The sequence below is a fragment of the Pseudoalteromonas lipolytica genome (assembly GCF_003515105.1).
GTDB lineage: Bacteria > Pseudomonadota > Gammaproteobacteria > Enterobacterales > Alteromonadaceae > Pseudoalteromonas > Pseudoalteromonas lipolytica.
Map to the genome: position 1 here is coordinate 2,515,586 of NZ_CP032090.1, position 230,686 is coordinate 2,746,271.

193 protein-coding genes and 1 pseudogene (2 of these 194 cut by a window edge) are annotated in these 230,686 nt (G+C 41.2%); 81 read left to right on the forward strand and 113 right to left on the reverse strand.

Annotated features, from left to right (window positions below):
* A protein-coding gene (locus D0907_RS11400) for an alpha/beta hydrolase family protein (protein WP_118844485.1) crosses the window boundary here: on the reverse strand, positions 1 to 798 show its 5' end (the start). Its footprint begins 1,128 nt before the window's first position; the window shows 798 of its 1,926 coding nt (coding positions 1–798); its start codon is at positions 796 to 798; the stop codon falls past the left edge of the window.
* 185 nt (positions 799 to 983) lie between these two features.
* On the opposite strand from D0907_RS11400, the gene D0907_RS11405 reads away from it, so the two are divergent.
* The 5 genes from D0907_RS11405 (at position 984) to D0907_RS11425 (ending at position 5,436) form a co-directional block, all read left to right on the forward strand.
* A complete protein-coding gene (locus tag D0907_RS11405) occupies positions 984 to 1,583 on the forward strand; it encodes an FMN-dependent NADH-azoreductase (RefSeq protein ID WP_036966872.1) in 600 nt (199 codons plus the stop codon).
* 155 nt (positions 1,584 to 1,738) lie between these two features.
* Complete coding sequence (locus D0907_RS11410; protein WP_118844486.1) at positions 1,739 to 3,235, forward strand: cryptochrome/deoxyribodipyrimidine photo-lyase family protein; 1,497 nt, start codon at positions 1,739 to 1,741, stop codon at positions 3,233 to 3,235.
* Entirely contained in the window at positions 3,225 to 3,371 is a 147-nt protein-coding gene (locus D0907_RS11415; RefSeq protein WP_074988977.1) for a DUF2256 domain-containing protein, read from the forward strand. The genes D0907_RS11410 and D0907_RS11415 overlap by 11 nt, the downstream gene beginning before the upstream one ends.
* Positions 3,372 to 3,624: 253 nt before the next feature.
* Complete coding sequence (locus tag D0907_RS11420) at positions 3,625 to 4,767, forward strand: N(5)-(carboxyethyl)ornithine synthase (RefSeq protein ID WP_118844487.1); 1,143 nt, start codon at positions 3,625 to 3,627, stop codon at positions 4,765 to 4,767.
* A gap of 240 nt (positions 4,768 to 5,007) precedes the next feature.
* The gene (locus tag D0907_RS11425; protein WP_036966864.1) at positions 5,008 to 5,436 is read left to right on the forward strand and encodes an OsmC family protein; all 429 of its coding nucleotides are present in this window, start codon (positions 5,008 to 5,010) and stop codon (positions 5,434 to 5,436) included.
* A gap of 51 nt (positions 5,437 to 5,487) precedes the next feature.
* On the opposite strand, the gene D0907_RS11430 is transcribed toward D0907_RS11425, so the two are convergent.
* Positions 5,488 to 6,921 (reverse strand): dipeptidase, encoded by a 1,434-nt coding sequence (locus tag D0907_RS11430; RefSeq protein WP_230235588.1) that lies wholly within the window; start codon positions 6,919 to 6,921, stop codon positions 5,488 to 5,490.
* Between the two features lie 214 nt (positions 6,922 to 7,135).
* Between D0907_RS11430 and D0907_RS11435 the strand changes: the two genes are divergently transcribed.
* A complete protein-coding gene (locus tag D0907_RS11435) occupies positions 7,136 to 7,276 on the forward strand; it encodes a DUF2986 domain-containing protein (protein WP_074988980.1) in 141 nt (46 codons plus the stop codon).
* 231 nt (positions 7,277 to 7,507) lie between these two features.
* A complete protein-coding gene (locus D0907_RS11440; protein ID WP_065978586.1) occupies positions 7,508 to 8,365 on the forward strand; it encodes an AraC family transcriptional regulator in 858 nt (285 codons plus the stop codon).
* A 66-nt stretch (positions 8,366 to 8,431) separates the two neighbouring features.
* On the opposite strand, the gene D0907_RS11445 is transcribed toward D0907_RS11440, so the two are convergent.
* Both D0907_RS11445 and D0907_RS11450 read right to left on the reverse strand, forming a co-directional pair.
* Entirely contained in the window at positions 8,432 to 10,564 is a 2,133-nt protein-coding gene (locus D0907_RS11445; protein ID WP_118844488.1) for a TonB-dependent receptor plug domain-containing protein, read from the reverse strand.
* A 118-nt stretch (positions 10,565 to 10,682) separates the two neighbouring features.
* Positions 10,683 to 11,534 (reverse strand): universal stress protein, encoded by an 852-nt coding sequence (locus tag D0907_RS11450; protein ID WP_065978588.1) that lies wholly within the window; start codon positions 11,532 to 11,534, stop codon positions 10,683 to 10,685.
* A gap of 250 nt (positions 11,535 to 11,784) precedes the next feature.
* Here D0907_RS11450 and D0907_RS11455 point away from each other — a divergent pair, with 250 nt between their 5' ends.
* The 6 genes from D0907_RS11455 to D0907_RS11480 all read left to right on the forward strand — a co-directional run bounded on the left by D0907_RS11455 (position 11,785) and on the right by D0907_RS11480 (position 21,420).
* On the forward strand, positions 11,785 to 12,975 hold the full coding sequence (locus D0907_RS11455; protein WP_065978589.1) for an MFS transporter: 1,191 nt from the start codon (positions 11,785 to 11,787) through the stop codon (positions 12,973 to 12,975).
* Between the two features lie 316 nt (positions 12,976 to 13,291).
* On the forward strand, positions 13,292 to 16,546 hold the full coding sequence (locus tag D0907_RS11460; protein WP_118844489.1) for an nSTAND1 domain-containing NTPase: 3,255 nt from the start codon (positions 13,292 to 13,294) through the stop codon (positions 16,544 to 16,546).
* Positions 16,547 to 16,563: 17 nt separating this feature from the next.
* A complete protein-coding gene (locus D0907_RS11465) occupies positions 16,564 to 16,941 on the forward strand; it encodes a DP-EP family protein (protein WP_065978591.1) in 378 nt (125 codons plus the stop codon).
* A 154-nt stretch (positions 16,942 to 17,095) separates the two neighbouring features.
* Positions 17,096 to 18,076: a GGDEF domain-containing protein gene (locus tag D0907_RS11470; RefSeq protein ID WP_244223126.1), complete on the forward strand. Its 981-nt coding sequence runs from the start codon at positions 17,096 to 17,098 to the stop codon at positions 18,074 to 18,076.
* Between the two features lie 136 nt (positions 18,077 to 18,212).
* Entirely contained in the window at positions 18,213 to 20,732 is a 2,520-nt protein-coding gene (locus D0907_RS11475) for a TonB-dependent receptor plug domain-containing protein (protein ID WP_118844490.1), read from the forward strand.
* Between the two features lie 139 nt (positions 20,733 to 20,871).
* Complete coding sequence (locus tag D0907_RS11480; protein ID WP_118844491.1) at positions 20,872 to 21,420, forward strand: hypothetical protein; 549 nt, start codon at positions 20,872 to 20,874, stop codon at positions 21,418 to 21,420.
* Between the two features lie 3 nt (positions 21,421 to 21,423).
* Here D0907_RS11480 and D0907_RS11485 read toward each other — a convergent pair whose 3' ends face one another.
* The 4 genes from D0907_RS11485 to D0907_RS11500 form a co-directional block, all read right to left on the reverse strand.
* The gene (locus D0907_RS11485) at positions 21,424 to 22,326 is read right to left on the reverse strand and encodes a tetratricopeptide repeat protein (RefSeq protein ID WP_074988987.1); all 903 of its coding nucleotides are present in this window, start codon (positions 22,324 to 22,326) and stop codon (positions 21,424 to 21,426) included.
* 286 nt (positions 22,327 to 22,612) lie between these two features.
* The gene (locus tag D0907_RS11490) at positions 22,613 to 23,965 is read right to left on the reverse strand and encodes a magnesium transporter (RefSeq protein WP_036966832.1); all 1,353 of its coding nucleotides are present in this window, start codon (positions 23,963 to 23,965) and stop codon (positions 22,613 to 22,615) included.
* 155 nt (positions 23,966 to 24,120) lie between these two features.
* A complete protein-coding gene (locus D0907_RS11495) occupies positions 24,121 to 25,119 on the reverse strand; it encodes a helix-turn-helix transcriptional regulator (RefSeq protein ID WP_118844492.1) in 999 nt (332 codons plus the stop codon).
* The gene (locus D0907_RS11500; protein ID WP_036966826.1) at positions 25,103 to 26,020 is read right to left on the reverse strand and encodes a GGDEF domain-containing protein; all 918 of its coding nucleotides are present in this window, start codon (positions 26,018 to 26,020) and stop codon (positions 25,103 to 25,105) included. Before D0907_RS11500 ends, D0907_RS11495 begins: the two co-directional genes overlap by 17 nt.
* 284 nt (positions 26,021 to 26,304) lie before the next feature.
* Here D0907_RS11500 and D0907_RS11505 point away from each other — a divergent pair, with 284 nt between their 5' ends.
* Complete coding sequence (locus D0907_RS11505; RefSeq protein WP_065978595.1) at positions 26,305 to 28,605, forward strand: TonB-dependent receptor plug domain-containing protein; 2,301 nt, start codon at positions 26,305 to 26,307, stop codon at positions 28,603 to 28,605.
* Between the two features lie 58 nt (positions 28,606 to 28,663).
* Positions 28,664 to 30,589 carry a phytase gene (locus D0907_RS11510; RefSeq protein ID WP_118844493.1) on the forward strand — a complete coding sequence of 642 codons (1,926 nt, stop codon included), beginning with the start codon at positions 28,664 to 28,666 and terminating at the stop codon, positions 30,587 to 30,589.
* A 78-nt stretch (positions 30,590 to 30,667) separates the two neighbouring features.
* On the opposite strand, the gene D0907_RS11515 is transcribed toward D0907_RS11510, so the two are convergent.
* The 3 genes from D0907_RS11515 to D0907_RS11525 form a co-directional block, all read right to left on the reverse strand.
* Positions 30,668 to 32,248 carry an L-lactate permease gene (locus D0907_RS11515; protein ID WP_244223127.1) on the reverse strand — a complete coding sequence of 527 codons (1,581 nt, stop codon included), beginning with the start codon at positions 32,246 to 32,248 and terminating at the stop codon, positions 30,668 to 30,670.
* 78 nt (positions 32,249 to 32,326) lie between these two features.
* A complete protein-coding gene (locus D0907_RS11520; protein ID WP_036966814.1) occupies positions 32,327 to 32,911 on the reverse strand; it encodes a YqaA family protein in 585 nt (194 codons plus the stop codon).
* A 59-nt stretch (positions 32,912 to 32,970) separates the two neighbouring features.
* Positions 32,971 to 33,879 carry a GGDEF domain-containing protein gene (locus D0907_RS11525; RefSeq protein ID WP_162898042.1) on the reverse strand — a complete coding sequence of 303 codons (909 nt, stop codon included), beginning with the start codon at positions 33,877 to 33,879 and terminating at the stop codon, positions 32,971 to 32,973.
* 236 nt (positions 33,880 to 34,115) lie between these two features.
* On the opposite strand from D0907_RS11525, the gene D0907_RS11530 reads away from it, so the two are divergent.
* Positions 34,116 to 35,348, forward strand: a complete 1,233-nt coding sequence (locus tag D0907_RS11530; RefSeq protein ID WP_036966811.1) for a TMEM143 family protein — start codon at positions 34,116 to 34,118, stop codon at positions 35,346 to 35,348.
* 80 nt (positions 35,349 to 35,428) lie between these two features.
* Positions 35,429 to 37,468 carry a S9 family peptidase gene (locus D0907_RS11535; RefSeq protein ID WP_065978598.1) on the forward strand — a complete coding sequence of 680 codons (2,040 nt, stop codon included), beginning with the start codon at positions 35,429 to 35,431 and terminating at the stop codon, positions 37,466 to 37,468.
* 35 nt (positions 37,469 to 37,503) lie between these two features.
* On the opposite strand, the gene D0907_RS11540 is transcribed toward D0907_RS11535, so the two are convergent.
* Positions 37,504 to 38,634: an ROK family transcriptional regulator gene (locus D0907_RS11540; RefSeq protein WP_065978599.1), complete on the reverse strand. Its 1,131-nt coding sequence runs from the start codon at positions 38,632 to 38,634 to the stop codon at positions 37,504 to 37,506.
* A 153-nt stretch (positions 38,635 to 38,787) separates the two neighbouring features.
* On the opposite strand from D0907_RS11540, the gene fucP reads away from it, so the two are divergent.
* The 5 genes from fucP (at position 38,788) to D0907_RS11565 (ending at position 43,912) form a co-directional block, all read left to right on the forward strand.
* Positions 38,788 to 40,068 carry an L-fucose:H+ symporter permease gene (fucP, locus tag D0907_RS11545; protein ID WP_036969114.1) on the forward strand — a complete coding sequence of 427 codons (1,281 nt, stop codon included), beginning with the start codon at positions 38,788 to 38,790 and terminating at the stop codon, positions 40,066 to 40,068.
* Between the two features lie 151 nt (positions 40,069 to 40,219).
* A complete protein-coding gene (locus D0907_RS11550; RefSeq protein WP_051501736.1) occupies positions 40,220 to 40,621 on the forward strand; it encodes a hypothetical protein in 402 nt (133 codons plus the stop codon).
* Positions 40,618 to 40,998, forward strand: coding sequence for a hypothetical protein (locus D0907_RS11555; protein WP_036966804.1), 381 nt, complete (start codon positions 40,618 to 40,620; stop codon positions 40,996 to 40,998). The genes D0907_RS11550 and D0907_RS11555 overlap by 4 nt, the downstream gene beginning before the upstream one ends.
* A gap of 278 nt (positions 40,999 to 41,276) precedes the next feature.
* Entirely contained in the window at positions 41,277 to 43,160 is a 1,884-nt protein-coding gene (locus D0907_RS11560; protein ID WP_065978601.1) for a propionyl-CoA synthetase, read from the forward strand.
* Positions 43,161 to 43,342: 182 nt separating this feature from the next.
* The gene (locus D0907_RS11565; protein ID WP_083202730.1) at positions 43,343 to 43,912 is read left to right on the forward strand and encodes a DUF2799 domain-containing protein; all 570 of its coding nucleotides are present in this window, start codon (positions 43,343 to 43,345) and stop codon (positions 43,910 to 43,912) included.
* On the opposite strand, the gene D0907_RS11570 is transcribed toward D0907_RS11565, so the two are convergent.
* Positions 43,898 to 45,580 (reverse strand): sensor domain-containing diguanylate cyclase, encoded by a 1,683-nt coding sequence (locus D0907_RS11570; RefSeq protein ID WP_065978602.1) that lies wholly within the window; start codon positions 45,578 to 45,580, stop codon positions 43,898 to 43,900. The genes D0907_RS11565 and D0907_RS11570 overlap by 15 nt on opposite strands.
* Positions 45,581 to 45,692: 112 nt before the next feature.
* Complete coding sequence (locus D0907_RS11575) at positions 45,693 to 47,009, reverse strand: DASH family cryptochrome (protein WP_065978603.1); 1,317 nt, start codon at positions 47,007 to 47,009, stop codon at positions 45,693 to 45,695.
* A gap of 244 nt (positions 47,010 to 47,253) precedes the next feature.
* Here D0907_RS11575 and D0907_RS11580 point away from each other — a divergent pair, with 244 nt between their 5' ends.
* Positions 47,254 to 48,891 (forward strand): BamA/TamA family outer membrane protein, encoded by a 1,638-nt coding sequence (locus tag D0907_RS11580; RefSeq protein WP_118844494.1) that lies wholly within the window; start codon positions 47,254 to 47,256, stop codon positions 48,889 to 48,891.
* Here D0907_RS11580 and D0907_RS11585 read toward each other — a convergent pair.
* Both D0907_RS11585 and D0907_RS11590 read right to left on the reverse strand, forming a co-directional pair.
* Entirely contained in the window at positions 48,888 to 49,361 is a 474-nt protein-coding gene (locus tag D0907_RS11585; protein WP_036966768.1) for a VOC family protein, read from the reverse strand. The genes D0907_RS11580 and D0907_RS11585 overlap by 4 nt on opposite strands.
* Before the next feature lie 124 nt (positions 49,362 to 49,485).
* On the reverse strand, positions 49,486 to 53,046 hold the full coding sequence (locus D0907_RS11590; protein WP_162898043.1) for an ImpA family metalloprotease: 3,561 nt from the start codon (positions 53,044 to 53,046) through the stop codon (positions 49,486 to 49,488).
* 223 nt (positions 53,047 to 53,269) lie between these two features.
* On the opposite strand from D0907_RS11590, the gene D0907_RS11595 reads away from it, so the two are divergent.
* The 3 genes from D0907_RS11595 to D0907_RS11605 all read left to right on the forward strand — a co-directional run bounded on the left by D0907_RS11595 (position 53,270) and on the right by D0907_RS11605 (position 57,977).
* The gene (locus D0907_RS11595; protein ID WP_118844496.1) at positions 53,270 to 54,094 is read left to right on the forward strand and encodes an alpha/beta hydrolase; all 825 of its coding nucleotides are present in this window, start codon (positions 53,270 to 53,272) and stop codon (positions 54,092 to 54,094) included.
* A 473-nt stretch (positions 54,095 to 54,567) separates the two neighbouring features.
* The gene (locus D0907_RS11600; RefSeq protein WP_118844497.1) at positions 54,568 to 56,937 is read left to right on the forward strand and encodes a TonB-dependent receptor domain-containing protein; all 2,370 of its coding nucleotides are present in this window, start codon (positions 54,568 to 54,570) and stop codon (positions 56,935 to 56,937) included.
* A 131-nt stretch (positions 56,938 to 57,068) separates the two neighbouring features.
* A complete protein-coding gene (locus tag D0907_RS11605; RefSeq protein WP_065978607.1) occupies positions 57,069 to 57,977 on the forward strand; it encodes an alpha/beta fold hydrolase in 909 nt (302 codons plus the stop codon).
* Positions 57,978 to 58,025: 48 nt separating this feature from the next.
* Here D0907_RS11605 and D0907_RS11610 read toward each other — a convergent pair whose 3' ends face one another.
* The 3 genes from D0907_RS11610 to D0907_RS11620 form a co-directional block, all read right to left on the reverse strand.
* Positions 58,026 to 59,393, reverse strand: coding sequence for an alkaline phosphatase PhoX (locus D0907_RS11610; RefSeq protein WP_118844498.1), 1,368 nt, complete (start codon positions 59,391 to 59,393; stop codon positions 58,026 to 58,028).
* A 325-nt stretch (positions 59,394 to 59,718) separates the two neighbouring features.
* Positions 59,719 to 60,825, reverse strand: coding sequence for a GGDEF domain-containing protein (locus D0907_RS11615; RefSeq protein WP_162898044.1), 1,107 nt, complete (start codon positions 60,823 to 60,825; stop codon positions 59,719 to 59,721).
* Between the two features lie 516 nt (positions 60,826 to 61,341).
* Positions 61,342 to 61,791: an Lrp/AsnC family transcriptional regulator gene (locus D0907_RS11620; protein ID WP_036969104.1), complete on the reverse strand. Its 450-nt coding sequence runs from the start codon at positions 61,789 to 61,791 to the stop codon at positions 61,342 to 61,344.
* A gap of 99 nt (positions 61,792 to 61,890) precedes the next feature.
* Here D0907_RS11620 and D0907_RS11625 point away from each other — a divergent pair, with 99 nt between their 5' ends.
* A complete protein-coding gene (locus D0907_RS11625) occupies positions 61,891 to 62,481 on the forward strand; it encodes a LysE family translocator (protein WP_074989061.1) in 591 nt (196 codons plus the stop codon).
* Between the two features lie 31 nt (positions 62,482 to 62,512).
* Here the strand turns inward: D0907_RS11625 and D0907_RS11630 are convergent, their stop codons facing one another.
* Both D0907_RS11630 and D0907_RS11635 read right to left on the reverse strand, forming a co-directional pair.
* Positions 62,513 to 63,694: a hypothetical protein gene (locus D0907_RS11630; RefSeq protein WP_118844500.1), complete on the reverse strand. Its 1,182-nt coding sequence runs from the start codon at positions 63,692 to 63,694 to the stop codon at positions 62,513 to 62,515.
* A gap of 33 nt (positions 63,695 to 63,727) precedes the next feature.
* Positions 63,728 to 64,918, reverse strand: a complete 1,191-nt coding sequence (locus tag D0907_RS11635; protein WP_074989007.1) for an ROK family transcriptional regulator — start codon at positions 64,916 to 64,918, stop codon at positions 63,728 to 63,730.
* A 269-nt stretch (positions 64,919 to 65,187) separates the two neighbouring features.
* Between D0907_RS11635 and D0907_RS11640 the strand changes: the two genes are divergently transcribed.
* The 8 genes from D0907_RS11640 (at position 65,188) to D0907_RS11675 (ending at position 76,738) form a co-directional block, all read left to right on the forward strand.
* Complete coding sequence (locus tag D0907_RS11640; protein WP_074989008.1) at positions 65,188 to 66,288, forward strand: substrate-binding domain-containing protein; 1,101 nt, start codon at positions 65,188 to 65,190, stop codon at positions 66,286 to 66,288.
* Positions 66,289 to 66,296: 8 nt separating this feature from the next.
* Entirely contained in the window at positions 66,297 to 67,265 is a 969-nt protein-coding gene (locus D0907_RS11645; RefSeq protein WP_118844501.1) for an ABC transporter permease, read from the forward strand.
* Positions 67,258 to 68,031 (forward strand): ATP-binding cassette domain-containing protein, encoded by a 774-nt coding sequence (locus D0907_RS11650; protein ID WP_118844502.1) that lies wholly within the window; start codon positions 67,258 to 67,260, stop codon positions 68,029 to 68,031. Before D0907_RS11645 ends, D0907_RS11650 begins: the two co-directional genes overlap by 8 nt.
* A gap of 12 nt (positions 68,032 to 68,043) precedes the next feature.
* A complete protein-coding gene (locus D0907_RS11655) occupies positions 68,044 to 69,642 on the forward strand; it encodes a glycoside hydrolase family 3 protein (protein ID WP_118844503.1) in 1,599 nt (532 codons plus the stop codon).
* A gap of 109 nt (positions 69,643 to 69,751) precedes the next feature.
* Positions 69,752 to 72,328, forward strand: a complete 2,577-nt coding sequence (locus D0907_RS11660; protein ID WP_118844504.1) for a TonB-dependent receptor — start codon at positions 69,752 to 69,754, stop codon at positions 72,326 to 72,328.
* 369 nt (positions 72,329 to 72,697) lie between these two features.
* On the forward strand, positions 72,698 to 74,875 hold the full coding sequence (locus tag D0907_RS11665) for a carbohydrate-binding protein (RefSeq protein ID WP_118844505.1): 2,178 nt from the start codon (positions 72,698 to 72,700) through the stop codon (positions 74,873 to 74,875).
* A gap of 137 nt (positions 74,876 to 75,012) precedes the next feature.
* Positions 75,013 to 75,774: a hypothetical protein gene (locus D0907_RS11670; protein ID WP_118844506.1), complete on the forward strand. Its 762-nt coding sequence runs from the start codon at positions 75,013 to 75,015 to the stop codon at positions 75,772 to 75,774.
* 49 nt (positions 75,775 to 75,823) lie between these two features.
* Complete coding sequence (locus tag D0907_RS11675; RefSeq protein WP_118844507.1) at positions 75,824 to 76,738, forward strand: hypothetical protein; 915 nt, start codon at positions 75,824 to 75,826, stop codon at positions 76,736 to 76,738.
* Between the two features lie 3 nt (positions 76,739 to 76,741).
* Here the strand turns inward: D0907_RS11675 and D0907_RS11680 are convergent, their stop codons facing one another.
* Positions 76,742 to 78,031 carry a S8 family serine peptidase gene (locus D0907_RS11680; RefSeq protein ID WP_118844508.1) on the reverse strand — a complete coding sequence of 430 codons (1,290 nt, stop codon included), beginning with the start codon at positions 78,029 to 78,031 and terminating at the stop codon, positions 76,742 to 76,744.
* A gap of 174 nt (positions 78,032 to 78,205) precedes the next feature.
* On the opposite strand from D0907_RS11680, the gene D0907_RS11685 reads away from it, so the two are divergent.
* The 4 genes from D0907_RS11685 to D0907_RS11700 all read left to right on the forward strand — a co-directional run bounded on the left by D0907_RS11685 (position 78,206) and on the right by D0907_RS11700 (position 81,096).
* Complete coding sequence (locus D0907_RS11685; RefSeq protein ID WP_065978614.1) at positions 78,206 to 78,697, forward strand: RNA polymerase sigma factor; 492 nt, start codon at positions 78,206 to 78,208, stop codon at positions 78,695 to 78,697.
* The gene (locus tag D0907_RS11690; RefSeq protein WP_074989015.1) at positions 78,697 to 79,392 is read left to right on the forward strand and encodes an anti-sigma factor; all 696 of its coding nucleotides are present in this window, start codon (positions 78,697 to 78,699) and stop codon (positions 79,390 to 79,392) included. The genes D0907_RS11685 and D0907_RS11690 overlap by 1 nt, the downstream gene beginning before the upstream one ends.
* Before the next feature lie 11 nt (positions 79,393 to 79,403).
* Entirely contained in the window at positions 79,404 to 79,880 is a 477-nt protein-coding gene (locus D0907_RS11695) for a CC0125/CC1285 family lipoprotein (RefSeq protein ID WP_074989016.1), read from the forward strand.
* 76 nt (positions 79,881 to 79,956) lie between these two features.
* Positions 79,957 to 81,096 (forward strand): GGDEF domain-containing protein, encoded by a 1,140-nt coding sequence (locus D0907_RS11700; protein WP_051501731.1) that lies wholly within the window; start codon positions 79,957 to 79,959, stop codon positions 81,094 to 81,096.
* On the opposite strand, the gene D0907_RS11705 is transcribed toward D0907_RS11700, so the two are convergent.
* On the reverse strand, positions 81,093 to 81,614 hold the full coding sequence (locus tag D0907_RS11705; protein WP_118844509.1) for a cytochrome b: 522 nt from the start codon (positions 81,612 to 81,614) through the stop codon (positions 81,093 to 81,095). The genes D0907_RS11700 and D0907_RS11705 overlap by 4 nt on opposite strands.
* A gap of 84 nt (positions 81,615 to 81,698) precedes the next feature.
* On the reverse strand, positions 81,699 to 82,514 hold the full coding sequence (locus tag D0907_RS11710; protein ID WP_118844510.1) for a LytR/AlgR family response regulator transcription factor: 816 nt from the start codon (positions 82,512 to 82,514) through the stop codon (positions 81,699 to 81,701).
* 218 nt (positions 82,515 to 82,732) lie between these two features.
* Here D0907_RS11710 and D0907_RS11715 point away from each other — a divergent pair, with 218 nt between their 5' ends.
* Positions 82,733 to 83,152 (forward strand): CBS domain-containing protein, encoded by a 420-nt coding sequence (locus D0907_RS11715; RefSeq protein WP_036966736.1) that lies wholly within the window; start codon positions 82,733 to 82,735, stop codon positions 83,150 to 83,152.
* 248 nt (positions 83,153 to 83,400) lie between these two features.
* Positions 83,401 to 83,919, forward strand: coding sequence for a DNA starvation/stationary phase protection protein Dps (dps, locus tag D0907_RS11720; RefSeq protein WP_036966733.1), 519 nt, complete (start codon positions 83,401 to 83,403; stop codon positions 83,917 to 83,919).
* 67 nt (positions 83,920 to 83,986) lie between these two features.
* Here dps and corA read toward each other — a convergent pair whose 3' ends face one another.
* A complete protein-coding gene (corA, locus tag D0907_RS11725) occupies positions 83,987 to 84,943 on the reverse strand; it encodes a magnesium/cobalt transporter CorA (RefSeq protein WP_065978620.1) in 957 nt (318 codons plus the stop codon).
* A gap of 293 nt (positions 84,944 to 85,236) precedes the next feature.
* Positions 85,237 to 85,623 carry a hypothetical protein gene (locus D0907_RS11730; protein ID WP_051501730.1) on the reverse strand — a complete coding sequence of 129 codons (387 nt, stop codon included), beginning with the start codon at positions 85,621 to 85,623 and terminating at the stop codon, positions 85,237 to 85,239.
* A 380-nt stretch (positions 85,624 to 86,003) separates the two neighbouring features.
* Here D0907_RS11730 and D0907_RS11735 point away from each other — a divergent pair, with 380 nt between their 5' ends.
* Complete coding sequence (locus D0907_RS11735) at positions 86,004 to 88,274, forward strand: TonB-dependent receptor (protein WP_118844511.1); 2,271 nt, start codon at positions 86,004 to 86,006, stop codon at positions 88,272 to 88,274.
* A 66-nt stretch (positions 88,275 to 88,340) separates the two neighbouring features.
* On the opposite strand, the gene D0907_RS11740 is transcribed toward D0907_RS11735, so the two are convergent.
* The gene (locus D0907_RS11740) at positions 88,341 to 88,571 is read right to left on the reverse strand and encodes a hypothetical protein (RefSeq protein ID WP_036966724.1); all 231 of its coding nucleotides are present in this window, start codon (positions 88,569 to 88,571) and stop codon (positions 88,341 to 88,343) included.
* A 95-nt stretch (positions 88,572 to 88,666) separates the two neighbouring features.
* Positions 88,667 to 88,915 (reverse strand): hypothetical protein, encoded by a 249-nt coding sequence (locus D0907_RS11745; protein ID WP_036966721.1) that lies wholly within the window; start codon positions 88,913 to 88,915, stop codon positions 88,667 to 88,669.
* Between the two features lie 159 nt (positions 88,916 to 89,074).
* Here D0907_RS11745 and D0907_RS11750 point away from each other — a divergent pair, with 159 nt between their 5' ends.
* The 3 genes from D0907_RS11750 (at position 89,075) to D0907_RS11760 (ending at position 91,559) form a co-directional block, all read left to right on the forward strand.
* A complete protein-coding gene (locus D0907_RS11750; protein WP_036966718.1) occupies positions 89,075 to 89,521 on the forward strand; it encodes a carboxymuconolactone decarboxylase family protein in 447 nt (148 codons plus the stop codon).
* Positions 89,514 to 90,284 (forward strand): AraC family transcriptional regulator, encoded by a 771-nt coding sequence (locus D0907_RS11755; RefSeq protein ID WP_162898045.1) that lies wholly within the window; start codon positions 89,514 to 89,516, stop codon positions 90,282 to 90,284. Before D0907_RS11750 ends, D0907_RS11755 begins: the two co-directional genes overlap by 8 nt.
* A gap of 126 nt (positions 90,285 to 90,410) precedes the next feature.
* Positions 90,411 to 91,559, forward strand: a complete 1,149-nt coding sequence (locus D0907_RS11760; RefSeq protein WP_075593779.1) for a hypothetical protein — start codon at positions 90,411 to 90,413, stop codon at positions 91,557 to 91,559.
* A 57-nt stretch (positions 91,560 to 91,616) separates the two neighbouring features.
* Here the strand turns inward: D0907_RS11760 and D0907_RS11765 are convergent, their stop codons facing one another.
* From D0907_RS11765 to D0907_RS11775, 3 genes are all read right to left on the reverse strand, one after another.
* Positions 91,617 to 91,982 (reverse strand): pectate lyase family protein, encoded by a 366-nt coding sequence (locus D0907_RS11765; RefSeq protein WP_075593780.1) that lies wholly within the window; start codon positions 91,980 to 91,982, stop codon positions 91,617 to 91,619.
* 92 nt (positions 91,983 to 92,074) lie between these two features.
* Complete coding sequence (locus D0907_RS11770; protein WP_118844513.1) at positions 92,075 to 93,682, reverse strand: sensor domain-containing diguanylate cyclase; 1,608 nt, start codon at positions 93,680 to 93,682, stop codon at positions 92,075 to 92,077.
* A gap of 410 nt (positions 93,683 to 94,092) precedes the next feature.
* On the reverse strand, positions 94,093 to 95,223 hold the full coding sequence (locus D0907_RS11775) for a helix-turn-helix domain-containing protein (RefSeq protein WP_244223128.1): 1,131 nt from the start codon (positions 95,221 to 95,223) through the stop codon (positions 94,093 to 94,095).
* Positions 95,224 to 95,453: 230 nt separating this feature from the next.
* Here D0907_RS11775 and D0907_RS11780 point away from each other — a divergent pair, with 230 nt between their 5' ends.
* The gene (locus D0907_RS11780) at positions 95,454 to 96,266 is read left to right on the forward strand and encodes a DUF2306 domain-containing protein (protein WP_118844514.1); all 813 of its coding nucleotides are present in this window, start codon (positions 95,454 to 95,456) and stop codon (positions 96,264 to 96,266) included.
* Positions 96,267 to 96,321: 55 nt separating this feature from the next.
* Here the strand turns inward: D0907_RS11780 and D0907_RS11785 are convergent, their stop codons facing one another.
* On the reverse strand, positions 96,322 to 97,323 hold the full coding sequence (locus D0907_RS11785; RefSeq protein ID WP_075593783.1) for a family 43 glycosylhydrolase: 1,002 nt from the start codon (positions 97,321 to 97,323) through the stop codon (positions 96,322 to 96,324).
* A gap of 313 nt (positions 97,324 to 97,636) precedes the next feature.
* Between D0907_RS11785 and D0907_RS11790 the strand changes: the two genes are divergently transcribed.
* Positions 97,637 to 97,945 (forward strand): hypothetical protein, encoded by a 309-nt coding sequence (locus tag D0907_RS11790; protein WP_118844515.1) that lies wholly within the window; start codon positions 97,637 to 97,639, stop codon positions 97,943 to 97,945.
* Between the two features lie 147 nt (positions 97,946 to 98,092).
* Here D0907_RS11790 and D0907_RS11795 read toward each other — a convergent pair whose 3' ends face one another.
* The 5 genes from D0907_RS11795 to D0907_RS11815 form a co-directional block, all read right to left on the reverse strand.
* A complete protein-coding gene (locus D0907_RS11795) occupies positions 98,093 to 100,201 on the reverse strand; it encodes a TonB-dependent siderophore receptor (protein ID WP_118844516.1) in 2,109 nt (702 codons plus the stop codon).
* Between the two features lie 370 nt (positions 100,202 to 100,571).
* Positions 100,572 to 101,159, reverse strand: coding sequence for an acyl carrier protein phosphodiesterase (locus D0907_RS11800; protein WP_074989023.1), 588 nt, complete (start codon positions 101,157 to 101,159; stop codon positions 100,572 to 100,574).
* A 231-nt stretch (positions 101,160 to 101,390) separates the two neighbouring features.
* On the reverse strand, positions 101,391 to 102,137 hold the full coding sequence (locus tag D0907_RS11805) for a CPBP family glutamic-type intramembrane protease (protein ID WP_065978630.1): 747 nt from the start codon (positions 102,135 to 102,137) through the stop codon (positions 101,391 to 101,393).
* Between the two features lie 272 nt (positions 102,138 to 102,409).
* On the reverse strand, positions 102,410 to 103,495 hold the full coding sequence (locus tag D0907_RS11810) for a DUF4785 domain-containing protein (RefSeq protein WP_118844517.1): 1,086 nt from the start codon (positions 103,493 to 103,495) through the stop codon (positions 102,410 to 102,412).
* A 10-nt stretch (positions 103,496 to 103,505) separates the two neighbouring features.
* Complete coding sequence (locus tag D0907_RS11815; protein ID WP_118844518.1) at positions 103,506 to 104,372, reverse strand: hypothetical protein; 867 nt, start codon at positions 104,370 to 104,372, stop codon at positions 103,506 to 103,508.
* A 299-nt stretch (positions 104,373 to 104,671) separates the two neighbouring features.
* Between D0907_RS11815 and D0907_RS11820 the strand changes: the two genes are divergently transcribed.
* Positions 104,672 to 105,361 carry an alpha/beta fold hydrolase gene (locus D0907_RS11820; RefSeq protein WP_036966687.1) on the forward strand — a complete coding sequence of 230 codons (690 nt, stop codon included), beginning with the start codon at positions 104,672 to 104,674 and terminating at the stop codon, positions 105,359 to 105,361.
* 148 nt (positions 105,362 to 105,509) lie between these two features.
* Here D0907_RS11820 and D0907_RS11825 read toward each other — a convergent pair whose 3' ends face one another.
* The 3 genes from D0907_RS11825 to arsB form a co-directional block, all read right to left on the reverse strand.
* Positions 105,510 to 107,099, reverse strand: a complete 1,590-nt coding sequence (locus D0907_RS11825) for a Na/Pi cotransporter family protein (protein ID WP_118844519.1) — start codon at positions 107,097 to 107,099, stop codon at positions 105,510 to 105,512.
* 423 nt (positions 107,100 to 107,522) lie between these two features.
* Positions 107,523 to 109,073 (reverse strand): alkaline phosphatase D family protein, encoded by a 1,551-nt coding sequence (locus D0907_RS11830; protein ID WP_065978634.1) that lies wholly within the window; start codon positions 109,071 to 109,073, stop codon positions 107,523 to 107,525.
* 275 nt (positions 109,074 to 109,348) lie between these two features.
* Positions 109,349 to 110,371 carry an ACR3 family arsenite efflux transporter gene (gene arsB, locus D0907_RS11835; protein WP_118844520.1) on the reverse strand — a complete coding sequence of 341 codons (1,023 nt, stop codon included), beginning with the start codon at positions 110,369 to 110,371 and terminating at the stop codon, positions 109,349 to 109,351.
* An 822-nt stretch (positions 110,372 to 111,193) separates the two neighbouring features.
* On the opposite strand from arsB, the gene D0907_RS11840 reads away from it, so the two are divergent.
* A complete protein-coding gene (locus D0907_RS11840; RefSeq protein WP_118844521.1) occupies positions 111,194 to 111,535 on the forward strand; it encodes a winged helix-turn-helix domain-containing protein in 342 nt (113 codons plus the stop codon).
* Positions 111,536 to 112,733: 1,198 nt separating this feature from the next.
* Here the strand turns inward: D0907_RS11840 and D0907_RS11850 are convergent.
* Complete coding sequence (locus tag D0907_RS11850; RefSeq protein ID WP_118844523.1) at positions 112,734 to 112,961, reverse strand: TetR-like C-terminal domain-containing protein; 228 nt, start codon at positions 112,959 to 112,961, stop codon at positions 112,734 to 112,736.
* Between the two features lie 562 nt (positions 112,962 to 113,523).
* Here D0907_RS11850 and D0907_RS11860 point away from each other — a divergent pair.
* Together D0907_RS11860 and D0907_RS11865 are read left to right on the forward strand one after the other, a co-directional pair.
* The gene (locus D0907_RS11860; protein WP_118844524.1) at positions 113,524 to 114,438 is read left to right on the forward strand and encodes a hypothetical protein; all 915 of its coding nucleotides are present in this window, start codon (positions 113,524 to 113,526) and stop codon (positions 114,436 to 114,438) included.
* Positions 114,431 to 115,912, forward strand: a complete 1,482-nt coding sequence (locus D0907_RS11865) for a hypothetical protein (protein WP_118844525.1) — start codon at positions 114,431 to 114,433, stop codon at positions 115,910 to 115,912. The genes D0907_RS11860 and D0907_RS11865 overlap by 8 nt, the downstream gene beginning before the upstream one ends.
* 362 nt (positions 115,913 to 116,274) lie before the next feature.
* On the opposite strand, the gene D0907_RS21050 is transcribed toward D0907_RS11865, so the two are convergent.
* From D0907_RS21050 to D0907_RS11915, 10 genes and pseudogenes are all read right to left on the reverse strand, one after another.
* Positions 116,275 to 116,478, reverse strand: coding sequence for an MbcA/ParS/Xre antitoxin family protein (locus D0907_RS21050; RefSeq protein ID WP_162898046.1), 204 nt, complete (start codon positions 116,476 to 116,478; stop codon positions 116,275 to 116,277).
* 733 nt (positions 116,479 to 117,211) lie between these two features.
* Complete coding sequence (locus D0907_RS11875) at positions 117,212 to 117,532, reverse strand: hypothetical protein (RefSeq protein WP_118844527.1); 321 nt, start codon at positions 117,530 to 117,532, stop codon at positions 117,212 to 117,214.
* 17 nt (positions 117,533 to 117,549) lie between these two features.
* A complete protein-coding gene (locus D0907_RS11880; RefSeq protein ID WP_118844528.1) occupies positions 117,550 to 117,744 on the reverse strand; it encodes a hypothetical protein in 195 nt (64 codons plus the stop codon).
* Between the two features lie 53 nt (positions 117,745 to 117,797).
* Positions 117,798 to 118,589 carry a hypothetical protein gene (locus D0907_RS11885; protein ID WP_118844529.1) on the reverse strand — a complete coding sequence of 264 codons (792 nt, stop codon included), beginning with the start codon at positions 118,587 to 118,589 and terminating at the stop codon, positions 117,798 to 117,800.
* Positions 118,582 to 118,986, reverse strand: coding sequence for a hypothetical protein (locus D0907_RS11890; protein WP_162898047.1), 405 nt, complete (start codon positions 118,984 to 118,986; stop codon positions 118,582 to 118,584). The genes D0907_RS11885 and D0907_RS11890 overlap by 8 nt, the downstream gene beginning before the upstream one ends.
* 67 nt (positions 118,987 to 119,053) lie before the next feature.
* Positions 119,054 to 119,740: a GTPase gene (locus D0907_RS11895; RefSeq protein WP_118844531.1), complete on the reverse strand. Its 687-nt coding sequence runs from the start codon at positions 119,738 to 119,740 to the stop codon at positions 119,054 to 119,056.
* A 125-nt stretch (positions 119,741 to 119,865) separates the two neighbouring features.
* Positions 119,866 to 120,192 (reverse strand): annotated as a pseudogene (locus D0907_RS11900) (IS3 family transposase); the annotation flags it as partial.
* A 589-nt stretch (positions 120,193 to 120,781) separates the two neighbouring features.
* Positions 120,782 to 121,090, reverse strand: coding sequence for a hypothetical protein (locus tag D0907_RS11905; RefSeq protein ID WP_118844533.1), 309 nt, complete (start codon positions 121,088 to 121,090; stop codon positions 120,782 to 120,784).
* 124 nt (positions 121,091 to 121,214) lie between these two features.
* A complete protein-coding gene (locus tag D0907_RS11910; protein ID WP_118844534.1) occupies positions 121,215 to 123,407 on the reverse strand; it encodes a hypothetical protein in 2,193 nt (730 codons plus the stop codon).
* Between the two features lie 606 nt (positions 123,408 to 124,013).
* The gene (locus D0907_RS11915) at positions 124,014 to 125,096 is read right to left on the reverse strand and encodes a protein kinase domain-containing protein (protein WP_162898049.1); all 1,083 of its coding nucleotides are present in this window, start codon (positions 125,094 to 125,096) and stop codon (positions 124,014 to 124,016) included.
* Positions 125,097 to 125,831: 735 nt separating this feature from the next.
* On the opposite strand from D0907_RS11915, the gene D0907_RS11920 reads away from it, so the two are divergent.
* The 6 genes from D0907_RS11920 (at position 125,832) to D0907_RS11945 (ending at position 131,273) form a co-directional block, all read left to right on the forward strand.
* Entirely contained in the window at positions 125,832 to 126,902 is a 1,071-nt protein-coding gene (locus tag D0907_RS11920) for a protein kinase domain-containing protein (protein WP_118844536.1), read from the forward strand.
* Between the two features lie 10 nt (positions 126,903 to 126,912).
* On the forward strand, positions 126,913 to 127,368 hold the full coding sequence (locus D0907_RS11925; protein ID WP_162898050.1) for a hypothetical protein: 456 nt from the start codon (positions 126,913 to 126,915) through the stop codon (positions 127,366 to 127,368).
* A gap of 909 nt (positions 127,369 to 128,277) precedes the next feature.
* Positions 128,278 to 128,721, forward strand: coding sequence for a hypothetical protein (locus D0907_RS11930; RefSeq protein WP_118844538.1), 444 nt, complete (start codon positions 128,278 to 128,280; stop codon positions 128,719 to 128,721).
* Between the two features lie 112 nt (positions 128,722 to 128,833).
* On the forward strand, positions 128,834 to 129,637 hold the full coding sequence (locus tag D0907_RS11935) for an FRG domain-containing protein (protein ID WP_118844539.1): 804 nt from the start codon (positions 128,834 to 128,836) through the stop codon (positions 129,635 to 129,637).
* Between the two features lie 166 nt (positions 129,638 to 129,803).
* On the forward strand, positions 129,804 to 130,490 hold the full coding sequence (locus D0907_RS11940; protein WP_118844540.1) for a hypothetical protein: 687 nt from the start codon (positions 129,804 to 129,806) through the stop codon (positions 130,488 to 130,490).
* Positions 130,491 to 130,610: 120 nt separating this feature from the next.
* Entirely contained in the window at positions 130,611 to 131,273 is a 663-nt protein-coding gene (locus D0907_RS11945) for a hypothetical protein (protein WP_118844541.1), read from the forward strand.
* 1,043 nt (positions 131,274 to 132,316) lie between these two features.
* Here D0907_RS11945 and D0907_RS11950 read toward each other — a convergent pair.
* The 8 genes from D0907_RS11950 to D0907_RS11985 form a co-directional block, all read right to left on the reverse strand.
* Positions 132,317 to 132,763 (reverse strand): MbcA/ParS/Xre antitoxin family protein, encoded by a 447-nt coding sequence (locus tag D0907_RS11950; protein ID WP_162898051.1) that lies wholly within the window; start codon positions 132,761 to 132,763, stop codon positions 132,317 to 132,319.
* A gap of 81 nt (positions 132,764 to 132,844) precedes the next feature.
* Positions 132,845 to 133,609: a hypothetical protein gene (locus D0907_RS11955; protein ID WP_118844543.1), complete on the reverse strand. Its 765-nt coding sequence runs from the start codon at positions 133,607 to 133,609 to the stop codon at positions 132,845 to 132,847.
* Positions 133,606 to 134,439: a hypothetical protein gene (locus tag D0907_RS11960; RefSeq protein WP_118844544.1), complete on the reverse strand. Its 834-nt coding sequence runs from the start codon at positions 134,437 to 134,439 to the stop codon at positions 133,606 to 133,608. Before D0907_RS11960 ends, D0907_RS11955 begins: the two co-directional genes overlap by 4 nt.
* Before the next feature lie 100 nt (positions 134,440 to 134,539).
* Entirely contained in the window at positions 134,540 to 135,958 is a 1,419-nt protein-coding gene (locus D0907_RS11965) for a TnsD family Tn7-like transposition protein (protein WP_118844545.1), read from the reverse strand.
* A 19-nt stretch (positions 135,959 to 135,977) separates the two neighbouring features.
* Positions 135,978 to 136,970: a TniQ family protein gene (locus D0907_RS11970; RefSeq protein WP_118844546.1), complete on the reverse strand. Its 993-nt coding sequence runs from the start codon at positions 136,968 to 136,970 to the stop codon at positions 135,978 to 135,980.
* On the reverse strand, positions 136,967 to 138,430 hold the full coding sequence (locus tag D0907_RS11975) for an ATP-binding protein (protein ID WP_118844547.1): 1,464 nt from the start codon (positions 138,428 to 138,430) through the stop codon (positions 136,967 to 136,969). The genes D0907_RS11970 and D0907_RS11975 overlap by 4 nt, the downstream gene beginning before the upstream one ends.
* Before the next feature lie 34 nt (positions 138,431 to 138,464).
* Complete coding sequence (locus D0907_RS11980) at positions 138,465 to 140,669, reverse strand: hypothetical protein (RefSeq protein WP_118844548.1); 2,205 nt, start codon at positions 140,667 to 140,669, stop codon at positions 138,465 to 138,467.
* A gap of 14 nt (positions 140,670 to 140,683) precedes the next feature.
* Positions 140,684 to 141,478, reverse strand: a complete 795-nt coding sequence (locus tag D0907_RS11985; protein ID WP_118844549.1) for a TnsA endonuclease N-terminal domain-containing protein — start codon at positions 141,476 to 141,478, stop codon at positions 140,684 to 140,686.
* 408 nt (positions 141,479 to 141,886) lie between these two features.
* On the opposite strand from D0907_RS11985, the gene D0907_RS11990 reads away from it, so the two are divergent.
* Positions 141,887 to 142,102, forward strand: a complete 216-nt coding sequence (locus tag D0907_RS11990) for a DUF3892 domain-containing protein (protein WP_118844550.1) — start codon at positions 141,887 to 141,889, stop codon at positions 142,100 to 142,102.
* A gap of 34 nt (positions 142,103 to 142,136) precedes the next feature.
* Here D0907_RS11990 and D0907_RS11995 read toward each other — a convergent pair whose 3' ends face one another.
* The 9 genes from D0907_RS11995 to D0907_RS12035 form a co-directional block, all read right to left on the reverse strand.
* Positions 142,137 to 143,570, reverse strand: coding sequence for an HNH endonuclease (locus D0907_RS11995; protein ID WP_118844551.1), 1,434 nt, complete (start codon positions 143,568 to 143,570; stop codon positions 142,137 to 142,139).
* Positions 143,571 to 143,590: 20 nt separating this feature from the next.
* A complete protein-coding gene (locus tag D0907_RS12000; protein WP_118844552.1) occupies positions 143,591 to 146,842 on the reverse strand; it encodes a type I restriction endonuclease subunit R in 3,252 nt (1,083 codons plus the stop codon).
* Complete coding sequence (locus tag D0907_RS12005) at positions 146,839 to 150,105, reverse strand: hypothetical protein (protein ID WP_118844553.1); 3,267 nt, start codon at positions 150,103 to 150,105, stop codon at positions 146,839 to 146,841. Before D0907_RS12005 ends, D0907_RS12000 begins: the two co-directional genes overlap by 4 nt.
* 14 nt (positions 150,106 to 150,119) lie before the next feature.
* Entirely contained in the window at positions 150,120 to 151,478 is a 1,359-nt protein-coding gene (locus D0907_RS12010; RefSeq protein ID WP_118844554.1) for a restriction endonuclease subunit S, read from the reverse strand.
* A complete protein-coding gene (locus tag D0907_RS12015; RefSeq protein ID WP_118844555.1) occupies positions 151,468 to 153,060 on the reverse strand; it encodes a class I SAM-dependent DNA methyltransferase in 1,593 nt (530 codons plus the stop codon). Before D0907_RS12015 ends, D0907_RS12010 begins: the two co-directional genes overlap by 11 nt.
* A gap of 271 nt (positions 153,061 to 153,331) precedes the next feature.
* The gene (gcvP, locus tag D0907_RS12020; protein WP_118844556.1) at positions 153,332 to 156,220 is read right to left on the reverse strand and encodes an aminomethyl-transferring glycine dehydrogenase; all 2,889 of its coding nucleotides are present in this window, start codon (positions 156,218 to 156,220) and stop codon (positions 153,332 to 153,334) included.
* Positions 156,221 to 156,419: 199 nt separating this feature from the next.
* Positions 156,420 to 156,809 carry a glycine cleavage system protein GcvH gene (gcvH, locus tag D0907_RS12025; protein ID WP_036966655.1) on the reverse strand — a complete coding sequence of 130 codons (390 nt, stop codon included), beginning with the start codon at positions 156,807 to 156,809 and terminating at the stop codon, positions 156,420 to 156,422.
* 53 nt (positions 156,810 to 156,862) lie between these two features.
* Complete coding sequence (gene gcvT, locus D0907_RS12030; protein WP_036966652.1) at positions 156,863 to 157,945, reverse strand: glycine cleavage system aminomethyltransferase GcvT; 1,083 nt, start codon at positions 157,943 to 157,945, stop codon at positions 156,863 to 156,865.
* 177 nt (positions 157,946 to 158,122) lie between these two features.
* Positions 158,123 to 158,722, reverse strand: coding sequence for a hypothetical protein (locus D0907_RS12035; protein WP_036966649.1), 600 nt, complete (start codon positions 158,720 to 158,722; stop codon positions 158,123 to 158,125).
* A gap of 124 nt (positions 158,723 to 158,846) precedes the next feature.
* Here D0907_RS12035 and D0907_RS12040 point away from each other — a divergent pair, with 124 nt between their 5' ends.
* Positions 158,847 to 159,692 carry a LysR family transcriptional regulator gene (locus D0907_RS12040; RefSeq protein ID WP_036966646.1) on the forward strand — a complete coding sequence of 282 codons (846 nt, stop codon included), beginning with the start codon at positions 158,847 to 158,849 and terminating at the stop codon, positions 159,690 to 159,692.
* Here the strand turns inward: D0907_RS12040 and D0907_RS21215 are convergent.
* Positions 159,684 to 159,812 (reverse strand): hypothetical protein, encoded by a 129-nt coding sequence (locus D0907_RS21215; RefSeq protein WP_279636377.1) that lies wholly within the window; start codon positions 159,810 to 159,812, stop codon positions 159,684 to 159,686. The genes D0907_RS12040 and D0907_RS21215 overlap by 9 nt on opposite strands.
* A gap of 382 nt (positions 159,813 to 160,194) precedes the next feature.
* Here D0907_RS21215 and D0907_RS12045 point away from each other — a divergent pair, with 382 nt between their 5' ends.
* The gene (locus D0907_RS12045; RefSeq protein ID WP_118844557.1) at positions 160,195 to 162,345 is read left to right on the forward strand and encodes a TonB-dependent receptor family protein; all 2,151 of its coding nucleotides are present in this window, start codon (positions 160,195 to 160,197) and stop codon (positions 162,343 to 162,345) included.
* A gap of 137 nt (positions 162,346 to 162,482) precedes the next feature.
* Here the strand turns inward: D0907_RS12045 and eno are convergent, their stop codons facing one another.
* From eno to rlmD, 5 genes are all read right to left on the reverse strand, one after another.
* Positions 162,483 to 163,781 carry a phosphopyruvate hydratase gene (eno, locus tag D0907_RS12050; protein WP_036966640.1) on the reverse strand — a complete coding sequence of 433 codons (1,299 nt, stop codon included), beginning with the start codon at positions 163,779 to 163,781 and terminating at the stop codon, positions 162,483 to 162,485.
* 102 nt (positions 163,782 to 163,883) lie between these two features.
* Positions 163,884 to 165,518, reverse strand: coding sequence for a CTP synthase (locus tag D0907_RS12055; protein ID WP_036966637.1), 1,635 nt, complete (start codon positions 165,516 to 165,518; stop codon positions 163,884 to 163,886).
* A 146-nt stretch (positions 165,519 to 165,664) separates the two neighbouring features.
* Positions 165,665 to 166,465, reverse strand: a complete 801-nt coding sequence (gene mazG / locus D0907_RS12060; RefSeq protein WP_036966634.1) for a nucleoside triphosphate pyrophosphohydrolase — start codon at positions 166,463 to 166,465, stop codon at positions 165,665 to 165,667.
* A complete protein-coding gene (gene relA / locus D0907_RS12065) occupies positions 166,465 to 168,624 on the reverse strand; it encodes a GTP diphosphokinase (RefSeq protein WP_036966631.1) in 2,160 nt (719 codons plus the stop codon). Before relA ends, mazG begins: the two co-directional genes overlap by 1 nt.
* Before the next feature lie 8 nt (positions 168,625 to 168,632).
* Positions 168,633 to 169,958 (reverse strand): 23S rRNA (uracil(1939)-C(5))-methyltransferase RlmD, encoded by a 1,326-nt coding sequence (gene rlmD, locus D0907_RS12070; protein WP_118844558.1) that lies wholly within the window; start codon positions 169,956 to 169,958, stop codon positions 168,633 to 168,635.
* 80 nt (positions 169,959 to 170,038) lie between these two features.
* Between rlmD and barA the strand changes: the two genes are divergently transcribed.
* The 3 genes from barA to D0907_RS12085 are packed head-to-tail and all read left to right on the forward strand — an operon-like array spanning position 170,039 to position 173,659.
* Entirely contained in the window at positions 170,039 to 172,807 is a 2,769-nt protein-coding gene (gene barA, locus D0907_RS12075; RefSeq protein ID WP_036969088.1) for a two-component sensor histidine kinase BarA, read from the forward strand.
* A 36-nt stretch (positions 172,808 to 172,843) separates the two neighbouring features.
* Positions 172,844 to 173,320 carry an energy transducer TonB gene (locus D0907_RS12080; RefSeq protein ID WP_075593794.1) on the forward strand — a complete coding sequence of 159 codons (477 nt, stop codon included), beginning with the start codon at positions 172,844 to 172,846 and terminating at the stop codon, positions 173,318 to 173,320.
* A gap of 12 nt (positions 173,321 to 173,332) precedes the next feature.
* The gene (locus D0907_RS12085; RefSeq protein WP_074989036.1) at positions 173,333 to 173,659 is read left to right on the forward strand and encodes a hypothetical protein; all 327 of its coding nucleotides are present in this window, start codon (positions 173,333 to 173,335) and stop codon (positions 173,657 to 173,659) included.
* Between the two features lie 71 nt (positions 173,660 to 173,730).
* Here the strand turns inward: D0907_RS12085 and pdxJ are convergent, their stop codons facing one another.
* The 10 genes from pdxJ to rpoE form a co-directional block, all read right to left on the reverse strand.
* Positions 173,731 to 174,462 carry a pyridoxine 5'-phosphate synthase gene (gene pdxJ, locus D0907_RS12090; protein ID WP_036966619.1) on the reverse strand — a complete coding sequence of 244 codons (732 nt, stop codon included), beginning with the start codon at positions 174,460 to 174,462 and terminating at the stop codon, positions 173,731 to 173,733.
* A 43-nt stretch (positions 174,463 to 174,505) separates the two neighbouring features.
* A complete protein-coding gene (recO, locus tag D0907_RS12095; RefSeq protein WP_036966616.1) occupies positions 174,506 to 175,192 on the reverse strand; it encodes a DNA repair protein RecO in 687 nt (228 codons plus the stop codon).
* A 17-nt stretch (positions 175,193 to 175,209) separates the two neighbouring features.
* Complete coding sequence (era, locus tag D0907_RS12100) at positions 175,210 to 176,142, reverse strand: GTPase Era (RefSeq protein ID WP_036966614.1); 933 nt, start codon at positions 176,140 to 176,142, stop codon at positions 175,210 to 175,212.
* Positions 176,132 to 176,809 carry a ribonuclease III gene (gene rnc / locus D0907_RS12105; protein WP_036966612.1) on the reverse strand — a complete coding sequence of 226 codons (678 nt, stop codon included), beginning with the start codon at positions 176,807 to 176,809 and terminating at the stop codon, positions 176,132 to 176,134. Before rnc ends, era begins: the two co-directional genes overlap by 11 nt.
* 2 nt (positions 176,810 to 176,811) lie before the next feature.
* Entirely contained in the window at positions 176,812 to 177,747 is a 936-nt protein-coding gene (gene lepB / locus D0907_RS12110; protein ID WP_036966610.1) for a signal peptidase I, read from the reverse strand.
* A 26-nt stretch (positions 177,748 to 177,773) separates the two neighbouring features.
* Positions 177,774 to 179,561 carry a translation elongation factor 4 gene (lepA, locus tag D0907_RS12115; RefSeq protein ID WP_036966608.1) on the reverse strand — a complete coding sequence of 596 codons (1,788 nt, stop codon included), beginning with the start codon at positions 179,559 to 179,561 and terminating at the stop codon, positions 177,774 to 177,776.
* Between the two features lie 70 nt (positions 179,562 to 179,631).
* The gene (locus tag D0907_RS12120; protein WP_036966606.1) at positions 179,632 to 180,081 is read right to left on the reverse strand and encodes a SoxR reducing system RseC family protein; all 450 of its coding nucleotides are present in this window, start codon (positions 180,079 to 180,081) and stop codon (positions 179,632 to 179,634) included.
* A 3-nt stretch (positions 180,082 to 180,084) separates the two neighbouring features.
* A complete protein-coding gene (locus D0907_RS12125; RefSeq protein WP_036966604.1) occupies positions 180,085 to 181,041 on the reverse strand; it encodes a MucB/RseB C-terminal domain-containing protein in 957 nt (318 codons plus the stop codon).
* 4 nt (positions 181,042 to 181,045) lie between these two features.
* A complete protein-coding gene (locus D0907_RS12130) occupies positions 181,046 to 181,672 on the reverse strand; it encodes a sigma-E factor negative regulatory protein (RefSeq protein ID WP_036966603.1) in 627 nt (208 codons plus the stop codon).
* A gap of 1 nt (position 181,673) precedes the next feature.
* Positions 181,674 to 182,255, reverse strand: coding sequence for an RNA polymerase sigma factor RpoE (gene rpoE, locus D0907_RS12135; protein ID WP_036969086.1), 582 nt, complete (start codon positions 182,253 to 182,255; stop codon positions 181,674 to 181,676).
* Between the two features lie 404 nt (positions 182,256 to 182,659).
* On the opposite strand from rpoE, the gene nadB reads away from it, so the two are divergent.
* A complete protein-coding gene (nadB, locus tag D0907_RS12140) occupies positions 182,660 to 184,282 on the forward strand; it encodes an L-aspartate oxidase (protein ID WP_036966601.1) in 1,623 nt (540 codons plus the stop codon).
* Here nadB and D0907_RS12145 read toward each other — a convergent pair.
* Positions 184,251 to 184,664 (reverse strand): hypothetical protein, encoded by a 414-nt coding sequence (locus D0907_RS12145; protein ID WP_118844559.1) that lies wholly within the window; start codon positions 184,662 to 184,664, stop codon positions 184,251 to 184,253. The two genes, nadB and D0907_RS12145, sit on opposite strands and share 32 nt — an antisense overlap.
* Positions 184,657 to 184,908, reverse strand: a complete 252-nt coding sequence (locus tag D0907_RS12150) for an FAD assembly factor SdhE (RefSeq protein WP_036966599.1) — start codon at positions 184,906 to 184,908, stop codon at positions 184,657 to 184,659. Before D0907_RS12150 ends, D0907_RS12145 begins: the two co-directional genes overlap by 8 nt.
* Before the next feature lie 120 nt (positions 184,909 to 185,028).
* Here D0907_RS12150 and ygfZ point away from each other — a divergent pair, with 120 nt between their 5' ends.
* The gene (gene ygfZ, locus D0907_RS12155) at positions 185,029 to 185,940 is read left to right on the forward strand and encodes a tRNA-modifying protein YgfZ (protein ID WP_036966598.1); all 912 of its coding nucleotides are present in this window, start codon (positions 185,029 to 185,031) and stop codon (positions 185,938 to 185,940) included.
* Between the two features lie 12 nt (positions 185,941 to 185,952).
* A complete protein-coding gene (locus D0907_RS12160; protein WP_036966596.1) occupies positions 185,953 to 186,438 on the forward strand; it encodes an FKBP-type peptidyl-prolyl cis-trans isomerase in 486 nt (161 codons plus the stop codon).
* A gap of 53 nt (positions 186,439 to 186,491) precedes the next feature.
* Here the strand turns inward: D0907_RS12160 and D0907_RS12165 are convergent, their stop codons facing one another.
* The 5 genes from D0907_RS12165 to D0907_RS12185 all read right to left on the reverse strand — a co-directional run bounded on the left by D0907_RS12165 (position 186,492) and on the right by D0907_RS12185 (position 192,605).
* The gene (locus tag D0907_RS12165; protein WP_074989039.1) at positions 186,492 to 186,974 is read right to left on the reverse strand and encodes a hypothetical protein; all 483 of its coding nucleotides are present in this window, start codon (positions 186,972 to 186,974) and stop codon (positions 186,492 to 186,494) included.
* Positions 186,975 to 186,988: 14 nt separating this feature from the next.
* Complete coding sequence (locus D0907_RS12170; RefSeq protein WP_118844560.1) at positions 186,989 to 187,831, reverse strand: DUF481 domain-containing protein; 843 nt, start codon at positions 187,829 to 187,831, stop codon at positions 186,989 to 186,991.
* A gap of 11 nt (positions 187,832 to 187,842) precedes the next feature.
* Entirely contained in the window at positions 187,843 to 188,163 is a 321-nt protein-coding gene (locus D0907_RS12175) for an HI1450 family dsDNA-mimic protein (protein ID WP_036966590.1), read from the reverse strand.
* Positions 188,164 to 188,282: 119 nt separating this feature from the next.
* Positions 188,283 to 191,396 (reverse strand): efflux RND transporter permease subunit, encoded by a 3,114-nt coding sequence (locus D0907_RS12180; RefSeq protein WP_118844561.1) that lies wholly within the window; start codon positions 191,394 to 191,396, stop codon positions 188,283 to 188,285.
* A gap of 9 nt (positions 191,397 to 191,405) precedes the next feature.
* On the reverse strand, positions 191,406 to 192,605 hold the full coding sequence (locus tag D0907_RS12185) for an efflux RND transporter periplasmic adaptor subunit (RefSeq protein ID WP_230235559.1): 1,200 nt from the start codon (positions 192,603 to 192,605) through the stop codon (positions 191,406 to 191,408).
* 268 nt (positions 192,606 to 192,873) lie between these two features.
* On the opposite strand from D0907_RS12185, the gene D0907_RS12190 reads away from it, so the two are divergent.
* From D0907_RS12190 to D0907_RS12220, 7 genes are all read left to right on the forward strand, one after another.
* Complete coding sequence (locus D0907_RS12190; RefSeq protein ID WP_036966584.1) at positions 192,874 to 193,665, forward strand: crotonase/enoyl-CoA hydratase family protein; 792 nt, start codon at positions 192,874 to 192,876, stop codon at positions 193,663 to 193,665.
* 71 nt (positions 193,666 to 193,736) lie between these two features.
* Positions 193,737 to 194,090 carry a CidA/LrgA family protein gene (locus D0907_RS12195; RefSeq protein ID WP_036966581.1) on the forward strand — a complete coding sequence of 118 codons (354 nt, stop codon included), beginning with the start codon at positions 193,737 to 193,739 and terminating at the stop codon, positions 194,088 to 194,090.
* On the forward strand, positions 194,080 to 194,790 hold the full coding sequence (locus D0907_RS12200) for an LrgB family protein (RefSeq protein WP_036966578.1): 711 nt from the start codon (positions 194,080 to 194,082) through the stop codon (positions 194,788 to 194,790). Before D0907_RS12195 ends, D0907_RS12200 begins: the two co-directional genes overlap by 11 nt.
* A gap of 33 nt (positions 194,791 to 194,823) precedes the next feature.
* Positions 194,824 to 195,666 (forward strand): mechanosensitive ion channel family protein, encoded by an 843-nt coding sequence (locus tag D0907_RS12205; RefSeq protein WP_075593798.1) that lies wholly within the window; start codon positions 194,824 to 194,826, stop codon positions 195,664 to 195,666.
* A gap of 106 nt (positions 195,667 to 195,772) precedes the next feature.
* Positions 195,773 to 196,915, forward strand: coding sequence for a PepSY-associated TM helix domain-containing protein (locus tag D0907_RS12210; RefSeq protein ID WP_118844562.1), 1,143 nt, complete (start codon positions 195,773 to 195,775; stop codon positions 196,913 to 196,915).
* On the forward strand, positions 196,915 to 197,385 hold the full coding sequence (locus D0907_RS12215) for a hypothetical protein (protein WP_036966570.1): 471 nt from the start codon (positions 196,915 to 196,917) through the stop codon (positions 197,383 to 197,385). Before D0907_RS12210 ends, D0907_RS12215 begins: the two co-directional genes overlap by 1 nt.
* Positions 197,386 to 197,587: 202 nt before the next feature.
* Positions 197,588 to 199,000, forward strand: coding sequence for a family 43 glycosylhydrolase (locus D0907_RS12220; RefSeq protein ID WP_118844563.1), 1,413 nt, complete (start codon positions 197,588 to 197,590; stop codon positions 198,998 to 199,000).
* 33 nt (positions 199,001 to 199,033) lie between these two features.
* Here D0907_RS12220 and D0907_RS12225 read toward each other — a convergent pair whose 3' ends face one another.
* Both D0907_RS12225 and D0907_RS12230 read right to left on the reverse strand, forming a co-directional pair.
* Complete coding sequence (locus D0907_RS12225; RefSeq protein ID WP_036966563.1) at positions 199,034 to 199,783, reverse strand: RIO1 family regulatory kinase/ATPase domain-containing protein; 750 nt, start codon at positions 199,781 to 199,783, stop codon at positions 199,034 to 199,036.
* A gap of 86 nt (positions 199,784 to 199,869) precedes the next feature.
* Positions 199,870 to 200,334, reverse strand: a complete 465-nt coding sequence (locus D0907_RS12230) for a MarR family winged helix-turn-helix transcriptional regulator (RefSeq protein ID WP_036966560.1) — start codon at positions 200,332 to 200,334, stop codon at positions 199,870 to 199,872.
* A gap of 213 nt (positions 200,335 to 200,547) precedes the next feature.
* On the opposite strand from D0907_RS12230, the gene D0907_RS12235 reads away from it, so the two are divergent.
* From D0907_RS12235 to D0907_RS12245, 3 genes are read left to right on the forward strand one after another with little or no spacing between them, the layout of a single operon-like run.
* Positions 200,548 to 201,612 carry a hypothetical protein gene (locus D0907_RS12235; RefSeq protein ID WP_244223129.1) on the forward strand — a complete coding sequence of 355 codons (1,065 nt, stop codon included), beginning with the start codon at positions 200,548 to 200,550 and terminating at the stop codon, positions 201,610 to 201,612.
* A 48-nt stretch (positions 201,613 to 201,660) separates the two neighbouring features.
* Positions 201,661 to 202,551: a dienelactone hydrolase family protein gene (locus D0907_RS12240; RefSeq protein ID WP_118844565.1), complete on the forward strand. Its 891-nt coding sequence runs from the start codon at positions 201,661 to 201,663 to the stop codon at positions 202,549 to 202,551.
* A gap of 49 nt (positions 202,552 to 202,600) precedes the next feature.
* A complete protein-coding gene (locus D0907_RS12245) occupies positions 202,601 to 202,816 on the forward strand; it encodes a hypothetical protein (protein WP_036966555.1) in 216 nt (71 codons plus the stop codon).
* 61 nt (positions 202,817 to 202,877) lie between these two features.
* On the opposite strand, the gene D0907_RS12250 is transcribed toward D0907_RS12245, so the two are convergent.
* The 8 genes from D0907_RS12250 to hrpB form a co-directional block, all read right to left on the reverse strand.
* Positions 202,878 to 203,585, reverse strand: coding sequence for a TorF family putative porin (locus D0907_RS12250; protein ID WP_036966552.1), 708 nt, complete (start codon positions 203,583 to 203,585; stop codon positions 202,878 to 202,880).
* Between the two features lie 11 nt (positions 203,586 to 203,596).
* Positions 203,597 to 204,814 (reverse strand): choline transporter, encoded by a 1,218-nt coding sequence (locus D0907_RS12255; protein WP_075594441.1) that lies wholly within the window; start codon positions 204,812 to 204,814, stop codon positions 203,597 to 203,599.
* A 129-nt stretch (positions 204,815 to 204,943) separates the two neighbouring features.
* Positions 204,944 to 206,614: a choline dehydrogenase gene (gene betA / locus D0907_RS12260; RefSeq protein WP_118844566.1), complete on the reverse strand. Its 1,671-nt coding sequence runs from the start codon at positions 206,612 to 206,614 to the stop codon at positions 204,944 to 204,946.
* On the reverse strand, positions 206,614 to 208,077 hold the full coding sequence (gene betB / locus D0907_RS12265) for a betaine-aldehyde dehydrogenase (RefSeq protein WP_118844567.1): 1,464 nt from the start codon (positions 208,075 to 208,077) through the stop codon (positions 206,614 to 206,616). Before betB ends, betA begins: the two co-directional genes overlap by 1 nt.
* A 1-nt stretch (position 208,078) precedes the next feature.
* On the reverse strand, positions 208,079 to 208,669 hold the full coding sequence (betI, locus tag D0907_RS12270; protein WP_118844568.1) for a transcriptional regulator BetI: 591 nt from the start codon (positions 208,667 to 208,669) through the stop codon (positions 208,079 to 208,081).
* 292 nt (positions 208,670 to 208,961) lie between these two features.
* Positions 208,962 to 209,429 carry a nuclear transport factor 2 family protein gene (locus D0907_RS12275; protein WP_075594438.1) on the reverse strand — a complete coding sequence of 156 codons (468 nt, stop codon included), beginning with the start codon at positions 209,427 to 209,429 and terminating at the stop codon, positions 208,962 to 208,964.
* A 126-nt stretch (positions 209,430 to 209,555) separates the two neighbouring features.
* On the reverse strand, positions 209,556 to 209,993 hold the full coding sequence (locus D0907_RS12280; RefSeq protein WP_065978679.1) for an acyltransferase: 438 nt from the start codon (positions 209,991 to 209,993) through the stop codon (positions 209,556 to 209,558).
* A gap of 157 nt (positions 209,994 to 210,150) precedes the next feature.
* Positions 210,151 to 212,571 carry an ATP-dependent helicase HrpB gene (gene hrpB, locus D0907_RS12285; protein WP_118844816.1) on the reverse strand — a complete coding sequence of 807 codons (2,421 nt, stop codon included), beginning with the start codon at positions 212,569 to 212,571 and terminating at the stop codon, positions 210,151 to 210,153.
* Positions 212,572 to 212,808: 237 nt separating this feature from the next.
* On the opposite strand from hrpB, the gene D0907_RS12290 reads away from it, so the two are divergent.
* Complete coding sequence (locus tag D0907_RS12290; RefSeq protein WP_036966535.1) at positions 212,809 to 213,006, forward strand: CsbD family protein; 198 nt, start codon at positions 212,809 to 212,811, stop codon at positions 213,004 to 213,006.
* 78 nt (positions 213,007 to 213,084) lie between these two features.
* Here the strand turns inward: D0907_RS12290 and D0907_RS12295 are convergent, their stop codons facing one another.
* The 4 genes from D0907_RS12295 to metA form a co-directional block, all read right to left on the reverse strand.
* A complete protein-coding gene (locus D0907_RS12295; RefSeq protein ID WP_051501725.1) occupies positions 213,085 to 214,125 on the reverse strand; it encodes a GGDEF domain-containing protein in 1,041 nt (346 codons plus the stop codon).
* 225 nt (positions 214,126 to 214,350) lie between these two features.
* Entirely contained in the window at positions 214,351 to 216,981 is a 2,631-nt protein-coding gene (gene metH, locus D0907_RS12300) for a methionine synthase (protein ID WP_118844569.1), read from the reverse strand.
* Between the two features lie 10 nt (positions 216,982 to 216,991).
* The gene (locus D0907_RS12305; protein ID WP_065978650.1) at positions 216,992 to 218,059 is read right to left on the reverse strand and encodes a homocysteine S-methyltransferase family protein; all 1,068 of its coding nucleotides are present in this window, start codon (positions 218,057 to 218,059) and stop codon (positions 216,992 to 216,994) included.
* The gene (gene metA / locus D0907_RS12310) at positions 218,049 to 218,996 is read right to left on the reverse strand and encodes a homoserine O-acetyltransferase MetA (RefSeq protein WP_036966526.1); all 948 of its coding nucleotides are present in this window, start codon (positions 218,994 to 218,996) and stop codon (positions 218,049 to 218,051) included. The genes D0907_RS12305 and metA overlap by 11 nt, the downstream gene beginning before the upstream one ends.
* Before the next feature lie 452 nt (positions 218,997 to 219,448).
* On the opposite strand from metA, the gene ettA reads away from it, so the two are divergent.
* The 3 genes from ettA to D0907_RS12325 all read left to right on the forward strand — a co-directional run bounded on the left by ettA (position 219,449) and on the right by D0907_RS12325 (position 222,599).
* On the forward strand, positions 219,449 to 221,122 hold the full coding sequence (gene ettA, locus D0907_RS12315) for an energy-dependent translational throttle protein EttA (protein WP_036966523.1): 1,674 nt from the start codon (positions 219,449 to 219,451) through the stop codon (positions 221,120 to 221,122).
* A gap of 149 nt (positions 221,123 to 221,271) precedes the next feature.
* Complete coding sequence (locus D0907_RS12320; RefSeq protein WP_036966520.1) at positions 221,272 to 221,637, forward strand: PilZ domain-containing protein; 366 nt, start codon at positions 221,272 to 221,274, stop codon at positions 221,635 to 221,637.
* Between the two features lie 53 nt (positions 221,638 to 221,690).
* The gene (locus D0907_RS12325) at positions 221,691 to 222,599 is read left to right on the forward strand and encodes a histone deacetylase family protein (RefSeq protein WP_118844570.1); all 909 of its coding nucleotides are present in this window, start codon (positions 221,691 to 221,693) and stop codon (positions 222,597 to 222,599) included.
* Positions 222,600 to 222,751: 152 nt separating this feature from the next.
* Here the strand turns inward: D0907_RS12325 and cyoE are convergent, their stop codons facing one another.
* The 6 genes from cyoE to D0907_RS12355 all read right to left on the reverse strand — a co-directional run bounded on the left by cyoE (position 222,752) and on the right by D0907_RS12355 (position 228,335).
* Positions 222,752 to 223,636, reverse strand: a complete 885-nt coding sequence (cyoE, locus tag D0907_RS12330) for a heme o synthase (RefSeq protein WP_118844571.1) — start codon at positions 223,634 to 223,636, stop codon at positions 222,752 to 222,754.
* 146 nt (positions 223,637 to 223,782) lie between these two features.
* Positions 223,783 to 224,142, reverse strand: coding sequence for a cytochrome o ubiquinol oxidase subunit IV (gene cyoD / locus D0907_RS12335; protein ID WP_065978652.1), 360 nt, complete (start codon positions 224,140 to 224,142; stop codon positions 223,783 to 223,785).
* Entirely contained in the window at positions 224,142 to 224,777 is a 636-nt protein-coding gene (cyoC, locus tag D0907_RS12340; RefSeq protein WP_036966507.1) for a cytochrome o ubiquinol oxidase subunit III, read from the reverse strand. Before cyoC ends, cyoD begins: the two co-directional genes overlap by 1 nt.
* Positions 224,774 to 226,762: a cytochrome o ubiquinol oxidase subunit I gene (gene cyoB, locus D0907_RS12345; protein WP_036966505.1), complete on the reverse strand. Its 1,989-nt coding sequence runs from the start codon at positions 226,760 to 226,762 to the stop codon at positions 224,774 to 224,776. Before cyoB ends, cyoC begins: the two co-directional genes overlap by 4 nt.
* A gap of 2 nt (positions 226,763 to 226,764) precedes the next feature.
* Positions 226,765 to 227,679: a ubiquinol oxidase subunit II gene (cyoA, locus tag D0907_RS12350; protein ID WP_065978653.1), complete on the reverse strand. Its 915-nt coding sequence runs from the start codon at positions 227,677 to 227,679 to the stop codon at positions 226,765 to 226,767.
* 236 nt (positions 227,680 to 227,915) lie between these two features.
* On the reverse strand, positions 227,916 to 228,335 hold the full coding sequence (locus tag D0907_RS12355; RefSeq protein WP_036966501.1) for a hypothetical protein: 420 nt from the start codon (positions 228,333 to 228,335) through the stop codon (positions 227,916 to 227,918).
* A 415-nt stretch (positions 228,336 to 228,750) separates the two neighbouring features.
* On the opposite strand from D0907_RS12355, the gene D0907_RS12360 reads away from it, so the two are divergent.
* Positions 228,751 to 230,106 carry a M14 family zinc carboxypeptidase gene (locus tag D0907_RS12360; RefSeq protein WP_118844572.1) on the forward strand — a complete coding sequence of 452 codons (1,356 nt, stop codon included), beginning with the start codon at positions 228,751 to 228,753 and terminating at the stop codon, positions 230,104 to 230,106.
* A gap of 66 nt (positions 230,107 to 230,172) precedes the next feature.
* Here D0907_RS12360 and nqrM read toward each other — a convergent pair whose 3' ends face one another.
* Both nqrM and D0907_RS12370 read right to left on the reverse strand, forming a co-directional pair.
* Positions 230,173 to 230,385 carry a (Na+)-NQR maturation NqrM gene (gene nqrM / locus D0907_RS12365; RefSeq protein ID WP_036966498.1) on the reverse strand — a complete coding sequence of 71 codons (213 nt, stop codon included), beginning with the start codon at positions 230,383 to 230,385 and terminating at the stop codon, positions 230,173 to 230,175.
* A gap of 78 nt (positions 230,386 to 230,463) precedes the next feature.
* On the reverse strand, positions 230,464 to 230,686 hold the end of the coding sequence (locus D0907_RS12370; RefSeq protein WP_118844573.1) for an FAD:protein FMN transferase. 809 nt of this gene lie beyond the right edge of the window; the window shows 223 of its 1,032 coding nt (coding positions 810–1,032); the start codon falls outside the window, past its right edge — the gene reads right to left on this strand; its stop codon occupies positions 230,464 to 230,466.

The following is a 230,686-nucleotide window of genomic DNA, read 5'->3' on the forward strand; positions in this document are numbered from 1 at the left end:
CATTTTAAATAATGCGTCATAGCCATTTTGAAGCGCTTTAAAATAGATAATATTGGGGTCTTTATCAAAGCCTAATATTGTCACACTCTCTTGGCTAAATGCTTTAAATTTGAATAATGAGCGGCGGTCTAATGAACCTTCGTCATACAGGAAATATTCAAATTCATCTTCATCCATTTTTCGAGCAATACGCACATTACCTTGACGGTCAGCTATCCAATCGGTCACTTTGCTGCGCTCGCGTTGAACCCTTTTCTTTCTCAGCGTGTTAAGATCGAGCTCATAGACTCCCGGTGTATTTGCTATTTCAAAGTCGCCTTGAATCAAGATTTTATCTTTTTTGTCAGGTAAAAAACTTATAACTTGATCAGCAAACTGGGGTTGGCGTTCATCACGTCCATAGTTAGGCTTAATGGCAAGCTTTGCTTTGCCTTTATCATTAATATTGTACGCATAAAGGCGAGTAGATGAATATTTAGGGCCGCCAATTTGACGTTGTATATAGCGTGCACCGAGAAGTAATACCTCATCGTTTGCCCACGTATACCAATCAAAGAAAATCGTATGATTATCAGCGCGAATAATGGGAACAGCTTCTTGTGTTTTGCGGTTATACACCATTAACACCAGCTCACCTTTTATATTACGAATAAAGGATAAGTGCGTGCCACTTGGTGACAATTTAACCTGGCTGGTAGCTCTTAATGAAGCAAATGATTCAACAGACAGTGACGGCTTTTCTTCTGCGCGAGCAGTCAAGCACAGTACTACAAAAATACTTAGCATTAAGTATTTCATATAAAAGTCCTTTTTTAAAATTGTTAAATGAGCATAACATTAAGCATTTAAAAAATGCGAACAGAAATTATAGCAGCGTTGCAACCGTTCTATTAAAGCGAACGTATCACTCAATTTTTACCATTATTATTTCATTCATACCCTCATTATAATCGTTACATCAATTCAGTTTCTTAGGTGACATGATGAAAAAAGTACTTGTGTTAAATTCATCTTTAAATGGTGAACAAGGTAATTCGACTAAACTTAGCCAGCTATTTGTTGAGCAACTATCAAGCAAACAACAAATTGCTGTCACCACTCGCGATTTAAGCAACGATGCTATTGCTCACTTAACGCAAACAGAAATGGCAGCATGGATGACTGACGCTAACGAACGTAGCGACGAGCAAAAAGCACTGGCGGCTATCTCTGACGAGTTAATTGCAGAACTTACTGATAACGAATTAATTGTTATTGGTATGCCTATGTATAACTTTGGTATTCCATCAACATTCAAAGCATGGATTGACCGTATCGCACGCGCTGGTATTACGTTTAAATACACAGAGCAAGGCGCTGTCGGTTTGCTTGAAAACAAAAAAGTCGTTGTACTCGCTGCTCGTGGCGGTATATACCAAGGCACCGACATGGATACACAAACTAAATACTTAAAAGATGTACTTGGTTTTGTGGGTATCTCAGATATTAACTTTATCTATGCCGAAGGCTTAGCAATGCCGGGAGCAGAGCAAAGCTTGCAAGCTGCAGAGCAACAAATTAGTTCATTTACAGATAACCTGTAAAAATGAGGCGGCCACGATGACAGTGGCCGCTTTTACTTTTAGTAAAAGCCATTCAATCGTACACATCGCCATAATCAACTATTTCTCTCCTTGAATAATCATATCTGCGTTCTCATACGTATCAATCACGTGTTCAAGCAATTAACTATCAAGCTATGCCCACTGCAGGGAAACAAAAAATCAATATAGTATGGTTTAAACGTGATTTACGGCTTTCTGATCATGCACCACTCGCACAGGCCGCCGATTCACCTTTACCCTGTTTGCTTATCTATAATTTTGAGCCAATTTTGTTAGATGATCCTCATTATAGCCACCGTCACTGGCGATTTGTTTATCAGTCATTATGTGATCTCAATGCACAGCTAAAAAAACAACAAGCCGAAATTGCAATTTACAATCAAGACATGATCTCCTTGCTTGAATCTTTATCTAATGAGTTTGATATTAAGGCCATATACAGTCATCAAGAAATTGGCTTACTCAATACCTTTGAACGTGATAAAGCAGTGCATAAATGGCTCAAAGAAAAAGCTATTGTTTGGCATGAAACGCCCTTAGGCGCAGTCGTAAGGGCACGACCAGCACAATTTGATTGGCAGCAGCATTGGCAAACCGTGATGCAGCAACCTTTAATCACGCCTAACTGGCATTCTTTTAATGCTATTTTACCTTCGGGCTACAGTGCTTGCGAGCATGTAAAACAGTATCAAACAAATGATGAGCAGTTTCAGCACGGAGGACCCCACGCAGCCAGAGCCGTATTAAAAAGCTTTATAGAGACAAGAGCTCAGAGCTATCAACAAGGTATTTCGAGCCCATCAAAAAGCAAAGAGTCGTGCTCACGTCTTTCACCCTATTTAGCATGGGGAAACTTAAGCCTTCGTCAAGTGTATCAAACTCTCAGATACTACTTACCCAAACGCCCTTCGAGTTGGCGCCGTTCGCTGCATGCATTCGAATCACGATTGCATTGGCACTGTCATTTTATGCAAAAGTTTGAAACTCAATGCAGCATGGAGTTCGCACCGCAAAACCCTGCGTATCAACACTACCCCTATCGAAATGACGACAAGGTTAGCGAGCACCTATCACGGTTTGAACACGGCAACACAGGCATCCCGCTTATTGACGCCTGTATGCGATGTCTTGCAGCTACAGGCTATATTAACTTTAGAATGCGGGCGATGTTAGTCAGCTTTATGACCCATCATTTAAATATTCACTGGCATTGTGTCAGTCTTATATTGTCGCGCTACTTTTTAGATTTTGAGCCCGGGATTCACTATCCTCAAATACAAATGCAAGCCTCTGTCACTGGCACTAATACGATTCGACTGTACAACCCCATAAAACAATCTGAAGATAAAGACGCAGACGGCATATTTATTAAAACATGGTGCCCAGAGCTTAGTAATTTACCCATCGAATATATCCATCAGCCATGGCAACAGCCACCAATGGAAGCGTTATTTAATAATTTTAAATTGGGTGAAGATTACCCTGAGCCCATGGTTGATTTAACGCAAGCAGCGAAGGAAGCCCGCGAAAGGTTGTGGGCATTTAGAGAGCGTGATGATGTAAAACATGGTGCCAGAGCGGTACTCAAAAAGCACATCCTCAGTTTACAAAGGCAACACAATGGCACATAAAAAAGTGAACTTACCGACAAAAATATGCCCTGTATGCCAGCGCCCTTTTGCATGGCGTAAAAAATGGCAACGAGACTGGCAACACGTTAAATACTGCTCAGAACGTTGTAAATACACTAAAAACAAAGCGGAATAAAACAATTTAAAAGGAGGCTTAAAGCTCACAAAGCAAACAGTTATCCTGTTATACTCACGGTGTGTGCACACTACAGCACAACCAACGTGTTACTCATAGCACGTTAAAATCCTGATTTATCACTGCTTAACATTCAGCACTTATTAACACCTTTTACTATGCATCACTTTACAGCGTAGGCTTTCGCTTGCCTGTGAATCCTTTTCGAGTTTATTAACACATGCGTTAATGAACATATAATCAAGGTTGTAGCATGAATAAATTAAAGATCGGCGTCATTGGCACTTCACGCAAAACAGATGAACGACGTTACCCTATTCACCCAGAGCACTTAAAACGGATTCCTGAAGAACACAGAAAGCAGCTTATTTTTGAACAAGGCTACGGAAAAGACTTTAATATAACAGATGATGAAATCGCAGCGCTTACTGGCGGTATCGCTTCTCGCAGTGCACTTTTAAAAGACCTTGGCACAGTGATTATCGCTAAACCCGTTCTTGCCGATTTAAACGAATTAAAAGAAGGCGGGACTCTGTGGGGGTATGCTCACTGTGTTCAACAACGCGATATTACCCAAGCAGCATTAGATAGAAAATTAACCTTAATAGCCTTTGAAGATATGTTTGTTTGGTCACCAAATGGGCATGCGGGTCGTCACACTTTTTATAAAAACAACGAAATGGCTGGTTACTGCGCCGTTATCCATGCATTGCAATTAAAAGGGGTTGACGGTCATTACGGAAATCAACGCAAAACCGTTATTTTTAGTTTTGGTGCTGTTAGTCGTGGGGCAATTTATGCGTTACAAGCTCATGGTTTTAGAGACATTACAATTTGTATTCAACGCCCTGATCATGAAGTTCGTGAAGAGGTTTTAAACTGTCATTACGTTAAAGTACGTCAAGGCTCTGAGGGAGAAGCCCAGATGATGGTCGTAGAACACGACGGAACACACAGACCCTTAATCGACCTCATTAGTGAAGCCGATATTATTGTTAATGGCACTTTTCAAGAAACAGCGAACCCAGTGCATTTTGTGATTGAGTCAGAGGCTGATTGCCTTAAACCGAATAGCTTAATTATAGATGTAAGTTGCGATGAAGGTATGGGGTTCTTTTTTGCTAAACCCACGTCATTTGCCGAACCAATGTTTCGTTATAAAACCATTGATTATTACGCTGTTGACCACACGCCTAGCTATTTATGGGAAAGTGCAACACGTTCAATCTCTGCTGCGTTAATTGTTTATTTACCCAGCGTGTTAGCGGGAAGAGCGCAATGGCAAAAAGATGAAACAATTCGACGTGCCATCAATATTGAAAACGGAATAGTAAAAAATAAGGCTATTTTGTCATTCCAAAACCGCCAGTTAACATCGCCCTATCAGGTCCTCTAAATTTACAAAATAAATCGACGTTATTTTTATGTGGTGTTAATTGTCCCAAGTTAGATTGAACGCAAACAGAAAATAACGTCTTACCAATCAGCTAACGCCATACTAACTTGTTCATAGCGAACGGCTTGTGCACAGTCACCTTGGCCTTTAAGTTGCAACGTATCGTGTAAGTGACACTTTTTTCGGCGAAAACCATGAAAGCATTTCACACTCGCCGAAATAATTACAAAGGAGATGACTATGACGATTAAAAAAACCGCACATTCGAGCTGGTCTGGCGACATTAAATCAGGTAAAGGAAGTATTAGTACCCAAAGCGGTGCTTTAGATAAACAACCGTATGGGTTTAATACCCGCTTTGAGGGCAAGGCTGGTACGAACCCCGAAGAATTAGTTGCAGCAGCACACAGTAGTTGCTTCAGTATGGCACTGTCGCTGGCATTAACAGAAGCAGGGTTTACTGCCGATGACATTACAACCAAAGCCACCGTCAGTCTTGATGAAGTCGATGATGGTTTTGAGGTCAGCCATATCGCTCTTGAGGTAACAGCAAAAATAGCTGATATCTCTGAAGAGACGTTTAACGAGCTGTGCCAGCAAACTAAACAAGGTTGCCCTATATCAAAACTGATGAATGCAGAAATTTCCCTTAGCCAAAAATTAAATTAACTAAACAAAAGCGCCACTTCATTGAAGTGGCGTTTTTACGTTTGCAAATGATTACATATTTCCGAGCTTTATCATCATCGCGGTGTACATTTTTAAATTCAGCGCTAATTGCTGCTCAGTAATAAACTCATGTTCTGAGTGACCCGTGTATTTTTTACCTGGCATTGATGGCCCAAACGATACAGCATTATCAAACAGCTTTGCATTTGTGCCCCCGCCAATCGACACAAACCCCGCGTCTTCATCACCCGTAAAGTGCTTAAAAATATCCAATAAAGCTTGTGCATGCGGTGCGCTGTCTAACAGCATAGGCGTGCCAATAACAATATCAGTGTCTTTTAATGTCACGTTATTACGTGTTTGCCACGCAGTCAGCGCATTATTAATTTGCTGCTTTAATACGTCTTCTTGCTTTCCGACAGGGCGACGCATATTAACCGACAGCTTAATTTCATTCCCATCACGTGATAACAATGTTGGCGACACAGTCATAGGCCCCATAAAATCATGTTGATAAGCAATTTCACCAAACTGAGCGCCATATAAGTCAAGGCCAATTAACTGGTTAATAAACTCGATTGCTTGACCGTCGCTGTTGTTTTCAAGGTCTAGTCCTTTAAATATTTCAGCAAGATGCGCTATGGCATTTTCGCCCGACTCCGGCTCAGACGAGTGAGCTGAGGTCCCTTTTACTTGCACCAATAAACCTTCTTCTTGTTCTTTTATCGCCACTTTCACGTTTTTAAGTTTACCAACGTTATCGTGTAATTTTGCCACAGTCGCGGCATCCGCATTATGCACTAACACACTGGCATCTTCTGGTATTTGACTTACAAAAGCACCGCCTTTTAAATCAGTGACATATAAGCCTGTTTGCGCTGAAGTGGCTGAAAATGTTGGCGCAATTAAACTCCAGCCTTTTTCTGCCACTACGACCGGATACGACGCATCAATCGTCACCGCATACTTAGGTTGCTGGTAGGTTTTCATAAACTCTTTAAGTGGCGCCCAATCCGACTCTTCAGCAAGGTATACCATCAGTTCAATACGGTTATTTAGAGTAACCCCTTTATCTTTAATGGCTTTCATTGCATGGAGTGCTGTGGCAATTGCGCCCTTATCATCCTCAGTACCACGGGCAATCAGCTTTCCAGGTTCAGAGGTTTTATCCATTTTAAACGGGCTTTGTTGCCATTTACTGGCATCAGCAGGTTGAACATCCCCGTGCGTAACAATCGTTACTTTCTCAGCTTGGTTGCCCATGCCTATTAATACTGTGTAGCCTAAATCTTGATAATCAAAACCAAACTGCGCCGCTTTCATTTTTAAAAATGATTTAAAGCCAATAAAGTCTGGATTATCGGGCGTAGCTAGGCCCTCTTTATTGACCGTTGGATACGAAACTAGATTTTCGAGGGTATGAATTTGTGCTTGTTGATAGCGCTCGACCGCATAGTTAGCCAGTTGTTCACTTTGTTCAGCGATGGCAGCCTGACCAGAAAAGGCACTAAATAAGAATGCAGCAAGTAATGAATGTTTCAAGATAAGCTCCAGAGTTTTAGAAGGTTTTCGCAAGTAGACCTTGATTGTAACGGTTATAATCGCGACATGATATCTCTTGTGCGACGAAAACTGCTCGGCTTCTGAGCAATTGCTCTGTACAATACTGACTGGCCTATCCCATAACTTACAAAGTACCATGAACCGTAGAAAAAAGATCTTCACTAAACTGAAACAAAAAGACAAACGCGCCAATGCTAAATTACACAAAAGCAGTAAGCCTGCGTATGTTTCAAAAGCTGAGCGTGAAAAACTAGCGCAACAAGAAAATGAGATGTAGCCGCGATTTTACATCACATAATTTTTTAGCATAAACCTGGGGCACATCTCATCCCCGCTATTTTTAGGTCGTGCTTTAGCGCGTCTTTATTTTGCCCTAAAGCAACACCTGCTAGCACGCTACCTATTTACTCAATATCAATTAAACTCAAAATGCGCAATTTCAATCAGGTAACCATTTAAGGGTCATGACACACTTAACACACTTCTGAATAAGCATTAACGAGTCATCATGAAAACGAAGCAACAACAACGTATTGAGCATGTTTGTGATTATATTAGTCAGCATCTCAATGACTCTTTATCACTCGACACTTTGAGTGATGTAGCCTGTTGTTCAAAATATCATTTTCACCGTTTATTTGCCGCTTCAGTGGGAGTCAGTGTGACTAAGTACACGCAACTTGCTCGCTTAAAACGTGCATCATTTCGACTAGCATTTGAGCATCAAGTCAAAGTGATTGATATTGCACTCGAAGCACAGTTTGATAGCCCAGAGGCATTTAGCCGCGCCTTTAAACGCACTTTTACACAGTCTCCTAGTGAATTCAGAAGCAAACCAAACTGGCCTAACTGGCACTCTCAGTTTGAATTTTCTTTACCTGATAAAAAGGACTGTTTTATGAATGTAAACATTGTCGACTTAAAAGCCCAGCCCGTTGCTTTATTAACCCATCAAGGCGCTGCAAATACCCTTATGAATACCGCCGCACATTTTATTGACTGGCGAAAAAGCTCAGGATTATCACCGGTTAAAACCAGCAACACCTATGGTATTCCATACAGTGACCCTGCAACAACTGAAGATCATGCCTTTCGTTTTGACTTTGCCGGCAGCATTACAAAGCCAATTCCTGATAACCCACAAGGAGTCAGAAATGGCGAGATCCCAGCGGGACGCTGTGCCGTAGTGCGCCATAATGGTTCACACGATACGATTAGCGATACAGTGTATTATTTATACCGCGAGTGGCTACCACAAAGTGGTGAAGAAGTGCGTGATTTTCCGTGTTTCTTTCATTACCTCAATTTAATTCATGAGGTGGATGAATGTGATTTGCAAACTGATATTTATTTGCCGATTAAGTGACACGAAGCGTGTAAGCAGGTTGTAGGCGCGATTTGACATCGCGCCTACAAATACAAAACCCCTTGCCTAAAACCGATAACTGATACTGGCATTATAGGAGCGACCTTGTCCTGCTAGCTGCTCAAAGCCAGTGCGCATATCGTGCTTATAATTAGCAATGTTCACTCCGCCAAGTGGCTGCTGATAATACGCATCAAGTAAGTTAGTAATTGCTAACTTAAAGGTTAAATTTTGCCATGTTTTTTTACTTGAAATGCCTAATAAATTATAGCTATCGGTTTGGTTTTCTAATCGGCGCTCATCCACCTTGTCTTTACTGTCAACCCATTGCCAACTCAAGGTGCTTTCCCAGCCTTTATACGCGTGTTCAAGGCTTAGTTCTGTGTGCCATGGCATAATTTGATATAAATCTTCGTGGCTGTCATCGCGCTCGCCATAATTGCTGGTATACGCTCCTTTTAACTGCCATTTACCTGCTTGCTTCGAATTATACAGCTCAATAAGGCCTGCTAATTTTAGCCCATACAACGTCGCATCTAAATTAGTAAAAGTAAGAATATGTCGCTTGGTATGAGCACTGTCAGTGCGGTTAAAGCTTTGCGTCACTTCAGCATCAATATAGTCATTTACCTGCGTGTACCAGGCATTCGCCGTTATTTGCCAGCTATCATCTTTTGCCTGCTTAGTGTAGCTAGCGCTTAGCGTATGAGCGGTTTCGGCTTTTAAATCAGGATTACCAATGTAGCCATTACCATCACCAAACCAGCCAATCATGGTACTTGCCATAGTGCCAACACCCCAGCTGTAACGCTCATATAAATTAGGGGCTCTGTTTTTACGGGCAAAACCAAATTGCAGCTCATCATTGCGACTTATTTGGTAGCGTGCAAGCAGACTAATATCAACTAAAGTATCGTCACGTTTGCGATCCCGCTGATTAAATTCCATCGCAGCCTGTGCATCGGTTTTTGACATGTCCATCATTGAGTTCATATGACCCACACCGCCCATAGCCCCTTTGTTATAGGCTTGTACGTCGCCTGTATTTGTTGTTACCTGTTCAATACGCATGCCTGCCGACAGCCACCATGCTTGATTAACTTGACTTTCATACTCTGCGAATGCACCCAGACGATTACGTTTACCATCATTAATATTTACGTATTCGTTCGGCCCCATCATCATTGACCCTTCAACAGCAGGCCACCAATCATCGATACGATAACTGTAATATTCGTGCCCAAACAAAAGTGACGATTCTGCAGATAAGTCTAAACGCCAGTGCAACTGATAACTGTAGTCTTGTGCGTCGGTATTCATAGGCATCATGCCGGGTTTCTCTGTACTAAAAAAACCCATTTTGTGCTTCACGTCGTGGGCATTTACTTGTACATGTAATGCGCCCTCTTCAAGATCACGTTGGTACTGTGCCACCATCCCAAAGCTTGTGTTATCCGTCATATCCATGTATTGATTTGGAAAACCCTGATAGGGAATTTTTTGATGGCTAAATTTTACTATAACCTGCTGTTTGTCATCACGAATAGCACCTGTTAATGCATGATTTTGCACACGATATAACGTGTCGAGTACGCGCTCCCCATGACCATCGTTATAACTGTTAGCCTCTTCAAAGCTGCCTTGATAAGACACGCTTACATTGTTGCTCGCAATACCCATACCTAGCCCATAGGCTTGGCTGTCGCTAACGCTTTTATATTGTGCGGTGGTATAACCTGAGCGCCAAGTCAGCTGCTCCGAATCGCTAAACTCAGGCGCAATAGTATTCACACGAATAACCCCGGCAATATTATCGCCCCCGCTGCTAACCGGTGATACCCCCGCAACAACACTGTACGATGTTACTTGATTAGCTGAGACATAGGACAAGGGTGGGTTCATTTGATTAGCGCACGCCGCAGTGACATCCGCACCATCCACTAATACTTTAACCCTGTCTCCCATCATGCCATTTAATACAGGTAAGCTTGATACACCACCCGCCGCTGAAAAATCAACGCCTAAATCAGATAACAGCGAATCGGCAGAGCCAAGCAATTGATGACTATTTTGGGCATGACCTTGCACTTCGATCACTTCAATCGAATCATCAGCAACAGCAGAGACACTTAAAATAGCGCAAATCAATGCAGCAACTTTAGTAACTAAAAAACGAGGGGGAGTTAAATGCGTGTTCATAAGTCTATAAAATAAAAAGTTAATTTATAAACCGATTATAAAACGCATTAATTTGGCTGAACACGTGACATATTGTCGCACCCGCTGCGCAGCCAAAACTTACAGAACACAAAAAATACTAGCGTAATACCACCAACGGAATACGGCTATCTTCAAGCATTTTTAATGTGGTGCTGCCCAAAAAGAATTGTCGCCATTTAGAGTGACCAAATGCCCCCATCACCATAAGATCAACGGCATGGTCGCTTTTGTAACGCCATAACGCCTCATATACATCGCCATCGAGCATGCGTGCTCTCACATTAAACCCATGCTCTGCTAAGCGTGCCGATGCGGTGTCCAGCTTATCTTGACAATGACCATCATGCTTATCGACCATGACTAAATGACAACCTAAGCCTTTTAAAATCCCCCCTTTAATAATTTGGCTTATTGCTTGGTCAGTACTGTCACTGCCATCGTAAGCCAGCATAAAATTAGTGGGAGCATGAAACTGCGGTGGCACAATTGCCACAGGAGTATGAACTTGACGAATTAAGGTTTCGATATGCGACCCTAGCATCTTAAAATTATCACCGTGTCCTTTTCCTGCACGGCCAATAATCATTACTCTGGCACTGTCTTCATGTGTCAGTAACGCATCGACTAAACTCATTGAAAGCTGTTGTTTTTCAACAGCGGTCAGCCCTGCATGCTCAGCTTTCTTTACAGCTTCCTCTAACAGTAAATGGCCATGTTGAGCAGCGACTTTATTGCGCTCTTGTTCAAGTTTGGCAAGCTGTTCAAGTAATGATGTTTGCGAACCTAAGCCAATAATCGCCGTAAGGTCATCACTACCCTGTTGCAAAGGAGGCTCTAGCGCATGTAAAAAACGTATGGGGTGCGAAGTACGTTTGGCTATCCAAATAGCAGCCTCTGTCACTGCACTGGTGATAGTTGAACCATCAATACAGGCGAATATCTTTTCCATTGCCACTCCCTCCAAAGCCAAGTCTATATACACAGTATAGTTGGGATTTATATTTGTATTTATTTTGAAATGCTCAGCCTTAAGAAGTTCAACTTTATTCGTTATAGCAAACTAATATAGAACGTTCCAAAAAGTGCTGGTTTACTCTATTTTATTTGTATTACAATAGCGCATAGCACCTCTTATCATCAGAACGCAACATGGTTCTGGCATTTTCTATTTCTCTTAAAACATGTTTTAAAGGAGTTACATGACTAACGTCACCAAAACTCAAGGCCGCGAAAGCACCTTTACAATCTTAATCGTATTAGCCTTAGGAACATTTATTCTTGGCCTCTCTGAGTTTTCAATGATGCCAATGCTGCCGCTTATTAGCGAAACATTTTCATCAACTCCGGCACAAAGTGGGTATGCCATTAGCGCCTATGCTATTGGTGTGGTGGTGGGTGCGCCACTTTTTATGATCACCACAGCCAATATGCGAAAACGTAATGCCCTACTTATGTTTGTTACTATGATGTTTTTATTCAATGGCTTAAGTGCTTTTTCACATTCTCTTGAGCAATTGATTTTATTTCGCTTTTTAAGTGGCTTGCCCCATGGAGCCTATTTTGCCGCCGCTATTTTACTGGCCGCCGACATTGCCCCTGCCGACAAACGAGCCAGCTTTATGTCAAAAGTATTTATGGGCTTAACCGTGGCGACCATCGTGGGTGTACCAATGGTGACGTTAGTGGGACAAAACTTTAGTTGGCGCTATTGTTTAGCTGGCACCGCAGTGCTTGCTCTTGTTGCCTTAGTGCTAATTGTAAAATACGTACCAAACGTTAAGAACTCATCACCCACTTCAATTCTAGATGAATTAAGTGTGCTGAAAAACAAGCTAGTATGGACTATTTTAGGCATCATTATTATTGGTTTTGGCGGCGTATTTTGTGTTTACACTTACATTGCCGACACTATTTTAATTGTGACTCATACGCCCGCTTACACTATATCAATCGCTATGATCATGTTTGGTATTGGCTGCACCTTAGGCAACTATGTGTTAGGAAAGGCAGCCGACCATTCACCACTAAAAACCACAGGGGCAGCACTTATAGGTGCCGTCGTATTTGCAGCAAGTTATGTCAGTGCCAGCCACAATATTTGGCTACTTTATGCGGTGATTTTCTTTATTGGTTTTAGTGTTGGTTTGGGTACTGTTATTCAATCACTATTAATGGATGTATCACCACAAGGCCATGCCATGATAGGTGCACTCGTACAATGCGCATTTAATACAGCCAATGCCATTGGCCCTTGGCTTGGTGGTATGGCCATTGCCCAAGGTGCATTGCCCAGTCAAACGGGTTATGTCTCGGCAGCCCTTTTTTTAGGCGGCTTTATGATGTGGTCATTAAGCGCAATACAAATGAAAAAATTACGCGTTGAAAGTTAACCAGTTAGTCAAATTTGTAGCCGCGATTTCATATCGCGTAGAAGGAGTGGCGTTTAATCAAGAATGGCTTACCATTCGGCGTTAAAACGCCTCCTTCAACTTGCTACTCTCTTTTTATTCATCCCGAAATACCTCTTCGATTCTTACGTTAAATACACTTTATAAAAACGTATATACACTCGATATGTTGACTTTTTTGTTTCAAAAAAGGCAACACACTTGCCGTCAATCTCATAATATAGTATTAATCAAGAGTGTGCGTGGCATGAACAAAATCGGTCCAGGCGATTAATTTTAATAAAAAGAAGATAACACTATGAGTACGGCGCTGTTTTTCGTTGGTGAGTGGCAAGTTACCCCCAGCACAAATTCAATACGACGTGGCGAGCAAGTAAAACACATCGAGCCAAAAGCAATGGATGTATTATTGCTGCTATGCGAAAAACAAGGTGAACTGTTAACCAGCGATGAAATTATCAATCACTGTTGGCCAAATGTAGCGCTTGGCGATAACCCGCTACATAAAGTGATCACGCAGCTACGCAAAGCATTTGACGATAAAGCCAGTGATCCGCAGTACATCGAAACCATTCGTAAACGCGGTTACCGCGTTATTGCCGAAATCAACTTTGTGCTCAACGAAGAACAAAAAGCCAGCCAAACCAGTTGGCAAGGTGATTCGCCTTTTGTTGGCTTAAGTGCGTTTGCACCTGAGCAAGCCGATGTGTTTTTCGGCCGTAATAAACAAATAGAAACCTTATTACACAGGGTATCGGCTCAAATAGAGTTTGGTCGCGCGTTTTGCTTAATATTGGGGGCCAGTGGTTCAGGTAAATCGTCGTTAGTTAACGCAGGTGTATTGCCCGCTTTAATGTCGAGTAATGGCTACGATGGCATTAGAGTACACAGTTACTGCCAACTCGACTTTGCCGATGTGAGTAAAGAGCGCTTACTCCTTGATTTAGCCTCAACCTTGCTCGATTTAGAAATAAACGACGCACCTGTACTTCGCGATATAAGCGCCGATACACTGGCTGAATTGTTATTAACAGATCCAGAACAGGTTATTACCCGCTGTAAAGCAGCCCTTGCAACGCTAAATACAGAGCACACTACGCCCTATTTATTTTTATTTATCGACAGGCTCGAAGTGCTATTGTCATCACCGGTATTTAGCGACGACGAGCGCAGTCAGTTTTTAAAACTCATAGAATGCTTAGCGACAAGTGACTGCATGATCATTTTTAGTGCCTGTCGTAATGACTTTTACCCGCAAGTAGTGAGCCAACCAAGTTTAATGGCGGGCAAAGCCAATGGCGCACACTTTGACTTATTAGCGCCAACGCGTTCAGAGCTTAAGCAAATGATCCGTTTGCCAGCACTGGCAGCAGGCTTAAGTTGGCAACATCACCCAGAGCATCACACACCGCTTGATGAACAACTTTGTAACGACACCGCCAATAACCCTGATGCACTGCCGATGCTGCAATACACGTTGCAACAGCTTTACTTGCAGCGCAGCCCAGACAACGAACTGCTGTTTACTGAATACCAAGCCCTAGGCACCATCGAAGGAGCCATCGGTCAAAAAGCCGAACAGGTATTTTGCCAATTACCCAAAGACCAACAAGCAGAACTTGCCGCAGTCCTTTCAAAGCTGATCACGCTAAACCCAGATGGCGAAACGCTCACCAGCCGCGCAGCTCGCTGGAGCGAATTAACCAGCCCTGCTGCAACCAAGCTTGTTCAGGCTATGGTCGACAGCCGCTTGTTTGTATCGCACCTTAAAAATGAGCAAGCCTGCTTTAGTCTTGCCCACGAAGCGTTGCTGCGCCATTGGCAACGCGCTATCGATTGGGTGCAAGAACACCAACAAAGCTTAGCAATAAAGAGCCGTGTTCAACTAGCTACCGAGCGTTGGTTGCTTGAACAAAAACACACCGACTTTCTACTAGCCCAAGGCAAACCGCTGCAAGAAGCACACAGCCTAGTTAAAAACCCTATGTTTAGCTTATCAAGCGACGAACAAGCGTTAATTAAAGCTTCTAACAATAAAGCCAAACGTAAAAAACGCATGTTACAAATAACGGCTGCAACACTTGTTTGCTTAACCTTTATTGCTACATTTATGAGCGTGCGCAGCTACCATGCAGAGCAAGTAGCAAAACAAAAACGCCAAGAAGCTGAGAGTTTATTGGGTTTTATGGTCGGTGAATTTGCCGACAAACTCAGAAGCGTTAAGCGCATGGATTTACTGGATGGTATTAGCAACAAAGCTCTTGAGTATTTTACCAATCAAGACGAAGAAGCTGCTTCGTTGTTTGACTTTAGCGATAAACAAGCCGAGTTTAATAACCGTTTTCAATACGCTCAAACCTTAGAGGCCATGGGCGAAGTCGCCTATTCGCGCGGCAAAACCGACGAAGCCTTCACCGCCTTTGAAAATGCGCGAACGCGCCTAGAATCTTTACTAAAAATTCAACCCAACAACCTTGATGTTTTAATGCTTGCAGGGGCCAATGCTTTCTGGCTTGGTAACTTAACTTATGAGCAAAGTAATTACCTAGCTACTGAACCAATGTTTAAACGTTACTTGGCTTACAGCGAAAAAATGTATCAGCTTGCCCCTAATGACTTTAATTCGATTATGGAGCTATCTTACTCACACAATTCACTGGGTTCACTGTATTTAAAGCAGTTTAATTACGCACTCGCAAAGCAGAGCTTTACTGAGTCTTTAAAACTTAAAAACCAAGCCCTTGAGCTAAAACCTAATAACAAAAATTTATTACGCGATAAAACAGACACCATAAGTTGGATTGCAACCACAGAAGAAAGGCTAGGTAATTTAAACGCAGCTCTCGAACTGCTTGAACAAGCCACTCAAGAACTAGTCAACATGCTTGAAACGTCACCGAATGATGCAAGCTTACATAATTATTTAGCAAACACTTATATGCAACAAAGCTTTTTATTGAGCTACTTCCCAAATAAGAGAGCGGCATTTTTAAAAGCAGAAAAAGCAACTAATGCGATTAATAGAGCTAGGATCCAAGATCCAAAAAATCAAAATTTTCAACGCACTTTTTATAGAACGCTTGCATATCAATTAATGCTATTAGATAAAAGTAAAACAAGTGACAGAGTACCAGAAGTTTTAAGTTACATTGATGAACAGGGATTTTCAGATACGACTTTAATAAACGTTCAAATAGGTGTGATTCATTATTTAATAAATCGAAACCTTTTAAATGAAGCTGAAGAGCTACTATTAAAACTAGAAAGCAACTCAGATTTTATTGAGAGAATATCTGACACTAGCAAAATAGAAAACAACTCTGCACTAATAAAAGCTAATTTAATTAAAGCAAAGCTCGCTAAAGACAAAATATCAAAACAACAAGCATGCCAAGAAACTATTAATACAATCGAAGAAAACAATAATGGTAGTAAAAGCATTAAAATGACCTACCCCCTAATTCAAGCATATACTTGCTTAAATAAAGAAAGTGAAATCAATACACTAAAAAACAAACTGATTGAGTTAGGTATCACTAACTTTGAACTATAAAAATTAAAGGGAAAAACATGAGCGAAAATCAAACTTACAATTTTACAGTGAATGTTTCACTTAACACTGAAAATGAAGCTGTATTTACATACTTCCAAGACGGTCAGCAAGTTTCTGGTGGCGGTACTGTTAACCAAAGAAACAGCCTAGGTATCTATACATTAGATGAAGCAACGAGTGCAGCAGGATTTGTATTTACAGGTGCTAACTTTTCAAATATTGAGGGCGAATGTGCGCAAGACTTTAGCCACTCTGTTACTGATAATGGCCAAACGATTCAGATTTCAGATTCTGATGAGAATAGCGGTAAAGCATGTATGGTTTTCACTGTAGAGTGCAATGGCATAAGTTATGAAAGTGCCGATCCGCAAGTAAACAATGAAAAAGAAAACTAAACAACACCCACATAAGGCTCCATCAAGGAGCCTTTTACTACTTATAAACAATAACTTAAAACCAGAAGATTACCGGAAGGTTAATTTGCACTTTTTTAAGTAACTTTATAGACACCAAAATCGTTTGCATCGGCAAAAAAAAAAGGAAACGAACGTGTCTACTAACAAAAATGAACAACCAAGCACTGCTAAATCAGAAGTGAAAAATGCACTGTCGCAGTCTATCAATTCAGAGCAACTTGCACTAATTGTACAAATGTTTCAGAACATTCCTGAGGGAGTGTTTATCATTAATGGTCAAGGCACGTTTGAATTTGCAAACCCGATGGCGGCACAACTTTTAGGTGACAACCAAGAAGCGTTAATCGGTCAAAACCTGTTACATTATCTACACGACACCGACCGTGACAAATACATGTATACCCTACTCAGTTGGTTAGATCATAAAGACTCGCCCATAAGCCTTGGGCCAAACGAAGTTAAAATTAACCGTGCCGATAGTAAAACCCTTGAAGCGGATTTATGTATTTCAAGCTTGCCAAAAAATATTACTATTGCAGAAAACTTATTTATTTGTGTATTACATGATTTATCATCACACAAAGAGCAATATAATCGTTTAGTTAAACAAGCCACCACTGACCATTTAACCGGTCTTGCAAACCGCCTTACATTAGAAGAGTCATTAAAAAAACATTGGCAAGAAAGCGTACAAACTAATCAGGCGATTAGCACTATATTAATCGACATTGATTATTTTAAATTATTTAATGACCGATTCGGTCATGTTAAAGGCGATAAATGCTTACAAAAAGTCGCGAGTATAATTGCCGAATCATTGCCTTCTCGCGATTGTTTAGCTGCGCGTTATGGTGGCGAAGAATTCGCCATTATATTACCTCGCTGCCAAAAAGACACCGCAGAGGCCATCGCTAAACATATTCAAATTAAAATAAATAATACGCTATTTACCGACATTGGTTTACCGAGCGACTTTAGAATAAGTGTAAGCCAAGGTATTGCATGTGAATATAATAATCAATATCGCACATCAGAAGCGCTAATTTGTGCAGCCGACACCGCGTTATATCGAGCAAAGACAGAAGGCAGAAATAAAATTAGCACGAGCCTATAAACACTTAATTAACAAACCAAAAACCTAATTAACAAGTCGTATTAGTTACGCATATACTATACTTTAATATTATTTGTTTGTTCCCACTTTGCATTTTACACTGCGCTAAAATAGATAAGTCAGATGGGAATCAACAATGGCATTATTCAACAAATTACCTTTGCAACTTGCAATTGCAAGTACGCTTGCTGCATCAGTGACTGCAATCGCTGCTGAGCAACCTGCTGAAAATACAGCAAAAGACATTGAAGTTATTTCAGTGACAGGCACACGTCGTAGTTTACGTAGCCTGTCTGAAAGTACAGTACCGGTTGATTTATTAACAAGCCGCGACTTAGCAAGCACAGGTCAGCTTGAAATTAGCCAAGTACTTGCCTCTCAATTACCAAGCTTCAACTACCCAAGTGCGACCCTTGCCGATGGTACAGACCACGCTAAACCTGCTGTATTACGTGGCCTCGCTCCTGATCACACCTTAGTACTTGTTAACGGCAAACGCCGTCATGCAGGTGCGCTATTAAATTTAGGTGGCACAGTGGGTCGTGGTTCAACGGCAGTTGATTTAAATAATATTCCTACCTCTGCGATTAAGCGCGTAGAAGTACTGCGTGATGGCGCAGCGGCACAGTATGGCTCCGATGCCATTGCTGGTGTAATTAACATTGTACTAAAAGATGCCGATGAAGGCGGTAGTGTAAGCTACACCTATGGTGAGTACGACACGCAAATGGCAGGCTCGCCACAGTTATTAAGCACAGGCACAGACAGCGAAGGCAACTTAAGCTTTGCAAAAGGCGCTGACCGTAAATTAAACGATGGTATTTCACGCACCGCAAGCGCTAATGCGGGTTTTTCATTTGCAGATAATGGCTTTATTAATATTTCAATTGAATCACGTAATAACGAGCCAACCAACCGCTCAGGTATTGACCAGCGTGAGCAATATAGCCGCGATGTAAACGGTAACCTAGATCCACGTGAGTTTGACTTTGACCGTTATAACCACCGTTTTGGTAAAGCTGATATCGAAGATATTGCTGTGTTTTATAACCTAGGTTACGAGTTTGATAACTCGCTATCACTTTACTCATTTGCCAGTTACTCAAACCGTAAAGGTAACTCAGCGGGTTTTTACCGTCGTGCCAAAGACTCTCGTAACTTAACTGAGGTTTACCCAGACGGTTTCTTACCAGAAATTGATACCGATGTAGATGACTACTCATTTGCTATTGGCCTTAACGGCGAAACCAATGACTGGGCATGGGATATAAGCAGCAATTATGGTCGTAATGACTTTGCGTTAGGGGTAAGCAATAGCTTGAACACCTCAATGGGTGTAAATAGCCCAACTGAGTTTGATAACGGTGCGCTTGTCTACGAGCAATACCTCGTTAACATGGATGCCAGCAATACCCTTGATTTAGGTTTACCCGACGATGTATTTGTGACAATTGGCGCAGAGTATCGCCACGAAAACTACCAAATCAAAGCAGGTGAAAAAGCCTCTTACATCACTGTACTTGATGAAGAAGGCAACCCTGTTGCGGCGGGTGGCGCACAAGTTTTAGCGGGCTTTTCACCAGAAAGTGCCACCGACAAGAGCCGCCATAATGTCGCGGTATTTGCTGAGTTTGATACGTACCTAACAACCGACTGGAATGTGGTTCTTGCGGGTCGCTTTGAAGATTACAGTGACTTTGGCAGTACCTTTACATCGAAACTGGCTTCGCGTTACAGCATTAATGAATCACTGTCGCTACGCGGTGCAATCAGCACAGGATTTAGAGCACCATCACTTGCACAAACGTCTTACAAATCGGTAAGCACAGTGTTTGAAAATGGTATTCCAAGTGAAGTTGGTTTGTTCCCTGTTGATGAACCTGCCGCAAAAGCACTGGGTGCTCGTGACCTTGATGCAGAAGAATCAGTCAACATGACTGCAGGCTTTATCTTTACGCAAGGTGGTTTTAGTTTAACACTTGATGCGTATCGCATTGACATTGATGACCGTATCGTCTTGTCTGAAAACTTAAGCGGCCCAGAAGTAGAAGCTATTTTAGCCGAAGCAGGCGAAGTTAATACTCAAAGTGTTCGCTACTTTACCAATGCCATTGATTCACGTACGCAAGGTGTTGATATTGTTGCAACCTATTCATTAGGCTTAGAAAGCTACGGCGATTTACGCTTAAGTGCGGCTGTTAACTTTAATGATACTGAAGTGACTCATGTTAAAGAAAACCCCGCTGAGCTGGAAGCGCTTGGTGACAGCTACGAGTACTTTGCACGCCGTGAAATCACCCGCTTTGAAGATGGCACGCCAGCAGATAAGTGGAACTTGTCGGCAACCTGGGACTTTGAAAACTTTCAAACAACATTACGTGCTACGCGTTATGGTGAAGTTGTGGATACCTCAAGCACACCAGAAGGTGATGAAGTCATTGATGCAAAATGGATCACGGACTTAGAGGTCGCGTACCGCCCATCTGAACAGTGGAAATTTGCTGTTGGCGCAAACAACTTATTTGATCAGTATCCACAAGATACTGTAAGCAATATAGGCTACAGCGACTTTAATCAAATTTTCACCTACAGTGCATTCACACCTTATAGCTTAGATGGCCGTTTTATCTACGGAAACATCACCTATAGCTTCTAAAAATAAGCGGTGCTGGCTTAGGCTGGCACCGCGTCCTACTTTGTAAGTAAAGCCCGCGAGTAAAAATACCTCGCTTGTAACCAACTTTTTTCAGACCTGCTGCGACTAACTTAATAACTTAACCCATTAGGACAGCATCATGAATTTAGTACGCATTACGACATCAGCTCTATTAGCCGCAGCCACCACAGCCTGTATTGGCCTTTCAAGCGCAAGCACGACTATTGACGATAACAACTACCGTGTTATCACGTTTAAAGACTGTAAAAAAGTTCATGAAGGCACGTTAAACAACGAGCAAATTGCCGCCTATCAACAATTAAAACGTGAACAAGAAAAGCTTGAATCACTGGAGTTGCCACTAAGCGACATGGAAGAGCAAGTCACGGCCTATTCACAGCAAATAGAAGCGATTACAAAAAAAGCTGTGGTCGAAGATGAAAACCACCTTAGAATAAATAAAAGTCTGTTAAAAGAACAAGATAAACTAACTAAACAGCTTGATGAATTAATCGCCTCGCATGATGCCGACTTCAAAGCGTTAGATGAACAAGCTAAGCACATGGAAAAAGCTGCCACGTTATTTGATGAGGCTATGAAACCAATGATGGAGCAAGGTGAGACGACCCATTTGCAAATTTTAGCGCCGGGTGAAACTGAAAAATCGGGGTGTTTTTACACTATATAAAGCCTAAAGCTGCGTTTTGAGCTGTGTATAAAGTTTGGCATGAGATGGGCGAATGTCTTCTTTATGCACTTGCTTAAACCAATGTGCAGCTTGAGCTCGGTTACCCGCTTGCCAGTGAATTTGTGCCAAACGAAGTTTATAGATTGCTATTACAAGTCGGTCTGACTTCGCGTCCATGTAGTTTAGCGACTCGACATAAAAGTGATTTGCTTTATCGTATTGTGACAATAATTGATGAGTGCGGGCTAGATTCCCCATTGCCACTGATATTTTTCGGCTATGGTCAGTTTTCAAAATCCATTCAACCGCAGAAACCCGACTAACCAAAGCGCGCTCAATATCGCCTAACGAATGGAACACATTTGCTTTGTTTGACGCCAGCTCAAAATGAAAAATAGGATCTTTACTTTTACCAAAACGACGCTCAGCTCTATCAAGAATATGCAAAGCAGTTTCTTTGTTGCCAAACACATGCTGTAAGTTAGCCAATTCGACCATACGCATAGGGTTACCAAACGAGTCATAAATGGCTTGTAGTTTATCAAAGGCTTTCGTTGCGTATTTACGACCCGTTTCATAGTCACCTAAATAGTGCATTGATTTAGCATAGTAAAAATACACTTGGACTTGAAATACGATGGGTAAATCGGATTTTTCAATAAAAGGTTCGGTACTGTCTTTTAACGTTTGATAAGCCAGTTTGTCGTAATAATAATCAAATTGGTATGACTTTATCTCATACCATTTATCAGAATAAAGCTGCGCACTGGCTAATTGCTGATCAATGAAGTCTAAGCAGCTTACCTGCGACTGCTGAGCGCAATATACCTCGTGATCGCTAAAATTTTCAGACGCGGCTGCATAAAAACAGCCGAAGCCTAACAATAAGGTTAACGTTTTCTTCATTCACTAACATCTCAGTGAGAACACAACCAAAAAAATAACAAAAAGTAATACTTTATAACAGTTCTTTTTGACGTGTTTGATAATTTTAACGTGCAATCGCGTGTTTATTATACCCATTGGCTAAATTGCGTATTATTGTAGACTGCTCTAACCCTAAGTATCCGTTTTATATACAAAAATTATTAGTATCAATTTTTAGTTTTACACAAGATAAGTAAACAACGTATCCATTGATACTGTTAAATAGAAGCCAATAAGTATGAAGAACTATTGGCTTCACTGTGATTTATAGTAGCAACAGGCTTCCTAACCCGAGAAAGGTCACAAAACCAACAATATCTGTCACCGTGGTTAAAATTACAGAACCAGACAATGCAGGATCAATTTTAAGCTTATCTAGAATAGACGGGATCACAACGCCAGACAGCGAGGCAGCCACTAAATTAAGTAAAATAGCAATAGTGATAGTCACACTCAACATCCCGTCGTTAAACCAAAAATAAGTGAGTACACCAATCACCAATGCCCATACACAGCCATTTAATGCCCCTACCCTAAGCTCCTTTTGCAATAAAGCTCTGCGGTTAGAGTCGGTAACCTGTCCAAGCGCTAAACCGCGCACAATCACGGTCAATGTTTGGCTACCTGCAATGCCTCCCATCGACGCAACCACTGGCATCAATACCGCAAGTGCCACGACTTGCTCAATCGTGGCACCAAACAAACCAATAAACCAAGATGCTAAAAATGCAGTCGCTAAGTTAATGCCTAACCAAATACCGCGGTTTTTAGCTGATTTGGTGACACTTGAGAACAGGTCTTCGTCTTCACGTAGACCACCCGCTTTCGCAGCGGCTTCGTCGGTCACTTCTTGGCGTAATTCATAGGCCGATGACACCGCTAGACGCCCTAACAACTTATTGTCGGCATTCACCACTGGCATCGCCATTTTTTCACTGTGGATCACCACCTCTGCCGCTTCATATAAGTCATCATCAGCATGTAATGCTGATGTATCTAGGTTTGCATGCTCTAATAAGGTATCGGCATCATTGGCTTTAAATAAGGCGTTTACAGGCACTTCACCAATCAATGTGCCTTTACGACTTACCAAATAAATTACTTCGGTGTATTGCGGCAAGCCTTTTTGTAAAATTTTACGAGCGCCCGCCACCGTCTGCTTTTCTGACACTTTTAACGCATCAAAGTCTAACCAGTGACCGAGTTGCTCAGGGTTATACTGCTGAGCAAGTTCGTAACGCTTTGTTTGTACTTCATCAAGCTGGCGACGCGCATAATCAACAAAACGCTCTGGAATAATTTCTTCAAGTTCGAGTAGCTCTTCTACGCTCACTTCATCAAGTAACTTAAACCCTTGCGCTTCGTCTAAACTTTGTAATAACCACCGACAGCTGTCTCCCCCCAAATTAATGAAGATTTCATGCTGTGTGTCTTCGTCAAGCAGTTGCCAAATTTCTAATCGTTGTTCTTTGGGTAATGCTTCAAACAGCAGCGAGAGATGTTCTGTCGACAGTTTTTCTTTGGCGTCGGCAAGTAACTTATTTTTTCGCGTTGTGGTGTCACACTGAAGCAACTCATCAATGAGTTGTGGAAGTTGATCAACAGGATACTCAATCATCTAAGAGCTCGGTTAAATACATCAATAACAACAGTCTAACGCAGCTTTATTAAAATAACTGCCCCATCATTGATTTATTTTTCCTTGTATCATCTCAGTCATGTGCATTAACTTTTCGCTGTATACCTTATTAATCTTTATAACGAAATACCGGCTTATACCTTCAACTGACTTGGGGTAAGCCCAGTCCAGCGCTTAAACGCACGCCTGAAATTAGCAATATCATAAAATGATAAGCGCATTGCGACCTGCTCATTACATTGTTCACGCATAGCCAGTAAGTATATGGCTTTGCGTTTACTTTGTTCTTCATACAACGCTGAAAAACGTACACCGTGAGCTTTTAACTTTCGCTTAAACGTCGCTGAGCTCATTGCAAACTGGCTTGCGACTTGTTCTAAATTAAGCGCTGGGTTTTGATAAATGACTCTGCTCACCGCTTCAACAAAGGTGCTGTTTGCTGTGTTTAATGTTGCCAATTGAGAGTTAACTTGTGAAAAGCGAAAACTACTAAAGGTAGGGTTTGTAAGCCTTAATGCTTGTTTGCTTAATACCCAGCGAGTAATGGGCTGTTCAAACGCAACGTTTAGCCCTAAATGTTGCTCATACTCTTGGCTGTGCCTTGCCCGTTTATAAGCGAAATCAAACTGACAAGGCACCCGCTCGCCAGCCACTTTTTTAAGCGTTTGATAAAATGCAGCACTGTAAATTTCGAGCACATATTGGCTCATTTCATCATCAAGACCCACAGCATTTTGCAACTCAATATAATACTGCTCGTTATGCACATAACTGTGGCTAAATAACAGCGGTGCAAGTTGCATACGCAAGGCGTTTAGTTGCTTTAGAGCTTGACCAATGCTCAAACTTTGCAAAACACCTTGTGCCACAACCGAGGTGTCATTAGCAAGTTGGCTACCTAACAAAAAGCCACTGTCGGCCGATTTCATTAACAGCTTAAACTGCATCAATAAACGCAATTGCTGAGAGAGACTAAACTGATGCTGTACACTCATTAAGTCTTGCTCAAATACCCCCGTGCCTCTGAGTAATTTATGTAAACCAATACCGCGACTTAGAGCAAGCTCTACCAGAGTCGTAATCAGACCTTGCGCGGTTAAATACTTATCATCTTGATTAAGATACTGCTTCACAATGGCTGACTCTGTGTTGTTTTTGTTGTTGTAATGCGGCGTGTAAACGCGCGCTCAAACAGTGCGCTGTATCTCCTTGCTCACTGCCCACTAACGCAACGGTTGCATGCTGAAACTTCGCGTGTTTTTCGCCCTCAACCTTAAATGCGCAGTGACTCAGTGCCGAAGATATTTGTGCCACCAGCTCTTTGCCTTGTAACGCGGTGGTGTTTGGCATTAGCACCATAAAACAATCACCCGCATAGCGACATACCACATCCGTAAGACGACAATTCATTATCATAAGCTCACTGACTTCTCGCAGTAACCTGTCACCTTCGATAAAACCAAACTCGGCATTAAAATCGGCAAATCCACGAATATCAATGGCCGCAAGTTGCAACGGCTGCGACTCATTCAACTGCTCTTTTAACACCGTTTGTAAGTAATCGGCTTTATAAAGCCCAGTAATTGAACACACTAATTCATGCTCACGGTGCATTGCTTCACGGCGCTTTAACTGACGATTAAGCACAAACTGCTCTTGGTGCCATTGATACAAACCTAGGCTTGTGAAAACCATACCTATGGGGGCAGGTAAAGACTCAATCAGACTTAGCCACGTATTCGTTGGCTGATGTAACCATTCATCAAATAAGTCCAGCGAGGCCGAAAACATAAAAAGACCAAGCCCTAACACTAAAAAGCAGGTGACTTTTCCGGGGGGTCTCGAAATGAGCAGTGCAAATATCCATGTTAGCGTCATCATCACAATGCCGCCCTCGCCGACAATATCCAGCCATGATATGTCGGCCAGCGCTTTTCGCTCTCCGTCATATGCACTGAGGATAAAAGCACTCACAAATAGCGCAATAACCGCATTTGTTAAAAACCGATGATGAATAAAAGGATTAAATCGCATGAAAGACACCTAACTATGAATCATGCTGCCATGCTAACCCGTTCGCATTTTTAGCAGCAGGGTCATATTAGCTCAATGATGTGACAGCAAAACGACACTCCCCCCTTTTTGATGACTTTAATCGCTGTATTTACCTTGATTAAGCGGGGTGATTACAGCTCAAAATGCTTTATAAACGCCTCTAATAGCTTGTTTTTAAAGGCTGCCAGCGGTTTTCTGTCACATTTGCGTCATTTAAGCTGGGTACTTTGCTCACCAAACCAAGGACAAGTAGGAGCAAATCCATGAAACAGTTTAAAACGAAGGCACTTGTAAGCGCCCTCGCCTTATGTCAATTCGGTGCCTTTGCACAAGAGTCAGACACCAACAATGAAAAGAAAGTAAAAGTATCAGAAGAGCTCGTTGTGTATGGTGAAATAGGTTATCGCAACCGTTCACAAGAGCTGGCCCCAACCCTTGAATACTCACAAGAGTATTTTCAACGTTTTGAGCCACTTACCGCTGGTGATGCTTTAAAACGTGTTCCTAGTGTGACATTTTTATCTGACGTATTAGAGTCTGATGGCGCCCGTATGCGTGGCTTGAGCCCGGCTTACACTAAAGTACTTATTAATGGTGAAGAAGTACCAGGGGCAGGCGCTGATCGCTCATTCTTTGTTGACCGTATTCCTGCTGAACTGATTGAACGTGTAGAAATCATTCGCGCTTCAAGTGCTAATCGTTCTGCCGATGCAATTGCAGGAACGCTTAATATTGTTCTGCGTGATGGCTACAGCTTAGACGGTGGTTATATTCGTGCTGGCGGCCTGCGTTACGACGACGGCGAATTAAAAGAAAGCTTTGCAGGTGTGTACGGTACTGAATTTGCCGGTGGGCGTTTGTTACTAGGCGCAAACTTACAAGGACGCTATAACCCAAAACAAAAATCTAGCTTGCGGTATGGCGACAGCCCTGAAAACAACGAAAATTACAAAACTGAAGAATTTGATAACCGCGAAGATCAATCTGATATTCGCGATGGCGACGACACGTCACTGAATGCCAGTTACGAAATTGCCTTTGATAATGGCAGCAAGTTTGACATCAGTGCCATTTGGGTTGATACCGACCGGACTGAAGATGAACGCTCATTTGAATACGATGACCCAACAGCAACAAGTAACGCAATTGTAGAAGGCGGAAACCTCGAAACCGATAACGCCAATGTGTCTTTCATTGATCAAACTAACTACAACATTAACTCTGGGTACGAGTTACCGCTATTTGGTGGCACCAGTAAATTTAAAGTAGGTTATGCCCGCTTCGAAGAGTCGGTCTACGAGCAAGAGGTCGAAATTGATACCTCAGAACTCCCAATGGTGTTCGAAGAAGAGGAAGAAACCGTTGATATCGACGATAAAGAGTGGTCACTGCAATGGCAACATAGCCTATTTGCTGGTGAAAATAAAACCATTCAGTTTGGTGCATTTGTGCAAGGTAAAGAGCGTGATACAGCGGTTTATCAAGCAGAAGATGAAAATGAGCAAAGTTTTGCAAGTTGGGATCAATTTAGTCAAAACCCACTGTCGCTTGCCGGCTTTAACAATGAATTTGAAGCCGCCGCGGGGGGTGTAAATAAGCTTAAAGAAGACCGTCTAGATGTATTCGCACTCATCAAACACGAAGACCAAGATTTCTCGTGGGAAATGGGGGTACGCTACGAAACAACCGACTCAACCATCACGGATAATGTCAATGATGTGACGGCGAAGAATGATTACGATTTTTTCTTACCATCGGCCCACTTACGCTACAACGTTTCTGAAAACGGCCGTGTTAGCGCCTCTGTGGCTCGTAGCTTACGTCGCCCAGATTTTGACTACATTACCCCTGCTCTGCTTGAAAAAGAGCTGGGTGATAACGACTTTTTAGGTAATCCAGACCTACAACCCGAATCATCGTGGGGGATGGATCTTGGCTACGAATACCGGTTAGGTAAAAGCGGTGTAGTGGGTGTTAACGTGTTCTACCGTGATGTAAGTGACTTAATTGAAATTGCCAATACCAGCCAACAAGGTTCTGAAGGCGAAGGCACCTATATTTTGCAACCGCGCAACACCGGTGATGGTAATGTAAAAGGGATTGAGCTTGATTTATCAACACCTTTAACAGCCTTAAGTATGCCTAATACAGGGATTTTCTTTAACTATTCATGGCTTGACTCTGACGTTAATGACAATTTTGGTTCACGTAAGTTTAATGACCAATCTGACTACGTATTTAACGTTGGCTTTATTCAAGACTTACCAGATCTGGGCGCTTCATTTGGTGCCACATACCGTAAACAAGGCGATGCGTATGGCCGCATAGTGGGTGAAGAAGTAACAACACACTACGGAGCCGACCTTGAGGTATTCGTAGAAAAACGCTGGCAAGACATCACCCTACGATTAGTCGGCTCAAATTTGCTCGATGCAAGCAAAGACGAAACGTTCAACAAATTCGATACGCTTGATGATCAAATCAACCGTGACTTTGACGAGTATGAGCTGGAGTCTGAAGAAGCAGGGCCTGTTATTCAATTAATGCTGCGTTACGCATTTTAATTTTAATAGACCGTTTTAAGGCAGCTCATTGCTGCCTTGTTTTATCTTGGGAAATCACATGAATATCACACAATCATTTAACCTTATCGCCAGTGCTATTTTGCTCAGTACAGTGGCGGCTTGTAGCCAAACGAACGCCCCTGTCGACAGTGCTAATCAGGTTCGCGCATTTGGACCCACTGAAAATGTACAAGGTTCACAAGCAGCAGCACTCACCAATAACACATGGTTAATAAGCTCAGAAAGCCAAGGGTTACAACTCATTGATGAAATGGGCAACAGCCATACTTTACAAAGCGGTAACTTTGAAACCTTGTCGGTGAAGGCGCTTGATAACGGCCACTACCTTGTCGCAAGTATTGACAATGAAACAGACCAAGCCGTTATATTTAAACTTCAAAAAGATGCCCAATGGCAATTAAAAACGTTAAGCAGAATTACGCCACCAAAAGCGAAACCCGAAGCGGTGTGTTTATTTTCAAACTCTACCACACTCGCGGTGTCGGCGTTTGTGAGTGATGCGCGCGGCCTTATTCGCGAAACCTTGGTTTATGATGTCAAAAACAATCACCCTTTAAACCTTGAATTACGTGAATTTGCAGGAATAAGTGACACATCTGGCTGTGCGGTCGACGATCACAATAAAACCCTTTACTTAAGTGAGGGAGAAGTGGGTATTTGGCGAATTAATGCCGATGCCGAGTCGCGCGCAGATAAAACGCCTGTCGCACTTATGGCCCCATTTGGCAACTTGGTTCCTGAGATTGGCGGCTTAAGCACGACAAGCGATGGCAGCCTGTGGTTTACAACCACTGAAGATAACACGCTACATCGCTATGAGAGCAAAGATAAACGCTTCAGCAGTTGGCAATTTGCAGGTGACTTAGCACTCGAATCAGCCGCGGTCCACTTTAACAACACCAAAGCTAATATTGTTTTTTACGATGATGAATCGGGGCATTATGTAAAAGGCTTCATCAATACGCCGTATCAAGAACAGGTAAAACCTACCAAACAGGCGGTCACTTACATTACCGCACAAGCGCAAACAGATGCTGTGCGAGCTTTTGGAGACGCCGCTGACGATCCTGCAATATGGATCAACACACATGATAAAGCGCACAGCTTAATTCTTGGCACTGATAAACGCCGCGGTTTAATGGTGTATAACCTTGCAGGGAACGAGCTTCAAGCATTAGAAACGGGCCGTTTAAATAACGTTGATGTACGCCAGAATAACAGCATTGATAACCCAGCCCATACGTGGATCACTGGCAGTAACCGCACTCATAACAGTATCAGTGTGTATACCGTTGATACACAAAACAAGGTGCAACACTTAGCCGAATTGCCCACCACACTGACTGAGATTTACGGTATGTGTATGTATTCATCATCCACGGGTAACTACGTGTTCATGAATGATAAATCGGGACTATTTCAACAGTACAAATTAACCGGTAACGCCACCTCAGTTAATGCCAAGCTGGTGCGAGAATTTAATGTACCGAGCCAACCAGAGGGTTGCAGCGCGGATGATAAAACCGGTGAACTCTTTTTAGGTGAAGAAGACGAAGGTATTTGGTTTATTGGCGCTGAACCAACAGCAGGCACACAGCCCGTGATGTTACAAACAATCAACGACATGTTAGTTGATGACATAGAAGGCATGGAAATTTATCACGCCACAGATACGCGTTATTTAGTCGTGTCTAGTCAAGGAGATAACAGCTATGTGCTGTATAAAATCATCGACGGCAACGTGCCGCGCCTTGAATTTGCTGGTAAATTCGCAATTAGTAATAACCTTGAACGTGCCATTGACGGCGTTTCAGAAACCGACGGATTAACGGTCACAGCAACCCCTCTACCGGGCTATCCTGAAGGAGTGTTAATTGTGCAAGATGGCTATAACCGTATGCCACAAGCACCGCAAAACTTTAAGATTATTGACTGGCGTGAAGTGAAAAAAGCGCTGAAATAACCGCTAAAGTGACTCCGTTAAGGTGTTGGGCTTATCTCAACACCTTTTTTATTTAGTTAGGCAACCTGTGGCATTACCTTAGCGATAAAACAGATAACTAAAACAGCCCACCAGCGCCCCATAAATCAGCATAGGGAAAAAGGTTTTTTTAAGCACGGGGCCTTCTTGATTGTTCACCCCAACAATACTGGCCACAGCAATAATGTTGCTGATACAAATCATGTTGCCCATTGCCGCTCCTGTCGATTGAAGAGCCAGCACTAAGGTTTCTGATAACCCAACCTGTTGGGCAATACCATATTGAATCCCCCCAAAAGTAAGATTAGAAACTGTCGCAGACCCCGAAAAAAACGTACCTAGCGCACCAAGGTATGATGCAAATAACACCCAATGCTCACCGGTTAAATGAGCAAACGTTTTGGCGATATAAAATATCGGCGCATTATGCCCTCCTTGCATTAACACATTCACCATCACTAACGCGCCAATTAATGCCACACAAGGCAATGCAATTCGGCTTAAGGTGTCATGAACCATGTGCGACACCTGCTTTTTATTCATCTTAAGCAGCGGAACACTCACCAATACCACCAACACAAACGGGATCAGTGCTGGCACAAACAAGGTTTTATATGACCAACTAACGGCTGTACCGAACAGCTCATGCAACGATATTATCAGTGCTTTACTGAGCTCAAATTGGGCAAATCCTAAATGAATACTCAACCAAACGGTTTCATCATTTAAAAGTGCTTTAATACCTAACTGATGAATACGCGTCAGCACAAGCACCAAAATCAATAACACAAGCGGAAAAAAAGCCAAGAATAACGCCTTGCCATCTATGGGCTTATTAGAGACGGAGGGCTGTTGTGACTTAACCAGTCCGATGCCCTTTTTTGCCAAAAATATAGTCACCAATAACCCCACTGCTCCGCCAATGAGTGATGGAAACTCGTAATTCCACTGCGCAAACAACCAATAAGGTAAAACACATGACAGCACACTTAAATAAACAAAAACGCTGTTTTTGCGCACCGTGTGAAAAGGCAATACTAAACACAGCGCAATCATGGGTATCACCAAAGCGGCAACCACATGACACAGCGCTGTCCACTGAGAGATAGCCAACACCTGTTGCTCGTTTAACGAAAGTGCAGAAAAACCAAACCACGTTGGCGTTCCCACAGCCCCAAACGACACAGGAATCGAGTTTAAAATAAGCGTAAACACAATCACTTTAAAAGGCGAAAAGCCAAGCCCGACTAAAATAGGTGCCGCAATTGCCGCGGGGGTGCCAAACCCCGACGCGCCTTCGAGCATAAATGCAAACGCCCACCCTATAATCATTAACTGCGCAACGTGATTACCGCTAATCGACTCTAACCAATGCTTAATCGTGGTTTCACCCCCCGACACCGCTAACATTCGATTAAGTAAAATTGCCCCGGCGATAATTGAAATAGGGGTCAGTACCGACAACATGCCCATAAAGGAGTTGGCGAGGAGTAAACGAGGGTCGGCTTGAAAATAAAATAACTGAAGCAGCACACCAGCCAATGCCGACACAGGGAGTGCAACATAAGAAGGCACGGGACTGCGCTTAACCATCATCCATATGAGTAAAAAAATGGGCAACGCAGCCACAAAGGTATTCATGATATATCCTGTCTATAATTAGCGTCCATTACCCGCTAAGTATAGACAGAATAACTAAATTTATAGGCACGAAATAAATTAAATCAGCGTACTTAACCACCAAAGTAGTAACACTAAAATCGACAGCCCTACCAATGCTTTGGTTTTATGCTTTTGAATAATGCGTTCAGCATGATTACCTGCGTAATACACCACAAGCGCTAAACCAAAATATCGAATAGAGCGTGCTATCACGGTCGCAAGTAAAAACAGCACCAACGAAAACTTTGTTGCCCCCGCGGCTAACATCGCAATTTGAAACGGAATGGGGATAATGCCAAGACTCAACACAAACCAAAATCCTTGCCCTTGCATCTTTTGTTTTACTTGCTCGAATTGCTCAGGGTTTGAAAAGGTATTGATAACCCAATCCCCAACTACATCAAATAAGTAATACCCTAACGCATAGCCAAATACAGCACCGATAATACACCCGACTGTCGCCATCAGCGCAATTAACCACAACTTTTCGCGGCGTGCTTGCATAAGTGGCACAAGCACCGCTTCTAGAGGTATGGGCACAATAGTCGATTCTAAAAACGAGGCGATCGTGATTGATCTCAGCATATGTTTAGAATCAACAAACTGCCGTGTTTTTTGCTTAAGCTTTTTTGCTATACCCATCATTTATCCTTAACAATCGTGTTGCTTTTAAGGTTACAGCAAAAATGATTAACCGTCGCTTACGGTGCGTGGATATAGCGACTACGTCCTTGATTTTTAGCTTGATACAACGCCTGATCGGCTCGTTTCATGGTGCTGCTAAAGGTTTCGGTTGCTCTTTTTATCGCTGATCCCGCACTGACACTGAGCGTTTTACCGGGTGAAATCATCACATTATTTGCTAAACCTAATAACTGCTCACATATCGTTTGCACGACATTTAGATCATCTGTGGGAATATAAAGCGCAAACTCTTCTCCCCCTATGCGGGCAAATAAAATACTCGGATCAAGCTGTTGTCGGCACTGATAAACAAAGTCGATCAAGACTTGATCGCCCACATCATGACCGTGTTCATCATTAATTGCTTTAAAGTGATCAATATCGATAATAACTAAGCTGTGTGTTTTGGTTTGGTTTAACTGAACAAAATGGTAAAAATAGCGGCGGTTATAGGCTTTGGTGAGTACATCTGTTTTAAGCTCTTCGGCTAAGTTTTTGTGCGCTTTTGCTAAGTCTGACAAAGCCAAAAACAACCCAAAGCTGGTGACTAACATGCCAATTGTTCTAAACATGTCTTCGATATAAATACCAATCCATACCGGTTGATAAACCAGCTCATCAAGAAAGTCGAAGGTTAAGCCAATACTCCATAAATAGATCCCGCTGCTCAAAAATAAGTAACTTAACTTAGCAACCGCCGACGTTTGTACAAATGAAAAGATAAAAATTAGGATCAATAAATTAATCACATCAGAGAGTACGCCATTTATATAAATATTGACTTCTAGACGATTAAAAATTGATAAATAACCCACCACAATACACAACAGAGTTACAATAAAGAAGCTAATAAATAATTGCTTCAAAAGTATCGGGGCAGGAGCAGAATTAGCACTCCCCTCAAGAGGAATCATCGTCTCATTCATAGGCATAACTACAATTTACAGCAAGTGAACAAACAGTATCAAAGGGTAAATAGATGTACAGAAAATTACACTCTGTTCACCTAAAAACCAGCATTTGGGCTGGAGTAATTAATCTAAAAACAAGACATAAGGGGTAATAAAATTACCCAAATTAGTACCATAGGATATAATGTGTCGCATTCAAGCCGATATTTTCTTATTATCTGTGCCATCACTAACGACTCATACCCAATGTAATGACTAACGCACGTTTTATTCCCTTTCGAAAGCACGACATTATCACCCTATGCAATGATTATTTAGATGCGCAACACCGTGCCTCATTTCTAGAGTTTTGCAGCTTATTGCAAAGTGTTATTCATTATCAGTATCACGGCTTGCTTGAGTCATTAAAAAATAGCTATGCGCCATTTGATCCTAACTCAGACACTCGCTCACTCACGTCGATTAATGAAGAGGCGCGCAGAAAGTACCAAAACGAATTTGCTAAGCACTTTGCCACAGTGCTCAATGCCGCTAATTTTGAAACCATCACGACTCAAGACTTACAAGAGGCATTAACCGAAGAGTCTTTGTTTAAAGTGCGTTTAGAAGTCGAGTTTGATGACTTCGCTGAAGTGGTGTTTTATCGCAGAGGCGAATCACAAAAAACCGAAACGTTACGCACCTGGTGGGGGCTGAAAAAAAAGCACATATCGTTTACTAATTACGATCGGGTTGCGGTTTTTATCCGCTTTAAAGACCAACAATACTTTATCGATAAAGGCCGCATGCCAGTGGGTTTTGAGCCTAGTTCAACAATCGTCAAATTGTTTCAAAACGTCCCCAAAGCCGATTTAGAAATGCTGTTTCCAAACAGCGAAGTAAAAATGCGCCCCATTGATAAACTCATTATTGGCTCATCAGCCCTTATCGGGGGAGCCGTGGTGCTTGTTACTAAGCTTGGCGCATCAATTTTACTGTTAATTGCCATGCTTGCATTTTGGGGTGGCTGGCGCAGTGAAGAAGTGCATATGAGCCAACAGCACTTTATCACCTTTGCCATTGGTATGGGGGTGTTCGGCAGTTTTATCTTTAAAGAGTGGAGTAAATTTAAAAACCGTAAAATTCGCTTTATGAAAGCCTTAGCCGATAACCTGTACTTTAAAAACCTCGATAATAATGCAGGCGTGTTTCATACCTTGGTCGATGCGGCCGAAGAAGAAGACGTAAAAGAAGCACTCCTAGCCTATACCTTTTTACTGCACGCAAACGCAGCCATGACTGCCAAGCAACTCGATGACACCATTGAAACTTGGTTTAGCAACAATCACCACTGCACTGTTGATTTTGAAATAGACGATGCAATTAATAAACTAGTCAATCTTGAATTGGTCAGTGAAAACAAGGGTCAATACCTTGCCGTTGATTTAAAAACAGCAAAACAACGCTTAGATAAACGCTGGGATGCGTTTTTCAACTTCAGTTAGTGCTGCTTTATCTCATTGTCCTTGCGTGATTTATGGTCAGCTTTTAGGATGAAATTTTACGGCTAAAAAAAGACGCTAACATGCAATTAAAAAAACACATCATTATTGGGGCCAGTTTGCTGTGTGCTGCAACAACAGCGCAGGTTTACGCGAACGACAAATTTGTTTCTGAGGATATTTTCCAACTTGAATACGCGGGCGACCCGCAAATAAGCCCTGACGGTAAAAAAATCGTTTATGTGCGAAGTGGCTACGACATCATGAAAGATGGTAACAAACGCAGCTTTTGGCTTTACGATTTAAAATCAGGGCAACACACTCCACTTTTTTCTGATGAGCACAATTACAGTCAGCCAACGTGGTCGCCAGACAGCCAAAAAATTGCGTTCACCAGTAATAAAAGTGGCTCAAACCAATTACACGTTTACTGGTTAGCACAAGACAAACAAGCACTGTTAACGCAATTACCAAAATCAGTAGGCGACTTAACGTGGTCACATGACGCTGAGCACATTGCTTTTACAATGAGCATTCCTGAAGGTAAATCGGCGTTTGCGAAATCGGTTAAGTTACCAAAAAAACCGAAAGGTGCCGATTGGTCAAAACCGGTCAAAGTAATTGAAAAAGCGCGTTACCAAGCCGACGGTGCCGGTTTCTTAGAACCCGCTTATCGCCATGTATTTGTGATTCCTGTTTCGGGTGGCACACCCCGCCAATTAACGTCGGGCAATTACCAACACCGCGGTCCATTAGCATGGGATCCAACCAATACCAAAGTCGTCTTTTCTTCAGACCGCCATGACGAGTGGGAGTACCGCACCACTGAATCAGATTTATACGAAATAAATGTAAAAACGGGTGAACTTACGCAATTAACAGACCTTCCGGGTCGTGAAAGTAACCCTCATTACGCTAAAGATGCAGACGAGCTGGCCTTTATTGCCCGCGATAACGCACCCGTGCCTTACATAAACTCGACACTGTCGGTGCTTGACTTAGATGATAAGTCAGTAAAACACCTAACAGAAAAGCTGGATCGTTCAGTGGCCGACTTCAAATGGTTTGGTGATGGCGATTTTGTTATTCAGTATGATGACTTCGGTAAGCGCAAGCTTGCTAAAGTATCAAGCCGCGGTAAAGTCACCGATTTAACCGACACGGTCTCAGGCACCTCAATAGGTCGCCCATATGTCAGTGGTAGCTTTAGCATGGCACGCAATGGTGCCATTGCCTACACGACCGGCAGTGAATACCGCCCTGCTGATTTAGGTTACTTGTACAAAGGCAAAAACAAAACGTTAACCTCGTTAAACGAAGACGTTTTAGGCCACAAAAAACTGGGCAAAGTGCACGAACTGAATGTGAAATCACAATTTGATGGTCAAGCAATTCAAGGCTGGTACATCACACCGCCCGACTTTGACGAAAGCAAACAGTACCCACTGATGGTTGAAATTCACGGTGGTCCTCATTTAGCCTATGGCCCAAGTTTTACAGCCGAACTGCAACGCTATGCTGCTGAAGGTTATGTGGTTGTGTATGTAAATTACCGTGGTTCAACTAGTTACGGTAAAGACTTTGCCTTACTTCTTGATGGTAAATACAGCTCAAAAGAAGACTTTGCCGATCATAATACCGCCGTGGATGCCATGATTGAAAAAGGCTTTATTGATAAAGACAACTTGTTCATTGCTGGTGGTTCAGCAGGCGGCATTGCAACGGCGTATGCGGTGGGTTTAACAAATCGCTTTAATGCGGCTGCTATCACAAAACCGGTTATCAACTGGTTAAGTAAAACGCTAACAGCCGACAGCTACATTGGTCAAATTCGTAACCAATTCCCAGGAATGCCGTGGGATAATGTTGAACACTATTGGCAACGCTCGCCTCTGTCTTTAGTGGGAAATGTGACAACACCTTCACTGATCATGACTGGCGAAGAAGACCGCCGTACACCGATTTCTGAATCGGAGCAATTCTATCAAGCTTTAAAACTACGCAAGGTCGATACTGTGCTAATACGTGTTCCGGGTTCACCGCATGGTATTGCGGGTCGTCCATCACGCATGATTTCTAAAATTGAATACACGCTCGCGTGGTTTAATCAATATAAGAAATAATCATTTTGAGCAGTAATGGGGTGACTCATTGCTGCTCAAAAATAATGATGACTAAGCGCAAGTTGAGCACTGCCTATTGACTGCGCTTTTTCACCACAGACCCCAACACTAACGTCACACAGACGCAGCCCTCTGCTGTCTAAGCGTGCAAATGCTTCAAGTGTTAATTGCCTTACAACATCCAATGCGTCTTTTGGTAACGGTGAGTCGATAACAACAGCCTGCATATCTAATAAACTTAAACTGTGATGCATTGCCACACTTATCGCCTCAGCCGCCTTTTTAAGCCAAGGTAGTATCAGGGCATAATGTTCTTTAAATTGACTATCTGTAAGCTGATACACCGATAAATTTAACTGTGCAGCGTCAAACTGTTTTTGTAATTCTAGCAACGAGCATAACGTAAGCAACTGTTCATGCTGAGCATTTAACATTGAACCGATTGCGCCCGCGTTGCCACTTTTACCCTCAAGAAGCTGGCGGTTAATCACGACCGCGCCACCTAAAAACGCACCCAAATAAACATATAAAAAATCACTGTAATTTTGACGATTACCTAGGCTAAGCTCTGCGCAGCACGCCGCATTATTGTCATTACTGATGTAAACGGGTAGCTCAAATTCAGTTTCTAGATACGTTTTTAAATCGAAATGTTGCCATTCAAGTAATTGCGCTTGTTGCTCAGGATTCTCAGCATGCCAATGCCAAATATCAAAAGGCATTGCCACTCCTAAACCACATACTCGCGTGCTTAAGTCACAGCCTAACTCTCGCAATAGCTGTGGGATATTGGTTTTCAAAAAAGCCTTGAGTTCGTCAATGTTAGGCACATTGACCTCAACGGATACACTGGCTCTTTGCGTGCTTTGTAAATCAATTACAATCAAATCAAAACGTCGGCGTCCAATCTTTAAACCAAAGCTAAAAGCGCCATCGGGATTCAGCCGAAAAGGTACACTTGGCTGCCCTACTCGCCCTTTTACAGGGGCATCACGAAGTAATAATTTATCTTCTTCCAACTTATTAATATTCACCGTAGCAGCTTGTGCAGATAACGAGAGCGCTTTCGCTATTTGTGCTTTGGGCAGCGTTTCACATTGCCTAATCAAGCTCAAAATAGCTCGTTCATTATTACTTCGCCTTGTCGGCAATAAACTACGCTTCATAGCATCCTTCTTAATACGGTTAAAGACCCACCTATTAGACCTTTTTGCCATACTATCCGCTAGTTAAAATAATAAATCAACTATGTTGATTTATTATCTGGAGTCGTGAATACTATCGGCCACAACAATATGAACACAACAATCTGGTGATCTATGCCAACACAATCAGCTATTGTATCGCGCCAAATGCTATGGCCATTTATCTTGCTCGCCACCTGTTTCGCTGCATGGGGTACAGCAGCAAACATGACCGATCCTTTAGTAAAGGTTTTCAGTAAAACGTTTTCGATGAGTGCGCTGCAATCAGCATTGGTGCAATTTAGTTACTATGGCGCTTATTTTTGCTTAGCGTTGCCTGCGGCTCTAATTAATCGTCGTTTTAATTACAAAACAGGTCTGCTGGTTGGTTTAGCCATGGCCGCATGTGGCGCGTTGTTGTTTTATCCGGCGAGCCAAACAATGCTATACAGCCACTTTTTACTTGCTTTATTTATTCTGGCTGGCGGATTATCTATTTTAGAAACCTCTGCAAATCCTTATGTAATGCAGCTAGGGTGCGAAAAATCGGCCACTCGCCGCCTAAATTTGGCGCAAGCATTCAACCCAGTGGGCACCAATATCGGTGTATTTCTGGCCGCCACGTTAATTTTACCCAGTTTAAATCAGGCCGATAACGCACACCGAGCACTCATGAGTGAAAGCCAATTAAAGGCGATTGTGAGCAGTGAGCTCAGTGCAGTGATGGTGCCTTACGTGGGGATGGCGGGCTGTTTAATCTTATTATGGCTGTGTATCTTTTTTAGTAAATCTCCTAAAACAATAACGCACACCCACACTCCATCACGTAATTTAACAAGCGCTTTTAAAACCTTATATCAAAATAAGCATTATCGTTTTGGTGTTGTTGCGCAGTTTTTTAACGTTGGAGCGCAAACATGTGTCTGGACCTACACTATTGGTTACACCATGGAGGCACTCACAACAAATGAAGTCACTGGGGGTCAAGTGCTACAGTATTCGATGCTCGTCTTTTTAATTTCTAGGTTTATTATGACGTGGCTCATGCGTTTTTTGAGTGGCGCTAAATTACTGCGGATTATGGCTTTAGTCGCAGCTGCACTGTGTGTTTTGGTTATCACTCAAGTTAATTTACTGGGAGTGGTGGCACTTGTGAGTATTTCTGGCTGCTTATCGCTTATGTTTCCGACTATTTATGGCACGGCACTCGAGGGACTCGGCGATGATGCAAAAATTGGCGCTGCAGGATTAGTAATGGCGATTCTAGGGGGCGCATTTTTACCGTTACTCCAAGCAACATTAATTGATACATTGGATACGGCCAGCTCATTTATTATTCCTCTTCTGTGCTTTTTAATTGTCTCTCTTTATGGCCACCATACTCGGGGCACCAAAAATACACATAAACACGAATAAGTAGTAACAATACGATATAAAAAATAAGGCGCTGAGCGTAAATCAGTGCCTTATCGTATTGTACTTTATGAGTATAAAATGTGAAAATTAGCGCCTTTATAACTACCTAAAAGTAAGTATGAAATCGCTTAAGTCCGCTTTACAACCCCACATGTCTAAACTGTGCACTCAGCGCATTTCATATCACTTCAGCTTTTTTTTAGTTAAGTATATTTGTTTCTTTTGTGGCTGCTTTTTAAGCTTCATTTTGCACGATAAATTCACTGTTCCCATTGTAGTGGCCGCAGCTGGGACTGGGTTAATTGGCACCTTTATTCCTTTTTCACGCGTGTATAAATCTCACCCCTATGCAGCTATTTATGCGGGCAGCTTTGCAGGTATGTGCTCATCAAGTTTAATTAATAATTACTGGGAACTGGGTTTAATTTCATTTTTTGGTGCGAGCTTATATGTCATGACAATGAATCTTTTTGCTGGTTTTGGTGGTCGCTTAGGCAGTGTCGCATTTGCCAGTGTGGCTCTTTACATGTTTACGAAAAGTGCGTTTTTATGAACCTCTCGATTACTTTACTGTCAATATTTGCCGCATTTGGCACCTATCTTCTTGCACAACAAAATCGCTTTGACGGCATCCGCGCCTCGGCCTCGTTAACAATTATTGCTTACTGTGTGATGGTTTATATCACCCCTCACGCTGATTTATACAGTGTGGCGTTTTTTGGCGGCACTTTTATTGGCATGAGTGCCCCTAAACGCTTTGGTATTTTTACCATTACCATTGCAGCCTTACTTTTTTCTCTTCTTTTTGAGTATCTTGTGCCACTTTTAAATGGCTATGGTGGGGCTTTGGGGATCAGTGCATTTCTCGCCGTGTGTCTGTGCCATATTGGTATATTGCTGGGTGCTCCACGCAGTAAAAAACCACATTAGTTTTTCACTTTATGCTGCAACAAGCACGCTTATTCTTACACGCATTCACACCAACACTTTAACCTTATTAATTAAAAAATTATTAAGATTAAAACACTGCTAACAACCCTATTATCGCCTCTCAGGCCTTGATTAAGTGCAGACCAAGGTCGCATATTATTTAACCAAAAAAGCGCCTACATTTTAAATATCCACGCTCCCACGTGATAGCACTTAACATTGCATCTTCAAGGGGAGCGGATATAAATCTCTCACAAATAAAGTATAGGAGCCTCTTTATGTCGGGCGAATATCAACAACAATATCAACAGTTTCAGCGCGATCCCGGTCAGTTTTGGCTTGAGCAAAGTAAACGTATTGCGTGGTTTAAAGCCCCCAGCGCACCGTATCAAAACGATGAAAACAATTTTTATCATTGGTTTGCCGATGGCACGCTTAATACCTGTTATTTAGCACTTGATCAGCATGTAGATGCCGGTTTCGGCGAACAAACAGCATTAATTTACGACTCACCCGTTACAAACACAAAACAAAAAATCAGCTACTCAGAATTGCAAAGTCGCGTTGCAACATTTGCAGGCCTAATGCATTCATTGGGCGTTGGTAAGGGTGATCGCGTGGTTATTTATATGCCGATGATCCCCGAAGCGGTTATTGGCATGTTAGCGTGTGCACGACTAGGGGCTATTCACTCGGTGGTTTTTGGTGGTTTTGCACCCCACGAACTTGCCGTGCGTATCGATGATGCAAAGCCTAAACTTGTGCTTAGCGCATCATGTGGGGTCGAAATCAATCATGTCATTGAATATAAGCCACTGCTTGATGAAGCCCTTGAAACCGCAAAGCATCATGTTGAACACTGCATTATTTACCAGCGTGAACAAGCAAAAGCCGATATGCAAGCAGGTCGCGATATTGACTGGCAATCGGCCAGCGATGCAGCCGATCCTATAGAGCCTGTCGCAGTAAATGGGGATGACCCGCTTTATATCCTTTATACCTCAGGTACCACAGGCACGCCAAAAGGCGTGGTGAGAGAAAACGGGGGGCATGCAGTTGCAATGCATTACAGCATGGAGACGGTTTATGGCATGAAGCCGGGCGAGGTCTTTTGGGCGGCTTCCGATATCGGGTGGGTAGTCGGTCATTCATACATCGTCTATGCACCTCTTATTTATCGCTGTACCACCGTTTTATATGAAGGCAAACCCATTAGAACGCCCGATGCCAGCGCATTTTGGCGTGTGGTAGAAGAGCACAAGGTAACCGCGTTATTCAGTGCACCTACCGCATTTAGGGCTATCAAAAAAGAAGATCCGACAGCCGAAGGCTTTAAAAAATACGATACCTCCTCGTTAGAACGCTTATTTTTAGCCGGTGAACGCCTTGACCCTCCGACGTATGAGTGGCTTAAAGAGCACACGGGATTACCGGTGCTAGATCATTGGTGGCAAACAGAAACAGGCTGGGCCATTGCTTGTAATCCAATTGGCATTGAGCAGCTAGGCACAAAACCTGGCAGTTCAACGGTGCCCACACCGGGCTTCGATGTGCAAATTTTAGATATGAATGGTGAGCGTTGCGCACCAAATGAAAACGGCGCGGTTGTAATAAAACTGCCTTTACCTCCGGGTTGTTTACCCACTATCTGGCAAAATGACGCGCGCTTTAAAGCGGGTTACTTGAGTGAGTACCCTGGTTATTACCTCTCTGGTGATGGGGGTTATATTGATGACGATGGCTATTTATTCATTATGGGCCGAACCGATGATGTCATTAATGTTGCGGGTCATCGCCTATCCACGGGGGAAATGGAAGAAATTGTCGCGGCTCACCCTGCCGTTGCTGAATGTGCCGTTTTTGGTGTAAGTGATTCACTAAAAGGGCAATTGCCAATGGCGATGATCGTTCTAAAAGATGATTACCTCGGTGATAGCAAAGAGGTTGAAAAAGAGTTAATCCACGCTGTTAGGCATCAAATTGGCGCAATCGCCTGTTTGAAAAATATTCTACATGTTGAACGATTACCTAAAACACGTTCAGGGAAAATTCTTAGAAAAAACCTTCGTCAATTAGTCGATGGGGAAGAATTAAACATTCCATCTACGATTGATGACGCCTCTATTTTTGACGAGATCAACCAACAACTAAACAATCGCTAAATGCTTTTGTAATGTTACCAAAGGCCTTTTAATAAGGCCTTTATACTCTATTAAAAGCCACGCTATGTATTATTTACCCTACCGGCAATAAGCTGCTTTAAAATAAAACTAAACGTACCCAAAAAACGAATAACACGCTAAACTTATTGAACTTATTTCGTATTTTTATGAGCCTTAAACACATGAAAAAATGGCTTTACCCTCTTTTGCCTTTGGTTGTTTTAACGGGTTGTACATCACTGAGTAAAGATGAATGTTTGCAAGCAAATTGGTATGGCATTGGCTATCAACATGGTGTTAATGGCACCCAATACCAAGATGGCGTAAATGCGTTAGCACAATGCAGTGAGTTTGGCGTGCGTGCAGACATAAGCGAATATAAATCGGGTTATGATCAAGGCCTCAATGTGTATTGTGAACCCGAAAACGGCTTTACGTTGGCCATGCAAGGCATGCCTTATAACGGCGTGTGTAACAGCACTGCGTTTCGTAAAGCATGGCAAGAAGGTAACGACCGTTACCAAGTACAGCAACGACTTATTGATATCGATGATCGTATAGAAGAAATTGATCGTCGGCTACATACTATTCGTGCTGAACTAAACAGTAATCAGCTCGATAATCAACAGCGTAAAAACCTCTACCATGAGCGTAAAAGTTTAGAAGATGAACGTAATGACTTGCGCAAAGAACGGGCGCTATTGCCGCTACTCAATAAACTGCCCAGTGTTGAAATATCAACCGAATGGTAACGATTTTGGTATCGATTTCATCTTATACATTTGCTTATCAGCCATGGTAAGCAACTCTTTCACATTTTTGCCATGATGCGGATACAGCGCAATACCAAAACTTGCGCTGACAGGCTGGGCAGTGGCATAGTTTTTTGCAATTACTTCCACCGCTTTTTGACAACGCAATGCAATTTCTTCGCATACTTCAGGCTTTGCTAAACTAGGTAGTACAATCACAAATTCATCACCTCCTATGCGTGCAAGAATATCTTGCTCACGTAGCTGTAACGCTATCTGCTGGCTAATCGTAAGCAATAAACTATCGCCTTGTTCATGCCCAAAGGTGTCGTTAACCAATTTAAAATTATCAAGATCAAGGTAAATTAACGCAAACTTAGGGTTATTTGCCGTTGTACTTTGCGTGATTGCACGTAACTGAATATCTAACCCTCGCCGATTAAGTAACTTAGTAAGCGGGTCTTGATTAACCAGCTCAGTTAATAATTGACGTTTTTCAACTGCCAGCGAAATATCATCAAAGGCACCTATGTAATGACTTACACATCCTTTTTCATCATATAAAGCATCGATAGAAAGCAGCTCTGGGAAAATTTCGCCCGATTTACGCTTGTTCCACACCTCCCCCTGCCAGCGACCTTTACTCAGTAGTGTTGCCCACATTTGTTGGTACACTTCTTTTCCTTGTTTTTTAGCTGAAAGTATTGCTGGACTTTGGCCTACCACTTCAGATTTACTGTATCCGGTTATTTGTTCAAATGCGGGGTTAACATCGACAATGCGTGGCTCTGGGGTTGTAATTAAAATTCCTCGACTGGTGGTTGAAAAGACGGCGGTTAACAATTTTATTTTTTCATTACTCGTCACTTCTTCACTGACATCTTCTAAGTAACCATTCCACTCAAAACAACCATCATGGCGCGCAATAGGCGACGATTTACCTTCAACCCATATGAGCCCTTTTTTTGGGTGATTTACCCGATAGATTTGATGCCAGTCACATAATTCAACTCGCGAACGCTCAATACTTGTCAGCACACGAGGCAGATCATCAGGGTGTATTACCTGCATGGCAAAAGCATCAGACTCTTTCAATTGGTCTGACGTACAGCCATAAATTTCTATTACTTTTGACGTTGTGAAAGGAAATGAACCGTGACCTTTTTTATCTATTACGTACTGAAAAACAAGGCCCGGTAAGTTATCAGTAAATTTTTGCAGTTTGTTATGTAAAGACTCTATTTCGCACTCTTTTCGCCACTGATTGGTTATATCTATGTGAACGCCAAACATCCATTCAGGATCCCCCTCTTCATCCCATGTTTGCACTTGGCCTTTGTCGAGTACTTTAATCCAGTGCCCTTTTTTGTGCTTCATTCTGACTTCGCATATATAGCGCTCAGTTTCGCCACTAAAATGGGCTTGAAGGTGTCGATGCGATTTTTCGAGATCATCAGGGTGTGCATGCGCAAGCCACGTATCAATAGATACCGGCTGTAAGTCAGCTAAACTATAACCAATAATTGCCGCCCATTTTTCATTAAAAATGGTTTCACCTGTTTTTATATTCCATAGCCATATCCCCGCATCGCTACTATCAAGTATAAGCTGGGCGATGTCTATTCCGAGCTTCGACTGGATCCCCTCGTATCCTTTACTAAATGCCATAGTTAACCTTTTGAGTTGGATCACGGTGAAAAAGTAAGCCTTTATTTCTATTTTAGATAACAAAATAAAAAAAGACTAAAAATGACATTTAGATTTTTGATTTAAATTAAAATTACTCATTTAAGGGCCAATCTGCAGCATCGTATATATCAACAACACGACTCACTGTTTTATCACCCTGCCATTTGCGAATATAACACCCTGTTGGGTCATATAATGCCGTTTGCTTATTAATGTGGAAATGACGCCCACCTCGCGGATCCACGCCAACTCCTGCAATATATTGCCAGTTACCCCAGTTCGCAGCGACATCATAGTCAATGAGCTGTTGCTCAAAGTAAGCCGCTCCAAAACGCCAGTCAACCGCAAACTCATTGACCAAACAACTGGCTGCAATTTGCCGCGAACGATTCGAAATATAGCCCGTCTCATTGAGCTCATGCATTATTGCATTTACCAGTGGAAAAGGTGTGGTTCCTTGGCACCAAGATGCAAAACGTTGACTATTAAATGTTGTTAGCGGCGCCGTTTTTTTCTGGCCTTTAAAGCGAAATAGCTGTCTGCCAACATGCTTTGCATGCCACTTAAAATACTCACGCCAGAGTAATTCAAATTTAATCCAATACGTTGACTCATTCGCACCATTTATATGCTCATAATGTTCAACCTCAGCATACACTTGTTTTGCACTAATAGACCCACCCGCAAGCCACAAACTAAACTTAGTCGTGTTACTGAAGCCGTCTAATTCATTACGTGTTTCTTTGTAGCAGGCCGGTGCGGGCGATGAAAAATAGTGCTGGCAATGTTGTTGAGCAGCAAACAAGCCACCAGACACACTTTCAGGCTCTGTCACTGCATCTGGGATTGGTTGAGCTGGGCAAAGCTGCACTGGGTGTGGCAAACGCGAAACCGCATCACGCGGTGCAGCAATAGCCGCAGGTTCTGCTTCAACTTTTTTACGAAAAGCCGTGAAATTTTTTGGTAAATCGGCAACTGAGAACGGTAAATCAGGTGCTGTAAATAAAGTGTCTTGCTGGTAGGTTTTAATGTCAAGTTCTGGGCATAACTCAGTTATTTTTTTAAGCTGTTTTTGCTCGTAATAGCCCACTTGCTCTGTACAGACAAGCGTTGAAATACCGTGCTTTTTTATACGCTCGTGAATAACCACTTCGGGCTCACCTGTGACCACATGTAAGGTTTGCCCAAGCGCCTCCACAGCGTTAGAAAAAGCCTGTAGGCTCTGTATTAAAAAACGATATCGATGCTTACCAACAGGCCGTTGTTGATAATTGCTTTGTTTAAACCACCTAGGCTCAATCACATAAACAAGGTCAAGTTCACCATTAAAGTGTTCAAGTTCAGATAGTATGACGTTATCACTAATTCTTAAGTCATTTTGCAGCCAATATAAAACACGCTTTTTCATTGTTTACTCTATTAGAAATCTTAATAAATCATACGCAAGCCAGCCTTTTACCGATTAATTTCACGCTAACGCATTATCTAAATCAAAAGTTATCAAGCTCTTACAATCTTCAACTAAGTTTCAGTTTTAGTTAAGTTTTTCTTAAGTTAGTTCTTTTATGCTTTCAAAATGAAGCGTTTTTAACGACTTAGGTTGATGTAGCATGACAACCTCATCGCTAAGTATTAAGTAGGCATAGTTCCAAATGTATAAAATAACACCTGTTTTATTATTCACATGCACTGCTACAGGGACAGCTTATGCAAACGAGCCTTTAAGCTTAGATGTCGTCTGTGAGGTAAAAAGCAAACCCACTGCTGAGTTAAGCGAAGACAAAGACATCACTGTTGATAAACTCAACATTGATACACATACTATTTTTGATCCAAACGATCCTGAAACGACCGCCCTACACCGCTTTATTAACTGGTTACACATAGATACCAAAAACAAAGTTATCAGTGAGCAAATTACCTTTAAAGAAGGTGAGCAAGTAAGTGAGCGTCAGTTACAAGAAGCAGAGCGTATTCTGCGCAATAAAAAATACTTAAGAGATGCCAAAGTTAGCTATACAAAAGATTGCCTTGTGGATGAGCCTAAAGTTGTACAAATAGATACCTGGGATACCTGGAGTTTATTACCAACCGTTAATTTTGGGCGAAGTAGTGGCAACAATAAATACAGCTTGGGCTTTAAAGAAGAAAACTTTTTAGGATACGGTATTCGCGCATCATTAAAGTATAAATCTGATCACGAACGTTCGGGCTTCCATTCAGTACTGCAAATGCCAGTACCTTGGCAGCCTCATGCGACCCTCACTTTACAAGCTGATGATTACGATGACGGGCAAGTCTTTTTAGTGGATTATCATCAGCCTTTTTATCAACGCAGCAGTGACGCACTAATGCGCTACTTTGCACAATCTCAAAAGCAAAAAAGTTATATCTATCAAAATGGTATAACTCGTTCAGAGTTTTTTACTGATGAATTAATCGCCCAGTTTGCCTATGGTGGTATTTTATCGCAAGACAGTCAGCAAACCTTCCACTGGCTTGCAGGGATTGACTACCAAGATGTCAGCTACCGCCCTTTTCAAACAAAACCTTTACTTGCAGGTCTCAACGATTACAGCATTGCTGCACCTTGGCTAGGATTGCATTGGTTAGAAGACAATTACGCTGTGTTGCACGATATTGACCTAATAAACCACAATGAAGACGTTAACCTAGGCTGGGAGTTAAACTCAAAGTTTGCCATCGATACGGTTAATTTGGGGCAAGGCTTTTTATTTGATACTAACCTCACCAAAGCGTGGTTTAACAATAATGCCTTGTATCGGTTTGCCACAGGGGTCAAAGGCAATATTGGTACAGAGCTTGATGACCGCTTAGCTATTTACTCAAAAGCGCAAATGAACTATCGCTGGTCAGATTCATTTGCCTTTTATGCGCATTTAAATGGTCATTGGCAAAACCATGAGTTTGCAGATAAACCGCTGGCTGTAGGCGGTGAAGAAGGCATGCGTGGCTTCCCTGAAAGTTACCAACATGGCACTTCAAGCGTACAAGCAACCGCTGAGCTAAGAATGTACCCAAATATCAATCTGTATCAGTTTGTAGATGTAGGCTTTGTTGGCTTTGTTGATGTAGGCCAAGCATTTGGCAGCACTGAAACTGCGAATATATCAGATTCAATGTTAACCAGTGCGGGTGTGGGTATTCGCCTATATTCATCGCGCTCAAGTAACGACAACGTTATACATATTGACTTTAGTACGCCACTTGGCAGTTACCAAGAGGTTGATTCATGGCAAATAGGAATGTCGGTTGAAACAACTTTTTAAGCATCCTGCTCTTTACTCATCAACTCGCTCATACGCTGCATCAACTCTTGCTCACTGAGGTCTTCTTTGTGTGTGCCTATGGTCCAAATATGACCAAAAGGGTCTTCTAAGGTCCCAGCTCTGTCGCCATAAAATTGATCGTGAACTGGGCGCAGCTCTTTTGCACCCAGCGACAACGCGTTGGCAAATACGGCATCAACGTCTTCAACATACAGCATAATACTCACAGGTGTACCACCAAGCTGATGTGGAGACTTAAACTGCACATCGGGGCACATATCTGAAAGCATGATGTGGGAATCGGCAATTTTAATTTCGGCATGTGCCACGCCACCGTCTGGTAAAGGCATTTGCATCACCAGTTCAGCAGCAAACGCTTGCTTATAGAACTCTATTGCCTTCGTGGCACCTTCAATAATCAAATAAGGCGTTACCGCATGGTAACCTTTAGGTATTGCAGATATAGCCATATTGAACCTCGTGTTGGAACGTGTCTTCTCTAAAGGTAGCAGTTGTTCACAAAATCACTAGCTTATGTACAAAAACGCCCACGAACATTCATGACCGCAGGCGTTTTTTAGCAAGGTTTATTGGTTATTCAGGCCAGCTTTGCTCCCCGTCAACGGCAAGTATAGGATGATTAAGCGTTGTGCAATAGCCTGTCGCAGAAGAAGCAAAATAAACATCACCCAACACCGTGTAGCCTTTGGATTTCACTTGCTGCCGTGCTTTATCTGAGGTTGTCATGCCCCACATACTGAAGTAGTCGCTCAAATCGAGCTCTGTTACTTCTGACAACGCTATTAATAGCCAATCATTGTTACCTATGCTCTGTGCCTCCGACAGACTGTAGTTCGAAAAACCAAGCCCATCTTTTTGTGCCTGCCAATTAGCATCACTGTTATCAGCTAGATTAAAAGCCCGTTCAATAATGTGTAAACGCGGATACAGATGCCAGCCGTTTTCAAGCGTATTGTATGCCTGTGCCGCCATCATAATTTGTAAGTAAATTGCATGGCTTTGTGACCACTCTGACATCGCCAACTCTTGCATATAAGCATAGGGATTAGCCGTTTGCTGACTGGCCTGTAAGTGATTAAATAAACCTTCAAATGGCAAGTTTTGACACGACGCCGAGAATCCCGTTTCATCTTCAAATTTAGACTTACTGTAGTAAGAGTAAAAATTGGTATTGGAGTGACCACCAAAGCCTTCGATACGGAATCGGTCTTTTTCAAGACCATGGCCTAACTCATGAATATCGCCATGCCCAGTCGGATTAAAATTCCACCCCGCGTCATACGGGTTACCCGAGCAGCCCCAGCCGCATGTGGGTTGGTCGGCATTCATGTGCTTAACAATATCAATGGTCTGTATTTCAAGGTTGCGTGCGCTGGCAAAGTCATGAATTTCGGTAACTACATCAATACCAGGGCCTTTAAAACCCGCTAATACATGCGGGTAGTTATGAGTATAACGCTCCACGGCATAGGCAAAGTCAGAGGCAATTGGCCAGTAACCTTCGTTGATCGAAATACGCATTTTCTCAAGCTTTGAGTGTACTTCAAAACCGCCTGTTGCTACTTCGGCCCAATCGTAGTCGCCTTTTTCAAGTAGCTCAGCAAAACGTGTATCATCGCTGCTGCTTCGCCAATACGGATGCTCACCAACATTGTTAAATTCAAAGCTGACGTCTAAATCATTTTGATCGAACGCAATTTGAATTGGCCCACCATAGGGTGAGGTAAAGTACACGGTTTCATTGCTTGTCACTGGCACATGCACCGACTGCAATTTAGCGGGACGATTATAACCATTACTGCTCATATAGTGCGTTGCGCCATCACGTAAGGTATTTACAAACACCTTGGTGTTAACGGCTTGGTTGTCGGTGCGCTTTATCGTGAATGTTTGCCCGGGCAGCGCATACACACCTGTTGAGCGAAAATGCGCTTTACTTTGCATGTTTACTGTCACGCTTTTTGGCGTTACATGGCTAAAGTCACTGCGGCTAAAATTTCCCATATCACTTTGGGTTGGGTTCACTTTACGCACATTTAATACCGCATGATCAGCAAATAACGAGCGAAAAAAGGCATTATTATCAGTACTAAGCTTATCCATCGGAAAACGCACATCTTGGCGATAATGATCGCCAAGCAGCGCTAATAATTGATAAAAGCGATAGCCTTGCTCTGCAAAAATATCGGTTTTTGCTTGGTCAAAGCCTCTAAATAATGAGTTCACTTTAGTGGCTGCATCGCTGAATTGTTGCTGGTACTGACTATCACTCGGACAACTACGGTTATCACAGGTGCTTAAATCTACAGTGAATTCACCTGTTTTAAAGCGGTTCAATAGGGCTTTAATGGCGAGCACATCACTCGGTAGGCTGTTGCTGATTACACTTGGGTTCCATTCTGCGAGTTCTAATCGGTGCCAATAGTTATCACCAGCAACACTGACATGGAATAACTCAAACAAGGCGTTACCTAACGCTGTTTGACTACCATCGCGCTGAACATAAATCACGGCAATATCATTCGCTAGCGCCTGCTTTACTGCTGCAACCACATTATCAATATTTAATCCTTCGCGTTCATGCTGAGAGATAATTAATATATCGGTGTCATCAGTTAAACATCCCGCTAAGGCATCGTTATCACAGCTGGCTTTCTCGTTATACCGAACTCGGTCCTTGTAATGCGTATCGAACCATTCTCTAGTGAGAATGCGGTCTTGAAAATAATAGCTCTGATCAAGCTGTGCCATTACAAGGTTAAGAGGCTGCTCTTCAGTTACTTCTCTGCCTGCAAGCCAGCTATGGCTGTTTTTCAAAAAGCTGAGCATTTGCTCATTAATCGTGTTGCGATACGGGTTACTGCCGAATACGAGGTAGCGGCCGCGCTGTGCATCACTGCTACCCACCACGGCGAGGTTTCTTACTTTTGCTTCATAACCTTCTTGCCAACTATTATTGGTTAACAGTACGGGCTCATTAAATGGATAAGTGGCCCTTAACAGCGTTGCATCCCATGTTGGATACCAGCTTAGTGCATCCAAGGGTGACTGTGTGTCTAAACCAAATAAACGATTTTTAATCGTTTGAAAGCGCGCTTTGTGAGTGTCAATTTCATTCAGTGCCGCATCAAGTAATAAATCACTGTTTGGCACATCAAGGGCGTTTCCCGATGCAAGAGCTTGTGCCACATAACTTTGCACTATGTTTAACACAAATTCATAGTTCGCGTGTTCACGTGAGTCACTGGCTGTGATAGTGAACCGAAGTTCACCTACATCCTCATCGCTAGGCGTGCCCGATAAGGTATTTGTTTGCGCATTAAAGCTAAGCCATGCCGGTAAACCTGCCACCGTTAGGCTTACCTCATCATTGTCAGTGTCATTATGGGTAAGCGTTAAACTAAATGCGTTTTCTGCACGCGCCTCTGCAGCGAGTGGTCTGATGCTAGGCAATGAATTAGCGCGAGGGGTCACAGTAAATATTTGCTCAGCAAGCTGCGATACTTCGCCATCTGAATAACGAAAACGAATGAGCTGCTCGCCACGGTCAGTAAATGCAGGCGTTCCCGAAAAGCGCTGAGTGTTATTATCAAAAATTAACCAATCAGGCTGTGCAACGTCACTCACTATAATCGTATCGTTTTGTGCGTCGCTAAATGTGAGCTGATAAGCGTAGGCTTGGCCTTCATTCGCATTAGCTGGCGTTGAAGTAAGCGTTGGCGATGTGTTTTCTTCCCGCGCTTTCTCCACCGTAATATCAATCAACAGCTGTGCTGATAACTGCCCATCCGATACATTAAACTCTATGTTTGAGAACACGCCTGCCTGCTCAGGTATACCGCTTATCGCCCCCGTTGCTTTATCAAAATTGACCCAATTAGGTAAGTTGCTCACCGAAATTGTGAGTGGATCATTATCTGGATCAGACACTTGTGGGTTAAAGTTTAGCGTATCGCCGACCTTTAACGTTTGTGACTGCCCACTGATTTGAGGTGCTTGATTTTGCGGTGTTTCAGTGACCGGAGGTGTAACGGGCGTTTCTTGTGGCTCTGAACCACCGCCACACGCCGTTACTAAAGCGAGTATTGCTGTGCTTAAAAGCGCATGCTGGTATGAAGAAAAAGGTTTGCTCATTAATCTTATATTCGATGTATACATTTTTTTAACATTATAAGCGGATGAGCCACACTATTAACTCGCACGAAAGACGTAAATTGACAACGCTATCAAAACATTTTCAAAAAATAGCCGACTCAAGTAAGTTCTGAATTTTCTGAGTGTGCGTCATGTATTAAAATAACCTTACTAGGGCTAGTATTAATGAAGGAATAAACGAGCAATTTGAATTTGGAAAACCATGAAATCTATTAGCGTTATATGTATCACTTTATTCTTTTTAATAACCAGCTATCCCACAAAAGCTGACATTGCTATAAACGCCACCCCTTTTGACTTTGCCACAACCCTAAGCTTTAACTCTGAAGTGTTGCATCAAGTTCGCTCTATAAATGTGTATTTGCCGCAAAACTATGAAAAAAATACAGACAAACATTACCCGGTCATTTACTTATTAGATGGTTCTAAAAATGAAGACTTTATTCATATAGCGGGCCTGGTGCAATTTGCGAATTTTTCATGGATCAAAATGATCCCCGACACCATTGTTGTCGGGATAAGTAATATTGATAGAAAGCACGACTTCACCACAAAAAGTAACAACCACTTTGACCAGCAAGAACTTCCAAGCCATGGGGGAGCTGAACAATTTATCCATTTTTTACAACATGAATTAAAACCATTAATCGCCAAAGAGTACCGTACTAACGGCACAGAGACCCTAATAGGTCAATCTTTAGGGGGCTTGCTTGCAACTGAAATATTGTATAATCACAGTGCGTTATTCGATCATTACCTAATCATAAGCCCAAGCTTGTGGTGGGACGATGAGGCGTTATTAAAAAGCCAATTTAAACCAAATCATCCTCCTAAATCGGTGTACATTGCAGTTGGCAAAGAAGGCCATGTAATGGAGCGAGTTGCGAAAGAATTATACAAACAACTTGCTCATTCACTTAAAGACAAAAGCCAAGTGAAATTCCAGTTTTTCTCCGAACATGAGCACGGCGACACATTGCATTTAGCGGTTTATGATGCCTTCAAAGACATCGACTACGCGCGTTGAGTCATCGCTATAATCAGCAATAATACCTGACCATTTGAACTTATAATTTAAGCCACTTAAAACAAAGCGGCTAAAAGCATTACCGTGCAAATATGGCTATCGGTTGTTCGTGTAAGCGCAAGTACATGCCGAGTTCAGTATGTTTTTGGCAGGCTTTGGCATCTCATGTTTTTATAAAACAATTTATAAAGGAATTTATAAAGGAATTTATAACTCATTAAAATTTAAACGTTTAAACAGCGTTTCGTAAGCTTACTCCCCCACTTCATATTTTCAATTACTTTTCTGCCATTACTTTTCTGCAATAAAAGTAATGATAGCTAATTACCCGCTATCAGCCCTTTTTAAATAAGCGCCGTGGAAAGCTGGCTTTAAAACAAGCACTCAAATGCGAATTATTCTTGATCTTATTTGTGTTTTATATACTATAACCGCCATCTTATATGGACTAACAAAAAAAATTGGGATCAACAATGAAATCAATAAGACTTAGCTTATTAACTCTGGCAATTACCGCACAATTTTCAGCAATAGCAGATGATGCAAAGCCTAAGCAAGACATGGAACATTTAGTTATTACCGCCACTGGTTTTGAGCAAAAAGTAACTGAAGCACCTGCAAGTATTTCAATTATCACAAATGAAGATATTAAATCTCACGCCTTTACTTCGGTGCTCGATGCAGTGCAGTATTTAGAAGGCATCGACATTGGTACAACCCGCGACAAAACAGGCCAAGGCAGTGTGAGTATGCGTGGTTTAACAGGTGAATACACCCTGCTATTGATCGATGGTAAACGTCAAAACAACCACGGTGATATATACCCTAATAACTTTGGTGGTAACGCCTTTAATCACGTGCCGCCGGTTGACGCTATTGAACGTGTTGAGGTTATTCGCGGCCCTGCATCGACACTTTATGGAGCAGACGCACTTGGTGGTGTTATTAATATCATCACTAAAAAGCACACTGATAACTGGAGCGGTGCAGTGTCATTTAGCCGTTCATTACAGCAAAACGACGACTTTGGTGATGACATAACCACCGACTTTAGCGTGATGGGTCCGCTTATCAAAGATGTTTTAAGCTTAGGTGTGCGCGGCAGTATTTATGAGCAACAAGCCTCCTCGCCAACATTTGAACCTGCGGTCGATCCTAATGGTGTCGTGCATACTCGCTCACTTGGCTTTGGTAGTGGTGGTCGTACTGTTGATAATACCAACGAACAATACGGCTTTACTTTAACTTACACACCTTTTGATTCTCATCATTTACGGTTTGATTATGACAACTCAAGCCAAGTGTATGACAACACGCCAAGCTACGATATTGAATCAGGCACTATTACTTACCCTTTAGGCACTAAAGATAATATTGAATCTATTTGGCAAGACAGCCGCGGTCAGGTTAATCCACGTGCAGGTTATGCCGCCGATCAAGAGTTTGACCGTGAGTGGTGGTCATTTAGTTATGATGGTGAGCTTGAATGGGCCACTATTAAAGCGTCGGTATCGTATGTTGATACGCAAAATAACGGCCGCACTTTGCCTCTAAGCGTTAGTGAGCGTATAGAGCTGCAAGCTATGTACGATGGCACTGGCGAATATGAAGGTATGGATGAGCAAGCACGTAAAGATTTAGCCGAAGAAACATTCTTACCCCGCCCAGCTCGCCCACTCGAAAGCAGTCAGTACACGTATGATTTACGCTTTGATATTCCAATCACTGGCGGTTTTGGCAGCCACAATTTAGCGATTGGTGGTCAGTTAATTGATGGTGAGTTAAAAGATGGTGTATTTGGTCTTGAAAGTGACCAAGCCGGTCAAGTTCAAGAACAAAACATGTACTCGGTGTTTGCCGAAGATAACTGGATGGCAACCGATAACTTTACTTTCACTTTGGGTGCCCGTTACGACGACCATGATGTATTTGGCAGCCAAGTATCACCCCGCGTGTACGCTGTGTACAACTTATCCGACACTTGGACTTTAAAAGGCGGTGTTAGCACAGGTTATAAAACCCCACAAACAACCGACCTATACGACGGTATTACTGGTTTTGGTGGTCAAGGCACCAGCCCATTTGCTGGTAACCCAGACTTAGAACCAGAAACCAGTGTTAACTCAGAAATCGCGCTTTATTGGACATCACTTGAAGGTGATCACAACATCAATGTCACTTATTACAACACCAAGTTCGAAGATAAAATAGCCCGCGGCGACACCATTTTAAGCTGTGAGCAAACCAATGGTGTGCGCCCGTGTGTTAACTTAGGCCAATACGATCAACTGGGCTATGACAGCTACAGCCAAAAAATTAATATTGATGAAGTTGATCTACAAGGTGTTGAAATTGCAGGCCAATATACACTAACCAACACGGTGTCAATCAATGGTAACTACACATGGACTGACAGCGAACAAAAGAGCGGACCAGAACAAGGCAAACCATTAACTAACAGTGCTGAGCACATGGCCAACTTAACGCTAAACTGGGAAGCCACCGACTCAATCAACCTTTATTTACAAGGTGTGTATCGCTCAGATCGTTACCGTGGCTGGGATAACGTGCACGATAAAGCGCTGTATTACAAAAACTATAACCTACTTAATCTAGGTGCACAGTTCTATGTTAATGAGTACGTGCAAATTAATGCCCGCGTAAACAACCTACTCGACGAAGATTTCACCTCTTATAGTACGAGCTATACCGACTTAAATGGGGATGGTGAGTACGAGTACCTAACAGGTCGTGGCGTAGTGAGTGAAGTCACTTTCACTGATGACTACAACGTAAAAGATAAAAGCCGTAATTTCTGGATTGGCGTTACCGCTTACTTCTAATATTTTTCTCCCTGAATATAGGCAGCACTCACTGTTGTGCTGCCTACTTCGAGCAGGTCATCCGACTGTCACTAAACTGCCAACAATGCCATTTATACTTCATTAACCTGCGTAAGCCTGTTAGTTAAAGAATGGAAAATATTCTCACAGCCAGCGGTATATCTATTAGTTACCAAGATAAAGGTGACCTTGATGCACCTGTGATCATATTAATTATTGGCTTAGGCGCACAATTTACCGTGTGGCCAGAGGCCTTGTATAGTGGTTTAGTAGAAAAAGGGTTTAGAGTAATTCGCTTTGATAATCGCGATGCAGGGCTGTCATCATCGCTCGATGAATTAGGCAAACCAAGCCTTATTAAACATTGGCTGAGCCGCCGTTTACCGCTACGCACCCACCTCCCCTACTCATTAGATGACATGGCCCGTGATGTAAAAGAGTTGATGAATGCACTTTCTATCAAACAAGCGCATTTAGTGGGGGCATCAATGGGGGGCATGATTGCACAAATAGCTGCTGCAAAGTACAAAAAGCGCGTACTCAGTTTAACCACCATTATGTCGAGTAGTTCACCTTGGTCGTTTTCAGGCTCGAACATTAATTTACTCATAAAACTAGCTAAGATACAGCCACGAAACCGAACTAAAGAAGCCGAAATAAAATACAACGTACGCCTTAATCAATTAATTGGCAGCCCTGCTTACCCGCAAGATGAATGCGCTTTGTATGAAAACGCAAACCGTTATAGTAAGCGTGCCGCTCATAATCAACAGGGTTTCAAACGCCAACTAGCAGCCATTGCAGCAACCCCTTATCGCGAAAAACTATTGAAAAAAATTAAAGCCCCGACCTTGATTATTCACGGCAGTGCCGACCCTGTCATCCCTCTTGAAGCTGGCATTAATACCGCACTTATAATCAAACGCAGTAAATTAAAAGTGGTGCCCGGCATGGGGCATGATTTTCCACCCGCTTTAATGAAAAAGATGACTAAATGGATAGCAAAGCATGCCCGTAGAGCATCAAAAAAGCTCCGTTAAATAACGCATACTCATTACGAATGAAAAACGTTATGAGCAGCGATTTAATCAACCACTAAACTGATGCCAAGGACCTGTTATGGCGAGTGTTTTTGTTGGTGAGTAAACATTTACAAACAAGGTACTGCCATCGGGCGAAAAACAGGCTCCAGCAAGTTCTGTTTGCGCAACCAAACGCGCAAAATTATAAACCTGTCCTTCAGGAGTCACACCACGTAAGTGATTATCAACCACATCGGTGTATTGATCTTCACAAACAATTAAATGGCCATTTGGTGACACTGTTAAGTTATCGCCAAAGTTATAGAGTGTTTTGCTGGTACTCTCAACAAACAACGATATCTTGCCAGGTTGCTCAGCTTCTTTATTAGTGCCTTCAAATTCTGATGGCTGGTATTTCATTACCTGACCAAGTTGCTTTTTACCGCCATTAGTACAACAAAAATAAAGCTCTTTATCACCCCAGTGAATGCCTTCACCTCGCGCAAATAAAGCAGCGCCTTGCTTAAAGCCACGTAAGCGTAAGTCATCTTTCGGGCTTTCTGGGTTATCTAAGTCAATCCACTCAACATCCAACTCTTGATGCAGTGGCATGGTCTTACTATGCCAGTTACGGCTATCGAACTGTGGTTTCCCTTTAACGACCATTGCTTGTAATTGGCCGCCTTTGTGCAGCTTGCCATATTCGTTAGGAATGAAACGGTAAAAAACGCTGTCACCCTTATCTTCGGTTAAATACACAATACCAGTGCGAGGGTCGACAGCGGCCGCTTCATGATTAAAGCGTCCCATGGCTTTCAATGGCTCAGGTTTAATGAGGCCTTTACTATTGGCAGGCACCTCAAAAATATAACCATGATCTTGATTGAATCCATCGGCTTTGGTGTCGGTTGTTTCTTCACAAGTCAGCCACGAGCCCCAAGGCGTAATACCACCAGAACAGTTACGAATAGTGCCCACTAACGAAAGATACTCTTGCTCTTTTTGATGGGTTTTTAAATTATAAATAATGTGGCTGGTGCCACCAGGAAGTGCGACACCTTCGCGGTTAGTATCGAAGGCGAATGGTGTTTTATGCTGTGCGATACTGGCTTCGGCTTTAGTTAAATCTGTTGGTTTTAATTCGTGGTTACGCACCAAAGCAACACGGTCATTGCCAAGGGCAAGACAGCCCATACCATCGGCTTTGTCGGGAACAGTGAAGCCATCTGACATTTTCTCACCTAAGCTCGAAATAATCTGATAACTAAAACCTGCGGGTAAATCTAATAGCGCATCAGGGTCAGGCAATAAAGGACCAAACCCTTTGATCGTTGTTTGCAAATCATTAAGCGACACTTTGCCAATGGCACTTTTTGATAACCCTAAAAAGGCTAACGTACCCGCCCCTACCAAAAATTCTCGACGTGAAACCATGCTAACTCCAAGCTGAAACCAGCTTTATCATACAAATAAAAAGAGCATTATAAAGCAAAGAAATCATAAAAAGTTACAGTATCACAATCTTCACGAAAATGTCATAAAGCACCTAATAACGACGCTTTAATCACTACGAGTTGTTGATTAGGCACAATAAAATTAAATAACGGTGATATTCCAAACGGCAAAACTAACCATTCACATAGCCAGACTAGCCATTTTATGAATGCGCTTAAAAGTCATCATCACAGTATTGTGAAAAGTTAATGTTCTCTCTAGTGGAGTGTTTCAAACTCGGAATAAGCAATTATTTTCGAGATGCTTATATTTTTGCTAAGTCGCCACAACTCGTTACTTGATTACGACCTTGATGCTTTGAACGATACAACGCATCATCTGCACGTTTTAGTACTGTTTGCCAACTTGTTTCTTGTGGGTTCAACATTGCAACTCCGACACTTACTGTCAGATACACAGTTTCATCGTCTAAAATAAGCGGTGTTTTTGCAACTGATTTTCGAATACGCTGTGCCAATAACTCAACGTCTTGGCCGCTTATGTGGCTCACTAACACAGCAAACTCTTCGCCTCCTAAGCGAAAATATTGGTCATATTCCCTGAGTTGCTGTTTAGCAATTGCGGTTACATGCGCGATAGCTTTATCGCCAAGTATATGTCCAAACTGATCGTTCACTGATTTAAAGTGGTCAATATCAAACACTATAAAGGCTAACTGGGCGTCATTGCGTATACATCGCTTTAGCTCTTTATTAGCAAATATCTCAAGCGCTTTACGGTTATACCACCCTGTTAAATGATCCGTTAAAGAATACTCTCTTAACGCGAGTTCTTTACGCCAAGTCACCACAACAGAAAATGCTATCGTCAGTAAAAAGTAAAAAGCGATAACCGCTAAACTACCTATGTTTAAAAGTTGATGCTTTTCAATCCATGGCGTATTTTCAATACCTGTCAGTAACAAATAGCCTCTAAATAACTGTTGCGCCGAGAAAATAAACAACAAAATAATGAGCAAGTAATACGCTTTGCCCGCCTCTTCTTTTCGGTGCTTCCAAAGTGCTAGCATCGCCGAAATATCAAGTGCAGCAATCATCGGATACAAAACAACAATACGCAGTTCAATTGACTCATTCATTGCTGGCACAAAATGCATAACAAAAATGCCAACAAAAACGATCAGCACACCCCCCCACATCGAACGATTATATAAGCATTTAGATACGCCACTGAAAAGCGCTGCATGCCCAGCTAAATAGCAAGCATTCGCAAAAGCAGGATGGAAAAACGAAGGAAAATCGACATTAGTCGCGAGAATACCCGATAAATTGGAAGCGAAAAATAATGCACCACACACCAGCCAATCAATTAAATAACTTTCGTTACGACTCGCAATGTACAAAGCAGCCATTGTTAACATCATTATAAAGCTAACCAGTGCCGTACAAACGAGCAATGTGTGGAGATCCATTCTTATTATTATCCCTTAATTAGAATTAGGGGGTGGATAATAAACCAACAATTAAGGCAAGTTCAATAGCCAAACTTAGAATATAATCCTCGAATTGACTATTATTTGTTCTATAGCGTAAAGATATAAAATTGAATATATTTTTCCATAACTTAAAAATAACTTGTTATTTTTACTTATAGACAAAAGCCCTCTCATAAAAACCGCCTCTATAAAAACAGCAACTTTACATTTAACACATTGAAAAAAAATGAGTTTAGAAAGTAACGCCATGCTGTATCGGCTAAACAATGCCTAACAAAACAGGGGATTTCTGGACTTTATAAGTAACCTTATTTAACAGGTACATTCTCAACGTATTGATTAAACGTATGAGCAGTCTGCTGTATTCATAGAGTGATTAACATGATTATTAAAATGCTTAAGAGTCATTTATCACTCTTTTAATCTCTCCTATTATGCTCGCTCATCTTTAGGAGACCCCATCACCACATGTGACGTAATGGTTCTTACCTGAGGAATTGAACCGAGCACATCAGCATGAAATGCTTTATATGATTTTAAATCTGCCGTTTCTACCCGCAGTAAATATTCAAACGCACCGGTCACGTTATGACACTCTTTAACTTCATCAATAAACGCGAGTGCTTGCTCAAATGCGAGCTGCGAGCTTGTTGAGTGGTCGTTTAAACCCACGCCTACATAAGCGATAAAACCTAAACCAACAGCGTGATGATTAATCACTGCGCGGTACCCCGAAATCACCCCGAGCCGCTCAAGTTCTTGAACCCTTCTTAGGCATGCCGATGGCGACAACCCCACTTTCTCTGCTAGCTCAGTATTTGCTAAACGGCCATCACGCCTTAACTCATGCAATATTCTGTCGTTAATTCTATCTTTCTTCATTTTAAATTGTGATTTCAAACTACCAAAAACAACATTAAGCGCGATAATTGCGTGCATTTCAATCTATAATTGCAACTTAACAAACAGGGAGAGACTATGATGAGTTTTGAGATGATGACAGCACTGGCGTTATTCGCCCTCGTTTCGTCAATTACCCCTGGGCCCAATAACTTAATGTTGATGAGCTCAGGTGCCAATTTTGGTTTTAAAAGGACCACACCGCATATGTTTGGGGTAACGTTAGGCTTTATGTTGATGCTCTTTTTAGTTGGCCTCGGCATTATGCAGCTGTTTGACTTATTTCCGCTAAGCTACCTCATTCTAAAAGTGTTTTGTGTTGTTTATTTGTTATATCTCGCTTATAAAATAGCCACCAGCAACGGACAACAACACACACAAAATAAAGGTAAGCCTTTTACTTTTATTCAAGCGGCCCTTTTCCAATGGGTGAACCCTAAAGCATGGGCAATGGCGCTTAGTGCGATAAGCTTATACGCTCCAAACAAAAACGTATCAGCGGTATTAATCGTCAGTGCCGTATTTGGTTTAATTAATTTACCTTGCGTGAGCTCGTGGACCTTAGTAGGCGAAAAACTACAACACTGGCTTTCAAGCCCCACTCGTTTAAAACTATTTAACTACTTAATGGCACTACTTTTAGTCGTGTCGGTCTTGTTTAGTTTGCTTTAGTAACGGGCCTTATTTAAAAATGAGACCAAGATTACAGAAATTGAAACTGTTCTACTTGTGTAAGTTTTAACTTTTCAATTTCTTTTTTAGCGTTTTTACAATGGCGACGTAACTTAGATGGCACATCTTTATTGTCAATAATGCTTTTAAGCAGTGATTGATATCGTGCAGTTTGAGCATTGGCAAAAATTTTACAATAGTAAGCGATACCATCGAGCATATTACCATCTGTAGTTTGCTTATTGAGCCATAGTTTACTGGCTAAAGCATCTAAATATTGCTCATCATAGACACCTATCCTGTCATATTTCCGACCAATACGTTGCGTATCCATTCCATCGGCTTGGTTAACCACATCAATAAACTGATAATGCTCTTGACTACTTACGTTATGAGTACGTCTAGAGTAAAACTGCTGGTCTGTCTGTGACTTAACCATTTCAACAGCCCCAATATCTTTATAATGATATAACTGTATTTCGGGGCTATTATTAAAAAAGCCTTTTTCAATTACACGGATATGATCAGGCTTTCCTAACTTTGTAACTACAGCATCGACACTCAACCCTCTCTCTAGAAAAAATAATGGGTTATCAAATGGTTGATTGGTAATTAAGATTGACTTTTTAGGTGTAGCTTGATTTTTTTCAGGCTCTGGGAATTTGACTTCCCCATCAGATAACATCGCAATTTTTGTTTTACTTTCGTCAGGGTCACCTTCAAGTACAATGGCATCTGAAACTTGCTTTCCTGACATATTTTCAATCCATACAGATGAAAAATCGGGGCTTAAATACCCTTTGACAACATAATGTTGATTAGCTTCGGGTGTAAAAAACACATCACCAGACACGATAAAATTGCTTCCCGCATTGAACATATAATTGATGGGGGCGGCATGGTGTACTTGTGCAACTAAAGTTAATGTCATTGGCTCTGTCGGTACTTCACGGCTAAATCCAACCGGAGTAAGTAGCATTCCTTGCCCATATGATGCCTGATGCGTAGCCCGAATAGAATTATTAACCTGTTTTCCATCAACTTTGCTTAAATAAAAAAACTGCCCAGAACTCGTGCTCCCCACCTTGTAAGTATCATCAAGTTTAGCCGTGTTGCCTTGGTAGTTTTTAGGGATCGGGTTGTATGTTGCTACACAGCCAACAAGTGATGAAGCCAACATAATGATGGCAAAAAAGCTTGCTATTTTTCTCATTTTTAAACCTAACTAACTATTTTAATTATTATTTTAGCTTTCAGAAGCATACACTAAATGTTGAATTTGGGAGCATTGAAGCTCAAGTGGCATGTAAAGCGTTTGCATATTCTTACGACTCAATGCGGCATGAAGTGGTAAAGTGGCTAGCCCCTTAATGGTGATGTTGGCAACATCAGGGGTTTTAATTAACCTAACAACCTCTCTGTCACCATATTGAGAGATAGAAGGTATAAAAGGCCGTAATTGCTTAATTAGTTTCTCTAATAAAATATCACTGACATCACCACCAATGATGATTGTTTGCGTATTCAAAAGAGACTCAAGCGTATGAATAGCAATGCGCAGAGGCTCGGCGGCTTGGTCTACCCACCTATCTAAATGTTTACTTACAGCTGATTGGGTAATGACTTCTTCTTGCGTTAAATCATTTAAATTAAGCATCGCTTTTAAGGATGTTATCGATGCAAAGTCGTTTAACCGTCCTAATTCGGCTGTGCTTTCATCTGTTTCTGGTGTTACAAAAATATCACCTAACGCGCCTGTTAGGCCATTTTGACCAAGCAAAATTTGCCTATCATACACCACCGCTGATTCAACTCTTGAGCCTAAGTGTACAAAAATAAAGTTGTGAAGTTGCTGTGCCTCTCCAAATAACATTTGAAAAGCAGCACACGCCGAAGCTGAGGTTTCAAGCGCCACGGGTAATTGCAACTTATTGGCTAAACGTTGCTGCCATTGCTTGTTAAATGTAAAACGATTAATCGCCGTATCATCACTGACTTCGAGTGATAACCCAACGCCTAAAATTAATGACTTATCAATATTATCGATTTGCACTAGCGTGTCGACTAAATACGCCGCTTTATCTAACAGTGCATCAGGTTCAACCAAGGTATGCAGTCGGTTTATTTGCTCACCATTTAAGTAGAAAAGTCCCACTTCTAGTTCGTTATTCAACACTCTTATCGCAATGCTATAGGCTGCTTTCTTATTTAACACGAGCATTTTAGACGGTTTTCCTGCACCTTCTGCTTTTTTAATCCCAACTTCTTCTACTAGTTTTGCCGCTAGCAGCTCTTCAACCATATTGGTGATTGTTTGCTTTGTAAGCTGAGTATTTCGCGCAATTTCCACACGCGAAACAGGGCCTTGAGTAACAATTTGCGAGAGTACAAGACGCAAATTTATCGCTTTATTTTGCTTTGCGTTAGATCCTTTCACTGTAAGCCCACCTTTTTTACATCTTTCTTCGTTTACAACGTCTTACGCAGTTTAAGCTATCGTAACAGGAAACCGAACAAAAATTAATTAGTAAAAACATTTGACATATTTATACTCATGCATAAATATGATTATAAATAAAACAACTTAGAAACGTTACTTTTACTTTAATTTCACATTACAAAACAAGCTTACCTATAAATTACAATTAGTTACAGTAGGCTATGATAATTAAGTCAAAGTACGTGCATTAAACAGGATTGTTTAACATGTCATCGACTAAAAAAAACAGCAAGCAAAGCATACTCAAATCAGCAAACCGCTACTTTTTACACGTATTATGCTCGTTATGCTTTTACAGCTTTGCTTTATCGGCACAAGATAGCCAAACAATAGACTGGTCAAAAGCAGCGAATGCCAGCGACATAGCGCTCTCTTCAGAACAAATAAAGACTATAAAAAATAAACACCTTACCGCAGCACTCGCTTGGCATGGCGCAAGCCCGTGGATCAATGCCGTTAGCCGCGGAGCAGAAGATGAGTTTAAAAAGCTTGGTATCAAAGTGATTGCACAAACCGATGCGCAATACGACCCTGCAAAACAAGTGGCTGATTTAGAGAATATTTCAACTCTAGAACCCGACCTCGTTTTATCTCTGAGCATTGATGGCATAAGCACTAAATTAAGCTATCAAAAAATACTTGCCGTCGGCGCCAGACTGGTTTTATTAAGTAACCCGATTCCAGGATTTAAACATAACCAAGACTATGTCGGTATTGTGACTGATGACATGTTTGGTATGGGAGAAGCAGCCGCAGAATTAGTCGCGCAAGCATCAAATAATGCGGGCAAAGTAGGGCTTATTTTCCATGACGCTAACTATTTTATTACCAATAATCGCGATCAGGCTTTTCGAAAGGCCTTAGCGCGCTACAGCAATATTAAAGTGATCAGCGAAAAAGGCTTCGTAAAAGAACATGAAACAAGCAATATCGCTGCAGCAATGCTCTTACAACACCCTGAAATAGATACTCTTTATGTATCATGGGATGCTGCAGCAGAAGGCGTTATTGAAACGCTACGCTCGATTGGCCGTAAAGATATAAAAGTTATTACCCATGATTTAGGGGTAAATAACCTGCTTGATATGGCGATGAATGGCAATGTATACGGCACCATTTCAGACAGACCCTACGACATTGGTAAAACCATGGCTCGCATTGCAGCTGGGGCTGAAATAGGTATTCAAGCACCTGAATTTACACTGGTCCCTTTCGACTCAGTGACCCACGAAAATATTGCCCCTATTTGGCAAAAAGCATTTAAAGCACCGCTGCCTAAATTACTTGATTTAGCATTAAAACAATAAGGAACGACATGAGCATAAATCAACTAACACTAAACCAAATAAAGGGGATCGCGTTGAAGCGAGAGTTCTTTATTTACTATATTTTTCTGACCGTGATGCTGCTATTTACCATTACGCTCCATGACAGTGGCTTCTTTAGCCTCACCAATTTCATGAATATCGTAAGACAAACAGCGCCCGTCACTATTATGGCTATTGGACTTACGTTTGCATTAGCCGTTGGGCATATTGACTTGTCAATTGGTGCCGTTGTTGCACTTTCGGCGTTAGTCGGCGCGATTTTGCTACAGCATGTAGGCATTCCTCTTGCTGTTGTTGGCGCCTTGAGCGTGGGACTCATTGTGGGCCTTATTAACGGCTTACTAATCGAGCGCTTGCAAGTGTCTTCATTGCTTATCACCTTAGGTACAATGGGCGTAATTACAGGCGTTGCACGACAAATTACTAATTTAGAATCTGTGCCAATTATCGACCAAACTTTCACTGCTTTTTTTGGAGCGGGCGAGCTTTTTGGTGTGCCTTCCTTACTTATTTGGACTGTTGTGGTAGCAGCAATTGCCTACATTGTTTTAACAAAGCTTGCTTTTGGCCGTCACTTACTCGCCGTGGGAGGCAGTCCAAAAGCAGCCCTCGCCATGGGCATTAAAGTGACACGCATTAGACTTTATGCATTAGTTATTTCTTCTTTAGCAGCGGCGCTTGCAGGCTTGTTGTATGCCGGTCGTTTACATGGTGCACGCTACACACTCGGCGAAGCAGACTTATTAACTGTGATTGCGGCTGTTGCCATTGGTGGAACCAGTCTTTTTGGTGGTCGCGCTTGCATTATTGGCGCAATTTTAGGCTCGTGGTTAATGGGTATGATCAATAACGGGTTAATCCTTTCTGGTTTTTCCACCAATGAACAAATGATTGCGCGCGGTGTAATTTTAGTGATTGCCGTTGCTATTGGCGTCAAGGAGTTAAAAAATGGTTAGAACAGCACTCGACCAAGTGGCCTTAGAAGTCCGAAATATACAAAAAAGTTTTGGCGGTGTTCACGCACTTCAAGGGGTTAACTTTACCATTAACAAAGGCGAAGTTGTTGGCTTACTCGGCGACAATGGCGCTGGGAAATCAACCTTAGTTCGCTGTGTTTCAGGCATTCATAGCCCAGACGAAGGCGAAATAATCGTGAATGGTCAAGCGGTCAATATTGACTCCCCTTTAGATGCACGCAATGTTGGGATCGAAACAGTTTTTCAAGACCTCGCCATGGTGCCAGAGTTCAACATTACAGAAAATTTATTTCTGAACCGTGAAATAAAACACAAAAACCCTATTCTTCGTCGACTAGGCTGGCTTGATAAAAAAGCCATGGAGAAAAAAGCCAAAAAAGCATTAAACCGACTTAATAGCCGTATTCCTAGCTTTGAAGAACAGATTTACCGTTTATCGGGCGGACAGCGCCAAGCTGTGGCCATTGCCCGCGCTGTAAACTGGGGAGCCGATATCGTTATTATGGACGAACCAACAGCCGCTTTAGGTGTTGAGCAAAGTGCCCAAGTCAATGAGCTTATCAACCTTATCAGCTCTCAAGGCGTTGCCGTATTATTGATCAGCCATAATATGCAGCATGTCGTAGAAACATGTGACAGAGCGGTTGTACTTTACCAAGGTAGATCGGTTGCCGATGTTGCTGTATCCGAGGTAAGCAAAGAAGACTTAGTTAGCCTCATCACAGGCGCTAAAACAGCAGCATAAGGAAGTATAATCATGAGCATAGAAAAAAAAGTAGCCCAATTAATCGACACCTTGCCCTTAGCCGAAAAAGTGGGTCAACTGTTCTTACTCGCTTTTGCAGGTAATGATTACGAATACGCAAAAGCATTAGTCAAATACTACCATGTGGGTGGTTTTTATATCACAGATGACAACGCTGCCAATCCTAAAGAGGCAACGAATTTGGCGACTATGCTACAACAGGAAGCCGCTTTAAGAGCATGTGATGTCCCTTTATTACTCGCAGTAGATCAAGAAGGCGCTTGGGGAATACTCACACACCATACCGATTTAGGTCCCGGTAATCTGGCGCTGGGCCAAGCAAATGATCGCGCACTTACCGCAGACATGTACCAAGTTTATGGTGAGCAAATGCAGCAAATTGGTTACAACACCCTGCTTTCGCCTTGTGCTGATGTCAACGCAAACCCTAATAACCCGATTATTGGCTTACGTGCTTTTGGTGAAGAAACGGTTGGAGTTGCCCATCATGTCAGCGCTGCAGTCGAGGGAGCAAATAAGTCGGGAAACCTGTGTTGTGCAAAACATTTTCCTGGTCATGGTGATACACAGAGTGATTCACATCAAACCCTCCCCATTGTAGATAAATCTTTTACCGCACTCATGCAACAAGATTTAGTTCCGTTTAAAGCCGCTATTGAGCAAGGCGTAGGGCTTATTATGACAAGCCACATTTGCTATCCGCAAATAGACCCTAAAAACCCCGCAACTCTATCGAAGATCATATTGCAGGACATTTTACAAAAACAATTGGGTTTTAAAGGGCTAATTATTACCGACAGCATGAATATGTGGTCAATGAGGCATAATTATGAGCCTGCCGAAGCCGCTATTAAAGCGCTTGAAGCAGGTGCTCATATTGTCATGTTAAGTGAGGAGCATTACGAAAACAGCACAACCCCCTACAAAGAAATTCAAGCGGCGACTATTCTAGGGGTTATCGACGCTGTAAAAAATAACGTTCTGGATGAAAAAGTCATTAATGACCGGCTTCAACAGGTACTCGTGTTCAAATATAGGCACTTTGCAGATTCGCCGACGCCAACGAACAGTCTGCTTAATAAAGCCTCTGACATTGCAAAACTTGCAGCAGAGAAAGCCATAAAAGTATTGAGAAATGAACAAGGACTTTGGCCACTCAACACTCGTCCATTTACCTTAGCATTTGCTGCAAACCCGAAAGGTTACGAAAAAATAACTAACGATAGAGGCATAGGCCCCAATGATCCTTTATCGGCTCAACATGTCATTGTAAGTACGCTACAACAACGCAATACGCCCCACACACTGCTTAGCTATCAGCAACTGTTAGCGGCTCTTAACAACGACGACTTCGAACTCAACAGCCCCCTTGTGCTAGTAACCGAAGATTACCCTTTGCCCGGTGAGTCATTTGATGTTTCTGAGCAACAAAAAATACTCAAAAAGGCAATCGATAAATGGCCCGATCAGCTTATCGTTATTGCCATGCGCTCTGACTACGAACTCGAAAACCACCCGCAGTTAAAAACGTATATTTGCGCCTACTCAAGCAGAGCGATTAGTGCAGAAGTTATAGCAAAGCTGTTATAGAGCGTTCATAAAACAACCAAATTAAACTTGACAATTAGTCAAAATGATTTAATAAATAATTAGTAAATCAATTTTATTAATTATAACGATAACAAAAAAGGATAACCTAATGAAAACAACCGCTGCTTTAAAAACCCATTATTTAACGCTATGCATAATGACAGCGCTATCAAGCGTATCGCTGTCAACTTATGCTCAGCAAAGTGAATCACAGGCACAAGAAAACAAGGAAATGGAGACCATTGAAGTGCGTGGTATTCGTCGCAGCCTGACCGAAGCATTAAACACTAAGCGCTTTGCAGATTCTGTTGTTGATTCTATTTCAGCTGAAGATATTGGCAAATTCCCAGACAAAAATATCGGTGATGCCATGCAACGTATCCCTGGTGTGACTGTCGTACGTACATTTGGCGAAGTAGCGGGTGTAACCGTACGTGGCACAGCACCAGAACAAAGCATGGTATTACTGAATGGCCAAAATGTTGCCAGTGTCGGTTGGTTTGATTTAGGTGGAATGAATCGAAGTTTTAATTTTGAAATGCTGGCAGCAGAACAAATTTCTGGAATGGATTTATACAAATCAGCCGAGGCCGATATCAACGAAGGCGCAATGGGAGGCACAGTTAACCTCAGAACAAGAAAACCACTTAACTTAGAAAGTGGCACCGTTTACGCTTCTGTTGAAAACAGCTATCACGCCAATGCTAAAACATGGTCACCCGCTTACTCAGGCCTTGTAAGTTGGAAAAACGACGATGAAAACTTTGGTGTTTTAGTTGCCTACTCTAATGAAGAGTCAAAAGTATACCGCGAAACGCTATCAAACTTTGGTCCCGCTGGTAACACCACATTTGTCGATACAAATGGTGTAGAGCGCCAATCATATGGTGCAATGTCATCCATTTTATTTGATGAAGACAGAGAGCGAAGCAGCTCACAAATCACGCTACAATACGCACCTAGCGACGCCTTAAGCATGGATTTAAACTACAACTTATTTGAACTTGAAAATAGCCATGTAAACTCAGCACAATTTGCTATTGTCGGCTTTGGGCAAATGCAAGGTGACTCTGTTGTTGTCAATGATCAAGGTATTGTCACAGCTGCAACATCACTTGCGTCGGGTCCTGGGCTTGCTCCCCTTTTCAATAATACCGTATTACGAACACCCAAAATGCAAACCGATGCACTGAATTTTTCGGTTAATTACAATGCAGACACATGGTCAGCAGACTTTGTAGTTGGTCGCTCTAATGCCGAAGGCCGTACTTTACAGTCAAGTACGTGGTGGGGTGATATTACCGACACTGCAAACTCAAGCTTTAGTTTTGACGTTGCAGGACCTTTGGAGTTAATTCCAACAAACCCTGATTATATGAGCGATCACAGTAACTTTGCGCTATTTCAAGAGTTCACATTTATTAACTACAAACGCGATAATACGATTGATTACGCCCAAGCTGATTTTACTTTCCAGCTCGAGTCAGGCTTGTTTACATCGATACAAGCAGGCTTGAAAGTGCAAGAGCAAGTTTTTTCATCACAAGGTGATTTCCAAGATTTAGATGTCGCTGCAGCTCAAGCAGATAACTTAACCCTCGCCGATTTCAATGGTGGCTTTGTATCAGGCTTACACAGTGCTGAAGGTCGTGCAGGCAGTTTGTCAGCATTCCCTGTTGCAAGCACCGCAATATGGGATTACGCACACAAAAATAAGCCTTCTGAAATCACCGTAAAAGATGCTTTTTCGATTGAAGAAGATATCACTGCTGCCTACGTGAAAAGTAATTTTTCGGGTGAAGGCTTTAGAGGTAACATCGGCTTACGCTATGTCGACACTGATATTCTCTCAACCGGCAGCATTAATGGCGAGCCAGATAAAATCAACAAAAGTTACAGTAACTACTTACCAAGCTTTAACTTAGCTATTGATTTATCTGAAGAGATGATTTTTCGTTTCGCCGCAGGTTCTGCAATTTCACGCCCTGATTATGACGATATGAAAGTGGCAGATATCATCTCAGAAAGCTTTCAAACAGCCAATGTCGGCAGCCCCGAGCTTGACCCCTATAAGTCAGACCAATATGACATGGGTATAGAGTGGTATTTCAGCCCATCATCTATTATCGGTGCTACATTCTTTATTAAGAACATTAGCGACTACATTGAGCAAACCACCGTTAAAGAAAACTACCCTGGTTGCGGTCCTGAATGTCTTGTAACACGTTCAAGAAACGTCGGTACAGCCGATGTACGAGGCCTTGAATTACAATACCAACAAGACTTTGATAATGGCTTTGGTATTCAAGCAAACTACACCTATACAGACAGCAGCCGCACAAATTCAGCGGGCGAAGAAGTTCCTATTGAAGAAGTATCACAAAACTCATTTAACCTATCTGGTTACTATGAAAATGAAATTTTCAGTGCACGACTAGCCTATAACTACCGCGATGACTGGGTTCGCCAGTATAACGGAAGTAGTTTAGACAGCATGAACGACCCGTATGATCAATTAGATGCATCGATTGTTTGGCATGCGACTGATTATCTAGATATCACCCTTGAGGCAGCTAACTTATTGAACGAAGCCCTCGTCTTACGCCAACCAAAAGCAGGCAACATTGTGCACAGCGTAGATGAATTTGGCACCCGTTACTTTGTTGGTGCAAGTATACGATTCTAGACACCTAATTATGCATATTTTTGCATAATTGTAAGCAGCCATCGGCTGCTTGCACAACAGATAAGGCTTACGTTTTTCCTTATCTAGCTCTTTTAGCTAACACAGAGCTCCATGCTCTACCATAAGGCAAGTTGCCCAGCTTGCCTTACTTTCACATCTCCCAAAAAAAGCCCCAACACATTAGTAAAAACATTTGACTTATTTTAAAGGTACAACTACTTTTAATCTCAAGGTGAATAAACTGTTAACAAAAAACACCTTAAACCCAAATATATGGATAGTTCATACCGTACTTTTAAATTTTTCAGTAATTCATTGGTATGTGTTGAAAAAGCCATGAATAACAACATAAGCAACAGGAATAATCGAATGAAAATTACAAAAACAGCGGCAATAGTAGGCCTTGTTCTCAGTAGCTCAGCGTCAGCAGGCACAGGTGTGCAAAGCTTTTTAGATAGCCTAAGAGACTTTGAATCTGGTATTAACCCAAACCTTGCAACCTTTTACACTGACAACCTCAATAACCCTGTTTATACATACGCAAAAGTATCTGCCCCGGGTCGCATGATCAGAGACTGTTCAACGGGCAGTATGATCCCAGAACCCACTACCATTAATGAGTTCTTTACTAAGCTTGGGGTTGACGACATTTACAACCCACAAACGCCTAATGACCCACAAATGTTCAAAAGCATGCAATATAACTCAATGAACGCATGGGGATTTGTTGGTTACCAACTAGGTGAAGCGGTCTTGATTGACGCTGGATACTACAGCCCAAAAGTTGTCGAAATTGATGGTGTTGAATACGACAGCTTTTATGTGTTTGTTGATGATTCAACCTGGATTGGCTGTGAAACCGAAGCACTAGTAGAAATTGTTGGCTCTGGCGGCAACATGATTCTAGCGACAGATGTAAACAAGTGGGAAGGTAATTTTGTTGGCAAAAATGGAGTAAACTCATTTCAAGACCTTCTAATTCCTGACAATCAAGAATTAGTAATGCGTGACGCGATGCGTTTTAATTATGGCGTGATGACACAGTTACTGCAGGATGCAAACATGACATGGTCTCAAGCATTAGCTAAAAGCTGGCCCGATACTGACGATGCTGGTAATGCAATCCAAGTTCAAGCAACTATGTCTGGATTATTAGCCGCAGCTCACCTACGAGGTGCATGGGGCACGGCCAGACTACTTACCAACGATGAAATAACCTGTGATGAATTAGGCACATGTATCACTAAATATGTTCATAAGTTTGGTGGCTACAATACACTATTTGATACCCCTGCAAATGACATAATAGAAGGCTCACAGTACGATGAAAGACTCTCTGCTGGGTGGGGCAATGACAGCGTTATCACGGGCGGTGGCAGCGATATTATTGAACTTCATGAACAAGCAGGCTCAATCACAACATTAAACGACTTTACTATCGGAGATGATTTAATTGTGCTTAGAGACTGGCAAGTGGCGAGTCCTCTGGCTAATTTAACAATTGCTGATGTAGCCCAAGGCGTTGAGCTAACATTCTCAGGTCAAAGCGTTGTAATCAAAAATGCTTCTGCTAGCCAAGTAAATCAAAATACTTCAAATGTAATTGCAGAGTCAAAAATATACGAAATAGCATGGTCAGGCACGCAAACTGTTAATGGCTTTAATCCTTTATTAGATAAAGTGCGTGGTACCGCAGGTATTGGTTTCAAACATTTAAAAGCATACGAAACAGATACATCGCTTGTAATTGGCATTCAAGCACAGGATGGAGGAATTTACAGCTCTATTGAATTAGTAGGCTTAACATTGTCAGATCTTACGCCAGAAATGTTCGATAACGTCACAGGTGGCTTTGACCGTTTAGGCTACATTGTACCTTTAAGCAACCAAAACTGGGGCTGGAATGTAGAGTTAACAATCAATAATTTTGATATTGATAAAACGGTAATAAGTATGCCGCTATTTAATTACAGTTACTCTATGTTAGTGCTTACACAAGAAAATAATGACACCGTCATTACACTCAATGAGTCTTCATCTCAGGGGGACCAAAAACGGTTAATTTTGAAAAATGTTGATGTTTCCACCCTATCGACTGCTAACTTTGAGTTCATCTCAGGTAACTTCAGTGAAGCAACTATTGATATCCCTGTCTATTTTGACATAACAGCTCAAGTTGTTGGTAACGGCGGTGTTATCTCACCGACGCCAGATGCAAGTAATGTTATTGCAGCTCAAGGTAATCAAGATTTCACTCTTAACTTTATTGCTGATGCTGGCTACCGTGTAGCCACTGTAAAAGTGGATGGTATGCTCATTGCTGATCCTCAAAGCTCATATACATTTAATAACCTATCGGCTGCCCATTCGGTAGAAGTCACATTTGAAGTGGGAACCAGTTGCCCTGCAGCGTGGAATCCTACAGCTGTGTATGTAGGAGGCGACCAAGCGACATACAATGGTCAAACCTATGAAGCCAAATGGTGGTCTCAAGGGCATCAACCAGACTTAGGTGACCCATGGAAACTAGTAACATCTTGTAATTAATGAATAAAAAGCCGGGGCATTTAACCTCGGCTTTTTAACCTATTAGCACTTTTTAACAAGCTTATAAAAAAAATTGGGAATAAATATCTCGTCTGTTCGTTACCTCTATGTCAATTCGTAAAAAAGAGGACGAGACAATGACTCACTTTAAACAAACTTTAATCGCAATGTGTGTAGTAACTTCAGCAGGTTTAACAACGGCGAGCTATGCTGCAGATGTGCAATTATCGGTATCAACCGACCAACAAGCTTCAAGTAATATGCAAACATCTCTTGCACCGGCTAATGCAAGTCAAACAAGCACGACATCATTGATGCAAAATAGCCAAGTTTCAGGCTCAGCGACAACTCAAAACTCAGCCACAGAAACAAACACGACTACGAGCAACAGTGCACAAACCAATACTGAAACAAACACAACAAACACGGCTCAAAATGCTGAACAAACGTCTACTGCAACTACCGCAAGCTCACTTAATAGCATTAATGAGTCTGCAAACTCAGTGAGTGTAACAGCGATATCAAACCAAGCAGGTGCAACTATTGATAACAGCGTATCGATGGTTAATGCAATGACCACAAGTAATGCAATTAACCCTACTGCACTGACCTTGCAAAACCAGCTAGATCAGCAAACAAGTGCATTAACTCAAGCAAACATAACCGAGCTCCCACTGCTTGATGTGAACCAAATATCTGCCATTAGCAACAACCTACAATCAAGCCTGTCAGGGAATGTGCAACAAGCCGCTATCGACTCTGTGCAAAGTAGTGTTGAGCAAACGGTAACTTCTACAGTGAGTAATAGTGTCAGCCAACAAGTTGCTGACCAAGTCACCGCGACCACAACAACAGAAGTGGTTAACAGTATCCAAAATAGCCTTAATTTAGGCCTTTAAAGTCGTGTTGTGCCGGGTTATTACCCGGCGCACTTTTAAGGAGGTCGCTATGCGTACACTAACAACACTTGCTGTAATGAGTGCAATGACGTTAAGCATTCATGCAACCGCAGCCGATGCAACGTTTAATGCACATGCTCAGATTGGTTTAACGAGCAACTCAGATTTAGCAATAAAAGAGCTCGATGTCATTTCATCGCAAAGTGACACTGGCACCTTGCTGTCTGCGGGTCTAAGTGCAGAATTTAAAGCAACCGATGCACTCAAGTTCACACCCAGTTATCGTTATGAAAACACCAATTACCATACCTTGGATCAATACGACTTATCGCTCCATCAATACGGGTTAGACACAAATTATAAGCTAACACACACTGACATTGGCTTTCGTTATGATGGTGCAACAGCCCAAGTGGCTAACAAAACATTTTTAACGCTCGACCAAGGAAGTCTTTACATAGGCCACTTTGTCAATAACACCACATATTTAAGAGCAGCATTGAAAGCGGGTGAAAAACAATTTACCACTCAACCTGCACGTGATGCACAAAGCCTTGGCCTTGACACCAGTCTTTTTTATTTTATAAATCAAGGTAATACCATGTTGCTACTGGGTGCGAGTCTCGACAAAGAAGAGGCAACTGAGCAACAATATGACTTTTCTGGCTGGACTTTAAACACGCGCGTTTCACACACGTTCACCGCTTTCGGCAACACAAATAAAGCGAGCATTGGTTGGCGATATCAAGATAAAGACTATCAAGAGAATCCAAACGATATGCTCACTGAGCCAACCCCATCACGTGATGAAAGCCGCCATATTTTAACCGCGCATTGGCAACTATCGCTGCTTGATTCGTTAAGTTTAATTACCGAGGCTGAGTATGGGGATTATCAATCTCAGTTAGAGGCAAATACATACACACAAAGCATTGCGTCCATTTCTTTGCGTGCTGAATTTTAAGCCTTAATAAGTGATTGAGCCATGCCCAAACACGCTATCTTTTCCGGGTTTTCCTTTATCGACTGCACGCTCAACTAACTTATTATAGATAGAATGGGGTGTGTAATCGGGATTCGCCGCCAAACATGCCGCAGCCGCAGTCACCTGCGGCGCCGCCATTGAAGTTCCTGATTCAACCCCTACACCACCGCCCGAGTTTAGTGTTAATACGTTGACACCTAAGGCTGCAAAATCAATGTAGTCACCTTTATTTGACCAACGGTATATTTGCCCATTTTTATCAACCGCACTCACTGCAATAACATTTTCATACGCCGCGGGATAAAGCGGCAATGCAGCGGGGCCATCATTACCGGCTGCTGCAACAAGAGTCACTTGCTGCGCAATTGTCGCCTTAATTGCTGCCGCTAAAATAGCATTATCTGGCCCAGTAAAACTCAGGTTAATCACTGGAACTTGCGCAGCCACCAGCCAATTTAAGGCATCAACAATAGCAGCCAATGTGGCACCCTGTGACAAGTCTGATTGACGATAAAAAACCGCCGCGCTGTATAACGTTGCTTGGTTTAATAATGGCGATAACTTGGCCGTTTTACCAATCATAACACCGGCGACCGCAGTGCCATGTAAGTCAGGTGATGCCACGGAATTGGGTAGAAATGACCGAGTCTCAATGGTGCTCCCCACAAAACCAGGGTGCGCCAAGTTAAGTGCGCTGTCGATCATGCCTACCCGCACAGGCAAGTCGCAAACGGGCCGGTTTTTATGTGTGTTAACGCCTTGCAAAGGACCTTGCTGCGCTTGATAAATGTGATTACGTCCTAATAAGGCCGCATCATCTATCGACAAAAGACGTTGTAATTGAGCTTTTGAATCAAACTGTTCAGGCACCACAAATCGTAATAAAACCATTCCCAAAGCATCGTATGATTGACGACTGACTATCTGTGCACCAATGTGCTCTAGCTTCGCTCTATGCTGCTCATTGGCTAACAAAATCCATTGCCGTTCAACGGCTCTAAAACCCTGCTCTGTTTCGATTTCTATGAATGCTGGTTTTCCTACCGTATTCAAAATGGCCAACCGGCTGGGTAATGCGCTTATATCAGTCGCAAGTTGTTGAATAGAATCAATGCTAGGCAATGCGCGACGTGGAATATCGAGCCTATCTTCAATACGTTCAATAGCTGGGTCTATCTGCTCTATAATAGGGCTGATCGGTTTTATAACCGTGGCATATAAATTACTCGACATGAGCAATAACGTGCCAAGGGCAACATCTTTTATTTTCATGTTACAGTCACTTCTCTTTTGACTAAGGTTAAAGGTATAACGTTTGAAATAAAAATAAATTGCATATTTAGGGAATAAAAACAGTTTCTACTCGTTATAGTAGTGCGTGTAGGCTGAATCATTCATGAGTCACTTAATTTATAAGGCCGCACGCCCTAACAAATAAGGGAAAACATGACTAATACACTAACCAGTTTATTACCTGCACTTAGGCGTTTTGCATTTTCGCTAACTGGCAACCAAGCTGATGCAGATGACGTTGTGCAAATTACCATCGAAAAGCTGTTGGTAAAAGGAATTCCTGACGATATTGAGCCACTAAAGTGGGCGTTTAAAGTATGCCGTAATGTATGGATTGATGAATATCGCTCGCAAAAAGTAAGGTTAAAAGCGGTTCAAAATACCGATTTACAAGAACCCACATGCGATGATGGGCAGCAACACCTGGCGACCTCGCAAACTCTTAAACGCGTCAACCACGCTTTAACTACTCTGCCCGATGAGCAGCGTGCAATCATCTCGTTAGTTGCAGTACAAGGCATGGCTTATAAAGACGTTGCACACACGCTAGATATTCCTGTTGGAACCGTTATGAGTAAGTTATCGCGAGCTCGAAGTGCCTTGTATCAATTAATAAAGCCTGACTTCACTAAGGAAAACGCCTAATGATTGACGACCAAACTCTCAGTGCCTTTTTAGACAATGAATTATCAGCGCAAGAAATGGAGAGAGTTCGCAGCGCCATAGCGCAAAATGAAGACCTTGCCATACGCCTTGCCGAATTAAGCGAAGTTGATTTACTAGTGAAACAACATGCTGAGCAAATTGATGCAATGCCACTGTCTAAATCGCTAGAAAAAACCCTTGGCAAGCAAACAAACGACACGGTTGTTTCACTGTCGAAGTGGCAAAAAATAAAACAAGCCAGCCGTAAGCAACTCGCTGTCGCAGCAGGTATTGCTGTGCTATTTACTGTGGGCGTTGCCAGTTTAACGCAACAAAAGCAATTAAATATTGAACAGCCCATAGCAAATGCATTAGAGCAGCAACTAAGCGGTGACAAAACAAATATAGATAGTGCACGCTCACTTACAGCACAATTAAGTTTTATTAATTCGACGGGGGACTTTTGTCGACAGTACACCCTTTACCAACAACAAACACAGCAGTCTCATATTGCCTGTAAAGAACACGGTACTTGGCAACTTAAAGTCTCTACTGAGCAAAAGCCCTATGATCGACAAACATATAGCCTCGCGAGTAACACGTCAGCGCTCGACACCTTTATCGATAATACAATTAAGGGGCAGCCGCTCGACCGCACTCTAGAACAGCAAGCACGCGAGAATAAGTGGCAATAGGTAAAATAACCATGAAGTTTTTAATCACACTATTAATAACCCTTATTCTCAGTGGCTGCAGCAGCACAAATCAACATAATGACATTGATAATCATGTTGGACTGACAATTAAGCCGCTCGCAGAAAACCAATATGTGCTTCGCTATAAAAGTAATAGGCTATCAAAGCAAGGCGTGCTTGATGCTAGTTTGCATCACGCCGCCAAACTAACTCTAAAACAAGGTTACGACTGGTTCGTTGTCACCACGCAAGATACACACATATCGCACAACAATACAGCGCTTAACTCGCACAGACAAACTGCAACTTATACAACACGCTGTGGTTTACTTACCTGTTCAAGGCAAGCTTCACCTTACCCTAGTGAGTCGCCACCCCACATTGCAAAGCGTGAAATTACAACACAGTTAATCATTGTTTTGGGAAAGGGGATCAAACCCAGTATTGATGCAATAGATGCTTATTCACATATTCATCACCCTGAATAATCAGGGATATATCTCTTTCTCGCGGGGAAACTTTCTGTGCTACTCTTTACTAATACAGCGCATTTCAGTGTGACTCATGACTGGTAGCATCGAGAACTATTTTTATCACGGGTTCTATATTTTCTTAATGATCACCGTTATTACCTGCTCGGTTATTGCCACAAAATTAATGACCAGTGGGTTTAACAGTCGATCAATCTCACTATTTAACCTGTATTTCTATTTAGGAATGGCGGGCTTTTCGTGGTTATGGATACAGAATATTTTTGAGCTCACACCTGACTTTCGCTCAGGTGTCGCCATGTACGTGCTCTCTATTATGTTGCTTCAGTTAGCTATTTTTAATTACGACGAAAAGTCTCGCTTCAACCTGCAAGTAATAGCCTTTAGTCTCGTATGCGCCGTGTTTATATTTTTTATGAAAACCATAAACCAATTAGCTATCGCGCAGCTAAGTTATACATTTATAACTCTGCCCGTTCTTATTTATGTCAGTTTCAAACGCGCCATACTAAAAAGTAATATAGGCAATGGGGTACTCGCCATTGCCCTGTGTATTTTATTGATCATCGCAATAAGCCAATTAGCCATTGTAGTCTCTGGAAACCTAACTGTTGCGGTGCTTTATTCGCTAACGGTTGTTGGGCATGCCACTGTGTTTGTGATGATAGGACTAGGCCTCATAACAACGTTACTTATCGACGAGAAAAAACGTTACTTAGACCTTTCTTTAAAAGATCCCCTCACCAATTTATACAACCGCCGAGGGTTACAGTTTATACTTGAACAACAGCGTTTATTAACCTCAAAACACAACTCAAAACTGTATGCCAGCGTGGTAGATATAGACTACTTTAAACGTATCAATGATAGTTATGGCCATGAAGGGGGAGATCTCGTACTTGAAGTATTCTCTGAGCTGTTAAATCACCATTTAGCCAAACAAGACTTATGTTGTCGTTTGGGCGGAGAGGAATTCCTCATTTTGAGTTTTGAGCCCAGCGAAAATGCAGCCCAACAAAAGCTAGAGACGCTTCGGACTATTGTTGAAACCAGCGAAATTGTTTTTCATGAAAATAACATCACACTCACTGCCAGTTTTGGACTAACCCGTTGGCAACAAGATGACACATTCGATAACCTAATTAACCGAGCAGATAAAGCGCTCTACTCGGCTAAAAATAAGGGCAGAAACCGGGTTGAAATAAACCTTTAAAGCATGGCTTTTAAAGTCATATCTTTATCAATAAAGTGATGCTTAAGTGCCGCTAAGATATGTAACGACAGCGCGGCTGATAATAAATAACCACACAAAATGTGAACTTGCCATCCTGCCTCACTTAACCAAGCAATAGAGGCAACCGCCTCGCCTGCCTCATTGTAGTTACTAGCAATGAGTTGCCACGAAAACAAGCCAATACCAAAGCCGCCAAACCCACTATAAAATGCGCCAGAAACAAGCATGATAGCTAATAAAGTTAACAGCCCCCAATGATAAACATGCAACCATTTGGTAAGGCGATTTTGCACAGCTGATTGAAACGGATTTCGTATTCGATAGATAATTCTGACTACCCATAGCATCGCAATCATAACCGCTATCGACTTATGCCAGTGGTATAAGCTGTAATCGGTAACCCAGGTCATGTAGTAACCCATTACAATCACAGTCAAAACCAATAGCGCACTCAACCAGTGCAAGAACTTATGCGTAGTTTGCTTGGTGTTTTTCATTTAATTAATCCTTAAACAATGATTTTCATGTGTTCAAGAATAATGATTAACCTTATGATTTATATAGAACTGTGACGAAATCACCTATTTTGTGATGAATGAATCTTCGACACTGAGCAAATCAGATACACGGGCTTTAAACGACTTACTCACTGGCACACTAAAACCTGCAGCCATCGTCAATTTGCGCTTATTGAGCGCTAGATTAAAATCAGCAATCTGGGCAACATTAACAATATAACTACGGTGTACTTGGCAAAATGTGTCAGACGGTAGTTCAGAATATAGATGTTTAATGGTATCTCGCTTTAAGTAACGATTCTCAACGGTCTGTATCTTTAAGTAATTACCTGCTGACTTTATAAAAACCACTGACGCTAACGGCAGCTTTTTAGCGACTCCTTTATGGTTCACTTCAATATAGTCAGTCTTTTCAAGATGCTCAGAGTGTTCAGGTAGGACCGTCGCAGGTGTTGACTCTGCTTGTACCGTGAAAACATGCCACAGTATTAATACTAGAGTGCTCGCAATGAAGTATTTTGGAAAAAGCTGAGTAACCGAGGCTGCGAGCGCATAACCATAAAAATCAAAATCTATTAAAATACGTAAGCTAATGATCAATGAGATGCTCATCAATAACATCGTAGGATAAAAGTAAATTCTACTTTTAACGCGCGCTTTTAAATTAAAAAATGCAACAACTCCTATGCTAAGCACGCATAAGCTTCCCCACTCTTTTAACCAAAATAATTGTGAATCAAAAAATTGGTAATGACCGCCACCAATATAGTGACGCCAAAAAAAGCAATAGGCATTGAATAACAGAAAAAAAGCAAACCACGCACCTGCTGCGCGCTGCCAAGGCTCAGTGAGATGCCGCCATAATTTATTTATTGCCATAACTTTCTCCTTTTAAGCTCAAAGAAAGTAGCAAATATACAGCCGTGTTAAAAAGTACTTTTAGTTATATTTAAAAAGCAATGAAAGTAACAATGGCAGGCTGTCACTGCTGATCTAAAAAATTTCATCAATCAATAAAACTTTGATCTGAACAAAGTGTATTCAGCCCAATTAAAGCTAAACTTATACCTTATTAATTACTTTGTAGGGAATAAACCATGACACACCTCGTCGCCGACTTAATGACTCCAGACCCATTTGCGATTAGTGCGCACAACACCTTGCATGATGCCCACAATTTAATGAAAGAAAAAAACATCCGCCACATTCCCGTTATTAACGAGCACGGTGGCTTAGTAGGCATGCTCACGCAGAAAATAATGATTGCCCAAGTAATGAACATTATGGCCAACTTTAGCGCCAGCGCACTCGAGCGAAAAGAAAAGCAAACCAAAGTAGCCGATATCATGGCAACCGATTTCACCAGTATTTCTGCAAAGCAGCCACTGCATGAGGTGGCTAAATTCTTTGTCGAGAATCGTCATGGTTGTATGCCCGTTGTCGACGAAGACAATAACCTAGTAGGTATTTTAACCTCGTCTGACTTTGTTCGTTTAGCAGCTGCATTGTTATCTTGATATATAAACGAGTAATTATTTCTTCCACTGCACACTGAATTTTTTACATTCAGTGTGCAGAGTTTTCATAATAAGCTAAACCCACATACCTCACGGCACACATCAAAATAAAAAACAAACAAATAAAAACAACAACTTATAAACATCATTAATTTTGGTACAACGCTTGCTCCTCTTTAAATAACTTCGCTTTCTGGTCATTACAGAAAGCATCATGGAACAACTTTTTAAAGAAACTCGGAGGAGTAATGAGTAACACATCATCGAAAGTCGCAGAATTCACAGCACCCGGTGTTAATAACCAATCAGCCGCTGACACGATTGCTATTTTAGACCAACGTATGGTCGCTTTAATCGATTTACACCTCACTTTAAAACACATTCATTGGAATGTAGTCGGCCCTAACTTTATTGGTGTGCACGAAATGCTTGATCCACAAGTAAGTGCCGTACAAGAAATGACCGACACTATCGCAGAGCGTATTGCAACTATGGGTGGCGTGCCCGTAGGCACACCGCAATCGATTGTCGACCGTCGTAATTGGAAAGATTATTCAATTGGCAAAGGGCTCGTAACCGACCACTTGTCAGCCCTTGATAAAGTGTATAACGGGGTGAATAAAGATCACCGCCAAGCCATTGAAAAGTTAGCCGAGCTTGACCCAGTTTCTGAAGATATGATCACAGGTCAATTAGCAGACTTAGAGCAATTTCAGTGGTTTGTTCGTGCGCACATCGAATCGTCAACGGGCGAACTGAAAAGTTAAACCCTCCCTTCTATCCGAAGACCCCTTGCCCAGCATCTGCTGGGCTTTTTTATTTTTTAAAACAACGTTATAACCAGCCTTTGTGTTTAAAAAATAAATAAGGGGCAAAACCCGACAACAACATCACGCCAATCGCGAACGGGTATCCCCATGCCCAGTTAAGCTCAGGCATAGAGTTAAAGTTCATACCATAAATACTGGCAACCACGGTGGGAGGTAAAAACACCACTGAGGCGATTGAGAAAGTCTTAATTATTTGGTTTTGCTCGATATTAATAAAGCCCTGAGTCGAATCCATTAAAAAGTTCACCTTATCAAACAAAAAGGTGCAGTGAGACATCAAGGTATCGATATCGAGGACAATTTCGCGCAGAGACTCGCGGTCTTCGCTGGGCGCTCCCAAATTACGCAGTAAAAAAGAAATGTTGCGACGCGTATCCATTAAACATAAACGTACTTTACCGTTGTTGTCCTCAAGGCGAGAAATTCGGCTCACTGCTTCCTCAAGATCTGAGTCATCCTCTTCGAGCACATACGCACTGAGTTTTTCGAGTTGATGATGCATATCTTCAAGCATATCTGCATGGTTTTCGACCTTTTGATCGAATAAAGTCACGAGTAATTGCTTTGGGTTATCGCACGCAACTTGCCCTTTGCGAGCACGTAAACGCAATAAACGAAAATCGGCTAATTCATCATCGCGAATCGTTAGTAAGCAGTTATCTTGCAGTAAACATGCGACCGTCACCGTATTAAAACGCCCTTCGTTAGGCGACATAAACAATGCATGCACATGCAAGCCTTCGTGGTCGATAAAACACCGCGATGATGCTTCAATTTCGTCTACATCATCCGCCGCAGGAAGCGTAATATTTAATGTGCTTGCAAGTGCTTGGCGCTCTTCTTCACTTGGATTAATGGTGTCTATCCAATGCGCATTTTTAATAGCGGTTGCTAAAGGTGTATCGGGGGCTGGCTCAGTTTCGGTGATCACACCTTGGTTAATAGAAAAAAATCGTAACATACGCCCTGCCCTAATTAATCAAATTACTGAAATACTATAGTTGTTCGTCATAATGAACAATGCTCAATTTGTTAAGGCTAAAAAAAAGCCCCAACAAAGGGGCTTTAAACTTTATAATGGCAGTATTGCTATGCACCGAGCTGTTGCATTTGTTCTACTTCATTTTTATTTGCACTGACAAAGTCTTCAATATTATCGACGCCGTTCACTGTGTTATTTTATAAAAAGCGAATATCCTAATGGTATATTGAGCCAGTAAAAGCTGGCATTAACAAAACTTGTCAGTATAAAGCTTAATAGCTACTTGATTGCATCGCAGGAAGTAAAATAGCTGCCACGATACCCAGTATAAATAAGCCACCAACAATCAGTACACCCCAAAATGACCATTGTTTTTGCACACGTTGGAAATGCTCAACACTGTCCCATCGTTTGTTTTGCCACGCCATCTCTCGGCCTTTAAAGCCCAAGTAAATAGACACAATAAAACCAATATAAGGAACTAAAGCTAATAGGCCTATCCACGTACTGTTGCCAATTGCCCAAATCCAGCTTAAAAAGAACGCTCCCCAACTAAACCCCTTTACGCCTTCTGGTAACTCGCCCACCTTACCTTGTCCTGAGTTATTCTCTGTGGGAATTTCAAGGCTTGCTTCAGGTGGTGTGTAATTATCTGTCATATGATTATCCTTATTTTAAGACAACTTATAGTAAAACTAATCGGCACTTTAATTTATAGTAATGATGATATTTTAAGCAAGCAAAAGTCGACTTAAATTAATAGCGACGTGGTGTGTTTTGTACCATTTATCTGATTCTCTGTGCTTTACTTAGAAGCATTGGCGAATCAATCGTGCCTTGAAAAAAGCTCGTAGAAAATATCCATCAACAGTTTCTTAGCAAGGTTTTTCAGCGTCGCAGTGCTCCCTAGTAAGTGGAGCACTCTAACCGCCCCTACTTAAGCCCACTTAAAAATTAAGTTAATAATGAACGTAATTGTTTGAACCGTATTTAGATACAGAATACAATTGTTATGATGTAACATAACAAAGAGAAAGTAATGAAATTTAAAATCTCCCTTTTATGCTTAGGTATCTCTTCATCTATGCACGCAAATGAAATCGAACACATAGAGATAAAAAGCGACATAAAAGACTATTCCCCCATAAACCAGGTTGCTGTAGGTAAGTCTGTATTGTCTGGTGATCTTTTAGAGCAACAAAAAGCAACAACATTGGGTGATACGCTTTCACAAATACCCAGTGTTAGTGCCAGTTTTTTCGGCTCTTCGGCAAGTCGGCCACAAATTCGTGGGCAAGGAGGCCAACGAGTACTGATCACCAGTAATGGCATGCCTATTCGTGATATGTCAGCGGTGAGCGACGATCAACTCATACCTATTGAGCCTTTTTTTGCAGAATCGATCACGGTACTTAAAGGCGCTCGTGCAACAATTCCTTTTAGTGGTGAAGCCATGGCTGGGATTGTTGATATAAATGATGGCCGTATTCCCTTACAACAAGGTATTGAAAAAGAAGACAAACTTGAAATTCAAACGGGCTACAATGCCCCGTCCTCTGTGCTTGGCACCGCAAGCGGTCAAGAACACGACTTTGCGTATAACGTTAACCTTCTTTATCGCGAGCAGAGTGATTATAAAGTTCCTCATACTAGCAAAGCAGCAGACTGCTCAAATTGGGACTCGTTGGTTTTAAATAGCCAACAGGTAAGCCAATGCCAAGTTTCTTTGGCAAGACCAACATGGGAGCATGATGGCACTCAGTTTGTTGATGTCACCCCTATTGAGCAGCAAATAATTACTCATCAACTCGCTAACTCTAAAAATAAAGTAGTCAATTCAAGTTATTACCAAACAAACTTAACTTTTGGTGGCAGTCAGCGATTTGACGATGAGCAGTTATTTGGTATGTCTGTGAATTACAACTCCGCAAATAGGGCAATACCGGGGTTTGTTCACATAGCCCGTCCAGCAGTGCATTCACACGATGCACAACAGACTGAACAGTCGGGAAATATTCGTATTTACTCATCTCAATATCGTATTGATGCACTTTACCAAAAACATTTTTCAGCTAATCCATACTTAAATGAGTTCAATATAAAAGCGGTGTACTCAAAACAGCTAGACGACGAAAATCTCGACGAGAGCAGCGTGAACACATTCGTTTTAAAAAACTGGCAACTTAGTCCAACGTTAAATTATCAATTTACAGAACAATTCGCTGGTACATTCGGACTCGTTGTCGATAGAAGTGAAAAACAAGGCAGTGGCAAAAACAATTACCTACCCGACATTAACGCTAAACGCCAAGGTGCATACATACTGCAAGATGCAGCAATTGGGCCTGTTTCGTTGCAAATTGGAGCACGCTACGAAAAAGTCAATTACACGCCAACTATTAACGACCACTATCAGCCCGGACGAGGTCAAGGAGCAGCCATAAAAGATAATGAGTTTGAGCTGTTTAATCATTCATTGTCTGCAAATTGGGATATTTCTTCGTTTTGGTATGTCGATGCAAGTACGACCCATGCCGAGCGCGCCCCCGGTATCAATGAACTGTATGCAAGTAACCCACATTATGCACTGTTAATTGAAGAGCAAGGTAATTCAAGCCTCGAAAAAGAAGTGAATAAAGCGCACGAAATTGGCACAGGTTTTCACTTCGACAACCTAAGCCTGACTGCGAGTTGGTACAAAAATAACTACGATAATTATATTTACCTAAGCAGCACAGGAGTATACAGAGGAGGTGTGTATGTTAAAGAATGGCGTCAAGCAGATACCTTAAATAAAGGCTTCGAAGTTGAGCTCAACTATACACTCAACACGCAAAATTTAGGCGATTTCACCTTTACTGCGTATGCTGACGAAACAAAAAACACACCGGTATATCAATTTGACGGAAGCTATGACCCATTTACACCAGAGGCTTTTTTTAACCCTGATGAAGCCCAAGAGGCAGAGTATTTTCGCCGTCGACTCGAAGGAGATAGCATTCCTCGCACGCCTGCCGACAGCTATGGCGCAGCAATTCATTGGCAATTTGAAAATATAAAAACCACGATTGATTACCAACACAGCAAAGCGCAAGAGCAGCTTGCAAAGTTTGAACACGCATCACCAAGCTACTACAGTATGGGCATGAACATGCGTTACGCAAATTCACTTTTGGGATTTGATAATGAGCTGTTTATAACTATAGACAACCTAACAAACCAAGAAATACGCCCACATCAAAGCTATTTACGATATTTAGCCCCGCAGCCAGGTCGCAGTATTGCCCTCGGTATACGCACCGCACTATAACAAAAAAGGGCCACGTATTTACACGTGGCCCTTATAAATTCGATTCAGAAACAATCTATTCAGCGATTATAGTCTCACTGTATTTGTGCTATTTCGTTGAATATCACGAATGCCATCTCGGCCTTCTTTTTCCATTGCTGCAATTTGTTCTGGAGTACGACAAACACGCTTAGGTATATTGCTACCCGTTGGCTTTTCCATTTTACAAATTAAACCATCATTACTTGCTTGTTCATCACTTGAACTCGCACAACCGGTCATTAACACGGCTAAAAGAGCAACACTTAAAAACTTCATATACTTCCCTTTTTTTAATTAATTTAGCGCTCGATAAGAACATATTATTATACTACAGGCATAAAAGCACAACATTATAGGTACAAAACCCGTTTTTAATGCGGTTTTTTCACGCCATATCGCACCATATCTTTACCATTCTCGTATACGTCATGACTAACATACCGACCCAGTAATAGTTGATGATTATCATCAAGAACAGCGACAAATGGGCGACCATCACTGTTATTTGTAGCCAAGGCGACCCCTGCTACATTTTCAAGGCCTAAGCCACCATTTTCGACAAGACGTAAAAATGTCTCTAATTCATCTAATGTTTCGATTACATCATTATCATTAATCATCTTAAACACTCAGTGATTGCTAATAAAGCTAGCATAACAGGATTAAAAATCGGGTGCGAATGACTGTAGACAAATAACATTCAAACATGTCGTTTTTTTGCAATATTTAAATCTATGCGTTTTCTAAACTGGCCCTAAATTGTTATTTAAGGAACCGTTATGAAACGTGCTAATTATCTTTCTTCATGCCCCGTGCTTATAAAGCACCTTATTAACCAAGAATCATTAATTAAAAATGCTGCCGAAGCGACTTTCGGCTTAACAATATGGGAGCTAATAAAACTGAGGGTATCGCAGCTTAATCAATGTGCTTTTTGTATTGCAATGCATACTAAACAAGCACGCGAGTATGGCGAATTACCTAATCGCATTATTGGTTTAAGTGCTTGGCAAGACATGCCGCTTTATACTGAGCATGAGCGCCTTGCGTTAAAACTGTGCGAAAAATTGACACAAGCACAACCAATTGATGATACTTTCTATCAAACACTGACTGACGCATTTTCAGCGCAAGGGCTTGTTGCATTAACGGTTGCCATTAATGCAATTAATAGCTGGAATCGTATAGTGAAAACATTTAAACCTGATGTCGAGTTTAATGAATAATCATTTAACACTTGAGCTAATGACGCCACAAGGTGACATAGCCGAAATTATTCAAGCTATCTGGTGTGCTTCGGCGCATTCAGAGGGTGAACAATGGCTCGCGTGCGATGGGGCAACTGGGGTTATTTTTCCTGTGGCTGGTGAGCTTTTTCTTGATGATCAGCCAGTCGCCCCACCCTATGCTTTTCAGCAAACATCGACACATGCATCAAAATTGAGTTTTTCAAAAGAGGCACGATTTTGCGGCATACGTTTTAATCCCACAGTACTGCCGCAGCTGCACGCCACAACACATTCTTTAGTTAACGTTGAGTCACTCAATACAATAGCAACAGGCCTTAAAAAAGACGCAAGCCTTAGTGCTTTTGTGGCTCTTTTAAGCGAGTACTTAACCCTACCCAAAGTGATTAATCGCGGAACTGAGCACTCTAAGCACTTAATTCGTAACCTAATTAATTTAACCCCACTCGAAACCGCCTATCAGCGAGCACCACTCAGTCAAAGACAACTTGAACGACAAGTTAAAAACCAGTGCGGAGTAACACCTAAGTATTTTGAACGCATTTATCGCGTAAAAATGGCCAAACAAGCCATAAAAGATCAGCCTTCTATGAGTTTTGCCGATATAGCGCAAGCGTATGGCTTTACCGATCAGCCGCATTTTATTAAAGAGTTCAAAGCAATTATGCACATTACACCTGCTAAGTACCGAAGGCTGCTTTCAGACTCACAGAGTAAACAAACAAAACTGATCCTAAGATAGTGGCACACACGCTTTTTTGTCTGAATGTAGGCAATAGCGACACTGAACGATTTTATTTGCGCTGGGCTTTTATCCATAGGATAGTTAACTTAGTCTAAAAACTTGCTGTAACTTAACAGGATAACTATGAAAAACGTTTTACTTGCTACCAGCCTTATTGCCTCATCATTTACTGCGTTTGCAGCAGAGCTAACTGTTGAAGAGGTTCGTATCGAAAAAGCGACAAAAGCCATGCCAACAGTGTTAGCTGCTTTTTCAAAAGAGGTCGCGCAATTTGAAAAAGACTGGCAGGCGGTGTCGAGCTACCAGCAAGCAAGTGATCTTATCGATGATTATTCAAAACAACTTTGGCGCAATGCAAAAGCACGTATCAGCAAAACAAATAGCTTTGATGACCGCGAACTATATTGGGCACGCCTCCTTTCAAGCAAAGTGATGCGTACCAGCAAACCACAGTTTGCCATCACAGACAGCGAACAAACCGCATTATTAATCATGCTTGAAAATGGCAGCCGTGGTCGCACCGATCTTGATTACAGCAAAAAAACCGACAAAAAGATCTTAATTACCGGCTTTGATCCCTTTTTACTTGATAAAAACATTAACCAAAGTAACCCATCGGGTGTGGCAGCGCTTTTGTTAGATGGTCAAGTAATTAGCTATCAAGGTATTAGTGCCGAAATAAACACGGTAATGGTGCCGGTACGCTATGAAGACTTTGATCAAGGTATTATTGAATCATTACTTGCGCCGTATTATGCGCTGAATAATGTTGATATGATTGCTACGATCAGCATGGGCAGTAAAGATTTTGATCTTGAACGCTTTCCGGGTAAACGCCGTAGCGTCACTGCGCCAGACAATGCGAATATAGTGTATGGCGGTACTGCAACTGCACCAAAAATATCACGCCTTCACGACCGCCCATTGCCGGGTAATGAATTTGTGACTTTCAGCCTACCTGTAGAGCATATGCAAAAAGCGAAAGGCCCATTCACAATCAACGACAATCATAAAGTGGTCACTCTTGAAAAAGCATTTGAACCACAATCACTGAAAGAGCTTGAAGGTGCAATTGCGGTTAAAGGTGGCGGTGGTGGCTACCTATCAAACGAAATTTCGTACCGGAGTATTCGCCTACGCGATGAGCTTAATTCAGACATTCCAACGGGTCATATTCATACGCCACGTATTGCACAATTTGAGCCCGAAACAGAAGCCAAAATCGTTGCACAAATAAAAGCCATGCTTGAACAGAGCTTAGTCGCACTGTAATAAACTTGCTCAACGCATGTTAAAAACATTCGCTGAGCAATAAAACGGGCTCTTAATCTATTGAGGGCCCGTTCCTCCATCTACTTGGCTACCCAAAGTATTTGCACTGTCTAATCGATATGGGTAAAGCTGCACATCACTAAAGACCGTTGCACCACTATCACGATATTGATCTGTTGCTGAACGTCCTGTGTAAATGTTTCCTGAGGCACTAAAATATCCAGAACCTTGATTCCAATGAGGCTTTGCTGAGTTTTCAAAATAATTGTTCTCAACAAGTACTTCGGCGCCATCACTCGCACTTATTGCAAAATAAGTAATGTTTTTCCAGTAATTATTAAACATATGAACGCGTGAATTATAGCCATCTATTTTAGGGTTTCGCCCTGCTGCTGTATCCCAAAAATTGTGATGAGCAGTCACCTGAGAGTTTCTGAATAAATGAGTGTACCAATGCTGATTAGCGCAAACTTGGGTGTTTTTATAATTATATTACAGCAATAAATATTATAAAATTAGCGACTTAACACACAACAATTTCGGCCTTGGGCTTTTGCCTGGTATAGCGCTTCATCAGCCTGCTTAAACAGTGTATTTGAGTCAAACTGCTGTGATACAGGTTTACTAGCAATGCCAATCGATAATGTTACACATTTAACGTCCTTTCGCCCCTCATGCACAATGGCAGCAGACTCTATTGCTTTACGAAGTGTTTCAGCGACAGCGAGTGCTGCTTGTGCATCAGTGTTACTAAGCACAATAACAAACTCTTCGCCGCCATAACGTGCAACAAAGTCAGTTCCTCGTTTTGTAAATGCTTTTAGAACTTGAGCCACTTTACAAAGCGCTTTATCACCTTGGTCATGGCCGTAATAATCATTATAAAGTTTAAAGTGATCGATATCAGCAACGATCAACGACACGTTTTCGTTTATATTCTCAGGGTCATTCGCAAGCGTTTCTAAGTGAGTATCCAGCGCACGACGATTTGCCAAGCTTGTCATCGCATCAGTGTTGCTTATATGCCTTAACTTTTCGTGTCGCTCTATAATTTCTGCTCGCTGAGTTTCAATTAGCATAAATAGCTCATTCATCCCCCGACCTAACTGATGAAGCTCATTGTCGCCTTTATATTCTGCGCGCACAGTGAAATCTTTATGATTAAGCGCACTGCTCACCGACACAAACATTTCTGACAATGGCCGCAGTAACTGCTGATTAATATATAAATAAAACAACATAAATACCGAGCCCGATATAAGCAGCCCCGTGATCAAAGAACTGTCAAATAAACTTCTATCATAGGTGCGTTCACGCATTGGAATAGACAAAACAAATAGCAAGTTAGCGTGTTTATCTTGCACTCCTATATAGAGCTTTTTGTCATGCTCTATTGGCGTATTAACGGTATTTTCATGGCCAAAAAACGACGTGATGTACGCATTTAAAGCCTGTGCTTTTTCACCTTGGTAATACGTAATATCGTCAGCTAAGCCAGGGGTGAGGTTTTCAATAAATTCTTTATCAATAAAGCTCCACAATAATAGCGTACCAACAGGAGAACCTGTTCCGTCTGATTTAGTCACGTTATAAGCAACCGTCACCGCTGGTAACTCATTAATTTTTAAAAAGTGAATTTTAGAGGTCATGGCTTTTGAATCTGCGATGATCTCTTCAGGTAAAATAATTAAATCATTGTCTAAAAGGTGTTGGGGTACTTCGAGTATGTCTGGTGAGTAAGGTTGATAATTATTATCAAAGCTTCCTCCGCCAATGATCGTCGCGTTGGTGTCGTAAAGATACCAGCCATTAACGTCTAAACGCTCAAGTGCATCCGCTATTACATAATCATTGTTGAACCACGCTGTACGGCGGTTTTTGGCTGCATCGTACATGCTATCCCATGCTGCACTATCGAATACCATTTTCGATAACGCATCTATTTGCTGTTGAAGCTGAGATTCAACTCGCTGGATGTCTATCCGATCATTTTGTTTAGCCATCGTTTCAAAGGTAGGCAATATCCAAAAATGCCGAATAATCGTTTGCGCACTAAGAATAGCGATGCAGGCTGCTGTAAAAGCCAGTAATAATTGCTTTCTGAGTTTTGTGCCTATCACCATAAAATAGTATGCCAAATTGTAAAAAACGAAATTAGTATTAAAAAGTATAACGCTGTTTCGTGTGTTTGCTTATCAAGTTGCAATAAATCAGTAAATTAAACGCGTTCAAACCATCAAGGTTTGACCATGAAAAAGGGAACGTAACAATTGAAATTAGGTAATCAATCGTGGAGTTTTTTGGCCTTAAACATACAAAAAAATCGTCGAAAAGCTGTTAATACACTGCAATAGACGTAGTTAAATGCACTGAAAAAGGCGTCGTTAAATGCACTAAAAAGCCCTGTATGAGTGCCTTGTATGAGTGCCCTTTAGGTGAACACTTGGGGGGGTATTTTTTAAATGAATACACACGTACTCATTAAATAATTGCAAAAAATCAACAAAAATAAAGAGGTGAAAAACTCACTCATCTACTCAGCAAGCTCAGGTAAACTTGAATTTTGCACCTTATCATTTTGTTTTCTAAACTCGTTTGGGATCACGCCCACGATACTTTTGAACACACGATTAAACGTAGCCAAAGAAGAAAAACCACTTTCCAATGCAATACTCAAAATGCTCCAGTGCCGTGCTTCATCTTTTAGTAATAAGGCCTGAGCATGCTTAACCCGATACTGATTAATAAATAAATTAAAGTTAGCTACTTTGTAATAATGTCGAATTACGCGACTTATTTTGTACTCTGGCACTGAAAGGGCCTGCGCAAGATCTGAAATTTTTAAGTTACTTTGTAGGTATAATTGCTGCTCATTAATCAATTGGTTTATCCCTTTAATGAGCTTTGGTGATATATCCATTTGCTCAAATGGCTCATCAACTTTAACACGATTCACTTCATCGCTTGTTTCGCTTTCAGTTTGATTACAGCAATGCGTTTTATCTCTACTTTGTAAAACCATGACAACCTGCATTGCTAACACAATTAATAAGGCAGAAGAAGTAATGATAAACGGCTCGTATGCTTTGATATCGGCTTCACTAAACAGGAATTTAGGCAGAATGCTGGCATTAAAAACGGCAAAAGCGTAACTACTAGCAAAAATAATTGCCTGTAATTTTTGGCTTTCATTTTTTTGTTTATAGCCCCTCAATGCTTCCCAAAATGACAGCACAAGAATACTGGATGACAGTAAAACTGTTATTTCATTCATGCCTTGCTTTAAACGCCACATTTGCTGGCTATCGGGGAAAGATAAAGCGTCGATACTGACTAAGTAATGCCACGTTTGGTTGAACATAATCAGCCCTGCAATAGACACTGCAACTGCAATATGAACACCTGATATAGGCTTACTTTTACGAAATAATGTTCGTGATACTAGCCAAGAAACATTGCACGTTGCACACGTAAATAATCCAATTAAATAGTGATAGACGCCAATCGTAGGAGCACTGAGCTTTTGCACTCCCACCATACACAGCGAGCCGCAAAATATCGCAAATAAATAATGAATAAGCTGCTTATCGTTTTTTAATGCATTAACCAGCATGAGCACCATACAAACAATCACAAGGAAGTAATAGGAGGAATTATTTTGCATAGCCATTTATGCCTTTAAAAAGAGTGTGCTTATTCAATTATCGAGCGTTACACGTATCTTACAAACTAACTTTCATCTTAGCAAAAAGACTTTGTTAGTGAATGTGTCTAATTAATTCAACACACAGGCAAAAATTAACACGATTTCATTGCTCAAATTTCGAATTTGAGAAGAAATTAAGCTGCAGCCCTTTATATTTGAGGCATTATAAAAATGAAATGGAAAGAGACATGGCTCCCCATACAACAACACACACCCCTATTAACCTACTCGAAACAAGTAAAAAACTCTGGTTTATTTGCTTACTCCTTGCGCAAGCCTGCTTTGTGACTTACCTGATCCTCGGTTATGCAGTAACAGGTATTACTCATGGTTTATCACAGTGGACTCGCCTGAATAATACAGCGTACATAGCAAATGATATGACCGGTAACGTCATGTACGCTGCTCATGTTTTACTGGCTGTTATTATGATCATCGGCGGGAGTTTGCAATTAATCCCCACATTAAGAGCAAAATATAAAACATTTCACCGCTATAATGGCTATGTGTTTGTTATATTGGCGTGTTGTATTTCACTCGCAGGATTGTACTTAATTACAGTAAGGGGAACTGTTGGTAATACACTGATGCATGCGCTCACCATGTTTGGAGGCTTATTGGTCATTGTATCGAGCATATTTGCAGTAAAAACGGCTAGAGCGCGTAATATCCATGCTCATCAAATATGGGCTATTCGTTTATACCTTGCTGCTAATGGCGTGTTATTTTTTAGGCTGATGATTTTTGCATGGTTTATCGTATTTGGTTCACTGGGAATAGATACCGCCACTTTCACCGGACCGACGGTCATCTTTATTAGTTTATGCTCCTACGTGTTCCCTATTTTAATTGCCGAGTTAGTGAGATATGCAGCTAAAAAAACCTCACATAGATTAATAACACTCACTTGTGCCTGCTTAATGTTACTGATATCTGCGATATTTTTGACCGGTTTATTCGGCGTAGTCCTCGCAAGCTGGTACCCCGCTATCGTTGCTTAATATAAATACAACAAAGCCACCTAATTAGGTGGCTTTGAATTTAGCGTAATGCTCATTAATACAACGCAAATAACGGTCTGCCATTTTCGTCATAGTTAACTTCCATAACACGCGCATGTCGATTTGGATCATAGAGTGGATCTTTAACAATCTCTTCAAGCGGACGCGTGTCGGTTTTTGGCACAACACTTGGTTCACCCACTGCGTGTTCGTAATCACGAGCATGGTAAATACACAAAGGTGTTTTATCGTCTTCGGCCACCGTAAAACAGTTATGACCCGGACCAAATATTCTCTTTTCAACACTTGTCTCAAGCACCGGCATACGCGTTTTTGTCCATGAATTGCGGTCTAACAGATCGCTGTTTTCATCGGCTTCCATGTAACCCATGCAATAGCATGCACCTGTTGCACTTGCAGAAAAAGCAATGAAGATTTTACCGTTATTTTTAAGTACGGCAGGACCTTCGTTAACCCAAAAATCAACACGCTCCCAATCATAGTCAGGCGTGGTCAGCATAAACTGTGTTGTTTTTAGTTTTATTGGCGATTCCATTTCCGCTAAATACAAGTTTGATGCAGCAAATTGACCACCCGTTTTTTCTGCCCAACAGCAGTAACGCTTGCCGTTGTTTTCAAAAATTGTGGCATCTAATGAAAAATCGGTAAATGACTTATCGTCGCCATCGGCTGCTTGCATCATACCCAGCTCAACCCATTCATCATTTAATGGATCTTGGCCTTTACACTCAAGAACATAAGGACGTAATGCCCAAATATCGTCTTCTTGGCTGGCTGCAAAATAGATATACCATTTACCATCAAGATAATGGATTTCAGGTGCCCAAATATGACGGCTCATAGGGCCGCTGTCGTGCTTGAACCAAATATCAAACGTTTCTGCGTCTTTTAACCCTTCGAGAGTCTGTGATTTTCTAAGTTCAATACGGTCGTAGGTTGGTACAGAGCCAGTAAAATAATAAAAACCATCATTGTGCTTATGTACAAACGGGTCGGCACGCTGCTCGACTAACGGGCTATTTGTTTTTAATGTCATCTTGAAACCTGATCGTTAAATTTAATTTGTATTATTTTATTACTTTTAAGTAAGAAAACAAATATAACATCATTTTTAACAAACAGTGAAAAGAATTGTCGATAAGCGACCGACCTCATAAATGATACAAGCATGACCGACTCTCGACTCTGCGCACACCTTAAACTACATAAATAGCATAGTAACTTCTTTGCTGAATAAGCAACAAACCATTAGTCGCACTTATTCTGAAAACGAATTAATCCTGCAAAATATTGTTGGCCTCGTTAAAGCTTAGGTATAATCTCTTTTTCGACTGAATTTTGGTTTTTAAATGAAAAAGCTTTCTAAAGTACAACAAAAACAACAAACGCTTGTATTAAACGTTGCCGATGCCCTTGAAATTCAAGGCCGCGCAGAGCTTGAAGGTATGGTGCAATGCTGGTTTGATGTTGAATATCACTTATTTCCAGGCTCATTATTGCTTTGTTTTCAGTTCGAAAACCAACAAACACTCGATGCTGCAACCCCAGAATTATTAACGTGGCAAAAGCGCCTAAGTGGCGCAATGCTAAAAAAAGGCGTGATTTTAAAAGACATGCGCAGGCACTTAGTATTTACCCTTAAAGGGCCTGATGATTAATCGTTAAAATATAATACCGGTTACAAGGGGCTAGCCTATTAGTCCTTGTAAGCAGAGTAAATTCACGCCTACGATTAAATAGCAACGTGTTGCAATAATCGTAGGGGTAACTTTAGCCGTAAAGGGCTTAGCTTAGCGCCAACCTCGTTAAAAGGTATATTTTAAGCTTAATTTATAATTTATTGGCTCGCCTGGCTGAGTCCAAATAGCAGAATAAGAGTTGGCGTAATATTTTTTATCCAATAAGTTATTTACATTAAATTGTATGCTTACATCATCGTTCACATGATATTTGGCAAACATATTTACTAAAGTGTAAGAAGGTAAATAATAAGTAGGATCAATGGTTTCACCTAACCTCTCACCAACATATTGTACAGCGAGTCCAACCGTTGCATTTAAATCGACTAGGTCGTTTAAATCTCTTTTTATTTGAGCATTAGCACTGTGTTTAGGAATATTAAGTAACGGACTCCCCTTTGGCAGTTTTACCCACCAATCAGGATTAACAGTGTCGTTTGCTGTTTTGGCATCTGTGTAGGTATAGGCAAAATCGAATGACATACTGTCTGTCATGTCACCATGTAAATCAAGCTCAATGCCATCACTTGTCACTTCACCTAACGCCGTTGATACACCTGCTTGCAAGTCTGTTGTTAACATATTGCTTTTTTCAGCACTAAATACTGTAAAACTACCACTGACACTATCGGTATTAAACTTGATACCGGCCTCGAAAGAAGCGGTTTCTTCAGGCTCAAATGCATCGCCGTTACTATCGTAACCACTGTTGGGTCTGAAGCCTTCAGAATAACTCGTGTAGTACTGCAGGTTGTCTGAGTGGGCATACACTAAACCCACACGCGGGCTAAATGTACTTTGATCACTTTTAGACTGCTTTAGATTAATATGATTATCTATTTGCTGATCAAACCAATCAAAACGACCACCTACTTGTACTTTCCATTGCTCACTGACATCTATTTGATCTTGAATATAAACCCCATAGCTATGCTGTACTTCAGTGCTGTTATATAAAAGTGACCCTTCTGGCGCTGTTTTTCCATACACAGGGTTGTACATGTTAATGGCATAACGGGTATCTTCCAGTGTAGGACGGTATCGATACCACAGTTTATCAAAGTCGAACTTGCTGGCATCTGCGCCAATTAATAAATGGTGTGTAAAACCAGCGAGCTCAACACTCCCGCTAAGCTCTGTTCGCGCAGAAAGATACGCTGTTTGAAAGTCGCGTTGATTATGTTGCCGACTTAATGTTTCGCCATCTTTAAAATAAACTTGTCTACTGGGTGCCAGTTCGGCATCACTTGATTCACTTAAAAATTTCGAATCACTGTAACTAAAGCCATTCAAAAGAGACCATTGTCCAATTTGGTGTTCAAAAGTAAGTTGATGAGAAATAGCATCGACCTCTGTTGGCTTGTCACTGGGTTCACCTAAAAAAGTCTCAATGGGTAATGAATCAATTTTTCCATCAATGGCAACAATACCGCGGTCAAAGGTTGTGCTTTGATCGACATACTCAAGTTCATAATTTAACTTTGATGTGTCTGAAATTAACCATAATATTGAAGGAGTAACCACCCTTTTACTTGACTCATGGTAGTCTCGGAAACTTTCACCATCTTCGACAGCCCCGTTTATTCTAAAAGCAACGTGCTCTGAAAGCGCGTTAGTATAGTCGGCTTCTGCACGGTAATTTTGCCAGCTTCCCCCCGTTACTTTTACATAACCCTGCTGTGCAAACTGTGGCTTTTTAGTAATAATATTAATTGTACCGCCAGGCTCAGAACGACCATAAAGCGCAGAACCCGGTCCTTTCATTACTTCTACGTAATCAATATTGCTCGTATCACGCGTACCGCTGAAGCTTCTCCCAGATGAATAACCATTAATTAAAAAGCCTGACGGAATACTCTCATCACCGACTAATCCACGAATAGCAAAGCTTTCCCATAAACCGCCAAAATCATTTTGCTCAGCAATACTTGGGGTTAAATCAAAGATATCGGTGAGCGTGTTCACACCCGCATCATCAAGACTTTCAGTAGAAATAAATTCAACACTTTGTGGTTGTTCGTTCAGAGGAATGTCCCCACGGAACGCTTGCCTAACACCCGATACAGATATTTTCTCTATATTCGGTGACGCTGTTGTTGCATAAACAGTAGGAGTTAAAAGAGTGCTAATAGCAACTGAAAGGGCTGACAAGTGGTATCGGTTAATTATAGTCATTCTATCTCTTGGGTATAAATACAGCTTAATCGGTTAGGTTCTTACTCAAATAGTGTCAATAGAACCCATAAGATACTGCGTTGAGTGAAGGTAAACTTACAGGCAAAGGTATGTTTATGAGCATGAAAACAACAACCATTATCATTTAGATAGATAATAACTAAACATAATAAAAAGCGCCACCCCCTTCCATATAAATATTACAAAAGTATTGAATGACTAAATTAAGGGGGTTGTGAGGACTAACGAGTGAATTTTTAAAAACCTTTCGCACATCGCAATTTTACAGCAACGATTAAGCAACAGGCCATTGTAATCTTGGCATAACTGGCTTTCGTCGTGGGGGTTTTAATTCGGTATTTATAGTTGCTTACAGCTTTTCAATCGCCTGCTGTTTCACATGTTCAACCAATTCAGGGAAGAAAGCTAAAAACACGGCGTCTAAATCATGGTAATGACGGGCAATGTCTTCAGCTGCGCCCGCAAAGTTATTAGCAAAGCGAATGCGTCGTGCAATGTTATCGAGCGCAAGACCTACTCCATCGAGAGTTTCGTACTCTTTAAACCAGTCGTTTTCAGTCATGCTTTTTACAACATGCTGCATACGCAAAGGCATCATGGCGCGTCGCGCATTTAAAAGCGAATAACTCATGTGTTTAAAGTCATGCAATGGTTGGCTATTAAAACGCGACCAATGTTGAATTAAAAAATGATCAAACGCCACATCAATTGCAACACTGGCAAAGCGTTTACGTGCAGGTGAAAAGTACTGTTTGGCCTCTTTAACGAGTGGATGCGTATCAGTAAATTTATCAACGAGGTAGTGATTTTCAAGGCCAAACTTAACGGGCTTAGGTAACTGTGCCAAATGCCTACGCCCACCAAAATCTCCCAACAGATTGCCAAAATGCGAATCAGCCGTTGGTTTTGCTAAATAAAGATGAGCCAAGTAATTCAACGTATTCTCTAAGATAATGTGTTTATGACAGTTTAAAAGATAACAGGCTGTAGAATCTAGGGTGAAGGCTAAACGTTAAAGCCACAAAATGCGGATTAAGACTCTTTGGCGCTAAATAAATTTCACGGCTACAAAAAGCATCCCAAATCACGGTTAACCCTAAAAGAGGCTTAACCGTGAATGGTTAAAGTAACGCGCCCAGCGCCTATAAACACAGTAATCTCGTTGCGGCTACACTAACTGCCCAACTAAGTTCACCGAATTATGCGCCAAAATAGGAAATACAAGGCTGCCTGTACGCTCTCTTAACCACAGTAAAATAAAACCATAGGTGCTCGTTAATGCGATTCTAAAGGTAGAAAAAAACCATTCTCCCTCGCTATACATGACCCCATGTGCTAAACCAAATAGTAAAACCAACAGTAAACCAGCAACATTTATTGGCGCACCCAGCAAATTAAAACGCGTAGATATGACTGCTAAAGAAAAACAAAACAATAATACCCCTCTAAACATAGGCTCTTCATCAAATCCGGGGATGACAGCTTGATACAGTAATGTTTCAAGATCATAGTTAGGATCGCTTCCTAAAATCAGGGTGATAACTACCTGCAAAATGATAAACAAACCCATCATCATAAACGCAGGTTCAATAGAGCCTTCATTTTGCTTAAAGGTAAAACCAGCCTCTTTAATTTTAAAGTCTTTTTTAAAGCGAATTAAAGCAAGTAATACACACCCCCATAGGATAATGGCGGCTATTTTTCCTGACCAATTCCACCTAAGATCTGAGAACAATACGTCGAGTGGAATAATCGCTTTACCATTAAATAAGGCGAAGCAATAACAGATAAAAATGACTAATGATATGCATAACCAACGAGGGCTAATGGTCACTTTTTTAAGTAACGTTAAGAGCAAAACAATGAAAGCTATAAAGCCAATATTGGCCAATACTGCTAAATAAATACCTGGCATTCCCTTTCCTTAGTAAAATTGTCAGTCCCACATTTTTATGTCCAAATTTTATCTTAAACATAAAAGGCGCATTATTAAACAGATATTTAGCCCTTTAGTGCGAAATAAATTTCACGGCTTCAAGTAACTTAAAATACTTTGATACAGCTGAAATGGCTTTAGTGATTAAGAGGTGTAATCAACTTACTTAGGGGGGTCATTTGCTTTATAGCTCAGCCTTAAGGCACAAAAAAGCCGGTTTATGCACCGGCTTACAAATTGGTTAGTTGTGTTTATTGCCCCTGTGCAAACTTTAACATTCGCGTTTGGTCGGTAAGTTCAATATCCACCAGCTCAAACGGGGCTTTAGCAGCTTTTGAAACAGAAAATGGCATCATAAATTGATCATAGTTGTCTATTTGCTTAGCCACTTCTACTGTTGCTAGTTTTACGCGTTCGCCCTTATCGCCTTTACCGGTTAAAGTGGCACGAATAGCGTAACGCCCAGAGTCAGTAACTTGCACAGGCACCCATGCTTGGTACTGGTTGTTGCCAAGTGCCGTAACTTTAGCATTATCCATAGTAATGGTTTGCGAACTGTTCACAAACGGCATTTTTATAGAGCGTTTTACAGTTTGCCCATTTACTTTTGTTTCGACATTCGCCTCAAGCTCATAATAGCCATTTGCTGCACCGAGGGTTTCAAGCGGGTATGTGAAAACTGCCTCACCATTTTCATAGCGTACATCAAGTTGCTCGCCTTCAGGGCTGTATAAGCTAAGTTGCACCTCGTTATCTTTAACGCGCTTTTGCCCCATACTCAACTGCATGCCTACGCGCTGCTGCTGGTCGTTTACTTTAAATTGCGTTTTGGCATGTAAGGCGTTACGCGAGCCTTTTTCAATAACATGTACTAAGTAGGTGTCGTTGTCGTTAAGCGCTTGGCTTGTTTTTAACATTGCCTTAGCGTTAACTTGGCCAAGCTTAAGGCCAACACTGCCATCAGTAAAACCGGCATTTTGCATTTGCTCCCGCGCCGCAATAGCGTGCATTGGCAGCTGTTGCGCATTGGCATCACTCACTGAAAACTTATCGAGCTGCAAGTCGCGCGGTTTAAACACTTCACCGCTCTCAAAACGCGCTTTAGGGGCGATACGAATAAAATGTTCCGCTTGGTTCACAAACACCGGTACACCGCGCTTTAGCTCTTTGCCTGACACGCGTTGCCAATACTCTACGCTGTCTTTTTCAAGCATTTGTAACTGCGCTACAGACGCCGATTGAACCTCAGGAAATTGATAAACGGTTTGCTCATTTGCATTTGCCGCAGAGCTCACAAGCAGTATTGCAGCACATATTTTGCTTAAATTATTGATCATTGTCTGGCTCCTAAATTCGATTTTTAATCATGTCTGGCAAGCCAAAACAATTGCGACGACTTTGCTGGTGGCTTAAAGGCTCACTGCCTTTCGTGCGTGATTTATCTGTAAACCACACCGTCCCAGCTAGCGACTGAGAGCTACAATTTAAAAAACCATCTGAACAGCTGTCTAACCAATTTTGTGTCACTTCAAGTGCCACTTGATTTTGGTATCCGCCGCAATAACTATCGCTATCCCACACAGCCGAATCAACATCACTGCCGACAACCGTTTCAAAACGAGATGGTAAACTTGGGCGGTTTGGTGTGCCGTACAACCACTGAGCGTTATACGATGCCATCCACGATACTTGTTGTTGTTTTACTGCATCGTTGCCATAGCCCAGTAACCAGCCTAAGCTTTGCTCAAACGAGTTGCCCGCAACAACCGCATCAGCCAACGGCGTACCACCACTTGATGGAGCCAGTGCAATAGTGCGCGTTACTTTATTTATAATATTTGGAAAACGGCTGTCCCATGTCGGGTTTGATAAAATCCAACGCACCACATTGCCACCGTTAGAATGAGTGATCAGTGTTAAGTCAGTAATATTTTTATTATTTATAAATGTGGTTAGCTGCCCAGCTAAACAGCCCGCGGCTCCATCGGCCCACATATACTGCTCAAAGTCACAATTGATCACCGTGTAGTTACTGGTGTTTGGTAAACCTTGGCGTACCGTATTAACAAAACTGCCTGTCCAATAGTCGTTATATGCATCTGTTTGCTGACCTGTGCCGTGAACAAATGCAACCCCTTGCGCCGCAAACGCGCTGTGGCTCATACCCGCGGCCAGTACTAATACCGGCACTAGTGAGAGTGTTTTTATTTTCATGTGTGTTCCTGTTGATTGTAATTATATCTATCAGGTTGGAGGAGTGACCTCCGATCAGAAAATAGACTAAACAGGTACGATTGCAAGAAAATATTTACAATTATTTAACTTTAGTGTTGTTTTTAAGTACAAATTATTAGGTTTTGGGAGGGAGGTTAGAGGTTAGCGGTTAGCGGTTAGCAAAATAAGAAAATCATGCATTGCATATTACGAAATAGTGCTGCTGCACGAAAGTACTATATCCAGCCCTGTTTAAATTTCATACGTTGTAAAATAATTGTTAAACAGGAGAACACTCAATGAAACGCCTACTCACTTTATTTACCCTCTGCTTGGGTATGTGTACAACTGCTTTTGCAGCATGTCGAGATAATGTGGTACTGGTGCATGGCAACACTGCATCCCCCTCTAGCTGGAACAACACCATCAATGAATTAAAACGAAAAGGGTATGCTAGTAGTGAAATTTTCACCCCAGATTGGGGCTCTAAATCTTGCGCTAGTTGCAATGATCACAATGGCAGCGAAGAAACACCAGTACGCAACGCCATTCTTACGGCTATTAACCAATCATGCACAGGTCAGATTGACATTATTGGCCATTCAATGGGGGTCACACTGGCCGCACAACAAATTTATAAATTAGGCATGGCAGCGTATGTTGATACCTTCGTTGGTGTAGCCGGTGCAGCTCGCGGCTTATTAAGCTGCGGCGTTTACCCGTACAACGTGTGGAATAGTACATGTGGTTACTATGGCTTGTCGGTAGGTAGCCCCTTACTCAACAGTATTTATGGCGAGGCATTGGGCGACAAAGTGTATTCTATAAAGAGTTACTCTGATCAAATCGTATGCTCAACGGGCACATGTTATGTGTACGGTATACACAGCAGCCGTTTATGGAATGAAAACGCCACTTACACTTATGTTTTAGGGCATTTTGGTTTGCAAACCGACACCTATGTAAAACAAGTAAGCTTAATTCAATAAAGCCAGATTCAAGCGTACAGAATATGCGCTCCGTACGCTTGAATACCCGCACTGTCAGCTTACTAATCAAAACACCTAAAGCAGTAAATACATACCCAAACATATGTCATTTATCAATTCACTCAACACTGCTTGAGTCATGTTTACACTATAATTCGGCATTTTTATGTGAATACATTTTATGTAAGTTCAATAGTTTATCTTTAAGTCGTTGCGAGTAAGTCACAAAATTTGTCAGCGCGCCAGCGTCTTTTCTATTGGTATCGGCGAGCAGCATTAACAACTTTCGCTGCGCTTGATTAAGGTGCAATTGCAGTGACTTCGCTGCTTTTTCTATTTCATCATTTTTAGGTTGATCAAGGTGCTCACTCGTATGGGTAAACAGGGTAAGCGTATCGCTCGAAAGTTCGCGGATCAAAATCAATATATCGCTCTTTAGCTCAATAAATTGCTCATTCATAATGCGCTTGCTTTCAAACAGATCGATGATGGAGTCGTGAATTTGAAACAAATAATCAAAGCGATTAATTTGCAGAATTAATTCTCGTGACTGTTCTTCATCATTGATTTTACTAACAATAGTCGTGAAATAAGTAATGTATTCCTTTTCAACAAAACTGGCATATTCCAAGCGCTTTTGCGCGGTGTCTTGAATACCCTTAAAGTTTGTTTCTAGGCTAAGCGTGACTTGGTTGTAATTCTCTTTCAAAAAGTTAAGCAGTTGTTGGTTCCCCGACTCCAGTTTATCAACAACGTGCTGAAACTCTTCATCTTCTTGGTAGGTAGGTAACTCAAGACGTTCAAAATCCATTTTGCCTTCGCCAAGCAGAAAATCCACAAATCGCGTAAAAGGATTAAGAAAAAGAATAAAAACCAAGCTGGCAACCACATTAAAAATAAAATGAATATTCGCCAACGCAATTGCTGGCTCCATGGTGATTTCACTTAACTTATTACCAAACAGTAAAATGAAAGGCAGAAACAACAGCACCCCACCCACATTAAACAAAAAGTGACTAAGCGCGGCTTTTTTCGCGGCGATATCCATGCCAAACACCGCAATCATGGCTGTAGCCGTGGTGCCAATGTTCGCGCCCATAATAAGTGGCACGGCATTCTCAAGCCCCAAAATACCTTGTTGTGTAAATACGATTGCCAACCCCGTTGTTACCGAGCTCGACTGCACCATAGCAGTAAATATACAGCCCACTAAAATCGCGATAAGCGGATTTTGCGGCTGCGTTAAAATTTCAATTAATGCGGGGTTATTTTGCAGCGGCGCAAGTGACGAAGAAATCAGATTAAGGCTAAAAAACACAAAGCCGAAATAGAAAATAGCCTTTCCAAATATTGAAAAACGGTTACGAGTCAGCGACAGAAAAAAGCCAATAATAATGATCACAGGAGCAAACACAGTTAGCTTAAAAGCCACCAGCTGTGCCGTGATGGTGGTACCCACGTTCGAACCGAAGATAATACCAACACTGTTTTTAAACGTTAACACCCCGGCATTTACCAGGCTAATAGTGATCACCGAAGTTGCAGAGCTCGATTGAATAAAAGCCGTCACCACCGCACCAATTAACACCCCTAAAATGGGAATATTCGTTGCGCGACTTAACGACTTACGAAAGTGCTCGCCAGATATATTCTCGATCTCCCGAGAAAAGTTCTCGAGACCAAAAATAAAAAGAATAATGGCGGTAAGCCCAGCCATAGCTATAGTAAGATTTTCCATTCGCTTATAACGTACTGATATTATTAATCAACATCGATACAAAAAAGTATAGATTTGAGTACCTTATAGCGCAATGATCGAAAACAAACTAACTGGTTTTAGGGGCGAGTTGCAAGGAACGAGATTCGAGTCGTAGGAGGCGTTTTAACGCCGAACAAAAAAGGAGATATTAGATATCAGTCGTTAGAAGTCAGATGAAAAACACAAGTTAGCGAGTTGCGAGTAGACATCGCGTGAAATAAATTTCACGCCTACGGTGCTAGGTGCTAGGTGCTAGGTGCTAGGTGCTAGGTGCTAGGTGCTAGGTGCTAGGTGCTAGGTGCGGTGCTAGGTGCTAGGTGCTAGGTGCTAACAGCATAGTGTTGGTTTAGGATTGGTAAAGGAGTTAGAGAAAAAGAAAGGCCTGACCCCTTGGTTTTTGTGTTACCTAAAGTCCAATATGATATTTTTAAGTACTTTGCTATAGTCCTTTCCCCTTCGAAACTCAATCGAAACTTGATTTTTGCCATCTACCTTCTCAACACTTACTATCGCAAAGTTATTACGTTTAAATATTTTGGGCTTACCAAAGGCCGTTTTAATCACACTTTCTGAATGATATTTGGAAAACGTGGCATTACCATCTTCAACATGGTCTGCCCTCGCTTTCTTTGCTAATAATTTGCCCCAGTCAAAATGATCTTCTTGCAAGCCCAAAACAAACCAATGAAAGGCAGAAGATATGACATTAAATACTTTAAAATCTGGATCATCTTCATGAGTCAATTGAGCAGCGGCTGAAATATGCACGTCACCTGATAAAAACACTACTTGAGGGCGTTCATCAAGTGTTCGAATATAATCGAGTAACTCTACACGCTGCTTTGCGGCTAAGAACCATTTATCTTCAGGAGTGCCTAGTTTACCTCTGGTATCAGGAAATACGGGAATAGAACTAGCAATAAATTTAACGTTACCACTGCCATCACTTAGCCATGAACACAACTCAGTATATTGAGCATCACTCAAGATTTTCGGTTCAGTGGTGTGTTCAGCTTCATATTTTTTAGATCTTACTTCACTATCACCGCGCACATCTAGAAAGAAAAAGTCACTGTTGCTATGAGTAAACTTGTACCAATACTTTTTGCGGTTTTCGGTTGGATGGAAGGGGAAATTTTGTTGGATAAACTGTTCAGGGTCTTCAATTAGGTTAGAGAAGGCAGCTTGGTGTGCCTCATATGCCCTAAGGCCATATTTAAGAGTATTTTTATTGAACTGCTGATTAACTTTATTTTCGTCTTCTTTGAATTTACCTAATGACCAATCATTTTGTATTTCATGGTCGTCCATCATCATATAGCAAGGTAGTTGCCGAGTGACTTTGTTAAACATGTATAAACCAAACGCTTCGCTATATTCTTTGAAATAGTCTTCAATTTTAGGTCTAAATTGATACTTATCTAAAATATGCGCATGGTCGATGTATATTTGATCACCTAACATAAACAACATGGTTGGTCTTAGTTCTTCGTCAATTTCATCAAGGTAAGCATATATATTGTCGAATGTCTCCTCGCCTTTATTGCCGAGGTTGTCACGGCATGACCCCATAATAAATCGAGTAGTAGCATTATTTTCGTCTGGAAAAGTCGTTATTTGTCCATTTAAATCTGGAGTCTTTTCAGCTCCCCAAACCAGCTTATCTTCTTCAATTGCTTGATTTAGTTCAGCCAACGTATCGCAGATTACATAGCCGACTTCGTAAATGTAGGTCGTATTAGCTTCTAGCGACAAAATATCAACAATGCCCATATCATTGTAATAGGCACTGAAATGAAAAGTCTGAATGGGGAAAAACTGAGGTGATTCCGATTCTCTAACTCGAATAACACCAATACAACTATCAGCATTTAAACAACTACCACCAACACGAAAACTTGACGATGTAGTGTGCCCAACAATTGGACCAATCAATAAAGGTTTAACGAGCATCGCATATCCTTGCTTATATTTCTTATGTTCAAATAATAGGCAAGGTTATATTATTTCTCCAGACATTAATTCTCAATAATTCCGTTAAATAGAGAAAATTCATACTCTGCCCTAGTAAACTAACTACAAAAACAAACCTTTTAACGCATTGTAAATTAACATGATTATCAAGAATTTCACGGTTAATACGGAGGTCTTTCTTTTTGACTTTACTCTAACTCCTCCGCGCAAAATAAATTTCACGTTTACAGTCTAGTTTAGGCGCTAAATCTCTATTATTCGGTAAACCAATGTTTAGTTTTATTCACAATAGCTACAAGAGAAAGCATAACGGGTACTTCAACAAGCACGCCAACCACCGTTGCTAATGCCGCACCAGAATGTAAGCCAAAAAGAGAAATTGCTACTGCTACCGCCAACTCAAAGAAATTTGAAGTGCCAATTAAACAAGCAGGCGCTGCAATATTGTGTTTAAGCTTAAGTTTTACCGCAATAAAGTAAGCAATAATGAAAATGCCGTAGGTTTGAAGAATTAATGGAATAGCAATTAATACAATATTTAAAGGTTGCTCAATAATTGTATTCGCCTGAAAACCAAATAAAAGTACCACGGTTGCCAACAAGCCAATTACAGAAAACGGCTTTAACTTATCCAACAAGCCAGCAATAGACGCTTCGTCTCGCCCTGAACGATTAATACTTTTTCGTGTAAGTACACCCGCGATTAAAGGCAATAACACGTACAACACGACAGATATAAACAAGGTGCCACACGGTACATGAATATCTGTCACACCGAGTAATAAACCAGCAATAGGAGCAAAAGCAAAAATCATGATGATATCGTTTACCGACACTTGCACTAAGGTGTAATTAGCATCGCCCTTTGTTAATTGCGACCACACAAACACCATCGCCGTACAAGGGGCTACTCCCAGTAAAATCATACCCGCAATATATTCTTGAGCCGTTTCTGGTGAAACAAAGTCGGCAAACAATCCTTCGAAAAATAGCCACCCTAATGCAGCCATAGAGAACGGCTTAATAAGCCAATTAATCACCAAGGTTAATACCAGACCTTGCGGGTTTTTACCGACCTCTTTAATGGTTGAAAAGTCGACCTGCACCATCATTGGGTAAATCATCACCCAAATAAAAACAGCAACAACCACGTTGACATGTGCAACTTCGAGCTTTGCAATCGCTTCAAACAAAGGCGGATAAACAATGCCTAACGCAACCCCTGCGGCAATAGATATCGCGACCCACACAGATAAATAGCGCTCAAAGATTCCCATGCTTACACTCCCTAGTTACAGTAGCTCGCCATTCGAGTTATGGCGTTTTACCCAGCATATTTTATAAAGCTAACTCATGTTCATTGAAGGTCGGTATATTCACTACCGTATAAAAACAGTGTGTTTTAAGACTTCCCTATCTTCACTTTAAATTGATGTTAGACACCTATCCTCATTTGTCTACCTAGTATTTTGATATTTAATCGTTTTTATAACTTAAAACAAAATACTGAATAGCCAGCTGTGTTGCGCTTTACCCTGCATTTTTTGAAACCCTAAGCCGCCATAAAGTACTGCTTTATGGCGTATTGATCCTCATCCAAAACTTAAGGCTCATCCGTATTATTACCCCAGCCTAGCTTAAAAAGAGTAGCTAGTTTTAACCTAAAAGTCTGAGATAAAAAATTACCTTTTTAATTCGGACAATCTATAACAAAGGGTCAAGCGACTTTGTCGAGTAACATATAATACTTAAAGCCGTAATTAATAACCGGGCCATTATTGGTGTAAAGTAAATAGAGCATACCGTGAGCCCGCACAATCATTAGCGCCTCAAAAGTGAGATTTATTGAATTGATGAATGTAGATAAATCAAAAGAAAAACTGAACCATGGTTTACGGATAACCTACTGAGATATTTCAGTTGTCTACACTATCACTTCAGGCTCAAAAAATGCCTTAGCAACCCAATAAAAGCAATACTTTTTTCCTAAAACATTTTATTTCACAATATTCTTAATAAATTTAATACTTTTAATACTTTTAATTTTTATTGAGATATGCAGAACAAACTATGTACCATATTTAGAGACGGAGGATAAGATGAAATTTCAACACTCAGGAACGAGCCAAGCTCCCAACAAAAATAAACCTCTTATTTTCGATTATGGAAGCCTGACTATTTATGGAAAAAAAAACAAAGTCAGCCCAGCTACATTTCGGGTTTTTGAGTTTCTTTATCGGAATATTGGAAAAACAGTTAGTAGATTAGAACTACTATGGATTGGTTGGCCAGAACAGAAAGCTGTGCTTGGCAATGTAAATGTTTCAATTTATCAATTGCGAATTATCTTGAATGATACCAACTACATTATTGAAAGTGTAAGAGGAGTTGGTTTCAAGCTAATCAATATGGGAGGAAATAAAATTGAAAATAATAAATAAAAATATAGATGAGTCTATTGTGAACTTAATTCTCGCTATTGACTCACTACCACGGCTCAACTTTGCAAAAAATAACCGGTTATCTATTTCTGAACTCTCCAGCAAACTTCTTCTTGCGGGCCTAGATAATACTTCACTAGAAGATAAAGTGAACTTTATTAAGTTAAGCTCCATTTTTCTTAATGATGTAATACATCATAAAGAAATTAATGAAAAAACATTAAAAAAGAGGAAATTGATTACATAATATATGTATCAAGCAATTAAAAATGATAATCATCAAAAAAAATAAATTAAGAATTTTTACCCATACTTTCGTGCTAACTCTATTAACGTTAACGCTTTATTACGTCGACAATAATCTTTTCATTTTAAGCCTAACATTCTTAATTTTGCTCATCGTTTTTTTCCTTATTTCAAAATTAGAAAAGTATAGACAAGGTCTATACTTTTCATCTTTTATATTTGAGTCGTACATTAACTCAGAATCGATTATAAAAAAAAATTTACCTTTCTATATTTACTATTGGGATAATAAAAAACGACCAATTCACTTAAATTTCAAAGAACAATAAGACACTCAAAAAGCAAGGTCAAAGAGGTCAGGTCTTTCTTTTTGACTTTGCTCTATTCACCATAATTTTCTACGATCGTAAAACTTCGTACGTAATAAATTTCATGCCTAAGGTATCGTGTTTTGCTTTAGCTACACGTGGGCACATTCTAATCTGACTTCTGACGACTGATATCTGATAGCTTTTATTCTCCAACAAAAAAGCCGTTACATTGCTGCAACGGCTTTTTAGTGATTTTGAAACGTTGTACTACGAGACATCAGTGTCTGGACATACAGTTATTTAAGTTTGGGAAAATGTAGCCTCCAATACCTAATTTTTCTTTGTCCAATTTTAATTTATAGATTGGGAATCTATTTGCCAAAAATTAGATCTTCATTGATAGCCGCTATTAAAGTTTGGGAATAAAGCTATTCCCTCGAATTATAATACTCTGCAAAAAATTTAAGGCGTTTTCAACAACTTCTTAACCGTCATATATGTGCCAAAATCAGACCTTTAGACCTATCTCATTTCTGTCCCAAAGTGTGTTTCGAACGGCGATAATGAGCCATTAAAAGTTCAACTGTCCCCAACTTAATCTAATCACCTACTGCGAGAAAAATGTCAGTTAGCGGTCACTGTCACTTGTGAAGTTGGTGCAAAATGTGTTCAACCATAACCTCTGGCTCGTAACGCATAGAACTTTTAACCCACCATTCAATGGTTCCAGTCAAAGCAGAAGCGACAAAATGATACTTTATTTTTTGCGGAATTGAATCTTCATCGTGTTGGTCTCGATTTGCTTTTGTTAAGCCTGAAAATACAATTTCCTGTAACGTCTCTTTGAATGATGTGGCACCTTTATTCATAAGTAATGTTTTAAAAACTTTGACATTGTCTGCGATGTATTCAAAGTTCTCGCCTTATCATGGGGGCGAGCATTAGAATGTTTGCACTGAGAAGTGCTAACGTTATTTTACCAGTAGCCATTCCTCGCTCCGAGCACTGCCCTTTAGATGGGGTAACTGACTGATAACCATTAACTGCATGATTTCTTGATAGTCGAAGGTCAGTATAAGCCCAAGATAAGGATGCTCTTCACTAGCATCCGTTGGGCTACTACAAGTAAATGAACACCTGAGAACAAATAATGATCAGCGTCATAAAATAAGCATTTCTCACCCAATTAAACGCGCTTGTTTAAACCATGATTGGTTGCTAAAAGTACCACCCCAAACTCGACAACATATACGTGATGACGTAGCTAAATATATGAAATATTTCAATGTGGAACGACTTTACACGGCATAAGACTGTTCAGTCATCGATGGAATTTGAAATCCATTTAAAAAAGTGTTCGGTTGCAGTTGGTCAAAACAAATTGGCTTGTCTACACTTTGATTTAATCTAAAAAAAAATGGAAAATTAACATTGATTACTAAACATTTAAAGATAGTAATAGGCGCATGCTTTATTATTTCTGGTTGTCAATCCACTTCTTTGAATACTCAAACTGAACAATCTAAAAAACCTTCTTACAATAACATACAATTTCCAAATGAACTTGCTCAGAATGAGTATGAAATATACAAAAGTCGTTTAATGTCATTAGTTAATTCCCCTGAAAATGAAACTTCAGAAAAAGAACTATATGAATGTAAACTTCCGTTCGAAGAAACTGTGTCTTTGTACTTAAAATTTCTGTTTTCAGAACTGAACGAAGATCCGTCTGAAAAATTAGATGAATATTACGCAAACAACAAAGTAGGCATCACTCAAAAAATTCAATACGCTCAGAGTAAAGCATTTTTAGAGAAACAAAAGACTACGATTAAAGAGCAAACGAAAGATATAGTGTTATATACAAACGAACTAAACTGTAAGGGTGACTTTTTTAAATTTAGTGGTAAAGCTTTGTTCATTAAAGAATCTATTAATGATAATTATGCAGAACAAAATAGAGAACTTTTTGTAACTTTAAGTGGCCTTCACTCTGAAAAAGTGAAATTTACTAGAATTATTTGGAACCATGCTCAGGACAATCCGGTTGATCACTTTGAACTAAATATTTATAGAGGGCGAGATGAGCAATGGACTAGCACGACTATGAAGGTAGCATTAAATAACCTAGATTTGAGCGTGACTATACCTGTTGAAGAAGGAGTCAAATACCTAGGTAGTTTTAAGTACTCATTAATTGAAGATATGGTTAGAGTGATGTATTCAGGATACCTTAAAGAAGGAAAAAGATCCGGAATCTGGCTGAAATGGGATGGTGGTAGCGGCATCGAAAAGGAGTGTAATGTTTTAGGCGTAAGAAGACCGCTAAGTGAATGTAATGAATAGACTCACGTGTTATTTAAGAAAGGGAATTTTTTATTTTTTTTCGATAGCTGGCGTTATTTTATCATTACCTACTCAAAGCAGTTCAGAAAAATCCACTAACGAAATACATGATACGATGATATTTGTGGAAAATAGACTTATTCATGATGGCAATAGTTCGAGATCTAGCTTGGCTTTGATTGATGGAGTTGTGCTTTTCTCTGGCGAAATGAACAAGGTTCTAAATCCCTTTAATCAAAAAATTATGCTTCTTCCAAGGAAAGGCCGATATTCGATAAACGATGGTCAAGTTACAATAGATGGGGAGTTCTATCACTTCCCTACAAGAGGAGCAAACCCCGAAGAATATGAAGTTGTGCCCAAAAAGACATGGCGTTTAAAAGGTTACGATATACTAAATAATGACGGTTCGATTACATATGATGAACCTGAAGAGATCATGCCGCCCCCAAAACTTCCGTTGTCATTCGTAAACACCATTTTTATTGGTGAAATTTCATTTATGGGTGAGTCGGAGTATGGTGTTTACGAAGATATAAGATCATTTGCAGAAAAACCCAATTTGTATTTTGTAGCTGTTTATGAAGATAGGCTTTACGAGTTAAAGGATAATTACAACAAAGAACTATTACGTCATAAACAATTTATACAAAAGTACTCTGAGGAAGAGCAACGTGATGTAATCCCTATTTCGGCAAAAATTAAGAGCTCACTCAATAAAAACTTACACAAAGGGGCTGAAAGTTTTTTTTCTTTTATATGTGATGTATTTGATGGCTTTGTAAAAGTGGTCAGTGATGTTGATTTTAATAAAGCGATATCAGTTGCCGCTGGAGTTACTCTGGCAAATAAAAGCGATTTAAATGTACAGCAAAGGCAGGAGTTTCTTGAGAGTTACGTTAAAGACGTTATATCGGGCGATACCAGAAATTTGCGAGCGTTACAAAATAAATATAAGGATACTCAGAAGGTAACGGAGTCTACATCAATAGCGATCAACATGAATGATGCGTATGATCTCAATAAGCATGACCAATCGTTGAACTCTTCAACAAATATAGTTAGTAAACGCGTTAGCTCTAAAGATTCACCCAAAGAAAATGAGTGTATAGCTAAAACAGAAAGCGGAAGTCTCTTGCCAAAAGTTGCTAAGGGTTATTGCAACTATGTCCTCTCTGATTACACTCGTACAGCCGAATACTCCTTCCAAGAAGATGGTTTTAGATGGGGTTTAGACAGCACATCTGTTGAGGATAGCGCAATATCATTGCTCCGCAGTAAGCTGCTCTTTAAAGCTCAAAAAACGTGTAAAGCAGAAGGGTATACTACAGTTTTCCATGACGACACTTTTAACGTTAATGACGTTACTCCAACTGTAAGGGAATGCAAGTCATCAAAAGTTATGACTGGAATGGAGTATGCTTGTAGAGGTACAACTAGTTTTTTTTGTGGAAAATATAATTCTTCTAATTAATGGTAGCCTACAGCGAAAAAGAGGAATATTTAGGGTTCTCAAGCCCGTGTAGGTTGATGCGAGTAGAGTGAATCCCAACACTTGTGATAAAGATACCACAAATTCGGGTGCATCTCAGGTTTACCACAGCCTACAACGTATGGAAAATTTAAGCCGTGTAAATGTCTTCATATCATTCGTCAGTTGATTTTTAAAATTTAAAAGACAAAAACTGTAAATGGCTCAGAGCCATCCTCAGGCTCTAAAACATTTATGTCCAAAACGAGTTTATCTGGCCGTCTGCTTCTCACTCTTAGCTGCCCGTCAAAGTTACTGTATAATATTTAGCATCCATTCTTCGGCACTTGAAGTTGAGGGTTCTATTATGCTGTGTAGCCATATTTTAGTTTATTAATTGTTTGCTTTATCAATTCGCGGCCGCGAATAGAGTTCATATAACGACGGGGAGGCTCGCCATTAAACAGTAAAACCGTAGTATCTAGCCAGCCATTGAAATTCTCAACATTACCGAAGTACTTAACACAAAACTGCCCAAGCTTTGCAATGTCTAGAACATTGTCACTCAATTGCTTATTTAGCTTTTTTGACTTATGCCGTATCAACTTGCTTGATGTAGTGTTTAGGCTCTGAGCGATAACTTCTACGCTCCAGCTCAACGAGTCAGCAAGTGAGCACACACCGGCTTTTGTAACACCAATTACAGCTTTATTTGGGTTCTTCTTTAATCAAGTATCAGGTAGTGTCTGAGATTCTTATGATAGCCCAATGGTTGAAACGATAAATGGCTTATGAAAACAGAAAATATTCGCAGGAATTGCCCATGGAAAAAGTTGGTGTAGTTGAATATGCAACTCTAGAATGAGTAAATAGGTTTAACTGTACACTACTTATGATAATTTAAAGTCATCATGTAATATAGCTTGACTGAAACAAACTAGTATCCGACGATAACGGGCGATTAATGAGAGTTACCACATTTTTGGCATTTATGATTAAAGATCCGACATATTTATCAAAACGAGTAACTTTCAATTTTTCAGATCGAAATATCAGATCTTATCTGAATTAAATCGCACATTCAGTTCAGGCCATTAGCAGCCTTTAAGACTGACTAATTTAAGCAGGCGCAATTAATTTAATCCGGACTTCCGCTTTTAAATGCCCCTCAGTTAAAAGCTTATCTGCTACTTTCATGGTTTATATAATTTAAACTGTGTAAGATGACTAGTGCAGAGGGAGCTTAGTGTGAATTTTTACGAAATATACACTCTCTGCGTGTTTCAAAAAGGCAACTAATATTTAACTACTGAACCCATGTTCAAATTGAAAAAATAACCACATTAACGATGCCCCTGACAACGTAAACGCCAGCAAAAAAATTACGCCGACTCTGATTACATCGGCCACCAGCTGTTGGCGCTGTATGGCAATTTCTTTTAGCAGTTTATCAGCCAACGTTTCTGCCTGATAAGCAGAGCTACGCATCAGCTCATCTGCACAGGTATTAATTAAATCAATTTTCTGATCAATCAGTGGTGAGATATCATCTTCTATAATCTTCTTCGCCACTTTGTTTACTTGCTCAAGCTCTTCGGTCCAGTCAGTATTTATTAACGCCATTGCATATTCCTACTCAGTCAGGGCTTAGCTTTAATGCTAACCAGCATTTTTTCTGCGATGTTTGGCTTAACATGGTTTAGTTGCTCACAGCCGCAAACAGGGAATTTATCCGGCTCCTGACCTTGAAAACGCACATCGCCCATCGGCGGTAACACTTTGCTCCAACCACAAGAAGAGCAAATAAGTTTCAAGGCTGGGGTTTGAATTGGCATAAATGTCCTCAATCCACGAAGCGGGTTTAATTTTCGAATAACATTATTAAATTTTAGAACTCAACGAGAATAGATAACTTCATTGCTGTTCGTGCATCTTCAAATGCATTTTCTTGAGAATCAAAATCAATTCTCCCTTTGTATACTTTGGCCATAACGTCTAATTTTGCTTTGATAGATGAATTGAACACCTTCTTTATGTCACTGGAGAAATCCAGATAAAACTCGTGCCTTTTTAGTGAGTTAGTCATCAATTCACGCATTTCATAGACGCTCATGAACAAGTCGTCATGAAACAGGTTATATTTTTCCAAAATGCGATGAGCAGCGTCTAAATCCGGCTTACTCCCTTCGGCATCAGTACTCATATCCATTATCTGTTGTCGTATTTCATTCGCGCGAGACGATTTTTTAGCTGATACATCTAAGCTTCCTTCCGCTACCAGTGAACTTGCAGTAGCTTTTACAGAAATATCGGAGTCATTACCAGCTTCAATATTTACATCCTTGATGTCTTGGACCTTAACGTGTTTAGCTCCCAATGCTAAACACAGTTGAGTCCAAAGGCGGTACTTTCTCAGAACGTGACTTTCACTAAATTCTTCAATTCTAAAAAATCTATTTATATAATTTGGCTTTACCAAAATATTTCCCGGCTTTATCTCGGATACATCCATAGATTGCACGAGATGAGTGAGTTCATCCTCTTTTAATGGTAATTTGATCACTTGGGTATCTGAAGTGGGATTGTTAAACTCTTCAAGAACACTAACAGCTCCTTGCTCTAACTCCCTCATAAACTCTTCATCTACAAAAATCAATTTATTTACACAACTTTTAATCATCAGAAAATCTCCAACTAAATAAAACGATATGAACAATAATCAACCAAAGGGGGAGTTTAAGAATTTTTTTACACCTCGCAGCAACTTTTACTTCACTACCATCTGTTACACGTCCAGTAATTTCAGCCAACTTGCCTAAAGTATCTGCAGCAGCAATTCTGTTTTTAGAGCGAAAATTTGTCACAATTTGGACGTATGACAAACGTCCATTGACATCAAGCGTTAGAGGTTTTACCCTCACAACACATGCTCCATTAAGCAAAACATAAAAGACTATGCTTTTATTACCAATAGACCAACGTCTTCCCTTAGATCTTGCCTGATCAATTGTGTCTAATAAGTGACTCATATTTTGTTTTGAGGTATCAATCCTCTTGTATTCCTCATTCTCAGACAAAACCCAGCAATCCGTTCTACCACTGTTATCGAGAGATTGCGAGTAAACGTAAGTTCGATCAAGTAAATTAGTCGGAGATATCATTAACAACATCCTGCATTAACTTCTCAAAATCCTTCTTGTCAATTAGATTCACACTATACAAATAGCCCTTTACATCACCTCTGGCTTCACGTATTTGACGTATTACCATGTCATCATTCATGACATTATTAACTCTAGATCTTTCGATTTCATTCCACTGAGATTTATCCAGATGTGTTGCTATAAAGTTTATTCTTTTATCTGTTTTCTCAGAGCTCTCTAATGCGATCACTGTAGCTTCGACATCCAATCGCACTTGAGTCAAATAGTTCTTGTTACTCAACCTCTCTAAGTTGAGCAAATAAAAAACATGTTCCTTTTCAATAACCATCTGAAGCCATTTATCACGAAAATCTTGATTACCTGGCATATCAGCAATCTCGCTTATAACATGTGGCCCACCATTTAAAAAATCTAGAATAACTTCTTCATTTTTTTTCTGTGAATCAGTAGCTTCTTTTTCAACTGGTGGTTCTTCTCCCCGTAAACGATATATGAAAGTTGTTTTTCCACTATCAGGTCTCCCCCAAACAACAAAACTTCCCAAGCGTTTTGCTTTTGGGCCTTCCGTTTTTATAGCAACTTCCTTCCTCCATAACTTGCTACCCAAACGCACCAAAACGGGGCTTGCTACAGCCGCTAATACAGCAGCAGCCTTCCAGTAAGACATCTATATTCTCCTTTATGTTCTGAATTAACACCCGGGTTTGATACACCGTTCACAAAGCCATTTTGATAACATCAAAAAACATTACGTGAATCGCCCCGAGTTCATCGGAGACCAGTTTGTGTAATTCAAGCTACTTTACCTGACTCATTTAAATTATCATAGTATTCTGTTTCATGTTGAGCTGGTGAAATATACCCAATTGAAGATAACAGGCGTTGATTATTAAACCAATTAACCCATTCTAAAGCTGCGTATTCAACTGTATCAACATTCTTCCACGGGCCATTTCTGCGAATAACCTCTGTTTTAAATAAGCCATTTATTGTTTCAGCCAATGTTTCGCCATAAGATTCACCCACACTTCCTACTGACGCTTGAATTGCAGCTTCAGCAAGTCGAACAATGTACCTAATTGACAAATATTGACTCTCTCTGTCGCTGTGATGAATCAACTTCCTTGGAATTGCCACAGTGCCAAACTGCGTGCTCTAAGGCATCAAGAATAAGTTCTGTGAATGTTTGGGGTCAGGTCTTTCTTTTTGACTTTACTCGACTTACCATAATTCACTGCGTTCGAAAAACTTCGCGCGAAATAAATTTCACGCCTACGGTAGCGGTTTAGCCTTAGCTATGTGTAGGCACAAACTAGCTTATATAGCTTCTTTACGCTTTCCCCTTGCTAACTCGCTCCCTCGCTAACTTGTATTCTTAATCTGACTTCTGACGACTGATATCTAATAACTCTTTTTTCGGCGTTAAAACGCCTCCTACAACTCACATCTCGAAACTCGTTCCTCGTAACTTTCCCCTCGCAACTCGCTAACTTTCTCCAACAAAAAAGCCGTTGCATTGCTGCAACGGCTTTTTGGCATTTGAATTTAATCATGATCAGAGTTATTTAAGTTTGGGAAAATGCAGCCTCAAAATGCTCATTTTCCTTTATCCTATTTTAATTTATAGATTGGGAATCTATTTATTAAAAATGAGTTCTCTATTATTAGCCATAATTAAAGTTTGGGAATCATAAACAAGTGAAATTCTCTATCTATATCTAGGCTTTCTCAAATGCCAACCACTACCTACGGGACACCTATAAGCTTCGAGCTCTCGATTGGAGCGCTCATAGAAATCATCAGCAGCTCTTTCTGCTTCAATAGAGCTACCGTAAATTCGCTTTTTAATACCATCACTAGAGACACACTTTTTACATGTCGTAATACCTGACTGAGCTATTCGAGCTTGGTCATCATGAACACCTGACCCAAATTTCAACATTTGGTAGTCAGACTCAATATCAGCTTCTATTTGTCTAATGTGTTTTTTAAATAAATTCTCAGAAAAATTAGGCATACGTATACTCCTTGACTGGCCATATTGACCGTAAAGTTTTTACATGGCGGACGACTAGCGTCAAAGTAAGGGCATCAGGCTCTAGTACACCAAGTTTAGTTTTTAGATAAAAGGTAATTAATAGTTATGGGTTGCGCATTAGATTACGCCTAGTTCTTACGGCCTTTTCAGAGTCAGTTTCATAACCTAACTCAGTTCGCTGACACATAAGAAGCCACCATTCAGCAGCATTGATGCTTCTTTTTATATCTTGAATAGTGGGATCTTTCTTAGCATGTCTTCGAACTGCCTTATAACACTCGCTGGCAATAGCTCGCACATCCTCATTGGGATCTGACTTTTTAGTGAAGTTGACTGTTTTATGGACTTTTCCATTCAAGTCTAAACCTAATTCAGTAAGAGCTTTTAAGTAACCTTGCCTCCAAATTGATGATTGCTCTGTTACTTGGCTCGTTTCATATTTATCATCTTTAGCTTTTTCACCTCTACGAAGACGAAGGCGGCTTAGGAAAAATTCAGCTAATTGTTGGGAAAATTGTACATAAAAGTCTTCTTGAAATTGTTTATGCTTAGCTGCTGTAAGATTTCTATGCTCATTTATTTTTTTTGCACACTGATCTGCTGCTAGTTGTTTTAAAGAGTCGTACCATTTACTAAAACCTTTTTGCTCATACGAATAATCAAACTTTGAAAGAGCCTCATCAGAGAATGGTTCGGTCGAAGAGCGCATTAGAAAAAGGCGATGTCGTAAAGCTTTATCTGGTGCAGAACGATCTAAAAAACTAAGTAACCTATCAAGTTTTTGATGATATACCTCAAAATTTTCTTCATTCTCCTCTTTTACGATTTCACCACGTATTATTCCAATGCTTTTGTCTATATATGGGACCATCTTTTCTCGTTCTAGCCTCTCAATTCCGGTAAGAGCCCAATTAGGTATTAAAGCTTTAGGAAAATCTTTAGCGTCAATCAAATCGGTAAAAAGTTCATTCCACCAAGCAACGCATTCAGGATATAAATCCTCGGCTCGACTACTATCGAAAGGAATATGGCAAGATAAAATTCGCAGTTTACTTTGATAGTCTAATTCTTCAAGAGCGACTAAAAATACATTTTTCCACAAGGTGAAATACTTACCATAGCCCCACAAATTAACGCTAACCTTCAATTCACCTCGAAGATTACTAGGCTTTGATTCAAGTAACCTTCGAAAATCTTCTTTTACAGAAAACTCAATCCAAGCCGATATATGTAGCGGTTTCAATTTTAAACAAAACTCATGATGGGCATTGTCTTTACGCTTATAAAAATCATGAATATTTGAGCTGTTGTGGTTATAGTGCCTTTCGAACTTATGATACGTAAACAATCCAAAGTATGCGTCTAGGTCTCTAGCCCACTGTTCATGCATTTCTGATGGAACAATATCTAAATCAGTATTTAAAAATTGTAAATTTTGAAGCTCAAGCTTCGTGTTCTCAAGCCATTCATAATTTAAAGCTTTAGTTTCATCACTATCTATAAGCTCAAGAGATATTGAATCACCAAGATTAGAGAAGGACTTATTGTAAAAGTATAAAAAGTCAGACCAATTATGATGAAATCTACCAGCTTGAGAGTCGTACGTAATCCATGCCCTTAGAAAATCTAAACCACGGGTTATATTAATTGAAGTGCTAGTTACCTCTTCAGTTTGAGGGCCTTGCACGACGTTTGAAGTAGCTATATAAGTGATAGCTTTATATAAACGCTTGCTATCTAAAAACTGTAATCGATGAGATATTTCATCAAAGAAACTCCAAAGTAGCAAAGCTCTATCTCTATTGTTTAACAAACATAATGAAGTATCATCAAAAAATGCTTTAGTAAGGCAGTAATCCTTTCCATATAACCATGATGAAAACATTATATAGCTACCACATTTATCCATATAGTCATTAAATAACCCAAACAGTGCATTTGGGTAATAAATGTCAGCTACATCCTTTAAAAAGGCAATTATTGCCTTATCATCCAAAGTGGGTAAATAATATCCGTAATAGCTTGAGATACTATTTTCGATAGTTTTTTGTTGAGTCAATAAAATAGAAATGCACTTTGCTGAATCAGAGGAATGGGGTTTTGTCTCAGATAAAGCGTCTTCTAAGGCTTCTACACTTCTGAATACACTAATCCATGCATCAGCAAAGTGTTTAATCATTAATGTTCTGAGATTGCCTTGTATATCAAATTCATCTAGAGCTTGTATAAAGCGTTCTTTAGGATCGTTTTTCTCATCGAAGGTGATATTACCAAAAGGCGCATCAATCCTGCACATAGTATTCTCCAAAAATAATGAAGTTAGGTTTCACAAAAGTACCCGGCATTACCGGTTTGCAGCTGAAACCTCCCGTGCAATAGAATGGGAGCGGAGTATAAAGTTAGAGCAAACATGCTCTGTAGCCGACTGCAAAAGTCTCGTTCACTATAAATAAACTTCCTTAATAATGTCAATAAAATGTTGCTGTATTTTTAATTGGAAATCTATAAATCAGGTCTTGCTTTTTGATTTTACTCTAGCTTATTAGCTTATTCGCGTGAAATAAATTTCACGCCTACTGCAACGGGATTAGCCATAGCGAGTACAGGCACAATCCAACTTATAGTTCTTTTCTTTCAACCTGACTTCTAACCACTGATATTTAATAACTCTTTTTTCAGCGTTAACCCCCCCCTCTACAACTCGCATCTCGGAACTCGTTCCTCGTAACTTGCTCTTTTACTCCCGCTAACTTTCTCCAAAACACAAAAAAGCCGTTGCATTGCTGCAACGGCTTTTTGGCATTTGAATTCAATTGTCGTACTCTAATAAAATTTGTGAACATCCCCATAACTGAATCGACTCTTTCCCTTCAAAATTTAATAAAGTTTGTGAGTGGTTTTGCTAATAATAGTCATCTCTTGCATCATGATATGGGTCAAAACCATGTTCGTGAATTACCTTCTTGATAAACGCAATATCAGTAAACTCTTCACTTCTATAAACCAGCCAACTAAATAACCTTACAATGCTGTGAATTTCCGGCCGATTTTCACCTTTCCACGACAATAGGTGCTGCATTATCAACCGAGGACCATCATCAAGTTCATTTAGTCTACTTTTTACGTTGGAAGGTAATCTTAATAGCTGTCGTAATTCAGTTACATCTTTTATGTCGTTTAACTCAAAAGGCATTTCTCCAAAAAACACGTTATAAGCAAAAATGCCAAAAGCCCAAGTATCATAATTTTTTGTCGCTGAACCATGTTCCAAAAAATCTGGGGGCATAGAAACGAATGAAGTCAATAGACGCTTATTGTTATCATGAAAAACTAACTGCTCATCAGCATCTCGTTCAATGCCGTAAATATGCGCATTTTCAAGGTCATAGGATTGACAATTACCTAGATCTAAAAATTTAACTCTTGGATCATTTTCGGTTCTGTCACGGTCATACTTAGGCATCTCAAAGTCATCTAATAGTAAAATATTACTTGGGTGAAGGTCTCTATGTGTATAGCCTGTTTGACTAAAGTAACTTAAACCAGATGCAATTCGGTGAAGAAACTCATATTTTTCTTTAATTGAGTAGTCTTTTGTTGAAATACCTGACAATAATGAACCTTCTTCATATTTATAACCGAAACAAAGAACCATGCCAGAATGATACTCTTTGATATCAAGTGCTATCTTAGGTAGAGGGTAGCTGCTTTCTGGTCCTACGAAGTACTTTGGCGCTCTTGAAGGGTTATCACCAAAGTCCATATTCAACTTATTATCCTTGAGTACTGAATACTCAAGTTTAAATCGCTCTAACTCAACTTTATTTCTTGGAGAAATTAAAAATTTAACGACTATTTTATTACTACCCTTTACGTAAACACTACTTAACGCGGAGCCTCCTCCTAAAGATTCTAAAAATTCATAACCTTCTATTTTGAGTAATCCTAAAGACGACAATAGTTCATAGTTATTAGCAGTCAACATTCTTGACCTTATATTTTTCATAAAACAAAATATTTTTTCCTCTGATGTTTGCTCTAGCCGTTATAAAGTTAGCTAAATACAATATTTACAGACTGGAGTACAACGACATCAATTTTCAGTGTCAACGAATTGACGAAAAAATGTTAATCAACGAGTCATATTTAAGTTCATAATGGGTTTAATCATAATATCGCTCGCTAGATTTTTGTTAATGTAATAACCAGTAATTCAACCAAAGCATAAGTTCATAAGAATAAGATAACCCTATCCTCTCTTATTTTGAAGTATTTCATTAGATTAAATTTAAGTTCTGCTACCGGATTAAAGTTTAAATCTATAGAAAACTATTTTAAAATTTTCTTTAGCTTTAGTTCTTACATTACTTATGGCAGCATAAACTCTCTATTTTGTGTTTGAATAGCGATTTCATTCTGTTATTTAATACTCATTCAGTGAATTGCCAGATTGATGATTTTCATAGAAGCTGCGACTTATAAAATTTAATAGTCTTGAACTGTAACCTGAAAACTTCTTGCTTAAAACCTGTGTATCTGTTTTATTTTACGTTTTGGTATTTAAAAACTGAGTAATAGCTCAATGTCCATTTTTAAAGTTCCCTGCTCAATTCAAAAATTCATACACCAGTTCAGATCTAATAATTTTTATAGCATGACTAAATACATTGGTTCGATTCAACTTACCTTAACAAAATCAATTTTTAGATGGGAGTGATTAGTGATAAAAACAATTGATTTAATTAGAAAGTTAGAAGTTGATGAAATTAACAATCGATTTATTGCTGAAGAAAGCATTTCTGAAGGAATGGGGGCTAAGAGTTTCAAAGGAAAAGATAAAAAAACAGGTGATACAGTCTTTATAAAATACCTTTTATTTCCCGCAAACAATTATGAAATCGCTAAATTTAAAAATGAAATGGAAATGACTAAATTAGTGACAAAGTTTAATTTTGGTGGGGCTGGTTCTATATGTGCAGAATATATTCACAGCGAAACTTTATTTAATGGGAATGTATATTGTTTGATAACAAAGTGGTATTCATTCCCTACATTAGAAAAGTGGTTAAGAGAAAACCCTTCATTTACAATTGATCAACGATTAGAGCTTATTCACCGTATAATTAATGCAGTTAGTCGTATCCCATGCAAGATTGATCATCGAGACTTACATCCCGGTAATATCTTAATTGAAGATATTGAAGTGGATTGGCATCAAAGAATTTCAAATGTAGGTATCAAAATAATTGATTGGGGAGAAAGCATAACTAATATATACAATGGATATGATGAGCCACCAGATTATTTCGAATTATTAATAAGTACTGCACCGAAAAAGGTCGAAGGCTCATTTTATAGCTTGCCCCCAGAAGTCTTTACTCCTTGGGAAGATCGAAAGCATCAATTCGGAAAGTACGATGCTTGGGCAATAGCATTTTTGATGTACAAAGTGTTGACAAATAAAGATGTTATTGAGCATAAAGATATCGGATCTTACATCCACACTCTTAATACAAATGAAATGGGAAATATATTGCGAAGAGCAAATCAAAATATACTTGCTCTAGATCATCCTGCAAGCCTATTGCTTGCTAACACTTTCGAGAAGATTACAAATATAGACCCTAAGATAAGAAAAGATCTATCATATGTAGGAAGAATTGTATGGGACATACGAATAGAAAACTTTGTTCCTAACGACATCTTTGAAAAACATGAGTACTTAGAGGACCCTTTTGAGTATTGCCCCAAGGGAGGTTGGAAATACTCTGATTTTGACGTATATGATTAAGGATATAAGTGTGAAACTTTATAGAGGATTTAATAAGTTAATTGAATCAAAACATTTAGACAATCCATTTCTTGTGACCCCTAGAACGCCAATTCATACAAATTATGAAGTACATTGTTTGGCTGATAGATGGTTCGAAATGAATTTAGGTATTAAGGCGCGAAGCGAGTGTATTTTTTGCACACCTGATATACATACAGCCCTTCGGTTCTCTGAAGGTTATGAACATGGGTGCGTTGCAGAAATCACTCCTGAAGGAAACTACCAAATAGTATTTAGTGAAAATGTTATAGATTTTAATGAATACCCTGAGATATTAGAGGAAGACCCTTCAAAAGTTCAAGACTGGCTTTCTAACCAAGACTACTTATCTGTTAAAGATGTGAAGGATATTCCTGAAGGCTTTATGGGTGAAATAATGTTATACTGCGCTTCATTCGGAGTAAAAGTTATACATAGCTATTGATTAAATTTTAGTTTCTCATATCTGGACTTACAGCTTGTTCTGTAGTCCTCGATTTAACTAAGAAGTAGCATGGTATATTTTGAGGGAAGGTCAGTGACGGCTTGACTAAAACTGCTATTGCCAAAGATATTTGCATTCATTTTTTAAGTGTTTGTTATGCGATTTTTTGCCTGTTAAATAAATTACGAACGATACTCTTACAATTATCTAGTGCCCATTGCCACTCACCATATGTTGGTGCATCACCATTCTGCGTAAAAAGTTACATTTCTTAATTTTTCTAAGTCTAATTTCTCTTCTTCAGAAATGCCCCCTTTCTCACTACAGAGAGATTAGCTTAGACAAGCTAGGTGAAAGGCCAACCCCATGTTCTGGAGCCAAGTAAACTACCCCTTGCTGAACAACCGGAGCTAGGTACCGAATTTAAGAATTCCTTAAATTTTAGCTACAAATCAAGCACTATTTTTAGTGAAGCACCTAAAACGCTTCAGTCCATCGGAGAGTTATGAATATAACTAGCCTTTGCCCCATTACCATTTAACTCAAATACTCTATAGGTCGGCCTTGAGAAAAAACGGAAGTTGAGCAAAACAGATGCTTGTAGCTCAATTAATTAACGAGCTTAATTGCTCGGGCTAGCTGGCTTTATGTGCGTAAAAATACAATTGCTTATTAAGTAAAATTTAGGTGTAATGAATACAAAATAAGCGCTGAGCAATGCAGGGAAAGCTTACTTAACATTAGCAAAGCTGATTAAGCTAGCTAGGAAAGTTTAGCCTCTAAAAAGCAAATTCCCATAGCATAAACAACACCAACTCTGATACACCGATCAGGTAGTAGCTCAGTCCAATAAGCGATTATGCAACACAAACTACGTGTCGCATAAATACAAAAAATTAGGAGATTTCATTGGATCAGCAATTAGATTTATTAGCGTTCGAGTTCTTTAAACTTTTTGCTCGTTATGAATCATCTCTTAAAGAGAAAGGCTTTTTTGCTGTTAACCGAGGTAAAGTCATTGTTGACTGGGATAGGTATGCAAACGAAGTAATTGGCAATAATTTTCTAGCTGATTTAGGTGAAGTAAAAGTGGCAGCTGAATACATATTAAAATTACCACCAAAAAAGCAATCTGTTAATGAATTAAACGAAATCATTTGGGTTGATGTACCAAATAACGAAAGGAGTGTTCAAATATTATTTGCGCACATTTCTAGAGTTAGAAACAACCTTTATCATGGAGCTAAATTCAATGGTACTTGGTTTGATCCAGTGCGTAGTAAATTATTACTTTCCAACTCTTTAGCTGTATTAAACCACTTTAAGTCAGGGCTTGGCATTCAAAACGCCTAACAAGCAAATTAACGAATGGACTATAAAATCTTGGCTCAGTTCATTTTGTTCACAATTTTAGCCAAGTTTTTTTAACCCATTACTTGGGCGTTGGTATGAATAGGTAAGTAAGATGATAACTTCTTGGGATGAGTACAAAAAGTGGGTGTCTGATTTGGTCAGAAATAATCACACGTATTTTTTTAGAGGACAGCAAGATCTTACGTGGAAGCTTGAGACAACATTCCAACGATACGCAGCAAAGAACGGGATCAGTTGGAGAGACTATTTCGATAAAATACTACCAGACGTTTATTATAGTTCTGCTGCATTCGGATATAGGGTTGACGACCCTACAGATGAAAAAGATGTAGGTGGATTTTTAGCTAAGTTGCAACATCACGGCTTTCCAACTCCATTATTAGATTGGACAATGTCGCCATATGTTGCTGCCTATTTTGCTCTTAAGGATATAGACCCTAGAAAAGTTGATGCAAACGGAAACGTTAAAATATACATGTTTGACTTCCAGTTATGGCGTAATTCCTATATGCAGGTACCTATGTTACAAGCTGACGATAGCCCTTTTCTTTCAGAATTTAAGCCAGCATACGTAGATAATCAAAGATTAGTTTCCCAGATGGCAGTCACGACAGTAACAAATGTTCCCGACGTAGAGTTGTACCTCAACAATGTTAAGCAAAAAACAGGCAGAACATTTCTGTACTACGCCCTATTGCCGATCAAAGAGCGAAGACTCATTATGAACGAGCTAAATCTCATGGGGATAAGTTCTGCAACAATGTTTCCCGATTTTGACGGTATGTGCATGTCTTTGAAAGAAAGGCATTTTAACAACATAGACCCTAGCGTAAAATCTGTTCCAAATGTTGTTCCACCGCCGCCGCCGCTTTCTGGGACAAAACAACTTGGATAATATTCATATAACAAAGCATTTAAGAGTGATTCCCAACGCTTGGCATTTTAAGATCAAGGTTGGGTTTCGTTTTTACGGCGCAATGGCTCAGGTTCGTGGTAGCGTTGCTCACACCTTAATACGACGTTGTTCTCTGACGCCATAATTAAAATTGAGATAATGGATTATGGAATTAAGTAAAACGGTAAAAATCGAAATTAAAGCACTAATTGATATTGGAGATACAATTCTTCAAAAAGCATCTAGGGCTGATAGTAGCTTTGAAGGCAGTGATTTGGCAGAGGTTTCTTCATGGGTAACGAGACTCGGTCAACTTGTAAGAAAGCTATACGGTGAGAATAGCCAGCATTATACTAATTTTGAACGTGCAATCTCGACTGAGAGTTTTTATGTAATTCATAGCAATTGGTATGGGCATATTTCTCAAGTCCAAGGAATAGCTTTAACAGTTAAGCATGATATTGACAATGATCTCATTGCTAGCATTAAAGGCTTACTACAGGCAGAAATTTTTGCGAACTTCTTAGAAATCGGTGAGCACTTATTATCTGAAGGCTATAAAGATGCAGCAGCAGTTACAATCGGTGCTGTTCTAGAAGATGGCCTAAGAGAGTTATGTAAGAAAAATAATATTGCCTTTACCAAACCGAATGGTTCTCCATTAACAATTGAGCCGTTAAATACTGAGTTGGCAAAAAATGAAGTTTATTCAAAGCTGACGCAAAAGCAGATCACAAGTTGGGCGCATATACGAAATAAAGCAGCTCATGGTCAGTACAATGAATATGATAAGTCACAAGTAGAAATGATGCTTCTATTCGTGCAAGGCTTTGCAGAGCAGCATCTTGCATAAACAACATAACAAGCGCTTCAACCAAAAGACGCAAAAAAAGAAGGCTTGCGCTCCTTCGTCTCTAATTTTAGCTAACTATTTTTGCCTCTTAACTAGGCATTATATATCTAGGGTGATGCAATGAATTTCAATGGTAATGGATTTGATATTTCGAAATATTTAGGTGGAAAAAATGTTGATGAACTAACAATTAAGGAGCTCAGCTTCATTCATTTAGATTATCACAATTTCCGTCACAAATTGAAAACGTGCTACCTGTCATCGAATTTATACCATTTAACAGAGACGCTTTCCTGCTCTTTTAATAATAAAAGAACAAGCCAATATGTTCCTCTTATGACATCCTTTGCAATCTTAGACCAAATTGGATGTTTGTATAGTCCTTTGGGTAAAAGTTCAAAATATAAAAATGGTATAAAAAGAGCACTTGATTTATTTAGTGAAGTTCCTGAGTCACACCTCAACCTTTTGGTAACATTAAGACATGGATTATTTCATGATGGTAGTTTAATCAGCAGAAATGACAAAACTAAAACTTATGTGTTTTTTAGGATGATTACAGATAGTGGAAAATTAATTTCAGAGCCTGACTCACATTGGGATGGTGTATTTAAGGAAGAATTAAGCCATCACACAACGCGTATAGACTTGAAAGAACTACAAAAATTAACGCTGAACGTTCTGGATACATGCTTGAAGCTTTTAAAAATAGAGGAACTAGAAATATCACTAAAAGATCCTAAAGAGTTATTTTATAAATACTTATTTGGAATCGACTTATAACAAATTCCTAAACCGAAGGACGCAAAGCAACAGGCTTGCGCTCCTTCGCCGCTAATTTTAGTCTGCTCTTACGTGCCAGTGAGGCAAGCGTTACCACTGTCCGCTTCTGGCACACAACAGTCCTTCGTCTCAAACACGTTTCTGTCCATAGGCAGGTTATAAATGTCCCAAGATAATTCAGATCAAATGCTCCAGAGTCAAATTTGAGCGAACTACGTAAGTTACCCAAAGCAGAACAACTGAACAGCTAGGTAGCTGCTTCAAATTAATTAGTAAACCTGCTTAATTGCTCAAGCTAGCGGCCTCTGTTTGCGTAAAAATATAATTGCTTATTAAGTGTAATGAAAAAATAATAAGCGCTGAGTAATGTAGAAAAAGCACATATAACACTTGCTAAGCTGATTCAATTCCAAAAAGCGGTTATGCCACACAAATTGTATGTTGCATAAATACTAAAATGTTAAAGCACTATACAGATGGAGTAGTGAAAAATGGATGTAATTGATTATTCGACATATTCAAAAGAAGAGATTTTGATGTTTTACAGAATATCGATCATGAGCTTTACCACCAAAATGCGCTTGAGGCCTATCGAGTTTTAGCGACTAATTTTGGTGTCAAAGACGATGAAATAATTGATTATTTTCAGGATGAAAGCCTCATGTCCTTCTTGCTGAAACTATGTTTATTCCCATTTGCTAATAATTCTGCTTGTACAGGTGAGGAAATGAGAGAGAAAATAGTTGCAATCAAGGCCTCATACAAGGAGGGTAGCTACAACAAAGCTATCAATCACTAGGACACAAAAAGCTTGGCTTGTGCTCTCTTTTCGATTCACATGTTATGCAACAATCTTTTTGGTTACAACGGCGTTAACCCATAGATATTTTTATCCGAAGCAGACGAGTTAGAGTTAAGACTTTAACTCTAAATTGTCCAAAAACGAGTCTGTCTGGCCGTCTACATCTCACTCATAGCTGCCCTTCAAAGCTGCGGAATGAGTTTAAGCATCCATTCTTCGGCACTTGAAGTTGAGGGTTCTATTACGCTGTGTAGCCATATTTTAGTTTATTAATTGTTTGCTTTATCAATTCGCGGCCGCGAATTGAGTTCATATAACGACGGGGAGGCGCGCCATTAAACAGTAAAACAGGAGTATCCAGCCAGCCATTGAAATTCTCAACATTACCGAAGTACTTAACACCAAACTGCCCAAGTCTCGCAATATCAAGGGCGTTATCACTCAATTGCTTATTTAGCTTTTTTGACTTATGCCGTATCAACTTGCTTGATGTAGTGCTTAGGCTCTGAGCGATAGCTTCTACGCTCCAGTTCAACGAGTCAGCAAGTGAACACACACCGGCTTTTGTAACACCTGTATTCGTAAAATCGATTTCGGCAAGTGGGTTTGAAAATGTTGTTAGCTCACCTTGAGTGACGACAGATAAGAAGTCGCTTTTACTTGTGTTGCTAGCTTGAAACTCAGCCATATTCCGCTCACTCATTTGTTTGGTTTCTAATGTTAACTTTAGTGAGCCGCACTCATAACTTCAAGTCTCATCACCAGCCATTCATTCAAATCGTATAACTGACTGCTCAAAATCTAAAATTGGTAAGTGCTTACGAATAAACGTCATGTCCTTTTGTCTTATATAAATTTCAGTATCTAAACCAGCCGAATACCCTTTCATTCGCACACTTTGCTGCGTTAATAGAATTTCTCCGTAATAAAACCGTGAATTGATTTGGCGACTCACGTTGTAAAGCGTTGAATTACGTCCACTTAGCGCACCACCATAATGTATGACTGCCAACAGGTCTTCACGTGTAATGTTATCGAGATGAAGCTCTAAGCCGGGCGTCGTGTATCTTTTTAACCTGATCATCATTTCATGAAAGAGATGCATACCTAGACCTGCACTTTCACCGCGCACTAAATCGATAGGCTTTACATACCATGATGCCCTATTGCGGTATGCTTTTATCTGAATACACAGTTGAGGTTGGGGAGTTGAAAAGCTCAATACTTTAAACGCACTCTTCTTCAATTCATCCTTAAAATGATAGCCAAACTTTAAATCAGACTGATAGCTAAGCTTTAATTCAAAAGCCGTGTTACTTTCTTTGGGTATGATGTAAATCTCACCCCACCATGAAATCAAAATATTACAACCAGCAGCTTTAAACTCTTTAAATAACTGCTTTAGAACACTTAAGCACTCAGCCCATTCTTCATTTTTAACATCGATACCTGCTCTACCTCGTGCATGATAACTTAGAATAATGCGACGTTTTCTGGCTTTTTTAAGCTGTGATAGTAGCGTCTGAATATTCATGGTGCTGTCACTAGACTCAGGTAAAATGAAGCATCACGCTTGCCGACCTTACCTGTTTTTGTAATACCTGCCCCTCTAAAACAGATACGCCCACCATGGTAGTAGCATCCCTCAAACCGCAGAGTCGTCACTGTGCCTTTATCACTCTCAGTATATGAAATGAAATCACCAAAGCCGACATTAAACGCTTTATATATAATACGCTGTAGCAACTGCTCAATTTCAAGTTCAAACGCTTGAACCTGCGCATCAAGTTGGTTCGACTCTTCGATGACTTTAGTCAGCGCACTATCAGCATCAAGCGACAACTTATTAATACACGCTTCGTCGAGGTTTTTTAACGGCTCCTTGACCTCTTCTAGCTTCCAATATAATTCCGATAGTTCTTCGTATCGCTCAGTTTTACTTTCAAGCTCTTTTATCAGTGATAGAACAAACGGCAAGTATTGAGTATTACGAGAAAGCGATACAACTTCTGTGTCATCTAATATCACTTCCTCGATATCTACATACGGAGTGATAAAGTGCGCCTCGACTTGTGGCGACATAGTCCCTGCAAAAGCAATTTTCCTTGCCGTTATATGAAGGAATGAATCAACACCGTAGTGAAACCGCTCATGTAAATCATAAAACCAGTTCACTATCGTTGTTTTTACTACAACTTCTTGTAAATTATGCTCAAGTAGCAGTTGCCGATTTTTTAACACGCACTCTTTAAAAGCCTGTGTATACTCAACTAACGCATAACTCGGCAGAGTTAAACGATGAACAGGCTCACTCTCGTGCTCTTTAAACTGATTAACATCGAAGCAAATCACTTGATGACTCATCCATATGCCTCCGTCAGTGCTAGTTTTAGCGTCTTTTTAAGCTTTAACGTATTCAATAAAAAGACCAACCCATCTTGATAAAACACAACAAAACCACCTCTCAACCGCTCTTAAAATAAAACTTTTTGAATGAGTTCAACCATGGCTTATCGTGCTTAAATAACCACACGTATTCTTTGTCAACGCTGCGGCGTAACAATGTTATTGTAGGCGTTTTAAGTGTATACAGCGTTGCAATGAGTGCGCGCCTCGCTTGTTGACGATGACGATAAAAACGAATGCGACGCCGAAGCTCTTTAATGATTGGTTGGCCGCTCAAGACTTGCTCGACATCGCCTTTTTTTAAGTTAAATTTATTCGCAATATCAGCAACGTGTCGGCCGATTATGAGCTGAATAGTGATAGCGCGGCGAACTGCGTCGTTAATTTTGCGCTTTTGCGTTTTTAGTGGGATGGCGTGTTTTCTGGCGATATTTCTTACCGTTGCATCACTAACGTTAGCCATTACTGTAATTTGTCGAAGCGAGAGTCCTTGTCTTAAAAGCGTTAGCACAGTGTCTTGTCGCAATGCATCTATTTCAGATTGCGGTGTAATTGGCTCAGCATGAACCTCTTTCAACGGTTCTTTTTGGGTATAAGCATCAATGAAATCATCAACATGCTCAAACAAAAAAGTGCAGATTAATAAATGCTTTAATGGGTGATGGTTTGCTTCATCATTATAGAAAATGCTTGCGGGGAAAGCATACTCTGCGTCGTTTTGTAATAGCTTAAAAACGGCATCATGACTCATGCACTCATCAAAATACACTCTCATCTGTTCACGCCACAGACTGTGACGCACAAAACGCGTAGTAGCCAAGCCTTGATTGATTAACCTAACTGCATAAGTTTGCCTGAGACGCACTGGATCAAAATGATGCGATTGACTGAAGGCGTAATTAAACGATGTGAGTTTATGCTCAAGCGTTGATATGGCAAATGAGGGCTCATAGTCAATCAAAGGAAAAAGAAGCCGCTTTCGCTGTTTGGGTATAGAGACAAGCCGACAACGGTGCTTGTAACAAGTATTTGATAGTGGTAATTGATGCGCTCTCAGCCAGTAAGTTTCACCAAGTTGCTTTTCTTGCTCCTGAGCACACACAGGGCAAAATTGATGAACATCGTGACATGAAATTCGATTAGCTAACAGCCCCAGGATTTTAAATGCTTCAATACTGTTTTCTTTTAGCAACATTGCTCTAGCTTGCGCTCTGACGCTTTCTGTTGAGAATAATGTGTAGTATTGAAATAACGAGTGCTTATCAAGAAGCTCGTCGCGAGAGCAGTCACAGACTAAAGCTAAGCGATTAATGAAGGACGGTAAGATTGAATCTAACTGAATATTTTTATTATCAAATACATTCAGCATAGATTGAGATATCGATGATGACACATCATTCAGCACTAATCGCGATGCGATGCTATAAACGGTTTCCTCGGCGTAAATACGTGGGTATATTTGCTTCATTCGCATCATCAATCTCTGCTTTTATTAATTACGCGGCGTTATCATTTATCAAATCTTCAATCTCAATCGGTGAAACAACAGGCGGTACTCGTTCCATTGCTTTCGGGCTTGCAAGTGAATATTGCATTGATAAATCAAGCTCATCTTGCTTTAAAAACAGGTCGATTAACATCAAGTAAATCATCGGATGAAAGTGTTTCGCAGGGTCTAAAAACCCCATTAAGCCGACAACAGAATTCAATGGATAAAGCCCTGAAGCCAAAGGTCCCCAGCTAAAATAAGGCATAAAATGAGAGCGATTAAAGCGTTTAGCTAGTCGATTTTGAACATATTGCACTCGCTGAACATGATACGGATTCTTTCTGTCATAAGAGAAAATACATATTTTTTGATGTATCAAATTCAACGCTCTAACCTTTCGTTCTTCTTGCGGTATTTCTTTCAGCGCATCAACCCAACTCGACAAAACAGCTTCTGTTTTTAAATCGCTCTGAGACGCAGTCACAGACTCAGTGAACACTGGTGGCAGAGAAAAGTGATAAGGGTCACTTTTTTCAAGCAGCACATTGTGTTTTCGACAAACACGCTTGTAAAAGCACTGATGCGCGACATGAAAATATGTTGTACCGAACTTTTCATCGTCTTCGCGCGCGCACACTGGGCAGTAACGCCAAGACACATCTTGTGATGCGTTCAGTGCGTTATGAAACTTGAATATAGATAGCTTGTTCAGCATGTTTTCGACAGAGCTATCTTTAAAAACTGATTCATCTAAAAACAGACTGTAATCAGTGATATTTGTATACTTTTCAATGAAACGTGCGAGTGAGTATTTTGACGAAAATGACTCTGCGAGCATTGAAAATACTGGCTGCCACAAACGTCTGGGGGAGTCTAATTTTGAGTTATATTCTGACATCATCATCGTTTCAAATTTTGCAAATCGTGTCATTTGAAAATGGCGATACATTATGCTCGCAGCGTGCTCGTCGGGTAATGGGACAGGCGGCTGATAAATCATGACTCATCTCGCTTTTCATAACTTGCAACTATTGAATCAGCATCGATGACTTCGTCGCCTTCATCGATGCGCTCAACTGTACTAGCCGGCTTCAAGTGATGCGCGCTCGTTCGCTTTCGCTGAGGCTTGCGTGTGTATGCTTCAGCTTCATCATAGAACTCATCTACACCTGTAGTAGAAGATGCGCCCGCTTTTTTTATACTTTTATCTTGTGATAACAAAACACGATAGCCTTTCCGAAGATTAGAGAGCGGAGCGTGCCACGTTTCCATCCTAGCTTCATAAACTTGCTTAAGTAATTTTAAACAATTAACGTTCACGCCTTGTTTTGTGAGCGCGTGATAATTACGAATGAACGCACTTGAAAGCGCTGAGATTGCATCAGTCACACCCGCGCACAAAACAAGCAATTGCAACTTAAATTCATCACTGTAAACATCAGTACCTTTGAACAGGGAGGGCTGATAATAAGCTGAAAATAGTTCATTAAAATGTGGCGAGTCGACGCGCCACTGATTGACTTTAATATGTGCAACAGAGCTTAAGCGACGTACAGTTTGCAACTTAGTTGCTTTTGTAAGTGTTTCACTTTCATTTATTTTAAATGTAGACAATGCATCATCAGTGGTCGAGATAACGATAGGCACCCCCATCTTATTGAAAAGTGCTTCAATCTCAGGCAGCGTTGGCGCATCCTTAAAATTCGTCGAGGGGTTCAACACAAACTGTGCTTCATCAATATGTATTAAGCCAATATTGTAAACTAGCGATGCAGTTTGCATTGCGTGAAAAAGCTGATCGACTGAGTCCTTTTCTTTGATAAATGTCTTCTTAAATTTTGGGCCATCCTCAATATCAAGTACACGGACTAATTCGTTAAAAAAATTATGAGCGAGTGCTTTTCGACTTCGTGATGCTTGCATATCAAATGACATCCAGACGATTTGCTTGACGTTGAACACTTGGCTTTTGTACTCTGTATGCTCTATTACTTGCGGAAATGTACTTAAAACACGACGAATTGATACTGTCTTGCCAATGCCTGCCTTACCACTTACTAAGATACTCGGCGCGGTGGCAACATATTCAGCAGGTTGTTCAATATTGAACTTACCTCGCGCTTTTAACCGTTCACTCGCAGCATTGACAAGACGACGCTGATCCGCGGCTAACGGGTTGCGATTTAAGTAACTTTTTCGTATTTCTGTGAATACATTTTCATATATCTGGTATGACGATACTGTTGGAATATACACGAGTTTCAAGTCTTTAATGCACTCTGCCGCATCAATCGCAGATAACTCATCAAAAAATGAAGGCAAGGGCTTTAGCACTCGCATTAGTTCAATAAGCTCACTTTCAGTAAGCTCGCTAGGCAGTGCCTCCACCAAAGGATTTCCGCTGTATTTTGGTAGTTTTTGCTGCTGATAATTCGCTTTGACTCTTGTTACGTTCATCATTAGCAATTCTCACCCTTTGTTACTACATCACTCATCAATAAACACCCTCATAATCATCATCGTTCAAATCTGTATACTGAGTAGTTTGCTCAGCATCTTTAAGCTGCATAAGCGCTTTTTGCTTTTCTGCTTTTTGTCTTTGTTCATCTTCAATCATGATTGCTTTGCGTTCAGCGATGCCGCTTTGTATTGTTTTTTGCGTGTTAGGCGGCGCATCTTTGAAGTCGTTTTTTAGACGATATTCTTGAACTTGCTCGATTTCATGCTCAAAGTTGACGAGTGCATTTTCTTTTTTGTACTCAAGTACTTTTCGATGACTTTTAATTTCATCGAGTCTAAACTGAGCTTGCTGCGCCGTCATTCCTATGAAAGATTCATATTCGTCTTTTAGCGTAAGAGGTTGAAGCTCACCCAGCTCATCTTTAAAGTAAATCACGTCGACTGAGCCACCAAAACTGATAACATCAACTTTAAAATGCCCACCAACTGCTTTAGTAAACCAGCCCTGCGCTTCAGCCCATTTGCTGTGATAGCCAAGACCATTAAGTTTCACTTCAGTCCTCGCTACTGTTGCCACTTGCTTTGGCATAAGTGAGTACATGAGCTCAGGCAGTCGCTTTTGTGATATTTTAGGGCGACCTAAAAATTCATCATTCATTAGATGTGACCACATAGCTGAAGGGGTTGGTGTAACGTCATCCGTTGCCATCTCAACTGTTAACAAACGATCGCGAGCATGCATCGAGTTATGTATAGATATTGCGCGAATGATAAATCGATGAATATCGTCAATCTGAAAAATAGCTCGTTGCGATGGATGCGGAAGGCCAGCGTCACGGCCTTTTTCAACTGAGCCCGTGACATTTGAAATAAAGCTTTGAATAATGCGTAAAATATTCTCAACAGTGCCCTTAGCTGCGCCTCTAGCAGGCGGACAATAATCGACACAAGAAATACCCAGTTCATCATTTAAGACGCTCATAAATTGAGTTGGTGTATTTTCTCCGCCGTTATCAACGCGAAGTTCTTCAGGAAAATGCTGGCATGGCCAATCGCCATCATCTAGTTGAACATTATATTGCTCAGCATACACTTGCTTGTTTTGTACGCAGTTTATGAGCGCCTCGGCCACGCTCATCCACTGCGGTGCCCCAAAATTGAGTGAATACCCCATGACCAGTTGCGTTTTAACGCACACAACAATGCATATATAGACTTTCCCTACAGCTTCTCGTTTTTCTATGTTTAGCGGATAGGCAACATAAACAGTTAATTCTGTTGAGTCGGATTCACACAGCTGCCCTGCACGCTCAATGCCCTCTGCTGCGTTGCCGGTTTTATCTTTTCTGTTATTTTGATACGCTGACTTACCAATTTTTAATACTTGTTGCTGTTTTGAGTCGAATGCTTTATTAAACAAACGATTAAATTGCTGAGCATTGATTCTTTTTGAAACATCAATTACAAGCTCAAAGTGTGTTTCATTTCCTCTTTTAACGATTCGTTTAGTAGAGCAATATTCTTTCAAAAACAATGTATGCAAATGCTTTAGACAAAACTTACCATCTTTCTTGTCAACGCAATTTCTCAATGCAAGACGCTGAACCTTTAAAATATCATCTGGCTGCGTCATTCTTGTTGCCAACTCTGGTGAATTTTTTGGTTTTGGGCCTGTTTTTTTCATACCATCACGCAGGCCTTTGCTACCAATTTTTGCATAATCAATCGGTAAAAGTGCATTTTTACGAAAGCCAAATGAGATATAGTAGTTAAGCGGTCGACGAATAGCTTTTTCATTCACATTCAAGTCGATTGCATGTTGTGCAATAGCCCGGCCAGACTGGCCTAATAGATATTCCAACACAGCTTTATCTGATTGAAACGGCGTCATCAAAGACCACCTAATGTCACGCTTTTTTAACCATTTAGGGTGCTCACTCTTTAGCTGCTCATCGCTCAAACGAGAGAGAGCATCATACAAATAAAATAAAGCACAACCATCCTCGTCCAGCGACTGCTTAAAGTACTTGTGAGCAGGGTTTCTTGTCAGCGCGAGCGGCTTTTGCGGCTCTTTTTTGCGCTTCATTAACGAGAGGTTTGTTATGATAAAATACTCTGAGTACTCATCCGTCTCTTGAATGACTTTCGATACTAAAAACTCATCATCAACAGCAAACTTTGATTTGTATTTTTCAACGCCCGCTTGGGTTAATTGCAGTATGTCATTTGCAGCAAACATCAGTCTTAAACCTCTTACTCAAAGACAGGGCATAGGTTAAGTGGCTTGTGCAGTTTAATTTTCTGCGTCAAATCAATTGGTAAAACGTGTTTGAACATTGAGTTTGCAAACAACGTCATGCAATCTGATGGCTTAACTTTGAGTGACGAAGAAACGGCTTTCAAAGACTGTCGTAATGAGTGATCTGGGTGATCAATAACATCATCAAGTAAAGCGCCTACAAACTTTCTTAATTCACTATCGCTAAGTTCTGCATCGTAGTAATTAATATAATTCAGCAAGTTATGTGCTTTTATTTTTGAAATATCACCTCTCAAGACTTGCTCTGTTCGCACGCCAAATCGCTTCCAGTAAGCGGTCTCAATATCAAATTTTTGCATTGTGCGTATTTTACTGCGCGCATCGATACTGTGCTTATATGAGTAAGCAACGCGATATTGAGCGCCAGATTTATCACGATAAGTGACGAGTAAATCAGTAGTAACAACCGTCAATTCGCCGGTTAAATGTTTTCGAGGGTGGATGACGCCGTGTGTGTCAGCAATCTCTTGAGTATGAGAATAGTCAAGTGGATGTTGCTCTTTAATTTCAACAACATTCGGCTCAAACAGCTTTGTGATATAAAGATGCTTTTCACCTTGACCAAGCAAAGTGATAACTCGCTTTTGGACAGGACAAAAGAAAATAGATCGCGTTCCTATCGACATGAATGTGCTTCGAACATAAGGAATATGAACACCGCGCTTTTTAGCTTCGTTAAACGCTTTGATTCGTTTTACTGTTGATTCTGATACATATAAATCTTTCACTCTATTTACTCCAATTCTCTACTCTATTTTTAGTAATATCAGCAAATCAAAGTTAAGCAAGTAAATGTCAAAATTTATTTTTGTAACCAACTGTTTTTAAATATCTTTTTTTGGTTTAAATAGATAAAAATAAAACTAAACACTAACCATCTATTTATTACACAAAAAGATAAATTAGAAACAAAAAACAATAAAATTCAATCGTTTATTTTTTTAAAATATAAAAAACGCCCTAAAACCGCCCCTTTTTTTTGTATAAAAAACACTCTAAAAATCATTAGATCAGGTTGAAAAATAACCTGTATATCCATACATAATAAAAAGTGAGCACTGGAGGTGAAATAAGGCGTTGTACCTTTATTATTGAGTTCACTACGACTTTTAATTTTAAATTGAGGAGTAACTATTATGGCAAAAGGTAGTAGCATCAACGGTAATGGTGATGGCGAAAATGGGGAGAATCAAAGCTATACGATCACAGGCCGAGGAGAAGTATCACGCGCTCAACTTGTAAGAGAAGTTAAGCAAGGCCTACATCCTGATACACACGTTTATAAACGCGATGGTGTCGAGTACGCGAGGAACAACCCTAATCACGATAAACCTGACAATATAAATGATTAAACAGCTATAGCTGAAAAGGGATTCGGCTAGTTTATTAGTTATTTCTCGTAAAATGGTAAAAATGCTTTTTTAATAATGATTTAGAAACACTTACTTTACTACACCCCAGTTTTATTCCAGTGAAACTTTTGTAGTATATATCTCGGACTTTATCAGAAACAACAATCTCTAGGGTTTGAGGTTCAATTGATATTAAAAATCTGTCAAATAATCTATGAATATCAACTCGTAGGCATAAACCATTTTGCAAAACATTAGACTGCTGACCTTTATAAGGAATAATATGCGCAGCTTCAAGTAGAGCCTGTTCTTCACTGCCAGAAATCGCACATTTCAAATAGAAATTATCCAGAATAAGTGCCCTAAATCCTTGTTGACCAACCCTAGTTACTTGACTTCTGGTAACTCTACTTCTGTTATCTTCAGATAACGCATCTAAATCCAACTGCTCTTTTTGAGCAGATTTGTGTAAACTTTCATGTTCATAAAGCTCATCATCTATCTCGTCAAAATCGAAATCCAAGTCAAGAATTTGAGGGTGTTCTAGAAAAGCTTTCCAGTGCTTCTTTTGGTTATCAATTTTATTGGCATAACGAATAATTGCTAAAGCTTCACACGCTGCCGAAACTGAATTAAAGGAGTAATCCCTGTCTTCCCATAAACTTATAATTCGCCTAAGAGGTAACTGAACTAGTTGCGAGCGACTATATTTTTTTCTATCAAATGGATTAATAGCTTTAATCGATTTTAAGCTTTCTTTGTTATCTTCATGAACAAAGTTATTACCTTTCAACTTACTTTCTAAATCAACAATAGATTCATGATTTAAATAACTTTTCCACCCTTTATAACTATCAACATTACCATCATTAACATCCATCAGAGCAAGTACTTCTGCTGCGGCTTCTTTTGTGCCACATAATTGATGCCTGTGTAGCCAAACTTGTGAAATTTCATCGAGACTAAGTTCACTTACATCCTCTGGGTCAAAAACAAACAGGTGAAGTGGTAACTCATCTCTTTGGCTACTTGAGTCGGGATCTTTTTTCTGAAGCTTATCTACCTCGTAAGTGTATGTATGCGATGTTATAAGCGAAGCATCACTGTCTATTTCGAATGAACTACTCAGATATGAATCAAATCTATCCTTAGCTAGAAGATACCGCTCTACATTAAACTTAGGACCATAACTTTTCGTTTCAAGCTTTTTGCTAGCTAACTTTCTATTACTTTTTTTCTTACTTATTTCATAGTTACTTTTAGCGCGTTCAAAGTCTAATGAACTTAAAAATTCAGTCATAGAGTCAGTGGCATATGTATTTTCATAAGCTATACGAAATGCTTTCTTTTCAGCTTTACTTAGCTTAATTTTGCTCTTAGCAAAACACTGAAAGGCCTCATTGATACTATTACCTTTTGAATGGAGCGCTAAAACTTCCTGTTTTATTTTTAAAGAAAAATGTTCCACTTTTTACCTTCAACTTAGCTCTAAGCCGCTCTATTCTTTTTAAAGTTCTCAGCTTGTTCGAATATCTCTTTATAAACTTCATCACGATCAACGGGTGGGTAGCCAAATTTAGCTAACAACATGATCAGGTCTACTTTTAGTTCAGCTTTTATATCGTCACGCTGGCTCCAGTCAGTGTACTTTGCTTTGTCATCAACAACATCTTTAACTGCTTTAGCTAAGTCTAGAAGTTTGTCTTCTGGGTATTGGAAATCATATTTAATCGCCAATGCCATTAAAATATCGTAAAAAGCTTTTTCTTCTAGGTTTATACCCATATCGGCGAACGAACCCATTTCAGACTTGAGGTCTTGATACATATTGATGATTTCATCAGAGAAGTCTTCAAGCACTTCACTGACTAATACATCCTCTTCTTTGCGCTCGTTATATCTATCAACTAATGATTTAAAGCGAGCAGAAAAATCGACAGCTTTAAGCTTGTTTACTTGCTTAAACTCGCCAATTGCCTTTGCCAACATCTGCTGAAGTAGCTTGATTTTGGTATTGGGAAGCTTAATTTTTTCAATTTTTGCCAAATAATCATCATCGAAGATATCAACGCCATCTTCGCCTTGCCCTAGCTTGAAGATCTCTTCTACTCCGTCACTTTTGAGTGCGTCAGAAATCATTTCTCGTACCTTGGCATTCATTTGTGCAGTATCAGGCGCATTACCTTTTGTGAGCTTGTAAACAATAGAACGAACAGCTAAGTAAAAGTGAATGTAATCACGCTCTTTCTGCGATAGTTTTTCACTACCACAGCACACGTCATAAGCGGTTTTCAATCGCTTAACTAATGCCATAAAACGGTGTTCAAGTTTTTGCGTTCGTAACACAAACTCAGCGGCATTGTTGAGGCAATTAAGTTGAGCAACAGGCTGTCCGGTGAAGTATGGCGACTCATCAAAGTGATGCATGAGTTTGCCCAATAAATCTAAATGGTCTTTAACAACAATAATTGACTGAGCAATATCCTCAAAATTGGTTTCATCCGTTTTTGAATACATGGCCAACGCTTTATTCATTTGCGTTTTGATGCCGATATAGTCAACAACTAAACCTTTATCTTTCCCTTCAAACTTACGATTAACACGCGATATAGTTTGAATTAAGTTGTGACGTTGGATTGGTTTGTCGATATAAATAGTATCGAGGAATGGCACATCAAAGCCTGTTAGCCACATATCGACAACAATGGCGATTTTGAAGTTAGACTTTTCATTTTTGAATTGGCGATCTAACTCTTTACGATACTCTTTAGTACCTAGCAAATCCCACAATTCTTTAGGGTCATCCTTGCCACGAGTCATCACCATTTTGACTCGTTCCATTGGTTTAATTTTTTTGCGTTCTTGCTCTGTTAGCTCTGCGCCAGCTTCGCATTCAAGTACTTCAAACCAATCTGGGCGGAGACCTTTTAATTCTTGATAAAATGAATAAGCAACCTCTCGCGCAGAGCTTACAAACATTGCTTTACCTTTTATGGTAGAGCCTTCTTCAATACGAGATTCATAATGGGCAACACAATCTTTGGCCAACGCGCTAATACGATCTGGATCGCCCAAAATAGCAGTCATATTAGCGGAAGCTTTTTTACTTTCTTCAATCTGATGCTCATTACTTCCTTCATCAGCACACTGCTGATAATAAGCTTCTATTTCTTCTAATTTCGCGTTATCTAAAATGACCTTGGCCGCTCGACCTTCATAAACGATTCTAACAGTGATCTCATCTTTCACTGATTCTGTCATGGTATAAGCATCTACAACTTGACCAAACACATCAAGCGTGGCATCAACAGGCGTTCCAGTGAAACCTACAAATGTCGCATTAGGTAATGAGTCATGGAGGTATTTGGCAAAACCGTAAGTTTTCTTAACATCCTTTTCCGTCACTCTCACTTTCTGATCTAGGTTAGTTTGACTACGGTGCGCTTCATCAGAGATACAAATAACATTGCTTCTATCCGTTAGCAGCTTTGTATCTTCAGTGAATTTATGAATAGTCGTTAAGAACACACCACCACTATTACGGCCTTGAAGCAGTTCACGTAAGTGGTCTCGGCTTTCAACGGCAACAACTGTTTGATCACCAATATATGATTTTGCATTAGAGAATTGTTGTGATAGCTGATCATCCAAGTCAGTGCGGTCGGTAATTAACACAATAGTTGGGCTCTCAAACTCAACGCTTTTCATCAACAGTCGTGATAAAAACTGCATGGTAAAACTCTTACCACAACCAGTTGCGCCAAAGTATGTACCACCTTTACCATCACCTTCAGGTTTTCTGGCAAGCTTAATATTGTGGTAAAGCTTTCTAGCCGCATAATACTGAGGATATCGACAGACGATTTTTACTTCAGCTTTTGATGAATCAGGAAAGTAAATGAAGTTGCGAATTACATCCCGCAGGCGAGCTTTATTAAATAACCCTTGCAACATAGTGTGCAGCGAATTGATTCCATCTTTTTCTATCGATTCATTGCCCGTTACCTTGCGCCATGCATAGAAAAACTCATAAGGTGCATAAAGGCCACCCATTTTATTGTTTACGCCATCACTGATAACACAAAAGGCGTTGTAGACGAATAAGGCAGGAATATCCCTGCGATAGCGAGTATTTAACTGAACATAAGCATCATAAATAGAGGCTTCTTCTTCACGAATAGCGCTTTTAAATTCAAACACCACCAACGGCAAACCGTTGATGTACAAAATGCCATCAGGGATGCGCTTCTCGCCATCAACGCCTTCAATCTCAAGCTGGTTAACTATCTTGTATATATTAGCATCATTATAGCTTGTCGATTTCTCAGCGACTTTAAGTAATTCAGGTGAGCTTTCCTTTACTAAATCTGGTAACAGGCTTTCAACAACGTTGGTGTAATCGACTAATTGGATATAGAGATCTTTTTGCGAGTAATGCTCTCCATTAGCTGAAGGCTCTCGTTTTAACAAAAAGCCATCACTTAGCCATTTACAGAAGGTTTTATTACTGTCGTATAAGTCACTAGCTGGCAAAGACTCAATTTGCTTGATAATGGAATCAATCTCACCAGCGGTGATATTGTCTGCTTGATACTTATCAGCTAAAAATTGGCGCAAATCATCTTTAATCAAAACCTCAGTATTACTACGAGTAAGCTCATTACCGGGCACGTAAGGAAAACCTTGTTCACCAAGTAATTCAATAATGGCAGCTTCTAGCTGTGCCTCTGTAAATTTCATCTCTCGTCTCCTTCGCTCTTCACAGAGGCTTTAAAGTAAGGCTGTTCTGAGGCTAGTGACACATCCATTCTATATCCCATACTTAGCTCTCCCAAAGCAGGCTTATCCTTATCACTTTCGTAAGAAACTTCTACAAATCGATTATCTTCAATTTTATAAAAGTTAATATTTTCAAATAAATTTTTAGATGTTAACAATGCAAACTTAGCATCAGAAAATCTCAATCGATAAGTTTCAATACCATCTAGGTGGCAAATATAATCAGGACCATAACCATCAAAATATTCAACATTAAAGTCAGAGCTTTCATCAGGGCTATATCGTGACTTTCGAATCTCGATATTTAACTGATGATCACCAATAAATAAGATTGGTTTATCAATTTTTTTAGAAGAGTTGATAAGTGCCTTTATAATTTTGCTATTTGAATCAAACTCAATAGGCTTAACATCTTGATAGTGAACTAAGTACCTCATTATGCGAATATTTAGATCATTATCAACGGCATCTCTCAGCCACTCATCTTCATTAATAACTCGATTAGTTTCTAGCCCAAGAGCTACTCTTTCCTTAGGGTATTGCGTAACATTTGCAGAATAGAATTTGCCTTCATTTTGTTTGAGAGACGAACTAATAGTATTAAATAGTTTTACTGGGTAACTGGGCGATACGTGTAAACTATTGATTGACTCAGAGCATGAAAAACCAAATTGTTTTAATAGTTCTTCATCTATTCGAGCATCAATAATCGCTTGAGATTGGCGATTATCAAGTTGCTTAATCACTTCATTAATCGAGTCATTAAAATAAGACTTCTTATCTTCAAAATCACCATCAGAAATAAGTATTGAACTTTCGATCTCATTCGCCACTTTAAGCCATTCATTGAGGTCGTTTTTAATAGCATCTCTATCTAAATGCCTAAATACATCAGAGAAAATAAGCTCTACCCAACGGCTACTTAGCTGCCATTTACTTGTCGATAACGTAATCGCAATTTCAACAAATGCTTTATTTATACTTCTGGGATCATTTACTCCCCACCCAGAATAAATTCTGCCAGAAACCTTTTTACTTTCATTAACCCTTCCGAAAGAATCAAGAATTTTGGTTAACCAAGCACCATAGCCTCTTTCGTCATAATGACCGTGATTTCTTTGCCTTATGTACGCCCCCAATATATCGCTAGGCGAGTTACACGCTTTCATAGCGTTGTCTATTCCCCCCGTTGGATGAATAGGCGAGCCATTCAATAAAGCAAAAACATATTCTTTTATTTTTTCATCATCTTCTGAATTGGGCCTTAACAACATATAACAAGCGGTTAAAACTCGAATATCAAATGTGGTATTGGCTACAGCCAGCTCAAAAGCAACATCTGCCTTATAACCTTCATTATTAGTAATTACAGCCCAAAGCTCGTTATCTGGATCTACATTTAAAGTTGAATGAGTAATTATTTGCGAATGCCAGCTATATTCTTCATGCCTGTATCGATCAAAAGAAAACTTTCTAAACCAGTTATTAAGCATATCAACGCCCCAACCAGCAGCTTCTACGTTTCCATATCGTAAAGCGGTAATAGGCATATGAGCAGTATACTCAAGATGAGCCAGAAAATATGGCCAGTTTTCAATAGACTCTACAGAGCGTTTTGAGCGAAGCTCAATATAATCAAGCCAGCCTTCCCATGATCCAACAAAATCAAATAAAACATCTTCATACTTATTGGCAATACGAAGGTCAGGTGAATGAGAAGAGTATGAACGCCACTCCATCAACAACGACCACATAAAGTAGCTACCCTGAATTAATGACACACCTTCTTTCACTATCTTTTGATCACGATGGCTAAAGATTCGTTTGTGCAAATAAATAGCTTGAACATAAAATTCAGTATTTTCAGGAATTAATTCTGTTGCAGCTTTTGATAGTAAGTAGTATTCAGTTAACAGCTCATCTAAATAACTTCTGCTAAACCATCCTGAGTTTGGTAGTAATAACCAATTATCTTCTTTATTATCATTAATAAAACCAATGGCTGAAGCTATTTGACAATGCCAATATGAAATATCGTTCATAGCAATTTTAAATGCGGAAATATCTTTATCCCTTATAGCATCTTGAGCTTCACCAATGATGCCCTGAACAATAAAAACGAGGCTTTCAGCATCTAATACGTTTTCTTCTGAAACTGTTTTAAAACACTTCTTGAGTAGCCAACATGTCAACTTGTTAAAATTAATATTGCTATATTTAATAAGATTCAATTTCTTGGATTTTGATTGCCAATAAGGGTTAATAACAATTACTGGCTTTGCGCTTTCTTTCTTTCTAAATAACGACCAGCCTTGGTTAGCAAGCCACTTACTAACAGCTAAGTCTAAAAGCCAATGAGCTAGTTTTAGCTTTAATGTCTGGATACCTATGATGGCATTCAACAAGCGGAAGTTAACGTTTTCAACTGAATGAGGAGAGTTTAATTGAATATCAATTTGTAGCATCTCCTCATCGGAAAAATGATAGGTTACGACCGACAACACACCTGCTTCATTGTTTGTGAGTAACTTATTGTTGATTGCGTTTTCTAATAATAAGCCTTTTAATCTGTTTCGAATATCTTGCTCACACCACTCATGGATTGTGTAACGCATCATTAATTTTTTTGCAGATTTTTCATCTAGTAACTTAAAAGTGCTTATAAAAAACCAAATGGTTAACGCCACATTCAACATCATCCAAATGACGGATGTCAGGCATAAAGCAAGGTAAGAAGAATCAGATAAACTAGCACTTAACAAAAAGCTAATAAGAATAAATATAGCGAGTAAAAAACCACTAAGACCTGCAAACATAACGCCTGAGTATTTTTTATAAACAGGAATTAACGTTTTTTTAGACGACTTATTCTGGAAAAGTAGACTTACCAAGCCGATAGCTAACGGATAAATGACAGCGGCAATGGTAAGCTGAGCCGTAAATAATATGTCTTGCCATTCAATCAACTTTTTCCAATGAGGAAAATATTTAAATGTAGCTTTTGCGAGGTCAACTTCCCAAATTAGCAAGTTTGATGAGACTAAGCAGGACAATACAAATAGTAAACAAGCATAATAAATATAACGCTTTGACCATGTTAAAATGTTACTTTCAACAATGGTCCATCGACTATCTAGAAATGATTTGTTTTCATATAGCGACTCTTTAATGTTTTTATCTACGTTATATTGAAGCGTATTAAATATTTTTCCTAACCAACTCAAATTCTAAGTTCCTTTTAACAATTATTTTCTACACTCAGCTCACCAGATATTAATTTCGGTAATAAAGTATCCCTCAAATTATTTAGTGCTTTTGACTCAACTACATTCAACTCAATTTTTTTCAAATTTTCAGAAAGTAATTTGTCAAAAGCATCAACTATTTGTGTACAGGGAAGAATAACCTTGAATTCATTTAAGATTTGTCGGCTCCAATTGGGAAAGGTAGAGCCTGTTGCTAAGCCTAGTAAGTGCTCAATGCTGTTTTTAAAAATTAGATCGGTAAAAATTTGAGAGCGCATTCCTCTCACGCTACACACTCCTCTTCCCAAGCAATAAACTCCATCACTTTTAACAAATCTACCTGTTGTACTTCCTCTTACACAAACTATCAAATCGCCTTTCAGGGAGAGCTTAGTTGGAGCACTTGTCCATTTAGATTTTTTGGTGAAGTAGTCACCAAATTCGACAGGCCCATTAACCAATGGTGTTCCAAGCCCTTCATTATTATATGTATCACCTTTAGGAGATTGGCCCATTACTATATTCGCATGTTGTTTCATGCTTCCAAAATTCCACCCTTTAGGTATCCAACCTGCGATACCAATACTTGGTTCGTCAGTTTGTTCGAATTCGCTTGGGAATAATGCGCGGATATCATCAGGCAATGGTTTAAAGTCTGGTAGTTTTTGCGCTTGTTTACGCTGTTTAGCTTTATGTTGCAGTGCTTCAGGAATGTTGTTGCCAGCGGCAAGGGCGTTGTCGATCACAGGATCAAAGTCCACAAACCAGCTCTTAAATAACGCTTGTGCCATTTGTTCTAGGGTTCGGTTTGTTTGGCGATTTACTAAAATTCGTTGTACGATTGAATCTAGAACATCAACTATTGAATCTTGTATTTCCCTTGCAGGAAACTCTATATCTAAATCGCCAATTTGCTGAAGATTTATATTAGGTTGAGCTGATTGTGAAATTGAATTGTTCACATAATGAACAATTCGCCCTTGTTGCAATGAATAATGTACAAACTTTGGATTAGCAAGTGAGCTGTCAACTCTTATGAGAGCTAAAGCCTGATTTGTGTTGGCTGGCAGATGTTTTTTTTCAACCAGACCTGTTTTTCCTAAAAAGGCTCCAGCCATTGAAAATAATATATCGTTCTCTTCAAGTTGAGAACGTTTGTATTTTTCATAAACCTCTTCTGTTACAAAAGTAAATTTACTCTCATCCAACACTCCATCATAAGTAGCGGACTCTGCTTTGATGAAATTTATGCCTTGCTCAGAAAAGCCTCCATCTTTTTTAGTTGGTGTACTCCCTTTAGTTATTTTTACGCAAATGTCTTTTAATTTGATGAAAGGAAAGTTACCCGCCATAGCCCAACACCTCCAAGTTTTGACGAATTGCTTTATCTAGCTCTTCGGCCTGTTCCATTTGGCTATAAAGGGTTTGGCTTAGCTCATTCATTTTGACTTCAAATGGGATGCCATCATCTTCTAACTCGGCTGCGCCAACATAACGACCCGGTGTTAATACAAAGTCGTTAGCTTTAATGTCTTCTAATGTGGCTGATTTGCAAAAGCCTGCGATATCTTGGTACTTACCATCTTTTTTCTCACCTCGCCATGCGTGATAAGTTCTGGCAATTTCTGCAATATCGTCTGTAGTTAGTTCTTTATGAACACGGCTAACCATAGTGCCCATTTCACGAGCATCGATAAACAAGGTTTCTCCTTGACGATTACGGAAAGGTTCACGGGCATCATCAAAGTGTTGCTCAGTTTTATTTTTGGTAATGAACCACAAACAGACTGGAATTTGTGTGGTGTAGAAAAGCTGTCCCGGTAGCGCAATCATGCAATCCACTAAGTCATTTTCAATTATCTTTTGACGAATTTTACCTTCACCACCGGTGTTAGAACTCATTGAACCATTGGCAAGAACAAAGCCTGCTGTCCCATACTCACTAAGCTTTGAGATCATATGCATGATCCACGCATAGTTTGCATTACCGGTTGGTGGTACATCAAAACCGGCCCAACGAGGGTCATCAACTAACTCGTTATCTGCACGCCACTGCTTTTGATTGAATGGCGGATTCGCCATAATGAAGTCTGCTTTTAAGTCAGGGTGCTGATCTTTAAAAAAGCTATCGCCTGCCACATCACCTAAGTTGCCGTTGATACCACGTACTGCAAGGTTCATTTTGGCTAGCTTATGGGTGGTACTGGTGTACTCTTGACCGTAAATAGAAATGTCTTTTTTATTGCCGTTGTGACTATCAATAAACTTGAGCGATTGCACAAACATACCGCCGCTGCCACAACATGGATCATAGATCTTACCTTTGAATGGCTCAATCATTTCAGCGATTAGAGATACAACCGACTTAGGCGTATAGAACTCACCACCACCTTTGCCTTCGTTTGCAGCAAACTTACCTAAAAAGTATTCATACACACGACCAACTAAATCTTCTTCTGTCATATGACATTCGTTAGCGATGGTCTCTATGTTATTGATGGTATCGACTAATGCTGCAAGCTTACTAACATCGAGACCTAATCGGGAAAAGTAGTTATCAGGCAATGCACCTTTAAGAGAAGCATTATTTTTCTCAACGGTATGAAGCGCAGTATCAATTTTTACTGCTATGTCATCTTGTTTAGCTTGTTTTTGAATAAACGACCAGCGAGCATCCTCAGGTAAGTAAAAAACATTGTCTTTGGTGTAAAAGTCCACCATGTCGACATAATCACCCATACCCTCTGCGACTAATTTTTCACGCTGTTTTTCAAATTTATCGCTAATAAATTTTAGGAAGATAAGGCTGAGTACAATATGCTTGTATTCTGAAGATTCGACACTACCACGAAGTTTATTAGCTGCATCCCAAAGTGCTTCTTCAAAGCCTTTTGTGTTTTTTATGTCTTTTTTGTTATTAGTTGCTTTAGCCACGATAAATCCTTGTTTTTATAAAAGCGTCCGCTTTTTAATATAACGCTAATAGTATCGGATTTTAAAGCGAAATGTCAGTAAAGCTAAACACTCATAATATTGAATAATAGGGACAAACCTTATTTAGGATGGACACAAAAATAAAAAAGGTGAACATTTCTGCTCACCTTTTTAAGAGTTATAGTTTGGGAAAAGAATTCCCAATCTTTAATAACTTTCCCAATCTATAATTATCATTCCCAAACTATAATAGCTCTGATCAAATCAAACCTTAGTCACGGTATGTCTCAACCGCTGGGCATGAACAAACTAGGTTACGGTCGCCGTATACGTCATCGATACGCGTTACTGTAGGCCAGAATTTGTCTTTTGCTACGCTTGGTACTGGGAATGCTGCGTAGAAACGGTCGTATGCACGGTCCCACTCATTGCCTAGTACGTCTGCTTGTGTATGCGGTGCAAACACGAGCGGGTTGTTTTCAATTGACCATTCGCCAGATGCGATACGGTCGATTTCTGACTTGATTGACACCATGGCTTCGATGAAACGGTCAATTTCAACTTTAGACTCAGACTCAGTTGGCTCAATCATCAGTGTGCCAGCTACTGGGAATGACATAGTTGGTGAATGGAAGCCGTAGTCTTGAAGACGTTTAGCTACGTCCATTTCTGTCACGCCTGTTTGCTCTTTAAGTGGGCGTAGGTCAACAATACACTCGTGCGCAACGCGGTTGTTACGGCCACGGTATAAAATTGGGTAGTGCTCGCTTAGCTTCTCTGATAAGTAGTTAGCGTTCACGATAGCCATTTCTGTTGCTTGTTTTAAGCCTTCAGAGCCCATCATGGCAATGTATGCCCACGAGATTGGTAAAATTGCTGCTGAGCCGTAAGGGGCTGCAGAAACCGCACCGTTACCAATGTTTGTGCCAGCAACGTTAATTACGCTGTGGTTAGGCATAAATGGCGCTAGGTGAGATTTAACACCGATTGGGCCAACACCTGGACCACCACCACCGTGTGGAATACAGAATGTTTTATGTAGGTTAAGGTGCGATACGTCAGAACCGATTGAACCTGGGCTTGTAACACCTACTTGCGCGTTCATGTTTGCGCCGTCCATGTACACTTGACCGCCGTGCTGATGCACGATGTCACAGATTTCACGAATTGTTTCTTCGTAAACGCCGTGTGTAGATGGGTATGTGATCATAATACACGATAGGTTTTCAGATACCTCTTCGGCTTTCGCTTTAAGGTCTGCCATATCAACGTTACCGTTTTTATCACAGTCAACAACCACGATTTTCATGCTTGCCATTTGTGCAGACGCTGGGTTTGTACCGTGCGCTGAACTTGGGATCAAACATACGTTACGGTGACCTTCACCGCGTGACTCGTGGTATTTACGAATAGCGATTAAGCCTGCGTATTCACCTTGTGCACCTGAGTTAGGTTGCAGTGAAACGGCATCGTAACCTGTGATGTTTACTAACCAATCATGTAATTCAGTCATCATGATTTGGTAACCCGCTGCCTGATCAAGTGGGCAGAATGGGTGTAGGTTTGCAAACTCAGGCCAAGTGATTGGGATCATCTCTGCTGTCGCATTAAGTTTCATGGTACATGAACCTAATGAGATCATTGAGTGGTTAAGCGCTAAATCTTTGTTTTCTAGACGCTTGATATAACGCAACATTTCAGTCTCGCTGTGGTACGAGTTGAAGTTAGGGTGCGTTAGAATTTCGTCATAGCGTACAAGGCTTGCAGGAATTGAGTTGCTGCCGTTTACTTCGATTTCGTTCGCAAGTGCGTCAACGCTTAGGCCGTGGTCGTCACCTAAAATGATGTCGAATAGCTCTGCTACGTCTGCACGCGTTGTTGTTTCTGATACAGAAATTGAGTATTCACCCGCACGGTTTGACGCAAAGTTAACGCCATTTGCTACTGCGCGTGCAACAACTTCGTCTTTGTTGTCTGCAACAACGGTAATGGTGTCGAACCATGTGTCGTGCTTAAGGTTTACGCCTTTCGCTTTTAAGCCAGTCGCTAAAATATCAGCAAAACGGTGAATACGCTGAGCGATTGTTTTAAGGCCTTCTGGACCATGGTAAACCGCGTAGAACGCAGCCATGTTCGCGAGTAATACTTGCGCTGTACAAATGTTTGAGTTGGCTTTTTCACGACGAATGTGTTGTTCACGTGTTTGCATTGCCATACGTAGTGCGTCGTTACCTAAACGGTCTTTAGATACACCGATAATACGACCCGGTAATGAACGCTTGTACTTGTCGCGTGTTGCAAAGAATGCAGCGTGTGGACCACCGTAACCCATAGGTACACCAAAACGCTGTGCTGAACCAAGTACTACGTCTGCGCCAAGTTTACCCGGTGCTTTAAGTAGTAATAAGCTCATGATGTCTGCGGCAACACAGGCAATTGCTTTTTTGCTTTGAACACCAGCGATTAAATCGGTTACGTCTGTAATTTCACCCGTTGTTGATGGGTATTGGAATAACGCACCAAAAATGTCGTGGTCTAGCGCTTCTGCCGCTTTACCTACGATAACGTCAAAACCGAACTGCTCTGCACGTGTCGCAACAACGTCGATTGTTTGTGTGTGTACGTCATCAGCGATGAAGAATGCATTTGATTTTGATTTAGCAACACGCTTTGCAAGGCCCATTGCTTCAGCCGCAGCTGTAGATTCGTCAAGTAACGATGCGCTTGCAAGGTCAAGACCAGTTAGGTCTAGGGTCATAGTCTGGAAGTTTAATAATGATTCTAAACGACCTTGTGCAATCTCTGGTTGGTATGGTGTATACGCCGTGTACCAGCCTGGGTTCTCTAGTACGTTACGTAAAATTACGTGTGGTACGTGAGTTGGGTGGTAGCCTTGACCAATGTAAGATTTGAACACTTTATTTTTGCTTGCTACAGATTTTAAGTAGCTTAGTGTTTCAACTTCAGTGCGGCTTTCACCAATTGATAAACCTTGCTCTAAGCGAATGCTTGCAGGTACCGTTTGACCGATCAGCTCTTCAACACTCGATACTCCAAGAGCGCTCAGCATGTCGCTTACTTGCGCTGGGCTTGGCCCAATGTGACGGCGAATAAAATCTTGCTTCTGCTCTAATTGTTCAAGAGATTTGGCGTTTGACATTTGTCCAGATTCCTATGATCCAAAAAAAAGTGGTTACTGCCAATGGGTAACTGGCAATAACTTAAAAACAGTGTGATTCAATAACTTACAGCGTATGGAAAGGTAAGCTATAAAATCATAAAAGCCCCTATGAAACCCAAGCTACGCATTTAATTAGCTGGGGATCTAGACGGGGCTTTTAGTCGGCGTGACTAATTAATTAGTCTTCGTCGATCGTGTTAGCGTAGCCTTCAGCGTCTAACAGGTTATCAAGCTCTGATGTGTCAGATGCTTTGATACGGAATAACCAACCGTCGATGTACGGGTCGTTATTTACTGTTTCAGGCGAATCTTCAAGATCTTCGTTGATTGCAACGATTTCACCGCTGATTGGTGCGTAGATGTCAGATGCTGCTTTAACAGACTCTGCTACTGCGCAGTCTTCACCCGCGTCAACTTCATCACCAACTTCTGGTAATTCTACGAATACCATGTCGCCAAGAAGTTCTTGTGCGTGCTCAGTGATACCTACAGTAAACGTACCGTCACCTTCGTCGCGAACCCACTCGTGTGAAGTAGCATATTTTAATTCGCTTGGGATATTGCTCATTTTTTTGTTCCTTTGGTTTATATTGGGTGATAACACCAAATTTTTTATATTACTTAGATAACTGATTTACCGTTACGTACAAAGCAAGGTTTAACAACCTTAACGTTAACCAGTTTTTTACGCATCTCTACTTGAGCTGTTTCGCCAGTTGAACGCGGAACGCGTGCAAGAGCGACACTGTGACCAAGTGTTGGTGAGAATGTACCAGAGGTAATCACCCCTTCACCACCTTCAACGATGACTTTTAAACCGCTTCGCAATACGCCTTTTTCTTCAAGCACTAAACCAACTAGTTTGTCTGTGCTTTTGTCAGCGCGTTGCTGTTCTAATACTTCACGACCGATAAACTTACGATCTTCTGGCTCCCACGCAATCGTCCACGCCATGTTAGCAGCAAGTGGTGATACGCTTTCGTCCATATCTAGGCCGTAAAGGTTCATACCTGCTTCTAGACGAAGTGTGTCACGTGCTCCTAGACCCGCTGGCGCTACGCCTGCATCTAGAAGTTGTTGCCACAAATCAGCAGCTTGATCGTTAGGTACTACGATCTCATAACCATCTTCGCCAGTATAGCCTGTTGTTGCAATAAATAAATCACCAGCTTGCACACCAAAAAACGGCTTCATACCTTCAACAGCAGCTTGTTGCTCTGCAGTAAGTACAGTGGCCGTTTTAGCACGTGCATTAGGGCCTTGAACGGCAATCATTGCAAATTCAGGACGCTCAGTAACCGTTACGGCGAAATCAGCCGAAACTTTAGCTAAATGCGCTAAATCTTTTTCACGGGTTGCTGAGTTAACAACTAAACGGTAGTCAGTTTCTGAGAAGAAGTAGATGATAAGGTCGTCGATTACGCCGCCTTCTTCGTTAAGCATACCTGTGTAAAGTGCTTTACCCGGTACCGTTAACTTAGCAACGTCGTTTGCTACTAGCTTACGTAAGAACGCTTGTGCTTGTTCGCCTTGCACATCAACAATTGTCATGTGCGATACGTCAAACATACCTGCATCTGTGCGAACCGCATTATGCTCTTCGATTTGTGAGCCGTAGTTGATTGGCATTTCCCAGCCGTGAAAATCAACCATTTTTGCGCCAGCTTCAAGGTGCTTAGCATGTAAAACTGTTTTAGAAGTCATAATATTCCTTCACTTTTAAATTAACCCACTGAGTGGGCGTGGCCTCAATTTAATGAGGGGGAATAACATGGGCGGCGATTATACATTAGTTGCACAGTTGTCACACCCAAATTGCGATTTGTAACTACAAAAAACAGCTAAACACCCAAGTGTGTAGCTGTTTTTAAAATTTATACTTTAAGCAACATCCGCTAAGGTTAAATCAAACCCGAGCTGCTGTAAGTGCGCTTGCCATTTATCAAGCTCTGCTTGGCGCGCTACCAGTTGAAACTGCTGCTGATCTTGGTTATCAATCGCGGTAATAAATACCTCACCGCTTTGTGCACCATAACAGCTGCGCATGTCAGATAAACGCAGGCCTGGTGTTAGCTTAAAGTTATCTACCAAGGCATCAAACGCTTGCTCACCACTTAAGGTTAACGCGCTTAAGTCGTTACGCATAACATAATCAATATCGTAACGCAGTTGTTGCTCGTTTATTAGCGACTGTAGCTGCACGCTGGCGTCTTTGGCGAGTACAAAACGAAAAGCGGTCTCGTTAAAGTAATACAACGCATAAGCGTAGCTGCTTGTTAGGTCATCGTCTAATGAGCTGCGTAAGCCTAAACCGCTGGCGGTTAGCTTATTAATATCAAGACCTAAAATAGTCGTTAAAAATGGGATTGCTTCAGTGCCACTAAAATCCATAATGGCAGTATCGCTATTTGCTTGTAGCACGTTGTTTGCTGGCGTATTAGCTTGGCTGTGACGAGCAAACATTATTGGCGTAAAAGTCATATGTGACACCTATCAATCTTTAATGCTTGAAGTATATTGCCCCGTGCTTGCAACAACAAATTGTAATTATTTATCAATTGATAAATAATACTTATATATACAGCCCTATAAATAGAATTTTTAAATGAAAAATATTTCTACCGATAGTTTACGCACCCTCGTTGCGGTTGTTGAAGTAGGTGGCTTTGCCAAAGCTGGCGAGCTATTAGGGCTGTCGCAACCGGCGGTTAGTCTGCAAATAAAACGGCTTGAAGATATGCTTGGCCACAAGCTATTTAAAAAGCAGGGGCAACGCCAAGTACTCAATCAATACGGTGAGTTATTGCTGCCTTTGGCAAAACAAATGTTGCAACAAAACGATGCCATTTTGCAGCAGTTCACCAGCGAAAACGTAACCGGTAAAGTGCGCTTAGGTATTCCCAGCGAATTTGCTGCGCGTATCTTGCCTTCTATTATTGGCGACTTTGTGGCGCTCTACCCTGATGTATCGCTAGAGGTTCGCTCGCGCTTAAGTAAACATTTATTGTCGGTATCGCGCCAAGATCAGTTTGATCTGGTGCTTGCTCTAAACGAAGAACTCGAGTCGGCCAAGTTCCCTATTTTTATGCAAGATCAACTGGTGTGGGTAGGCGATTTAAACCTAGCACAAAACGATGTAGTTACCCTTGTTACCGCTCCCGAGGGCTGTATTTATCGTCGCCGCGCGATTGAGGCATTGCAGCACGCAGGGATTAAATACCGTATTGCGTACAGTAATGCCGATTTAACGGGCCTTACTGCGGCATTAAAAGAAGGGTTAGGTATTACTGTTTTAGCAAAAAGCACCGTACCGAATGAGCTAAACTATCAACTACACACCAAGGATCTGCCTGAATTAGGCCAAATAGGGATTAGTTTAATTAAGCGGGCTGATGAACCGGGCAATGCGGTTGATAAACTTGCCGAGTTTATTGCGCTGCGTTTAACGTAAGCGAGTGGCGATTAATTCATTGATTGAGTATTTCGATGTGAGTGTTTCGCTGAGTGTTTCGATGGATGAGTATTTCGATGAGTGTTGTTTTATTTCACCTTTAAAGCCTTTTTTCGGCATTAAAACGCCTTCTATGTTTCGTATTAAGCCGTTTCTCGCAAACTAAATTGCACGCTGACACCTAATCCCCCCCTGCAATACCCTACTTGTGGGCACGGTTTTCGCCGTGCAGGTTTAAACTTATAACCTGCAAGGGGTTAGCGTGTTATGCAGCAACACATATTACCTTTGCATCATACTCACCCAATTAGCACATCGTTAAGTATTACTTAACGAGGTCTTGCACACAAATAATACTACAATACTACTGTATTTATTATTTTCATTTTAATTCATGAACTTATGCTTTATATCAATTTTATTACAAATAGGATTGATTCGTATTACTTTACATGTTTAAATTGCGCCGGTTAAAAAAATCTAAACATACACAGGACGCACAATGAAACCTACGTTTATTGTTTCAACTCTTTCTACTGCCATAGCGTTATCACTTAGCGCTAATGCTTTTGCTAAAGATGTAACTAAAGAAGAAAAGAACTTCGAGCAAATTACTGTCATTGGCTCTGCATCTGCTATTAACGATATTCCGGGTTCTGCTACTTTCATCAGCGAGCAAGATCTTGAAAAGTTTGAATACACCGACATCTCACGTGTTTTAAGTGCGGTACCCGGTGTATACGTTCAAGAAGAAGATGGCTATGGTCTACGCCCTAACATTGGTATGCGTGGTACAGGTACTGGCCGTAACGATAAAATCTCTGTAATGGAAGACGGCGTTCTTGTTGCTCCTGCTCCTTACTCTGCACCATCGGCTTACTACTTCCCTACTATGGGCCGCATGGAGTCTATCGAAGTACTTAAAGGTGCTGCATCGGTTAAATATGGTCCACGTACAACGGGCGGTGTTTTAAACTTAGTATCACGCAGCTTACCGACCGAAGGTTCTAAAGGTTTATTAAACGCTGAACTAGGTAGCGATGGTTTTTACAAAGGCCACGCATACTTCGGTAAAAAGAAAAACAATGCAGCAGGCTTAGTTGAAGTATTCACTTACGGCGCAGATGGCTTTAAAGAATTACCGGTTGGTAGCGATAACTCTGGTTTTGAAAAGAACGACTTCTTATTAAAGTTTGGTTTTGATTTTGGTGATAACGAAGCTCACAGCCTTGAAATGAAAGTTAAATACTCAGACGAGCGCTCTGATGAAACTTACATGGGCTTAACCGATGCAGACTACCAAGAAAACCCATATCGTCGTTATGCAGCCTCGCAAAATGATGAAATGAACACACAACACAATGCATACCAAGTTAACTATGCATATCGCTTTGGTAAAGGTTACGAGTTACTTGCAACTGCTTACTTAAATGACTTCCACCGTAACTGGTATAAAGCGAGCAAAGTAAGCTCAAGCTACCTTGAACAGTACAGCGAATTTGAAGCAAACCCAACCAGCGAAGGTATCGAAGGGGTTGCTGTTAAAGCAAATAACCGTGACTACCAAGCGAAAGGTTTACAAACAGAGTTCCATATTCCTGCGGGTAACCACTACATTACAGTGGGTGCGCGTTACCACGAAGACGAAATGGATCGCTTCCAATGGCAAGACAAATACACGCTTAATCAAGACCTTTCAATGACGCTAACTGAAAAAGGCGTACCAGGTTCAGATAGCAACCGTGTAGATAGCGCTGAAGCAACAACGCTATTCATTCAAGATGAGTGGTCATTAGACGCATTAGTAATTAGCGCGGGTCTGCGTTATGAAGATATCACGATTAAACGTGAAGAATGGGCAAAATCAGATCCAACACGTGCAAACGGTTTAACTAAAAATATCAGCAACGACACTGAAATTTTAGTGCCGTCACTGGGCGCAACATACACTGTTAGCGATAGCTTAACGCTACTTGCCGGTATTCAAAAAGGGTATGCGCCAGCAGCACCAGGTAATGCGGTTCAAGAAGAAGAAGAGAGTGTTAACATTGAGCTTGGGGGTCGTTACGACTATGCAGGCTTTAATGGTGAAGTGATTTACTTTAACTCTGACTACACGAACATGCACGGTAACTGTACTGCTGCTGTAGGCTGTAACGACAATAATATTGGCGACCAGTACAACTACGGTGAAGTGTCGGTGTCTGGTTTTGAAGTGAGCGCCGGTAAAGTGTTTGCAACAGATACAGCCTCATTCCCTGTGCGTTTAACGTATACTTACACAAACTCTGAGTTTGAAAATGACTTTGAATCAGATCTTTGGGGCAGCGTTAAAAGTGGTGATGCTATGCCATATGTGCCAGAAAACCAGCTAGCGCTTTCGTTTGGTGCCGAGTTCTCAAGCTTTGTGTTTGATACGCAAATGCGTTATGTGTCTGATGCACACGCTGACTTATCAACTTCAGGTCGTAACGCAATTGACAGCCGTGTAGTGTGGGATTTAGCCGCTAAATACCTTATCGACGACAAACAAAAAGTATACCTAACGGTCGACAACCTGTTTGACAAGACCTACGTTGCAAACCGTGCAAACGGAGGTATTCAACCTGGTAAGCCACGTACCCTTCAAGTAGGTTACAGCTACTCTTTTTAATACCCAAGCGTATTAATAAGAAAGCCGCGTGATGAAAGTCACGCGGCTTTTTATTTTGCTTTTTTCAAGCATAACTTTTCACACATAAAAAAACCTCCCGCAGGAGGTTTTATCAGTCTAAATAAACGGTGTGTTTATTATTGACCTTTCACTTCTTTAAGACCATTGAAAGGTGCTTTTTCACCTAACGCTTCTTCAATACGAAGAAGTTGGTTGTATTTAGCAACACGGTCAGAACGGCTTAATGAACCTGTTTTAATTTGACCAGCCGCTGTACCAACAGCAAGATCTGCAATTGTTGCATCTTCTGTTTCACCTGAACGGTGAGAGATAACAGCAGTGAAACCAGCATCTTTTGCCATTTTAATCGCAGCAAGCGTTTCAGTTAATGAACCGATTTGGTTGAACTTGATTAGGATTGAGTTAGCAATACCGTTATCAATACCACGCTTTAAGATTTTCGTGTTTGTTACGAAAAGGTCGTCACCTACTAATTGAACTTTATCGCCAATTAGTTTTGTTTGGTGTGCGAAACCGTCCCAATCAGACTCATCTAGGCCGTCTTCAATTGAAACAATTGGGTACTGCTCTGTTAGGTCTTTAAGGAAATAGTTAAATTCTTCTGACGTGAATTTTTTACCTTCGCCTTTCAGGTCGTAGATGTTTGCTTCTTTGTCGTAGAACTCAGATGCAGCACAGTCTAGCGCTAAAGTAATGTCTTTACCTAGCTCGTAACCTGCATTTGCAACAGCCACTTTAATTGCAGCAAGTGCCGCTTCATTTGATTCAAGGTTTGGTGCAAAACCACCTTCATCACCTACTGATGTAGAGTGACCGTCTGCTTTAAGTACTTTTGCAAGACTGTGGAATACTTCTGCGCCCATGCGCAGTGCTTCACGGAAGTTTGCAGCGCCAACTGGCTGGATCATGAACTCTTGGATATCAACAGAGTTATCTGCGTGCTCACCACCGTTGATGATGTTCATCATTGGTAATGGCATAGAGTAAACGCCCGGCGTACCATTTAAGTCAGCGATGTGCTCATAAAGCTCAACACCTTTAGAGTTTGCAGCTGCTTTCGCTGTTGCTAAAGATACCGCTAAGATTGCGTTAGCACCTAATTTTTCTTTATTTTCAGTGCCGTCTAAATCTAGCATTACTTGGTCAACAGCTTGTTGATCAAGTGCGCTTTGGCCTTTAAGAGCCGCTGCGATTTCGTTATTGATATAACCTACCGCTTTTAAAACACCTTTACCTAAGTAACGTGCTTTATCACCATCACGTAATTCAAGCGCTTCGCGAGTACCTGTTGATGCACCAGAAGGTGCTGCAGCACGGCCCCATGAACCATCAGCTAAATGTACATCAGCTTCAACAGTTGGGTTACCACGCGAGTCCATGATTTCGCGACCAATCACTTTTACGATTTCTGACATCTTGATTCCTCTTTTCCCGAAAATGGTGAGTTTATGCCAACTTTGTTAATTCGTTGGCTTTTTAAAACAAATAAGCCGTGCATATAGCACGGCCTATTTAAATTACGATGACGCTTTTTGGTGAGTGTGTGCAGCTGCAACAAACCCTTCAAATAGCGGATGACCATCACGTGGTGTTGACGTGAATTCCGGGTGGAATTGCGCGGCAATAAACCAAGGGTGATCTTTATTTTCGATAATTTCGACTAGTTTCTTATCTTCAGATAAACCAGTGAAACTTAAACCTGCTTTTTCAAGCTGTTCTACGTAGTGGTTATTTACTTCGTAGCGATGACGGTGACGTTCAACAATTTCGTCACTACCGTATACTTCACTTACTTTAGAGCCTGGCGTTAAGTGACATTTTTGTGCGCCTAAACGCATTGTGCCACCAAGGTCAGACTGCTCATCACGTACTTCAACGTTACCGTCGGCATCTTGCCACTCGGTGATTAAGCCAACCACTGGGTGTGCTGATTTTGCATTGAATTCCGTTGAGTTTGCATCTGCAAGGCCTGCAACGTTACGCGCATACTCAATAAGTGCCACTTGCATACCTAAACAAATGCCTAGGTAAGGTACTTTGTTTTCACGTGCGTATTTAGCCGCTAAAATCTTACCTTCAACACCACGACCACCAAAACCACCTGGTACTAAAATAGCGTCAAGGTGAGAAAGCATCTCAGTGCCTTTGCTTTCTAAGTCTTGTGAATCAACGTATTCGATGTTCACTGTTAAACGGTTTTTAAGACCCGCATGCTTTAATGCTTCGTTTACTGACTTGTAAGCGTCTGGTAGTTCAATGTACTTACCTACCATACCAATTGTCACTTCACCCGTTGGGTTAGACTCTTGATATAATACTTGCTCCCACTCAGATAAATCTGCTTCTGGGCACTCAAGGTAAAAACGACGACACACAAAGTTATCAAGTTCTTGTGACTTAAGTAACGCAGGGATCTTGTAGATGCTTTCTACGTCTGGTAATGAAATAACGGCTTTTTCTTCCACGTTAGTGAAAAGTGCGATTTTCGCGCGCTCGTTATTAGGTAATTTACGATCAGAACGACAAATTAAGATATCTGGTTGGATACCAATCGAACGTAATTCTTTTACTGAATGTTGTGTTGGTTTCGTTTTAACTTCACCTGCAGGGCCTAAGAATGGCACTAGCGTTAGGTGAATAAACAATGCGCGCTCACGGCCAATTTCTGTGCCAAGCTGACGAATTGCTTCTAAGAACGGTTGTGACTCAATGTCACCCACTGTACCACCAATTTCAACGATGGCTACATCGCGACCTTCGGCACCGTCGTATACACGTTGCTTAATGTCGTTTGTGATATGTGGAATAACCTGAATTGTTGCACCAAGGTATTCACCGCGACGCTCACGTCGTAAAACATCTTCATAAACACGGCCTTGTGTGAAGTTGTTGCGGCTACTCATCTTAGTACGGATGAAACGCTCATAGTGACCTAAATCAAGGTCAGTTTCTGCACCGTCTTCAGTAACATATACTTCACCGTGCTGAATTGGGCTCATAGTGCCTGGGTCAACGTTGATGTAAGGATCCAGCTTTAAAATAGTCACGTTTAAACCACGTGCTTCTAAAATTGCGGCTAACGACGCTGCTGCAATACCTTTACCCAACGAAGAAACAACCCCGCCAGTAACGAAGATAAATTTTGTACTCATGCGAACCCTAGAATATCAGGAATTAAAAGGAATAATATAGAATCAAGACGGGGCGATATTATAGCAAAGGCACTGCTATCAATCCAGATAAAATTAGCAAATAAGTGCACAAAAAACGAGCGCGGCATTCCTGTCCCTATGCTGTGTCATTGTGGGTGCTTTTTAATGGCTTCCCACGCGCTGTCCATCTCTTCTAAACTGGCGGTCTCTAAACATTGCCCGCGCTCACTTAAATAAGCGGCCACTTTTTCAAAGCGTGCCATAAACTTAGCGTTAGCACTGCGTAATAATTGCTCAGGGTCGCGCTTAATATGACGGGCCACATTGACCGTTGCAAATAACAAATCGCCCAGCTCTTCTGCGCTGTGTTCTGAGTACGGATCATGCGCAAGCGCTTCTTTCACTTCCCCGACTTCTTCGGCCACTTTATCAAGTGCCCCCTGATAGCTTGGCCAATCGAAGCCAAGACTTGCCACCCGCTGCTGAATCTTTTTCGCCTTAGTAAGCCCTGGCATCGCATCGGGAATGTCTTGCCATAAACTCAGTTGCTGTGTGGGTGCTTTTTGCGCCCGCTCTTGTGCTTTTATTGCTTGCCACTGCTGTGATAATTCAGCCTCTGTGAGTGTTGTTTTTTCAGCGAACACATGAGGGTGCCTGCGCACTAGTTTTTCGTTTAATGTGCTGACAACGTCATTAAAATCAAATAGCCCCTGCTCTTTTGCAAGCTGCGCGTAAAACACAACCTGAAAGAGTAAGTCACCCAGTTCACTTTTAAGCTCACTCAACTCGCCCTTTTCAATGCAGTCAGCAACTTCGTAAGCCTCTTCAATGGTATGAGGCACTATCGATTTAAAATTTTGTTTTAAATCCCACGGGCACCCAGTATCTGGGTCCCGTAGTTTTTCCATGATCGCTAATGAGTCATCAATACTGTGTTTATCTGTCATTACGCATGCCCACGTTTTGCTTCATGGACCCCTTCAATTTGGTGAAGTTTAGACAACAAGCGGTTTGTGCTTGATAAGTCGTGAACTTCTACCTGCATTGAGAAAAGTGCTAATTGCTTGTCTTCGACTGTGTTGACGTTCATGTTCAGCACATTTACTTTTTCATTGGCAAGTACAGAGCTAATATCACGAATAAGCCCTGATCTATCGGTTGCCTCTACTTTAATGGTTAGCGTGTAAGAGCCATTTACATCGTCTGACCAACTTACTGAGATCACACGCTCTGGGTGCTTTTCTCGCAGTTTTTCAAATGAATCACAGTCTTCACGGTGAACGGCAATCCCCCGCCCTTGCGTGATATACCCAATAATTTCATCGCCGGGAACAGGGCGACAACATTTAGCCACGTGGCTCAATAAACTGCCGACGCCATCAACTACAATGCCATTTTTATCACCGTTGACACTTTTTGGTTTTTTAAACCTGATTTGTGGCTCGTCGTCATCACGGTCGCTAATAAAGTTAAGCAACTGATTAAGACGCACATCACCTGCGCCAACAGCAACCATTAAATCTTCAAGACCCCGCAAGTTAAAGCGCTCTATCGCGGGGGTAAGATCTTTGGTTGTAAGATCGAGCTTGTGTAGTTCTGTTTCTAGAATTTCTTTACCGGCACTTAAGTTTTTATCGCGGTCGAGCTGCTTAAACCAATGATGAATTTTCGAACGTGCTCGCGACGATTTAATATAGCCTAACGACGGATTTAACCAATCTCGGCTCGGGTTCGCTTGCTTTTGCGTTAAAATCTCAACCTGATCGCCCGTACTTAGTTGGTACGTAAAAGGCACAATTTTGCCAAATACTTTTGCGCCAATACACCGGTGCCCTACATTAGAGTGGATGTAGTAGGCAAAATCGAGCGGCGTCGCACCGAGTGGTAAATCAAAAATATCGCCTTTCGGGGTAAACACGTAAACACGGTCTTCCACCACCTGATTTTTAAGCTCTTCGGCTAAGTCGCTGCCATCAACAACTTCTTCTTGCCATTGCAGTAACTTACGCAACCAGCTAATTTTTTGCTCATAACCTGAGCCACGCCCCGGTAATGCGCCTTCTTTGTACATCCAGTGAGCCGCGACACCGAGCTCGGCATCTTGGTGCATCTCGCTGGTACGAATTTGAATTTCGACAGTTTTACCTTCAGGACCAAACACCACGGTATGAATCGATTGATAACCATTTTGTTTTGGCGTTGCAATGTAGTCATCAAACTCTTTATTTAAATGACGCCAGTTTGTGTGAACAATCCCCAAGGCCGCGTAGCAATCTTGCAAACGCTCAACCACAATACGCATGGCACGAATATCAAATAATTGATCGAACTCGTAGTTCTTCTGCGCCATTTTTTTATAAATGCTGAAAATATGTTTCGGGCGACCATACACCTCGCCAGCAATGCCCGCTTCTTGGAGGCGTGCTTTAACCAGTGCCACCATATTTTCCATGTAGGCTTCGCGGGCAAGCCGTTTATCGTCTAATTGCTTGGCAATATTTTTGTAGGTGTCTGGGTGCAAATAACGAAAAGATAAGTCTTCTAGCTCCCACTTAAGCTGACCTATCCCTAAACGATTGGCGAGTGGCGCAAAAATATCGCGCGTTTCTTTTGCTGCTATTACGCGCTCTTCTTCACTGCCATTTTTCACTTCGCGTAGGTAACACACTTGTTCAGCCAGTTTAATAACCACCGCACGCACATCTTCAACCATTGCCAAAAGCATACGGCGAATATTATCAATTTGAACGGTGCCTTTACCTTGATGTGCTAAGGTGCTGATGGTTGCCATTTGGCTCACACCAGTAAGCAGCAAGGCAACGTGGTTACCAAGCTTATCTGTTACTGTGTCGATAGAAATTTTTTCAGCTAAAAAATACGGCGTTAAAAAGGCGGTTGCCAATGAATCAGCATCTAAATTTAGCTCAGCTAAAATCTCCACCATTTCAATGGCCATATTCTGGCGTTTAACATCATCGCAATGCAGGCACAATTGATGCGCCTGTTCTAATAAGGTAGATTTATCTTCTGTTAGCGCTAACAGCTCTATACGGCTGGTAAAATCACTCGGCTTAGTAAGCTGATGTGACTGTCTAGTGGCTACCATAGTGCGCTTTACCTCCTGTGAAATAACGCCATCGTTTCAATATGCCCTGTATGCGGGAACATATTCATAAGCCCAATTTTTTCAATGCTGAAGCCTGCTTGTAAAATAATTGCACTGTCACGGGCTAAAGTAACAGGATCACAAGAGACATATAAAATCGTTTTAAACTGAGTAAGTGGTAACTGCTCTAAAATAGCCATAGCGCCAGTTCGTGACGGGTCAAGCACCAATACATCAATGTCTTTGCTGAACCACGCAGCTGATTGCATTGATTGAGTTAAATCAAAGCAATAAAAATCGGTATTCGATAATGAGTTAGTTTGCGCATTTTGTTTCGCTAATGCAACCGCAGAATCCACTCCTTCGACACCAATAACGTGTTTTGCATACTTTGCAATCAATAATGAAAAATTACCAATACCACAAAATAAATCCAATACCTGTTCATGACCCTGTAAATCAAGCCACTCTTTTGCTTGATGTAACATGGCTTGATTAACATGCGGATTTACTTGCACAAAGTTCTCTAAGCCAAACTCAAAGGTTAAGTCGTACTCTGGTATAGTGTAGTACGGCATTGGATGATGAGTGTGATCAATCTCACCGCTGTGTGATTGCCATACTAGGCACCATTGATACTCATCACAGGCTTTCTCAACAACCGTTTTAAGCGTATTGCTAATTGGTTTTGTATGGCGAATGACAACATAAGCGGCATTGTCTGCCTCGCACAGTTGTAAGTGACTAATACAGGTTAGCCCTGCGTGGTTATTTATCAGTTCATCAAAGACCGTAAATAACGCGCTAAATTTAGTTGAAAGCACATCACAACGCTCAATACTCACGAGCTGCTTTGACCCTTGAGCACGATAACCAACGCGCATTTTTTTCGCGGCTTTATCATGCATTACGGCAACACGTGCCGACCGTCTGTAATGACGCGCTTCACTAACAAGCGGCGCTTGCCAATTTAAATTCTCTGCTTTGGCAAATTTACTGAATAGCTGGCTCACAGCTGCTTGCTTTTCAACTAATTGCTGCGATGCATCGAGGTGTTGTAACTGACAACCACCACATACTTGATAATGCTGACAAAAAGGCGTTACTCGATGCGCTGACGCGCGCAATACTTTTTTGCAATCAGCACTGGCAAAACGTGCCTTATCGTCAATGAGCTGTGCTTTAACTTCCTCGCCGGGCAGCGCACCGTTCACAAAGCACACTTTACTGCCTTGCTTTGCAACACCTCGTCCTTGGTGATCCATGGCCGAAACGGTGAGTGTGAGCATTTTTTGTGAGACGGATTTCTTTTTAGCTTTGAAAATCTGTGCCATCGGGCAACACCTTAATTATTGATAAAGCGGGAGTAAGTATATACTCTTAAACTACGATAATAATGATAACAACATCTTTTATGACTAAATTTGGCTTACGTGACTCAGTCTTAACCCTCACACTTATACCGACTGTGATCATAGGCTTGTTGCTGGGCGGTTATTTTACAATAAATCGTTACATTGAGCTCGATGAAATTTTGTATCAACAAGGCGAGACCATCATTGAGCCGCTTGCTATTGCTGTAGAGCAACCTTTACTTAAACGAAATAAAGCGCTGTTAACTCGTTTAGTTAGTCATACTCACAACAAACACTCGCCTGCTATTCAATCTATTGCTATTTTTGATGAAAATAACGAGCTGGTTATTTTCAGTAAATACCAAAGTGAATTTAGAGAGCTGATGAACACGAACAAACCGATATTAGACGGTGTTCATATGCAAAGCTCAGAACATTATTTAACCTTTTCAACGGCTATTATTAATCATAGCCGCCAAGACATGATATGGAATCACCATAGTTATCAGGCTTCTTTAGGCACTGTGGTGATCATGCTCAATAAGCAGCAAGCCATCATTGGTCAACAACGTGCGTTATTAGTGAGTGGTGTAGTTATTTTACTGGCGCTTGTTTTAGCAACCGTGCTGGCGTTTAGATTATCGCGTATGTTTATTCAACCTCTTAATAAGTTAGTACTTGCTACAGATAAACTTAATGAGGGTAAAGTCGATACAGGCCTTGATCAAAAAATGTTTGGCGAATTTGAGCTCCTTCGTGAAGGACTTAATACGATTTCAGACACCATGGTGATGCAACGCGATGAAATGCAAAAGCACATTGACCAAGCCACTGCAGATTACCGAGAAACACTCGAACAGTACGAAACACAAAATATTCAGCTGAGTATTGCAAAAAAAGATGCTCAAGATGCCAACCGTGTTAAATCAGATTTCTTAGCGAAAATGAGTCACGAATTACGTACTCCTTTAAATGGGGTTATTGGCTTTACGCGTCAGCTATATAAAACGCCTCTGAATAAACACCAAAAGGATTACCTCGATACGATTGAGTTGTCTGCTAACAGCTTAATGACCATTATCAGCGATATTTTAGATTTCTCGAAATTAGAAGCCGGTGCGATGGAACTCGAATCGATGCAGTTTCAACTGCGCGATACCATCAATGAAGTATTAACATTGCTTGCTCCTAGCGCCCACGAAAAACAACTCGAGCTATCTATATTTATTCACCCGCAAGTGCCCGATAACTTAACTGGCGACCCGACTCGCTTTAAGCAAATTTTAATTAACTTACTCAGTAATGCGATAAAGTTCACCGAAAAAGGGTCTATTAAAGTCGATGTCGGTTATCGTTTGCTTGATGAAGAGCGAGCCTCTATTTTGGTGTCGGTAACCGATACCGGTGTGGGTATTCCTATGGATAAGCAAGATGCTTTATTCACACCATTTGGCCAAGCCGATTCAAGTATTACCCGCAAATTTGGCGGCACAGGCTTAGGGTTAATTATTACCAAGCATATTGTTGAAGCCATGAACGGCCGCATTACCTTAAACTCAGCCCCCGGTAATGGCACCTGCTTTACGTTTAATGCGGTGTTTAGAACGCCGTCTAATTCAATCACTAGTGACTTACCAACTCAATCACTGATTAATAAACGCATTCTATACTTAGAACCGCACGAACATACGCACCAAGCAACCTTGTCATTGTTGAATGAGTGGCAAACACAAGTTACCGCCTGTACCGATGAAGAAAGTTTCTTAAACGAGATAAACAAAGACTTTAGTTACGATATTTGTATTATCGGTCACACCGCAACAATCGATGATATGCAGCAGCTTAAAGGCTACGTTAAAGCGGTAAGACCTGTCACTGACTATTTATACATTATGCTCAATACGGTGTCGCATAATATGCGTGAAGCCTTTGTGGGTAGTGGTGCTGATGCCTGTTTAAGTAAACCACTTAATCATCGTAAATTATGTGAAGTATTAGCAGCCCCGTATCGCCTTGACCATCCGGTACACAATATTGAGCAAGGCGATGAAAAACTACTGCCATTAAAAGTGCTGGTTGTTGATGATAATGACGCAAATCTAAAACTTATTTGTACACTATTAGATGAACAAATTGAGCTCATTGATACCGCCCATAATGGTTCACAAGCCTATAGCTTAAGTAAAAGCCATAAATACGACTTAATATTTATGGATATTCAAATGCCTATTATGGATGGCATTACAGCGTGTAAGCTTATTCGTGAGTCATCACTTAATGAAGACACCCCAATTATTGCGGTAACAGCGCATGCGTTGGCTGGTGAAAAAGAGCAGCTGCTAAAAGATGGCTTTAAAGGTTATTTAACCAAACCGATTGACGAAGATATGCTAAAGCAGATCATTAGTGATCATAGCCCACAATCCCCTATTAACCGAGAGCGAAGCAAAACAGTTGCCGTTCAATCTGAACCTCCATTTGAGAGCACACGCCTAGATTGGCAGCTTGCGCTACAGCGCGCAGGCGGCAAAGAAGAACTCGCTCTTGAAATGCTCAATATGCTGTTACTCAGCGTGCCTGAGACCTTGCGTCTACTCAATGAAGCAATAGAAAATGAAGATTGCGAGCATGTACTTAGCATCGTGCATAAGTTCCATGGCGCATGTTGTTACACCGGCGTACCAAAGCTAAAATCGCTTGCCGAAACCCTTGAAACGTCACTAAAAGGCGATTGTGATTTAAATTATATTGAACCTGAATTATTTGAGCTTATTGACGAGCTGAATAATTTGTTAAGTGATGCAGGCATGGTAGAGCAGCAACGATAAAAGCCGCTCAATAAAACGATATAAAGGAATATATAAATGAAAAGTTATTTAATTTTAGCGGGCAGTTTACTTGCCTTTGGCTGTGCTTCAACTGCAGATAAACCGATGACACTAGAGTATGCGGATTTATCAGTTAGCTATGATGAATTGAAAACACCAAAATGGCAGCAACTTGAGCGCTTTCCTGCCAGATACCCAAAAAAAGCAGTTATCCAAGCAACAGAAGGGTGCGCGACCATTGAGTATGTTATTACGCCACACAATGAGATTAAAGATATTCAGGTAGTTGCCTCTACTCACCCTGTATTTGCCGATGCAGCAAAAGAAGTAATCACGCATTGGCACTGGAATGAGCTGCCGCAAAATATTACTGATAAAGCGGTGAAAACCCAAACTCGTTTTGATTTTTGTTTTGACACACCCGAGCAATCTTGTAGAACACTAAAACCTAATTATTCATGCCCTAGTCGCGATATTATTTATTCTACGGGTACACGAATTGTGAAGTATTAAAGGGAGCCTGCTTTGTATTTTATCTTACTTATTCTCTTTAGCGCTATTTCACTCACGTGGTTTTTCCTTCGCTATAAAAAACTAAGTAAAGAAGCTAATAACTACGTAAAAATCAATTACGCTGAGCAGTGGCAAACATACGAAAGTAAAGCCCGCTTAATGAGAGCAACACCCAACTCAATTGTGTTTCATTCAATTAAACAAGGCGAATTGTCGGCCATTAATGATGGTGTTTTAAAAAGCTTTAAGAAAAAGCATCAGTACATAGTCACTCTACTCTGTATTTCACCTTTGTTATCATCATTGCTTGCACAATTTATTGCGTATTTGATGAAATAAAAAGCGCGCTGGATACAACATCCACCGCGCTCTCAATTCAATACTTGCTTAAAAGTGCTTGAAGCTTATATTTACAAACGCGCCTCAATCATCAGGCGTTTCATATCACGTACTGCTTTGTCTAGACCATCAATCGCGGCACGCGCAATAATCGCATGACCAATGTTTAACTCGTAAATTTCTGGCATTGCAGCAATTGGTTTTACGTTGTGGTAGTGCAGGCCATGACCAGCATTTACAATTAAACCAAGACCGTGGGCGTATTGTACACCGCTGCGAATACGCTCAAGCTCTGTATGTAGCTCTTCGTCGTTTTCTGCATCTGCATACGCGCCAGTATGAATTTCTACATACGGTGCGTTACAGGCTTTAGCAGCATCAAGTTGCGCGTTATCAGCATCAATGAATAACGATACTTTAATACCCGCTGCCGTTAATTTTTCAGTCGCCGCTTTTACTTTTTCAAAGTTACCCACTACGTCTAGGCCGCCTTCTGTTGTTAGCTCTTCGCGTTTTTCAGGCACTAAACACACATAAGCGGGTTTTACTTCAAGCGCAATATCAATCATTTCATCAGTCACGGCAACCTCAAGATTCATACGCGTTTGAATGGTTTTAGCCATTACATACACGTCACGGTCTTGAATATGACGACGGTCTTCACGCAAATGAATGGTGATACCATCTGCACCGGCATGCTCTGCAACACTGGCTGCATGAGCAGGATCTGGGTAACTTGTGCCACGCGCTTGGCGTAAAGTGGCAATATGATCAACGTTTACACCAAGAAGAATATCTTTCATTTTTTTACCTGTTTAAAACAACGATTAACGGCTGCTATTCAGCCTACTTAATAAATAACTCACGACTTTTTAATGGCTTTTTACCGAGTAAAGGCTTGAGTAAGTAACGACTTAACTGCTTTGCCATATATAACACATCAGGCGCGCTGAAGTCATGGGCAGCAATGGCATTTAATTGCGCACCTGAAAAACCACTGTGCGGGTCGTCATGCAGCAAAAAGCCATATTCAGCAAAGTACTGGTAACTGGCACTGCCAATGATCTCATCACCGTGCGCGTCGACACTAAAATCAACCCCATAACCGAGCAATTCGAGTAACTGAAATTCATACGAACGTAACACTGCTTGCAAGTGTTGAGTACCCGATAAATCACTCAAGTGCTGTTTATACAAATGGTAAACACTTTCCATGGGTTCATTGATAGGTACGATACGATTGGTTAATTCGTTTAAATAAAATCCACAATACAACTCATTCCCCGTGAGCATGGTTTGCGTGCCATGGGGTTCAAAACGATTAATGTATTTTAAATCTGATTTACCGCTGTATTGTACCAGCAGTGATTGGAAAGGTTGCAGTTGTGCTTTATGTTTAGTGGCCTGGCGACCACTAATTCGGGCCAGCATTCTAAGCTGCCCCACGCCTTCTACCAGCATATCAAGCATTACTTGTGAGTCACTAAATGGACGTCGGTGCAACAAGTATGCTGTGTAGAAATCGCTATCCATGGCGTCTCAAGCTAAGCTTAATCTTCACCATAGCCTAAGCTGCGTAGCGCACGCTCATCATCAGCCCAGCCAGACTTCACTTTAACCCAAAGTTCTAAAAATACTTTGTTATCAAGCATCTCTTCAAGGTCTTTACGTGCTTCACGGCCAATAACTTTTAGCTTTTCGCCTTTATTACCAATAACCATGCGTTTTTGCGTTTCACGCTCAACTAAGATCAGGCCATTAATTTGCCACACGCCGTTATCGAGCCATTTAAACTGCTCTATTTCAACGGTAACAGAATACGGTAATTCATCACCCATAAAACGCATTAGCTTTTCACGGATAACCTCTGCCGACATAAAACGCATCGAACGGTCTGTCACATAATCTTCAGGGAAGTAAAACTCACACAGCGGAAGACGCTTGGTTACTTCTGCTTTTATAAGCTCAATGTTTTTACCCTGTTTTGCTGAGACAGGAATAATGCCAACAAAATCAAATTTATTGCCTAAAAACTGCATGTGCGGAAGCACTAAGTCGCGGTCTTTTACTTGGTCAATTTTATTCATAACCAATAACACTGGACGACCACTTTGACGGACTTTATTCAGTACCATCTCGTCATCTTCATTCCAGTGAGTGCCTTCAACCACAAAAATAATCAGCTCTACATCACCAATCGAACTGGATGCAGCACGGTTCATTAAACGGTTAATGGCACGCTTTTCTTCAACATGTAGACCCGGTGTATCAACGTAGACTGCTTGGTATTTACCTTCGGTATGAATACCCATAATACGGTGACGCGTGGTCTGTGGTTTGCGCGAGGTAATACTCACCTTTTGCTCAACAATGTAGTTAAGTAAGGTCGATTTACCCACATTTGGACGACCAACAATGGCCACCATCCCACAGTGCGTATCAAGCTCTGCAGGTTCTTTGCTAATTAAATCATCAAGATTCATTTTTAAGTATCTTTAAGGCTTTTTCAGCAGCTTTTTGCTCGGCTTTACGACGCGAGCTCCCTACTGAGATAATGCTATCCATCCCTTCAACAATACATTCAACCGTGAATGTTTGATTGTGCGCTTGGCCTTTTGTATCAATGACAGTGTAGCCCGGTAACGATAATTTGCGCGCTTGTAAGTACTCTTGAAGTAATGTTTTTGGATCTTTTTGGTTTAAGCCAGGAGAAATTGCATCAAGGCGTGATTCATACCAATTTAAGATTAACTCACCACATTGTTCAATGCTTGAGTCTAGGAACACGGCACCAATAATGGCTTCTACTGCATCGGCAAGAGTCGATTCACGACGGAAGCCACCACTTTTCAGCTCGCCAGGCCCTAAGCGTAAGTAATCGCCCAGACCAAATTCAAGGCCAAACTCAGCCAGTGTTTGACCACGTACTAAGGTTGAGCGCATGCGGCTTAAGTCGCCTTCACGTGCTTTTGGAAATTTAGTATAAAGCGCATTCGCAATCACGAAGCTCAAAATCGAATCGCCTAAAAACTCTAAACGCTCGTTATGTTGACCTTTGTGGCTGCGGTGCGTCATTGCCTGTTCAAGCAAAGCTTGATCAGTAAATGTATAACCTATTTTGTTGTATAACTCTGTTACGTTTTTTTTCATCGTTACTGAATATTACCTAGGCGTTCAAAACGAACACCAGTTGGAACCCAGCCTGGTAAAAAGTCATCTGGGCCATTTTCAAATTCAAAACTCATCCATATAAAGACGGCTTTACCTACCAAGTTTTCTTTTGGCACAAAGCCCCAAAAGCGACTGTCTTGGCTGTTATCACGGTTATCACCCATCATAAAATAATGATCGGCAGGAACAACCCACTCGTCAGAGCGTGTACCCGGTTGTTGATAATAACGGCCTTTCATTTCAAGCGCCTCTGGGTTAATCAAAATGTTGTGATTCAATGGGCTTAGGTTTTCTTCTAAACGCACTAAATTCATTGACCCTTGCTTGAACTCGTCACTATTGAGAATTTCCATATCTATTTTATTGTATTCATTACACAGCAAATCACCTTGCTGTTCGACACCTTCTTCACATTTTGGCTGAATATAAAGGTGCTTATTGCGATAAACAATTTTATCGCCAGGTAAACCAATGGCACGTTTAATGTAATCAATACGCTCATCTAATGGGTATTTAAATACCACAATATCACCGCGCTCTGGCTCATCCACATCCACTAGTTGGGTGCGCCAAATTGGGTCTTTAATGCCGTATGAGTACTTTTGTACCAAAATAAAGTCACCAACAAGTAATGTTGGCATCATTGAGCCTGATGGAATTTGAAACGGTTCAAAAATAAATGAACGGAAGATAGTAATAGCCGCAATCATCGGAAAGATTGATTTAGCCGTTTCAGTAATACTTGGCTCTGGTGCAATTAATGCAGCGGTTTCTTCGTCTAATTCACCACCCGCCGCGTTTTGAGCAAGGGCGATACGCTGTTGACGTTTAGGCGCAAACATAAAGTGGTCAATTAACCAGATTAAGCCTGAGCCTAGCGTTAACAACACTAAAAAAATCGAAAAGTAACCCGCCATGCATTAATTCCTTTATTTACTTCTAATTATTTACCAACTTTGAGGATAGCTAAGAATGCATCTTGCGGTACTTCAACGTTACCTAGTTGCTTCATTCGCTTTTTACCTTCTTTTTGCTTCTGAAGAAGCTTTTTCTTACGGCTCACGTCACCACCGTAACATTTTGCAATTACGTTTTTACGTAATTGTTTAACCGTTGTACGCGCTATAACATGCTGACCAATTGCCGCTTGAATTGCAATATCAAATTGTTGACGCGGAATTAGCTCTCTAAGCGCTTCAGCTAACTGACGACCACGCGATTGTGCAATATCACGGTGTACAATAATTGCTAATGCATCTACACGCTCACCATTAATAAGTACGTCAACACGTACCATGTCTGATGCTTGGAAATGCTTAAAGTTATAATCAAGCGAAGCAAAACCACGGCTTGTTGATTTTAACTTATCAAAGAAATCCATAACCACTTCAGCCATCGGTAATTCATACGTTACCGCAACTTGCTTGCCGTGATAGTTCATTTTAGTTTGTACACCACGCTTTTCAACACAAAGTGTAATAACGTTACCTAAAAACTCTTGCGGAACTAATATGTTAGCTTCAACAATTGGCTCACGGATTTCAAGAATGTTGTTTACCGGCGGAAGATCAGATGGATTATCAATCTGTTTAACGCCCTCTTTGGTTTCTACTTCGTAGATTACCGTAGGTGCCGTAGTAATAAGATCGATGTCGTATTCACGCTCAAGACGCTCTTGAATAATCTCCATGTGTAGCATACCTAAGAAGCCACAACGGAAACCAAAACCAAGTGCAGTTGAGTTTTCTGGTTCGAAGAATAACGATGCATCGTTCAAGCTAAGTTTATCTAGCGCATCACGGAATGATTCATAATCATCCGATGAAATTGGGAACATACCCGCGTAAACCTGTGGTTTAATGCGTTGGAAACCCGGTAGACGCTCTGGTGCAGAGTTGCGCTGTAACGTAATTGTATCGCCAACAGGGGCACCATGAATCTCTTTAATACCAGCAATAACAAAGCCTACTTCACCGGTTTTTAATAAACCTGTGTTAGTTTGTTTTGGTGTAAAAATACCCACTTTATCTGCGATATGAACTTGTTCGTTCGACATGATCTTAATTTTATCGCCCGCGCGTAATTCACCGTGTTTAATACGCACAAGTGACACAACGCCTTGGTATGGGTCAAACCATGAATCAATAATAAGCGCTTGTAATGGCTTATCTTTGTCGCCAACTGGTGGCGGAATATCTTTAACAATAACTTCGAGTACGTCTTCAATACCCACGCCTGTTTTTGCACTACAACGCACGGCTTCAAGCGCATCAATACCAATAATGTCTTCGATTTCTTCTGCAACACGAAGTGGGTCCGCTTGCGGTAAGTCGATTTTATTCAGTACTGGAATAACTTCTAAATCCATTTCAATTGCTGTGTAGCAGTTAGCAAGTGTTTGCGCTTCTACACCTTGACCAGCATCAACAACTAAAAGCGCACCTTCACAGGCAGCAAGCGAACGTGATACTTCGTAAGTGAAGTCAACGTGTCCTGGTGTGTCGATAAAGTTTAATTGGTAGGTCTCGCCATCTTTGGCTGTATAATTAAGTGTTACACTTTGCGCTTTGATGGTAATACCACGCTCACGCTCGATGTCCATTGAGTCTAACACCTGCTGCTGCATTTCACGGTCTGTTAAACCACCACAAACTTGGATAAGACGGTCAGAGAGAGTCGATTTACCATGGTCGATATGGGCGATGATCGAAAAATTACGGATATGCTTCATAAACTGGATTCTAAACTTCTATATAAAATGGACTAAGTGTATAAAGCGGCAATTTTACATTTAATTGGCTTTAATCACCATCTATTTGAGTGAAAGGAATAGTAATTGGGTGAATTTTTATTACTTTAATATCATGTTTTAGGCTCTTAACCCTTGATTTAGCTATCGCATAGCCAGTTAAGCCCCCTAATACAGCAGCTAAAATTTGCCAGCCCTCAGCAAGCGAAAACACTGAAAAAGCAGCCAAAGCAAACCCTAAACTAAATAATAACGGCAACATGTACACGGCCATTGCGTGTTTTACAAGGTGGCTATCGTCTAGTGCTAAGGTGACTTTTTGTCCGACTTTTAGCTCACTGTCGAAAGTGTATGGGAATGTTTTTTTGGCAGTACCAAATAACTTGGCAAAGATTTGCGAGCCACAACGGCCATTGCATCCTGCGCAGGCTTGTTTTTGCTCGGCTTCTAAATCGGCTGTCGTGCCTTTTACCGACACGACAGTGAGTGTTTGTTCTATCATTATTTAAAGAGGTCGCGCTACCGACTCTGCAATGGCTTTGGCTGTCATAGCGGGGATATTACCAACAACCGACACGTCAAAGCTACCACCATTGTGAACATACACGGTTGTCGCACCCGATGACAGCGCCCCACTGGGTCGTTTACCAGGCAGTGGTCTTTGTACGAACACAGAAACCTCAACAAAACCATCAGAGTACAAGTAGTAATCGGTTAGTTCGTTATTTAAATCTAACTTGTGACGGTCTGACTTTAATAATTTAAAGCCTGCTGGCAACCAGCCAATTTTCCAATTATTAACCGCACTGCCTGTGCTTTCGTTATCAATTTCACTGACCGGAAGCGGAGGAGGAAAATCACGATTTTGCATTTCTAACAGCATCTGTGCAGGTTGCTCTGTCACACTAATGTGGGTCAACTGTAATTGCTCAAGCATTTCACCTTTGTGGTTCACATACGCTGATTTCAATAACAGTGATGATTCTAAATCTAACCATATCCAATAATTGAATTTGTACTCATCTTTTGACTCAATACGCACAAGCTGCGCTGAGCGCCCTGCTATACGACCTTTTCCGCCTAGTACAAAATCGTACTGCGCACTTAAACGCTCTATATCTTTAAAAAGTACTTCAGGAATAGGCCCTGCAATTGAATCAGTTTGCACAGAATATGGCTCTGAATGGGGCTCAAAATAAGTCACTTGATCGTTTACGCGAGCCATTTCAAGCCCTGCGCCATTTAGTAAACTTAAATGTTCAAGCTCTACATTACCTTGCTTGGCATGCAGCCAGCGATAAGGTTCCATTGCTTGGCCTTTAACGACGACAAACGATGCGTCGAAATTGCGGGTATGAACGGCTTCAGCCATATCGAGTAATAATGCTTTGGCGGGGTTTTCGTCGCTGGCAAAAGCGGGAGCTATTAACACCAGCGACAAAATAAAAGTAAACACTTTCATTTAATTAGTTTTTTTCCTCATCTGCGTTAGCCGCAGTTTGTGACTTTTCAAGCGAATATGCAACACGTGCTTGACGTTGGTGTTCAAGTACAAGCGCACCAATACGTTGCTGTTGTAATTCGCGTAAACCTTGTTGGGCATTTTCAAGTGCAGGTTGCTCAGATGAGTAACTGACAGGTGATGCCACACCGGTTAGTGGTGTTGTTTGTAATAAAGGAATTTCGCTCTGCGGTGATTCGCTGTTTTGCGGCAGTGTTTGTACACCAACAATCGCAAACATAGCCACACTTGCAGCAATCGCTACTTGGGCAAAGGGTCGACGCCAATTAAATGCAACGACATTGTCGGTGCCTGTTGCCGCCACGATTTCTTCGCTTTTTGGTGCCGTTGTTTTATTCGCGAAATCTGCGTACACAGGTTCATGTTCGAGTGCATCTGCCACTGCATCAGCAATGTCAAAATTGAAGGCGCTGTTATTTGCCTCAGCACGCATTACGTCACCGATCATTGCATAACGACCAAATGTTGTTACATCGTCGTTTGTAATCGCTTCATCAGTTAACTGCTGCTCGCCGTCAAGTAATGCGGATAACTGCTCATTATCCAACTTGTTAACGTCTGCTTTTGTCATACTAAGACTCACCTATTAATGGATTTAATTTATTGTCAATCGCTTCACGGGCACGGAAAATACGCGAACGTACCGTCCCCACGGGGCAATCCATAACCACGGCTATTTCTTCATAGCTCATACCTTCGATTTCACGAAGGGTAATCGCAGTTTTAAGATCTTCAGGCAAACTATCAATCGTATTAAAAATTACAGCACGTACTTCGTCACTTAATAACAGGTTTTCTGGCGATGCGTTTGAACGCATTGCGTCTGCACTGTCATAAAATTCTGCTTCTTCGGCATCAACATCGTTAGCTGGCGGCTTACGCCCCTGAGCAACTAAGTAATTTTTAGCACAATTTACGGCGATACGGTACAACCAAGTATAAAAGGCGCTATCACCTCTAAAGTTAGGCAAAGCACGATAAGCTTTAATAAAGGCTTCTTGTGCGACATCAGCAACATCACCTTGGTTTGAAACATAACGTGAGATCAAACCTGCAATTTTATTCTGATATTTTCTAACTAATAGGTTGAAGGCGTTTTTATCTCCTTGCTGGACCCTTTTTACTAGCGCTAAATCCAAATCCTGCTCGCTCATTCGAGCCGGTACTCCTCTGTTTGATTCTTGCTTGCTATTCATATACTCGCCATTGTTTACACAAACTATGACTGCACCATGAATATAAAAGTTCAGTTTAAAATAATTTTTTTATAAAATAGCACGCAAATAATGTGAGTTATACCAATCTTATTACTCGACAATCCTAGTAACTGCTGATAATTCAACGGTTATCTCTATTCAAAGTCAGTTTGATTCACAATGCTAAACAGTTAAAAATTCGCTGTTTAAGTGACGATAAACCTAATAATATTGGTATAACGTATTAAAATGACTAATAGTGTTACGGCAAATATGGTACATATACGTATATCATATACAATTTTTTTTGCTCATACTTTTAGCACTATTTCCAGAGCATTGTAACTGCAAAGACCACAGACATGAACCAAAATAAACATCACATTACTGATGTCGCTATTATCGGCAGCGGCGCCGCTGGCCTCTCGCTTGCTTTATCACTTGCTAATCACTGTAACGTCACCGTGCTTAGCAAAGGCGCATTAACTGAAGGCTCTACTTTATATGCACAAGGTGGTATTGCCGCGGTTTTTGATAAAAAAAATGACAGTATTGAGTCACATGTTCAAGATACGCTCGATGCTGGCGGTGGTTTATGTGACCGCGACGCTGTGCACTACACTGCCAGTAATGCCAAAAAATGTTTAAAATGGTTAATTGAGCAAGGTGTGCCTTTTGATATGGAGTTTGATTCAAAAGGTAAAGAACGTTTTCATTTAACGCGCGAAGGTGGTCACAGTCATCGCCGCATTTTGCATGCTGCCGATGCGACAGGTCGCGCCGTTCAAACTACGCTTATCAGCCAAGTGCAAGCCCACCCAAATATCACTTTATTAGAAAACTACAATGCCATTGATTTAATTGGTGATAAAAGCTTAGGTCGAAAAGGTAAACACATCCACGGTCTGTATGTGTGGAATTGTGAAGACAAAAAAGTAGAAACAATTGCAGCCAAGTTTGTTGCGCTGGCGACAGGCGGTGCGAGTAAAGTGTATTTATATACCTCTAACCCCGATGTATCGAGTGGCGATGGTATTGCCATGGCATGGCGAGCGGGCTGCCGTGTTGCCAATATGGAATTTAACCAATTCCACCCTACGAGCTTGTACCACCCTGAGCTGCAAAACTTTTTAATTACCGAAGCAATGCGTGGTGAAGGTGCGTACTTAAAACGCCCCGATGGCACACGCTTTATGAAAGACTTTGATGAACGTGAAGAACTGGCTCCCCGCGATATTGTTGCACGCGCGATTGATTTTGAAATGAAACGCTTAGGCGCTAATTGTGTTTATTTAGATATTAGCCACAAAGATAAAGATTTTATTATTGAGCATTTCCCGACAATTTACGCAAAATGCTTAAGTGTTGGTTTAGATATCACCAAAGAAGCTATTCCTGTCGTCCCTGCAGCCCATTATACCTGTGGGGGTGTCATGACTGACTTTAATGGACGTACTGATTTAGATAACTTGTATGCGGTTGGTGAAGTTGCTTATACAGGTCTGCATGGTGCAAACCGAATGGCAAGCAACTCATTGCTCGAATGCATTGTTTTTGCCCACGCAGCAGCACAGGATATTCTGAGTAAAATTGATGCAAGTCCTGCACTTGAAACACTACCGCTGTGGGATGAAAGCCGCGTTACGAACTCTGACGAAGAAATTGTTATCACGCATAACTGGCATGAACTACGGTTATTTATGTGGGATTACGTTGGCATCGTGCGTTCAACTAAACGTTTAGAACGTGCATTGCATCGTGTTGAATTACTGCAACAGGAAATTCACGACTACTACGCTAACTTTAGAGTTTCTAACAACTTATTAGAGCTACGTAACTTAGTGCAAGTCGCTGAACTGATTATCCGCAGTGCGCTGGAACGTAAAGAAAGCCGAGGCTTGCATTACACCATTGATTACCCAGCGCAAAATGAAAACCCAACGCCTACGGTACTTACACCGAAGTCGGTTGCTGCACAGCAATAATTGCCCGTTTTAAGCGTGAAAAGCTTACCTCATCAACACTGGCTGCCGTTATAATCAGCCAGTGTGATTTATAAAATCCCGCTAGTTTTATAACCACAAAATTCGAAAAGATCTTACTCTTGGGGCTTATCGCACCTTGCATTTGCACACGATTATTTAAAAAACGAAGCTGTGACTGTTCTAAAATAATAGCGCCATGTGCTGGCTGTAATTGCGTTACTTTTTTATAGCTAATCACCCCAATAATAAAGCTTGAGACGAAAACAAGACATTGAGAAAAGAGTTGCTGATACGCAAAGCTAAGTATGATGGCTACAAAGCAAAAAAAGACCACAAAGGGTTTGTGGTCTGGTGTGTTCTGTTTAACGCTAAATCTATACACGAACTCGGTCTAAAATTAATGAGACCATGCTATTAAGCTCGGGATCTTTACACGTTTCGTGACCCATGAACCATGCAAACAAGTCTGGATCATCGCATTCTAGTAAGCGTTGAAATGTGGCATGTTGCTCTTTGCTTAACGAGTCAAACGCTTCTTCAACGAATGGCATAAATAAAACATCAAGTTCTAACATGCCACGACGGCATGCCCAACGAATACGTTCTTTACTGTGAATTTCAGTCATTTTAAACCTCGTACTTATTTGTCAGCAGTTTAACAAATTGCTATCGAATAAACAGCTATTTAAATTGCCACCCTAACTAAGTTATCATTAGCACTCATTTATATCGTAAAGAAGGTTTTTATGTCGACTGTTTACGCAAGTCCATTATCTCATACGCTTATCAGCCTAACAGGTAAAGATAAGTTGTCTTACCTTCACGGACAAATTACACAGGATATCAATAAGCTCACTAATGATACGTTCTTGTGGGCGGGCCACTGTAATGCCAAAGGTAAGCTTTGGGGCGTTTTTCGCTTGTTTACCTACCAAGACAGTTACTACCTTGTTGGTTCTAAAGCCGAAGTTGAGCAGTCTCTGGTTGAGTTAAAAAAATATGCGGTCTTTTCTGCTGTTGAAATAGACCCCTGTGAAAAGCCATTAATTGGTTTGATGGGTGATGACCTCTCAGAGGTGCTAGAGGCACTTAATATTCAATTTAATGATGAGCAAACGGCTGTCGATTTTGCCGACGGTAAAGCCCTTAAGCTTGCAGAAAACCGCGTGTTACTCATGGTCAATAGTGACTTTAGTTTACCCGAAAACGTTATTGCACTCGATAACGATGCCCAATGGCAACAAGCAGCGATTGCCGCGGGTGAGCCTTCACTTAACAGTGAGGCCATTGGCGAATATGTGCCACAAATGGTTAACCTACACGCGATTGGTGGTATCAGCTTTAGAAAAGGCTGTTACACAGGCCAAGAAACCGTTGCCCGTATGAAGTATCTTGGCAAAAACAAGCGCGCCATGTATATCGTTGCGGGTGAAGCAGATGGTTTACTCGATGAGCTTGAACTCGAAACACAAATGGGTGAAAACTGGCGTCGCGCTGGCAAGCTTATCAGTCAAAGTTATAATCAAGAAACGCGCACTTTAATGGGACTCGTTGTGTTACCGAATGACAATGAAACAGGCCAATTATTACGTGCTAAACACCTCCCTCAGGTTGAGCTATCGATTCAAGCTCTGCCTTACTCTCTCGAAGATGAATAAATAGGAATGACTATGATCGCAGCAGAAAACAAAGTGGTAAAAATGCATTATTCAGTATTGGATAATAACAAAAACACCATCGACAACTCGTTTGATGGTGAACCACTGGTGTTTATCGTTGGCACAGGTTACTTGATCCCAGGCCTAGAAAACGCACTACTAGGTAAAGAAGCTGGCGATACTTTCAGTGTTACCGTTGAACCAGACCAAGGCTATGGCGAGCGTCACGACGACTTAATGCAAGCTGTACCTAAGTCAATGTTTGAAGGGATGGACATTGAAGTGGGTATGCAGTTTCGTGCAACAACCGATGCAGGCGATCAATCAGTGATGATCATCGATATCCAAGATGAAGAAGTGATTGTTGATGGTAATCACCCATTATCAGGGATTACTTTACACTTTGATGTTGAAGTACTTGAAGTACGTGATGCAACAGAAGAAGAGTTAGCACATGGTCATGTGCACGGTGAAGGCGGTTGTGGTCACAGCCACTAAACTCGCAGTATAAAAAAGCGCCTGAGGCGCTTTTTTTATACCAATTCGCTTAATTAATCATCCACTTGCTCTGGTTCTGGTTTATGTTCCGGCTCTGGCTTAGATTCAGGTTCAGTTATGTGTGCCTGCAATGCCGCTAGCAAGCCTTCTTGGTCGTTGGTGCCTAAACGATAGTGAGTGCCATCTTTCATTGCTAATTCTACAGCTTTAAACCCTGATACACTGTAAACCCAGCCATCGTGAGTTATTCGTAAACCAATTCCATGGCGAAATGAATTACTGACCGCTCTGACTGATTCAATGTCGTCAAAGCTCACCGTTTTACCAAATACACCCGGCCCAAATGCCCAGCTCACTGTTTTATCGGTTACTTTAATAGTTAAGCTATGAAATAAAAAAGCCACTAACACTAAAATAGCGCAAAACCCCATTAATGGCACATCTGCGCCGATTAAGTTCCACGCCAAGGCAAGAAAACCACCTATCCAGCCCAAAACAACAAAAATAAACACTGCGTATTGCTTATGTTGATACATAAAGAATTCTCTAATTAGAAGCTATAAACAAAGGTCGCACTTAGCTCTGAGTCATACTTAAGCTTGTCTTCCTCTGGTTTTGAGTTGTAGCGATACATATAGGTAAATTTAAGTGACACATCGCCCATAATCTTACTGATCAATGATGTTTCTGACTTTAATCGCGAGTTAAGACCTGACAAAGATTGCTCGTAACTCACATCTTGATTAAAGCGTGTGCGCTCAGAAACGGTGCGCTCCCATTGCAACGCTAAACGAAGCAGATAACCGGTTTTTGTTTCGTCTTCTTCCGTTGCAATTTCTTGATCGGCAACTGAACGATAAAGGCCCGGTCCAACGTCTATATCGACTTTATTTTTACTGCCTTGATAAATACGATTGCCATACCCTGTTGCAACCGTACTCTTAAACTCAAGACCACTAAATTTATCTTCTTCGTAATCTCCGTAAATGAAAAAAGACTCATTTTTCACGTTCAGCTTATAGTTTCCTTGCCCCGAGACAAAAATACGATCTGCTGATACTTCTTCATCGCCGGTTTCTTCATTGCGATCGCGTTTGTAAAGCGTGTCTATTTTGAATTGATTACGCCACTTTTCAAAGTCTTGATAAAGGTTACCTTTGAACTTGAAACTCGTTGAATTGGTATTGCCTCTACTTACCATAAAACCGAACTCCATATCACCATACAGCATTTCGCCTTTATGGATTTTATGGATTTCTTCTTCTGACAACTGCCCGTATTCATGAAAATCTTCAAATGGATCAACAGCAATAGCCTGCCAACTGCTAAGCAGTAAGGCGGCTAAAAAAACACGTTTAATTGTACTAAGACAACAAAAAGTAGAGTCAAACATCGGCTGGAGAGTTATTCGCTATCTTTCCAGAGAATGTGGCAAAACGGTGCATCTTTATCTCGGCTAATTAAAATCTTGGCAAATAAAATATCTTGGTTATCAAACTCAAGCCCTACTAAGACTTGTACAAACAGCTCAGGTTCAATTTCTAATGCAACAAAATCTTGCCATTGATCGTCAGGCTCACTTTCTTCGATAAAACCTAACTCTTCTCTGTGCTCGTTAAAATCATTAATATCTTGTTCGCTTAAGTTATCGGGTGCTAACTCTAAAAAGATATCATACGCCTGATGTGTTACTTCTTCTTCACTATATAAGCGTGGACCAGCCATTCCTTAAACCCTCTGCACATGCAAACTGCGTTATTTTAGGTATGATAACAAACCTCTTTTCTGTTTTGCCAAAAAAAAAGCCAGGTTACCCTGACTTTTTTATCGTTAGTGTCTCTTTTTTAGTTTTCGACCCTTTGGCCTTTCACTTTTTCACGCATAGCTTGCACTAATGTATAAAATAGCGGAACAAGCAACGTGCCAAAAATAGTGGCCGCTAGCATACCAAAGAGCACAGTCACACCTAATGATATTCGGCTGCCTGCCCCTGCCCCACTCGCAAACACAAGCGGTAATACGCCAAGCACAAATGACAAGGCCGTCATTAATACCGCTCTAAAACGCAATTTTGCTGCGTTGAGTGCTGCCTCAACGATGCCTTTTCCGGCGGCACGCTCTTCCATCGCAAATTCAACAATTAATATGGCCGTTTTCGTCGACAGACCTATCAGCAACACTAAACCAACTTGCGCATAAATATTGTTTTCCATCCCAATCACGTACAGTGCAAGCATGGCACCAAACAAAGCTAAAGGAACAGCTGCAATAACTGAAAATGGAATCGTCCAGCTTTCGTACTGCGCAACTAAGAACAAATAAACAAATACGACCGCTAAACCAAATAAAATTGGCGCGACGTTGCCCGCTTCAATTTCTTGCTTAGATTGCCCTGCCCACTCATACACGTACCCAGAGGGTAGCTTAGCGGCCAATTCTTGCATAACAGCAATCGCATCCCCACTTGAATACCCTTGCGCTGGCTGGCCACTGATACTGGCACTTCGGTACAAATTAAAGTGCGTTAAACTTGTCGGGCCAAGAATCGGTTCAAGTTTGGCCAGTGTTGTTAAAGGAACCATTACCCCTTCGTCGTTACGCACGTAATAGTACTGTAAGTCTGCGGGGTTTTGACGATACTGACTTTCGGCTTGCATTATGACCCGATACGTTCGGCTAAATTGATTAAAGTCATTAACGTACAAAGAACCTAGCTGTGCTTGCAGCGTTAAGAAGATATCACTCAACGCCACACCTTGTGCTTTGGCTTTATTACGGTCAATTTCTAAAAAGTACTGCGGAACATTTGCTCTGAATGTACTGTACACATTTGACAGTTCAGGCCGTTGATTAGCCTCGTATACTAAGCCGTTAAGCACCTGAGAAAGCGCAGCGGGTTCACGCCCTTCACTGTCTTGCAGTCTAAATTCAAAACCGGCACTGGTGCCAAGCCCCGGTATTGATGGCGGGTTAAATGCCATTATCTGTGCGTCTGGCATCGCCCAAAACTGCCCCATCAAACGACCTAACACCGCTCGCAGACCTAAATTAGCGTCTGTGCGCTCTTCCCAATCTTTTAGTACCACAATACCCAAGGCATTATTTGAACCTGCACCGCCTAATAATGAAAAACCTGAAACGGCGATAAAATCAGTTGCTGCGGGTTCATTTTTAATAATATCACCCAATTTATGCATGACTTCTTTGGTGCGGTTACTTGCCGCAGCATCTGGCAGTTGCACATCAACAAATAGAAAACCTTGGTCTTCGGCTGGCACGAATCCGGTGGGGACTGCTTTAACTAACCATCCCGCGGCCGCAAAAATGATAACCGCAAACAGCGCTATTCGTGCGCTACGCTTTAGAATAAAGTTAACGACTTTACTGTAGCCACTGGTCGAGCGCGTAATAATATTTTCAAATGGGGCTAGCCACTTAATCGGTTTCATCGCTTTTTCATTGAGTAATAGCGTACAAAGCGCCGGACTCAAGGTTAATGCATTCACCGAGGAAATTAGCACTGCAAATGAAATAGTCACCGAGAACTGTTTATATAACTCTCCGGTGATGCCAGGCATAAATCCAACCGGTACAAACACCGCTAGCAACACCAGTGTGGTTGCAACAATAGGCCCAGACACTTGTTCCATTGCTTTAGTAACGGCTTCTTTTATTGGTAGTTTCTCTTCTTTTAAAATACGCTCAACATTTTCTATAACGATAATCGCATCATCCACCACAATACCGATTGCCAGTACTAAACCAAATAAGGTGATTAAGTTAATGGAGTAATCCATCATCATCATAAAAGCAAACGTCCCCACCAAAGACACCGGAATAGCAACAGTGGGAATCAGGGTTGCGCGCCAATTTTGTAAAAACAAAAATACCACTAAAATAACCAAACCAACCGCTTGTAAAAGGGTTACCACTACTTCTTCAATAGAACGATTAATGAATTCGGTTGTATCGTAAGGAATAGAATACTCGATGCCATCGGGTAACTGCTTTGCCAGCTCAGCCATACGGGCTTTAACATCCTCTGCAACCTGCGTGGCATTGGCTTCTGTTAACTGATAAATAACGATAAATGCTGTATCTTGCTGATTCAATTTAGCGGAGGTGCTGTAGCTTGCCGCCCCCATTTCGATACGGGCAATATCATGTAAACGAACAAAATTACCGTCTTTACTCGAACGAATAATGGTTTGGCCAAATTCCTCTGGGGTTTTTAAGCGCCCTTTTGCTTGAATCGAATATTCAAATTGCTGACTGGGCCCCGTAGGAGCCGCGCCTAACTTACCTGCTGCAACAATGGTATTTTGCTCTTGCAATGCGCTTCGAACATCGGCCACCGTTAAGCCTAATGATGCCATTCGATCTGGGCGAAGCCATAAACGCATCGAATAGGTTTGCTCACCCATCACCTCCGCAGAAGCAACCCCATTTATACGACCAAGTGGCTCCGTTAAATAGTTTGTTGCATAGTTACTTAGAAAAATAGCGTCGATATTATCTTTACTTGAGTAAAGGTTAATCCCTAACAACATAGAGCTCGACTTTTTCTTAACCGATACCCCTTGGCGCTTTACTTCTTCAGGTAATCCCGCTTCAGCGAGCGCAACACGATTTTGCACGTTCACTTGTGCTATGTCTGTGTCAGTACCAACCTTAAAATAAACAGTAATATTTGCCGTGCCGTTATTTGTCGAAGTCGATTCTATGTACATCATGTCTTCAACCCCATTGACTTGCTCTTCAATGGGCCTGATCACCGACTCTTCCACTATTTGAGCACTGGCTCCGGGGTAACTTGTCGAAATTTGTACTTGCGGTGGCGTGATCTGCGGGTACATATTCACCGGCAATAATGTCATTGAGATTAAACCCGCAATCGTAATGACTATCGATATTACCAGCGCAAATTTAGGGCGAGATATAAACGTTTTACTAATCATCTCTGCCCCCTAAGAGTTGGCTTTGCTAGTAATAGTGCCCGTTGTTGCATCAACATTTTTTTCAACGGCTTTGACTTCTGCACCTTGGCGGACTTTTTGTAAGCCTTCAATAATCACCTTTTCGCCTGCTTCAAGGCCTGATTCAACCACCCACATCGCGTTAATACGACGACCAAGTTTCACAACGCGCATCGATACTGTGTTTTCATCATTAACAACAAGTACAAACTTACCTTGTTGATTTTCTTGTACTGCAACTTGTGGAATCAAGGCTAATTCTTTTTTGTTGGTGCTCTCGACTATTAATGTAACAAACAAGCCAGGCATAACCATGCCGTCGGGGTTGTCGAACGAAGCCCTTAATTCAACGGTCCCCGTGTTTCGATTTATTTTAGTATCCGCAAAATCAAGGACTCCCTTGCCTGGAAAAACGGAGTTATTTGGTAATCGTAAACTTAAATCAATAGGTACATCACGTGGGTCGCGATCTGGGGTTTGATGTTGCTGTCGGTAGCTTATGTAGTCAGCCTCTTCAACTTGAAAGCTCACATAAATGGGGTCTACATCAGTCAGCTCTGCCAGTTCATTCGATGAGGGCCCAATAATGTTGCCCACATCGTAGTTCACTTTACCTATACGACCCGCGAATGGGGCTCGAATTTCAGTGTAGCTTAAATTCAGCTTTGCCTTTTCAAGCTCAGCTTCGGCTGCTTTCACCGCGGCTGTCGCTTGTTCAAAGTTAGTTAATAACTTGTCTAAATCGGACTGCGAAATAAACCCTTGAGAGGCAACATCTCGACCCCGTTTTAAGTCTCTTTGAGCAGCACTTGCAGCAGCCTTTTTACTTTTAAGATCGGCTTCAACCTCGGCCACCGTGGAGCGGTATTCAGACGGGTCTATACGCAATAATAACTGATCTTTTTCAACCGCAGATCCTTCGTCAAAGTGACGCTCAATGAGCTCCCCCTCAACACGGGCTCTAATTTTAACTTCTTGAAACGCTTCAGTGCGGGCGACAAACTCTCGATAATCTCCGACTTCTTGGGTAACAACATTAAAAACAGATACCGCCGGTGGCGGCGTAGCCTGTTTCGTTGATTTATCATCGGAACAGCCTACTAAAGCCGAGCTAAAAGCCACGGTAAATAAGGCGGTTGTTATAAAAGATGATGATTGATTCTTTATGCGAGCTGTTTTGCGCATCAGCATATGTATACTCCTTGTAGCGCGACTTAACGCTAAGTCTAGTCGTGTCGTGGTATTTTGCGAAAGTTTGAGCCAGTATCTTACCGATAGCAAAATTGAGCTAGTTGAAAACCTGCTTCTTTGTTTTAAAAATATACATCAATTTGTAATCAAGCATATGACAGAGTTACCGTTTTTTGAAAAAAATAACGTTTCTTTGCGACACATCAGCATTTCTTTACATACTTGTCATTAGCTCGTAAGCTCTAACACACAGGTCAGAGGAGTTGCCATGATAAAGCTAGAAATAAAACAACACGTCGCTTGGGTTTACCTTGCTCGTCCAGAAAAGCAAAATGCGCTTAGTTTTGATATGTTTGTCGAGCTGTCACGCGTCATCAAAAAAATTAAACGTGACCCTCGCTTACGCGCTGTGGTGATTAGTGGTGAAGGTGAACACTTTTGCTCTGGGCTCGATGTCGCAGCCGTTATGAAAAAGCCCAGTAACATCATGAAGCTGCTTTTTAAGTGGCTGCCGGGCAATCAGAACCTTGCGCAAAAAGTGGTCTTAGGCTGGCAAGATTTAAGTATTCCTGTAATCGCAAAAATTTCGGGGCATTGCTTTGGCGGAGGGATGCAAATAGCACTCGGTGCCGATTACCGAATTGTAGATAAACACGCCAAACTGGCGATTATGGAAGCACGCTGGGGGTTATGCCCCGATATGGGAGCAAATGTGGTGCTTGCAGGATTAATGAAACGTGACCAAGCACTCTGGTTGGCAAGTCATGCCGGTCCCGTATCTGCTGAGGACGCTAAAGACTATGGGCTTGTTACCCAGCTTACAGATGATGTTGATAAACACACCGCGGCAATGCTCGAAACCCTTATGGCGCGTTCACCAGATACATTGGCAGCAATTAAGCGGCTTACTCAACAGAGCTATCGCTCGCAGCAACGTAAAATCTTAGCAAAAGAAACCTGGAGCCAAATTCGCTTATTGATGAACCCAAATACCAAAAAAGCCATTGCTAAAGCAAAAGGAGCAGATGATATTGAGTTTAACAACGCCAAGTCATGGTAAGCTAAAGTCGCATAGTACTACTGACAAGGGTATGATGTAGTTGAACTTTCACAAGCCATTTTCCATCTATCATGAAATACCTGTTCAGTAGTGCCATTATTCTTGCGTGCTTAGCGGTCGCTAAGTATTTAAGCCTGTTACTTAACAGCTCTTTTCCTGCGCCATTGCTCGCTATGGTCATGTTACTTTTACTGCTATTAACGGGGGTTGTTAAAGAGCATCAGCTAAAACCGACAGCCAGCCCTCTGTTAAATTACATGCCATTATTTTTTATTCCAGCGGGCGTTGGCATCGTTGAGCACCTTGGTTTAATTGGTCAACATTGGTCGCTTCTGCTCACTGTATTTATTATTGTGCCTTTGAGCAGCGTATTGCTCATTGGTGGCGTTATCGCCTATTTTAAGGGGCGTGAAAATGACGACTAATTTATGGTGGTTAAGCGTTCCAGTCATTATTTGCCTTTTTTTGTTACTAAGAGTCCTCAACAACAAAACAACTCACGGTGTTTCTAAAGCACTTAGCAACCCTGTTTGCTGGGCTATTTTGATTATTGCTGCGTTACTTGTAACACTCGACTTACCTTATGCGCCGTTTGCTGAGCACAGCAAAATACTCAGCTGGTTATTAGAACCGGCGATAGTCGCCCTCGCTTTGCCGCTGTATCAGCAGTTTGTGCACGTAAGAAGAAACCTATTACTCATCGTGATTAGCTGTAGCTTAGGGGTGATTAACGCCACTGTTGTTGCCTCACTCATTTGCTATTTTTTTGCTGCCCCCGCTGAGCTTAGTGCATCGCTTGCCAGCCTTTCTGTTACAACGCCCATCACGTTAATTGTCACGGATGCACTGGGCGGTATTCCTTCTCTTGCTGCTGCAATGGTTATTTTTATTGGTGTACTGGGTGGGATTTTTGGCAATTTAATTTTTTCGCTATTAAACATCCGTAATGCACAAGCTAAAGGTGTTGCCATCGGCACCGCGTGTCATGCTATTGGCACCGCCTCACTTATTACTGAAGAGGCAAAAGCCGGCGCATTTGCATCGGTCGCAATGGCACTGAGTGCGCTTTTAAGCGCTATAATAGTGCCCTTACTCTATCCTGTTTTACAACATGCTCTGGTATAGTCAGGGCAAGCAGTAACCTTGTTAGGAAAACACATGATCGATTCTGAATTACAACAAGTTGAAAAATACTACCACTTGATTACCGAATACCTCGTTACCTACAGCATGCAAATTTTTGGTGCCATCTTAATCCTGTTCTTTGGTTTATGGGTCGCACAAAAAGTATCAAAAATGATTGCTGGATTAATGCAACGGCACAACATTGACATAACCTTAACTAACTTTGTCAGTAACGTTGTTAAAGTACTGCTTATTATTATGTTTTTGGTTATCGCACTGGGTAAAATAGGCATCAGTGTTACGCCATTTGTTGCAGCAATCGGTGCTGCATCGTTAGGGGCTGGTTTAGCACTGCAAGGTATGCTGTCAAATTATGGGGCTGGTCTTGCAATCATTGCCACGCGCCCTTTTGTTGTTGGCGACACGATTGAAGTAAAGGGCGTTAGCGGACAAGTTAAAACTATTGAACTTGGGTATACTATTTTGATTAACGAAGAAAAAGTCGAAATCACTATCCCAAACAAACACATTGTTGGTGAAATTTTACATAATTCGTTTAGTTATTCACTGGTAAAAGGTGAAATTGATATTGCCTACGATGCCAACGCAGACTTAGCAATTGAACTCATCGAAACAGTATTAAAAGAGCACGAATTAGTTGCCGACGAGCCTCATTCACAAGTGGGTATCGAGCGCTTTGCAGACAGCGGCGTGACATTAAGTTATCGTTATTGGGTGCCGACGACCAAAATTATTGAAACCAAGCTCTCGGTTAACCGCAAAGTATTCAGCGCTATTCAGGGTGCAGATATCGACATTCCCTTCCCACAGCGGATCGTTACACTTAATCACACACATGAGAAAGGTGCTGAATAGCACCTTTTTTACCTCGCGACGACAGAGATTGTGTTTCATTAAAGCTTTGTAGTACAATTTGAATGATAACAATTACTATCATCAATTAAATGTCGGGCTATTTTTCATGAGTAAACGTCTTTGGTTCCAGCTACACGGTTGGTTTTCGCTGCCTATCTGGGTGTTATTCTGCTTTATCTGTGTTACGGGCACAATTTCAGTAATAAGCCATGAACTGACGTGGTTAACCAACAGCGAAGCACGCGCAACTAACCCTAATAATTTACCGGCGATGCCTGTTGATCAGGTTATTGAAAGCGTAGAAAGTGCTTACCCAAGTGCCGATGTTATGAGTGTACTTACTTATGAGCCTTACCTTGTAAACGCAGTCATTTTTACCAACACAGACAAACCTTATGCTGTTGCTTACGTCAATCAATACACTGGCGAAGTGCAGGCTGTAAACAGCACCATTTCGTTTATTGAGTTTATGCGTACCCTGCATGGTTGGTTATTTTTCCCTTGGCAAGAAGGCTACAGCATTGGTTATTACTTAGTAAGCGCAATGGCATTTGTTATTCTGGGTGCCCTAATCACTGGCTTAGTTATTTATAAGAATTTCTGGCGTGCATTTACGCAACCAAAATTGCGCTTTAATCAAGGCCGTAAAACCTTCCTCAAGGACTTACATACACTCAGCGGAGTATGGTCAATTTGGTTTATGGCAATCATGGCGTTGACTGGCTTATGGTATTTTGTACAAGCCTTTATGTGGCACAACGAAATTGATATTGAAGAGCACGCCCCGTTAGTGGCGGTGTCGACATTGCCCGCCACAAAACAAACACCACCAACTGATTTAAAAGCCGCATTAGCAGCCACAAAAGCAAAGTATCCCGACTTTAAACCGAGCTATGTGATGCTACCAGAGCATAATCGCGGTATGTTCAACATTATGGGCAGTGGTGATACGATTTTTTATGATAACTACGCGTACTCAACCTCTGTTAATCCATGGACCGGTGAGATTGCAGCCAGCAAAAGTCCAGAAACAATGACAGGATTACAAACTCTATCGCACATTACCGACCCCCTTCATTACGGTAATATTGGTGGCCTTTGGACCAAAGTTATCTGGTTTATCTTTGGCTTAATTTTAAGTGGTATGTCGGTCACAGGGTTTATGATGTACACCTCTAAATTGGTAAAAAGTAAACCTGAAAAAGCACGCCAAGCTGCGCCCGTTAATAACATTCAGGAGGCAAACTAATGGCACGTTTAAACGCAACGTGGTGGCAACGTAAAAAGTACCTGTTACATGCAATTGTGCTCGCCTTACCGGTGTGGTTTATTTACCAATCGCTCAACCCACAATTCCCTGCTCTTTGGCAAGAACAACAAGCAGGTGAGTTTAAAATTGCGCCAATGCCACTTAATGAAGATGCCCCCTATTCGCATCATAACGAGTATGTAAAAGATTTCTTTATCGCCTTTAATCAAGGTGATATTAGCAATATACGTCAAGCCTATTTAAATATAGGTGAAGCGCCGCTGCCACTCACTGAATTTGCAAAAGATGAAGAAGGCCTTATGCATGGAACGGCACATGGTCAACACGCACATGCAATAGCCCCGAAAGCTATTTCGGCCGATGACAAATTGTGGGTCACAATTCAGACATGGCAGGGTCAATTACACACCCTACAATGGGACATTCCTAATCAGTTTATTAGTCAATAATTTTTAAAGCCACTCACTGAGTGGCTTTTTTATAACTTCCCTCTCTAACCGCCACCAAGTAAATTATTTGTTAATTTATTTCACCAAAACCTTTACAAAAATAATAATATAATAAAGTATTATAAATAGTTTGATTTCTTCAAACTAATCCTAGGATCAGAACACACCAAGGAAAGCTCAAAAACAATGATTTGGAGACACAATGATACTTTCTAAAAATACAGTTGGCGTTATCGGATTAGCCGCCAGTTTGCTGTTACCGAGTGCCTATGCCATTGATAACGGCGTCTATACGATTAAATCGAAATACAGTGAAAAACTTGTCGAAGTTGGTAACGCCCAAACCAATGATGGCGCAAACGTGAGTCAATGGGGGAATACGAACCACGATACACAGCGCTGGCTAATTACCAACATTGGCGGCAGTAATTATTCGGTCATTAACTTGAACAGTGGTAAAGCTCTCGAAGTATTTGATTTCTCGACTGACGATGGAGGCAACGTTGTACAATATGAGTATGCAAACATTGCCAGTCAGCACTGGCAAATCAATGAAGAAGGCAGTGGCTATTATAGCTTTATCAATGATCACAGCGGTAAAGCACTCGACTTATATGAATTTAATGGTAATGATGGCGCGAATATTAGTCAGTGGAGTTACAATGGCAGTGATGCTCAGCAATGGCAACTTACTAAACTCGCCAATGTAGAATCCACTCCTTTTGACCCATCGACCACCAATGGTGCAGCCAATCACTGGCCATTAACAGGCAGTTTAGTGACCCATGATCCGACTATTGGTTACGAAAATGGCACATGGTGGATTTTTCAAACAGGTCCCGGTATTTACGGCAAATACTCAAGTGATGGCGTAGATTGGAATGATGCTTTACCTGTTTTTCCAAACGGACTTGCTTGGTGGGGCAACTATGTACCTGATCATGATGGAATAGATGTGTGGGCGCCTGAATTAAAACGATACAATAATCGCAGCTGGTTATACTACGCTATTTCGACATTTGGTTCACGAGTCAGTGCCATCGGTTTAGCATCAGCCAGTAGCGTGGCCGCAGGCAATTGGCGTGATGATGGCTTAGTGATCAACACCACAAATAGCAATAATTACAACGCGATTGATCCCGATTTAATCGTGGCTAAAGATGGTGCGCCTTGGCTTACATTTGGCTCATGGAATTCAGGGATCAAGCTTACGCGCATTAACCCAATGACCATGAAACCCTTTGGCGAAATTTACTCATTAGCGAGTCGCTCTGGTGGTATAGAAGCCCCTACTATTATCTATCGCCAAGGTTACTACTACTTATTCGTTTCTATGGGTAAGTGTTGTGAAGGCACTAACAGTACCTATCGAATTGCATACGGCCGTTCAACTGATATCCGTGGCCCTTACCTTGATAAAAATGGTAACAACATGCTATCAGGGGGTGGTAGTATCCTTGATGCAGGTAACAGCCAGTGGGTCGGTCCAGGTGGACAAGATATCCTTAATACCGATGTGATTGTGCGCCATGCATATGATGCGGGTGACAATGGCAGACCAAAGCTGCTTATTAGCACACTTAATTGGGATGCGAATGGGTGGCCTAAATACTAGTTTTCTTTCATGAAGCGCGTGCAAACGCGCTTTTTAGAACCTTTCAAAAATACTGCGAATAAAGTCAGAGTTTAAAATTTGTGTGACAACGCCACTGCCCCACACATATGCTCGCTGTAGCGGGTATCCTTTAAAAATCCAGCGTTTACGAACATGATTAAAGTCATGCAAATACGCCGCTTTTGCTTGCGGTAATGAGTCGTTTGCTAGTTTTTGCCATGCTTTATAAACCCCACTCATATCAGCCCCTCGCATAAAGCGCTGCAACCAACGTGGAAAACGAGCAAACCGAATTGCCGACTGAAAATCAATGATATAGGGCTTACCGTCTTGTGAACAAATCACATTACCCAGATTACGCAGGTCTAAGTGCACCACACCGTGGCGATGCATTTTTGCGACTAAACGCTCAAACTCTTTAAAAAAGTCGCGCGGTAATTGCTGCTGTTGCAATGCAAGCTCTCTTAGTGGTGTACCTTCAATAAAATCATAGGCAATGGCAATAGGCGATAAACGACAAAAGTGGTCTACCACACCGTCAACACCTTTAAGCCGTGACAATCCCTTGTACTCTTGATTTATAAACAGTGGAGCAATGGTTTTTCTAACCCACCACGGGCTATGCTGAAAATCTTTAATGATTAAATCGTGTTGTGCATCTTTATAACGATACACAATTGCATTGGCAAAGCGCCCTGTATGCAATACAGACAAGCCTTCACGACTAAATTGATGTGATGGAAACTGAGCTTGAAGCTGAGCGAGTAACGATGATTCAAACATAACAACCCGGTATTTATTAAATTAAATGCCTAGGCAACTATATTATCAAAACGACACGGCAGCGACAATGTACCGCTTAGAGAAATTTATGCTTTTAAATTATGAATCGCTCTAAAGAGTAAGCTGGCAAGTTGGTTTTTCTCATCCTCAGAAAAGCCCGCTAATGCCTCACGGTAAATATCATTAACGGTGGGCAGTATCTCAGGATAAAGCTGTTTGCCCTTTTCTGTAAGGCATAAAATGGTTGAACGGCGATCTTCTATTGACTGCTGTTTAGCCACTAACCCTTTATCTTCTAAACGGCTTAATAGGCGACTCATGGCACCACGGTCATACACCATGTGCTCGCACAGTTCAGCCAACGTTGTTACTTTTCCTCGAGCAAGCAGTACCACCACAATGTATTGTGCCGAAGTCAGTTCTTTACTTTTTAGAGCACAGTCTAGGTGAGTCACTAAATTAGAGCGCAAATACGACACCAATCGCCCGAGATCTTGAACGGGATCTAAGTCTTCAATACGGCATTGCCCAATAGATACAGGTTCTTTCATAGTTCCTCACCGCAGTTAATCGTCATTCATAGACCGTTAACCACTAAAATAATTCAATCTGAGTTCATTGCTTCAACGCCTATGATTAGTGTAGCGTAGGTAAGCGTACAAATTTCAGAGGGCGTTATGCTAAGTAAACAACATATTATCAAGTATTTAAGCCTCATAGTACTGTTACGGCTGTGTTGGTTAGAACAGTTTCAGCAGTATATTATGAGCTTTATTGACAGCGCCCTGCTGCAATCGACTCTTGTGTATGCGTCTTCACGTACCGTCAATGCGGCAATTTCTTTATTACAATCCGCCGAAGTCGGTATTGGTATAGCCAGTATTCAACCAGCTCAGCTACTTGACCCCGTCAACGATTTAGCGGAGTACATGTCGGATGCGATGCGTCTTGCCATTGGCTCACTATTTTTACAGCGAATTTTATACACGATTTCATCCGGCATCATATTTAGCAGTGTTTTTACAGTATCAGTAATTGCATACCTTATTTGTGAGTGGCGTGATTTTTACCCAACGCTTCGCCATAAATTAATGGCGAGCCTGATCCTTATTCGCTTTTTAGTACCTGCGGTGGTGCTAACGACGGGGTTGGTAAGCCAAGTATTTTTAGACGAGCAAATAAACCAACAAAGTGAGCAAGTTAGCGAAAAAGTGGCTACCGTAAATAATAATGCCAGCACAACGTCGGCACTGTCAGCAAAGCTAAAAGCCGAAGTCGACAGTCAAAAACAGACCCTCTTCGACAAGCTATCGTTACTTAATGATCAACAAATTAAAAACCACCAGCAAGCGACCGAGCTCAAACTACAAATGGCTGAACTCGACAAAAAAATAGAAGCGATTCAAGCCACTCGCAGTTTATCTGAGGTAATCACTTTTAAAGAACTAGCCAAAGCAAAACCATTACTCGATCAAAAGCAGCAACTCACCGGCAAGTTTAATGCTGTGCTTGAACAACAAATGGCGCTTAATCAAGAAAAAGACGCCTTAAACGAGCAACTTGACACCCTGAATGCGTCGCTTAACCACGATTCATCATCACAAGTGAGTAAAATTATCGACACCGTCACCTCGGGCATTAGTAATATGGTGGCCACCGTTGAAGACTTGTTTATCGACTTTTTAAATATTTTGTCGTTGCTTATTTTAAAGCTGCTATTAATGCCTTTAATATTCTTATACTTGTTCAATAAAGCATTCAACGCTATTTGGCAGCGCCGTTTTATCGATGTCATAAAGCAAACAAAAGAACAGGCTTTTAATCACTGATAATTAGTCTAAAGTTATAAACTGAATTCATTTTTAAAGGATATAAGTATGACTGAGCAACGCCACAACCACATTCCCCAAGAAGCCTTCGATTGGTACGACGAATATGCCCATGGCTTGATAGACCGTCGTACTTTTATGAAAAAACTCGGTGGTCTTGTTGCTCTTGGTTATTCGATGGCAGTATTAAGTAGTGCTCTACTGCCTAATTACGCCTTAGCAGAGCAAGTATCCTTTAACGACCCAGACATAAAAGCCAGCTATAAAACCTTCGACTCCTTTAAAGGGCATGGCGAGGGTAAAGGCTATTTAGTCGAACCGACAAATTTAACCTCTAAGCGCCCTATTGTACTCGTTATTCACGAAAATCGTGGGCTTAATCCTTATATTAAAGATGTCGCTCGCCGCCTTGCCAAAGCAGGATTTATTGCGTTTGCCCCAGATGCGTTGCACCCGTTAGGTGGCTACCCTGGTAACGATGATGAAGGCCGCGCAATGCAGCGTTCAATGGATAAAGAAAAAATTCAGCAAGACTTTGTCGCCGCAGCAGAGTACTTAAAACAACACCCAAACAGCAATGGCAAACTTGGCGCTGTGGGCTTTTGCTTTGGGGGTTATATGGTGAATTACTTAGCCGCTATCGACAGCACGTTAATTAATGCAGGCGTGCCTTACTATGGTACTCCCGCGGTTAAAGAGCTTAGAAAAAACATCAAAGCACCGTTATTGGTACATTTAGCTGAATTCGATACACGTGTGAATGAGACTTGGCCAGATTATGAGGCTGATTTAAAAGCTCACCAAGTCCCCTACACGATGCATATGTACGAGAAAGCAAACCATGGTTTTCATAACGATTCAACATCACGCTATGATGAAAAGCAGGCAGAGCTTTCTTGGCAACGCACACTCGCATTTTTTAACGAGCAATTGATTTAAGCGGAGCAATTACATACACTCTCGAAAAAATTTAAAGGCTAATAAGTACATGGAATCAGAGGTTCGTTATCGCTTTGACTCTCAACAAACCGCTAACCGCTTTTTAAATAAACTCAGACACTGGTCTGTGGCTAATGTTAAAGCCAGCCTATGCCAAGGCGGTTTTGGCGTGAAGATTCGCTATGAAGCGGATAACTCAGGGTTTGATTATACCTTAGCCGAGCTTGATGACTTGGCCATGCAACACGAAGGCATAGAGTTTTAATTATCAGCATTAAAAACGGCTAACCTAGGTTAGCCGTTTTGATAAATAGAGGGGGTTCTTTTTACAGATCAAAACTGCGCGAAATAGACGCGACGATACGCTCATCGGCAGTATCCCAGTCTAGACTGGTGTTTTCACCTGCAAGCTCAAAGTCAAAACCTGCAAAACTAGTTTGGTACGCCAAACGATAATGGTTATAAGATTTATCGTTGCCATCCCACGCAAATTTATTACCATCTAACGAGTTAGAAATATCAAAGCTTGCACGTATCGCATGATTCGGCGCAATTTCAACCGTGTGGGCAATCATAGAAATCACATGGCCTGCATCGGTACCAAAATAATCCCATGCATACCAAAAGTTCAACTCTGTGAAACCTAAGCTGTTGGTATAACCAAATTTAGCGTAGGTTTCAAAGTAGTTACCATCGCTAGAATAATCTTCACCGTGGTACGAGTAATATGCAATACCATAATCAACACTGAGGGCCTCATTGAGCTCAACAAAATGACCTAAGTAAGCATCCCATTCAATGTCGGTGCCTTCACCAAAATCAACATTTGAGGCCCACGTACCGACATACATGCCTGAATCTGCAAAGGCATAATCTAGGCTACCCTGAATGGCAGGGTCGTTCATCGTTTGACTAACACCGTTAAAGGTATAGTCAGATGCAAGTGTAACGGTGGTAGATAAGTCAGCCATCGCTGATGTCGAAAGTAGTGCCAATGGCAACGCTGTTGCTAATACTGTTTGTCTTGTTGTCATGTTGGTTTCCCTTAGCTAACTGTTTCTATTTTTGTAAAATCTAATTTGTTGTCTTTTGGCGAGCCTTCGATGTTTTTCACGGTTTTATATTTGCTGTAGCCAATAAACACGGCGCAGCCGAAAAATAACGCGATAACTAACGCACCAACCCATTGGATCTGTAAAAAGTCGAACTTAAACAGCAGAGTCAGTAATGAAAGCGCAACCACATTTAAGGCAATATAATTAAGTTTGCCTAAACGCTTCACCGTTAAGTTTAGATTATCTGTGTATAAACGGATCAAAGAATCGAGTGAGTTAATCACAAACACCACACCAACAAATACCATCGCTATGTTTTTAAGGCCCGCAGTGGCAATACCCGCTTCGTGGTACTGGTATAAAACACTAAACCAAATAGCGATAGGAATAGACGGAAAAATTAACATTGCAGCGAGTACTTGATAGGTTTTTAAACCACCTACAAAACGTGACGTAAATTGACCAATCATAATACTCCACGCAAACCACCAAAATAGATAAAAAGCATGGTAATCATTTAGGGGTAATACAAACTCATCGATGTTGCCAAAATAGCCACCTATTAACGCTAAGTTATCAACAAATGCTGATGTTTGCGCTTCAGAGCCAACAAAGGCACCGACCCACATAAACGCAATTAATGCGATAAACAACCATGTTGTAGAAATACTTAAAAAGCGCACATATTTAATATCAGTGCTCGAGTACACAGCAAAACAGATTGCTGCAAACACCAGTAAGTAGAAAGTCGGAATAATTGACTCACCATCACCTAATGAAGGTAAATACCACGGTAGGTTCGACAGTAGTAAAAATGCAGTAAATGCGCATGTACCAATAATAACGATGTTATTAATTAGTTTTACCCAAGCGATCTCAAAAAACTTCACTTTGGGTTCTATTACACAGAAATAAAAGCACGTAAGGAAATAAAATCCCCAGATCAAGAAGCCCCAAAAACCAAACTCAATGGCTAATGGATTGGCAAACGCATACTCTGGGCTTGCTTTTATGTCTGCATAACCTGCAAACTCTGTCAGTGGAAACATAATCAAGCCAACGTCTAGGCCTGATGTAAATAAAATTGCTATGAACGTAAATGTTCTCACCGGTGTGACACCTACACACCTTACAGTACCCCATTTAAATAAAATAACCGCAATTGCTAATAGGGTAAAAATGATGCCAGCACTAAGCCATAAGGTCATAGTTACCCCCCCAAAATAAGTAATAATACTTCATTGTTTCTCCCATTTTTTCCCTCGCATTAACGCATCACAAACAACTTATGATGCGCGCCACTGCAAGCCCCACAGCCGACACTGCGGGTGGCCTTATTAAATCTCCGAACTACGCTGCGTTGATTGCCATTGTTTTTCCATAGCAACATCTGCGCTTGATGCCGTTAATAAAGGCTTACCTAAAATTAGATCTGCCGCTTTTTCTGCCACCATAATGGTAGGCGCATTTAAATTTCCGTTTGGAACGGTTGGGAAGATAGACGAATCCACGACCCTTAAACCTTCAATGCCGTGTACTTGAGTTTGCGAGTTAACGACTGCCATCTCGTCTTCACCCATCTTGCACGAACACGAAGGATGATAAGCACTTTCGACCGCTTGACGAACAAATGCATCGATTTCTTCGTCGCTTTGCACATTTTTACCCGGTTGAATTTCATCATCGCGATACGCGTCAAAAGCGTTTTGTTCAATGATTTCACGGGTTAATCGAACACAAGCTCTAAAGCCTTCAATATCATCTTTGTGTTGTAAGTAATTAAATTGAATTTTGGGTGCAATGCTAGGATCAGCCGACTTAATGGTTACTTCACCACGGCTTTTTGGTTTGTTATGACCAACATGTACTTGGAAGCCATGCCCATCAAAGGCACTTTTACCATCGTAGCGAATCGCTGCTGGTAAAAAGTGATATTGAATATCCGGCCATTCAACTCCCGGTTTTGAGCGAATAAACGCACACGATTCAAAGTGGTTCGTCGCCCCTAAACCTGAGCGGTTTAATAACCAACGCGCCCCAATTAAGCTTTTAGAAATAAGCCCTAACTTGCCATTTAAAGTAATTGGCTGCTTACACTTATATTGAAAGTAAAACTCCAAATGATCTTGTAAGTTTTTGCCCACACCCGGTAAGTGGTGTTTAACCTCTACACCCGCTTTAGTGAGTGCCTCTTTATCGCCAATACCAGACAACTGAAGAATATGCGGCGAGCCAATTGGACCGGCACTTAAAATAACGTCTTTTGTGGCAAACGCTTGCTGTTTAGTACCCGATAAAGAAAATTCAACACCGGTTGCTTTTTTACCTTCAAGCAATACTTTTTCAGCTAATGCGCCGGTTACCACGGTTAAGTTTTTACGTGACTTAACGGGGTCTAAATACTCACGACTTGCCGAACTGCGCACACCATTTTTCACAGTCATGTGCATTGGCCCAAAACCTTCTTGCTGTGCACCGTTATAATCATCGGTGTGAGCATACCCTGCTTGTTGGCCCGCTTCGATAAACGCTTTGTATAAAGGGTTCGCCATTTCATTACCGTTATTAACCCCTAATGGGCCGTTATCACCACGGTAACTATCTCCCCCTAAATAAAACGATTCAGCGCGTTTAAAGTAAGGCAAACAGGCTTGGTAATCCCAACCTTCTGCGCCATGCTGCTGCCACTCATCAAAATCTTTTGCATGGCCTCGGACATACACCATGCCGTTAATAGATGACGAACCACCTAGTACTTTCCCGCGAGGACAGTGCATTTGGCGGTTATCTAAATAAGGCTCTGGCTCAGTGTGAAACTGCCATGCATATTTATCAGTATTCATTGGAATTGACAGCGCTGTAGGCATCTTAATAAAGATGCTTTTATCGCTACCACCCGTTTCAAGTAATAACACCTTGTTTGAAGGGTCTGCTGATAGTCGGTTAGCCAACACGCAGCCTGCTGAGCCTGCACCGACTATGATGTAATCATAGTTCTGTGTACTCATTAAAATGGACTCTCTATATTGCTCATACCCACGTAAATCGATTTTGTTTGGGTGTAGTGATCAAGTGTTTCAATGCCGTTTTCGCGACCAATTCCCGATTGCTTATAACCGCCTACAGGCATTTCTGCTGGTGAGTTACCATAGCTATTAATCCAACAAATACCCGCTTGTAATTGATGAATAACACGGTGGGCACGTTGAATATCTTTCGTAAACACGCCCGCAGCTAAACCGAGGTGAGTATCGTTCGCACGGCGAATCACATCGTCTTCGTCATCAAAGACTAATACGCTCATTACCGGACCAAAGATTTCTTCTTTAACAATGGTCATGTCGTCTTTACAATCAACGAAAATGGTCGGTTCTACAAAATAGCCGTTCGGTGCTGAGGCAGGTGATAAAGCCTTACCACCGGTTAATAACGTCGCCCCTTCTGAAATACCTTTATCGATATAGCTAAGCACCAACTCTTGGTGTTTTTTAGAGATCAGCGCCCCTAAATTCACCTCAGGGTCCATTGGGTCGCCAGCAATAATATTTTGCTCAGTGCGTGTTTTCAGCTCATCAATAAACTGCTGATACACATTTTTGTGCACATAAATTCGTGTACAGTTAGTACAAACTTCGCCTTGAGTATAAAAGTTACCTAGCATTGCGGCACTTACCGCTTGTGAAACATCGGCATCATCAAACACTAACAGCGGTGACTTACCGCCAAGCTCCATGGTCACGTCTTTTAGTGAACCCGCAGCACTTGCCATCACTTTTTTACCTGTGCCTACTTCACCCGTAAACGACACTTTTTCGATGTCTGGGTTTGCTGTTAGCCATTGACCTACTTCGCCAGCCCCTTGTACAACATTGAATACACCTGCTGGTACACCTGCCTCGATAAATATTTCAGCAAGTTTAATGGCACCCAGTGGGGTTTCTTCTGATGGTTTAAAAATCACCGCATTACCTGCAGCGAGTGCGGGGCCTGATTTCCAACACGCAATTTGCAGTGGGTAGTTCCATGCGCCAATGCCCGCACAAATACCTAAAGGTTCTTTACGCGTGTAATAAAAGTCATTACCGACCATTTGCTGCTGACCTACTTGAGCAGGCGCAAGACCAGCAAAATACTCAATCACGTCTGCGCCAGTTTCTACATCAACACACTCAGCTTCTTGCCATGGTTTACCCGTATCAAGCACTTCAACTTTTGCTAGTTCATCATTACGTTCACGCAAAATAGACACCGCTTTTAATAAAATGCGACTACGCTCAATCGGGGTCATTGCAGACCAAGCAGCAAAGCCTTGCTTCGCACTTTCAATAGCGGCGTTTTGAATAAACTCATCGGCCACTTCAACGTAATAAATCACCTCGTCTGTCGCTGGGTTCTTTACCGCAAAGGTATCGCCACTTTGATTCTTCAAAAAGTGGCCATTTATAAAATTTTCGTAAACAGGTGTGGTCATTTTAGGCTCCATACTGTTTTATTAGTGAACGAATGTAGTCTTTTACTAATTGCTCACAATGTTCAAATTGATCTTGGTCTGACTTTCTTAATACGGCTCTTAACCATAAACCATCGATCATGGCTGCACTTAACTCAGCAGCTAAATTAGCATCGCTATCGCTCATTAACTGTTTGAATGAGCTCAATAAATTACTAAACAAACGTTTACTATTAACGTTTTGTAAGCGATGCAATTGAGCGTCGTGCATTGAATGCGCCCAAAAGCTCAACCAGGTTTTGGTGTTATTGCTTTGCTGCTGAGTACGCGAAAAGTTTGCTTCAACGATAAACATCAGTCGTTGCTCAGGGCTGGTTTGTTGCGTTACTCGATTCAATAAAGCACTCTTTAAGCTCGACAATAAATAACGCACAGTGGCTTCAATCAAGCCCTGCTTACCACCAAAATAATGACTGATAATGCCCGACGATAAGCCGGCCTTTTTACTAATGCTATTTATGGTGGTGCCTTGCAAACCAAGCTCTGCAACCGACTCAATTGTGGCGTCAATTAACTGCTGACGGCGAACAGGTTCCATTCCAACTTTCGGCATAATTTTTTATTGATTGAACGTTCAATTAAAATAAATGGTAAGGTAATCAATTTGCCAATTCAAGGTTGACAAATTGTAAACACCCGAAAACCGACCCACTAAAGTTTAGCTAAGCCTCTGTTATTCAGTTTATTATTCGAGATATAAAAAAGTTTTAAATTTATGCAAAATAAAGTCTAAAAAGTATGAATTTAGGCAAATAAGTAGGAAGCGGAGGTTATTTTTTGCGGGTTGTTTTTATTAAAAAAGCGCTTATTCAAGCGCTCACGATACGTTAAAAGTACAGCTAAGATCATTCATGGTATTTTCGAATAACGGCTACCTTGCCATTTTCTATTTCGAGTACATCCATGATGGTTTGCGTGTACTCAATGGCTTGCTGATTTTGCGGGTGGATACCTTTTGCGTGATGGGTGTAACGCAACGCAATGGCTGAGTCATTAAAAATGAAGGTATCTAGTAAGTTGGCTTGATATTCAGTGTGTGCACCAAGGTAAAAAGTCATCCCTTTGCGCATCATCGCTTTACCATCTGGCTCTCTTGAATCATCAGTTTGATAAGGTAAATGTTGGTTTGCTACATCGTCTGTTAATAAAGCTAAAAAGGCCTCTAATTCTTTTTTAGTGGCGTTAGGCGCTTGCGTTGCGACCATGGTATTAAAGTATTGCTGTGCCAGCGCTGCGAGCTCCGGGTTAGCTTGCTTTGCTTGGCTGCTAAATGCGCTAAGCAGGCAAATAGCTAAAAAATAAAGATGCTTCATTGTTATTCCTTGTTCGTTATTCTATTAATCTTAAACCTAAAATAACGACAAAGACTGTAATTAGCAATTACTTAGTTAAAGACACTGCGGCTGAGTATTAAAATAACCACATTATATTTAAAGCATTTAAAACAGTAAGCTCGTCAACCAATAGCTCAGCACGATAAAACTGATGTTGGCGAGCGCCCTTACCCACCAGGGGGCAAAGCTAAACTGTAATTGACTAAATTGAGTAATAAGCACCACCACAGCCATGACACTAAACCAGGGAGTAAAAAAGAACACCGGTTTTAACTTTACTATACTCACCGCTAAATCATGTAAAGCGCCGCTAACGGCAAAGGTTACCAGTACAGCACACCAAACTGGCAGCACCTCATTACTGGGTTTCATTACGTAGCGCGATAAGTAGTAGCTCCAAATGGGATTCCAATAACGCCAAAATAAATAAAACGAACTTGCACCTAACGAACGACTCAGCATATTACGCATCGAGTCTTTATGCCCCAGCGGCACACCGGTGCGTTTTTTAACGTATTGAGCAAGGGTTATAGGCGTAGACACTGGCATTCTCTTTTGATATTGACCTTATCAGACTACTAAAGAGACAGTAAAAACGAAACCTATACAGTGCAGGAAATTGTAACGGGTTATGACCGTGGCAAACTTAATTAGATGGGTCACTATAAAGCCCGGCTACTCGCTTGGCTTGCTATTTACTTTACATTTTACTTTTTACTTTATTTGTTGCTTGGCTCGTGGCTGGGTTGTCTGGCCAAAAGTGTTTTGGGTAACGCCCTTTCATCTCTTTTTGTACGTCGCGGTAACTGGTTTGCCAAAAATTCGCTAAATCTTGAGTAAGCTGCAGAGGCCGTTTTGCAGGTGATAAAAGCTCCATTAATAACGGTAACTTACCTTGTGCAAGCAAAGGTGTGCTGGTCATGCCATACACTTCTTGCATACGCACACTCAGCTTTGCAGGGCCATCGAGCTGGTAGGTAATTCTTACATTAGAGCCACTTGGCACAGTTAAACGCAATGGCAGTAACTCATTTAATGCACTTTGTTGTTGCCAATCAAAACAATTTTTTAGTGCTTCGCCGTAATTAAACTTTTTTAACTGCTCAAGATTTTTAATATCACTCAGGTAAGGCGCTAACCATTGGCTATGTGCACGTAGTTCATCTCGATTAATGGTCGGGAATGACTCTGGCAACAGCGTGCTTGCCAAACTCATACGAGTGAGTAACTGTTCATTGTCAGTTTGCTCATTAAATAACTGAAAACCATGCTTGCTAAATAAGTTTAACCACGCTTGAGTGCGCTGAGCTTTATCAAGCGGCTGTTTACTTGGCTGACTTGATACTGTGATAGCCCCTAGTTTTACTTCATCTTGATGGATGAAACGTCCTGTTTTTTCGTCGTATTCACATCGCGTCTGCGATGTGAATAAATGGCCGAGTTCATCTTCAAGTTCACTGGGCACAAACGCCACGCCAGCAAATACGCGACTCCCTTTATGGCCGCCCATGCTGGCAATGGCAATGTAGTCATCGTTATGCCAAAACTCTTCACTTAAATCAGCACCTGCGCCATTGGTAAGTAAGTAACCATTACCGCGTTTTTTCGCCAATCGGTCAGGAAATGCAAACGCCACCAGCAAGGCAAGGTATTGCGTTTTAAGCTCAAAGGCTGCTTTTAATTGCAAACGTGATAACCAATAGTTTAATTGCTGTTTAAACACGGGGTGCGGCTTTGTATGCTGGCTATGCAGCGCCAAATTAAGGTCGGCAGGCATCGTTATGCGGCTTTCGAGTAAGGCGATTAAATACGCCGCTAGCTCATATATACCTGGCATCGTTACTTGTAATTTTTGTGCTTTAATCAGCATATGTGACAACCGAATATCGGCACCAAAGCTGAGCATTTGACTGCCAAGCGGTGTCAGCTTGTCATTTTCATCTATGGCTTCCAGCATTTTCAACAGCGCTGTTGCTTGCTTAATTTGTTGCTTGCTTGGTACATCAAGCAGGCTTAGCTCTTCAAGTGAAGCGCCCCATTGCTTTGCCTCAAGTAATAACTGGCTAATATCACTGGTGAGAATGTCTGGTGCGTCGTGATTATTGCGACGCTCAAAGGTTTGCTTACTCCCTAAGCGATACACCACGCCCGGTTCAATACGCCCTGCGCGACCGGCTCGCTGCACCGCCGATGAGCGCGAAATATTTTGCGTTATAAGCTCTGTAACACCGGTTTTTAAATTAAAGCTGGCTGCACGGCGCTTACCACTGTCAATTACAATACGTATACCTTCGATGGTTAAACTGGTTTCAGCTACATTGGTGGTCAACACAACTTTACGCTTCCCTTTCGTTGTAGGGGCGATTGCAGCTTGTTGTTCTGCTTTGTTTTGTTCACCAAATAAAGTAAACACCTCGCACTGATCTGCAAGGTCGCTTAGTGCTTGCTGCACCCGTAATATTTCGCGCTGTCCGGGTAAAAAAACTAATGCGCTGCCAGCTTGCTCATTGAGCGCTTGTTTAATAATTGCGGGTATATCATCGAGCCATCGGCTTTCGTCTTTGAGTGGAATATACACTTCATCAATCGGGTAACTTCGCCCTTCAGAGGATATTATTGGGCAGTCAAAAAACTCACTGTACCGCTCACCGTCTAAGGTGGCCGACATCAGTAATATTGTTAAGTCGTCTCTCAATGCCGCTTGCGTTTCAAGGGCAAAGGCAAGCGCGGTATCTGCAGCAATTGAACGCTCATGAAACTCATCAAAAATAAGTAAATCAACGCCACTTAGCTCAGGATCGTTTTGCAGCATACGGGTCAGCATACCTTCGGTGACAATCTCAAGCCGAGTGGCGGGGCTCACTTTTGACTCCCCTCGAATACGCAAACCGACACTTTCACCGACTTTTTCGTTTTGTTGGCTCGCCAAATACTGGGCAATATTACGTGCAGCCAGACGTCTTGGCTCTAACATGACAATGTGTTTAAAGTGCCCTTCACGCATTAATGTGAGTGGCAGCCATGTTGATTTACCTGCGCCCGGTGGTGCTTGTAATAAGGCCATAGGGTTATTTTTTATTGTTGTTAGCAGGGATTGATAAATATCTTCAACTGGCAGCACGTCTGGCATCTCTTACTTTCTTTTTGCCCATTGTATCAAAAAACGATGAACAGCCTCTCATTGAATGAAAGAATTACAAGGTTTTCCTTAAAACCCAGTACAAATTGCAGGCGTGTAACACTCTATGTCTAATCATAATAATAAAAACGATGTAATTCAGTTGGTTATATATAAACCATGAATGGCATAACGGTTGCTTTTATTAAAGTGAATGTTTAACAAAGTAAGGAGATTATGATGAACAGCGATCGTTTAGAAGGCAATTGGAAAGAGTTAAAAGGTAAAGCACAACGTAAATGGGGTGAACTTACCGATGGCGATTTAGATAAAATTGAAGGTAGCCGTAAAGAGCTTGTTGGTAAAATCCAACAAAAATACGGCAAATCGAAAGAAGAAGCTGAGAGCGAAGTTAGTGACTTTGAAAATAGTCACTAATTTTGCACATAAAAAGACCCCCAGTAATTGGAATGTCCAACTATTGGGGGTCACTTCATTTTGGCGGTTTTTTATTACCTAAGCAGGTGAATGTGTTTCACTATCTAGCTCAGCAACGGTTTGGTTTTTACCGTGTGATTTAGCAAGGTATAAACACTTATCTGCCACACTTAAACAGTGATCAATGCTCTCGTTAGAAGCCCGCTGATGAAGCCCTATGCTCAGCGTCACTTTAAAATTATGAACCCCTTGTTGAAATGCATGTTGCGCCAATTGCTGGTGAATGTTTTCAGCTAATTGTCTTGCTCTACGCTCATGTCCTTGCGGGGTCACAATAAGGAACTCTTCTCCGCCCCAGCGAGCAACAATGTCTTCTTCGCCACTCACACTTTTGAGAATTGAAGCAATGAAAGTGAGCACATCATCACCAATTTGATGACCATAGGTGTCATTCACTTGTTTAAAGTTATCTACATCAATCAACAAAAAGACAGCCCCTTCGTTAAAACGCGCATCTTGCAAGCATTCCGTAGCATAACGGCGATTAAACAAATCGGTCATGGCATCAATACGGGCTAATTTTTGATTTATTTTTAGTTGCTCAATAAGCTCTCGACTGTACTTATTACGGTAATACTCGTAGAAACCACCAAGAATACAAAGAATCGAAAAACACAGCATGACACGGGTCGTAAAATAATGATTCGGATAGCTGTAATACCCAAGCTTATCGGTGAAGTAAAACAGCACTGAAATCACAATAGCCAGTATGATTAAGTCAAATGCGCCGCGTTTTAAACCTCGTATAAAAAAGGTAACAGGCGATACAATAAATAACCACAAAGGCCCAGTTCCATTATTACCACCCGACACAATCAAAAAGCACATCATCGAGTACAAGGCATAAAGCATTAACACAGCAATAGTTCGGTCGCGATTTTTAAGGACAAAGGGCGATACAAAAACAAAGCCGCCAATAACCAGTAAAAAACTGAGCGTTATGTAGCCATCTTGGTAGCTTGTAACCGACATTACAAAAGAAGTAATGGCACCAATAAATGCAAATACGCGTAAAAATAGCGCTTTATCTTTGTCACTTGCGCTGCTTGAATCAATCACACCTTTACCCTAATTTCCTTGCTTTACACTAATAACTTTAACACAAATATTTAAATTTGAAGGATATTGGCCTCATTTCACATGCTAAATGCTGATTAAAAGGAAGAAAGTATGATTTTAAAGCGCGTTTTAACGGAGGTAGAAATGCAATTTACCTTAAATAAAAACAAAAAAGCACCGTAAGTTAAGTACTTACGGTGCTTTTGAATAGCACGTTATTGCTTTTTACTCTGGCTCATAGCCTAAATTAGGCGATAACCAGCGCTCTGCTTCTTCAAGCGTCATGTTGGTGCGCTTAGCGTAGTCTTCAACCTGATCTTTTTGAATCTGCGCCACGGCATAGTATTTAGAATCCGGGTGAGAAAAATACCAACCAGACACCGCCGCTCCCGGCCACATTGCGTAAGAGCTCGTCAACTTCATACCTATGCGATTTTCAGTATCGAGTAGCTGCCAGATTTTCTTTTTCTCTGTGTGCTCAGGGCACGCAGGGTAACCCGGTGCAGGACGAATACCTTGGTAATTTTCGCGAATAAGCTCATCATTCGATAAGTTTTCATCGCTTGCATAGCCCCAATACTCTTTACGTACCTGCTCATGCAAATACTCCGCAAAAGCCTCTGCTAAACGGTCTGCAACGGCTTTAACCATAATTTTGTTATAGTCATCTTGTTTCGCATCGAAGGCATCAGCAAGGTCGTCTTCTTCAAGCCCTCCGGTTACGGCAAAGGCACCAAAGTAGTCGGGGGTTCCTTTAGGTGCGATGTAATCCGCTAAACAATAATTCGCAAAATCGGTTTTTTCTGTTTGCTGGCGCAGATGGCACGAGGTTGTTAACACGTCTGTACGCGTTTCATCGGTGTAAATTTCAATGTCATCACCCACTCGGTTTGCCGGGAATAAACCTATCACGCCCAGTGGTTGTAGCGCACCTGACTGTTCTAAATCGTCAAGCATCGCATTGGCATCAGCAAATAAGCTTTGCGCTTGCTCACCCACAATTTCATCGTTAAGAATACGCGGATACTTCCCTGCGATTGACCATGTCATGAAATACGGTGTCCAATCGATGTACTGTCTTAACGTGGCAATCGACACATTTTTAAACTCTGTCACTCCGAGCTTTTTAGGCACGGGTGGGGTGTAGTTATCCCAGTCAAGTTGTGCGGCATTATCGCGAGCACGTTGAATGGTGACAGGCTTCGAGCGTGGTTTTTTACGCGATTGCTGTTCACGTACTTTTTCGTACTCCGCTTTGGTTTTTTCTAAAAACGCAGGTTTTAACTCTTTAGACAATAGGCTAGAGACCACACCAACGGCACGACTGGCATTATTTACATACACCACACCTTTATCGTACTGTGGCTCAATTTTCACTGCGGTATGGGCTTTCGAGGTAGTTGCACCCCCAATTAATAAGGGTAAGTCGAAACCACGACGGGTCATTTCTTTAGCAACATGCACCATTTCATCTAATGAGGGCGTAATAAGGCCTGATAAACCGATGATATCGGCTTTTTCGTCAATCGCGGTTTGTAGAATTTTTTCCGCAGGCACCATCACACCTAAATCGATCACGTCGTAGTTATTACATTGCAGTACTACGCCAACAATGTTTTTACCAATGTCGTGTACATCGCCTTTAACGGTCGCCATAACCACTTTTCCGTTCGTGGCACCTTCTTCTTTTTCTGCTTCGATAAAGGGGTCTAGGTAAGCCACTGCGCGTTTCATTACGCGCGCCGATTTAACCACCTGCGGTAAGAACATTTTACCTGCACCAAATAAATCACCCACCACATTCATGCCATCCATCAGCGGGCCTTCAATCACATGAATAGGCTTATCAGCTGCAGCTCGGCACTCTTCAGTGTCTTCGTCGATATACTCAGTAATGCCTTTTACAAGCGCATGTTCTAGGCGCTTTTCAACGGGCCATGTACGCCACTCTAAATCTTCAACTCGCTCAGCTTGCGCCATCCCTGAGTATTTTGGAGCCAGCTCTACAAGGCGCTCACCCGCACCGGAGTCGGTATTCAGTATAACGTCTTCAACGGCTTTTCTAAGCTCAGCCGGAATATCATCATACACAGCCAACTGGCCTGCATTCACAATCCCCATATCCATGCCCGCTTTAATGGCATGGTATAAAAATACTGAGTGGATCGCTTCACGTACGGGGTTGTTACCACGAAACGAGAACGACACGTTTGACACCCCGCCCGACACTTTACAGTACGGTAGGTTTTGCTTTATTCGGCGCGTACCTTCAATAAATTCAACAGCATAGTTGTCGTGCTCTTCAATCCCGGTTGCTACTGCAAATATATTCGGATCGAAGATAATGTCTTCTGGTGGAAAACCAATCTCGTCCACAAGAATACGGTAACTCCGCTCACAAATTTCAAATTTACGATCCGCGGTTTCTGCTTGTCCGTCGGTGTCAAACGCCATGACGACTGCGGCAGCACCAAAACGTTTAATTAACTTTGCCTGACGAATAAAGGGCTCTTCACCTTCTTTCAGTGAAATTGAGTTTACAATCGCCTTGCCTTGAATACATTTTAAGCCGGCTTCAATAACTTCCCATTTTGATGAGTCGATCATGATCGGTACTTTAGAAATATCTGGCTCAGAGGCAATCAAGTTCAGAAACTTCACCATCGCGGCTTTTGAATCCAACATGGCTTCATCCATGTTGATATCAATGATCTGTGCACCATTTTCGACTTGTTCACGGGCAACATTAAGAGCGGTTTCGTAATCTTCTTCCATGATCAATCGCTTGAACATGGCTGAACCGGTCACATTGGTACGTTCGCCGACGTTAGTAAATACTGCTATTTGTTGTGTCATTTCGGCTACCTTAGTTTAAGTTACACGCTTCAAGGCCCGATAAGCGCATACGCACTTCAAGCTCAGGCAATGGACGAGGCTTAACTCCTGCAAGGCCTTTGGCAAAGGCTTTAATGTGTGCAGGGGTTGTACCACAGCAACCACCAACAATATTAATAAAGCCTGACTTGCCCCAATCGATTATTTCTTCAGCCATTTCAGGTGCTTCTAAATCGTACTCACCAAACTCATTGGGTAAACCTGCATTAGGGTGAACCGAGGTAAAAGTTTCACAAACGCGTGATAACTCTTCGACATATTGGCGTAATAAATCCGGACCCAGTGCGCAGTTAAGACCAATAGATAACGGCTTAATATGACGAATCGAATTATAAAAAGCTTCGGTCGTTTGCCCCGATAAAGTTCGCCCTGAGGCATCAGTAATGGTGCCTGAGATCATGACAGGCAACGTGCGCCCTGCTTGCTCAAAGGCTTCTTCTACTGCGAACGAGGCCGCTTTTGCATTTAAGGTATCGAATATGGTCTCGATTAAGATTAAATCAACTCCCCCTTCCATCAGTGCCAAGGTTGATTCAACGTATGCTGTCACTAACTTATCAAAGCTAATGTTACGATAACCGGGGTCATTGACATCAGGCGAAATAGAACAAGTTTTTGACGTTGGCCCTAATACCCCCGCCACATAACGAGGTTTACTTGGATCTTTTGCTTCAAATTCATCGCAGACACTGCGAGCAAGCTTGGCTGATTCTAGGTTGATCTCACGGCTTAAATTCGCCATGTCGTAATCTTCCATCGAAATAGTGGTGGCATTAAACGTATTGGTTTCGATAATGTCGGCACCTGCATTAAGGTATGCGCGGTGAATATCAGCAATAATCTTTGGCTGAGTAAGGCTTAATAAATCATTATTGCCTTTTATAAGGACATGCCAGTCTTTAAAACGCTCACCGCGATAGTCTTGTTCTTCTAATTTATGTTCTTGGATCATGGTGCCCATCGCGCCATCGAGGATCAAAATTCGCTGCTTGAGCGCCTCGGTTAATTGTTCGCGTTTATTCACTGCATTACTCGGCATAGTTGTTAGTCCTTACGTCTTGGCTAACTAGGTTAATATCATACGGTGTTGTTTGGTACACGTAGTAGTTTAACCAATTCGAAAACAATAAAAAGGCGTGACTTTGCCATGTTTTCGACGGTTCGTTATCTGGGTTATCGTCAGGGAAATAGTTTTCTGGTTTTGGCGCGTCGTCTGACTTTTCGCAGTCGCGTAAATATTCCCCTTTTAATGTATGCGCATCATACTCAGGATGGCCCGTTATATATACTTGGCTGCCTGATTTATTCTTAATTAAATACGCCCCAACACGCTCAGACCCTGCTAATACTACTAAATCATCACAGCTGTTAATTTTTTCAATATCAATGTGGCCATAGCGCGAGTGCGGAACTAAAAAGGTATCATCAAAACCACGCGTTAACGCGGCATGCTCAAAATAACTTTTGTGCGTAAACACGCCACTGAGCTTATTAGGCATTAACTCTCGTTTTAAACCATAGTGATGATAAAGCCCTGCGTGAGCCGCCCAACATGAAAATAATGTTGACGTAACGTGGTGCTCAGCCCAGTCTAAAATCACTTTTAGCTCATCCCAGTAAGCAACGTCGTCATACTCTAAATGTGCAAGCGGCGCGCCTGTGATGATCATGGCATCGTAGTTATTGTCTTTTACTTCAGAAAAGTAACGATAAAACGTATCGAGGTGTTGCTCTGAGGTACTGCTACTTCGGTGGGTGTCTAAACGCAGCAGCTCAACATTCACTTGCAACGGTGAATTAGCCAACAACCGAATAAACTGCACTTCGGTTTCCACTTTATTCGGCATTAAGTTTAAGATGGCCAAACGCATTGGACGAATTTCTTGCGTTTTCGCACGACTTTTAGGCATTACAAATACGTTCTCTTGACGTAATTTTACAATTGCGGGCAATTCATCTTTGACTGTAATGGGCATAGTGGGCTCCGAGCATACTTATTAGACTGCTAATTATGAACGGATAGTTAGAAATTTCAACCTCTAGATGTTTAGATGTCCAAATGATTTTTTTATTTGTGCTAAAGCAATCTCTTAGGAAGCCAGTTTCGTTGATGCGCAGGCCCTTAAATTGCCAAAAGCAGTGCCTCTGCGAATGACTGTTGTGTTTAATCACGATGAAAGAGCAAGCATCTCAAAAAGTGGCTTGTTATTGTGTTTAAGCCAACACCATTGTAAAAATGACTTTTAAGCCTTTGTGCAATGCTTATAAGGCGCTTACTCTGCATTTATGCTCCTTAAATGCATGCGCTATTTTTGCAAAGCAGTACCATGATATTAAGCCCCTGATAAACGCTGAATTCTGTATTTTGAGGTGGTTTGGGTATACAATAGTGGCTGTTAATTTTTCTTATAAATTGAAGGCTCTTTTCATGGTGTTACCAGATAAGTTTATATTCTCGATGAGTCGAGTTTCTAAAGTTGTGCCGCCTAAGCGCACTATCTTAAAAGATATCTCTTTACACTTTTTCCCGGGCGCAAAAATTGGTGTGCTTGGTCTAAATGGCGCAGGTAAATCGACGTTACTTCGTATTATGGCAGGTGTTGACCAAGACTTTGAAGGTGAAGCTCGTCCACAACCTGGCACAAAAATAGGTTACTTACCGCAAGAGCCTGTTTTAGACGAAAACAAAACAGTACGCGAAACCGTTGAAGAAGCCGTAAGCGAAGTTAAAAATGCGCTAAACCGTCTTGATGAAGTATACAACGAGTATGCTATGGAAGATGCTGACTTTGATGCACTTGCAAAAGAGCAAGGCGAGCTTGAAGCAATTATCCAAGCACACGACGGTCACAATATCGATAACGTATTAGAGCGCGCAGCAGATGCTCTTCGTTTACCACCGTGGGATGCTAAAATTGAACACCTTTCGGGTGGTGAGCGTCGCCGTGTTGCCATCTGTCGTTTACTGCTTGAAAAACCAGATATGCTGATTCTTGACGAACCAACCAACCACTTAGACGCAGAGTCTGTGGCATGGTTAGAGCGTTTCTTACACGACTACGAAGGTACTGTGGTCGCTGTAACCCACGACCGTTACTTCTTAGATAACGTTGCTGGGTGGATTTTAGAACTTGACCGTGGTGAAGGTATTCCGTGGGAAGGTAACTACTCATCATGGCTTGAGCAAAAAGATTTACGTTTACAACAAGAACAAAAATCTGAAAAAGCTCGTCAAAAGTCAATTGCACAAGAACTTGAATGGGTTCGTTCAAACCCGAAAGGCCGTCAAGCTAAGTCTAAAGCGCGTATGGCACAGTTCTCTGAGCTACAACAGAACGATTACCAAAAACGTAACGAAACGAATGAGCTATTCATTCCACCGGGTCCACGCTTAGGCGACCAAGTTATTGAAGTAAAAGGTCTTAAGAAAAGCTTTGGCGATCGTGTTTTAATCGACGACTTAAACTTTGCGATGCCAAAAGGTGCAATCGTAGGTATTATCGGTGCCAATGGTGCGGGTAAATCAACCTTATTCAAAATGTTAAGCGGTGAAGAAAAGCCAGACAGTGGTGAAATCCTTGTGGGTGAAACTGTTGAGCTTGCTACCGTTGATCAGTTCCGTGGCGACATGGATGAAAGCAACACCGTTTTCCAAGAGATCTCTAACGGTCAAGACGTATTAAAAATTGGTAACTTTGAATTCCAAAGCCGCGCCTATGTTGGTCGCTTTAACTTCAAAGGTAACGACCAACAAAAATTCGTTAAAGACTTATCAGGCGGTGAGCGCAACCGTTTACACCTTGCAAAGCTATTAAAAGCGGGTGGTAACGTATTACTACTGGATGAGCCGACTAACGATCTTGATGTTGAAACACTTCGTGCACTTGAGAACGCGATTCTAGAGTTCCCAGGCTGTGTAATGTGTATCTCGCATGACCGTTGGTTCCTTGACCGTATCGCTACGCATATTCTTGATTACCGTGACGAAGGCCAAATTAACTTCTTCGATGGTAACTACACAGAATACGAAGAGTGGTTGAAGAAAACCTTAGGCGCAGAAGCCGCACAACCTAAGCGTATTAAATATAAAAAGATTGGTTAATTTACCGTCTTATTCGAAAGCCCCTTCTTGGGGCTTTTTTGTGGCCGATAACGTTTACCAGCTATCGTTTCACTCACACCTTGCATATTGAACTATACTGATTTTAGCGAATTAAGTTAATGAAACGACAATGACTTGGGGATCACACCATGAATGAGCGTAGACAGTTTTCTCGGGTATTATTTTCTTGCCCTGCAACGCTTTGTATTGATGAGTATAAGTATCAATGTCAACTGCTTGATTTATCCTTGCATGGTGCGCTTATAACCAAAAGCGATTCATTTTTAGTTCCTATCCACAGTAAAGCCGTTTTATCGTTTACCCTACCCGACTCAACTGTAGAGATTAAAATGCAAGTCGAGTTGTGCCATGTAGAACAGCAGCATGCTGGACTTATTTGCGAACATATTGATATCGACAGTATCAGTCATTTGAAGCGCCTGATTGAGCTGAATTTAGGCGATGAAGGCCTATTACATCGTGAGTTAGCACACTTAATTCACGTGCCAGAGTAAACAACGGCGAATAAATTCGCTATGCTGTAGCAAATCCCGTTATTAAATGAGTTATGTACTTAAACCCCCACTTACCCTTGGTATATCACCCTAATTATTCCTTTAGCTTCGATCCTAACCATCGCTTTGTAATGAGTAAATTTGCTTATTTATATGACCATGTTCAAAGCCTTGGCCTGATCAGTGATAATTTAGTACAGCCGATATTAGGCAGCCCCGCACCACTAGAACTGGTGCATTGCGATGACTACATTAATGACCTGTGGCATAACCGCTTGGATGAAAAAGCCATGCGCCGAATTGGTTTACCTTGGTCTGAACAATTGATGGCACGAACATTCACAGCCCCACTTGGCACCTTACAAACCGCTCGCCTCGCTTTAAAGCATGGGCTTGCCTGCCACTTAGCTGGCGGCACTCATCATGCCCATTATGATTTTGGTTCGGGTTATTGCATGGTAAACGATTTAGCGTTCACCAGTGAAACACTGATAAAGAGTGGCGAAGTGACCAATGTGCTGATTTTTGACTTAGATGTTCACCAAGGCGATGGCACTGCAGCCATGCTCACCCATCAACCCTATGCGTATACGTGCTCGATTCATTGTGAGAAGAACTTTCCATTTCGCAAATCAGCCAGTGATCTCGATATTGGCTTAAACCCAGGTGTTAGCGATAAAGAATACGTTGGCATCGTTGATGAGACGCTAAGTTACTTACTAAAAACCCTTAATCCAGATTTAGTACTCTACGATGCAGGTGTTGATGTATGGCAGCAAGATGGCTTAGGAAAACTTGATATAAGCTGGCAAGGCATTGAACAACGCGACCATTTAGTCCTTAAGCGTTGCCTTGAACACAATGTGCCTGTCGCAACGGTCATTGGTGGTGGCTATGATAAAGATCATCGCCGCTTAGCCGCTCGTCATAGCATTGTAGTAGAGCAAGCTGCACAGTTTTAGTGATACCACTTGTAATTACTCGGAATGATAGTGAGGGATTAGTTAAAAAATTGGTCTAACTCGTTTTTTAACTAACGAAACGAAAAAAGGCCCGGTGGAGAAAAAACCGGGCCTTTGCTACTGTAACATTGGGATATGTTAGCAACTTTTTTCTAAGTTAAAACCAGTAGCTGAGGAGCTACTGAGTGGTAATCTAAAGCCATCGCTATGCTCAAAACCGTAATATTTACTATCGAAAAAGCAAACACTTGGCGCGCCCAACCGCTTACATCAATATTGCGACGATAACCTCTGAGCGCCATAAGCAACCACCAAAAACTCGTTGTACAAGCTACAGCCATGAAAGCTAAACCTGTATAACCACTAATGGTTAATAACATCACAACCAACGCATACACGGCGATATATAAAACAATGTGATGCTTTGCCTTTTCGATCCCTTGCGCTACGGGTAACACGGGAATTCTGGCCGCTTGGTAGTCGTTATAACGAAAGATTGCAATTGCATATGAATGAGGCATTTGCCATAAACTAAACATTACCAATAAAATCACAGCACCGGCATCAAACTGTCCCGTTACCGCACAATAGCCCACCACAGGTGGAACTGCGCCCGATAAACTACCGACAAAGGTGCCATACACAGAACGACGTTTCATATATAAGCTGTATACACCGACGTAAATGACGTAACCAAACGTAGCAAATAAGAGTGCCACCACGTTGGTATAGACGGCTAATAATGTGAAACCAAAAACACCCAGCACGATGCCATGTGCCATAGCGGCCTTTGCTGACATTTCGCCAGTGACTGTGACGCGTTTGCGAGTGCGCGTCATTGCAACATCAATATCACGATCAATCACATTATTGATAGCGCATCCAGATGCCACAACTAAAGATAACCCAAGCAAAGTTGCGACCATTAACCATGGGTCAACATCGCCACGAGAGGCTAGCAAGAATCCCCCCGCAACAGAGATTAAATTGCCCATGATAATGCCAGGTTTAGTGACATTTAAATAACGTCGAAACACTTCCTCGACTCCTCTAATATTCTGCACAAACGCAAAATTACGAAAGAAACTAGCTAATAACAGACTGTAAGAACTGGAGACACAATCTCAAACTAACCAGCTCCTTTCGTAAATCTTTATATCAATTACATAAAAATAATTGTTATTTAATACATCATCATGGCGTTCGATTCGTAGATGATCCACACCGACAAACCAACCACCATCACGATAATTATGGCGCTGAAGATAAATGACAATGAGCTGGCTTTGCCGTCTTCAGTTTTAAAGCTTAAATGCAAGAAGTACTTTAAATGCACCCAAATTTGCACAACCGCCATCGTCACAATGCACCAGACGGTGGCTGGTTTTGAAAACGACCCACTCATCACAGCCCAAAATGGAATAGCCGTTAAAATCACTGACAACACAAAGCCAATAAAATAGTCTTTCATACTGCCATGTGATTGTGTGTCGTGTGCGTGTACTTCTAAGTTATTAATGACATGCGATTCACTGTGACTCATTACATTGCTCCCATTAAATAAACAACGGTAAACACACAGATCCACACCACATCTAAAAAGTGCCAGAACAAACTTAAACAACTTAAGCGTGTCACTGTTTGCGGGTTTAAACCACGACGAACAACTTCGATCATCATGATTGTCATCCAAATTAAACCCGCTGTTACATGCAGACCATGTAAACCGACTAAAGAGAAAAACGACGTTAAAAAGGCACTGTGTTGCGGGCCATTACCGTGCGCAATTAGGTGATGAAACTCATACACTTCCATACCAATAAACACAGCACCAAAAGCAAAAGTGACAAGTAACCAGGTTAATGTTGCTGCCTTTTTCTGCGAATGTGCAGAAATCATCGCAAAGCCAAATGTAATACTACTTAGTAGGAGTGCCGCGGTTTCAACCGCGACAAAATCAAGTTCAAAAATGTCTTTGCCTGACACGCCGCCGGCTGTGTTCATAAACAGCACGGCATAAGTTGCAAAGAAAGAAGCAAATAATAAGCAGTCGGTCATTAAATAAAGCCAAAAACCGAATACCGTGTTGCCACCTGTGTCGTGATGCTCACTATCATGTGCTTCAACATGACCTTGAGCATTACTTAAGGTGTTTAAATCTGCAGTGATAGTACTCATGCATTCACCCCTTTAGTCGCGGCGGTATTGTGCGCCGTTTCAAGTTCAACAATTTCATCTGGTTGCACGTAATAATCAACATCAGTTGTGTAACAACGTTTAATAAATATCGCGATAGCACCCAGTAAACCAAAGGCTGCAAGCCACCATATATGCCAAATCATGGCAAAACAGAACGTTGTTAATGCTCCGCTCATCAATACACCCGCTGGCGTATTTTTTGGCATGTGAATTGGGCTATAAGATGCTTCTTGTTTGTAAGCTAAGCCTTTTTCTTTCATGTCAGTCCATGCATCAATGTCATCAACATGGGGAATTTTTGCAAAGTTGTAGTACTGCGGAGGTGATGCAGACGCCCATTCAAGCGTATGACCATTCCATGGATCACCTGTTGTATCATCTAATTGCTCGCGGTTTTTAAAACTCACAACAAGTTGTACTACTTGGAACAAGATACCGAACATGATGATCACCGCACCGCCTGCTGCAATGTATAACCACATGTTCCAATCTGGGTTATTTGTGTGGTTTAAACGACGAGTCATACCTAAGAAACCAAGCACGTATAACGGCATGAATGCCACAAAGAAACCAATTAACCAGCACCAGAAAGACCTTCTGCCCCAGCGTTCGTCAAGTTTGAAGCCCATTGCTTTAGGGAACCAAAATGCGAAACCTGCTAAGTAACCGAACACTGCACCACCAATAATGGTGTTATGAAAGTGAGCGATTAAAAATAAGCTGTTGTGTAATACATAGTCAGCACCAGGGATTGCAAGTAATACACCGGTCATACCACCAATGGTGAATGTCACCATGAAACCCAGAGTCCAAAGTACGGGCACTGTGATTCGTAAACGACCACGGTACATAGTGAATAACCAATTAAAGAGTTTTACACCCGTCGGCACTGCAATCACCATGGTCATGACACCAAAGAAGGCATTAACGTTCGCACTTGACCCCATAGTGAAGAAGTGGTGAAGCCATACGATGAAACCTAAAATAGAAATCGCACCACTTGCATAAACCATCGACTTGTAGCCAAACAAACGTTTACCAGCGAAAGTAGAGATAACCTCTGAGAAAATACCAAACGCAGGTAAAATGAGAATGTAAACTTCAGGGTGACCCCACGCCCAGAATAAATTGATATACATCATCGCGTTACCACCTAATTCATTGGTGAAAAAGTGGAAATCGAGATAACGGTCAAGTGTCAGCATTGCAAGCACAGCAGTCAAAATTGGGAACGAGGCTGCAATTAAGATATTTGCCCACGTACATGCCCACGTAAAAATAGGCATTTTCATTAAGGTCATGCCGGGTGCACGCATCTTGAAAACTGTCACTAAGAAGTTAACCGACGTTAGCAAGGTACCTAAGCCGGATATTTGCAAGGCCCAGATATAATAATCGACCCCCACGCCCGGACTAAACGACAACTCGGATAATGGTGGATAGGCAACCCAGCCTGTTTTTGCAAACTCACCGAAAAACAGTGAAATATTTATTAATATCGCACCGCCAGCAGTTAGCCAAAAACTTAAATTATTTAAGAATGGGAAAGCAACATCACGTGCACCAATTTGCAGTGGCAAAATAATGTTCATTAGACCAATCATGAACGGCATCGCCATAAAGATGATCATGATCACCCCATGCGCCGTAAAAATTTGGTCGTAATGTTCAGGTGGTAAGTAACCACTTGCACCGCCCGTAGCCATTGCTAATTGTAATCGCATCATAATGGCATCAGCAAAGCCGCGGAATAACATAATAAGCGCAAGAATGATGTACATAACCCCTAAGCGCTTATGATCAATTGACGTGATCCAGTCGTGCCAAAGCACGCCCCATTTTTTATATTTTGTTACTAAGCCTGCAACTAGCAAGCCTAAGACAGCAACCACCGTCATGGTAACCATGATAATTGGTTCATGAAACGGGATTGCGTCTAATGTTAATTTACCTAACAACGACATGATTATTCCTCGTCCTCGCCGTGCCCTTTATGAGCAGAGTGCTCAGGCATTGCGTGTTGCATTGCACCGTGTGAGCCATGCGCTTGCATATACTTCATTACAATTGAATGAAACATATCTTTGTCGACACTGGCATAGTATTTAACTGGGTCGTATTCACTTGGCTTAGCTAGTTCAACATAGGTCTTTTTAGTAAGTGCAGACCCTGAATTTTTCACCTTATTTACCCATGCATCAAAGTCTGCTTGGGTTGGCGTGGCGATGGCATTAAACTTCATGCCTGTGAAACCTGCCCCACTGTAGTTAGCAGAGAAACCTTTAAAAGTACCCGGTTCATCAGCTATTAGATGCAGTTTGGTTTCCATGCCTGCCATTGAATAAATTTGGCTACCAAGCTGAGGTATGAAAAACGAGTTCATGGTGCTTTCTGAGGTAATCTTGTATTGAACAGGCACGTTAGCGGGAAACACCAACTCGTTGACTGTCGCAATGCCTTGCTCAGGGTAGATAAATAACCATTTCCAATTTAAAGACACCACTTCAACAGTGAGATGCTCACCTTTACCTTCTAGCGGTTTATAAGGGTCAAGCTCTTGCGTTGACTGCCAGGTGATCACACCTAAAATAACCACGATGATAATAGGAATAGCCCACACCACCGCTTCAATCTTGTTAGAGTGAGCCCACTTAGGAGCATAAATTTCTTGGTCTCGTCCATCACGGTATTTCCATGCAAAATAAATTGTCATGGCAATCACTGGGATTACAACAATCAGCATTAATACCGTTGCTACGATGATTAAATACTTTTCGTCGGCCCCAATTTGACCTTTTGGATCAAGTACCCCGCCTTCACAGCCAGTCAAAGCCAGCACTAAAGACGCTAGAGCAATATTACAAAGGTTACGAATTGACAAAGGAATATCCTACAACCTAAAAGTTAACACTTGTCGATAAGTACACGACGCTTTTCTGTAGCAACGAACGGCCACAGATATCCCTAGCCACATAACGAGCACAATTTATCGCCACGTTAAGAGAGGGAATAGTTAGGTCAGCTGACTGAAATTTGGACGTAGAAAGCCCACTAGGTGCTTAGTAAAGACAACTTAGAAAACGACTAAAATGGCTGAACTTAAGCAACAAAGCTTATTTACAGACAACCACTTACACGAGGAGGAGCACGACAGCCATGTGCGCTGTGTACTACTAAAGACTTTATCGTTTCACGTGCAGCGAAGGCCGCTTTACGTAAAATGACACCTGCACGACGCGCAGGAAAGAAATGGAAGACCAACCAGCATAAGCCAATTAATAATTGGCAAGACACCACGGGGTAAGCTAAAAAGCTCAATACATTAAGTAACGGTGTTTCATACAAAGCACCTTCGCTTAATAAACTTCTTAACTCATGTGCATCTTCTACCGCACCGTTAATTAGCATGGCTGAATTAATGATCAGCAAGGCTAAAACAGACAACAGTTCTTTGCCAGCAAAAAACGCACGCGCAGCTAATTGCAATCTAGCGAAACTAGATTGTTTAACACCTTGTGACGGATTAATTACTCGCAAAACACATGCCTTTTTATAACTTTGGCCGCAATAAAGGTAGACGCTCTACCCTATAATTAAGCGCGGCAACTTGATCTTCATCAATAAAGTTTCAGTAATTACTGAAATTTCGATGTGGAGTATAACAAAGTCAACGTACGGTACAAGTAGAATTTAACAGCACTGCGTTAAGCATTGTTTATTCAACTGATAAATAAATGTAAACAACCCCAAAATATGAAGCTAAGCATCTAAAAAAGCTAGAGTATTTAATATAGCAAAAAGCAATGCCTAAAAAGAAAATTGCATAAAAATGGCGTTTAAACACATACCTACTCAGTATCTACTTGTATTGTGTTACTGAACAAGGATTAGCCAAGAGAGATAAAATATAATATTCTTCATTAAAACACAATTAAGAATAATAGAGTTATATATGTACCAGTATGCACTTACCACCGCCTTATTACTTAGCAGTTCTCATGCATTTGCAAACAGCATTGAAGACACCAGAGTTCATGGATTCGATAAGCCAGCAATTTATTACAGCGATATAGAACCCCAACTAAAAAAAGCTGCTATGCACCCTGCAATTACTTTGCAACAGCTAGGTAGCTCATACCAAGGGCAACCAATAAATGCACTTGATATTGGCTCTGGCGCTATTAAAGTAATGATGTGGAGCCAAATGCATGGCGACGAAAACACCGCAACAGCAGCACTAATGGATTTTTTAACCTTTATCACAGCGCCTGAAAACGCGGCATGGTTAAAAGAGTGGCAAACAAAGCTTACACTGCGCATTATTCCTATGGTTAACCCTGACGGTGCCGCCATTCAAACGCGCCACAATGCACAAGGGATCGATCTTAATCGTGATGCGAAAGCTCTGCGCACCCAAGAAGGGCAAATTTTAATGGCGGCTGCAACGCAATTTAAGCCTGATTTTGGCTTTAACTTACACGATCAAAATGCCTATTATGGGGCTGGCAAAAAAGGCAAACAAGCAACCATCTCTGTGCTCGCACCGGCTTATAATGAAGCTCGTGAAATTAATACCACGCGTGCAGAAGCGATGCAGTTTACGGCCCATTTAGCAGCCACGGTAGAAAACATGATCCCCGGCCACTTAGGCAAATACAACGACAGCTACTCATACCGCAGTTTTGGTGATACGTTTTCTGAAAAAGGGATTCGCACTATTTTAATTGAATCGGGTGCTTACCCTCAGGATCCAAACCGTCAAGTAGCGCGAAAAGTTAACCGTGTTCTTTATAAAAAGGCGATTGATTCTTTAGTAACGGGTGATTGGAAAAAAGCCACTGTAGCGCAGTATCATGCAATCCCATTTAATGCTAAAGATAATTGGGTCGACCTACTCATTGATGATGTGATGGTAAACAGTGAGATGGGTGACTATCAGATTGATATTGCCATAAATGATAAGGGTAGATTGCCTACCATCAAAGAACTCGGCGATATAAGTAGTATTCGCCAAGGTTACCAGACATTAGATGCCAGCAAATTGAGCTTTAATATAGGCAACAGCTACATTATTACGAAACCAATCACATTGACTGACAGCACTTATAAGGCGTTATTAAAAGAAGGCTATAGCTGTTTCTCAGGTCAGGTGCATAAACTCACGAATAACTCACAATGGCCTATATATACATGTCCAAGAGTGTTCACCTCGATTCCAACACTTCATGCTCCTGCAGCCTTTTTGCTAACAGCAAACCATGCAAATCAATATGCAGTCCTGGGTGCTAAATTAATTGGGTTGAACTAGGTGCCTATTCGAGAATAAAAAATCGCGGGCATTAAAAAAGCGCCCCTTAGGCGCTTTTTTGTGTGGTTACAGAATTTGATTCTCTTTCCACGCTTGTTCTTTTGCCATGCGCTTTTTACGCTTGTCACATGGATCATCACAGTCACAGGCTTTATCGATACCCACGGCACCTAAGCCACCACAGCTACTGGCCATTGATTTCTTTTGCACAATCATGCCCACAGCCATCGCTGCCACAATTAAAATAAGTAGACCAAAAGTAAGAAGAAAAAGTGACATTGCTTTGCCCCTATCGTCAGCAATTAAATCAAGCCCATTCGACTGGGCTGCACGTATTATAAACTGCTTCTTGCTCTGCTACAAATATGGTTTAAAGGCAGGACTAGAATAAGTGACCAAGCCATTGTCTGACTTAGCAATTAAATACACTGGCAGGTCATGTTGTTCAGCGTATTTTTGCGCCCGCTCCATTCCCATTACCGTCAATGCTGTTGCTAAACCATCAGCCGTCATTGCCGAAGGGTGCAATACGGTAACAGATACCAAATCATGGCGGCTTGGCATCCCCGTCTCAGGGTCG

What these genes read in the sequence shown, in the direction of transcription:
- D0907_RS11405 (WP_036966872.1), top strand. Translation starts at nt 984, where the DNA reads ATGAAAAAAGTACTTGTGTTAAATTCATCTTTAAATGGTGAACAAGGT.
- D0907_RS11410 (WP_118844486.1), top strand. Translation starts at nt 1,739, where the DNA reads ATGCCCACTGCAGGGAAACAAAAAATCAATATAGTATGGTTTAAACGT.
- D0907_RS11415 (WP_074988977.1), top strand. Translation starts at nt 3,225, where the DNA reads ATGGCACATAAAAAAGTGAACTTACCGACAAAAATATGCCCTGTATGC.
- D0907_RS11420 (WP_118844487.1), top strand. Translation starts at nt 3,625, where the DNA reads ATGAATAAATTAAAGATCGGCGTCATTGGCACTTCACGCAAAACAGAT.
- D0907_RS11425 (WP_036966864.1), top strand. Translation starts at nt 5,008, where the DNA reads ATGACGATTAAAAAAACCGCACATTCGAGCTGGTCTGGCGACATTAAA.
- D0907_RS11435 (WP_074988980.1), top strand. Translation starts at nt 7,136, where the DNA reads ATGAACCGTAGAAAAAAGATCTTCACTAAACTGAAACAAAAAGACAAA.
- D0907_RS11440 (WP_065978586.1), top strand. Translation starts at nt 7,508, where the DNA reads ATGAAAACGAAGCAACAACAACGTATTGAGCATGTTTGTGATTATATT.
- D0907_RS11445 (WP_118844488.1), bottom strand. Translation starts at nt 10,564, where the DNA reads ATGAACACGCATTTAACTCCCCCTCGTTTTTTAGTTACTAAAGTTGCT.
- D0907_RS11450 (WP_065978588.1), bottom strand. Translation starts at nt 11,534, where the DNA reads ATGGAAAAGATATTCGCCTGTATTGATGGTTCAACTATCACCAGTGCA.
- D0907_RS11455 (WP_065978589.1), top strand. Translation starts at nt 11,785, where the DNA reads ATGACTAACGTCACCAAAACTCAAGGCCGCGAAAGCACCTTTACAATC.
- D0907_RS11460 (WP_118844489.1), top strand. Translation starts at nt 13,292, where the DNA reads ATGAGTACGGCGCTGTTTTTCGTTGGTGAGTGGCAAGTTACCCCCAGC.
- D0907_RS11465 (WP_065978591.1), top strand. Translation starts at nt 16,564, where the DNA reads ATGAGCGAAAATCAAACTTACAATTTTACAGTGAATGTTTCACTTAAC.
- D0907_RS11475 (WP_118844490.1), top strand. Translation starts at nt 18,213, where the DNA reads ATGGCATTATTCAACAAATTACCTTTGCAACTTGCAATTGCAAGTACG.
- D0907_RS11480 (WP_118844491.1), top strand. Translation starts at nt 20,872, where the DNA reads ATGAATTTAGTACGCATTACGACATCAGCTCTATTAGCCGCAGCCACC.
- D0907_RS11485 (WP_074988987.1), bottom strand. Translation starts at nt 22,326, where the DNA reads ATGAAGAAAACGTTAACCTTATTGTTAGGCTTCGGCTGTTTTTATGCA.
- D0907_RS11490 (WP_036966832.1), bottom strand. Translation starts at nt 23,965, where the DNA reads ATGATTGAGTATCCTGTTGATCAACTTCCACAACTCATTGATGAGTTG.
- D0907_RS11500 (WP_036966826.1), bottom strand. Translation starts at nt 26,020, where the DNA reads ATGCGATTTAATCCTTTTATTCATCATCGGTTTTTAACAAATGCGGTT.
- D0907_RS11505 (WP_065978595.1), top strand. Translation starts at nt 26,305, where the DNA reads ATGAAACAGTTTAAAACGAAGGCACTTGTAAGCGCCCTCGCCTTATGT.
- D0907_RS11510 (WP_118844493.1), top strand. Translation starts at nt 28,664, where the DNA reads ATGAATATCACACAATCATTTAACCTTATCGCCAGTGCTATTTTGCTC.
- D0907_RS11515 (WP_244223127.1), bottom strand. Translation starts at nt 32,248, where the DNA reads ATGAATACCTTTGTGGCTGCGTTGCCCATTTTTTTACTCATATGGATG.
- D0907_RS11520 (WP_036966814.1), bottom strand. Translation starts at nt 32,911, where the DNA reads ATGGGTATAGCAAAAAAGCTTAAGCAAAAAACACGGCAGTTTGTTGAT.
- D0907_RS11525 (WP_162898042.1), bottom strand. Translation starts at nt 33,879, where the DNA reads ATGAATGAGACGATGATTCCTCTTGAGGGGAGTGCTAATTCTGCTCCT.
- D0907_RS11530 (WP_036966811.1), top strand. Translation starts at nt 34,116, where the DNA reads ATGACTAACGCACGTTTTATTCCCTTTCGAAAGCACGACATTATCACC.
- D0907_RS11535 (WP_065978598.1), top strand. Translation starts at nt 35,429, where the DNA reads ATGCAATTAAAAAAACACATCATTATTGGGGCCAGTTTGCTGTGTGCT.
- D0907_RS11540 (WP_065978599.1), bottom strand. Translation starts at nt 38,634, where the DNA reads ATGAAGCGTAGTTTATTGCCGACAAGGCGAAGTAATAATGAACGAGCT.
- fucP (WP_036969114.1), top strand. Translation starts at nt 38,788, where the DNA reads ATGCCAACACAATCAGCTATTGTATCGCGCCAAATGCTATGGCCATTT.
- D0907_RS11550 (WP_051501736.1), top strand. Translation starts at nt 40,220, where the DNA reads ATGTCTAAACTGTGCACTCAGCGCATTTCATATCACTTCAGCTTTTTT.
- D0907_RS11555 (WP_036966804.1), top strand. Translation starts at nt 40,618, where the DNA reads ATGAACCTCTCGATTACTTTACTGTCAATATTTGCCGCATTTGGCACC.
- D0907_RS11560 (WP_065978601.1), top strand. Translation starts at nt 41,277, where the DNA reads ATGTCGGGCGAATATCAACAACAATATCAACAGTTTCAGCGCGATCCC.
- D0907_RS11565 (WP_083202730.1), top strand. Translation starts at nt 43,343, where the DNA reads ATGAAAAAATGGCTTTACCCTCTTTTGCCTTTGGTTGTTTTAACGGGT.
- D0907_RS11570 (WP_065978602.1), bottom strand. Translation starts at nt 45,580, where the DNA reads ATGGCATTTAGTAAAGGATACGAGGGGATCCAGTCGAAGCTCGGAATA.
- D0907_RS11575 (WP_065978603.1), bottom strand. Translation starts at nt 47,009, where the DNA reads ATGAAAAAGCGTGTTTTATATTGGCTGCAAAATGACTTAAGAATTAGT.
- D0907_RS11580 (WP_118844494.1), top strand. Translation starts at nt 47,254, where the DNA reads ATGTATAAAATAACACCTGTTTTATTATTCACATGCACTGCTACAGGG.
- D0907_RS11585 (WP_036966768.1), bottom strand. Translation starts at nt 49,361, where the DNA reads ATGGCTATATCTGCAATACCTAAAGGTTACCATGCGGTAACGCCTTAT.
- D0907_RS11590 (WP_162898043.1), bottom strand. Translation starts at nt 53,046, where the DNA reads ATGAGCAAACCTTTTTCTTCATACCAGCATGCGCTTTTAAGCACAGCA.
- D0907_RS11595 (WP_118844496.1), top strand. Translation starts at nt 53,270, where the DNA reads ATGAAATCTATTAGCGTTATATGTATCACTTTATTCTTTTTAATAACC.
- D0907_RS11600 (WP_118844497.1), top strand. Translation starts at nt 54,568, where the DNA reads ATGAAATCAATAAGACTTAGCTTATTAACTCTGGCAATTACCGCACAA.
- D0907_RS11605 (WP_065978607.1), top strand. Translation starts at nt 57,069, where the DNA reads ATGGAAAATATTCTCACAGCCAGCGGTATATCTATTAGTTACCAAGAT.
- D0907_RS11610 (WP_118844498.1), bottom strand. Translation starts at nt 59,393, where the DNA reads ATGGTTTCACGTCGAGAATTTTTGGTAGGGGCGGGTACGTTAGCCTTT.
- D0907_RS11615 (WP_162898044.1), bottom strand. Translation starts at nt 60,825, where the DNA reads ATGGCTGCTTTGTACATTGCGAGTCGTAACGAAAGTTATTTAATTGAT.
- D0907_RS11620 (WP_036969104.1), bottom strand. Translation starts at nt 61,791, where the DNA reads ATGAAGAAAGATAGAATTAACGACAGAATATTGCATGAGTTAAGGCGT.
- D0907_RS11625 (WP_074989061.1), top strand. Translation starts at nt 61,891, where the DNA reads ATGAGTTTTGAGATGATGACAGCACTGGCGTTATTCGCCCTCGTTTCG.
- D0907_RS11630 (WP_118844500.1), bottom strand. Translation starts at nt 63,694, where the DNA reads ATGAGAAAAATAGCAAGCTTTTTTGCCATCATTATGTTGGCTTCATCA.
- D0907_RS11640 (WP_074989008.1), top strand. Translation starts at nt 65,188, where the DNA reads ATGTCATCGACTAAAAAAAACAGCAAGCAAAGCATACTCAAATCAGCA.
- D0907_RS11645 (WP_118844501.1), top strand. Translation starts at nt 66,297, where the DNA reads ATGAGCATAAATCAACTAACACTAAACCAAATAAAGGGGATCGCGTTG.
- D0907_RS11650 (WP_118844502.1), top strand. Translation starts at nt 67,258, where the DNA reads ATGGTTAGAACAGCACTCGACCAAGTGGCCTTAGAAGTCCGAAATATA.
- D0907_RS11655 (WP_118844503.1), top strand. Translation starts at nt 68,044, where the DNA reads ATGAGCATAGAAAAAAAAGTAGCCCAATTAATCGACACCTTGCCCTTA.
- D0907_RS11660 (WP_118844504.1), top strand. Translation starts at nt 69,752, where the DNA reads ATGAAAACAACCGCTGCTTTAAAAACCCATTATTTAACGCTATGCATA.
- D0907_RS11665 (WP_118844505.1), top strand. Translation starts at nt 72,698, where the DNA reads ATGAAAATTACAAAAACAGCGGCAATAGTAGGCCTTGTTCTCAGTAGC.
- D0907_RS11670 (WP_118844506.1), top strand. Translation starts at nt 75,013, where the DNA reads ATGACTCACTTTAAACAAACTTTAATCGCAATGTGTGTAGTAACTTCA.
- D0907_RS11675 (WP_118844507.1), top strand. Translation starts at nt 75,824, where the DNA reads ATGCGTACACTAACAACACTTGCTGTAATGAGTGCAATGACGTTAAGC.
- D0907_RS11680 (WP_118844508.1), bottom strand. Translation starts at nt 78,031, where the DNA reads ATGAAAATAAAAGATGTTGCCCTTGGCACGTTATTGCTCATGTCGAGT.
- D0907_RS11685 (WP_065978614.1), top strand. Translation starts at nt 78,206, where the DNA reads ATGACTAATACACTAACCAGTTTATTACCTGCACTTAGGCGTTTTGCA.
- D0907_RS11690 (WP_074989015.1), top strand. Translation starts at nt 78,697, where the DNA reads ATGATTGACGACCAAACTCTCAGTGCCTTTTTAGACAATGAATTATCA.
- D0907_RS11695 (WP_074989016.1), top strand. Translation starts at nt 79,404, where the DNA reads ATGAAGTTTTTAATCACACTATTAATAACCCTTATTCTCAGTGGCTGC.
- D0907_RS11700 (WP_051501731.1), top strand. Translation starts at nt 79,957, where the DNA reads ATGACTGGTAGCATCGAGAACTATTTTTATCACGGGTTCTATATTTTC.
- D0907_RS11705 (WP_118844509.1), bottom strand. Translation starts at nt 81,614, where the DNA reads ATGAAAAACACCAAGCAAACTACGCATAAGTTCTTGCACTGGTTGAGT.
- D0907_RS11710 (WP_118844510.1), bottom strand. Translation starts at nt 82,514, where the DNA reads ATGGCAATAAATAAATTATGGCGGCATCTCACTGAGCCTTGGCAGCGC.
- D0907_RS11715 (WP_036966736.1), top strand. Translation starts at nt 82,733, where the DNA reads ATGACACACCTCGTCGCCGACTTAATGACTCCAGACCCATTTGCGATT.
- dps (WP_036966733.1), top strand. Translation starts at nt 83,401, where the DNA reads ATGAGTAACACATCATCGAAAGTCGCAGAATTCACAGCACCCGGTGTT.
- corA (WP_065978620.1), bottom strand. Translation starts at nt 84,943, where the DNA reads ATGTTACGATTTTTTTCTATTAACCAAGGTGTGATCACCGAAACTGAG.
- D0907_RS11730 (WP_051501730.1), bottom strand. Translation starts at nt 85,623, where the DNA reads ATGACAGATAATTACACACCACCTGAAGCAAGCCTTGAAATTCCCACA.
- D0907_RS11735 (WP_118844511.1), top strand. Translation starts at nt 86,004, where the DNA reads ATGAAATTTAAAATCTCCCTTTTATGCTTAGGTATCTCTTCATCTATG.
- D0907_RS11740 (WP_036966724.1), bottom strand. Translation starts at nt 88,571, where the DNA reads ATGAAGTTTTTAAGTGTTGCTCTTTTAGCCGTGTTAATGACCGGTTGT.
- D0907_RS11745 (WP_036966721.1), bottom strand. Translation starts at nt 88,915, where the DNA reads ATGATTAATGATAATGATGTAATCGAAACATTAGATGAATTAGAGACA.
- D0907_RS11750 (WP_036966718.1), top strand. Translation starts at nt 89,075, where the DNA reads ATGAAACGTGCTAATTATCTTTCTTCATGCCCCGTGCTTATAAAGCAC.
- D0907_RS11755 (WP_162898045.1), top strand. Translation starts at nt 89,514, where the DNA reads ATGAATAATCATTTAACACTTGAGCTAATGACGCCACAAGGTGACATA.
- D0907_RS11760 (WP_075593779.1), top strand. Translation starts at nt 90,411, where the DNA reads ATGAAAAACGTTTTACTTGCTACCAGCCTTATTGCCTCATCATTTACT.
- D0907_RS11770 (WP_118844513.1), bottom strand. Translation starts at nt 93,682, where the DNA reads ATGGTGATAGGCACAAAACTCAGAAAGCAATTATTACTGGCTTTTACA.
- D0907_RS11775 (WP_244223128.1), bottom strand. Translation starts at nt 95,223, where the DNA reads ATGCAAAATAATTCCTCCTATTACTTCCTTGTGATTGTTTGTATGGTG.
- D0907_RS11780 (WP_118844514.1), top strand. Translation starts at nt 95,454, where the DNA reads ATGGCTCCCCATACAACAACACACACCCCTATTAACCTACTCGAAACA.
- D0907_RS11785 (WP_075593783.1), bottom strand. Translation starts at nt 97,323, where the DNA reads ATGACATTAAAAACAAATAGCCCGTTAGTCGAGCAGCGTGCCGACCCG.
- D0907_RS11790 (WP_118844515.1), top strand. Translation starts at nt 97,637, where the DNA reads ATGAAAAAGCTTTCTAAAGTACAACAAAAACAACAAACGCTTGTATTA.
- D0907_RS11795 (WP_118844516.1), bottom strand. Translation starts at nt 100,201, where the DNA reads ATGACTATAATTAACCGATACCACTTGTCAGCCCTTTCAGTTGCTATT.
- D0907_RS11805 (WP_065978630.1), bottom strand. Translation starts at nt 102,137, where the DNA reads ATGCCAGGTATTTATTTAGCAGTATTGGCCAATATTGGCTTTATAGCT.
- D0907_RS11810 (WP_118844517.1), bottom strand. Translation starts at nt 103,495, where the DNA reads ATGATCAATAATTTAAGCAAAATATGTGCTGCAATACTGCTTGTGAGC.
- D0907_RS11815 (WP_118844518.1), bottom strand. Translation starts at nt 104,372, where the DNA reads ATGAAAATAAAAACACTCTCACTAGTGCCGGTATTAGTACTGGCCGCG.
- D0907_RS11820 (WP_036966687.1), top strand. Translation starts at nt 104,672, where the DNA reads ATGAAACGCCTACTCACTTTATTTACCCTCTGCTTGGGTATGTGTACA.
- D0907_RS11825 (WP_118844519.1), bottom strand. Translation starts at nt 107,099, where the DNA reads ATGGAAAATCTTACTATAGCTATGGCTGGGCTTACCGCCATTATTCTT.
- D0907_RS11830 (WP_065978634.1), bottom strand. Translation starts at nt 109,073, where the DNA reads ATGCTCGTTAAACCTTTATTGATTGGTCCAATTGTTGGGCACACTACA.
- arsB (WP_118844520.1), bottom strand. Translation starts at nt 110,371, where the DNA reads ATGGGAATCTTTGAGCGCTATTTATCTGTGTGGGTCGCGATATCTATT.
- D0907_RS11840 (WP_118844521.1), top strand. Translation starts at nt 111,194, where the DNA reads ATGAAATTTCAACACTCAGGAACGAGCCAAGCTCCCAACAAAAATAAA.
- D0907_RS11850 (WP_118844523.1), bottom strand. Translation starts at nt 112,961, where the DNA reads ATGAATAAAGGTGCCACATCATTCAAAGAGACGTTACAGGAAATTGTA.
- D0907_RS11865 (WP_118844525.1), top strand. Translation starts at nt 114,431, where the DNA reads ATGAATAGACTCACGTGTTATTTAAGAAAGGGAATTTTTTATTTTTTT.
- D0907_RS11875 (WP_118844527.1), bottom strand. Translation starts at nt 117,532, where the DNA reads ATGGCGTTAATAAATACTGACTGGACCGAAGAGCTTGAGCAAGTAAAC.
- D0907_RS11880 (WP_118844528.1), bottom strand. Translation starts at nt 117,744, where the DNA reads ATGCCAATTCAAACCCCAGCCTTGAAACTTATTTGCTCTTCTTGTGGT.
- D0907_RS11885 (WP_118844529.1), bottom strand. Translation starts at nt 118,589, where the DNA reads ATGATTAAAAGTTGTGTAAATAAATTGATTTTTGTAGATGAAGAGTTT.
- D0907_RS11895 (WP_118844531.1), bottom strand. Translation starts at nt 119,740, where the DNA reads ATGTCTTACTGGAAGGCTGCTGCTGTATTAGCGGCTGTAGCAAGCCCC.
- D0907_RS11905 (WP_118844533.1), bottom strand. Translation starts at nt 121,090, where the DNA reads ATGCCTAATTTTTCTGAGAATTTATTTAAAAAACACATTAGACAAATA.
- D0907_RS11910 (WP_118844534.1), bottom strand. Translation starts at nt 123,407, where the DNA reads ATGTGCAGGATTGATGCGCCTTTTGGTAATATCACCTTCGATGAGAAA.
- D0907_RS11915 (WP_162898049.1), bottom strand. Translation starts at nt 125,096, where the DNA reads ATGTTGACTGCTAATAACTATGAACTATTGTCGTCTTTAGGATTACTC.
- D0907_RS11935 (WP_118844539.1), top strand. Translation starts at nt 128,834, where the DNA reads ATGATAACTTCTTGGGATGAGTACAAAAAGTGGGTGTCTGATTTGGTC.
- D0907_RS11940 (WP_118844540.1), top strand. Translation starts at nt 129,804, where the DNA reads ATGGAATTAAGTAAAACGGTAAAAATCGAAATTAAAGCACTAATTGAT.
- D0907_RS11945 (WP_118844541.1), top strand. Translation starts at nt 130,611, where the DNA reads ATGAATTTCAATGGTAATGGATTTGATATTTCGAAATATTTAGGTGGA.
- D0907_RS11950 (WP_162898051.1), bottom strand. Translation starts at nt 132,763, where the DNA reads ATGGCTGAGTTTCAAGCTAGCAACACAAGTAAAAGCGACTTCTTATCT.
- D0907_RS11955 (WP_118844543.1), bottom strand. Translation starts at nt 133,609, where the DNA reads ATGAATATTCAGACGCTACTATCACAGCTTAAAAAAGCCAGAAAACGT.
- D0907_RS11960 (WP_118844544.1), bottom strand. Translation starts at nt 134,439, where the DNA reads ATGAGTCATCAAGTGATTTGCTTCGATGTTAATCAGTTTAAAGAGCAC.
- D0907_RS11965 (WP_118844545.1), bottom strand. Translation starts at nt 135,958, where the DNA reads ATGATGCGAATGAAGCAAATATACCCACGTATTTACGCCGAGGAAACC.
- D0907_RS11970 (WP_118844546.1), bottom strand. Translation starts at nt 136,970, where the DNA reads ATGATTTATCAGCCGCCTGTCCCATTACCCGACGAGCACGCTGCGAGC.
- D0907_RS11975 (WP_118844547.1), bottom strand. Translation starts at nt 138,430, where the DNA reads ATGATGAACGTAACAAGAGTCAAAGCGAATTATCAGCAGCAAAAACTA.
- D0907_RS11980 (WP_118844548.1), bottom strand. Translation starts at nt 140,669, where the DNA reads ATGTTTGCTGCAAATGACATACTGCAATTAACCCAAGCGGGCGTTGAA.
- D0907_RS11990 (WP_118844550.1), top strand. Translation starts at nt 141,887, where the DNA reads ATGGCAAAAGGTAGTAGCATCAACGGTAATGGTGATGGCGAAAATGGG.
- D0907_RS12000 (WP_118844552.1), bottom strand. Translation starts at nt 146,842, where the DNA reads ATGAAATTTACAGAGGCACAGCTAGAAGCTGCCATTATTGAATTACTT.
- D0907_RS12010 (WP_118844554.1), bottom strand. Translation starts at nt 151,478, where the DNA reads ATGGCGGGTAACTTTCCTTTCATCAAATTAAAAGACATTTGCGTAAAA.
- gcvP (WP_118844556.1), bottom strand. Translation starts at nt 156,220, where the DNA reads ATGTCAAACGCCAAATCTCTTGAACAATTAGAGCAGAAGCAAGATTTT.
- gcvH (WP_036966655.1), bottom strand. Translation starts at nt 156,809, where the DNA reads ATGAGCAATATCCCAAGCGAATTAAAATATGCTACTTCACACGAGTGG.
- gcvT (WP_036966652.1), bottom strand. Translation starts at nt 157,945, where the DNA reads ATGACTTCTAAAACAGTTTTACATGCTAAGCACCTTGAAGCTGGCGCA.
- D0907_RS12035 (WP_036966649.1), bottom strand. Translation starts at nt 158,722, where the DNA reads ATGACTTTTACGCCAATAATGTTTGCTCGTCACAGCCAAGCTAATACG.
- D0907_RS12040 (WP_036966646.1), top strand. Translation starts at nt 158,847, where the DNA reads ATGAAAAATATTTCTACCGATAGTTTACGCACCCTCGTTGCGGTTGTT.
- D0907_RS21215 (WP_279636377.1), bottom strand. Translation starts at nt 159,812, where the DNA reads ATGCCGAAAAAAGGCTTTAAAGGTGAAATAAAACAACACTCATCGAAA.
- D0907_RS12045 (WP_118844557.1), top strand. Translation starts at nt 160,195, where the DNA reads ATGAAACCTACGTTTATTGTTTCAACTCTTTCTACTGCCATAGCGTTA.
- eno (WP_036966640.1), bottom strand. Translation starts at nt 163,781, where the DNA reads ATGTCAGAAATCGTAAAAGTGATTGGTCGCGAAATCATGGACTCGCGT.
- D0907_RS12055 (WP_036966637.1), bottom strand. Translation starts at nt 165,518, where the DNA reads ATGAGTACAAAATTTATCTTCGTTACTGGCGGGGTTGTTTCTTCGTTG.
- mazG (WP_036966634.1), bottom strand. Translation starts at nt 166,465, where the DNA reads ATGACAGATAAACACAGTATTGATGACTCATTAGCGATCATGGAAAAA.
- relA (WP_036966631.1), bottom strand. Translation starts at nt 168,624, where the DNA reads ATGGTAGCCACTAGACAGTCACATCAGCTTACTAAGCCGAGTGATTTT.
- rlmD (WP_118844558.1), bottom strand. Translation starts at nt 169,958, where the DNA reads ATGGCACAGATTTTCAAAGCTAAAAAGAAATCCGTCTCACAAAAAATG.
- barA (WP_036969088.1), top strand. Translation starts at nt 170,039, where the DNA reads ATGACTAAATTTGGCTTACGTGACTCAGTCTTAACCCTCACACTTATA.
- D0907_RS12080 (WP_075593794.1), top strand. Translation starts at nt 172,844, where the DNA reads ATGAAAAGTTATTTAATTTTAGCGGGCAGTTTACTTGCCTTTGGCTGT.
- pdxJ (WP_036966619.1), bottom strand. Translation starts at nt 174,462, where the DNA reads ATGAAAGATATTCTTCTTGGTGTAAACGTTGATCATATTGCCACTTTA.
- recO (WP_036966616.1), bottom strand. Translation starts at nt 175,192, where the DNA reads ATGGATAGCGATTTCTACACAGCATACTTGTTGCACCGACGTCCATTT.
- era (WP_036966614.1), bottom strand. Translation starts at nt 176,142, where the DNA reads ATGAATCTTGATGATTTAATTAGCAAAGAACCTGCAGAGCTTGATACG.
- rnc (WP_036966612.1), bottom strand. Translation starts at nt 176,809, where the DNA reads ATGAAAAAAAACGTAACAGAGTTATACAACAAAATAGGTTATACATTT.
- lepB (WP_036966610.1), bottom strand. Translation starts at nt 177,747, where the DNA reads ATGGCGGGTTACTTTTCGATTTTTTTAGTGTTGTTAACGCTAGGCTCA.
- lepA (WP_036966608.1), bottom strand. Translation starts at nt 179,561, where the DNA reads ATGAAGCATATCCGTAATTTTTCGATCATCGCCCATATCGACCATGGT.
- D0907_RS12120 (WP_036966606.1), bottom strand. Translation starts at nt 180,081, where the DNA reads ATGATAGAACAAACACTCACTGTCGTGTCGGTAAAAGGCACGACAGCC.
- D0907_RS12125 (WP_036966604.1), bottom strand. Translation starts at nt 181,041, where the DNA reads ATGAAAGTGTTTACTTTTATTTTGTCGCTGGTGTTAATAGCTCCCGCT.
- D0907_RS12130 (WP_036966603.1), bottom strand. Translation starts at nt 181,672, where the DNA reads ATGACAAAAGCAGACGTTAACAAGTTGGATAATGAGCAGTTATCCGCA.
- rpoE (WP_036969086.1), bottom strand. Translation starts at nt 182,255, where the DNA reads ATGAGCGAGCAGGATTTGGATTTAGCGCTAGTAAAAAGGGTCCAGCAA.
- nadB (WP_036966601.1), top strand. Translation starts at nt 182,660, where the DNA reads ATGAACCAAAATAAACATCACATTACTGATGTCGCTATTATCGGCAGC.
- D0907_RS12150 (WP_036966599.1), bottom strand. Translation starts at nt 184,908, where the DNA reads ATGACTGAAATTCACAGTAAAGAACGTATTCGTTGGGCATGCCGTCGT.
- ygfZ (WP_036966598.1), top strand. Translation starts at nt 185,029, where the DNA reads ATGTCGACTGTTTACGCAAGTCCATTATCTCATACGCTTATCAGCCTA.
- D0907_RS12160 (WP_036966596.1), top strand. Translation starts at nt 185,953, where the DNA reads ATGATCGCAGCAGAAAACAAAGTGGTAAAAATGCATTATTCAGTATTG.
- D0907_RS12165 (WP_074989039.1), bottom strand. Translation starts at nt 186,974, where the DNA reads ATGTATCAACATAAGCAATACGCAGTGTTTATTTTTGTTGTTTTGGGC.
- D0907_RS12170 (WP_118844560.1), bottom strand. Translation starts at nt 187,831, where the DNA reads ATGTTTGACTCTACTTTTTGTTGTCTTAGTACAATTAAACGTGTTTTT.
- D0907_RS12175 (WP_036966590.1), bottom strand. Translation starts at nt 188,163, where the DNA reads ATGGCTGGTCCACGCTTATATAGTGAAGAAGAAGTAACACATCAGGCG.
- D0907_RS12180 (WP_118844561.1), bottom strand. Translation starts at nt 191,396, where the DNA reads ATGATTAGTAAAACGTTTATATCTCGCCCTAAATTTGCGCTGGTAATA.
- D0907_RS12185 (WP_230235559.1), bottom strand. Translation starts at nt 192,605, where the DNA reads ATGCTGATGCGCAAAACAGCTCGCATAAAGAATCAATCATCATCTTTT.
- D0907_RS12190 (WP_036966584.1), top strand. Translation starts at nt 192,874, where the DNA reads ATGATAAAGCTAGAAATAAAACAACACGTCGCTTGGGTTTACCTTGCT.
- D0907_RS12195 (WP_036966581.1), top strand. Translation starts at nt 193,737, where the DNA reads ATGAAATACCTGTTCAGTAGTGCCATTATTCTTGCGTGCTTAGCGGTC.
- D0907_RS12200 (WP_036966578.1), top strand. Translation starts at nt 194,080, where the DNA reads ATGACGACTAATTTATGGTGGTTAAGCGTTCCAGTCATTATTTGCCTT.
- D0907_RS12205 (WP_075593798.1), top strand. Translation starts at nt 194,824, where the DNA reads ATGATCGATTCTGAATTACAACAAGTTGAAAAATACTACCACTTGATT.
- D0907_RS12210 (WP_118844562.1), top strand. Translation starts at nt 195,773, where the DNA reads ATGAGTAAACGTCTTTGGTTCCAGCTACACGGTTGGTTTTCGCTGCCT.
- D0907_RS12215 (WP_036966570.1), top strand. Translation starts at nt 196,915, where the DNA reads ATGGCACGTTTAAACGCAACGTGGTGGCAACGTAAAAAGTACCTGTTA.
- D0907_RS12220 (WP_118844563.1), top strand. Translation starts at nt 197,588, where the DNA reads ATGATACTTTCTAAAAATACAGTTGGCGTTATCGGATTAGCCGCCAGT.
- D0907_RS12225 (WP_036966563.1), bottom strand. Translation starts at nt 199,783, where the DNA reads ATGTTTGAATCATCGTTACTCGCTCAGCTTCAAGCTCAGTTTCCATCA.
- D0907_RS12230 (WP_036966560.1), bottom strand. Translation starts at nt 200,334, where the DNA reads ATGAAAGAACCTGTATCTATTGGGCAATGCCGTATTGAAGACTTAGAT.
- D0907_RS12235 (WP_244223129.1), top strand. Translation starts at nt 200,548, where the DNA reads ATGAGCTTTATTGACAGCGCCCTGCTGCAATCGACTCTTGTGTATGCG.
- D0907_RS12240 (WP_118844565.1), top strand. Translation starts at nt 201,661, where the DNA reads ATGACTGAGCAACGCCACAACCACATTCCCCAAGAAGCCTTCGATTGG.
- D0907_RS12245 (WP_036966555.1), top strand. Translation starts at nt 202,601, where the DNA reads ATGGAATCAGAGGTTCGTTATCGCTTTGACTCTCAACAAACCGCTAAC.
- D0907_RS12250 (WP_036966552.1), bottom strand. Translation starts at nt 203,585, where the DNA reads ATGACAACAAGACAAACAGTATTAGCAACAGCGTTGCCATTGGCACTA.
- D0907_RS12255 (WP_075594441.1), bottom strand. Translation starts at nt 204,814, where the DNA reads ATGACCTTATGGCTTAGTGCTGGCATCATTTTTACCCTATTAGCAATT.
- betA (WP_118844566.1), bottom strand. Translation starts at nt 206,614, where the DNA reads ATGAGTACACAGAACTATGATTACATCATAGTCGGTGCAGGCTCAGCA.
- betB (WP_118844567.1), bottom strand. Translation starts at nt 208,077, where the DNA reads ATGACCACACCTGTTTACGAAAATTTTATAAATGGCCACTTTTTGAAG.
- betI (WP_118844568.1), bottom strand. Translation starts at nt 208,669, where the DNA reads ATGCCGAAAGTTGGAATGGAACCTGTTCGCCGTCAGCAGTTAATTGAC.
- D0907_RS12275 (WP_075594438.1), bottom strand. Translation starts at nt 209,429, where the DNA reads ATGAAGCATCTTTATTTTTTAGCTATTTGCCTGCTTAGCGCATTTAGC.
- D0907_RS12290 (WP_036966535.1), top strand. Translation starts at nt 212,809, where the DNA reads ATGAACAGCGATCGTTTAGAAGGCAATTGGAAAGAGTTAAAAGGTAAA.
- metH (WP_118844569.1), bottom strand. Translation starts at nt 216,981, where the DNA reads ATGACACAACAAATAGCAGTATTTACTAACGTCGGCGAACGTACCAAT.
- D0907_RS12305 (WP_065978650.1), bottom strand. Translation starts at nt 218,059, where the DNA reads ATGCCGAGTAATGCAGTGAATAAACGCGAACAATTAACCGAGGCGCTC.
- metA (WP_036966526.1), bottom strand. Translation starts at nt 218,996, where the DNA reads ATGCCCATTACAGTCAAAGATGAATTGCCCGCAATTGTAAAATTACGT.
- ettA (WP_036966523.1), top strand. Translation starts at nt 219,449, where the DNA reads ATGGTGTTACCAGATAAGTTTATATTCTCGATGAGTCGAGTTTCTAAA.
- D0907_RS12320 (WP_036966520.1), top strand. Translation starts at nt 221,272, where the DNA reads ATGAATGAGCGTAGACAGTTTTCTCGGGTATTATTTTCTTGCCCTGCA.
- D0907_RS12325 (WP_118844570.1), top strand. Translation starts at nt 221,691, where the DNA reads ATGTACTTAAACCCCCACTTACCCTTGGTATATCACCCTAATTATTCC.
- cyoD (WP_065978652.1), bottom strand. Translation starts at nt 224,142, where the DNA reads ATGAGTCACAGTGAATCGCATGTCATTAATAACTTAGAAGTACACGCA.
- cyoC (WP_036966507.1), bottom strand. Translation starts at nt 224,777, where the DNA reads ATGAGTACTATCACTGCAGATTTAAACACCTTAAGTAATGCTCAAGGT.
- cyoB (WP_036966505.1), bottom strand. Translation starts at nt 226,762, where the DNA reads ATGTCGTTGTTAGGTAAATTAACATTAGACGCAATCCCGTTTCATGAA.
- D0907_RS12360 (WP_118844572.1), top strand. Translation starts at nt 228,751, where the DNA reads ATGTACCAGTATGCACTTACCACCGCCTTATTACTTAGCAGTTCTCAT.
- nqrM (WP_036966498.1), bottom strand. Translation starts at nt 230,385, where the DNA reads ATGTCACTTTTTCTTCTTACTTTTGGTCTACTTATTTTAATTGTGGCA.